Raw genomic sequence first — 230686 nt, 5'->3', positions numbered from 1 at the left:
GCAACGCGGTCTCCAGCGGCGTGCGCGGTAACAACAGGACAAACTCCTCGCCGCCCCAGCGAAACACTAAATCCCCTTTGCGTGCGCAGGACTCCAGGTTTCGCGCCAGCTCGCAGAGAACCTCATCGCCTTTCAGGTGACCATACAGGTCATTAATGCTTTTAAACCGATCGGTATCAATGAGCAGCAGGCTGTAGTCCTGGGCCAGGGTGAGATGCTGCATCTGCCCCTGTTCGGTCAGTTGATAGAACTGGCGGCGATTGAGCAATCCAGTAAGTGCGTCATGCAGGGCGGCGCGCTCCAGTTCCTGTTCAAGACGTTTCTGCTCGGTAATATCGTGAATGATGCACAACATCAGTCTGTCGCCGTAGATTTCAATCGGCCCGGCATAGGTTTGCACATGGCGGGTGGTGCCATCGGCAATTTTATGGACAAAATTCAGCGGCTTATGCCCACCCGGCAGTCGCGCAATTTCATGCATAACAGGCAGAACCTGGCGACCCAACATATTGATTTCCCATGTGTGTTTTTGGCACATCGCCTCCAGGCTGTAGCCGTAGAAATTGAGCGCCGCCAGGTTGGCGTCGACAATCAGACCATCTCTTGACGGATCGATCAGCAGCATCGGGGCGGAGTTCGTGAGAAAAAATCGGGCATAAAATCCCTGCTTTTTACGCTGATAGGTGGCAGACCGGCTGGCTTTCAACCCCTGTACCGCCGGGATATCAATGCCTTCGAACAGAATGACTTCACCGGTTCCTGGCAGATCGTTAATCGATAACCGACAGGTGAGTGCGGCCTGATGATTTTCACGGGGCACCGTCAGAATCTCGACAATATCCCGCTGGCGGCGAAGATCGGTAATATAGTTCGGCAACGTATTCTGCGCATGGGTGGAATACACCCCTTTACGCAACTGGCTGAAGGTGTACCCTTGCATCACCTCTCTGGCGATACGATTGGCAAAAACTAATTCTTCGGTACAGGGGGAGACGATCCAGACCGGCTGTGTTAATAAATCCAGTGCATTCAGGTTGTGCGCAATCATCAGTAATCCTGTTCTTTTTATTAATTATTGTGCGACCATGCCGATGAAATGCCTTGACCAGATCCCCATACCAAGCGTAATACCGCCCGATAAGCGCCAGAATGCCGATCCTCGCCGCACAGAAATAGCCACTTTACACGCGCACGCTGTCGAGGGAGACAAATGCAGCGATGAACGCAACAAGAAACGAGATGCTGATTCAAACGGGCGCCCATGATACGTGCAACATCTGGCTTTCCATCGAATGTCTGTCGTGCAGTTAAATTTAGCAGGGATTCATCCATTCGCATGAGAAATGAAAGGTCAGCTACTGGAATTTTTGCCCACCTCATTAACGTCCAGAGGCGAAAAGCGGCAAGAGCACGAGTGCGCTTATTAACACGTTATGAAATCTAATCATTTAAGCCAGATTAAACGTTCATCAATGATGAGTGTCGTATCACTTAATTGTTAAGCAGTAGAATTGCTTGGGAGAGGAGGGGAAAGCGGCCTCACCTCATGATGAACAATAAGAATAAGGTAAACTTAATCGGCAATATCCTTCTTTAAGGTAAATTTTATGGATCTCTGCGTGAAGTTTGGACAGAGAGCGGAACGAGAAGAATATATGCTTTTCTGATGCTATATAAATATGACCTGCCATATTAACCTCTAACAGGTTTAAAATGTTAAAACACATTAGCGTCAGAACATTTATTATCGTATTTCTGCTATTTACCTTTGGCCTGATTAACACTGTGCAAATAATGTACTCGGTCAGGCTGTCGGTTATTATTTCAATGAACGTGATTTTTTTGTTGGCGCTATTCGCCTTATGGTGCTACATGACAATATATCTTGTCACACCCATTAATACCGTAAAGAAAAGTATTGAACAGGTGACAGCGGGAAATCTCGCCGTTTATATTCCCGAATTTGGTAATAACTGTGCCGGGAGACTGATTCCGGGTATCAACAGCTTATCCGGCAGTATCGCGACGCTGGTACGTGAGATCCGACTTTCCTCGAAGACGGCGCTGTTGTTGTCAGAGCAACTGGCCGCCCGTAGCGCTGAATTATCCGTAAAAACGGAGCAGCAGTCTGCCTCTTTAATCCAGACGGCGGCCAGCATGGAACAGATGGCCGCCAGCACGCGTAACAACGCTGACCACACGCGACTCGCTAACCAGCAGGCCAATAGCGCGATGCAATGTGCATACAAAGGCAGCGAATTAATGGTTCAGGTTGCCAGCAACATGCATTCGATTACGACTTGTACCCAGCAAATGACAGAAATAATTACCCTGATTGATGATATTGCGTTTCAGACCAATATTCTGGCCCTGAATGCCGCAGTCGAAGCGGCGCGCGCCGGTGAGCAGGGAAAAGGATTTTCCGTGGTGGCGACGGAGGTGCGAAATCTGGCGCACAGAAGTGCCGAAGCCGCAAAAAATATTCGGGGGCTTATCGACGTCACCCATCAAAATGTGCAGCAAGGCGCAACGGTTGTGGGCGAGACAGAAAAGAATATGCAGGAAATCGTCCAGGGCGCTGGGCAGTTAAGTCAGTTGATGCATGAAATATCAACCACCACGGCGGAACAGGAAAAAGGAATAAATCAGATAACCCAGGCAATGAATGAACTGGAAAAAGTTACTCAAAGTAACGCATTGATGGTGGATGAATTATCCGGATCGTCGGATGTACTGAAATCACAGGTTGTCGATCTCCAGTCGAAAACCCATCAGTTCCGTTTAAGTGATGCAACAGAAGTGATTTCTCCCTCAGCGCACAAGCGCTACGCTCGCGGGTTTTCATAAGTCCTGATAACACATTGGGAGAATGAGTGGTTGCTTAACATGCGTCGACAGCTAGACTAACCAGAAAAGCGCGAAGTATGGGAGGCAAAATGGAAGCCATTAAAGGGTCTCAAGTTAGTGTGCCGGATGCAGTATTTGCCTGGTTGCTGGATGGCAAGGGCGGTGTGAAACCGCTGGAAGATGATGATGTGATCAGCCGTGAGCATCCGTGCTGGCTGCATCTGAACTACACGCATCCGGACAGCGCGCAATGGCTGGCGACGACGCCGCTACTGCCGAATAATGTCAGGGATGCGCTGGCGGGGGAAAGCCTTCGTCCACGCGTCAGTCGTCTGGGTGAAGGGACGCTTATTACGCTGCGCTGCATCAATGGCAGCACGGATGAGCGCCCGGACCAACTGGTGGCGATGCGTCTGTATATGGATGAACGGCTGATTGTCTCCACGCGTCAGCGGAAGGTGCTGGCGCTCGACGATGTCGTCAGCGATCTCCAGGAAGGCACCGGGCCAGTTGACTGCGGCGGTTGGCTGGTGGACGTATGCGATGCGCTGACCGATCACGCCAGTGAATTTATCGAACAGTTACACGATAAAATCATCGATCTTGAAGACAATCTGCTCGATCAGCAAATCCCGCCGCGCGGCTTCCTCGCGTTATTACGAAAACAATTGATTGTGATGCGCCGCTATATGGCGCCGCAACGTGATGTCTATTCGCGACTGGCCAGCGAGCGACTGGCGTGGATGACGGACGATCAGCGACGCCGGATGCAAGATATTGCCGACCGACTGGGCAGGGGGCTGGATGAAATTGATGCCTGTATCGCCCGCACGGGCGTTATGGCGGATGAAATTGCCCAGGTAATGCAGGAGTCGCTGGCAAGACGTACCTATACCATGTCATTGATGGCGATGGTTTTCCTTCCCAGCACGTTTCTGACCGGACTGTTCGGCGTCAATCTCGGCGGCATACCCGGTGGAGGGTGGCAATTTGGCTTTTCACTCTTTTGTATTCTGTTAGTGGTTCTGATTGGTGGTGTTACTTTATGGTTGCATCGTAGTAAATGGTTGTAAAAACGGGTGTTTTAAGAGATTTCTCTGCCTAAAAACGGCTTTAAGATTGAGCGAAGTCAATAAATAGCATGCCTGTTCGGGGCAATATCACTCTTGCAGGTGAATGCAACGTCAAGCGATGGGCGTTGCGCTCCATATTGTCTTACTTCCTTTTTTGAATTACTGCATAGCACAATTGATTCGTACGACGCCGACTTAAATAAGTCGGCTTTTTTTTGCCTGTACGTTTTCAGCGACTACCCTGAAAGGGAGCCAATGAAATCCCGGAGGCAAAAATGTTCCATCTGTTAACTCACCGCCAACAAGACATTCATTTCTCGGATCCCGTTCCCACCGATCCCGTTCCTGTGCCCGATCCGATCCCTCGTCCACAGCCGATGCCCGACCCGCCCCCCGACGAAGTACCGATTAAGTTGTCGCATCACAGCCGCAGATCTGCGAGGATACGCGCCTGCCGACTGTGAGTCGTTTACCGTGAGATTAAATTGTGACTGCTTTTGCTACTCTGAATGTATTACCCGCCGCCCAGCTCGAGAATCTGAACGAGTTGGGGTATCTGTCCATGACCCCTGTCCAGGCGGCGGCGCTGCCAGCGATCCTTGCCGGGCAGGATGTGCGGGTGCAGGCAAAAACCGGCAGCGGAAAGACGGCAGCATTTGGTCTCGGTTTGTTACAGCATATTGATGCCACTCTGTTTCAGACGCAGTCGCTGGTTCTGTGCCCGACGCGCGAACTGGCGGATCAGGTGGCCGGTGAACTACGTCGTCTGGCGCGTTTCTTACCGAATACCAAAATCCTGACGCTTTGCGGTGGACAACCCTTCGGAGCACAGCGCGATTCTCTTCAGCACGCGCCGCATATTATCGTCGCCACGCCTGGTCGTTTGCTCGACCATTTGCAAAAGGGTACCGTTTCGCTGGACGCGTTGACCACGCTGGTGATGGATGAAGCAGACCGGATGCTGGATATGGGATTCAGTGAGGCAATCGACGAGGTGATCCGTTTCGCGCCCGCGTCGCGTCAGACGCTATTGTTTTCTGCCACCTGGCCGGAAGCGATTGCCGCAATCAGCGGTCGCGTGCAGCGAAATCCGCTCGCTATCGAAATTGACACGGTGGATGCGCTCCCCGCCGTCGAACAGCAATTCTTTGAAACCTCTGTGCACGGTAAGATACCGCTGTTGCAAACGTTGCTCAGTCAGCATCAGCCGGCTTCCTGCGTGGTGTTCTGTAATACTAAAAAGGATTGTCAGGCGGTGTGCGATGCGCTCAATGAGGCCGGGCAAAGCGCACTGGCGCTTCATGGCGATCTGGAACAGCGAGACCGCGATCAGACGCTGGTGCGTTTTGCCAACGGCAGCGCGCGGGTGCTGGTGGCGACGGATGTTGCGGCCCGCGGGCTTGATATCAAATCGCTGGAGCTGGTGGTGAATTTCGAACTGGCGTGGGATCCGGAGGTGCACGTCCACCGGATTGGCCGTACCGCGCGCGCCGGGAACAGCGGTCTGGCTATCAGTTTTTGTGCTCCGGAAGAGGCGCAGCGGGCGAATATTCTCTCTGAAATGCTGCAGATCCGCCTTAACTGGGTCCCTGCGCCAACGCAACGCCGCGTTGCACCGCTGGTCGCTGAAATGGCGACATTGTGTATCGATGGCGGCAAGAAAGCCAAAATGCGTCCAGGCGACGTGCTGGGGGCGTTAACCGGAGATATGGGTCTGGATGGCGCGGACATTGGCAAAATTACCGTGCATCCGGCGCATGTCTATGTGGCGGTCCGTCAGTCGGTCGCGCATAAGGCATGGAAACAACTGCAGAATGGGAAGATTAAAGGTAAAACCTGTCGGGTGCGTTTACTGAAATAAACCCGAGTTGGGCCGGAGATGAAAACGATCCGGCCCATGGCTATTACTTCACTTCGACAACGTTCAGGCGAAGTTCATCAAGCTGATTATCGTCTTCTTCCGGTTGCCAGCCTGCAGGCTGGAGCGGGATCTCTTCACGATCAAATGCCAGATCGCCGCCATCAACAACGTCAGAACCGTGCTTAATCCCTTTGAAGTCGAACAGGTTAATGTCACTCAGGTGTGAAGGCACCACGTTCTGCATGGCGCTGAACATGGTTTCAATACGGCCTGGATAACGCTTATCCCAGTCACGCAGCATATCGGCAATCACCTGACGTTGCAGGTTTGGTTGCGAACCGCACAGGTTGCAAGGGATGATCGGGAAGCCTTTGGCTTCAGCAAAGCGTTCGATATCCTTCTCACGGCAGTAAGCCAGTGGGCGGATCACGATATGTTTACCATCATCGCTCATCAGTTTCGGCGGCATCCCTTTCATTTTCCCGCCGTAGAACATATTCAGGAACAGGGTTTGCAGAATGTCGTCGCGATGGTGACCCAGCGCAATTTTAGTCGCACCCAGCTCCGTCGCCGTGCGATACAGAATACCGCGACGCAGGCGTGAACAAAGAGAGCAGGTGGTTTTGCCTTCCGGGATCTTATCTTTCACGATCCCATACGTGTTCTCTTCAACTATTTTGTACTCAACGCCCAGTTGCTCAAGATACTCAGGCAGAATGTGTTCAGGGAAACCGGGTTGTTTCTGATCCAGGTTAACGGCAACCAGCGAAAAGCTAATCGGGGCGCTTTGCTGTAGATTGCGCAAAATTTCCAGCATGGTGTAGCTGTCTTTACCACCGGACAGGCAGACCATGATCCGGTCGCCATCTTCAATCATATTGAAATCGGCAATCGCTTCGCCGACGTTACGGCGCAGACGTTTCTGCAATTTATTCAGGTTGTACTGTTCTTTCTTCGTCGCTTGTTGATTTTCTAACATTATTTACTGTCTCGAACACCGGAAAGGGGCATGTCACGACACGCGTATCACCGTGTCAGTTTTGCGTTTCGCCTGGCAGTCTGCTCGTCGTCAATACGTCGATTCAGGCTACGTCAATTTCATATACCACCTGCGTGCGTTTCATGCCCCATCGGGTTTGCAATAAAAGACGTGAACGCTTCGGTTGAGCGAAGTCTACAGGCAAAAGTATGTCGCGTATGGTACGGATTACGGCGACGAATACCAGCACCTTTTACACGTCCGACGGTAAACGGCTTAAACTTACTTCTGAATTCTGGTCAGGCAATGATTTTCTGTCACTGGTGCGACGCTGACGATGATTAGCCTGGTCACGGTGCGACAGAATCAGGGCATTACGGATCCTGCAAAAAGTCAATACGCCATTCTGGAGCGTAATGATCATATTTCCGTTATTCCTGATGAAAGCTAAGGAGAAGAAGGATGAATGAAGCAGCCTATAACGAAGCGAAAACCACCGGCGAACTCACGAAACAGCTAGCCAATGTGTTCATTGACCGAGGATTATCGTTAACCACCGCTGAGTCCTGCACCGGCGGTAATCTGGCGACGGCACTCTGTGCGGAATCCGATACTGCCGCCTTTTATGATATTGGTGTTATTACCTTCAGTGACAGGGCGAAGCAGACACTGCTCGGCGTACAGGCCAGTACGCTGGAAAAATATACCGCAGTGAGTGAACAGACGGTCAAAGAGATGTCCACGGGCATACGCGAGCGTGCCGGGACCGATATCAGCATTGCCATCAGTGGGTACGCCGGTCCGGACGGTGGGGAAGACGGAACGCCCGCCGGAACGGTCTGGTTTGCGTGGAATCTCCGCGGCGAGATTGTCACAAAGCGCGAGCTTTTTTCTGGTGAGTGTCAGGATGTTATCGAAAAAGCAGTCCGTTTCAGCCTTGCAGTGCTCCTGGAAGAGATCTCTGCCTGGGAGGGGCGTTGACCCCAGTGATCAATCACGCTCTGGGATCTGACGCTCAATGATAGCCTTCACCCCCGGAAACCTTGCCGCGGAAGACAAAGTAGCTCCAGGCGGTGTACATCAAAATGACCGGGATAATCAGCAGGGTTCCCACCAGCATAAACCGTTGGCTGGCAGGCGGTGCTGCCGCCTCCCACAGCGTGATATGCGGTGGGATAATATGCGGCCATAAGCTGATGCCCAGCCCGCTGAAGCCGAGGAAAATCAAACCCAGCGTCAGAATAAAGGGTCGCGCATGGCTGTTCATCTCTGCGCTCAGTCGCCAAATCCACAGGCTCAATACCAGTACAAGAATGGGCACCGGGACAAACCAGAAGAAATTGGGCAGGGTAAACCACCGTTCGGCGATAGCGGGCCAGCCGAGCGGCGTCCAGACGCTCACCACCGCAATAACCCCCAACAGGGCGAGGAGGACTTTACGGGTCAGGACGCGCATTCGCGCTTGCAGCGAACCCTCGCTTTTCATAATCAGCCAACTGGTGCCGAGCAGTAGATAGGCGACGATCAGGCCGACGCCGCAAAAGAGGTTGAAGGGGGTGAGCCAGTCCAGTGCTGAACCCGCAAAACGGCGTTCTGTCACCGCAAAGCCGTTAATCACCGCGCCCACCACAATGCCCTGGCTGAATGTCGCGAGCAGCGAACCGCCGGCAAAGGCGTAATCCCAGAATGGTCGGTGGGAAGGTGTCGCCTTAAAACGAAACTCAAAGGCCACACCACGAAAAATCAGGCCGATGAGCATCATTGTCAGCGGAATCGCCAGTGCGTCGGTGATCACCGCATAGGCCAGCGGGAACGCGCCAAAAAGGCCCGCGCCGCCGAGCACCAGCCAGGTCTCATTGCCATCCCAGACGGGCGCCACGCTGTTTACCATTACGTCACGCTCACCAGCGTCGTGAACCACGCTGAACAACATCCCAATGCCCAGATCGAAACCATCCATCACGATGTACATCAGCGTGGCAAAGATAATGATGACAAACCACATTACGGTGATATCGATACCCATTACGCCTTCTCCTCTTCATCCGTCACCGGTTCTGCCGCCGAGAGGGGGCGAGCCGGGGTGCCATCCGTTTGTGACGTCAGTTCACTGACAGGTTGCGGACCTTTGCGAATGAGCCTGAAAATGTAGTAATAGCCCACGCCAAAAACAGCACAGTAGACGATGATAAAGACCAGCAAGCTGATGACCATTTGCATCGTGCTGTGTAATGACACCGCATCGCGGGTGCGTAAGAATCCGTAGATCACCCACGGTTGACGTCCTGCTTCCGTCGTGACCCAACCCGACAACAGCGCCAGTAGTCCGGCAGGGCCCATTCCCAGCGCAAACCACAGGAACGGGCGAGACTGATACAGGCGCTGGCGCCAGCGCAGCCAGACGCTACAGAGACCCAGCGCAATCATGAGTAAACCTATGCCTACCATGATACGAAACGACCAGAAGACAACAGGGGAGTTAGGGCGATCTTCTTTGGGATAATCCTTCAGCGCAGGAACCTGTTTATCCAGACTGTGGGTCAGGATTAAACTACCCAGCGCCGGGATCTCCAGACCGTATTTTGTGCGCTCCTCCTCCATGTCCGGCATCCCAAACAGCAAGAGCGGCGTAGCCTCGCCGGGCGCGTTTGCCCAGTGGCCTTCGATAGCGGCGATTTTTACCGGCTGATGCTCAAGGGTATTTAGACCGTGCATATCGCCGACCACCGCCTGAATCGGCGCGACGATTAACGCCATCCACATCGCCATGGAAAACATTTTGCGGATGGCCGGCGTGTCGTTGCCGCGAAGTAAATGCCAGGCGGCAGAGGCTCCCACAAACATCGCGCTACTCAGGAAGGCGGCGATCGACATATGGAACAGACGATACGGAAAGGAGGGGTTGAAAATGATCGCCATCCAGTCCTGCGGGATCACGTGACCGTTTTCAATGCTGAAACCTTGCGGCGTCTGCATCCAGCTGTTTGACGCGAGGATCCAGAAAGTGGACATCAGCGTTCCCAGTGCCACCATGCAGGTGGTGAAAAAATGCAGCGCTGGAGAAACTCTGTTCCAGCCAAACAGCATCACGCCCAGAAAACCCGCCTCCAGGAAGAAGGCGGTGAGCACTTCGTAAAGCAGCAGTGGGCCGGTAATACTGCCGGCAAACTGGGAAAATCCGCTCCAGTTTGTGCCGAACTGGTAGGCCATCACCAGACCGGAAACGACGCCCATGCCAAAATTGACGGCAAAGATTTTTAGCCAGAAGTTGTAAAGCGAACGCCAGAGGTTGTTGTGCGTGCGCAGCCACATTCCTTCCAGTACCACCAGATAGCTGGCCAGCCCGATGGTAATCGCCGGGAAAAGAATGTGAAAAGAGACAGTGAAGGCGAACTGAAAACGGGCCAGATGAAAAGCATCAAGTTCAGGCACGGTATGCTACCCCATGACAAAGCGCTGCCATAAGCAGAGCGCAACAAAACTGTTTTTTCTTACCAACCAATAACCTCGGCGCGGTTATCGTTTCTCCGCACTTTTATTGATATTACCGACCGCCAGGTCAGTTAATTTCAAATCGGTTTCTTTTTCTTCTTCAAGCGTTTGCGCCAGAAGTTTTACCGCGGCGGGATAGCCCAACTGTTCGGCGAGGGTTGCCAGCGTGCCGTAACTGGCAATTTCATAGTGCTCAACTTTTTGGGCGGCCGCAATTAATGCAGCATCGCGAACTTCATTTTTTTCTGTACTTTCGATGACCTCATTGGCTTCTTCAATTAAGCCTTCCATCGCTACGCATTTCATGCGTTTAATCTTAATCTTCGGTTCCTGTTCGATTATCTGGTCTATACGCGCAATTTGCCCTTGAGTTTCTTCCAGGTGCGCATTAAACGCGGCGCTGAGTTTTTCGTCAGAGGCCGCGCGGGCCAGTTTCGCCAGACCACGGGTTAATTGTTTTTCCGCGCTATAGGTGTCTGAAAGTAAATGGATGAAAACATCCTCGAGCGTTTTCATATTCATAACATCCTCTCCCGGTTCAGAAAAAATAACTGCGAGTCTACAGACAGACCCGCAGGACACTTTATTTATTAAAGGCTAAAGCAGTCTTACAATCAGGAGTTATCAGACTTACGTCCGCCACTATGGCTGTTCTGACCGCCTTTTTTTCCTGCTTCGGATGCACGCTGCGGATCGTTTTTGAAGTTCCCGCCGCTGTGCTGACCGCCTTTTTTACCCGCTTCAGATGCTTTATCACGGTCTTCTGCGAAATTACCGGAACCACCACGATGCTCTGCCATATCTCACCTCTTGTATATCGGTTATGTCAGTCAGATACAAAAATGTAATTTGTATCCGTCGTTGTTCAGGGCTTAAAGTTAGCGGCTATCCGCGAGGAGTCAAATTTCCACAAAAAATCAGAAAAAATTGACGGGTTACTTTTCAATATATTATCGAAAACACCCGCCTCGCTTATTTTATGGGGGTTTTGTAAATGTTGGTATGTAACTGTCTGAGCGCAGGGCGATTAAAAAAATAGTCTTCAGAATAAAACAGTATTCATTAAGAGGCGGCGTTTGAATGACCGAAAATTAATCACTCAGACGGCTTTGAGAACCTTCTCGCCAATTTTGTTCTACGCTTAAAAGTCCGTAGGAAAAATAACGAGAGGTAAACGCATGGCTGACCAGAATAATCAAAAGCAGATCACCAATAAAACGCATTCTGAGCATTTTCCGGCTCCGCCATTTCCGCACCAAAAACAACCTTTTCCAGGACTTGCCAGTAAAATGCAGCCCCGTCCCGATCATGGCGAAGAGAGCTATCAAGGGAGCGGCAGGCTTAACGGCAAGAAAGTCTTAATCACCGGGGGCGATTCCGGTATTGGTCGCGCGGTGGCGATTGCTTATGCGCGGGAAGGTGCCGATGTGGCAATTAATTATTTACCTGATGAAGAAGAAGATGCCCGTGAAGTGGTTGAACTGATTAAAAAAGCAGGCAGGAACGTGGCCGCGATTCCGGGTGATATCCGCGATGAAACCTTCTGCCAGACGCTGGTTAACCAGGCGGTAGATGCGTTAGGCGGGCTGGATATCCTGGTGAATAACGCGGGGCGCCAGCAATTCTGTGAGTCAATTGACGATCTCACTACCGAAGCGTTTGATGCCACGTTCAAGACCAATGTTTACGCGACATTCTGGATTACGAAGGCTGCACTTCGTCATCTCTCATCGGGCAGTGTGATCATTAACACCACCTCAGTCCAGGCGTACGAACCGAGCGATATCCTGTTGGATTATGCGCAGACCAAAGCGGCGATCGCCGTCTTCACCAAATCGCTGGCGAAACAACTGGCACCGAAGGGGATTCGGGTTAACGCCGTCGCGCCGGGTCCCTACTGGACGGTGTTGCAGTGCTGCGGAGGTCAGCCACAGGAAAAAATCGAGAAATTTGGCGCGCAGTCCCCGCTTGGTCGACCCGGTCAACCGGCGGAGATCGCACCGCTGTATGTCACGCTGGCGGCACCAGAGAACAGCTACACGTCCGGTCAGGTCTGGTGTTCAGACGGTGGCACCGGGACCTTATAACGCGCGGTTTGCCAGCCAATGACGACAGGAGAAATGTGAATGAAAGCACTCACTTATCATGGCCCGCATCACGTTAGCGTTGATTCTGTGCCCGATCCGGGCCTTGAGGCGCCGGACGATATTATTCTTCGCGTGACCGCCACCGCCATTTGCGGATCGGATTTGCATCTTTACCGCGGCAAAATCCCTGGTACGCATCATGGCGATATTTTTGGTCATGAGTTTATGGGCGAAGTGGTGGAGACCGGTCCGGAGGTGACGGCAGTCAGTAAAGGCGATCGGGTGGTGATACCTTTTGTCATCGCCTGTGGTGAGTGCTTTTTCTGTCATCTGCATCAATATGCCGCCTGCGAAAATACCAACAGCGGTAAAGGTGCAGCCCTGAACCGTAAAAACATCACGCCGCCCGCCGCGCTGTTTGGCTACAGCGATCTCTACGGCGGGATCCCTGGCGGGCAGGCAGAATTTGTCCGCGTCCCGAAGGCGAATGCCGGCCCCTTCAAAGTGCCGGATACATTGCCGGATGAAAAGGTGCTTTTTCTGTCAGATATTTTGCCAACAGCGTGGCAAGCGGTGAAGAATGCCGACATCAGGCAGGGTTCAAGCGTGGCTATCTTTGGCGCGGGCCCGGTGGGTTTACTCTGCGCCGCCTGTGCCCGGCTGAACGGTGCGGAGCATATTTTTATCATTGATCATAACGACTACCGGCTCGAGTTTGCGCATCAGCGTTACGGCGCGATCCCGATTAATTTTGATAAAAACGACGATCCGGCAGAATGGATCATTGATAACACGCCCGGACATCGCGGTGTGGATGCGGTGATTGATGCTGTCGGTTTTGAGGCGAAGGGCAGTCTGACAGAAACCGTGCTGAGCACGTTGAAAATTGAAGGCAGCAGCGGTAAAGCGCTCCGGCAATGTATCGCCGCTGTGCGCCGTGGTGGGATCGTCAGCGTCCCTGGCGTGTATGCCGGTTTTATTCATGGATTCATGTTTGGTGATGCCTTTGACAAAGGACTGACCTTCAAAATGGGTCAGACCCACGTGCATGCTTATCTGCCGGATCTGCTTAGTCTCATTGAACAGGGGCTACTGACACCGGAAGAAATCGTGACTCACCATATGCCACTCGAAGAGGCCGCGCGGGGTTACGAAATATTTGAAAAGCGTGAAGAGGCGTGTCGAAAAGTGATTCTGGTGCCTGGTCTGACGCAAGAAAAGGCCACCGTCTGAGGCGTGGATTGATCAGCAACACCGGTTATGGCACAACGAAAAGCCCGCAGCGATGTGCGGGCTGAAAATGTTAGCGTACGACCAGAACGGAACACTCTGCATGGCGTACCACGGCAGCGGCGTTCGACCCTAACAGATAGGTGGTAATGTCCGGACGGTGGGATGCGATAATCACCATATCCGCAGGCAGTGTTTTCGCCATTTCCAGAATCTTATCTTTTGGCGAGCCTTCAACGACATGGATCTGCACTCTGTCCGACGGGATAGTGAACTTCTTGATAATCTCTTCCAGTTGAGATTTCGCTTCGGCTTTCAGATCGTCCATGGCAGGCAACTCCGCAGAGTAGGCCAGGCCCAGTGCAGAATAGTAAGGCAGAGACGGAATGACGGTCAGGAAATGAACCTGAGCATCGTCAATTTTCGCCTCGGCTTCGACATGATTAATCACACGTTGAGTTAATTCTGAGTCTGAAATATCGATAGGTACAAGAATTGTTCTGTTCATTAAACCTCCTGTTTGAGTATCCCTATAAAGTGTAACGTCTTATCACCGATTCAGTACAATGACAAAGATCACAATTCAACATTATTTGCTTTTGATTTCCGGGTACTTTCCCTTAATAACCCCGTCATAAAATCGGCCTTTTGAGACCACAGAAAGAAAATTTCGGTATATATGTGCAGGAACACCGCGATATTGCAGAACACCGGTCTGGTAGAAACGGATTTCCAGCGTCGAGGATTTCTCGTCATAGCCGACGGAGGCAATTCGTGATGATTTTACAGGCTGATGGTTCATGGCGGCATCCTCGACGGCAGGTCATACCATGAATATATCATTTAACCCACGGGGATTTTAGTCTTCGTGATATCGCATTTTGTTATAGGCAAAACGAATGGGTTATGACGGTGAGGGAAAGGGCAGAAGCCCGCCGATACCAGCGGGCAGAAGGGCTTAGAACTGATAGACCATCCCGAGTGCGACGACGTCATCGGTATTAATATTGTTACGAGAATAGAAGTTGTCGTCGTTATCCAGCAGGTTGATTTTATAATCAACATAGGTGGACATGTTTTTGTTGAAGTAGTAAGTCGCGCCAACATCCGCGTATTTCACCAGATCTTTGCTGTCGTCATTGCCCTGACCGGTCAGATCTTTACCTTTTGACATCAGGAAGGACACCGCCGGACGCAGACCGAAGTCGAACTGGTATTGCGCCGTCACTTCAAAGTTCTGGGTTTTGTTTGCTACGCCGTCATCACCGTACGGGGTCATGTTACGGGTTTCAGAGTACATGGTAGCCAGATAAATGTTGTTGGCGTCATATTTCAGACCCGCTGTCCAGGCATCTGCCTTATCGCCACCCGCGACGCGGCCACCCGCATTGACTTGCTCGTTGGTACGGTCGGAGGTGGTGTAGGCTGCACCGAAGCTAACGCCCATTCCGAAGTCATAGGTCGACGAGATACCGAAACCGTCGCCGTTGGAGTTCTGGACAGTACGATCGCCGCCGTTGCCAGTACCTTCCTGCTCATTGGTGATTTGATCTTCGTTGGCACCCTGATACTGCAGTGCGAAGTTCAGACCGTTTACCAGACCGAAGAAGTCCGTGTTACGGTAAGTGGCAACACCGTTGGTGCGACCTACCATAAAGTTATCGGAATAGGTGTAGGAGTCGCCGCCGAATTCAGGCAGCATATCGGTCCAGCCTTCCACGTCATACATCACGCCGTAGTTACGACCGTAGTCGAATGAACCGTATTCACCAAATTTCAGGCCAGCAAAAGCAAGACGCGTGAAGCTGTTGCCGTGGTCGCCTTCGGTGGTGTTGGCGTTAACCTGATATTCCCACTGACCGTAACCGGTCAGTTGATCATTAATTTGTGTTTCACCTTTAAAGCCCATACGAACATAAGTTTGATCGCCATCACTGTTGGCATTATCAGAGAAATAATGCAGACCATCAACTTTGCCATAAAGATCTAATTTGTTGCCGTCTTTATTATAAACTTCAGCAGCATGTGCTGCGCCTGCTGCTAACAGGGCAGGGATGACAAGGGCCAGTACTTTTCTTTTCATCGCAGTAATCCTTTAGTTTTATATTTAGCTTTCACTCCCACTGTTGGGGAGTAAAAACATGCTAAAGGAGAAGTTCCGTAAAGAGATAAGTATCAATTGTTACGTCTTAAGTGAAACCTTAAATAAATAATTCCATCGAAATGAAAATAATTGGTGTGAATATAATTGCATAAAGCATATAAAATAAAAATTATACAAAATAAATCCAGTGCGATATTCTTCGTTCGTTATATGCCTTTATTGTCACATACTGCTTTTTTGTTGGTCCAATGCAACGCGTACTGATTTGCCGACAAAGAAATTGACAAGCCCGAACGGATGTTCGGGCTTTTTTTTGGCCGACGTGAACCCTCCGATCAGTCAGTACTGGTCTTCTCCGCTTTACCGGCCAGTTGCGCCAGGAAGTCATAGCGTTTTTGCAGATCGGCCGCGGCGTCCTTCCATAACTGCTCTGCCACTTCCGGTTGCTGCGCATTCAGGCGACGGAAACGCTGCTCGTTGAGTAATGTCTCTGCCAGCGCATCTGACGGCGGGCGAGAGTCCAGCGCCAGCGGCAATTTGCCTTCATCCGCACGACGTGGGTCAAAGCGGTAGAGTGGCCAGAAGCCGGTCGCCGTCAACTGACGCATCTGATCGTGACTCAGTGCGAGGTCATAGCCGTGTTCTTCACATGGGCTGTAGGCGATGATCAGCGACGGACCAGGATACGCTTCCGCTTCCTGAATCGCCTTCACGGTCTGGTTGAGTTGCGCCCCGAGCGAAATCTGTGCGACATAGACATGACCGTACATCATCATGCTGACGCCCAGATCTTTACGCGCCTTCCGTTTGCCGTGCTCACCAAATTTCGTTACCGCGCCAAGCGGTGTGGCTTTCGAGGCCTGACCGCCCGTGTTGGAGTAGCACTGCGTATCCAACACCAGAATATTGACGTTTTCAGTCAGGCTCATTACATGATCCAGCCCGCCGAAGCCAATATCGTAGGCCCAGCCATCGCCGCCGATCAGCCAGATGGATTTTTCAACCAGCGCATCGGCGTCGGTGAGCAATTCACGTGCACCATCGACATCCTTCAGATGCTGACGCAGCGCGGCAACTTGCTCACGACGCACGTCAGGGGTCGCATTGGTATGTAAAGCGTCGTTCAGTTCAGCCGGGATTTGGTCGGCAAACTGTTCGAGCAGACGCAGCACGCGTACGCGATGCTGATCGACCGTCAGACGAAAGCCCAGACCGAACTCTGCGTTATCCTCAAACAGCGAGTTTGCCCATGCGGGACCGCGCCCATTGGCATCGGTTGTGTACGGTGTGGAAGGCAGGTTCCCACCGTAAATTGACGAACACCCCGTGGCGTTGGCAATCAGCATTCTGTCGCCATAGAGTTGGGTCAGTAACTTGATATACGGCGTTTCGCCACAGCCGGAACAGGCACCGGAATATTCAAACAGTGGCGTAATCAACTGAGAGGTACGAATATCAATGCGTTCGAGTTTATTGCGGTCAATTTCCGGCAGACTGAGGAAAAAGTCATAATTCACTTTCTCTTCTTCGACGTGCTCAAGGCGCGACAGCATATTGATGGCCTTGATTTCCGGATTCTGACGGTCTTTCGCCGGGCACACTTCCACACACAGATTACAGCCGGTGCAGTCTTCCGGCGCGACCTGCAGAACGTATTTCTGTCCGCGCATATCGCGTGATTTCACATCCAGCGAATGCAGGCTGGCGGGAGCATTCTCCATTGCTTCCGGCGAAACCACTTTGGCACGAATAGCCGAGTGCGGGCAGGCCGCAACGCAGTGGTTACACTGAGTGCAAAGCTCCTCTTTCCAGATGGGGATCGCTTCGGCGATGTTGCGTTTCTCCCAGCGAGTGGTACCCATAGGCCAGGTGCCGTCGGGCGGCAGCGCAGAGACGGGAAGGGCATCGCCGAGCCCCGCGAGCATTGCCGCGGTCACCGTCTTCACAAAATCAGGCGCGGCGTCAGACACCACCGGAGGACGGTGGGCGCTGTGCGGATCAACCGCCTGCAGCGGCACCTCAGCAACAGACTCGCGCGCCAGCGCCAGTGCCTGCCAGTTGCGTTCCACCAGATCCTGACCTTTGCTGCTGTAACTTTTAGCGATTGCCCCCTGAAGTTCAGCCAGCGCGCTATCGCCCGGCAGAATTTGAGTCAGATGAAAAAACGCCATCTGCATGACGGTGTTAATCCGCGCCGCCAGGCCACATTCACGGGCGATTTTCGCCGCATTAATGACGTAGAAACGCGCTTTCTTCTGGTTCAGTACCGCCTGCACTTCCTGTGGCAAGCGTGACCAGACCTCATCTGCGGGATACGGCGTATTCAGCAGGAAAATACCACCAGGCTTCAGTCGTTCAGCCATCTGGTATTTATCGATAAACTGCAGCTGGTGACAGCCGACAAAATCGGCCTGTGAGATCAGGTAAGCAGAGCGGATCGGCTGTTCACTCACGCGCAGGTGAGACACCGTCAGACCGCCTGCCTTTTTGGAGTCATACACGAAGTAGCCCTGGGCATACCACGGCGTTGAATTACCGATGATCTTGATGTTGTTCTTGGTCGCCGAAACGCTGCCGTCACTGCCGAGACCGTAAAATAGTGCTTCCAGCTTCGCCGTCGTCGGCAAGGTGTTATCAGGCAGTGGCAACGACAGGTTGGTGACATCATCGTAGATACCAACGGTGAAGCGCGGTTTGGGTTTTGCCTGGCACAGTTCATTAAAGACCGCGAGCACGCAGTCCGGGCCAAATTCTTTTGACGAGAGACCATAACGGCCGCCAATCATGCGCGGCAACGTTTCACGCTCACCGCCGTTGAATGCTTCCGCCAGCGCGGTCATCACATCGAGATACAGGGGTTCGGCCTGGGCACCCGGTTCTTTGGTGCGATCGAGCACGGCAACCGCGCGGACGGATTCAGGCAAGGCCCGCAGCAGATGTTTAGCTGAGAAGGGGCGGAACAGGCGGACTTTCAGCACCCCGACTTTCTCGCCGCGCGTCAGCAGTTCGTCAACCACTTCTTCGCTGGTGCCGATAGCAGAACCCATCAGAATGATGACCCGTTCGGCCTGCGGATGACCGTAATATTCGAACGGCTGATACTGACGACCGGTTGCGGCAGCGAAATCATTCATCGCCTGTTCGACATGATCGTATACGGCGTCATACCACGGGTTGGTCGCCTCGCGGGACTGGAAATACGTATCGGGATTCGCTGAGGTGCCGCGGATCACCGGGTGCTCTGGGTTGAGCGCCCGGGCGCGATGTGCATCAATTTCAGCCTGCGGCATCAGGCCGCGAATCGTGTCATCTGCCAGCGGGATGATTTTGTTGATTTCATGCGAAGTGCGGAAACCATCAAAGAAGTGAATAAAGGGAACCCGGCTTTTCAGGGTCGCGATTTGCGAGATCAGCGCGAAGTCCTGCGCCTCCTGTACGCTTGCGGCGCACAGCATGGCGCAGCCGGTCTGGCGGACCGCCATGACGTCTGAATGATCGCCAAAAATCGACAACGCGTGGGTTGCCACGGTACGGGCGGCGACATGCAGTACAAAGGGGGTTAATTGTCCCGCCAGTTTGTACAGCGTGGGGATCATCAGCAGTAACCCCTGTGAAGAGGTAAAGGAGGTGGCAAGCGCGCCGGTTTGCAGCGCACCGTGAACGGTCGCTATTGCACCGCCTTCCGACTGCATTTCGACGACGCGCGGCGTATCTCCCCAGATGTTTTTCAGCCCGTTGCCTGCCCAGGCGTCAGCCTGTTCAGCCATCGTTGAACTGGGCGTAATGGGGTAGATGGCGATAACTTCACTGGTACGAAACGCCACCGAAGCGACTGCACCATTACCGTCAATAGTAATCATATGACACCCTTACATTGCGCAAAAAAGAGGGACGCAGGAAACCACTTAGCGTCCTGATAGTTATTTCTCTAGTATAGGACTTTCCTGTATTCCCTAGAAGTTGTGCCACTTTCGAGTGCACAAATTGACACAAAGCTCGCAAAAACAATGTCAATTTTATTGCCCGGTAGGTAACACCGGGTTGTATATTTAATTGTGCTTTTTTGTTATGAGTTGGTTATTGCCTGCGAGGCAGGCGATATTAAAAACATATTGTCCAAAAGTGGAGTGAGATTTTCTTTAAGGATTTCCTTAATGAATTTATTATCCTCGCCATTATCGTCATGATGTGAATTTCTTAATAAGACTTTTTAAGTTCGGTGTCAGGCCGCCCGCGCCTATACTGAGCGCAATTCAGGACGGGAAGGGCCTGTAAACCTTTGCGTTATTGAAGGTCGATACTCTTGTTATCGTGAATAGACGTTAAAACAAAAATAACTCTTTTATTTATCATTATTGATAACTTTTTTCGTGCGCCAAAAGTATGGATGTGTTCAGGTATTTAATTGTTTTGATTAGGTTATGTTACGAATTTTATTACTTACTTTACTTATTTCCGCCTCATCGTCGTCATTTGCCTTTGTGAAAATTCAGACCAAAAACTGGGGAGCCAATACCTTTTCGCCACTCTCTTATTCTGAAGGGCACTTTTCACAAGCGCCTGTTCAGAATAAGAAAGCGCAGCTTAAGCATCGCATTATGAGTGAATTTGCGCAGTGGAGAGGAACCGATTACCGCTGGGGAGGTGACAGTCGCAATGGTATTGATTGTTCGGCGTTCACGCGCAGAATTATTGCCTCGGTTATCCATAGACGCTTGCCGCGTACCGCGCAGGAGCAAAGTCGTATGGGGCAGAGAGTCAGTCAGCGTGAGCTAAAAGTCGGCGATCTGGTGTTTTTTAAGACGGAGCCGAACGTGCATCACGTTGGCGTTTATATCGGCAATGACTCCTTTATACATGCCTCCAGCTCGCAAGGCGTGACAATGTCACATTTGTCGAATCAGTACTGGCAGGCGCACTATTTGACCGCTCGCCGGGTGAGCGCATAACGACAGAACAGGCCTATGGGATCCCAATCCAGGGGAAAAAGCGCAATAAAATGCGGCGAGGCCGCATAATTGCGCGTTTTGACTCTCGACGCGACGGATTCGGATGCCTATTATTAGTGCGGCTTGTTTACGTTTACAGAATATGAGGGGAGTCAAATGCGCGCAGCGTTTTGGGTAGGATGTGCCGCGTTATTGTTGTCGGCTTGCAGCAGTGACAATGAACCTGTTCAGCAGGCGACAGCAGCGCATGTCGCACCGGGTTTAAAAGCATCGATGACCAGTTCCGGTGAGGCAAATTGCGCCATGATAGGCGGTTCACTTTCCGTTGCCCGTCAGTTAGACGGTTCGGCAATTGGTATGTGCGCGCTTCCCAACGGCAAACGTTGCAGTGAACAATCCCTCGCCGCGGGAAGCTGTGGTAGCTATTAAGCACCCATTACTACATTAAATCGGCAAGCTTATAGCTTAACGTATGTTCCGCTGTGGCCAGGGTGAGCTGGTTGGCGGTCAGGTCTACTTGTGCGCCCTGTTTCAGCATGGTGCTGAGGGTATTGTCCAGCTCGTTGAGCTGGGGATCGGCGCACATCATTCGGGTCATCGCCATCTCTTTTACTTTCAATGCACCGTCAGAAAGTGATGCCTGACCGTTGAAGCGATTACACATATTGCCCGAAATCATCATCTTTTCGCCAAAACTCAGTTCAAGCGGATGACCCGTTGCATTGACCGGTTTACCGTCTACGCTCTCCAGCACAAAGCGGTGATGCTGTAATTGCTCACGGCTGACCGATACTTTTCCGTTGCTTACACAACCTGCAACCAGCAGGCTCAGCGCAACCAGCGCTATGACCTTCTTCATGTTAACTCTCTGCATTTAAACGTAATCGCCACCGACAGCATACCGATCTCATCGCCAGTGGCTTTGGGGAAATTCTGAAATGCCCTCCTGCGAACAGGAAGGCGGCGGATCAGAACAGGGCGTTAGGGCAGGTTTCTCCGTTCGCTAACTGTTGTAAATTTTGCAGCGTAGTCTCAGAAATACTGGTCAACGCTTCAGCGGTGAGGAAAGCCTGATGCCCGGTAAACAGGACGTTATGACAGGCCGACAGGCGACGGAAAACATCATCCTGGATAACGTCGTTCGACTTATCTTCGAAGAACAGATCGCGCTCGTTTTCGTAAACGTCCATCCCCAGTGAACCTATTTTCTGATTTTTCAGCGCTTCAATCGCCGCCTGAGAATCGATCAGGGCGCCACGACTGGTGTTGATGACCATCACGCCATTTTTCATCTGATCAAACGCGGCATGGTTCAGCAGGTGATAGTTTTCCGGCGTTAACGGGCAGTGCAGTGAAATCACATCGGATTCGGCGAACAGCGTCGGCAAATCAACATACTCCACGCCGAGTTCGAGCGCAGCTGCGCTGGGGTACGGATCAAACGCCAGCAGACGCATTCCAAAGCCTTTCAGAATACGCAGGGCCGCGATGCCGATCTTCCCGGTACCAATCACCCCCGCCGTTTTTCCGTGCATCGTGAAGCCGGTTAATCCTTCCAGTGAGAAGTTGGCATCACGGGTACGCTGATAAGCGCGGTGAATACGGCGGTTCAGCGTCATCATCATGCCCACCGCATGTTCCGCGACGGCTTCCGGAGAATAGGCCGGGACACGAACGACCTGCAGACCTAACTCTTTTGCCGCATCCAGATCGACGTTATTGAACCCCGCGCAACGCAAAGCAATGTACTTAACGCCATGATTTTTCAGTTCTTCGAGCACCGGGCGACTACCATCATCGTTCACGAAAATACACACCGCCTCGCAGCCATGAGCGGTTTTAGCCGTTTTCTCCGTCAACAGAAAATCAAAGAATTCAAGTTCAAAACCAAAGGCTTCGTTAACCTGCTGCAGATACTTTTTGTCGTACTGTTTTGTACTGTAGACGGCGAGTTTCATAAGTCTTTCTCCAGTGATATCGAATCACAATTATCGAATTCAAATTATTTTACAAAACATAAAATATTATTGAAAGTGATACCTATAATGAATAATTCTAGAGCATCAATAGATTGTTCGTTCAGTGTATCGATTGCAGATTTCAGCAGGTGACAGTGCTGCTCCACACCTCTGTTTCGGTGACACAAACAGCCCGCTGTTCGTCAGGATACGACTGATATGGCGTCAACATCGATTACTATCAATATGTTCCTGTGTAACAGTCTGCATTTCACCCGAACGATTTACTCACTTCCTACGGCTGTTGACTTTCACATTATCCGGGCCAGATTGCAGAATAGAGGGCAATAGTTTGTCGGCTATTGCCCGCTATTAATCTTTAGATTTATCTGATAAGTCTCTGTAATTTATCTGACTTTCTGATCTTAACGATGGTGAAAAGTTTGTGTGTCACCCTGGAGCATCTATTCTTAATCTGGGCATGGTTAACTAAACATGACACAATAACGGCCTAATTCGGCTTAATTTTTCGCTAAATCAGGATATTAACTGCCCATGAAGGGTAAATATAAAGCCGTTCTGGCGCTTCTCTTACTCGTGATCCTCGTGCCGTTGACTCTGGTGATGACGCTGGGGTGGTGGGTTCCGACGCTGGCGGGCATCTGGCTGCCAGTTGGAACGCGCATTGCACTGGATGATAGTCCCCGATTCACGCGCCACGGTTTACATATTCCTGAACTTCGCTATCTGGTTGATGATTGCCAGTTGGCCAGGGTCAGTCAGGCCTGGTTGTCGCATCCCAGCCGTTGGCAACTGGATATTGGCACACTGGAACTCGATTCTGCCTGTCTGGCAAAACTGCCGCAAACGGAACAATCTCCCGCGGCGCCGCGCACTCTCGCGGAATGGCAGTCCATGCTGCCCAATACCTGGATCACCATCGACAACGTTATTCTTTCACCCTGGCAGGTGTGGCAGGGCAAACTGAACGTTTCGCTGACCCCTTCGCTCCAGCAACTGCGTTATCAGGGCGATAAAGTGAAGTTTCAGGGGCAGTTGCGCGGTCAGACGCTGACGGTGAGTGAGCTTGATGTCATGGCGTTTGAAGGCCAACCGCCGGTCAAACTGGTTGGTGAGTTCACGATGCCGCTGGTGCCGGATGGACTGCCGGTGAGCGGACACACCGTTGCCACGCTCAGTCTGCCGCAGGAGCCATCGTTGGTCGATGCGGAACTGGAGTGGCGTGAGAATGCCGGGCAGCTCATCGTAATGGCACGGGATAATGCCGATCCGCTGCTTGACCTGCCGTGGGAACTCACGCGTCAGCAGTTAACCATCAGCGACGGACGCTGGTCGTGGCCTTATCAGGGGTTTCCCCTCAGCGGGCGTCTGGGCGTGAAGGTGCAGAACTGGCAGGAAGGCACCGAGAACGCGGTGATCAGCGGACGGTTTAATGTGCTGACCCAGGGGGAGGCGGGGAAAGGGAACGCCGTGCTTTCGTTTGGGCCGGGAAAACTGAGCATGGACAACAGCGCGATGCCGCTGCAACTGACTGGCGAAGCCAAGCAGGATGATCTGATTTTCTATGCCAGATTACCTGCCCGGTTGACCGGCAGCCTGACCGATCCGGAGCTGGCGTTTGAACCTGGCGCGCTGCTGCGCTCGCGCGGACGGGTCATCGACTCACTGGATATTGACGAAATTCGCTGGCCGCTGGCGGGCGTGAAGGTCACGCAGCGTGGCGTGGACGGACGATTGCAGGCGATTCTGCGCGCCCATGAGAATCAGATGGGGGATTTTGTTCTGCATCTGGACGGGCTGGCGAATGATTTTCTGCCCGATGCGGGGCGCTGGCAGTGGCGCTACTGGGGCGAGGGCAGTTTCACCCCGATGCACGCGAAATGGGATGTGGTAGGCAAAGGTGAATGGCATGACAACACCATCACGCTGACCGATTTGTCTACGGGATTTGACCAGCTTCAGTACGGCACCATGAAGGTTGAAACACCCCGTTTAATCATGGATAAACCGGTCGAATGGGTGCGTGATGCGGCACATCCCCGGTTCAGTGGGGCGCTCTCGTTCGATGCCGGAGAAACCCATTTCTCCGGCGGCAGCGTTTTGCCGCCCTCAACGCTCAAGTTCAGCGTGGAGGGGCGCGATCCAACTTTTTTCCAGTTCAAAGGCGATTTGCATGCCGGGGCGATCGGCCCCGTGCGGTTAAACGGTCGTTGGGATGGCTTACGTTTACGTGGTCAGGCCTGGTGGCCAAAACAGTCACTGGAGGTGTTCCAGCCGCTGGTGCCGCCAGAGTGGAAAATGAAATTACGTGAGGGCGAACTGTATGCCCAGGTGGCGTTTTCGGCAGCGGCAGAACAAGGATTCGAGGCCGGTGGTCACGGCGTCTTGAAAGGCGGCAGCGCCTGGATGCCGGATAACCAGATCAACGGCGTCGATTTTGTATTGCCGTTCCGCTTTAGTGAGGGCGCGTGGCAACTGGGCACGCGCGGACCGGTGTCGCTACGCATTGCCGAAGTCGTCAACCAGGTGACTGCTACCAATATCACCGCCGATCTGGAAGGCGCTTATCCGTGGAGTGAAGCCGATCCGCTGCTACTGACTGACGTGAATGTGGATGTGTTGGGCGGTAAGGTTTCCATGCAACAACTGCGAATGCCGCAGCACGATCCGGCGCTGGTGCGGGTGCAAAATATCTCCTCAAGCGAACTTATCAGCGCAGTAAATCCGAAACAGTTTGCCATATCCGGGCCGGTGAGCGGTGCGCTCCCTCTGTGGCTGAACGATGAGAAATGGATTATCAAAGATGGCTGGTTAACCAATCCGGGTCCGATGACGCTGCGCATCGATAAAGACACCGCCGATGCGGTGGTAAAAGACAACATGGCAGCAGGGGCGGCCATCAACTGGTTGCGGTATATGGAGATTGCCCATTCATGGACCAAAATCAATCTGGACAATCTGGGCGTATTGACGATGCAGGCGCAAATTCGTGGCAACAGCCATGTGGATGGCAAGGTCGGTACGGTGAATCTCAACTATACCCACGAAGAGAATGTCTTTACGCTGTGGCGCAGTCTGCGCTTTGGCGACAATCTCCAGGCATGGCTTGAACAAAACGCGGCGCTGCCGGAAAAAACCTGTCAACAAGGCAAGGAATGTGAGGAACCCCAATGAAAACAATGATAGCCGTGCTGGCGCTTCTCCCGCTGTGGTTCGTAACGGGCTGCACGCCGCGCATTGAAGTCGCGGCGCCAAAAGAGCCCATCACCATTAATATGAACGTCAAAATTGAGCATGAGATTCATATCAAAGTGGATAAGGACGTTGAAAGCCTGCTCAAATCCCGCAGCGACTTGTTCTGAGGTGATGATGAAAAGAACCTTTATTCTGGCGGCGCTCATTCTGAGTTTGCTGAGTGGCAGTGCCTTTGCGCTGACGTTAAATGAGGCCAGAACCCAGGGCCGGGTCGGTGAAACGTTCAATGGTTATCTGGTGGCGCTGAAACAGGATGCGCAGACGCTGGCGTTGGTCAATGAAATCAACAAAGCACGCAGCGCCAGCTACCAACAGTTGGCCGAGAGTCATAACATCCCGGTCGATGAAGTGGCGAAAATGGCCGGACAGAAACTGGTCGAGCGGGCGAAACCAGGAGAATATGTCCAGGGCATTAACGGGAAGTGGTTGCGGAAATAATCATTCCACATTGCCGTCTGCGGTTTTTCCTTTTTGTTGGGTGACGCGTAATAATTTGCAGGGTAAGTTTCTATACTCTGTTTTCTTACGCGCTATTCAGCAGAAGGGGCAGTTATGGCAAGTCACGGCATCACAGAAACGTTTACTCTCGGTTCCCGGCAGGTCAAACGCATAGGGTATGGGGCGATGCAACTGGCGGGGCCTGGGGTTTTTGGTCCACCGCGCGATCGTCATGTTGCCTTGACGGTGCTTCGGGAAGCGATCGCGCTGGGCGTCAATCATATTGATACCAGCGATTTTTACGGTCCGCACGTTACCAATCAAATCATTCGCGAAGCGTTGCATCCTTATCCGGACGATCTGGTGATTGTCACGAAAATCGGTGCCCGCCGTGGAGACGATGCCTCCTGGCTACCGGCATTCTCGCCAGCGGAACTCAGGCAGGCGGTTCACGATAATCTGCGCAATCTGGGTCTGGATGTACTGGATGTCGTTAACTTACGCATTATGCTGGGCGAGGGGCACGGCCCGCATGAAGGTTCCATTGAAGAGAGTTTCAGCGTGCTGGCTGAGCTTCAGCAGCAGGGGCTGGTCAGACACATCGGTCTGAGCAATGTGACTGCCAGCCAGGTGGCGCAAGCGCGCAGTATCGCAGAGGTGGTCTGTGTGCAAAATGAGTACAATATCGCCCATCGTCAGGATGATGCGCTGATCGACGCGCTGGCGGAAGACGGCATTGCTTACGTTCCCTTTTTTCCGCTGGGCGGGTTTACGCCGCTACAGTCTTCAACGCTCTCCGACGTGGCCGCAAGCCTGAATGCAACGCCAATGCAGGTTGCGCTGGCATGGTTGCTCCATCGCTCACCGAATATTTTGCTGATACCGGGTACCTCTTCAGTGACGCATCTGCATGAAAACATGGCGGCAGGGGATCTGACACTTTCAGCGGAAGTGCTGGCGACCCTGGACAGTATTGCGCAAAAGGCATAAGGTGGAGGTTGACCATGACTGAAAAACGAAATGCACAATGTCACTGCGGGGCTGTCAAATTTACCGTTCAACTTAGCGATGGGTTTAATACCATCCGGCGTTGTAACTGTTCATTTTGTCGGATGCGCGGTGCGGTGGTTGTTTCTGCGCCGTTGATGGGGATAACGGTTCTCTCAGGGCAGGATAAACTGACGGAGTATCGTTTCAATACCGGCACAGCAAGGCACTTTTTCTGTTCAGTGTGTGGGATTTACACTTTCCACCAGCGACGTTCCAGTCCGGATCAGTATGGCGTGAACGTGGCATGCATTGAGAATGTGTCGCCGTTTGATTTTGCCTGCGTGGAAGTCACTGACGGGGTGAATCATCCGAGTGATGGTGCGAGTAATGGCGTGGTGGGATATTTGCGTTATCAGGCGAAGTGATAAAAAAACCTCCCGCCGGAGCGGGAGGGGGAGAACTTACGCTGCAACCACGCTATCGATGGCGGCTTTGGCGTCAGACTGCGCTTTAGACGCTACTTCCGGGCCGTAGGCAATCCCTTCTGCGAACACGAAGTTCACATCGGTGATGCCGATAAAGCCGAGGAAGACTTTCAGGTACGGCGCAATCAGGTCAGTTGGGGTGTCTTTGTGGATACCGCCACGGCTGGAAAGGATCACTGCACGTTTACCGGTCACCAGACCTTCCGGCCCTTTCTCGGTGTAGCGGAACGTCACGCCAGCACGTGCAATCAGATCGAAATAGTTTTTCAGCTGCGTCGGGATGTTAAAGTTGTACATCGGCGCCGCGATAACGATCACATCGTGTGCTTTCAGTTCAGCGATCAGTTCATCAGAGAGCGCCAGTGCGTCCTGTTGACGAGGCGTCAACGGCGCGTCGCTCGGGCGCAGGGCACCCACCAGTTCGCCATCCAGTACCGGGATCGGATTAGCAGCCAGGTCACGAACGGTGATTTCGTCAGCAGAGTGCTTTTCACGCCACTGTTCAACAAAATAATCAGACAACTGACCAGACTGAGAGTACCCTGCCAGAATACTGGATTTGAGAACTAATACCTTGCTCATGGGTGTTTCCTTATAGGTGTTTGAATGGGCTGTGCCCCGTTGCTTGTTGACACTTTATTCACAATCCTGTCGCAGAGAAAGCGCAATATATCGAATCCTATGTTCGAATTTATTGAACAACACACAAAATGTGCTGATGTGGTACTCTATACCTATCATTTAGAAGAGATTTAACCAGGCAGTGCTCTGCCTTTTAACGCTATGACAGAACAAGAAAAATTATCCTTTCATGCCTTACAGCAGCAGTTAGATTCATTAATGCTGCGCGATCGGCAGCGCTTTTCGCGCCGCCTGCACGGTGTGAAGAAGGTTAAAAATCCTGATGCACAACAAGCCATTTACCAGGAGATGGCGAAAGAGATTGAACAGGCAGCAGGTAAAGTTGTGCTACGTGAAGCGGCGCGACCAGAGATTACTTACCCGGAAAACCTGCCCGTCAGTCAGAAAAAACAGGCGATCCTCGACGCCGTTCGCGACCATCAGGTGGTGATCGTGGCCGGGGAAACCGGCTCGGGGAAAACCACTCAGCTCCCGAAAATCTGTATGGAACTGGGGCGTGGGGTGAAAGGGCTGATTGGCCACACCCAGCCGCGTCGTCTGGCGGCGCGAACGGTGGCGAACCGTATCGCGGAAGAGCTGCAGACAGAGCCGGGCGGGTGCATTGGTTATAAGGTGCGCTTTAACGATCACGTCAGCGATAACACGATGGTGAAGCTGATGACCGACGGTATCCTGCTGGCGGAAATTCAGCAGGACCGTCTGCTGATGCAGTATGACACCATCATTATCGATGAAGCGCACGAACGCAGCCTGAATATCGATTTTCTGCTCGGCTATCTGAAAGAACTGCTGCCGCGCCGTCCGGATCTGAAAATTATCATCACCTCCGCGACCATCGATCCGGAGCGTTTTTCGAAGCATTTCAACAATGCGCCGATTATTGAAGTGTCTGGGCGCACCTTTCCGGTGGAAGTCCGCTATCGACCGATCGTCGAAGAGGCCGATGACACCGAACGCGACCAGTTGCAGGCCATTTTCGATGCGGTAGATGAGCTGGGGCGTGAAAGCCCCGGCGACATCCTGATCTTCATGAGCGGTGAGCGCGAGATCCGCGATACCGCCGACGCACTGAATAAACTCAACCTGCGCCATACGGAAGTGTTGCCTCTGTATGCGCGACTGTCGAATAGCGAACAGAACCGTGTCTTCCAGTCGCACAGCGGGCGGCGCATTGTGCTGGCGACCAACGTGGCGGAAACCTCGCTGACGGTACCGGGGATCAAGTATGTGATCGACCCTGGTACGGCGCGTATCAGCCGCTACAGCTACCGCACCAAAGTACAGCGTTTGCCGATCGAGCCCGTATCGCAGGCCTCCGCCAACCAGCGTAAAGGGCGCTGCGGTCGTGTATCCGAAGGCATCTGCATTCGTCTTTATTCTGAAGATGATTTCCTGTCGCGTCCGGAGTTTACCGACCCGGAGATTCTGCGCACCAACCTGGCGTCGGTCATTTTGCAGATGACGGCGCTGGGGCTGGGCGATATCGCCGCGTTCCCGTTTGTCGAAGCGCCGGATAAGCGCAACATTCAGGACGGCGTGCGTTTGCTGGAAGAGTTGGGTGCGATTACCACTGATGAACAGGCGACGGCCTATAAACTGACGCCGTTGGGGCGCCAGTTGAGCCAGTTGCCGGTGGATCCGCGCCTGGCGCGCATGGTGCTGGAAGCGCAAAAACATGGCTGCGTGCGCGAGGCGATGATCATTACCTCGGCGCTGTCGATTCAGGATCCGCGCGAACGCCCGATGGACAAACAGCAGGCGTCTGATGAAAAACACCGTCGCTTCCACGATAAAGAGTCCGATTTCCTTGCCTTTGTGAATCTGTGGAATTACCTCGGCGAACAGCAAAAAGCGCTGTCGTCCAACGCGTTTCGTCGCCTGTGCCGGACCGACTATCTGAACTATCTGCGCGTGCGTGAGTGGCAGGATATCTACACCCAACTGCGTCAGGTGGTAAAAGAGCTGGGTATTCCGGTGAACAGCGAACCGGCGGAATACCGCGAGATCCATATTGCGCTACTGACCGGGCTGTTGTCGCATATTGGCATGAAAGATGCCGATAAGCAGGAATATACCGGCGCGCGTAATGCCCGTTTTTCGATTTTCCCCGGTTCCGGCTTGTTCAAGAAGCCGCCGAAGTGGGCAATGGTCGCGGAGCTGGTGGAAACCAGCCGTCTGTGGGGGCGCATTGCAGCACGCATCGATCCCGAGTGGGTGGAACCGGTCGCTCAGCATCTGATTAAACGCTCGTACAGTGAACCGCACTGGGAGCGGGCGCAGGGCGCGGTGATGGCGACGGAAAAGGTGACCGTCTACGGTCTGCCGATCGTCGCAGCGCGTAAGGTGAACTACAGCCAGATTGATCCTGCGCTGTGCCGTGAACTGTTTATCCGCCATGCGCTGGTGGAGGGCGACTGGCAGACGCGTCATGCTTTCTTCCGCGAAAACCTCAAACTGCGTGCCGAAGTGGAAGAACTGGAGCATAAATCGCGTCGCCGTGACATTCTGGTGGACGACGAGACGCTGTTCGAGTTCTACGACCAGCGCATCAGCCATGATGTCATTTCTGCCCGTCACTTTGATAACTGGTGGAAGAAGACCAGTCGCGAGACGCCGGACCTGCTCAATTTTGAAAAGAGCATGTTGATCAAAGAGGGCGCGGACAACATCAGCAAGCTGGATTACCCGAACTTCTGGCATCAGGGCTCGCTGAAACTGCGGTTGAGCTATCAGTTTGAACCGGGGGCGGATGCGGACGGGGTGACGGTACATATTCCGCTGCCGTTGTTGAATCAGGTCGACGAAAATGGTTTTGAATGGCAGATCCCGGGCTTACGTCGCGAACTGGTGATTGCGCTGATTAAATCGCTGCCGAAGCCGGTGCGGCGTAACTTTGTTCCGGCCCCAAACTATGCCGAGGCGTTTTTAGGCCGCGTGACGCCACTGGAGCTGCCGCTACTGGACGCGCTGGAGCGTGAGCTGCGTCGGATGACAGGCGTGACGGTTGACCGCGAGGACTGGCACTGGGATCAGGTGCCCGATCATCTGAAAATCACCTTCCGGGTGGTGGATGATAAAAACAAGAAGCTGGAGGAAGGGCGCTCGCTACAGGAGCTAAAAGACCGGCTGAAAGGAAAAGTGCAGGAGACGCTCTCGGCGGTGGCCGATGATGGCATTGAACAGAGCGGGTTGCACATCTGGAGTTTTGGGCAACTGCCGGAAAGCTACGAGCAAAAACGTGGCAATTACAAAGTCAAAGCGTGGCCTGCGCTGGTGGATGAGCGCGACAGCGTGGCGATCAAACTGTTTGATAATCCGCTGGAGCAACAGCAGGCGATGTGGTCTGGCTTACGCCGTTTGTTGCTGTTGAACATCCCGTCGCCGATCAAATATCTGCACGAGAAGCTGCCGAATAAAGCCAAGCTGGGTCTGTACTTCAACCCGTACGGCAAAGTGCTGGAGCTGATTGACGACTGCATTTCCTGCGGCGTGGATAAGCTGATTGATGCTAACGGTGGTCCGGTCTGGACGGAAGAGGGTTTTGCCGCGCTGCATGAGAAGGTTCGTGCCGAGCTGAATGAGACGGTTGTGGAGATTGCGAAGCAGGTCGAACAGATCCTGACCGCCGTCTTTAATATCAATAAACGCCTGAAGGGGCGCGTGGACATGACGATGGCGTTGGGGCTTTCCGACATCAAAGCGCAGATGGGCGGACTGGTGTATCGCGGATTTGTCACCGGCAACGGCTTCCGTCGTCTTGGCGATACGCTGCGTTACTTGCAGGCGATTGAAAAACGTCTTGAGAAACTGGCGATTGATCCCCATCGCGATCGCGCGCAAATGCTGAAAGTCGAAAGCGTACAGCAGGCCTGGCAGCAGTGGTTCAACAAGCTGCCGCCGGCGCGACGCGAAGACGAGGAGGTGAAAGCGATCCGCTGGATGATTGAGGAGCTACGGGTTAGCTATTTTGCTCAACAGCTGGGAACGCCGTATCCCATTTCGGATAAACGTATCCTGCAGGCGATGGAGCAGATTAGCGGGTAATTCAGTACCGGATGGCAATATATTGTCCGTAGGCCCGACAAGCGCAGCGCCATCGGACGCAGGTGAGACGTTCGAGTCTGTACCGTATTGTTACAGAAGCGGCCAGAGGATCTGGCCGCGAAGAGATTACAATTCGTTAGGCTGAGCGTTGATCGCCGGGCTACGTTTCACCCGACTGGCAAAGAAAATGGCAACCAGGGATATCGCCACGGTGGTAAGCAGATACCACGCCACGGGCACCCAGTCGCCGTCATATTTCGCCAGCAACCCGGTAGCGATGAGGGGAGCGGTACCGCCCGCCAGCGCTGCGCCAATCTGGTAACCGAGGGTGATGCCGGTGTAGCGAACGTTAGCGCTGAAAATTTCCGAGCACAGCGTCCCCAGCACGGCGGTGACCGGTGCCCACAGCACGCCGAACATCACGATGGTCGCCAGCATAATGCCCCAGGTGGTGCCGGTATTCAGCAGCAGGAACCATGGCACGATAAACAGGCCAAGCAGGGCGACGCTGATGGCATACATCCGTTTGCGGCCAATTTTGTCCGACAGCAGCCCCATCAGCGGGATCATCACCGTAGCAATCAGTGCACCCACGGTGACGGCTTCCAGCACCTGGGACTTCTGATAACTCAGTGTGCTGGTGGCATAGCTGACCACAAAGGTCGAGAAAATATAGAACGGCGCGGTTTCCACCACCTTCAAACCTGCGGCAATCAGCACTTCACGCCAGTGATGAGTCAGCGTATCGCGCAGCGGTGCTTTGGCAACCTGACCCGTCGCTTTGACCTTTTTGAAGTCTGGCGTTTCATCGATATCCCGACGGATCCACAGTCCTAACAGCACCAGCACGGAGCTCAGCAGGAAGGGAATACGCCAGCCCCAGGAGAGGAAATCTTCCTCGCTAAACAGGGTCATCAGCGAGACGATAAACGTCGCCATCAGCATGCCAATAGTCACGCCCGCCTGCGGAATACTGCCGAAGAAGCCTTTGCGTTTTTCCGGCGCGTATTCATAGGCCAGCAGGAGTGCGCCACCCCATTCGCCACCAATGCCCATCCCCTGAATGATGCGCATCAGGATAAGCAGAATGGGGGCCCAGATACCGATCATCTCATAGGTGGGCAGTAGACCAATCATCACCGTCGCGCCGCCCATCAGGGAAAGCGTCAGCACCAGCGTTTTCTTACGCCCGATGCGATCGCCGATGTGGGCGAAAATTACCCCGCCAATCGGGCGAATAAAAAAGGTCAACGAGAAGGAGAGGTACGAGAGGATCAGACCGATTACCGGGTCAACCATTGGGAAGAAAATCTTGTTAAACACCAGCGCTGCCGCGGTGCCATACAGAAAGTAATCGAACCACTCAATCGCACTGCCGGTCAGACTGGCGACAAGTACCTTCTTATTTTTCTTCAGAATAACCGTACTGCTTTCATGGGTCGTCATTAACTGTAAACCTCCGCCAGAGAACAAAAAAGGTGTCACCTGGCAGTGCGGCAGGTGCAACCTGTTACGTTAAAAGGTTGTGAAATTGTTAATCAAACTAGGTGTGTTAGTAACATTTAACAAGAGGAGGCACGCCGTAATGGGCTAAAAAGAGAGCATTTTGCCAGAATGATTTTCTGTAATTGCAGAATAAATGACGTTAATCGTTCATATTCTGATAATTAAACAGGATAATGTGCAGGTGCAACCGCCCGATTTTTAGACGTTTTGTGTTATTTCACTGAGATGACAAAAAAAGCGTCGAAATATCAATCATCAGCCTTTCAGAGAGATCTACTGTTTATTCAGCGTGGGTGCGGTACTCTGCTGAAATAAGAGGAGGAGCTTAATGATGCAACCGTTCCCGAGACTTTCCGCCACCACCCTTGAGGCGATCAATACGGTGGGGCAGTGGCTGGCGCAGGATGATTTCTGCGGCGGGCCTGCTTACCCGGCAGACTGTGTGGTACTGGCGGGCAATGCCGTCATCCCGACAATTGACGCGGCCTGCCAGATAGCCCAACAGCAAGAGGTTCCGCTGCTGATCGCTGGTGGGATTGGTCACTCCACGACCTTCCTGTATGCCGCCGTTGCCCAACATCCCCGTTACAACACGATCCAGACGACCGGACGCGCCGAAGCCGCCATCCTGGCGGATATTGCCCGGCAGTTCTGGCACATTCCCGCAGACAAAATCTGGCTGGAAGATCAGTCAACTAACTGCGGAGAGAACGCCCGTTTTAGCGCGCAAATGATCGCGCAGGCCGCAACACCGATTAACACGGCCATTGTGGTACAGGATCCTACGATGCAACGGCGTACCGTAGCGACCTTTCGCCGGGTAACCCGTGACGATCCGGACGCACCGCGCTGGTTGAGCCATCCGGGATTTACGCCTGTTTTGTGTCAGCAGGAGGACGATATTGTATTTGCTAATGACCCTGGCGGCCTGTGGAGCATCGATCGCTATTTAGCGCTGGTGGTGGGCGAAATCCCGCGCTTGCGCAATGATGACACCGGCTATGGACCTCGGGGGCGTGACTTCATTGTGCATGTGGATTTTCCGCCGGAGGTCGAGGCCGCGTGGCAGATCCTGCAACAGGATGCGGCGCTGAATGAGGCGATGAACCACCGTTCGTTACGCTAACACCTGCCCGTTTGGGAGTGTTTTCTCTCAAACGGGCAAAACAAAAATGCCTGCGTTTTCGTTCTCCCCAGCCTGACCCCTCTCTTTTATGAAGCAGTTCACAGAATCACGACACCAGCCGGGATCGCTGAGGCATGATTGATGTTTATTAACAATAGTTTCACTTGTTAAAAACAATTCAATCACAGGAGTAGCGCATGTCAGTACCCGTACAACATCCTATGTATATCGATGGACAGTTTGTGACCTGGCACGAGGATGCCTGGATTGATGTCATCAACCCGGCGACGGAAGAGGTGATTTCGCGTATTCCTGATGGTCGTGCAGAAGACGCGCGCAAAGCCATTGCAGCGGCGGACCGTGCGCAGGCTGAGTGGGAAGCGCTGCCAGCGATCGTTCGTGCCGGTTGGCTGCGCAAAATTGCCGCCGGGATCCGTGAACGTGCTGGCGAAATCAGTGCCTTAATTGTGGCTGAAGGAGGAAAAATTCAGCAACTGGCCGAGGTGGAAGTCTCTTTTACTGCCGACTATCTTGACTATATGGCGGAGTGGGCTCGTCGTTATGAAGGCGAAATACTGCAAAGCGATCGTCCTGGCGAGAATATCTTGCTGTTTAAGCGCGCGCTGGGGGTTACCACCGGGATCCTGCCGTGGAATTTCCCGTTCTTCCTGATCGCCCGTAAGCTGGCTCCGGCCCTGTTGACCGGGAACACCATCGTGATTAAACCCAGCGAATTCACGCCCAATAACGCGATTGCGTTTGCCAAAATTGTTGATGAGATTGGTCTGCCGCGTGGTGTGTTTAACCTGGTGCTGGGGCGTGGTGAAACCGTCGGCCAGGAACTGGCCGGTAACCCGAAAGTGGCGATGGTCAGCATGACCGGCAGCGTGGCAGCAGGTGAAAAGATTATGGCGACTGCGGCGAAAAATATCACCAAAGTGTGCCTGGAGTTGGGTGGCAAGGCGCCAGCGATTGTGATGGATGATGCCGATCTTGAACTGGCGGTCAAAGCGATTGTGGATTCCCGGGTCATCAATACCGGACAGGTTTGTAACTGCGCGGAGCGTGTCTACGTACAAAAAGGGATTTATGACCTGTTCGTGAACCGCCTGGGCGAAGCCCTGAAAGCGGTACAGTTCGGGAATCCAGGCGAGCGTAACGATATCGCCATTGGGCCGCTTATCAATGCCGCGGCCCTGCAACGTGTGGAGCAGAAAGTGGCGAGGGCGGTACAGGAGGGGGCGCGGGTGGCGCTCGGCGGCAAAGCCGTTGAGGGCAAAGGTTACTTCTATCCGCCAACATTGCTGTTGGATGTTCGCCAGGAGATGGCCATCATGCACGAAGAGACCTTTGGCCCTGTGCTGCCTGTGGTGGTCTTCAACACGCTGGAGGAGGCTATCGCGATGGCTAATGACAGTGATTACGGCCTGACATCGTCTATTTATACGCAGAATCTCAACGTCGCGATGAAAGCCATTAAAGGGCTGAAGTTTGGTGAGACTTATATTAATCGCGAGAACTTTGAAGCAATGCAGGGCTTCCACGCGGGATGGCGTAAGTCGGGGATTGGCGGCGCAGACGGCAAGCACGGGCTGAACGAGTATCTGCAAACCCAGGTGGTTTATTTGCAGTCCTGATCGGCAAAGCAGGGCGGAGGTTTCACTCCGCCTTTACGCTTAAAGTTTGACGAACTTATCAAGGGTACGGATCAGTTGCGTCACGAATCCGTATTCGTTGTCGTACCAGGCTACTGTTTTTACCAGTTGCAGATCACCCACCTCGGTAATTTCGGTCTGGGTGGCATCAAACACAGAACCAAAGTGCGAACCGATAACGTCTGAGGAGACAATTTCTTCATCGGTATAGCCAAAAGATTCATTGTTGTGCGTGGCTTTCTTCAGCGCGTTGTTAACCTCTTCCGCCGTCACTTTCTTAGCCAGAATCGACACCAGTTCAGTGACAGAACCGGTTTTCACCGGCACGCGCTGAGCATGACCTTTCAGCTTGCCGCTGAGATCCGGAATAACGAGACCAATTGCTTTTGCCGCGCCCGTGGTATGCGGAATGATGTTTTCAGCGGCCGCACGCGATGCGCGCAGATCTTTGCCACGCGGACCGTCCACCAGCGACTGCGTGCCGGTGTAGGCGTGAATGGTGGTCATGGTGCCCACTTTAATACCAAAATTGTCGTGCAGCGCTTTCGCCATCGGTGCCAGGCAGTTGGTGGTGCAGGAAGCCACCGAAACAATCACATCACTGGCATTCAGCGTGTCATCGTTAACGTTGTAGACAATGGTCTTCATATCGCCAGCCGGCGCAGAGATCAGCACTTTTTTCGCGCCAGCATCGATATGCGCCTGAGACTTTTCAGTTGAGGTATAAAAGCCGGTGCATTCAATAATGACTTCCGCTCCTTTCGCTTTCCACGGGATATTCTTGGCGTCTTTTTCTGCATAAACCGCGATCGTTTTCCCGTCAACAATCAGCGCGTCTTCGGTAAAGTCCACGCTCCAGGGGAACGGACCATAGTTAGAGTCATGCTTTAGCAGATAGGCAAGGATTTTAGGGGAGGTGAGGTCGTTGATCGCGACCACATCAACATCGCTTTTGACTTCGAGTAACCGACGCAACACCAGGCGACCAATACGACCAAAACCGTTAATGCCAATTTTACTCATGATTAACTCCTGTGAGGATGTAGCGGACATTCTTTTTTCCCTACCAGGCATAGTCCAGGATGCCGGGGTGAGCAATCGCACATCTTGCCGTTAACCCTAACTGTCTGAAATGCGGCGTAGAAAAGTTAATGAATTTTTAAGGAAAGATCGCTATGTTGTCGCTTTATTGTTTTTTACTCAGGAAGTGTTATGGGCAATAAGTACTCAAGCCTGCAAATTGGCATCCACTGGCTGGTCTTTTTACTGGTGATTGTCGCTTACTGTGCGATGGAGTTTCGGGGCTTTTTTCCTCGCAGCGATCGTCCCCTCATTAATATGATTCACGTTTCTAGTGGGATAGCGATTCTGGTGCTGATGGTGGCGCGTCTGCTGATCAGGCTGAAATATCCGGCTCCTCCCATCGTGCCCAAACCGAAGCCAATGATGACCGGACTGGCGCATCTTGGGCACCTGGTGATTTATCTGCTGTTCATCGCGCTGCCATTGATCGGCATGGTGATGATGTACAACCGTGGTAATCCGTGGATGGCCTTTGGTCTGGTGATGCCGCACGCGGCAGAAGGGAACTTTGACCTGGTGGATACGCTGAAATCCTGGCACATCACGCTGGCCAATCTGGGCTATTTTGTGATTGCGTTGCATGCCGCCGCCGCGCTACTGCACCACTATTTCTGGAAGGACAACACGCTGCTGCGCATGATGCCGCGTAAACGCTAGCGTGACTATACAGGCGCGGGGAGCGCTTCCCGCGCCTCTATTCTGCGCGCGACTTTGCAAAGTTTAGCGGTAATAGGCAATGACCTGTATCACGGTACTGACCGGCCCAGGAATTTCGTCACCGGAGGTACGAATAGCGCGCGCCGCCATTTCGATGTTGTTACCAGACTCCCTGCTTTTATTCTTGTCAGCCTGCCAATATCGTCTCATTTATTCATTAATAGAGGTATAATGAATTAATTTTTAACGATGTCATTACAATATTAAACATGAGGATAATCTATATTAAAATCCCCCCGCATTAACAATATTTACGAAATTATTTTTAGTTGGATACTTTACTGTGTCACTTTTGCAACCATCTTTTTACCGCGATAGACTTTCTCTGCTATCCTTGTGGCATGTGTACGTAGGTTGGTAAAAATAAAAAATGAAGAGCACATTCAATCCAGTAGAGATGGCGGGGCCCATAAGCACGCGCGTTGAATCGCCCTATTTGACGATATTGTTGGATACACTTGATTCGCACCTGCGCTATCAGCAGTGTCCTGTTGGTAAGCGCATTACCATCAGCGCCGCTCACCAGCCTGATTGTTATATTATTCGTAAAGGGGCGCTCTCACTTTACCGGCAGCCCGATGATATTCTTATCGAACTTATCGAAGCCCCGACACTACGTGGGATCATCCCGGTACATGAGTACTCCCGATCAATACATATCCTTCGCGTTATTGAACCGGCTGAAATCGCCACGTTGAATAAAGAGGATTTATACGCGCTGCTGACAGAACACAACCTGTGGGAACCCTATGCCAGACATCTGCAACTGATCGCCAGCATGGCCGCAGAGGTACTGTTTAAGCTCGTCTCACCCACCGTATTTGAGCAGGTTCGCTATCAGCTTTTTGAGCTCATGAGCAAACCGCAAACACTGAGAGAGTCGATTACCGCCGAGAATTATATCCGCGGAAAAACCAGGCTTTCTCGTTCCGCAGTGATGAACGTGCTCTCGGCATTAAAAGCCGGAGGCTACATTACAATACTGAATGGGCATCTGAAGGAAATAAAACATATTCCAGCGCAGTTTTAGATATCTGCAAAATTGATATTTCTGGCATGAGATAAATCTACATAACCTAAATTAAAACAGGGCTAAAGTATGGTTTTCGCCGGTGATAAACGAAAGGCACATAGGTAAACCCGCCTTTAAAGGCTGAAACAGTGAAATTTAACGCTCACTAAATAGAAAACGCTTTTTTTTCCTCCTGCGATTAAAACTCTGATAGTATACCCCCCTATAGTATTAAGGAGGCCTATGCCGCATTCACCTGAAGATAAAAAACGTATTCTGACTCGCGTCCGACGCATTCGGGGGCAGGTGGATGCCCTGGAGCGTGCGCTGGAATCTGGCGAACCTTGCCTGGCTATCCTGCAACAAATCGCTGCGGTCCGCGGTGCGTCCAACGGTTTAATGGGCGAAATGGTTGAGATCCACCTGAAAGATGAGCTGGTGAGTGGTGAAACTACTCCTGACCAGCGCGCCGTGCGTATGGCTGAAATCGGCCACCTTCTTCGCGCTTATCTAAAATAAACCTATCACCTCGCAATAAAGGGAAGAGACAGATGAAATCACGTGCAGCAGTCGCGTTTGGCCCCGGTCAGCCGCTCAAAATTGTTGAGATTGACGTCGCAGCGCCGAAAAAAGGCGAAGTTCTGGTTAAAATTACCCACACCGGCGTTTGCCACACTGACGCGTTTACGCTGTCTGGTGACGATCCAGAAGGTGTGTTCCCGGCGGTACTGGGACATGAAGGCGGCGGTGTAGTGGTCGATGTCGGCGAAGGCGTGACCAGTCTGAAGCCGGGCGACCATGTTATCCCGCTGTATACCGCCGAATGCGGAGAGTGCAAATTCTGTAAATCCGGGAAGACCAACCTCTGTCAGGCCGTGCGCGCCACTCAGGGAAAAGGTCTGATGCCGGATGGCACCACTCGTTTTTCTTACAATGGCGAACCAATCTATCACTACATGGGTACCAGTACCTTCAGCGAATACACCGTATGTGCGGAAATCTCACTGGCGAAAGTCAACCCGCAAGCCCCGCTGGATAAGGTTTGTCTGCTGGGGTGTGGCGTCACTACGGGCATAGGTGCCGTGCATAACACCGCGAAAGTCAAAGAGGGCGATACCGTTGTCGTGTTTGGCCTTGGCGGGATCGGCCTGGCGGTGATTCAGGGCGCTGTACAGGCGAAAGCGGGGCGTATTATTGCTGTCGATACCAACCCGGAAAAATTCAAACTGGCGGCTGAAATGGGCGCAACCGACTTCATTAATCCGAAAGATTATGACAAACCGATCCAGGAGGTGATTGTTGAGCTCACCGACGGTGGTGTCGACTTTAGCTTCGAATGTATCGGTAACGTCGACGTGATGCGTGCGGCGCTGGAATGCTGCCATAAAGGATGGGGCGAGAGCATCATCATTGGTGTTGCCGGGGCGGGCCAGGAAATTAAAACTCGCCCGTTCCAGCTGGTGACAGGCCGGGTCTGGCGTGGTTCCGCGTTTGGCGGCGTCAAAGGGCGCACCCAGTTACCGGGCATGGTGGAAGAGGCAATGGCCGGGAAAATCCAGTTGGATCCGTTCATTACCCATCGTTTGCCGCTGGAGCAAATCAACGACGCGTTTGACCTGATGCACGAAGGTAAATCCATCCGTACCGTTATCCATTTTGGCGATAACTGATTCATCCGCCAGCGGAAATCACCGCTGGCGCTTTCCATTTTTTAACATAAATGTTGTCAAACTGTGACGAAAACGGCGCTTTTCCCGGTAAGTAAAATTCGCGGAATGCCGATGACTATCTTACGGGCGCGTATTACGCATTAATCCTACAAGAGAGTCGACGGTCATGGACAACACATCATCGATGCAAGCACCACATAAGCTGGGCTTTCTGCATCACATCAGGCTGGTTCCGCTGTTTTCCTCCATTCTCGGTGGCATCCTTTTACTGTTCGCGCTGAGCTCCGGTCTGGCGGGCTACTTTCTCATGCAGGCTGACCGCGATCAGCGGGATGTGACGGATGAGATCCAGGTCCGCATGGGATTATCGAACAGTTCGAACCACCTGCGTACCGCGCGAATCAACATGATTCATGCCGGCGCGGCGAGCCGAATTGCTGAAATGGATGACATGAAAGCCAACATTGCGGCGGCGGAAAAGCGTATTAAGCAGTCTGAAGAAGGGTTTACTATTTACATGGCGCGCAAGGTGAAAACCCCTGCGGATGAAGCGTTGGATGGCGAACTGGAGAGCAGTTTCAAAGCCTATATTGCGGGAATGCAACCGATGCTCAAGTACGCCAGAAACGGTATGTTTGAAGCGATCATCAACCACGAAAGCGAACACGCAAGACAACTGGATGCCAGTTACAATAAGGTCCTGTTGAAGGCGATTGAACTGCGCATGGCGCGGGCTAACCAGTTAAGCGAACAGGCTCATCAGCGCACCCAACTGGGCATGATATTCATGATTGGCGCTTTTGGTCTGGCACTGGTGCTGACGCTGATGACGTTTATTGTTCTGCGTCGTACCGTCATTCAGCCGTTGCAGCATGCCGCGCAGCGTATTGAGCAAATTGCCGCCGGTGATCTCACCATGCAGGATGAACCTACCGGGCGTAGCGAGATTGGGCGACTGAGCCGCCACCTGCAACAAATGCAGCGTTCGCTGGTGCAAACGGTCGGTTCGGTGCGTCAGGGGGCAGAAGAGATTTATCGCGGTACCAGCGAAATCTCGGCGGGCAATACCGATTTGTCGTCACGCACCGAAGAACAGGCGGCGGCGATCGAACAGACGGCGGCCAGCATGGAAGAGTTGACCGCGACGGTGAAGCAAAACGCCGATAACGCACACCACGCCAGCAAACTGGCGGAAGACGCGTCCGGCAAAGCCAGCCGTGGCGGGCAGATGGTTTCCGGCGTGGTCCAGACGATGGGCAATATTTCGACCAGTTCGAAGAAAATCTCTGAGATCACAGCGGTTATCAACAGCATCGCTTTCCAGACCAATATTCTGGCGCTGAACGCTGCGGTTGAAGCCGCGCGTGCCGGCGAGCAAGGACGTGGATTCGCCGTGGTCGCCAGTGAGGTCCGCACGCTGGCCAGCCGCAGTGCCCAGGCAGCGAAAGAGATTGAGGGGCTTATCAGCGAATCCGTCCGTCTCATCGATCAAGGTTCTGGTGAAGTGGTCGCGGCGGGGAACACGATGACCGACATCGTGGAGGCGGTAAAACGCGTCACCGATATCATGCTGGAAATCGCCGCGGCGTCGGACGAGCAGAGCCGCGGGATCGTGCAGGTCAGCCAGGCCATCTCTGAGATGGACAAAGTGACTCAGCAGAACGCTTCGCTGGTGGAAGAGGCCTCTGCGGCAGCGGCGTCGCTGGAAGAGCAGGCGGCACGACTGACTGAGGCGGTGGGGACGTTTCGCTTACAGGGTGGACCCACGAGCAAGCGCGTACCGACAACAAACACCCCCGTTCAGCCTCTGACACAGCCGGTTACCGATCACGGGGATAACTGGGAAACCTTCTAAGCGCCATTACCGGATGAGGCGAAAAGGCGTCTCATCCGGCCTGTTATAACGGCATCGATTTACGGATAGCGGCAATTAAGCGTTGCGCGCCGGAAGAGAGCGGTGAATCCACACGGGTGAGAATACCGATCGGCTCGCCTGCGCCCTGTGTGGGCACGGGTAGCGAAACCAGCGTCGCCTGGCGCAAATCCTCTTTCACCGCGCCAGAGGGCACAAACCAGACGTAGTTATAATCAACCGTTAACTGGCGCGACAGCGAGGCGGAGAGCGTCTCAATGCAGCCGGTTGGCATCTTACAACCCTGGCTTTGCAACAGCGTCTCGGCATTTTGCCGTGGTACTGTGCCTTTGGGCGAAACAACCACGGGCCACTCCATCACGCGACTCAGCGTCACGTTTTCCTGCAATAGTGGGTGATTCGGACGCACGACCAGCTTTAATGACTCGAGAAACAGCAGCTCATAATTAAGGCCGCTCATCAATTCCGGATCGGACATCCGGCCAATGCCGATGTCGAGCTCGCCGGATTTCAGGCCCGCCAGCAGCATGGTATTGTTCATCGTTGCCACCTGCAGCGTGGTCTCTTTTTGCTGCTGATGAAACTGACCGATGACCGACGGAAGAATACCCAGCGCGGCGGTCGGTAGCGCGCCTATTCTTACCACATCATTGTTAAGACCTTCTTTACGGTTCAGCGCCTGCCCGGCGGTGTTGAGCGCATCTAGCACTTTCACCGCATGGGTTAAGAACTGCTCGCCAGGTAACGTCAGTTGCGCCCCGAGCCGTCCGCGCTCAAAGAGGCGGGTGCCGGTCAGTTGCTCCAGTTCGTTAAGCGTTTTGGAAAGCGCAGGCTGGCTGAGGTTAAGGGTTTCGGCTGCGCGCCCCAGGGTTCCTTGTTGAGCGACAGCGACAAATGTATGAAGATGGCGCAATCGGATGCGCTGACTGAACAGACTATTTTTTTCCATAAGCGATGTTAAGAACAGAGCGATGCCGGTGACAAGTAAAGTTGTTTGTTTTTGATAACTTGATTGCAAAATATTATTAACATTTAACTTATTTAAGTAACAGCACTTTCTCTTCGGAGGCGAAAATGATCCATGTCGTAGGCCACCTGAATCCGGACAGTGACGCCATTTGCACCGCTTTTATGGCTGCCCGCTGGTTGAACATGCGCGGACGTCAGGCCTCGGCCTGGCGCCTGGGTGAACCCAATCGCGAAACCCAATTTCTGTTTGAGCGTGCGGGGCTGGACATGCCGCCGTTACTGACGATGCCGCTGACAGACCTCGACGTCTGGCTGGTGGATTTCACCGAGCCAGCGCAGGGACCGGAAACCCTTATGGCGAGCAATATCGTGGGTATTATCGATCATCACCGTCTGGGTGGACTGGTGACCCGTTTGCCGCCAGAAGTGTGGATAAAGCCGGTGGGCAGCAGCGCCACGCTGCTATGGCAACTGATGAGTCCGGAGGACAGGGCGCAGATAACGTCTGCGCAGGCGCTATTACTATTGGGTGCAATATTGAGTGACACTGTCACGCTTCGCTCGCCAACCACCACGGCGGATGACCGTCAGGCCGTTGAAGCACTGACAACGCGTGCCGGGGTTGAGCTGGCGGCGTTCAGCGCTGACCTGCTGAGTGCTAAAACCAGCGTCGAAGGATTAAGTGCCAGTGAACTGCTGCAAAAAGATATCAAGCGTTTCACCATCAAGGGTCAGCAGGTGAGCGTTGCGCAGATCGAACTGTATGCATTGAGCCAGGTCGCTGACGTGATGGATGCCCTGCGTCAAGAGATGGCCGATTATGCGACCCGCAGCGGGGCGGATTTGGTGGTGCTGATGTTGACGGATATCAACGCTGGCAATTCGCAACTCTGGTTTGCCGGCCCGCGTCAACTGGAACTGGCACAACCGGTGACGGTTGAGGGAATGTTGAGCCGCAAGAAACAGATGCTGCCGTGGCTCGAAAGCCATGTTGCGAAAATAGACCAGGCCTGACAAAACGGGCTGAGAGATTCAGCCCGTTCTCTTCATCAGACGTCGAAAAAGACGGTTTCGTTTTCTCCCTGCAGGTGAATATCGAAGATATAGACGATCTCGCTACCACGCTGTTCGCGGCGGGCAATCAGGGTCTGACGGCGAACTTCCCATTCGATCAGATTGAGCACCGGATCGCGCTGATTGGCTTCTTGCTCATCCGCAAAATAGAGACGGGTGTTCAGGCCAATGTTGATGCCGCGCGCGACGATCCACAGATTAACGTGGGGGGCCATCAGACGGCCATCGCGTCCCACAACACAGCCCGGCTTAATGGTATCGAACCGCCACACGCCGCTGTCGAAGTCTGAACAGGTTCGTCCCCAGCCGCGAAAGTCCGCGTCGAGCGGCTTATCTTCCTGACGGTCAGCCGGATGGTTGTAGCGTCCATGGGCGTTGGCCTGCCAGATCTCCAGCAGCACATCGCGCACCGGCGTACCGGAACCATCAATTACCCGCCCCTCGATCACAATACGTTCGCCTTCGGTATGGCTATTGGTCAGCGTGGAGCTGAAGTTTTTCTCAAAGATGTGAAATCCAGCGGCGTCAGGCGCAAGCCCAATGTGCACATACGGTCCCGCCGTCTGCGAGGCGGTTTCCTGCAAATACTCTTTCATTGCGCGCCTCCCTGAGTGCGGTTTTCAAACAACGTAGCGCGCTGTCCGCGAAGTACGAGGTCAAAACGATATGCCAGGCAGTCGAGCGGTACGGCGGCGTGGGTATCCAGTTCGGCAATCAATGTGCGGATCGCATCATCGTTATTGATAGTTTTCACAATTGGGCACTGTTTGATCAACGGGTCGCCTTCAAAATACATTTGCGTAATCAACCGTTGGGCAAAGGCCTCGCCGGAGAGTGAAAAGTGAATATGCGAGGGACGCCAGTCACTGACCTGATTGCGCCACGGGTAAGGGCCGGGTTTGATGGTACGGAAAAAGTAATAGCCGTTCTCATCGGTTAATACCCGTCCGCAGCCGCCAAAATTAGGATCAATCGGCGCGAGATACTGGTCTTTTTTATGACGATAGCGACCACCGGCATTGGCCTGCCAGACTTCGACCAGCGTATTTCTCATTGGGCGGCCAAAACCGTCGCGCACGTAACCGTGGACGATAATCCGTTCGCCAATCGGCAGGCCGTCTTTGGCGTAATTCATAATCAGGTCGTTATCCAGCGGGCCAAGATCGTTGTCGCTGAATACCGGCCCGGTGATTTCAGACAATGAATTCTGCAAAGAGATCAGCGCGTTGCGCGGCGAGCGCAGAACGCTGGTCTTATAGCCGGGGGCGAAGGCGGGCGGATGGCTGTTATAGTCGCGATGGATCACCTCGCGAGAGGACACTTTTTCACGCATAGCGGACTCCGGTACAGGGAAGAGATTTATTGTTTTATGATGACCTGAGGCAGTGTGTGTAAATGCGTTGTTAATTAAAAGTGAATTTATGTCGATTATTTCATAACCAGTGGCTATACCATGGCGCAAGGACTGATGCAGAGCGAATTCAGGTGAGATCACACTTTGTAAATTCTTCTCCCCAGAGTGAATGGTGTTTCCTACACTCCAGGTAACATTCACTGGAGGCATGACATTATGGCGAACACCATCACGGCAGATGAGATTCGGGAACATTTTTCGCAGGCAATGTCAGCAATGTACCAGCAGGAAGTTCCGCAATACGGCACGTTACTGGAACTTGTGGCTGACGTGAATCTGGCAGTTCTCGAAAATAACCCCACGCTGCATGAAAAACTGGCCAATGCAGATGAACTGGCGCGCCTCAACGTGGAGCGTCATGGCGCAATTCGTGTCGGAACGGCAGACGAACTGTCCACGCTGCGACGCATGTTTGCGATCATGGGGATGTTTCCGGTCAGCTATTACGATCTCTCTCAGGCCGGGGTGCCGGTACATTCAACGGCATTTCGTCCCATTGACGATGCATCGCTGTCGCGAAATCCGTTTCGCGTCTTTACCTCCTTACTGCGACTTGAACTGATTGAAAACGCGTCGCTCCGCCAGCGTGCGGCGGAGATCCTCGCGCAGCGCGATATCTTTACGCCACGCTGTCGCGAACTGCTCGACGTCTGGGAGAGTCAGAAGGGGTTTAACGCGACGCAGGCTCGCGAGTTCGTGAAAGAAGCGCTGGAAACGTTTCGCTGGCATCGCCACGCCACCGTGGATGAAAAAACCTATCATGCGCTGCATAACGAACATCGCCTGATCGCCGATGTGGTCTGTTTCCCGGGCTGTCACATTAATCATCTGACACCCAGAACGCTGGATATCGACCGGGTGCAGTCGATGATGCCGGAATGCGGCATTGAACCGAAAGTCCTTATCGAAGGCCCGCCGCGCCGTGAGGTGCCGATTCTGCTGCGCCAGACCAGCTTCAAAGCGCTGGAAGAACCTGTGCTGTTTGCGGGCGAAATGCAGGGGACACACACGGCCCGCTTCGGCGAGATTGAACAACGCGGCGTGGCGCTGACGATAAAAGGGCGTCAGCTATACGATGAATTACTGCGCCATGCCGGTACCGGGAAAGACAACCTGACGCATCAACTGCATTTGCAGGAGGTGTTTAACGCGTTTCCGGACAGCGAATTCCTGCTGCGCCAACAGGGACTGGCCTGGTTCCGCTATCGTCTGACGCCGTCAGGCGAAGCGCACCGCAATGCGATTCATCCTGGCGACGATCCGCAACCGCACATTGAACGTGGCTGGGTGCAGGCGCAGCCCATCACCTATGAAGATTTCCTGCCAGTCAGCGCGGCGGGGATTTTTCAGTCGAATCTCGGTAACGAAACGCAGGCGCGCAGTCATGGCAATGCCAGCCGCGAGGCCTTTGAACAGGCGCTGGGGTGTCCGGTGTTTGACGAGTTTGTGTTGTATCAGGAAGCGGAAGAACGCAGCAAACGGCGTTGCGGCCTGCTTTAATCCAGGTATCCTGTAGGGATCTGCGATTAACGGGTAAATATGGACATGATCAAACCTGGTATTCCACTGATTCAAACTGTACAGGGACAGCTAATGGGTGTCGTCCAGGACGACATCCACCTTTGGCGCGGTATTCCTTACGCCGCGCCACCAACGGGGAAATGGCGTTGGCGCGCGCCGCAGCCGGTTACTCCCTGGTCCGGGATTCGTGACGCCAATACCTTCTCCAGCGCCAGCTGGCAGGACATTGAGTACTGCAAAGAGTTGGGCGGCGGCGATCCCGGCGCATTTTCTGAAGACTGTCTCTATCTCAACGTCTGGTCTCCGGCGGAACGTCATCAGCCGCTTCCGGTGATGGTCTGGCTGCACGGCGGCGGCTACACCATTGGCGCGGGTAGTCTGCCGCCTTATGACGGCGTTGCGCTGGCAAAGCGCAACGTGGTTGTCGTGACCGTCAACTATCGTCTCGGTCACCTCGGCTTTTTTGCTCATCCGGCACTGGAAGGCGAAGAGGGCGAGGCTCTCAATAACTTTGCTTTGCTCGACCAGATAGCGGCGCTGCGCTGGGTACAGGAAAACATCGCTGCGTTCGGCGGCGATCCGCAAAACGTGACGCTGTTTGGTGAGTCGGCCGGGGCGCGCAGCGTACTCTCGCTGCTGGCTTCGCCGCGCGGAAAAGGGTTGTTTCATAAAGCGATTGTGCAGAGCGGCTACACGTTGCCGGACACGCCTCGTGAAATCGCGCTGGAAAACGGCGTTGCGCTGGCTGAACACTTTGGTTTGCAGAATGCAACGGCGGAACAGCTACGCGCGATTCCGGCCGAAGCCTTCTGGCCGTTGGGCGCACCGTACAAAATTGCGCCAACACCTGTCTCTGGCGATGCGGTACTTCCGGAGCCGATGCTGGACGTCTTTTTCGCCGCCAGACAGCACCCGATGCCGGTGATGATTGGTTCTAACAGCGATGAAGCCAGCGTGATGGCGGTTTTCGGCGTCGATCTTGCCGAACAAATTCAGAAACTGCGTCGTGAACGCAGGCTGGGACTCGGCCTGATTAAGCTACTGTATCCGGGCGTGAAGGGCGATGAAGAACTGGGACGGCAGGTGTGTCGGGATATGGCGTTTACGGCATTAGGCTACGTGGTGATGCAGGCGCAACAGCGGGTCGGCGAGCCTTGCTGGCGGTACTGGTTTGATTACGTTGCGGAATCGGAGCATCACACCTATGCCAACGGCGCCTGGCATGGCAACGAAGTGCCTTACGTGTTTAATACTCTAACGCTCGCTGAACCTTCACGAAATTATGTGAACGAAAACGATCTCGCCTTTGCTGTCCACGTTGCGGATTACTGGGTCAATTTTGCCCGTCATGCCAGTCGGAGTTGCGATGTTCTACACGGACCGGTCCGTTGGCCGGCCTGTATTCAGGGCCGCGATCGGTTGTTACGTATTGGGCTGAATAAGTTTGCTGGTTTTAAGGTGGAGAACTGGTTTATGCGGGCGCGACTTGCGCTCTTTAAACGGGTGATGACCCAGCACGTCAGTCTCGATTAGCTTTGCAAAAGTTGAAAGTTTGCGCGGGGAACTTTACGTGGGAATCAGGCTGTTCCCATCGACACAAAATATTTTCCATTTTGTTCAGATAATCTGCGGCCAACAATTGGATTATTAATCAATTTTGTCTAGAGTGAGCGGTCAGAATTATGCATCTTCTTGCCGCTGTCGAGCGCCAGCGCGGGACCCTTCACATGACCAGAAGGATTTACTTTCAGGTATGAATCGCAGACGATTTATTAAAGGTTCAATGGCAATGGCCGCCGTGTGCGGTACCAGTGGTATTGCATCACTTTTCACCCGTGCCGCGTATGCGGCGGAATCCGACATTGCGGACGGACAAACCGTCCGCTTTGATTTTTCCGTGCTGCAGTCCATGGCGCACGATCTTGCGCAGAAACCGTGGGGCGGTGCGCCGCGCGCATTGCCCAATACGCTGGCGAATCTGACGCCGCAGGCTTACAACAGCATTCAGTACGATGCCGCGCAATCGCTGTGGAACAATGTCGAAGATCGCCAACTGGATGCGCAGTTCTTCCACGTTGGGATGGGCTTCCGTCGTCGCGTGCGCATGTTCTCCGTCGATTCCAGCACCCATCTGGCGCGGGAGATTCACTTCCGCCCGGAACTGTTTAAATACAATGATGCCGGCGTTGATACCAGACAACTGGAAGGGCAAACCGATCTCGGCTTTGCCGGTTTTCGCGTCTTCAAAGCGCCTGAGTTGGCACGACGCGACGTGGTTTCTTTCCTCGGTGCGAGCTATTTCCGCGCCGTCGATGATACCTATCAGTACGGGCTTTCCGCGCGTGGTCTGGCGATAGACACCTACACCGACACCAAAGAAGAGTTCCCGGATTTTACCGCCTTCTGGTTCGATACGGTGAAACCCGGCGCCACCACCTTTACCGTGTACGCGCTGCTGGACAGTCCGAGCATCACCGGCGCCTATAAGTTTGTGATTCACTGTGAGAAGAGCCAGGTGATCATGGACGTTGAAAACCGTTTGTATGCTCGCAAAGACATCAAACAGTTGGGCATCGCGCCGATGACCAGCATGTTCAGTTGCGGCAATAACGAACGCCGCATGTGCGATACCATTCATCCGCAAATCCATGACTCCGATCGTCTGGCAATGTGGCGGGGCAACGGCGAGTGGATTTGCCGCCCACTGAATAACCCGCAAAAGCTGCAATTCAACGCCTATACCGATAACAACCCGAAAGGGTTCGGCCTGCTGCAACTGGATCGTGATTTCTCCCACTATCAGGACATCATGGGCTGGTACAACAAGCGCCCAAGCCTGTGGGTGGAACCTCGTAACAAGTGGGGCAAAGGCACCATCGGGCTGATGGAGATCCCGACAACCGGCGAAACGCTGGATAACGTGGTCTGCTTCTGGCAGCCGGAAAAGGCCATCGAAGCGGGTGATGAGCTGGAATATAAATACCGTCTGTACTGGAGCGCACAGCCGCCGGTCCGTTCGCCACTGGCGCGCGTGATGGCCACCCGCACCGGTATGGGCGGATTCCCGGAGGGCTGGGCGCCGGGCGAGCACTATCCAGAGAAATGGGCGCGACGTTTTGCAGTCGATTTCGTCGGTGGCGATCTGAAAGCGGCCGCGCCGAAAGGCATTGAGCCGGTGATTACGCTGTCCAGCGGCGAAGCGAAGCAGATTGAAATTCTCTACGTTGAGCCGTTTGACGGTTACCGCATCCAGTTTGACTGGTATCCCACGTCAGACTCGACCGAACCGGTGGACATGCGTATGTTCCTGCGCTGCCAGGGAGACGCGATCAGTGAAACCTGGCTGTACCAGTATTTCCCGCCAGCACCGGATAAACGGACCTACGTCGACGATCGCGTGATGCGTTAATCTGCGCCAACGCCCTTCGAAATGCGAAGGGCGTCAACAGCCAGGCATGCGAAATATCTGTTCAGGAATTAAACACGATCCTGTTCGCATTTTTCCCTAAGTCAAATGGGTAAGCTGATGGAGTGTATTTCTTATACACATGGTTTATCACTAACAGGGAGAGCGTATGTTTCCAGAATACAGAGATCTGATTTCCCGACTGAAATCCGAGAATCCTCGCTTTTTGTCGCTTTTTGAAAAGCATAACAACCTTGATCATGAAATTGCCAGGCTGGAAGGTTCCGATGGTCGGGGATACAATCTCGAAGTCGTTCGGCTGAAAAAACAGAAGCTTCAACTGAAGGACGATATGCTCAAAATACTGCAGAAAGAAAGTGTTGACGCGGGATAATCCGCATTTATGAGCCGCCAGCCCTGGCGGCTTGAGAGAGATGACAAACCTTATCCTGATACCGGATAAGAAGAGATCACCTCATTAAAAATCAGGAAAATCAATTTATTGATTTTCGGCTGATAATTACAGAGAAGGAAAAACCACGCTTTTTCCTTCTCTGTCAGCAATCTAAGCCGCCAGCCCTGGCGGCTTTTTTGTGCCTGAAACTCAGCGATGTGGTAAAACCAGGTGGCATCCCGCGTGGGTATAACGCTGAACAATATCATCCGCTAACGCGCTGTCGCTGATAATCGTTTTAATGCAAGAGAGCGTGGCGACGGCATGGGGTTCCACTGCATCAAACTTTGAATGATCGGCCATCAGTATCACTTCTCGTGAACGCTGAATAATCCGCGTTTTCACGCCGACTTCAAACAGGGTGGCGTTAGTGATCCCCGTGGCCAGCGACAGCGCATCGCAGGAGATAAAGGCCCGTTCCACTGAAAACGCATTGAGCATCTCCAGCGCCAGGCTTTCACCTACCGAAAAGTAACCCGGACGAATAAGCCCGCCGATAATGTAACTTTCGACGTGCGGAAAACAGCCCAGTTCATTGGCGATTTTGATGTCGTTGCAGATGACCTTCACACGTGCATCGGCCAGACATTTCGCCAGTTCGAGACAGGTCGAGCCGGAATCGAGAAAGAAACAGTCACCGTCTTTGATCATCGTGCGGGCAAGGGCGGCAATCTCTTTTTTTGCCTCGGATTGCAGTGTCCGCTTAACCTCAAAGACATACTCTTTGTCGTCCATACTGTCGTCGAAATCCAGACAGCCATGACCGCGAGTCATACCGGGATACTGGCTGGCGATATACTGGAAATCGCGACGGACGGTCGCCTCCGCATAACCAAACAGTTCCATGGCCTGTTGGGTGGAGAGATGACGATGTTGCCACAGATAGTGCAGCATCTGTTTGATACGGTCAGGGCGCTGTTGGCTCATCGAAGCAATCTCCTCTTACAGTCCTGCAAACCGGGATAACGTGGTGTGATAATTCTCTGATGAGAACAGTGCACGCCCCACGACAAGATGTTGTGCGCCCGCCGTCGCCAGGTGTTGTGCCGCAGAAAGCGTAATGCCGCCATCGGCCCAGCACACGGCTTGTGGAAAATACTCACGCACCTGGCGGACTTTGGCGCACAGGGTGGGAATAAACTGTTGTCCGACCCCGTCTGGTTCGCTGGTCATCACCATTAGCGCATCCAGTTGCGGGGCCAGATAGCGATACCCGTCAATTGGCGTGGCGGGATTCACAGCCAGCCCGGCTTTTGCGCCGATTTCGCGAATTTCTGCCAGCGTCTCAGAAGGGTATGCCAGCGCTTCGGCATGAACAAAAATCCATGCCGGTTTGATCTCCGCCAGGATGGGAAACCAACTCTGCGGGCGGGCAATCATGAAATGAAACGAAAGGGGATGCGTCGTCTGTTGGGCGACAGCCTGTACGGTTTTGAGGCCAAAGGTGATGTTGTTAATAAAGCTGCTGTCTTCGATATCCAGATGCAGTGAGCCGATATCGGCATCGGCCAGCGCGCTCAACGTCGCCCCGTAGTGCAGTGGATCTGCCGATGCGAGAGAAGGGTGCAGAATCATTATCGCCTCCGTTAACCGGTAATCTGCGCGAACAGCGCGGCGTCGGTTTGCGCGTGTCGGACTGCCGCGAGTCGTTCAGGCGAATCGATAAACTGGCTGATGCGCTGGATGGTGAGGATATGCGCATTGGCATCCGTCGCGCTGACGCACAGCAGCAGCCAGACCGGATCACACTCTTCATGCCCAAAAGCAACGGGCGTTTTTAACGTCGTGATGCTGACCTGATTATGGTTAGCGCCTTGTTCGGGCCGCGCATGAGGCAAGGCGATGCCGGGGGCAATGACATAGTACGGCCCCCAGTTCAGGGTGTTGTCGATAATACCGTCCACATAGTCTGGTTGCGCCGCGCCAAAGGTAATCAGTGGGCGAGCAGCGATTTCGACGGCCTGACGCCAGTCCCTGGCCTCTCGCTGTGCCTGTACCCACTTAACATCGTTAATCATCAGTCGTTGACTCCTTGCCGGTTAGGGTTACTCTGATAGCGATCCCCGTCGAGACTTTTGACGAAGGCGGCAGGGATCGCTGTTCTACCGGGGGTAAGCGCGCTGCTTATCCCCTTTTTATTGCCGTATGTGATGCACTTTTTCCATAAAGCGACTGACCCGCGCCTGATCGACAAAGTTGGCGAATACGCCGTCCTTTTTAAAGGTGGTGGCGGTTACGCAACCGTCGGCGATGCTCAGTTGTTCCTCGACGTTTTCCAGACACACCCCGGTATTCGCCAGCACCACGGTATCCGGTACCGTTTCTTTGACCCGCTTCAGCAGGGCGCTGTCGGTGCGTGCGCCCGCCGTCAGACCAGAGACGCAAAGGGCGTCAGGATGGTTGTTAAAGACCGTGGATTTGGCAATGGAACAAATATCGCGATTACCCAGATACACCGCCGCTTCAGGCACAATGTTGAACAGCGTTTTGACCTCACCTGCGCCGATGCGGTGCTGATGACGAATGGTCTCGCCGACGTTCGTGTCCCAGACCCCGAAGTCGCTGGCGTAGGCACCGGTAAAAATCTCGCGAATGAATTTTGCGCCCGTCGCCATTGCCAGATCGAATGATGCGACCGGATCCCACAACACATTGACGCCAAACGGAATGCGGATTTCGCTCATCAACTGCCCAATCACCCTCGCCATTGCTGCCGTGGTTTCCGGGCGAACCTTCGTGAGATAGGGAAGACTAAACTCGTTGGAAAACATGACGGCATCCACGCCGCCATTCTGTAGCGCCAGCAGATCGTCCCGGGCGCGGTCGATAACCCAGTTCATCCCTTTCTGTGCATCAAAGCTCGGGTCGCCGGGCAATGCACGCAAATGGCACATGGCAATGACGGCTTTTTCCGTTCCAATAACCTCTTTCAGCCAACTCATGAAGGTACTCCTTATTCCGATAGTTCACGTTTACGTAAGAACAGCACGACGCTGGCGACGATACCCACCGCCACGACGACGCCAATAATGCCAAGCGACATCAGCTCCGAGATTGACCAGCCAAACATGTTGCCCACGGACAGCGCGGAGATTTGCGCGTTTTCACCGGCAAAACTAAAGCCGCCCTTAAGCGCCATGTCGGTGAAATACGGGGCAAACTGCGTGGCAATCAACAGGACGGTGACCATGACAATCACGCCGCTGATCAAGGTACGAATCAGGTCGCCGCGATGGATCACCGTCGCCATACAGATAAAGAACGGTGCGACGGGCAGATCGGCAAGCGGCAGCACTTTGTTGCCGGGTAAGATGCTGGCCAGAATCAGCATGATGGGGATCAGCAGCAGACCAACGGCAATCGTGGTGGGATGGCCCAGCGTGACGGCGGTATCCAGACCGATATACACCTCGCGCCCCTTGAAATATTTCTGGAAAAATTTCCGTGCGCCGTCGGAGATGGGGAGCAACCCTTCAACAATCAGGCGGATCATGCGCGGGAACAGCACCATAATCGCCGCGACGGTAATCATCAGGCTGGCGCATCCTTTAAAACCTTCACCTGCAGCGAGGCCAAAGATCAGGCCGAGCACGACGCCGATAATGACCGGATCGCCCACCATCCCGTAGCGTTTCTGGATCTCCTGGGCATCGATGTTGCGTCCCTTCATGAACGGGATTTTTTCGTAGATAGCATCCAGCAGAACGAACAGCGGCACGGAACTCGAACCATAACCTTGCGGGATCGAGATCCCCTCCAGACCGACAATGCTTTGCACGCGTTTTGCCGTCCAGTCGGCCATTTTTAGCGACAGCGCCGCGTGGCAAATGGCCCCCAGCACGCCATAAATCAGGCTACCGGTCATTAACTGGACCACGGTGCCGGTAATGGCGTAGTGCCAGTAGTTATAGATATCGACGTTCATGGTTTTGGTCAGACGAGTGACCAGCATCGCGACGTTGAGCAGAAAAATGATCGGGATAATCATTGCGCCAATGGCGGTGGCGTACCCGACGCCGGAAGCCGGCCCTGCGCCGACGTCAAACACATGCAGGGTCAGGCCGAAGCGTTCAATCATCACTTTGATGGGCGGGCTGAGGCTGTCGATCGCCATCACGATCACCAGTCCCATCCCAACAAAACCAATCCCTACCGTCACCCCGGCCTTGATCGCCTGCAGCCAGGGAATACGGAAGATCAACCCAATCACAATCATGATGATGGGGACAAAAACAGTACCGCCGAGAGACAGGATGTAGTCAAACATAGTGCCTCCTTGTTATTGCGTTAACAGTGCCTTGATTTCTTGTTTTAAGGCGTCGTCGTTAATTCCCGTTAGCAGGGCCGCGCCGTTTAACGTGGGAACACCGTAATCGTTGTTGGTGCGCATGGAGGTCACAATCAGGTCCATGCCGTTACAGTTCAGCGGGATCTCATTAAGACAGCACTGGGCGGTGCTTGCCGCAATGCCTTGCTCGGCAAGGAACTCCTGCAACTTGTGTGCAATCATGGTTGACGTCGACATGCCGGTACCGCATGCCACAAGGATCTTTTTCATAATGGATTTGCCTCTTGTGTAGTGCCTGAATCAGGCTCAACGGGAAAGTGCTCGGCTGGCAGGCCAGCCAGGGCGGTCAATAAGCGAATGCAGTCAGTCAAATCACGCAGACTGGCGACTTCCGCCGGAGAATGGGTATAACGACAAGGGATGGAAAGGCTGGCGCAGGGAATGCCGTCCTGCTCAACCTGGATATAACCGGTTTCGGTGATGACGCCAGGCGCCACTTCGCGCTGCACGGGAATATGGTGCGCAAGAGCCGTTTGCTCGAGCATCTGGATCAGCCGTGGTGGTGTAATTAAGCCCGCCAGCGTGCCACGACCGTGGTAGTTCAGACAGGTGATACCAACGCCCTGATTGACGCGAACCTCTGAGTAGTCCTGCAGATCCGGCGTATCGCAGGACGGTGTGATATCAATACCGATAGCAAGATCTGGTTTAACGCGACGTAATACCGGGACAATGCCGCGGATGTTGAACTCTTCCTGCACCGAGGCCACCAGATACACCGCGATATCCAGCGACGCCGCACCGATGGCATCCGCGACGCCCAGTAGCGCGGTACATCCCAGACGATCGTCCAGCGCTTTGCTACACACCAGGTCGTTCGCCAGCAGTTGCGGCGGGTTATACAGCGTAACCGGTGTGCCAACCTGAATGCCCATCCGCTGGGCGTCGGCTTTATCTTTCGCGCCAATATCAATCCACAGTTTATCGACGGAAGGCGACTGCGTGCGCTCATCCCCCTTTGCGAAGTGGTACGCCTTAATGCCGATGCATCCCATCACCGGGCCGTTATCCCCGGCGAGCGTAACCATCGAGCCGGACATGGTGACCTGCGCCGGGCCGCCCACGCGTTCGAAGCCCAAAAAACCCGACGGCTCAATTTTGCGCACCATAAAGCCGACTTCATCCATATGGGCAAACATCATCAGGCGCAAGGCGTTTGGGTTATCACTGCCGTAGCGGGCGACGACATTTCCTAAGCGATCGCGCCAGACCTCTTTTGCCTGACGTGTAAATTCGCGTAGCATGACCTCAGCGACGCTGCTTTCATGCCCAGAAACCGCATTGAGATGCAAAAGCGAGAACAGTGTTTCCTGCACAGAAAATGACATAAGGATCTCCGTAGACGATAAAACAATCACTCGTTGAGCGTTTTATAGGCGCTGGCTGGGCGAATAATTGTGAGCTGCTTCACGTGGAAATAGCGAAAGCTGAGGAAATAAAAAATAATGTGAGGTGAGTGGAATAAAAACGCTCAATGCTGATGAAAGTCTGAACGTGGGAGGAAGGAACGGGTGAGTGAAATTATTGAGATCGATGACACGCTGCAGCTACGGGCGGTTGAAGAATGTCACGTTGCCGGGTTGTATCAACTGGTATGTAAAAACAAGGCCTGGCTAATGCAGTTCTTTGACTGGCCGCAGTACGTCAATACGGAAGAGGATACGCGCAAAACGGTGCAGGGTAATATGATGCTGCATCAGCGGGACTACGCCAAAATGTTCCTCATTTTTGCCGGCGAGGAGATGCTGGGCGTGCTGTCGTTCAATCAGATTGAGCCGCTGAACAAAGCGGCCTATATCGGTTACTGGATAGACGAAACGCAGCAGGGGAAAGGGATCCTGTCGCGGGCGTTGCAGGCATTTATTCACCACTATGCCGGGCGCGGCGAAATCCGTCGCTTTGTGATCAAATGCCGGGTAAAGAACCAGGCAAGCAATCAGGTTGCGCAGCGTAATGGCTTTGAACTGGAAGGCTGCCTGAAACAGGCGGAGTTTCTGAACGGACACTATGACGATGTTAACCTGTATGCTCGCATCATTGATTCGACGCTACAGTGAGCCAATCAGCGGCGTGCGGGTGATATGCTGATCGCCGTTGAACACTTTCGGCCCGCGCAGGTGAATGGCGTCGTCTGTGGCGGCTTCCACGGTGGTATGTCCCCGGATATCAACGTGATTTTCAATCAGCACCTCACCAAGAATGCGCGCATCGCCTTCAATCAGGATATGATCGTCGAGTAAAATGGGACCGCCGCACAACACGGCGTTTCCGCCCACCAGAACGTGATGTTTAAGGACACAGTTACCTTCAATCCGCGCTTGTTCCGCCACCTGTGAACTGTAGCGTAGCGTGGGGATCGCATCGTCTCCCGTTCCGGCGATCACCTGCGCCCGTCCGTACACTTTCGCGCAATCGCAAATCCAGACGTCGTTTTCATCATTTCCTTTAATCAGCGCCTCATCAAAGACCTCTGCCCGATGCTCAATAAAGGCGTAACTGACGATGGCATCGCCATAGATTTGTGGCTGGTGGACAATGCGTGAATGGCTGACCGTGGCGCGGTCATAGATTTGCAGGATCTGATCGCGCTCGATGGTCAGGCCGCGTGCCGCGATGATTTCCGATTGCTGCAAAATTCGCGCATCGCCAAAGAGGTGGCAATGGCCACGGACCGTGGATGACTGAATAGTGACGTTGTCACTTATTCTGGCACCGTGACTGAGTTCAGCGCGGTCAATCCAGACATTATCGCTAATGTGAACGTTGTCGCGCAGAAGACAGGGTTGTGTGATACGCGAATTGCCCGAAATCGTACAGCCGGAAAAGGCCAGCGTATTTTCGTCGTAAATCCAGCAGTGTCCGGCGTGGTCCAGCACGCTTTCATCATCAATCCAGCCGCCGGCGTCACCGGCTTTCACATCATTAAAGTCAATGAGTGCAATAATCTGGCGTAGTAAAACGCTCATTTTATTGCCATTATCCTGGTAGCTGAACGCGCGCGGTTCGTCGCTGAGTCGGTATTTACGCATGAAGGCATTCCGTTTAGTGGCTTACTCTAACCGTAGCAAATTCTGCGGCACTGGCTAAAACGGATGAAATTCCATAAAATGCATTTCAAATATACTTTATAAAATAAACAAAATGAGTAACAGCAAGCATAGCGATCGTGTTCTGAACCTTCCCGCCGGCTACTTTGGCATGGTGCTGGGAACGATTGGAATGGGGTTTGCCTGGCGTTATGCCAGCCAAATCTGGCCTGTCAGCCACTGGTTTGGTGATGGTCTGGTGATTCTGGCGATGATGATATGGGGGCTGCTGACGCTGGCGTTTATCACGCGTCTGATTCGTTTCCCGCACAGCGTGATTGCTGAGATTCGCCATCCGGTGATGAGCAGTTTTGTCAGCCTGTTTCCGGCCACCACAATGCTGGTGGCGATGGGTTTTGTACCGTGGTGTCGTCCGCTGGCGATGGGGTTGTTCAGCGTCGGGGTGGTTATTCAACTGGTTTACGCCGCGTGGCAGACCGCCGGGCTGTGGCGCGGCTCGCATCCGCAAGAGGCGACGACGCCCGGACTGTATTTACCGACGGTCGCCAACAACTTTATCAGTGCGATGGCCTGCGGCGCGTTAGGCTATACCGATGCCGGACTGGTCTTTTTAGGCGCCGGCGTCTTTTCCTGGCTGAGCCTGGAACCGGTTATTCTGCAACGTCTGCGCAGTGCCGGGGAATTACCCACTGCCATGCGGACTTCGCTGGGGATCCAGCTTGCGCCTGCGCTGGTGGCCTGTAGCGCCTGGCTGAGCGTCAACGGCGGCGAGAGCGACACGCTGGCGAAAATGCTGTTTGGCTACGGCCTGCTGCAACTGCTGTTTATGCTCCGCCTGATGCCTTGGTATTTGTCGCAGCCGTTTAACGCCTCATTCTGGAGTTTCTCGTTCGGCGTGTCGGCGCTGGCGACCACCGGATTACATCTTGGTCACGCCAGCCCGTCGGGCTTTTTTCACACGCTGGCGCTGCCGCTATTCATCTTTACCAATGTTATCATTGCATTATTGCTGGTACGCACGTTCGCGCTGCTGATGCAGGGAAAACTGCTCATTCGCACAGGGCGCGCGGCATTACTGAAATCTGAGGATAAAAAATGACCCTTCGTGACGAAAATTACTTCACTGAAAAATACGACTTAACCCGCACCCACTCGGAAGTGCTGGAGGCGATGAAGGTCGTTAAACCGGGAAAAACGCTGGATTTGGGCTGTGGCAATGGGCGTAACAGTCTCTATCTGGCGGCGAAGGGCTTTGACGTGACCGCGTGGGATAAAAATCCGATGAGCATTGCCAACGTCGAGCGAATTAAGGCGGCAGAAGGGCTGGACAATCTCCAGGCCAACGTGGTGGATCTCAACGCGCTAACGTTTGAGGGCGAATATGATTTTATTCTCTCCACCGTGGTGATGATGTTCCTCGAAGCCAAAACGATTCCGGGTTTAATCGAGAATATGCAGCGCTGCACTAAACCTGGCGGTTATAACCTGATTGTTGCCGCCATGGATACCGCTGATTTTCCGTGCACCGTGGGTTTTCCCTTTGCGTTTAAAGAAGGAGAACTTCGTCGTTATTACGAAGGCTGGGATTTACTGAAATATAATGAAGATGTTGGTGAATTGCATCGTACTGACGCCAACGGTAACCGAATTAAACTGCGCTTTGCCACGCTGCTGGCACGTAAAACAGCCTAAGTCGATGTTCCGCTAACCCCCTCTGCGCCCAGCATTTTTCTTAAAAATGGGCGCTCTGAAAAAATTGTGCTTTGGTTACCATTTTTAATCCAACGCAGATGATTTCCCTTTGCTACTATTTCAACTGCATATCTGCATATTCTAAGGGATCGTTTCATGCGTACTCATACTTTATTTAAAGTTGCAGTGCTTACTGGTTTACTGGCGTTATCTGGCTGTGCCTCAAAAGTGACGCAGCCTGATAAATACTCGGGTTTTTTAAAAGACTACTCAGGTCTTAAGGAAACAAAATCTGCTACGGGGCATCCGGTATTGCGTTGGGTTGATCCCAACTTTAGTGATACCAAATATGACAACATCGTCTGGAACCCAATAACCTATTATCCGGTCCCGAAACCTTCCACACAGGTTGGACAGAATGTGCTGGATCAGTTGTTAAACTACACCAACACAAAGATGAAGACCTCTATTGGTCAACGTAAACCGCTGGTGACCACGCCGGGACCGCGTAGCCTGATCTTCCGCGGGGCGATCACCGGGGTGGATACCAGCAAAGAAGGGCTGCAGTTCTATGAAGTGGTGCCTGTGGCGTTGGTGGTTGCCGGTACCCAAATGGCAACCGGTCACCGCACGATGGACACCCATCTCTACTTTGAAGGCGAGTTAATTGATGCGGCGACCAATAAGCCGGTGATTAAAGTCGTGCGTCAGGGTGAAGGCAAAGATCTGAATAACCAGAATACGCCGATGGCATTTGAGACGCTGAAACAAGTGGTTGATGACATGGCGACCGATGCCACCATGTTTGATGTAAACCAGAAATAATCGTGACGCGCCATCGTTTGATGGCGCGTTTCTTTATGCTGTCCGGCGGCGCAACAGCGCCGGTGGACGGGCAAACATCACCAGGTTTCCCACCAGAATCAGAATCAGTCCCGCTACCGCATTCACCTGCCAGCTATAACCTTCATAAACCGTAGAAAATGACAGCGCAACCAGCGGAAAGAGCAATGTGCTGTACGCGGCATTACTCGCGCCAATTCTTCCTACCAGCGTAAAGTAGGCACCGAAGGCGATGACCGATCCGAATACTGCCAGATACAGCAGGGCGCCGATGTAGCTGAAGGTCCATTGCGGAGTGAAGTTATCCCCGCGCAGAAGGGCAATCGTTGCAATCAGCAGCGTGCCATACAGCATGGCCCAACTGTTAGTAGTCATCACTTCCAGACCTTTTTTCTGATGGCGCAAGCTGATCATATTTCCCAGAGAGAAACCAAATGTCCCCAGCGCGCTCAGACCAATCCCCAGCAGCAGCGATCCGCTAAATCCGCTGTTCATCAGATCCTGCCAGAAGAGGGTGACGATACCCGTCAGTCCCAGCGCGGCGGCGCAGTAAAACCGCAGCGGAGGTTTTTGCCCAAAGAAGAAGAAGCTATTCACCGTGTTAAACAGCACCGCCATGGAAAAGATAACTGATTCCAGTCCGGTATTGATCCAGGCGGCCGCCGTGTAAAAACACCAGAAGTTAAAGCAAAAAACGCAACTGCCTTGCAGCAGACAAAACAGATGGTCACGTAACGACAGCGTTCGTAACTTTCCACGAATCTGCATAATCAACATCATCAACGCCGTCGCCACCGCAAAACGCCAGAAAATCGAGACGGGTGCGGCAACCGGACCTTGCTGTAAATAAATGGCGATCCACGTGGTACCCCAGATCACCACGACCAGACAATATAATAGCGCGTTCATTATTTTCTCCCTTCATACCTAATAATTCACTGTCGCAGATTGCACGGGCGACGCGCTTTCATCGGCTTGCGGGATACTTGCAAAATCTTGCGCTTTTTTCCGTCGAACGGGTGGTAACCGCAATGACCTGCGATAGACTGAATGCCTGAATAACAGTGTTTATGTGGTGGTATGACCCGGTCCTACGATGCCTTTGAAAAGTTGAGTCAGCACAATGCCGTGTTACACGAGTCGGTCGAGCTGCGCTCGGGCGTTCAGTTAGCTGCATGGTCGAATAAGCGCGATACCATCACGCAGTATTGCGATCATCACACGCTCAGTCTGTATGTGGCAGATGGCTACGAGAGCTATCAAAAAACGGCCTCAGGCTGGAAAAATGGGGGCGGACCGGATCGGTTTTGCCTGTTGCCAAAAGAGAGTGAATCTACCTGGGATATCCGCGACGACCTCTCGTTCGTGCATCTTTACTGCACTGACGCGCATTTGCGTGAAGTCGGGGAAAAAGTCTGGGATAAAAGCCCTTACCGTTTTACGCTGGATGAACGGACGTTTGGCAACGATCCAGGGATTACAGCGGTTTACCGCCAGTTTTTACTGGGCAACGACTGGCACCAGCCCGCGAATCACCTGACGCTCAGCGCCGCGTCGTCATTGCTGATGACCCATCTTATTCAGCACTACAGCAACGTGCAGTGGCGATTGCCGACGGTAACGGGTGGACTCGCGCCGGTGACGCTGCGTAATGTGCTGGCTTATATCGACGCCCATTTGGCGGAGCCGCTGACGCTAGCCGATCTGGCGCATGAAGCTGCGCTGAGCGAATTTCATTTCGCCAGAATGTTCCGCCAGTCGATGAAAATGGCACCGCATCAGTACGTGATGCAGCGCCGGATGGCAGTGGCAAAGCAACTGGTCTGTCACTCACAGCGTCCGTTAACGGAGATTGCGCTGGCCTGCGGATTCAGTTCGCCAAGTCACTTCAGTAACCGTTTCAAGCAGGTGACCGGGAAGACGCCATCGCAGCTACGCGCGTCGCGCCAGCCTTAAGACGGTGTAACAGATCCCGCCCGCGATCAGCCCCCAGAACGCCGAACCAATTCCGTACAGCGTCAGCCCGCTGGCGGTGACCAGAAACGTCACCACGGCGGCATCACGTTCGTTTTCATGACTCAACGCCTGATACAGGCTACCCGAAATCGTCCCCAGCAGTGCCAGTCCTGCCAGCATCTGAATACCGCTCGTCGGCAGCGCCGCCAACATCCCGGTAATGGAACTGCCGAAAACGCCGGCTAACAGGTAGAACACGCCAGCAGCAGCGGCGGCCAGCCAGCGTTTTGCTGCATCCGGATGGGCCTCCGGACTCTGGCAAATCGCCGCCGTGATAGCGGCAATGCAGATGGAATAAACGCCGAAAGGAGATAACAGCAGCGCCAGTAATCCGGTGACAATAATCAGGGGCGAGACGGGGACATCGTAACCTGCAGCTTTCATGGTCGCCACACCGGGCGCATTCTGCGACGCCATCGTCACCAGAAAGAGCGGTACGGCAATCCCCAGACTGTGGGCCAGCGAAAACTGAGGGGCAATAAACGTGGGTAACACCGGGGTCATCGCTAACGAAGAGGTGGCAATGTCACCTTCAAATAACGCAATGACCGCACCTGCAATCAGCGCCGCAATCACCGCATAGCGCGGTGCAATACGCTTCAGAATCAACCACGCCAACAACATGCCGCCACAAAGCAGAAACTGATCATTGAGACTGGCAAATGCCTGCAGGCCAAAGCGGAGCAAAATCCCGGCCAGCATGGCTGTCGCCAGCGAATGGGGGATGACCTGCATCAGGCGTGCGAATAATCCGGTCACGCCGCACAACACGATCAGCGCGTTGGCGATGATGAACACGCCAATCGCCTCCGGCAGCGTCAGTCCCTGGAGTCCAGTCACCAACAGCGCCGCACCGGGTGTTGACCATGCCGTCAATACAGGCGCACGATACCAGAGCGTCAGGATCAACGTACTGATCCCCATCGCGAGGCCCAGAGCGCTCATCCAGCCGGCAATTTGCGCGGTACTGGCACCCGCCGCCACGGCGGCCTGCCAGATGATGGCCGCTGAACTGGCATAGCCGACCAGTACGGCGACAAAGCCAGAAAGCAGCGTGGGTAAGAGGAGGGAAAATGAACGCATAGGCATTCCTTGTGCGTTATAACGGTCATTTAATCTAGCATCTGGGCGTTATAACGTACAAGTGGTAAGCTGATGTTTTGGGAGGATATCAATGGACAACCTGACACACTATCTGGCGAACACCTTAAAAACATTGCGCAAACAGCGTGAGTGGAGTTTATCGCGCCTGGCCGAGGCCACCGGTGTGTCAAAAGCGATGCTCGGGCAAATTGAGCGTAACGAGTCCAGTCCCACGGTGGCGACGTTATGGAAGATTGCCACCGGGCTGAATGTCCCGTTCTCTACCTTTATTTCGCCGCCGGAATCTGAGCCACTGCCGACGTTTGATCCGCAAGAGCAGGCGATGGTCGTGACGCCGTTGTTCCCGTGGGATCCGGTGCTGTGTTTTGATCACTTTTCAATTTTGTTGGCACCCGGTGCGCTCAGCGAATCCACGCCGCACGAAGCGGGCGTGATTGAACATGTGGTGGTAATCGCAGGCGATCTGGAGATGTGCATTGACCAGCAATGGCGCGTCATCAGGGCCGGAGAAGGCATTCGTTTTGCCGGCGATAGCGCCCATGCTTATCGCAACAGTAGCGAACAGACCGTACACTTTCATTCGCTCATCCATTACCCGCGCAGTTAAGCGGGAAAACTATTTCGCAAAGCGGCGCTTCTGACTACAATAGCCGCCATTTTGCTGCTACTGGATAAAAACAACGCTATGCGCCCGTCTCCACATCGCCTTGAATTGTTAAGCCCGGCACGTGATACCGCCATCGCCCGCGAAGCCATTTTACATGGTGCGGACGCCGTCTATATCGGTGGTCCCGGTTTTGGGGCGCGTCATAATGCCAGCAATAGCCTGCAAGATATCGCGGAGCTGGTGCCGTTCGCCCATCGCTATGGCGCAAAAATCTTTGTCACGCTGAACACGATCCTTCACGACGATGAACTGGAACCCGCACAGCGACTGATTACCGATCTCTACCAGACCGGCGTGGATGCGTTGATTGTGCAGGACATGGGGATTCTGGAACTCGACATTCCGCCGATCGAACTGCATGCCAGTACCCAATGCGATATTCGCAGCGTGGAGAAAGCCAAATTTCTCGCTGACGTGGGGTTCACGCAGATCGTGCTGGCGCGTGAACTGAGTCTTGAGCAGATTCAGGCCATTCATCAGGCGACCGATGCCACCATCGAATTTTTTGTCCACGGGGCGCTGTGCGTGGCGTATTCCGGGCAATGTTATATCTCGCATGCGCAAACGGGGCGCAGCGCCAACCGTGGCGACTGCTCGCAGGCGTGCCGTCTGCCATATACCCTGAAGGACGATCAGGGGCGGGTGGTGTCGTATGAAAAACACCTGCTGTCGATGAAAGATAACGATCAGACCGCTAACCTTGGCGCGCTGATCGACGCCGGTGTGCGTTCCTTCAAGATTGAAGGGCGTTACAAAGACATGAGCTACGTGAAGAACATTACCGCGCACTATCGGCAGATGCTGGATGCCATCATTGAGGATCGCGGTGACCTGGCGCGGGCTTCAGCCGGACGCACGGAACATTTCTTTACCCCATCAACGGACAAAACCTTTCATCGCGGCAGCACCGACTACTTTGTGAATGCGCGCAAAGGGGATATCGGCGCCTTTGATTCGCCAAAGTTTATCGGCCTGCCGGTCGGTGAAGTGCTCAACGTGGCGAAAGATCACCTCGACGTTGAGGTCAGCGAGCCGCTGGCGAACGGCGATGGCCTTAATGTCCTGATCAAACGCGATGTTGTCGGCTTTCGTGCCAATACGGTGGAAAAAACCGGACAAAATCGCTATCGCGTCTGGCCGAACGAAATGCCTGCCGAACTGCATAAATTGCGTCCACACCATCCGCTGAACCGCAATCTTGACCATAACTGGCAGCAGGCGTTAACCAAAACCTCGAGCGAGCGTCGGGTGGCGGTGGATATTGAGTTGGGCGGTTGGCGGGAACAACTGATCCTGACGCTGACCAGCGAAGAGGGCGTCAGTATCACCCATACGCTGGATGGACAGTTTGATGAGGCCAACAACGCGGAAAAAGCGCTGAACGGACTGAAGGACGGACTGGCAAAACTGGGGCAGACAATCTATTACGCCCGCGATATCGCAGTGAATTTGCCCGGCGCGCTGTTTGTGCCGAACAGCCTGCTTAATGCGTTCCGCCGGGAAGCGGTAGAGATGCTGGATGCCGCGCGCCTTGCGAGCTACCAGCGCGGCGTTCGCAAGCCGGTGTCCGAGCCTGCGCCGGTTTATCCGCAATCACACCTGAGTTTTCTGGCCAACGTTTACAACCATAAGGCGCGGGCGTTTTACCATCGTTATGGCGTGCAGTTGATTGATGCGGCCTATGAAGCGCATGAAGAAAAGGGCGAGGTGCCGGTGATGATCACCAAACACTGCCTGCGCTTTGCCTTTAATCTGTGTCCGAAGCAGGCGAAAGGCAATATCAAAAGCTGGAAGGCGACGCCGATGCAACTGGTGAACGGCGATGAGGTGCTAACGCTTAAATTTGACTGCCGTCCGTGCGAAATGCATGTGATTGGTAAAATCAAAAATCACATTCTGAAGATGCCGCTGCCTGGCAGCGTGGTGGCTTCCGTCAGCCCGGAAGAGCTGATGAAAACGCTGCCGAAGCGTAAAGGCTAACAAAGCTGCCGGATACGCATAGCGCTATCCGGCGCCCCATTAATGTGATTTAAATCCTGCCGCCGTCATGATCAGGCGAAAGAACATCCCTACGGCGGCCAGCGCCAGCACGCTGCCGCCCCACAAAATGACCAGCCACATCAGGCGTTTCCAGACAGAGTGTTGCATCAGTGATACCCCTCGCCATGTTGAACTTTGCCGCGAAACACGTAATAACTCCAGAAGGTGTAAACCAGAATAACAGGGATGATCAGTAACGCACCGACCAGCATGAAACCCTGACTCTGCGCGGGTGCGGCTGCCTGCCAGAGCGTAATGGATGGCGGAATGATATGCGGCCAGATGCTGATCCCGAGTCCGCTAAAGCCGAGGAAAATCAGCCCGAGAGTCAACACAAAGGGCAGCGCGTGGCGGTGCGGTTGATGAAGCGTTCGCCATAGCCAGATGCTAATCACCGCAACCAGTAGCGGAACCGGCAGCAGGAACCACAGATTCGGCAGGCCAAACCAGCGTTCCGCTATCACCGGGTGTGCCATCGGCGTCCACAGGCTGATCATCGCAATCACCAGCAGCATCAACAGCAGTAACTTTTTCGCCACGGCTCGCATTTTATCCTGCAACGGATTGTCACTTTTCATTACCAGCCAGGTGGCGCCCAACAGGGCGTAAGTGACCACCAGTCCCGCGCCGCAGAACAGGGTGAAAGGGGTGAGCCAGTCAAACGGCCCGCCGCTGAAACGACGCCCGGTGACGGCAAAACCATTGATCACCGCACCCACCACCACGCCCTGAGTGAACGTCGCGAGAATCGAACCGCAGAGAAAAGCTTTATCCCAGAACGGGCGATGCGCTGGCGTGGCTTTGAAGCGAAATTCAAAGGCGACACCGCGAAAAATCAGCCCGATAAGCATCAGCGTCAGCGGGATCGTCAGGGCGTCAATAATCACCGCATAGGCCAGCGGAAACGCGCCAAATAATCCCGCTCCGCCGAGGACCAGCCAGGTTTCATTACCGTCCCAGACCGGAGCGACGCTGTTAACCATCACATCGCGATCGTCAGCGTCGCGAATGGCAGGAAACAAAATGCCAATACCCAAATCGAATCCATCCATCACGATGTACATCAGCGTGGCGAAAACGATGATAACGAACCAGATTACCGATAAATCAATACCCATTAGCGGTGTACCTCATGTTGAGAATCGAGGACGGCAGCAGACAGCGGTCTGGCAGGCGTGCCGGTAGGCGGCGTCGGGGAAATCGTGTCCAGCGGTCCTTTGCGGATGAGGCGGATCATGTAGCTGTAGCCCACGCCGAAGACGGCGCTATAGACGACAAAGAACGCCAGCAGAGAAATACTCATGTGCAGGTCGCCGTGAGCGGAGACCGCATCCGCCGTGCGTTGTAACCCGTAGACGACCCACGGCTGGCGGCCCACCTCCGTCGTGACCCAGCCGGCCAGAATGGCTATCAATCCTGACGGTCCCATCCATAAGGCGAAGCGCAGAAACGGTCGCGACGTATAAAGACGCTGCCGGTAGCGTAACCACAGAGCGCAAACACCTAGCAGGATCATGAGCATACCCAGCCCCGCCATAATACGAAACGACCAGAAGACCATCGTCGAATTGGGGCGATCCTCTTTCGCAAACTCTTTAAGCGCCGGGACCTGTTTATCCAGGCTGTGAGTCAGGATCAGGCTACCCAGCGCCGGGATCGCCAGACCATAGCGGGTTCGTTCCTGTTCCATATCCGGCCAGCCGAACAGCAGCAGCGGCGTCGGTTCTCCTGGCGGATTTTCCCAGTGGCCTTCAATGGCGGCAATTTTGGCTGGCTGGTGGTTGAGGGTATTCAGACCGTGCATGTCGCCAATGAGCGCCTGTAACGGTGCGACAATCAGCGTCATCCACAGCGCCATCGAAAACATGGCGCGAATAGCGGGCGTCGCGTTGCCACGCAGTAAATGCCAGGCCGCAGAGGCCCCAATAAATAACGCGCTACTGAGAAACGCCGCCACCGACATATGCAATAAGCGATAAGGGAACGACGGGTTGAAAATGACGGCGAACCAATCCACCGGCACGACCTGGCCGTTGACGATCTCATAGCCCTGCGGCGTCTGCATCCAGCTGTTGGAGGCGAGGATCCAGAAGGTGGAAATAATCGTGCCCAACGCGACCATACAGGTGGAGAAAAAGTGTAATCCGGGGCCAACCTTGTTCCAGCCAAACAGCATCACACCGAGGAACCCGGCTTCGAGGAAGAAGGCGGTGAGCACCTCATAGGTCAGTAATGGCCCAGTGATACTGCCAGCGAACTCGGAAAACCCGCTCCAGTTGGTGCCAAACTGATAGGCCATCACCAGGCCAGACACCACGCCCATGCCAAAGTTAACTGCGAAAATTTTTGACCAGAACTGATATAGCGAGCGCCAGACAGGATTTTTGCTTTTCAGCCAAAGACCTTCCAGCACCGCAAGATAGCTGGCAAGACCAATGGTGATCGCCGGAAAGATAATGTGGAAGGAAACCGTAAAGGCGAACTGGATCCTTGCCAGATGAAACGCATCAAGACCAGACATGCATTGCTCCGCACTAAAAATTGATTCAGCGCAATTCTAGGGCGGTAAGGGTTTCAGTGGCAGAAACAGAACGGTTCTATTTAACCATAACAGTTGCGTGAATGTTACAAATTGCATCTGTTGATATAAATTCTGGAATCTGCCTTCCCGAATTGATACGAGCGGCTCTATACGACGGGCATTCTTCTGTATTTTCCTTTTATCAGGCGAGAAAAGTAAGCATAAATGTTTACTTTCCCGTTCGTCTCGTTCCTGCGCCAGAAGGTGGCTATGTGGTTTCGTTTCCGGATATTCCGGAAGCGCTCACCCAGGGTGAGACCCGTCAGCAATCCCTTGATACCGCTCTGGAAGCGTTAGTCACCGCTTTTGAATTCTATTTCGAAGATAGTCAGTCTGTCCCGTTACCTTCGCCGGTGAAGGAAGGTGACGACTTTGTTGAGGTCCCGCTCAGCGTCGCGTCAAAAGTCCTTTTGCTCAACGCTTTCCTGGCGTCAAAAATCAGCCAGCAAGAGCTGGCGAAACGCATTGGCAGACCGAAACAGGAAATTACCCGCCTGTTCGACTTACGACACGCAACAAAAATTGATGCGGTGCAGACGGCGGCGCGCGCGCTCGGCAAAGAACTGTCGCTTACGCTGTCGTAAACCATAACAGTTCTTAGGATGTTGAGTATTTAATTCACTGATATACACTGCAAGGATCACCTGCCACGGATCCACGAGTGAATAACAATGAAAAAGTACCAGCGTCTGGCTGAACAACTCTGCGAACAGATTGCCTCTGGGGTCTGGCAACCTGGCGATCGCCTGCCGTCGCTGCGTGAGCAGGTGGTCAGCAGCGGGATGAGCTTTATGACCGTCGGGCATGCCTATCAACTGCTGGAAAGTCAGGGGCGGATCATTGCGCGCCCGCAGTCTGGCTATTATGTCGCGCCGCGCCCGGTTCACCAGCCAACGGTGCAACCGGCCCAGGTGATGCGCGACGAAGCGGTGGATATCAACACTTATATTTTCGAGATGCTACAGGCCAGCCGGGATGCGTCGGTGATGCCGTTTGCTTCTGCATTTCCCGATCCGCGTTTATTTCCCCTCCAGCAACTGAACCGTTCTCTGGCACAGGTGAGCAGAACCGCAACCGCGATGAGCGTAATTGAGAATCTGCCGCCGGGTAACGCGGAACTACGCCACGCCATTGCCCGTCGCTACGCCTTACAGGGCATTACCGTCTCGCCGGATGAAATCGTCATCACCGCCGGGGCGCTGGAGGCGCTCAACCTGAGCCTGCAAGCGGTGACTAAACCCGGTGACTGGGTGATTGTCGAAAACCCCTGTTTTTATGGCGCGTTACAGGCGCTGGAACGACTGCGTCTTAAAGCGCTGTCGGTTGCCACTGACGTGAAGGAGGGGATCGATCTCGCGGCGCTGGAGCAGGCGTTGCAGGCGTATCCGGTTAAAGCATGCTGGCTGATGACCAACAGCCAGAACCCGCTTGGCTTTACTCTCAGTCCGGAGAAAAAAGCGCGTCTGGTTGAGATACTCGATCGTCATAATGTGATGTTGATTGAAGATGACGTTTACAGCGAACTCTATTTTGGCCGGGAGAAACCGCTACCGGCCAAAGCGTGGGATCGGGCCGACAAGGTGCTGCATTGTTCGTCATTCTCCAAGTGTCTGGTACCGGGTTTTCGCATCGGTTGGGTCGCCGCAGGCAAACACGCCCGCCAAATCCAGCGTTTACAACTGATGAGCACACTTTCCACCAGTTCGCCGATGCAACTGGCGCTGGTCGATTATCTCTCAACGCGCCGTTATGACGCCCATTTGCGCCGCCTGCGTCGTCAACTGGCAGAACGTAAACAGCAGGCCTGGCAAACGCTGCTGCGCCATCTCCCTGCCGAAGTGAAAATACATCACAACAACAGCGGCTATTTTCTCTGGCTGGAACTGCCGGAATCACAGGATGCGGGCGAACTGACCGCACAGGCGTTGGCCCACCACATCAGCATCGCGCCGGGAAAAATGTTCTCGACCTCAGACACCTGGAAACGCTTTTTCCGCTTCAATACCGCATGGGGTTGGGGGGAACGTGAAGAAGCCGCGGTAAAACAACTGGGGCAACTCATTCGCGCGCAGATGAAATAAAACGTGCGCGCGATTCAATATAAAAGAATGGCGCGTTCTTATTTAGAAAATATCAGCAAAAACCGTACGACGTTATTTCCCGTAGACCATCATAGGAAATATCAATAGCTTTTGTTTTTCCTCCTCGTCAGCTAACCCCTTGTCTATACTCCAGAAGATAGCCACACAACGCCGCAGTCCGGGGCGTAATGCGCGTTATGTCACAACCTGATTAAATTTCCTCATGCCGGGAGGTGCGCTGACGGCGCGCCGACTATTTTTAGGAAAGGACATATATTTACGGCAAGGCTGCCGCTCAATATTTTGCGACAGGAGTAAGATCTTATGAGCAAGAAATTTGCCCGCAGCAGCCTGTGCGCGCTCAGTATGACGCTGATGACCGCGCACGCCGCCGAACCCCCCACCACGTTAGGTCAGACTGAAGGCCGCCTGGATATTATCGCCTGGCCGGGTTACATCGAACGCGGTCAGACCGATAAACAGTACGACTGGGTAACACAATTCGAAAAAGAGACCGGCTGTGCGGTTAACGTCAAAACGGCGGCGACATCGGATGAGATGGTCAGCCTGATGGCGAAAGGGGGCTACGATCTGGTCACGGCCTCAGGAGATGCCTCGCTGCGTCTGATCATGGGGAAACGCGTGCAGCCAATCAATACGGCGCTCATCCCGAACTGGAAAAACGTCGATCCTCGCGTGGTCAAAGGCGACTGGTTTAACGTGGCGGGCAAAGTCTACGGTACGCCGTATCAGTGGGGGCCGAACCTGCTGATGTACAACACGCAAACTTTCCCGACGCCACCAGATAGCTGGAGTGTGGTATTCGTCGAACAAAACCTTCCGGACGGAAAAACCAACAAAGGCCGCGTTCAGGCCTATGACGGACCGATTTACATTGCCGATGCGGCGCTGTTCGTGAAAGCCACCCAGCCACAACTGGGGATCTCGGACCCGTATCAACTCACCGAAGAACAGTACCAGGCGGTGCTGAAAGTGCTGCGCGCACAGCAACCGTTGATTCACCGCTACTGGCACGACACCACGGTGCAAATGAGCGATTTCAAAAATGAGGGCGTCGTGGCCTCGAGCGCCTGGCCGTATCAGGCGAACGCGCTGAAAGGTGAAGGACAACACATTGGCACAGTGTTCCCGAAAGAGGGCGTCACCGGTTGGGCTGATACCACCATGTTGCACAGTGAAGCCAAACACCCGGTTTGCGCCTATAAGTGGATGAACTGGTCGCTGACGCCAAAAGTTCAGGGTGATGTAGCCGCCTGGTTTGGATCGCTGCCGGTGGTCACCGAAGGCTGTAAAGCCAGTACGCTGCTGGGCGATAAAGGCTGCGAAACCAATGGTTACCGCTATTTTGACAAAATCGCCTTCTGGAAAACGCCTGTTGCTGAAGGCGGTAAATTCGTGCCGTACAGTCGCTGGACGCAGGATTACATCGCCATCATGGGCGGTCGTTAACGTCACTGGGGTGATTTATGACGTACGCAGTGGAGTTTGACAACGTCACGCGCCTGTATGGTGACGTGCGGGCGGTCGATGGCGTCAGTATTGCGATTAAAGACGGGGAATTTTTCTCTATGCTGGGGCCATCTGGCTCCGGCAAAACCACCTGCCTGCGCCTGATTGCCGGTTTTGAGCAGCTTTCGGGCGGATCGATTACTATCTTTGGCAAGCCTGCCAGCGATTTGCCGCCCTGGGAGCGGGATGTGAACACCGTGTTCCAGGACTATGCGTTGTTTCCGCACATGTCGATTCTCGACAATGTCGCCTATGGGCTGATGGTCAAAGGCATTGATAAAAAACAGCGTCATGCCCAGGCTCGCGAGGCGCTGGAGAAGGTGGCGCTGGGGTTTGTCTTTGAGCGCAAGCCGTCACAGCTTTCCGGCGGTCAGCGTCAACGGGTGGCGATCGCCCGGGCGTTGGTCAACGAACCGCGTGTGCTGTTGCTGGATGAACCGCTCGGTGCGCTGGATCTGAAACTGCGCGAGCAGATGCAACTGGAGCTGAAAAAACTCCAGCAGTCGCTGGGGATCACGTTTATCTTCGTCACGCACGATCAGGGCGAAGCGCTGTCGATGTCCGATCGTGTGGCGGTATTTAACAACGGACGCATTGAACAGGTGGATTCACCGCGTGAGTTATACATGCGACCACGCACGCCGTTTGTTGCGGGCTTCGTCGGGACAGCGAACGTTTTTGATCCGGCGATGGCCTCGAAGGTATGCGGGATGACGGGCAGCTTCTCGCTGCGCCCGGAGCATATCCGGCTCAATGTTCCTGGCGAGATCCAGGCGCAGGGGGTGATTCAGGCGGTGCAGTATCAGGGCGCCGCCACCCGTTTTGAGCTAAAGCTTACCGGCGGTGAAAAGCTGCTGGTCAGTCAGGCTAATCAGTCGGGAGAACCTTTTGCGACCCCGCTTGCGCCCGGTCAGCCGGTGATGGTCTCCTGGCCGCGCGAGGTCATGGTACCGCTGGTCGAGGAGAGGTGAATGGCAATGAACGTGCTCTCCACGCCTTCACGGCCCGGCGGCTTGAGTAAACTCACCGGTTTTTTCTGGCGTTATCCCGGGTTGGGACTGTTTTTGCTGTTGCTTGGTCCGCTGATGTGGTTTGGTATTGTCTACTTCGGCTCGCTACTGACGCTGCTGTGGCAGGGGTTTTACACCTTTGACGACTTCACCATGTCGGTAACGCCGGACCTGACGCTTGCCAATCTTCGTGCGCTGTTTAATCCCGCCAATTACGACATCATTTTACGCACGCTGACGATGGCGATCGCGGTGACGATAGCCAGTGCGATTCTGGCGTTTCCGATGGCGTGGTACATGGCGCGCTACACCCGCGGCAAGATGAAAGCGTTTTTCTATATTGCGGTCATGCTGCCAATGTGGGCGAGTTATATCGTCAAAGCCTATGCATGGACCCTGCTGCTGGCAAAAGATGGCGTGGCGCAATGGTTTCTGAACCATCTTGGTTTAGAACCTTTACTGACCAGTCTGCTGACGCTGCCAGCCGTGGGAGGAAACACCCTCTCAACGTCGGGATTAGGGCGCTTTATGGTGTTCGTCTACATCTGGCTGCCGTTCATGATCCTGCCGGTTCAGGCCGCGCTGGAGCGGTTGCCGCCGTCGCTGTTACAGGCGTCTGCCGATTTGGGCGCGCGTCCACGACAGACCTTCCGTTATGTGGTTCTGCCGCTGGCGATCCCCGGAATTGCCGCCGGTTCGATCTTCACCTTTTCCCTGACGCTGGGCGATTTCATCGTGCCGCAGTTGGTGGGACCGCCGGGGTATTTCATCGGCAACATGGTCTATTCGCAGCAGGGGGCGATTGGCAACATGCCAATGGCGGCGGCGTTTACGCTGGTACCGATCGTGCTGATAGCCCTTTATCTGGCGTTCGTGAAACGTCTGGGAGCGTTTGATGCACTCTGAGCGCGCACCGTTTTTCCTCAAACTGGCGGCCTGGGGCGGGGTTGTTTTCCTGCACTTTCCCATTCTGATCATCGCCGCCTATGCGTTTAATAGCGAGGACGCGGCCTTTAGCTTTCCCCCGCAGGGACTGACGCTGCGCTGGTTTAGCGTTGCGGCACAGCGGAGCGATATTCTGGATTCCGTGACGTTGTCACTAAAAATCGCCGCGTTATCGACGGCGATTGCGTTGGTGCTTGGCACACTGGCAGCGGCGGCGCTCTGGCGGCGTGATTTCTTCGGCAAAAACGCCATCTCGCTGTTGCTGCTGTTACCGATCGCCTTACCGGGGATTGTCACCGGTCTGGCGCTATTGACCGCGTTTAAGACGGTCAATCTCGATCCGGGTTTTTTCACCATTGTGGTCGGTCACGCGACATTCTGCGTGGTGGTGGTGTTTAACAACGTGATAGCCCGCTTTCGCCGTACTTCATGGAGTCTGGTGGAGGCTTCTATGGATCTTGGCGCGAATGGCTGGCAAACCTTCCGCTATGTCGTGCTGCCGAATCTGGGTTCGGCGTTGCTGGCGGGAGGAATGCTGGCGTTCGCGCTGTCATTCGATGAAATCATCGTCACGACCTTTACTGCCGGTCATGAACGGACGCTGCCGCTGTGGTTGCTCAATCAGTTAGGGCGACCGCGTGACGTACCGGTGACAAACGTCGTGGCACTGCTGGTTATGCTGGTCACAACCATTCCGATTCTGGGGGCGTGGTGGCTCACGCGCGAAGGCGACAGCGTCGCCGGAAATGGTCAATAAACAACGATATGGGAAAATGCTATGCAACATCAATTACTGATTAACGGCGAGCTGGTCAAGGGTGAAGGTGAAAAGCAGCCCGTCTATAACCCTGCCACCGGCGAGGTGCTGCTGGAAATTGCAGAAGCGTCTCCCGCTCAGGTAGATGCGGCCGTCCTCGCCGCCGATCGTGCGTTTAGCGAATGGGGACAGACAACCCCGAAAGTGCGCAGTGAACTGCTGCTGAAGCTGGCGGATGTTATTGAGCAGAATGCGCATGAGTTTGCTGAACTGGAATCGCGCAACTGTGGTAAACCGCTGCATTGTGCGCTCAATGATGAGATCCCGGCGATTGTCGATGTGTTTCGCTTTTTCGCCGGTGCTGCCCGCTGTCTGAACGGTCTGGCGGCGGGGGAATATCTGGAGGGCCATACCTCGATGATTCGCCGCGACCCGGTTGGCGTGGTGGCCTCCATTGCGCCGTGGAACTATCCGCTGATGATGGCGGCATGGAAACTGGCCCCCGCGCTGGCTGCCGGTAATTGCGTGGTGATCAAACCTTCGGAAATCACACCGCTGACCGCGCTGAAGCTGGCGGAATATGCCAAAGATATCTTCCCGCCGGGTGTGCTCAATGTGCTGTTTGGCAGAGGCAAAACGGTTGGCGATCCGCTGACCGGGCACAAGAAGGTGCGTATGGTCTCGTTAACCGGCTCCATCGCGACCGGTGAGCACATCATCAGCCATACTGCGCCGTCGATTAAGCGCACGCATATGGAACTGGGCGGTAAAGCGCCGGTGATTGTGTTTGATGATGCCGATGTGGATGCGGTGGTGGAAGGTGTGCGCACCTTCGGCTTTTACAATGCCGGTCAGGACTGTACCGCCGCCTGTCGCCTCTACGCGCAGAAGGGTATTTACGACGCGCTGGTGGAGAAACTGGGGGCCGCCGTAGCCAGCCTGAAAACCGGCGCACCGGAGGAGGAATCGACCGAACTGGGGCCGCTGAGTTCACTGGCGCATCTGGAGCGCGTCACTAAAGCCGTTGAAGAGGCCAAAGCGCTGGGACATATCAACGTGGTCACCGGTGGAAAAAAAGTAGAGGGGCCGGGCTATTACTTTGCCCCGACGCTTCTGGCAGGGGCTAAACAGGAAGATGCAATTGTCCAGCGAGAAGTGTTTGGTCCGGTGGTCAGTGTGACCGTCTTCGAGGATGAAGAGCAGGTGCTGGAGTGGGCCAATGATTCGCAATATGGCCTCGCGTCGTCGGTCTGGACGCGCGACGTCGGACGCGCTCACCGGGTCAGCGCGCGTCTGCAGTACGGTTGTACGTGGGTTAACACCCATTTCATGCTGGTGAGCGAAATGCCGCACGGCGGGCAGAAACTGTCCGGTTATGGCAAAGATATGTCACTTTATGGGCTGGAGGATTACACCGTGATCCGCCACGTAATGGTTAAACATTAAGGGTAATTTACGCCCGAAAGGTGGCGTGGGAAGATGATCACTCGAAGGCAGAGAGAAATATTCTCTCTGCCTGTCTGCGCCGCAAGCTCTCAAAAATTACATAAACCAGCCAAATCTCAATGAGATAAGAGCAAAAAGACCCACAGCAGCAAAGAGATTTATTAACACTACGGTTCTACTGGATACATTCATATTTGCCACCTTGCGTTAGTGCCCCTTTGTGTATAGTCCGGCATCCTGTGATCCGCAATAGTACGAACCAGGGACTTAACGTAAGCGGTCATAAAAAATGGCAAATGGTTTGACCGAAGGGGATAAAACTTGATGTATGTCAAAAAATGGAGCATATTGCGCGCGATTTATTCTTCTGGCCGGATGCCCGTAAATGTCTTTGTACCAAAAAATGTTGATGTTCTATGCGGTGATGGCCGCGATTGCCTTTCTGATCACCTGGTTTCTCTCGCACGATAAAAAACGCATCCGCTTTCTGAGCGCCTTTCTGGTCGGGGCCACCTGGCCCATGAGTTTCCCGGTGGCACTGTTGTTTTCATTGTTTTGAGCAGACATCGCCGGCATCCATTCCGGCGGAACGCTCAAACCGTTGCCAGCAGCGCGTTTAGTGCCTTTCGGTCGGCTTCAGTCACTTCCTGCGGATGCTGATATCCCTTGTTTTCCATTGCCCGGGTATACAGCGCAACCAGCCAGTCATAAACATAGCGGCTGGCGGCGTGCACCGGCTGTTCTTCCAGATGCGTCAGACGCGCCATCGGCTGGCGTTTGACCGCGCTGAAAATTGCCGTTCCTTTAGCGATTCGGCTGGCGGGTCGCTCTGTTTCTGCCACTTCGGCATAGCCAATCCAGGCAATAAAGTTGGCGATGCAGGCGTGCAACTGAGCGCCGCAAACCTCTTCACGCTGCAATATTTGTTGCAGTTGCTGCGGCAGTTGCAGGCGATAGCTGGTGATCGCCAGGATGTCGACGACCTGACGCAGCGTAGCGGGCGTCAACCCTAAACGCTGCGCCTGACTGTCATCGCGACTCCACTGGCGAATATGGTTGAGCCACAGGCGGTGCGCCTGATAGCCCGTCTCCTTGTTCTCTGACGGCTGCGGCGTATCACGGACTTCGGCGAAAAGGTCAATGGTCTCATTGAATAAACCGCTGACCTGCTCTTCACGCGGTTGCTGAATGCGGAGCAGGGTTTCAAACTGTTGAACCGCTGGTAACAAACCATCAAGCAGATCGCCGTGATGTGCCGCCTGTTGCTGTAGCTGGCGAACCACCGCTTCCGCACTGAGCGCTTCAGCAGGTTGCGCAAACATCAGTTCACGAACGCGCTGCTGATGCTGTTCGCTCAGCGCCTCCAGGCGTGCCTGACGTTGCGGGGCTGAAGTGGCTTGCGACAGCCACTCGATCAGGCGTAGCAGACTGTGTTTGTCCAGCGCCTGCAGGGTGCCCCAGTGTTGGCCTGGTTTTCCCATCAGATGCTGCACCGCTTCATCAAGATTCTGTTGTGTTGTAAAGCGCGCATCTTGCGGCGTAATGGCCCATACCACGCCGGGCAACGCGGTCTCGCGCGTCGGCTGTGTATCGTGCACCCAGTTGAGCAGTATTCTGGCCGTAGACGGTGTTTGTGTGCGGGTGGCGGTGGCGTTACAGATGACCAACACATCGGGCTGTAACTGCTGGCGGTAATGCTCCAACAACCAGCCGAGTTTGGCCTGCCAGAGCGGCTGCGGGTGACTGAGCGGCGCAAGCGGAATATCCAGCAGATCGACGTTATCGAGTACGCACTCTTCGACGCTCAGTACCATCTCGCGGGTCAGCAGAGCCAGCGATGCCTGAGCCAGGCTGACGGCATTAAGTAATTTCTCATCCACTATCGGATGGACAACCACATCGCTTTGCGCCTCCTGCGAGGCCAGAAATTCCTGGGTGATAAAATTTTCAGACGGTAAGCCAAACTGATCGACCAACAGGCTCAGCGGCGCGGCGACTTCGCCGGCATGACCCGTCTGCTGGAGGACCTGCGCCAGTTGCAGCCACTGCTGCGTCAGTTCTGGCTGTTCACCCCACAGCAACGACCAGGCGCTGGCACGGGTTGAGAGATCGACCGTCGGCAGCAGCAGGGCAAACTGGTGCCACAGCGCGTCATCAATTTGCTGTTGTGAGGCGGGGATACAGCGCTGCCAGAAGCGGGCAATGGTCGCGACTTCCTGCGCCGTCACGCCCTGAACCGGGTGCAACTGACGCAGCGACTGCCACTTTTCAATACGCGATTCGATAATCGCTTTTTCCACCTGCCGGTACGCTGGCTGCGCGCAGGCCTGGGTGATGAAGATCTGCACCAGTTCTGCTTCCGTAACCAGCCGCAAGCGTAACGGCCACTCGTCATCCGGCAGATTTTTTTGCCGTGTAAAGCGCAGCGTCATATTAGTTGGCGCGTGTCCGGGGTTGAGATGACTGAAATAGTCAAAGCTGCGGTCCGGGGTTATGACATTGACCTTACCGTTGCCGCTGCTGCACAGCGCGGCAAGGAGATGTGCTTTCGCCGCCTGCGAGTAGCCGTAAAGTCCAATGCTGGCGCGATCGTGTCGGGCGGCATTGAGCGCGGATTCGGTGGCGGCTGCGCGGTTGAGTTGGGCCAGTAGCGCATCCGCTTCGTCATCCAGCGTGACGGCATGCTGTCGGGTACGGTTAACCCACGCGATCGCGGCCTGAGTGGTATTCAACATCTTGCTCATTTCAGGTACACGCTCCCGCTGTCAATCCAGTAATGGCTGCCGCTGTGTCGGCGGTCAGCCAGGGTATTCAGTTTTAAAGTCAGGGCATTCGCCGCCACCGGCGTGCCGTCCTGTAACCACGCATCGCTCAGCACAAACGACTCGGGGCCGGTCTCTTTGTTGCCGCCGCGCAGTTGCAAACGCACATTTAACACGCCGTCACCGGCGATATTCTTTGCCAGATCGGCGGCGTTAATGCTCAGCGTATACAGCGGCGTCGCGGGCCAACGACTGTTCGCCAGTTGACGAAAACCGAGCGTAACGTTACCGCGGAGCGGGAAGTGCACGCGGGTGTCGAGCTTCGCCCCGGGTTTATCAAGATCGATATCCTGATACCAGACGTTTTCCTCACGCAACGTATTCACCGTATTGTCGAGGACGCCGAGGTAACGCACGGTCGAGTAGGCGCCAATATCAGCGGCTTTAAAGTTAAAGCGCGGCAGGCGCAGATCCAGCGCCAGGCTGCACAGCATCGCGCCGACTGCGGCGGTGGATTTCGGATTGCCGATGCGTCCCTGTTGGCTGAACGGATACCATTCATGGACGCGGTAGTTATCCATCCACACCATGCGGTTGACCGGAACCGGCTGCAGATGGCGGATCAGCGCCTGAACAGCCGGGATACAGGTCGGTCTGCCGGTGACCAGCAGAACATCACAACAGTAATGTGAAATGGCTTCGCAGACCGCATGCAGTGGGGACGTCAGGGTAAACTGACCTGCCAGCATCGCCTCCTGTAACTGGCTGAACTGCACCTGTAACGGGACGCTAAAGAGATCAAACGTCGGCGAGCCCGACGGTAGAGCGTGATCAATCGCCTGCTGAATGTAATTGAGCACGTTGCGGGTCGGACGATGGTTCAGCAGATCGCCAAAGGTAGCGTGCAGTCCGGCCAGCGGATCGTTAATGTCGCTCTTCTCCCACGCAGAAAGGACCGCGTGACCGAGCGGCATAAAGAGCTGAAGCGCCGTTTGTTGTCGCAAAACGGCCTGGGTGTCGATGCGTCCGGAATCGCCAAACAGCGTGGCGAGCAGGGCGGCGGCATCCGTCACTCCCGCCTGCTGCAGCCGGGTTTGCAAGGCCGGTAAAATGCATTTCTGGATCACATCCAGCAGCATGTCGTCGCCCGCGACCTTAAAACCTTCGCGGAACAGCAGATGCGGCGTGATTTTCACATTGGCGCCGACGCCGTCGTCCAGTTGATAGTGAACAATCGCCATATCGGTGGTGCCGCCGCCGATATCAATCGAGGCCACGCGCAGCGCCCGGCCTTTCGTTTCGCCAGGTTCAGGCAGGCGATCCGGGCGGGCAAGGGTGTTGAAGAATGCTTCGCTGCGTCCGGCGTAATGGGAAATGGCTTCGTTATACAGCCAGACCAGTTGACCACAGCTGGCCTCGTCCCACTCCATCTGAATTTCTGGCACCGGAACCACGCTTTTTTCCTGCTGCTTGCGGGTGCTGAAATCTTCATCCTGCGGGTGCCAGCCCATCGCTTTCCAGACAATCGCTATCGCTTCAAACATGCGCAGACGGAAGATCTCACGCTCCTGTTTCGGCATCGCCGAAGGGAGTGTGAGGATCAATGAGCGTAACTGACGTGGGGACGCCGGGAAACCCAGACGCAGTCGGGTTGCGACACTGTTAATTTGTCCCAGCGCCTGGGCGAGGATCTCACACAGCATGTGGGTCATCAGCGTACTGCGGCTGTACTGAGGCGAAAACACCGGCAGACGGTCATCCTGCGGCAGCGAGTAGAGCGGCTGTCCATCGTCGTTCATCAGGTTCATCAGCGGAAAGGCGGTGGCAAGCGGTTCGCGCTGGGTTTTGCTGTTCATCTGGCTGAAGCGCCAGTCATGCAGTACCGGCGTTTCATCCCACAGATAGCGGCGCGGACTGGAAATGCCGCTGTTACCGTCCGTCCCCGTACGCTGCATCGCCAGCTTGCGCGCTTCGTCACCGACCCGCACAATCGACGGCCAGATGAACGCATCCTCACGGCCGCTTTCGACCGAGAAATGCTGTTTACCAAAGCGGGCTTCTGAAAATTCAAGACGACTGGTGAACAGCGGATCGTTGAGATACTGCGGTTCGCTGAGCGAACGGACCTGCAGTTCCGCCGTCTGGCGCAGCCCGTCATTGGCGTCGCCGTGATCTTCAATCAAGACGCCGCAGGTATGGGTGTTACCGACATCCAGAATCAAATCAACCGGGATCGCCGGAGTACTGAGAGTGTGGGTCACCAGTTTGACTTCCGGTACGGCGAGCTGTTCACCCAGTAGCGTCAGCAGGTTCAGCCAGTGCGCCTGATACTCAAAGTTACGCAGCGCCAGGCTGATGGCCTGCTCAGTCCGGTTTTCCTGCTGGCTGACGTGGTTGAGGAACGACTCGCGTAGCCAGCCGTCAATCCAGGTCTGATCGAGAAAATCGGCGATCTCATCATCGCGCCAGGCGAGGGCAAAACGGGTGCCGTTCAGCAGATCGTTTTCGCCGGGCGCAAGCGAGGCGGGGGCATTCTCGCTCAACTGGCTATCGAGCGCGAGCGTCACACGATGGGTGTTGCCCGCGCTGTCGGGTTCGGCAAGCTTACGTACCTGAACGCGCGCCCAGTTGTCTGGCCCTTCAACGAAGGTGCGCGGCGGATTAAAACGCAGCAACGGCAGCGGCAGCCAGATGCCGTCGAGAACCTCCAGGGAATAATGCAGCGTTTGCGTACTTTCCGGTTTTACCACTTCCGGCTGCGAGCCCGGTCGCGCAGGCAGGGTATAGCGACCATTCGCCAGGTCGTAATCCAGACGCAGCAGGGGACCGTTGGCCGTTTTACGCACGAAGCGACCATGATGCGCGGATTCCTGCGGCGTCAGCCCGAAATCGAGAAACTGCACGCCGCTGTTTGCGATGAGCGTGACGCTCTGTTTGTAATCACACAAATTCACCAGCATAAAATCAGGCCCCTGTCTTCTTGAACGTCAACGGGATCGCGGCTTTCGCATCGAAGCGGGCGGTACAAACGGCGACATCATGAGTCCCGGCTTTGCAGGTGATTTCCGGCATTGGATAGCGTGAACCGTCGGTGCAGCGCGCATTGCCGCGACTCTTAATCATTAATTCCCCGCTCTGATGCAGCCCTGAGAAGAGGTCCGCGCGGCAGACGATGTTATCGCCGTGAACCACGCGCGCCGTGCCTTTATTGTTCTGGATCTGGTAACGCAGAGACGGCGCTTTACCGGTGACGGGATCTTTCACGTCCACCATGACGCGCCAGTTACCGTTGAGAAAGCGCGTAGTACCAGCCTTCATCTGATTCGCATCCATCACCAGCGCGTCTTTCGGGATCGCGGCAATCACCACCGGCTCATCGGCAGGTTTCTCTTTTTTCACTGGTGCAATGACCTCTGCCTGATGCAGCGGCAGCGCGACGGTGAGCGTTGGCAGAGGCGCCATTTCCGGCTGCGGCGCATTGACCACTTCCGTCGCAATGGCGGGTGTCTGCGCTTTCCACAGCAGCGGGGCGGCAATGGCGGCAACGATCACTGCGGCGACGGGCAGACTCCAGAGCGGCAGGCGACGTGACGGTTTAACCGCAACAGGCATCACCTTTTCTTCCGCGAGCGCGGGAACCGGCTGCGGTGCAATCACGGGGTCAGGCTCGCTGACCGGTACGATCGGCGTAGAGAGCAGCGGTTCATCCGCTTGGGCAAATGTCACTTCAGGCGCGGGCTCTTCGACAGGTTCTGGTTCAATGTGAATTTCCGGTTCGGGTTCTTCCTGGATACGCAGGCATTCCAGTACCTCCTCACGGATGTTCTCATTGAGATTGATAAATCCCCAAAAGGTGATGACCGGCTTGCCATCTACCAGAAAAACGTGATTCTCACCAGGAAATTGGACGGCCTTTTCCAGCAGCGAACCAAACAGTTGCAGTGACGTCTTCCCGGACTGCAGGCTTTTGCGGCTCAGCGATGCAGCGCTTTCCAGCGTCGCGGAAAGGTAGCGCAGGGCGCGAAGGCGAGCCTCTTCATCGGCGGCTTTCCACGCGACGGCTACGCCTTCAAGGGGGGAATACCAGTCAACCCGATCGCCGCTGTCGTTGACTTGTGGAATGGCGAGACAATCTACCATCGCCTGCTGTTTACGCAGACGGAGCGTTTCACGAATTTGTAGTGCTGAATCAAAGACGGCCTGGCCGCCACCGCCGACGGCCTGATAATCATCCAGATTGCCGCTGCGCAAGAGTGTTTTTGCCACGATAAGGTCCCTAAGACTTTTTCACGCATCTACTTTACGGATTCGTGGCTCAGGCAAACGGTGGAAGAGAGGCAAAAAGGGGTGAATTTTCTGGGCATAGAGGCGTTGACGTTTTCGAAAAGCCTTAACGGAAATTCTGTGGCGAAAGATCCAACAAAAATGCGCGGATTCGCATAACCTGAGACGGATTTGTTATTTTTCAGTTTTCTTAATCTATGCTCCTATAACCCCCTCAATAATAACGATGAAGGTTCATATCATGTCCACAGGGAAAACGCTGCTCGCACTGGCGCTCAGTGCAGTGCTACCGACCGGAGCCGCGTTTGCGGCAAATAACGACACGATTGTTTATTGCTCGGAAGCCTCGCCAGAATCCTTTAATCCGCAAATTGCCAGCTCTGGCCCGTCGTTTGTCGCCAGTTCGCAGGTGCTCTACAACCGGCTGATCAATTTTGACCCGGTAAAAAACACGCCGGTACCGTCGCTGGCCACGGACTGGACCATTTCTGAGGATGGCAAAACTTACACCTTTACGCTGCGTCAGGGCGTGAAGTTCAACAGCAACAAGTTCTTCAAGCCGACCCGCGACTTCAACGCCGATGACGTCATTTTCTCAGTATTACGCCAGAAAGAGGCCACGCATCCGTACCACAATGTGTCGCAGGGCAGCTATGAGTATTTCAACGACGTCGGTTTCGATAAGCTGATTAAAGAGGTGAAAAAGGTCGATGATTACCATGTACAGTTTGTGCTGAACGAGCCAAATGCGGCGTTTCTTGCCGACTGGGGAATGGATTTTGCCTCGATCCTCTCGGCGGAATACGCCGACGCGATGCTGAAAAAAGGGACACCGGAAAACGTCGATAACTGGCCGATTGGTACCGGGCCGTACGTGCTCCAGCAGTACAAGCAGGATTCGCAAATTCGCTATCTGGCAAATCCAAATTACTGGGACGGCGAGGTGCCGACAAAGCATCTGATCTTCTCCATCACGCCAAACGTGCAGACGCGAATGGCGAAACTGCAAACCAACGAATGTCAGATTATCCCGGCGCCATCGCCAGTACAGTTCGACGAAATCAAAAATAATAAAGACCTGACGCTGCATGCCGTTGAGGCGCTCAACGTCGGTTATCTGGCCTTCAACACCGAGAAAAAGCCGTTTGATAACGTGCTGGTGCGTCAGGCGCTGAACTACGCCACCGATAAACAGGCGATTGTGAAGGCCGTTTTCCTCGATTCGGCGAAAGTGGCAAAATCCCCGATCCCGCCGAACATGATGGGTTTTAACCCGGAACTGAAGGATTACGCATACGACCCGGAAAAAGCGAAAGAACTGCTGAAACAGGCCGGGCAGGAAAATGGGTTTGAAGTCACCCTCTGGTCGATGCCGGTGCAGCGACCGTATAACCCAAACTCGCGACGCATTGCCGAGATGATTCAAAGCGACTGGGCAAAAGTGGGCGTGAAGGCGAAGATTGTCTCTTACGAGTGGGGCGAATACCTTTCCGGTATGCGTAAAGGCGAACATGACAGCGCGCTGTTTGGCTGGATGTCGGATAACGGCGACCCGGACAACTTTGCCGATGTGTTGCTGGGTTGCAACAGCATCAAAACCGGATCGAATGCCGCACGTTGGTGTGATAAGGAGTATGATTCACTGGTCCTGAAAGCGAAGCGGGTCAGCAAGCCGGAAGAGCGTGTGAAACTCTACCAGCAGGCGCAAGAGATCTATTATCAGCAGGTGCCGTGGATTGCGCTGGCAAACGGCAAAACGTTCTACGCCACGCGCAGCAACGTGACCGGTTATAGCGTCAGCCTGATGGGCAGTGATTTTTCGAAAGCAAAACTGAATTAAGGAGTTTTTATGTCGCACCTGGATGAGATCAGCGCCCGTGTCGATGCCGCGATTGATGAGGGCGTCATTACCCATATGAATGAACTGCTGATAGCCCTGAGCGATGATGCGCAGTTAAGCCGTGACGATCGCTACACGCAGCAGCAGCGGCTAAGAACCGCAATTGCGCATCACGGTCGTCAGCATAAGGAAGATATGGAAGCGCGTCGCGAACAACTCACGAAAGGCGGCACGATCCTTTGATTTAGTCTCTGTAGTGCCGGATGACGCTGCGCTGACTTGGCCTATGGCGATGGATATGTGTAGGCCTGATAAGCGTAGCGCCATCAGGCATTAAAACTGGCGTCTCGCCACCAGCCAGGCGCCGACCACCAGCATCACTGCGCCGCAGACCGGGCCGATCAAGGCTCTTAGCGGGACGCCGTGACTGCGCAAAATATCCAGTACGAGACCGCCAATGAGCTGGCTGGCGACCAGCACCGCAATCGTGGTCGCAGCCCCCACATGCTGATAGCCGCTAATGCTGGCGAAAACGAAAAACGAGCCCAGCAGACCCGGAATCAGCGTCCACCAGCGCACGCTGGCGGCCAGTTCACCAAATCCCGCCATTCCCTGTTTGAACCACAGAATGCTGACAAACAGCACAATTCCGACCAGCGAGTTCAGCAACATAGCGATCAGGATGGTCGATGAGGTCTGCGTAATCCGCACCATCAGAGTGTTTTGCACCACCAGGCCGATGCCAGCGGCGATCAGAAAGGTGAGGGTGAGCGACTGGTTCATCCGTGCGCGTCCGGTTCGTGGCGATCGTCAAGCTGCAACTGCATAAAGGTCAGATCCAGCCAGCGACCAAATTTGGTGCCTACCTGCGGCATCTGCGCTGTGGTGTTAAACCCGAGCGTTTCATGTAAATGCAATGAGGCGTGGTTTTGCGATTCGATACCGGCAACCATCACATGCTTACCACAGCGGCGAGCTTCTTCGATTAACCGGCTCAGTAACTGGCGTCCCAGCCCTTTTCCCTGATGATCCGGATGGACATAAACCGAATGTTCGACGGTATGGCGGAAGCCATCAAAGTTACGCCAGTCCCCAAAGGAGGCATATCCCGTGACAACGTCACCTTCCACGCTCACCAGTACCGGATAACCCAGCGCCTGTCGTGCCTCATACCATGCGATGCGGTTATCGGTATCGACCGTCTGGTCGTTCCAGATGGCCGCCGTGTGCAGCACCGCATGGTTATAGATCTCTGCGATGGCGGCGCAGTCCTCTTTGCTGGCGAATCGAATAGACATGTTGAACCTCAGGGGTTGTACACTATAGTATTACGATATGAATACTATTGAAGACAGCATAAATCAACGGATCAGCGCAAGAATTCGCCTTGAACGTGAATCCCGCAGCTGGTCGCTCACCGATCTGGCTGAACGGGCGGGTGTGTCGCGCGCGATGATCCACAAAATTGAACGCGGTGAAAGCAGTCCAACGGCGACGCTGCTTGGCAGGCTCTCCGGGGCGTTTGGCATCAGTATGTCCACGCTGATTGCCCGTGCTGAAATGCAGGAGGGCAAACTGTCCCGTTTCGCCGATCAGCCCGTCTGGCACGACCCGCAAAGCCACTATCTGCGCCGCCATGTGTCGCCGCGCAGCGATTTGCCGATCGATCTGGTGCAAATTGAATTGCCGGCGGGCAGCGATATCCCGATGCCTGCCTCATCGTATGTTCAGGCCCGGCAACTGATCTGGCTGCAGCAGGGCGAACTGGTGTTTATGGAAGGTGACACGCGCCACGAGATGAAGGCGGGTGACTGCCTGGAACTGGGGCCGCCGAATGACTGTCGTTTTATCAATGAGACGACGCAACCCTGTGTTTACCTCGTTGTGCGCTTAAACCAGGCCGGGAGTTAATGACCGCCGCGGCCTGCTACTATTGATGGATTCATGCTAAAAGCAGAGGAGAACATCATGGCTCAACAAACACACCGTAATCGTCGCTGGGTATTAGCATCCCGACCCCATGGCGCACCGGTGGCAGAGAATTTCCGTCTGGAAGAGGACGATGTCGCCACCCCTGGTGAAGGCCAGGTTTTACTGCGCACCATTTATCTGTCGCTCGATCCGTATATGCGTGGGCGCATGAGCGATGAGCCGTCATACTCACCGCCGGTGGAGATTGGCGGAGTGATGGTGGGCGGCACCGTCAGTCGTGTGGTGGCGTCAAATCACCCCGATTATAAACCGGGTGAATGGGTGCTGAGTTACAGCGGCTGGCAGGATTACGATATTTCCGACGGCACGGGGCTGGTGAAGCTTGGAGACAATCCTGAAAATCCGTCGTGGGCGCTCGGCGTGCTGGGGATGCCTGGATTCACCGCCTATATGGGATTACTGGACATCGGCCAGCCAAAAGCGGGCGAGACGCTGGTCGTAGCGGCCGCCACGGGGCCTGTCGGCGCCACGGTTGGACAAATCGGTAAGCTGAAGGGTTGTCGTGTGGTGGGCGTGGCTGGCGGAGCGGAAAAATGCCGTCATGCTACCGAGGTGCTGGGCTTCGATCTCTGTCTGGATCATCATGCCAGCGATTTTGCTGAACAACTGGCGAAAGCCTGCCCGCAAGGCATTGATGTCTACTACGAAAACGTGGGCGGGAAAGTGTTTGATGCCGTGCTGCCGTTACTGAACACCTCGGCGCGAATTCCTCTTTGTGGTCTGGTCAGCGGTTATAACGCGACAAACTTACCGGCTGGGCCTGACAGACTGCCGCTGCTGATGGCGACCCTGCTGAAAAAACGGATCCGTATGCAGGGCTTTATCATCGGTCAGGATTACGGACATCGTCTTCACGAATTCCAGCAGGAGATGGGACGCTGGGTGAAAGAGGGGAAAATCCATTATCGTGAGCAGGTTACCGACGGACTGGAGAACGCGCCGCAAACTTTTATCGGCCTGTTGACCGGTAAAAACTTTGGTAAAGTGGTGATACGCCTCGCCGACGACGCGTAAACCATACCTGGCGGCGAGAGCCGCCATAAAAAAATGGGCAAATTTTTAAATTCCAGCTTTAATTATTTAGGGTATATATCACCGCGTAACCGACGAATAATCTGTCGGCGCTGTTAATAAAACGCGGGTAAAGTACTATTCATTACGTTTCACATTTTTTAAACCAGGCGATATTTATATCAATTAGGCGATTTAGCTTAATTGCGATTGGCTATGTTATGAGGTGAAGAAACAGAATGCCTGGTATGGAAAAAACGCAACATATAAGTTTGACCACGCAAGTTGAAAGAGGGCTAAAAGACAAATTAAGCATTGGCGCATTACGTCCTGGCACCAGGCTAATCACTAAAAATATCGCGCAGGAGCTGGGGATCAGTATCACCCCGGTTCGGGAAGCGCTATTACGCCTGGTCTCCGCAAACGCATTGGCTATCGCGCCTGCACAAGCCTTTATGGTTCCGGATATTACAATGACGCGGTTTAGCGAAATCATACACATCCGCTGCGAGCTTGAAGGCATGGCGGTAATGACGGCGACGGACGAGGTGACGGCGGAGCGGATGGAGATTCTGCAAGCGCTTCTGGCGGACTATCAGCTGGCCCACGAGAGCGGTACGGTCGAGGATCGCCTGCTGGCAAACCGGGCGCTGCGCTTCAAAATCTATCAGTTTGCGAATATGCCTACCCTGGTCGAAATGATCGAACAGCTTTGGGTACGCATGGGGCCGAGTCTGCATTTTCTCTATGACAGGGCGAAGCATGACGCTTATCAACACAACGTCGGGCATTATCAGGAATTGCTGAATGCGATGGCGGCGGGAAATAAAGACGCCAGCCGTCATTGTTTAATTGACCTTATCAATAAAAATGTAGCGATAATTAAACAACAGTACCATCATTAAGCCTGGCTTAAATATAGCGGAGAATATCCCCGCTAGTACGTTATGAATAATCGATTTTACTCAAAACGCCAGGCCAGATTGATACCTACACCATAGTTTCGTCCTGGCGCCGGTTCGTAGTAGCGGCCATTCGATTCATTCACGATAACTGAGCCGACATACTCTTTGTCGAACAGATTATCGACACGACCGAACACGTCCACCGTCAGGCTGCTGACGGTGAATTTATAGCCGGTATTCAGGCCGACAACAGTATAAGACGGGGCTTTGGCGGTGTTCTCATCGTCAGCCATGATATCGCCCATATAGCGCGCTTCGGCTCCTGCGTACCAACCTTCATCAGGCACGTAGCCCAGCGAAGCAAACCCCATGTTCCGCGCGATGCCGGGCATTCGGTTGCCATTGCAGTTCTGGTCGCGACACACGTTACTGCGATAAGTGGCATCCAGCCAGGTCCAGGAAGCGTTGAACCGCCAGTTTCCGGCAAAGCGTTGATCCCAGGCGAGCTCCGCCCCCTGGCGGCGCGTCTTCCCGGCATTCTTATAGGTCGTGCGTCCGCCGCTACTGGAATCAACCACCACTTCATCGTCGGTATCGGTCTGGAAAAGCGCCGCCGTCAGCAATCCATCGCCGATCCGGGTTTTGCTGCCGATTTCCACCGTATCGTTGGTTGAAGGTTTGAGACCAAAATTCATCCCGCTTTGCCCGTCTGCACGGTAAGAAAGCTCGTTGATGGTCGGCGTTTCGAAGCCCCGGCCCGCAGCGAGATAGACGTTCCAGGCGTCGGTTAAGGCGTATTTCAGCGAACCGGCAGGTAACCACTGATGGTAACTGGCGTCACCGCTGTCATCGCCATTGCCTGGCGTGACGTAATGATCGTTGGAATCGAACCACACCGAACTGTAGCGCACGCCAGCATCCAGCGAGAGTTTGTCGGTCAGTTGCCACTGGGTTTGCAGATAGGGATCCACGTTCCACATCAGGTTACGTTCATCGCGGCGCAGATCGCCTTTCTGACCGTACTCCGGTACGCCATTGTTCAGTCGATAGTTGTTATAGCCTTTGCGGTTTTCGCTCATGTTTTCGTAGTTCAAACCGGTGGTGAAGGTTACGGGGACGCCCAGTTCACCGCGATGCGTCCAGCGACTGTCGATACCCTGGTAATGGCGCTGCAAAGCGATCACGCCGCCCGCATGAGAGGGGCGACGCTGTGGCGCCATAGGTATCGACTGATACTGCGTGGTTTCGCGCTCTCCGGCGTACATCATGATGCTCATGTCATCCTGCGCGCTGAGCTGGCGTTCATAACGCAATCCGGCCTGGGTCTGCTTGATGGTTTTGCGCGTGTTGTATTGTTCAGCGCGGGGGGATTGTTGAGGGTCCGCCCGCCATTCCGCTTCAGTCAGACCACCCGGATCGTCGGCTTTAATATCGACGCTATTGAAAATCAGACTCAGCTTGCTGGCGTCATCGATACGTACGCCCAGTTTTGCGTTGGCCAGATTTTTTTGCGCGCCGCTGCGATCGCGATAGCCGTGGGTGGTGAAACGGGTAGTGGAGACCGTGTAATCCACGTCGCCCGTCTGAGTACCATCACCCATCGCGCCCGTGGCTTTCAGCCCATAACGCCAGCTCCCGAAACTACCGTAATAGCTGCTCGCTTCTATCGTCGGCGGCTGTTGACCGGTTTGGGTCGTGACATTCATCACGCCGCCGGAAGCATTACCGTATAGCGCAGAGAAGGGACCGCGCAGCACTTCAACGTTCTGTACGCTGCTGAGATCAATGTTCGATGTCTGCCCCTGACCGTCCGGCATCGTCGCCGGAATGCCGTCCACATACAGACGAATGCCGCGGATCCCATAGGTGGATCGGGAGCCGAACCCACGCATCGAGATCTGCAAATCCTGCGCATAGTTTTGCCGGTTTTGCACCTGAAGTCCCGGCACGCGGGTCAGTGATTCCGACAGGTTGATGCGCGGCGCGGCCAGACGCATATCTTCACCGTCAACGACGCTGACGGCTGCAGGGGTATCCAGTTCTGATATCGCCTGGGGTGAAGCGCTGACGATCATTGTCTGGTCATCGCCAGCCTCATCTGCCATAACCGACGATGAGAACACAAGCGGGAGAAAAAGTGCGGGTACTGCGATATGTCGTGTGGAAATAATATTCATGAAAAAGGCCAGTTAAATTGAACGTACCCAGAGGTATGTAAGTTCTATGTTAATGGATTTGTAAATATTTGAAAATTTTAACGGCACGATGCGTTAAAAATTAATGAGGAAATTAAGAAGATTGTAGCCAGAATGCGAATAAATGCTCCACATTCACATGAATAATGATTACCATTCCCATCTATAAACAAGAGCAATACCAGGATGTTGCTCGTTGAAGCGATGTGAAGCAGCAAAATAGCTATTTATCAAAGGGAGTCGTCATGCATTTTCGTCATCTGTTCTCGCCGCGTCTGCGGGGTTCATTGCTGTTAGGTTCACTGCTGGTTGCTTCTACATTCAGCGCTCAGGCTGCAGAAGACCTGCTGCGTAAAGGTGTGGGCAAAGGCGCCTACGAAATGGCCTTCAGCCAGCAGGAAAACGCCCTGTGGCTGGCGACCTCGCAAAGCCGCAAACTGGACAAGGGCGGTATCGTCTATCGTCTTGATCCGGTGACGCTGGACGTCACGCAGGTTATCCACAACGATCTCAAACCGTTTGGTGCCACCATCAATAATGCGACCCAGACGCTGTGGTTTGGCAACACGGTCAACAGTGCGGTGACGGCCATTGATGCGAAAACGAGTGAAGTGAAAGGGCGACTGGTTCTCGACGCCCGTAAGCGCTCAGAAGAGGTACGTCCGCTGCAGCCGCGTGAGCTGGTTGTCGATGAAGCGACCAATACGGTCTATATCAGCGGTCTCGGTAAAGAGAGCGTGATTTGGGTGGTGGATGGCGAAAAAATTGCGCTGAAAGAGACGATCCAGAATACCGGTAAAATGGGCGCGGGCCTGGCGATCGACAGCCAGGCGAAACGTCTGTACACCACCAATGCCGATGGCGAATTCATTACTATCGATACTGCCACCAACAAGATCCTCAGCCGTAAAAAACTGTTGGAGGATGGCAAAGAGCACTTCTTCATCAACCTGAGCCTTGATACAGCAGGTCATCGCGCATTTGTGACCGACTCAAAAGCGGCTGAAGTGGTGGTTGTCGATACCCGCAACGGCAACGTGCTGGCGAAAGTCGCGGCGCCGGAGTCGCTGGCCGTTCTGTTCAACCCAACGCGTAACGAAGTGTACGTCACGCACCGTCAGGCGGGTAAAGTGAGCGTGATTGACGCGAAGAGTTACAACGTGGTGAAAACGTTTGATACGCCAACCTTCCCGAACAGCCTGGCGCTGTCCGCCGATGGCAAAACGCTGTACGTAAGCGTGAAGCAGAAATCTACGCGTGAGAAAGAAGCCACTGAACCGGATGATGTGATTCGCATCGCCCTGTAAAGTAAAAGGCCTGCACCGTGTGCAGGCCTTGTTGTTTATGGCGCGTTGCGGTGTATTTCCGCCACTCGCTTACGCACGCCGTACCAACCGGCGACCAGCAGGATGGCAATCAGCGGCAGGGAAGCAATGGTCCATGTCCCGTTCGGATAATCGAAGGCCATCAGGACCAGCACGCTCAACAGGAACAGCAGCGTTAACCACGAGGTAAACGGCGCGCCAGGCAGTTTGAAGCTGACATCGGCGGCTTTTCCTTCTTTGATTGCCTGACGCAGACGCAGCTGGCAGACCACAATAAAGCCCCATGAAGCGATGATCCCCAGTGACGCAAAGTTCAGCACGATTTCGAAGACCTGCGATGGCACCAGATAGTTGAGAAAAACTCCAACAACGTACACCGCCAGCGTCGCCAGAATTCCCGCGTAGGGCACATGCTGACGACTCATCTTACTCATGAATTTTGGCGCAGATCCGCCCATCGCCATCGAACGCAAAATGCGCCCGGTGCAATAGAGGCCGGAGTTCAGGCTGGAGAGGGCGGCAGTCAGCACGACGATGTTCATAATGCTGCCAATGTAAGGCACGCCGAGCTTCGAGAAGAAAGTCACAAACGGGCTTTGTCCCGCCTGATAGGCGTTCCATGGCAACAGCAGCACCAGCAGTACTACAGAACCGACGTAGAACAGGCCGATACGCCAGATCACGCTGTTGATGGCTTTAGGCACCATCGTCTGCGGATCTTTACATTCACCGGCGGCGGTTCCCACCAGTTCGATAGACGCAAAGGCAAAGACCACCCCTTGTACCAGCACCAGCGCCGGCAGCAGGCCGTGGGGGAAGAATCCGCCGTTATCGGTAATCAGATGAAAACCGGTGGCGTTACCGTCCAGCGGTTTACCCGAGCCGAGGAAAATCGTCCCGACCACCAGAAAGAGCACAATGGCCAGCACTTTGACCAGTGCAAACCAGAACTCCATCTCCGCAAACCACTTCACGCCAATCATGTTCATGGTGCCGACGATCGCCAGCGCGCCAAGGGCGAAAACCCACTGCGGAACATCACCAAACGCCCCCCAGTAATGCATATACAGCGCGACGGCGGTGATATCGACGATACCCGTCATTGCCCAGTTGATGAAGTACATCCATCCCGCGACGTAGGCGGCTTTCTCACCGAGAAATTCACGGGCATACGACACGAAGCTACCGCTGGAAGGGCGGTGTAAAACCAGTTCGCCCAATGCGCGCAAAATAAAGAATGAAAAGATCCCGCAGACCAGATAGACCAGCGCCAGCGCGGGGCCTGCCATTTGCAGGCGCGCACCGGCGCCCAAAAATAATCCGGTCCCAATGGCGCCGCCGATGGCGATCATCTGGACCTGGCGGTTGCCCATTGCTTTGTGATACCCCTCTTCATGGGCATTCAACCAGCGTCGTTTCGCCGCGTGCTGCTCCGACACCGTTGTTTCTTGTGTATTCATTACGTTACCTGTTTACCTGTCTGATAAATCGAACCTTTTGCCGCAACTCCCCGGCGCGACGCGGGTGATGCTTCCCGTCATTCTGGGTAGGGATAACACCACCGGCGGAGCATCCTACCTGCAAATAATAAACGGTGCAAAATAGTCCATTTAAAATGGTCAGATTGCGTAATAATCAACCAGAACTGAAGTGAGATCCCGCTCTGAACAGGCAGAGCGGGAGGGGGATCAGACGGAGGTGCCGAAGACGCTCACCGCCTGTTGCAGGCGTGAGGAGCGCCTGGAAAGACTGCCAGCGGCATCCCTGACGCTTTCCACCATTGCGGCGTTGTTATCGGTCATGGTGCCGATGCGGGAGATCGAATCGTTAATCAGTTCCAGCGCCTGGGTTTGTTCACGCGTCGCAAGGCCAATTTCTCTGATCATGGTCGACATCTGGAACACGTCCTCGATCATCCCGGTCAGATGGGTTTCCGTCTGCTCAACCATGCTCACGCCGGCATTAACGTTGGCGACGTTCTTCTCAATCAGCGAGGTAATCTCTTTGGCTGCCGACGCGGAGTGTTGCGCCAGATTCCGCACCTCGGCGGCAACGACCGCAAACCCACGTCCGGACTCACCGGCGCGCGCGGCTTCGACCGCTGCGTTAAGCGCGAGGATATTGGTCTGGAAAGCAATACTGTCGATCACGCCGATGATGTCAACGATCTGCCCGTTATCACGGGAAATCGACTGCATCATGCCGATCGTCTGCTTCATAAAATCGCCCCCTTCGCTGGCGTTAGCGCTGGTTCTGTCCGCCATCGTCATGGTTTGTGCGGCGGTATCCGCCGTTTGCTGTACTGCGCTGCCAATCTCTTCAATGGCTGCCGCAGTTTGTTGTAGATTGGCCGAGGTCTCTTCGGAACGCTTATGCAACGCCGTGCCTTCCTGACTGACGCGCTTGCTGATTTCCTGAATCCCGGCAATTTGCGTACTTACATCATCCACCAGTGAATTCAGATTTAATCCGGCCTGATTAACCAGACGCATCATCATCCCCAGTTCATCGACACGATTTAAATGAATGCTGTCGGGTTTGCGCCCGGCGACCACTTTCTGCATCTGGGCCAGGATCTGTTTAACCGGATGACAAATTTGATACTTAAGGTAAATAGCCAGCAGCAAAAATAAGAGGGTAAATGCACCTGCCTGAATAAGCGGATTAATGGCTAAGAAAATAATACCCAAGGCGAGAAACAGACTGATACCGATAGCATAATTGACACGTTGACGGATGGACAACCATTTAAATGCCGACAAACAGGCCAGTACGCCACGACGGATAATAATTCCCTTAAATAAACGATGCCCCTTGAAATTGTTATTATTTATCTTGTGATAAAGCTGCTCGCTTTGCTCAATTTCCTGTCGCGCGGGAACGGTGCGTACCGAGATGTATCCGGTTAATTGTTCGTTATGCCAGACGGGGGTGACGTTGGCGCGAACCCAGTAATGATCGCCGTTATGACGGCGGTTCTTGACCATGCCGGTCCAGCTGTCGCCCTGTTGCAGGGTAAACCACATATCGGCAAATGCAGCAGGCGGCATATCCGGGTGACGGATGATATTGTGCGGCTCGCCCATCAGTTGATTTTCGCCAAATCCGCTGGCGTCGATAAACGCTGAATTCGCATAGGTAATATGGCTTTGCGTATTCGTTGTCGATAACAGCGTCGTTTTCTCGTTAAGTAAATACTCTTTCTGTGTAACAGGGATGTTACTTCTCATGAAAGACTCCTGGTGATGCTGTGCGGAATAAACACAAAAGTCCGTCAGCCTGGGCTGACGGATAATAAAGATTGATGTATTTAGAATGCTGCATTCTCTACTAAACATAAGAATGGCGAAAGTATTTAAAATGAAATTTACAGGCTTTAATTAAACTGTGATGTCATTAAAATGAAAAATAAATACATCTGCGTAACCTGTGAAGGTAGGCGTGCTCCCTTAAGTAAAACCTGACCGATAAAAAAATGACAAAAAGACAATATGATTGTGCAATTACGGTTAACATCATAAGTTTTACAGACCTATTAATTTTCGTAGGGGGCAGACGGGAAGAACGGTGAGAAAGCCATGCCAGAAATGCAGGTTACTCTACACTTAGAGTTTTAACCTGCAGGAGGCAGTATGATAAAGGTTTATGGCGCGCCTGGGTGGGGTTCAGCGATCAGCGAATTAATGCTTACGCTGGCGGACATTCCGTATCGTTTTGTCGATGTCAGTGGCTTTGACAGCGAAGGGCCACAGCGAGATCTGTTGCAAAAAATCAATCCGCTGTGTCAGGTACCGACGCTGACGCTTGAAAATGGTGAGGTAATGACTGAAACAGCCGCCATCGCGCTGATGGTCCTCGATCGTCGCCCAGATCTGGCACCGCCCATCGGACGCAGCGAGCGTCAGCAGTTTCAGCGTCTGTTGATCTGGCTGGTGGCCAATATCTATCCGACATTTACGTATGCCGACTACCCGGAACGCTGGGCGCCTGATGTGCCCGCACAGTTGAAAAAGAACTGTATTGAATACCGTAAATCACTCTATCTCTGGCTCAACGATCGGCTCAGTGCGGAACCGTATGCCTTCGGCGAACAGTTAACGCTGCTCGACTGTTATCTGTGCGTGATGCGCACCTGGGGGCCGGGGCATGACTGGTTTCAGGATAATACGCCGAATATCAGCGCAATAGCGGACGCCGTGTGTCAGCGGGCAGAATTACGTCAGGTGTTGAAAAACAATGGGATCCTCTGAAAGCAACGGGAGTGGCGGGTAAACGCACACTAAACTCTTCAGCGAAGGGGAATCGAAGGGGAATTTGACGTGATTGCCTGCAGTTCCGATACCCTGGCGGAGGGGGCAATGATGGAAGCGGAAAGCCGTGGATGACGTATTCCGCAGGATTTGGCCGTCATCGGTTTTGGCGACCTCGATTTTGCCGCCAGCAATCGCCCGTCGATCACCACCGACAGCGTCGACCGCCGCGCCATTGGTCAGCGCGCCGCCACGCTGCTGGCGAATTGCATTGAACAAGCGGCAGTGGAAGAGACCATTATTGATATCGGTTTTCACCTGATCGAGCGTGAATCCGCATAAACCGACACATGCATGTTGTCGAGTGTGCTAGCGTTAACGTCACACTGACAATAAGGAACCTGCTATGCCACACGTTGATATTAAATGTTTTCCGCGCGACCTGAATGATGAACAAAAAGCGGCGCTGGCCGATGATATAACTGAGGTGATCATCCGTCATCTGAAAAGCAAGGAGCGCTCAGTGAGCGTGGCGCTGACTGAAGTTTCGGAGGATCAGTGGCAGGGCGTCTGGGAGCGCGAGATTGAACCGCAAATGGACGTGCTGATTAAAAAGCCAGGCTACAGCATGTAATACAAAAGCCCGGTCACGAAGGTTGACCGGGCCGCATCGGGTTATCGCGTGACGACATTGAACCAGAACTCAAATTTATCCCTTTCTCCAGGCGGCTCGCTCCTTTTTACCTGTTGTCTACCTTTCATCCGTTCTGTGGAATGTCATTGACTGAGGTATAAATTGTCAGTCCATGCTGGCGGGCGACCTCGATATCCATGTCGGCACCTTTAGATGCCCCTGCAATCCGGTAAATCGCGTCACAGCGGGTAATGAGTCGGTGGGCGACCGGGTAGAGCATCGCTTCGCTGATCTCATCATCTAACGACATGGAACCTGCCGCCTTTGCCAGCGGCAACGCGAGCCATTCGCCAATCAGCGGAATGTGTCCGCGTTGGTATACCTCCAGTGCAGCGGCTTCGAGACGATGAAGGTTGGCGTCGATCAGTGCCTGGTTTCCGTCGGTACCGCTGCGATAAGGGCCGGCGATTAAAATGAGTTGTGCTGTCATGATATCCTCACTCTTTGTTGTCGTAGGCAGAAATGCACATTTCTGCACGTTTTAGTTGCCTGAAGGCCGTTGTATTTGTAGAGTACGTATCATAAACAGCAAATTCGTGCACAATCAAGGTTAATCGTGCACATTCAGGAATAACCCTATGCTTACCAATCAGCGAAAGAAATTGATCCTTGAACTGCTGGCCGCCGAAGGTCAGGTGTTATCGAAGGCGCTCAGTAACCGGTTCGCGGTTTCCGAAGACACGATCCGCCGCGATTTACGTGAACTTGCCGCGGAAGGATTTCTGCAGCGTGTACACGGCGGGGCGCTGCCATCGTCTGGTGCGACGGCGCCTTTTCTTGAACGAAAGTCATTGAAAACCGACGCCAAAAAGCGCGTGGCGCAAAAAGGGGCTACGCTGATTTCCCCCGGTCAGGTGGTAATCATTGATGGTGGGACGACAACAACAGAACTGATCGCCTGTCTGCCGGAAGATTTAAACATTACCGTGGTGACCCACAGTCCGGGCATCGCATTAGGGCTGGTCAATCATCCGCTTATCGAGATCATCCTCATCGGTGGCCGCGTGTATAAGCACTCCATTGTCACGGTAGGCGCGGCGACGGTTGAAGGAATGCGTAACATTCAGGCCGATCTCTTTTTCATGGGCGTGACGGGGATTCACCCGGAAGCGGGGTTAACCACGGGAGATTACGAAGAAGCGTGCATCAAACGTGCATTTTCCGCCAGAGCCGCAGAAACTATCGTCCTGGCGTCACCGGAGAAGATCAGCACCGCGTCTCCCTTTGCCATTGGCGACGTATCGCTGATTAATACGGTCGTCGTGGAAGAGAATACCGACGAAAGCTGGATCCGCGCGATGAACGCGAAGGGGATCACGGTGGTGAGGGCGTAGTTAGCCCGCCGTCACGCGTTTGCCGCTGGTGACAAATGTACCGGCGCCAAGATGATGCAGGGTGTTGAGTTTGTCGTCATCGAACTGCCAGCGGCCTTCGACAAACACCCGTTCATCGGCGGCGGCAGAAACCACTTCACCGAATAAGGTATCGTATTTCTCCTGCGCAGCGGTGGCGGGGAGGAGGCGGCATTCCATCCATGCCAGACATTTTTCTTCGACGACCGGCAGTCCCAGTACGGGGCCTTTGACCACCGGAATGCCGTAACAGTTGAATTTGTCTTCATCGCGCCCGGAAACGCTGCCAACGGCGTATGTCCAGTTAGTGGCGGCAACACCGGGAATGACAATACCGAACAGGCCGCTGCGCTCAATTAATTCCCGCGACCAGGCCGTTTTATCGACCACAATGGCGAGACGAGGCGGATCAAACTCAACGGGCATCGACCATGCGGCGGCCATGATATTGCGCCGGTTGCTGACCTCATCGCGGCTGGTGATAAGTATCGTGGGACCATGATTGAGCAGACGACTGGCGTGGCGTAATTCGACAGGACGAAATCGACTCATAGAATTGTCTCGCAAAGGGTTTTTCTCAGTATTATTGAAAACTGACGTTGCGCCAAGCGCCGAATAACACCCGCCTCACTCTTTGGCACATCGTTTATACTCGGATAACGATTTAAGGCCCACAACAGGAAATCTGATGACGCCTATCCTGAATGCTTATTTTGCTCGTCTGAACTGGTCAGGGCGTGCCGAAGTCAATATTGAGACGCTTCGGGCGCTACATTTGCAGCATAACTGTACTATCCCGTTTGAAAATCTCGACGTGCTGTTACCGCGAGAAATGCATCTTGATGACAGGTCGCTGGAAGAGAAACTGATTACCGCACGTCGCGGCGGCTATTGCTTTGAGCAAAATGGCGTATTTGAGCGCGTACTGCGCGAACTGGGGTTTACCGTGCGTAGTTTGCTGGGACGCGTGGTGCTGGCTAATCCGCCGAGCCTGCCACCGCGAACTCACCGTCTGCTGCTGGTTGAACTGGATGGCGAATCGTGGATCGCCGATGTGGGATTTGGTGGTCAGACGCTTACTGCCCCCATTCGTCTGCAAGCGGACATTATCCAGAAGACGCCACATGGAGAATACCGTTTGCAGCAGGAGGGGGACGACTGGATCCTGCAGTTTTGTCATCACGATCGCTGGCAATCGATGTACCGTTTTGATCGGGTGGTGCAGCAGCAAAGTGATTATGTGATGGGCAACTTTTGGTCTGCGCACTGGCCGCAATCACATTTTCGTCATCATCTGCTGATGTGCCGTCATTTGCCGGACGGGGGAAAATTGACCCTCACTAACTTCCATTTCACGCATTACGAAGGTGACAGAGTGGCAGAACAGCGCAATTTACCGGATGTCGCCTCATTGTACGCGCTACTACAGGAACGTTTTGGTCTGGGAGTGACAGACGCGAAGCATGGTTTTACGGAAACTGAGCTTGCCAGGGTGATGGCGGCGTTTGATACGCATCCCGAAGCGGGAAAATAATGAAAACCCGGTAGGCGCAGGCGCTTACCGGGCATAATTTTAAAAATCTATCGCCCATTCAGCGTGAAACAGAATCACCGCGTTACCCGTGATGGTGACTTTTTCCGGCTGGTTATTCTGAATCGTCACGTTAATTTCAACGGTGCCATCGCGACCCAATGCCCGTCCCTGATGTCCTTTTACCTGCAGCGATTTCCCGTCGTGTTCCAGTAAACCGTGATGCACCAGCCAGGCACCCATCGGGCCATTGGCATTGCCGGTCACCGGATCTTCAACAATACCAATTGCCGGTGAGAACATGCGCCCGTCAGTCTCATTTTTGCCCGGACGGATCTGGAATGGGAAAAAGCCATTGCAGCCAATTTGCTGACTGATGGTACAAAGCGCAGAAAGATCGGGCGCGAGGGCATCGATATCGACTTCAGGCTTAAGCGGAATCATCACTTTAGAATGGCCTGTCGACGCCACCTGAATCGGCAAGCCCGGCAGCATATCGCTTTCATTCAGGTGCAGCGCACGAAGAATAGCCGCGCGGATGTCACCTTCAATCGGCGCTTCAAAGGTTGGCGTGCCTTGTTCCAGCGAAATACGGTAATCACCGTCATCATGACGGATCGCCACCCGGTGTCGACCCGCCAGCGAGGTTTGCCAGACTGTGGTGTTGCCCAGTCCCAGCACCGTGGCGCGGACATAATGCGCCGCAACGGTGGCGTGCCCGCAAATCGGCACTTCTACGGTTGGCGTAAAGTAGCGAATGCGGACATCGCTGTCATCGCTTCGCAGCAGGAATGCGGTTTCGGAGTGGCGTAGTTCGCGGGCAATCAGTTGCATCTGTGTTTCGCTGAGGCCATCAGCATTCAGGACGACACCTGCGGAATTGCCGCGAAAGGGGGTTCTGGTGAAAGCATAAACGTGGTAAACCTGTGGTTTCATTAGCGTTCTCCCTGAGTGAGGGAAGCATCATAACGTGGAAAAGGCCGGATAGCGATGCATCTGTCAATCCGGCGTGTGAAAGAATAAAACCCGGCAGGCATTTACATGAGCCGGGTGTTTTATTATCAGAAGGAGGCTTTAATCCCCACCATTGCAGAGGTATCGCTGTAGCCGTTGTTACCAACTTGCTGTGCGACGTTGCCCCACAGGGCGACATTCTTCGTCAACTGACCTTCAACACCGGCTTTCAGTTCGCCAATATTGCGGGCGCCTTTCAGATTCACCTTTTCACCGTTCATTGCGACGCCAAAGTCTTTGCTGTTGTGGATCCAGTTGGCTTCGACAAACGGCTGGAAGGTGTGGTCTTTGCCGTCGTCCAGTGTGTTGTGGCCCTTGCCGAACAGACGGACGCCGACGCGGGTCTGGAGGTTGCCATCGCCGTTACCTTCAACGCGGGTACCGTTAACTTCTTTGTGCTCATCTGCCTTCACGCCCATCCAGGTGACCTGGGCTTTTGGCTGGATATACAGCGTGTTACGCTCGCTGAGTTCGGCCAGTTTCCAGGTGTAGCCTGTTTCGACAGAGGCGGTGAAGCCCTTAGAATCATACTCTTCAGATTCGACATCACGACCAGAAACGGTGTTATCAAACCAGCTGTACTGCGCCCAGCTATCGACATACGCGCCTTCGTGCGTCGCGTTGTCCTGCAGCCAGGTGCCGTACAAACCAACGCTGTAACCACTGATGCGGCTGTCGGCCCGGTTACCGTTACGCTGGTTTTCGGCGCGCGCTTTCTGGTTCGCATAACCGGCCATCAGACCCAGATGGTAGCGGTCAGTGTTGTCCGAAGACCACTGCGCAATGTCGCCGCCCAGTTGCATGACATAACGGTTGGCCTGCATATCCAGTTGACTACTGCTGTCTTTCTGACGGGTATGACCGCCCACGTTACGCAGCCACATACTGGTGACGGCTTCTTCGCCGGTCAGCGCGTCCACGTAATGCGTTTCGCCCAGACGATCCTGCAAACGGGTATTGAACAGCGTGTTCGCCGCCTGCAGGTTCATGCCATACAGACCGGCTTCCGGACGCACCGCGTGTTCGCGCGGCGTCGGAGTTGGCGGCTGCGGATCGGTAGGATTCAGAGGATCCAGCGGAGTAACCGGAGACAGGGCGCTGCTCAGATACCAGTTTTTATTATTCTCGCCTTCACCGCGATGCAGGGTGTAGTCATACGCACCGGCCACGATACGGCCATTTTGTGTAAACACACCGTCAGAATTGCCGCCAACGCTAATCAGTTCGATGCCCGACGTCGTCAGACCGCCCGCGCCCCCGGCGTTCAGTACTTTAACGTTCGTGGTGCCGGAGGTGTTGCCCGCAACGATCATCCGGTCAGTCGGTGAGCTGTCATCGCCCAGTTGGGTGTTCATCACGAGATTACCGTTAGTGCCTGTGTAATCACCGTCCACTGTCAGGGTTTTGAAGCTCGCGGTATCACGCGTCAGCATACGACGCTTTGTGGCGGCTGGAATAAAGGTCAGCGTGGAGTCATTCAGCGTCAGGTTGGTGAGCTGAGAACTTTTGGTCATGTTCCAGGCCGAGCCATCGGCCAGCGACAGGTTATTCACTGCATTACCGCGGGTGACCATCCCGCCGACGAAACGCGACTGGTTAATCGCATCCACATCAACCACGGCGGAATCCAGGGCTTCAATCGTCCCGACAACGTCGATTTTCTGCGGGTTAATCGTCACACGGGAGTCGGCGTTTTCCGCCAGAATGGCAGTGGCATCCGGGTCGTTGTAGTTAACCCCCAGTTGCACTTCACCGTTTAGCGTGATCTCGCCGCCTTTATTCGCCTGAACGTATTTCCAGCTCCCACTGCGGGTGGTATCGATAACATCAATGTTCAGACGACCATTAATGTCGATTTTACCCGCCGTGAGCGCATCTTCTTTACTGGCCATAATACCGGAACCGGTCGTCTGTTGATGCCCTTGAGTATCCAGGGTAATGGTCAGGTTACTACCGGTATATTGCGAGGAGCCCATTGAATCGACGCCTTCAAGAACCGTCTGATCCGCGCCTGATTTTAACAATACTGACGTCGTTCCATGAGTGGTGATGTACGAATCCAAATCGATGTCATCAATACCATCAGATAGCCAGATACCTGTAGCAACCGCCCCAACGCGATTGGCAGTGATATCGACCGCGGTATCCCCAAAGGCTTCAATATAACCCGCGTTAGCATTAATGCCGTCTGCAAACTCATCAGCAACGGATTTCACGGTGGCATTCTGATAACGAATAAGCGAGCGGTGAGTGGAATTTGTCGATTCTGAAACGATCCCCACGGAGTATTCCGTACTCTTGTTATTAACAATCAGGTTTTCAGCGTTGATGAGGGTTCCTTCTTTCGCATAAATGCCAAAAATGTGTCCCTTCGCTCCGGTGATGGTTGCATTCACCGTGGTGTCACCGGTCAGGGTAATCACGCCGTTATTCTTATCAGCGTAAATACCCATGATGTCCTTATTATCACGTTTGTGGCTGATGTTTATGGTTAAATCATCAGCAATAATCGCGCCTTTTTTCGCAAGATAGGCATCGCTTGATCCGCCGACATTGAGAATGCCAACCGCGAACATCGTGTGATAATCATTGTCCAGCGCCAGGTCAGGGCGTCCTTCAACCGTACCCGGAATGTAATCCCCGACAAGCTGATTAATGGTAGAACCTGACCCCAAATTGATTGTGCCGCTATTGGCAACAAAGACAGCGCCAGAGGCAAGTGAAAAATCGCCATCTTCAAACTCGCCCATGCCGCTAACAATCGGTGTTCCAGCCGGAGCCGTTACCGTAATCGCGCCATTGTTTTCCACGAAGAGGGTATTGTCTTCCCCTGCGACGCTGATAATTTTATAGCTGCCACCTGCAACCAGGGCACCACTGCCGGTGATAATGCCATCATCTTCATCATAAATTTTTGCATTTACGTTATTTGTCATTAACAGGCTGCCGATCAACAGCGCCATAGTGGTTAATTTAAATTCTTTCATATCCCTATTCGCTTTTTTTAATAGACAAATACAGCACGGAATAAATTATATTTCTCAACGCTGCGTTTTGGTTTCCAGACAGAGCGAAAGCAATTTGAGTCAGACGATATCTGCCGAATTCCTTCCAGTAATTCATTCGTGCAACAGTGATTTATTTTTCATGTTGCTGAATGGATCACAAATGAATTGATCTTACGTAACTAAAGAAATCAGTTAAGTGTGAAGTGAAATAATGGATTACAGATGAAATGACGTTAATTTCGCAACAGGTATTGCATATAATAAAAGAGAGGGGTTGATGTCATCTTTATGATTTTTAAAGAGATAACATGTCTTAAATCCGACTTAAGATTTATTAAGATGTTTCATGGCGTAATTTAAACTCATCAGTATCATGACAGACAAATAAACCGCACGGGTAGGAATATTTCCTACCCGTGAATTTTTAAAAATCTATTACCCGCTGTGCGTGAAACAAGTTCGCCGCATTGACGAATATAGTCACTTTAAGCAGTTGGTTACCTTGAATGACTACTTCAATATCGACAATACCCTCGCGGACTAATACTCGCTCCTGATGTCTTTTCACCAGCAGCATTCTCCCTGAGGTGAAGAAGCGTCATAACGTGCAGCGTGTCGGATGGCATTACCATCCGACACCGAAATGCCTAACGACGGGAACGAACGATCTGGTAGCGTCGGGTAAAGTACTCAAACGGTGCGCTCCAGACATGAACCAGACGGGTGAACGGGAAGAGCAGGAAGATAGTCATTCCCAGCACCAGATGCACGCGGAAGATAAACGCCACGCCGTCGAGGTGGGCAGAAGCTCCGCCACGGAAGGTGACAACCGACTGCGCCCATTCCACCAGTTTCAGCATTTCACTGCCGTCCGGGTACTGGGCGGAGAACGGTATTGTGCTTAAGCCCAGAATGCACTGAATCAGCAGAATGCAGAGGATCAGGATATCTGCCGTGGACGAGGTGGCCCGGACGCGAGAGTTGGTCAGACGACGCACCAGCAAGCCCGCGCCGCCAACCAGCGTCAGTACGCCGCAGATCCCGCCGGCAATCATCGCCATCTGTTGTTTCACCGCAACAGGCAGGAACCAGGCGTACATCCAGTGTGGGGTTAACATGCCGAACAGGTGACCAAAGAAGATCCCCAGAATACCGATGTGGAACAGATTCGACCACAGGACCATCCCGCGCTTGTCCAGCATCTGACTGGAAGACGCCCGCCAGGTGTACTGGCCGTAGTCATAGCGCAGCCAACTGCCAAGGATAAACACCGTCCCGCAGAGATAGGGGTAGATGTCGTAAAAAAAGACGTTCAGGAACTGTATCATTTCGGGCCTCCCGCGCTGACGTCGACGTACTGTGGCGCCACGTCCTGGCTAAAGCGTCGTTGATATTGCTGTAACGGCGAACTGTCACAGGCCGTGGCGTTATCTTCGATAAATTTCACCTGTTCCTCTTCCCAGACGGCATCCAGCGCCTGGCGGGTATCATCACGGTCCTCGGCGTTCACCTGTTTCGTGACACTGTCACTTGATAGCGGGCTGCCCGCCAGAAAAAGCAGGGCATCGAACAGTTGATACCACGGCGTGTCGCGCTGCTTTAAGCGCCCGCCCAGCAGGGCCAGAATTGGTGCGACGTTCTGCAAACCTTCTCGTGCTTCCGCTTCCGGCAGTACGCTCAGGTATTCCAGATACAGTGGCAGATGGTCCGGCAGCTCGCGACAATCAAGCTGTAGCCCGACTTTCTCGTACTGCGCCAGCAAATCGACCATCGCCTGACCGCGATCGCGCGATTCCGCATGCACATGCTCGAACAACAGCAGCGAGGTGGCGCGCCCTCGATCAAACACTTCGCACCATTCGGCCTGTTTATCAAGCAGCGGCGCGCTGAGCAGGGTTTCGGTGAAGTCGGTGAGCATCGGCGCATCGTGTCGCACCAGCGCCAGCGCATCGTCCTTACACTCCCACAGTTGCTCATCCGGATACTCCATCAGCAGGCCAATCACCTTGAGGATTTGCATCATTCCCCCTCCGCTTTGTCACGTACTTCGGTGATGTTGATCGCGTCAATACGGCTACTGTTGAACAGATTAAATTTGGTATCGGAGCCGTGGCATCCATCACCGAAAGAGAAGCCGCAACCGTTGCGCTCAGGGAAGGCATCACGCGCCATTTCACGGTGGCTGGTCGGGATGACAAAACGGTCTTCGTAATTGGCAATCGCCAGGTAGCGATACATCTCTTCAATCTGTTCCACGGTCAACCCGACTTCGTCAATCGCACGGGTATCGGTGACGCCTTCCACGGTCTGCGAGCGCATATAATGACGCATCGCCATCATGCGCTTCAGCGCCCGCAGCACCGGGCCGGTGTCGCCAGCGCTCAGCATATTGGCGAGGTACTGCACCGGAATACGCAGGCTTTCGATCGCCGGTAGTACGCCGTCGCTTTTCGGCAGTCCACCCGCATCGGCGTAAGACTGAATCGGCGACAGCGGCGGCACATACCAGACCATCGGCAGAGTGCGGTATTCCGGATGCAGCGGCAGCGCCAGCTTCCAGTCCATCGCCATTTTGTAAACTGGCGAACGCTGCGCCGCGTCGATCACGTTCTGTGGAATGCCCTGTTTAAGCGCTTCTTCTATCACCGCCGGGTCGTGCGGATTCAGAAACACGTCGCACTGACGCTCATAGAGATCGGTTTCATGCTCGGTGCTGGCCGCTTCTTCAATGCGGTCCGCATCGTAGAGCAGCACACCAAGATAACGGATGCGCCCGACGCAGGTTTCGGAACAGACCGTCGGCTGGCCCGATTCAATGCGCGGATAACAGAAAATGCATTTTTCGGATTTGCCGCTTTTCCAGTTGAAGTAGATTTTTTTGTATGGGCAGCCGCTGATACACAGACGCCAGCCGCGGCATTTATCCTGATCGATCAGCACAATGCCGTCTTCTTCACGCTTGTAGATAGCGCCGCTCGGACAAGTGGCGACACAGCTTGGGTTCAGGCAGTGTTCACACAGACGCGGCAGATACATCATGAAGGTGTTTTCGAACTGGCCGTACATCTCCTTTTGGATCTTGTCGAAGTTACGGTCTCGCGCGCGCTTTTCGAATTCGCCGCCGAGCAGCTCTTCCCAGTTCGGCCCCCAGATGATTTTGTCCATCCGCTTACCGTCAATCAACGAGCGGGGACGGGCGGTAGGTTGATGTTTGCCTTCCGGCGCGCTGTGCAAATGCTGATAGTCGTAGGTGAAGGGCTCGTAGTAATCATCGATTTGTGGAATGACCGGGTTGGCGAAGATTTTGGTGATGACGCCCATTTTGCCACCCAGACGTGGTCGGATTTTACCGTTCACGTCGCGAACCCAGCCGCCTTGCCACTCTTCCTGGTCTTCCCAGTTTTTCGGGTAGCCGATGCCGGGTTTCGTCTCAACGTTGTTAAACCACGCGTACTCCATTCCTTCACGTCCGGTCCAGACGTTTTTACAGGTGACGGAGCAGGTGTGGCAGCCAATGCATTTATCGAGGTTCAGTACCATGCCAACCTGTGAGCGTATCTTCATTTTTTCGCCTCCTGTACCTGATCCCGACCTTCATCATCCAGCCAGTCAATGTTTTTCATTTTTCTAATCATGATGAACTCGTCGCGGTTGGAGCCGACGGTACCGTAATAGTTAAAGCCGTAAGCAAGCTGCGCATAGCCACCAATCATGTGCGTCGGTTTCGGGCACACGCGGGTGACGGAGTTGTGGATCCCGCCGCGCATCCCGGTGACTTCCGAACCGGGGATATTCAGGATGCGTTCCTGGGCGTGGTACATCATCGTCATGCCGGGCGGCACGCGCTGGCTCACCACCGCACGGGCGGTGAGGGCGCCGTTGGCGTTGAAGGCTTCGATCCAGTCGTTATCCTCAATGCCGAGCTCTTTCGCATCCGTTTCACTGATCCAGACAATCGGCCCGCCGCGCGACAGCGTCAGCATTAGCAGGTTTTCGCTGTAGGTGGAGTGAATGCCCCATTTCTGATGCGGTGTCAGGAAGTTAAGCGCTTTCTCCGGGAAGCCGTTCGGTGGGATCTCCCGCATTTCGCTGACGCTGCGGGTGTCAATCGGCGGACGATAAGCCACGAGGCTTTCGCCGAATGCCCGCATCCATTGATGGTCCTGATACAGCTGTTGACGACCGGAGAGGGTACGCCACGGGATCAGTTCATGGACATTGGTATAGCCCGCGTTATAGGAGACATGCTCGCTTTCCAGTCCGGACCAGGTCGGGCTGGAGATGATTTTGCGTGGCTGTGCCTGAATATCACGAAAGCGAATCTTCTCGTCTTCTTTGTTGAGCGCCAGATGCGTATGTTCGCGACCAGTCATCGCGCCGAGCGCTTCCCATGCTTTCACGGCGACCTGACCGTTGGTTTCCGGGGCCAGAGCGAGGATCACTTCCGACGCGTCCAGCGCGGTTTCAATCAGCGGACGACCTTTCGCCGGGCCATCACGCTTGGTGTAGTTGAGCTTGCCGAGGAAATCGACCTCCGTCTGGGTGTTCCACGAAATGCCCTTGCCGCCGTTACCCAACTTGTCCATCAAGGGGCCGAGCGAGGTGAAACGCTCGTACGTCGCGGGGTAATCGCGCTCCACCACGGCAATGTTCGGCGCGGTTTTACCGGGGATTAACTCGCATTCCCCTTTACGCCAGTCCTGAATGTCGAACGGCTGCGAAAGTTCTGCCGGTGAATCGTGCTGCAACGGCTGCAACACCACGTCGGTTTCATGTCCCAGATGGCCGACACAGACCTCAGAAAAGACGCTGGCGATGCCTTTGTAGATTTCCCAGTCGCTTTTTGATTCCCACGCCGGATCCACCGCCGCAGACAGCGGATGAATAAACGGATGCATGTCCGAGGTATTCATGTCGTCTTTTTCATACCAGGTGGCAGTGGGAAGAACAATATCGGAGAACAGGCAGGTGCTGGACATGCGGAAGTCGAGCGTCACCAGCAGATCGAGCTTGCCTTCAATGGCGGGGGATTCCCATTCAACCTCTTCAGGTTTAATGCCTTCGCGGGAACCCAGCGCTTCCCCCTGAATGCCGCTCTCTGTTCCCAGTAAATATTTGAGCATGTACTCGTGGCCTTTACCGGAAGAACCAAGGAGGTTAGATCGCCAGACAAACAGGTTACGCGGATGGTTCTTGCCGCTGTCGGGTTGTTCGCAGGCAAAACGAATATCGCCGGATTTCAACGCCTGAACGGTGTATTCCACGGGAGACAAGCCGGCTTTTTCGGCGCTGGCCTTCACCGTCAGCGGGTTGAGGTTGAGCTGCGGCGCAGAAGGCAACCAGCCCATGCGCTCGGCACGCACGTTGAAATCGATCAGATGACCGGTGAATTTCGAGGCATCCGCCAGCGGTGAGAGCAGTTCCTGGGCGGTGAGTTTTTCATAGCGCCACTGACTGGCGTGATTATAGAAAAACGAAGTGCTGTTCATCTGGCGCGGCGGACGGTTCCAGTCCAGCGCAAAAGCCAGCGGTAGCCAGCCGGTTTGCGGACGCAGTTTTTCCTGGCCGACATAGTGCGCCCAGCCGCCGCCGCTCTGTCCGACACAGCCGCAGAACACGAGGATGTTGATCATTCCCCGGTAGTTCATGTCCATGTGATACCAGTGGTTGACACCGGCACCAAGGATAATCATCGAGCGTCCGTGAGTTTTATGCGCGGTATCGGCAAACTCACGGGCGATGGTTTCAATCTGGAAACGCGGCACGCCGGTGATCTGCTCCGCCCACGCCGGGGTATAGGCCTTCACCTCGGCATAATCCTTCGCACCGTACATGTCATCCAGACCGCGATCGAGGCCGTAGTTGGCCAGCACCAGATCGTAAACGCTGACCACCGGACAACGGCGGCCATCGGCAAGCGTCAGTTGCTTCACTGGCAACTGGCGCACCAGTACCGGTTCCTGCTTCACGCTGCGAAAATGCGGGTTTTCGTTGCCGCCAAAATAGGGGAATGCGACGCCCAATACCTCATCATGCTGACCAAGCAATGACAGCGACAGCTCGGTTTCCGTACCCGCCGCCAGCGACTCAAGGTTCCATTTACCTTTTTCGCCCCAGCGGAAACCAATCGAGCCGTTAGGCACTACCAGTTCACCGGTGGTGTTGCAGGCGACCGTTTTCCACTCCGGGTTATTACTTTCGCCCAGACCGTCGACCAGATCCGAGGCGCGCATCATTCGTCCTGGCACGTAGCTGCCGTCTTCACGGGCGTCCAGTAATACCAGCATCGGCATATCGGTATAGCGACGGCAGTAGTTAAGGAAGTAGTCGCTGGGATTGTCGAGGTGGAACTCTTTTAAGATCACGTGGCCCATTGCCATCGCCAGCGCGCTGTCGGTACCTTGTTTTGGTGCCAGCCACTGATCGCTGAGTTTGGCGACTTCGGAGAAGTCAGGGGTAATGGCGACCGTTTTCGTCCCTTTGTAACGGACTTCGGTAAAGAAGTGTGCATCCGGAGTACGCGTTTGCGGTACGTTGGAGCCCCAGGCGATGATATAGCTGGAGTTGTACCAGTCGGCCGATTCCGGCACGTCAGTCTGCTCGCCCCAGGTCATCGGTGACGCGGGCGGTAAGTCGCAGTACCAGTCGTAAAAACTCAGGCAGGTACCGCCGAGCAGGGAAAGGTAACGGGTCCCGGCGGCGTAGGAGACCATCGACATTGCCGGGATCGGCGAGAAACCGGCGACGCGGTCCGGTCCATAGGTTTTCACCGTCCAGACGTTGGCGGCGGCAATCAACTGGTTAAGCTCTTTCCAGCTAGAGCGGATGAATCCACCGCGTCCGCGTACCTGCTTGTAGCTCTGGCTCTTTAGCGGGTCGTTCATGATTGACTCCCACGCCAGCACCGGATCGGCATGGGTGGACAGCGCGTCACGCCACAGTTCGATCAGACGCTTACGCACCAGCGGGTATTTCAGGCGGTTGGCGCTGTACAGATACCAGGAGTAGCTGGCACCACGCGGGCAGCCGCGCGGTTCATGGTTAGGCAGATCCGGACGCGTCCGGGGATAGTCGGTCTGCTGGGTTTCCCAGGTCACCAGACCATTTTTGACGTAGATTTTCCAGCTACAGGAGCCGGTACAGTTCACCCCGTGGGTGGAACGGACAATCTTGTCAAACTGCCAGCGCTGACGATAGCTGTCTTCCCAGTCCCGGTTGGTATGCATCACCTGGCCGTGACCGTCAGCAAAGGTGTCACCCTTTTGTTTAAAGTAACGGAAGCGATCCAACAGTTTACTCATGACATTTCTCCTGCTCCATAGGGTCTTGTAGGCCGGATAAGTCCTGGAGACCTGATAAGACGCCGCGGCGTCGCTATCAGGCGTAAAATTCTTGCCGGATAGGCGCAAGCGCCTTATCCGACCTACAAAACATCGGTGAATATGTTGTTATTTTTGCTTCGGTTTACGGCGGCCATAGACCAGCCAGGTCACCAGCACGCAGACGATGTAAAACACCAGAAAGATTTTCATGGCACCGACGGGAGAACCGGTCATCGCCAGCGAACTGCCGAAGGCCTTAGGAATGAAGAAGCCGCCGACGGCGCCAATCGCGGAAATAAAGCCCAGCGCGGCGGCGGTGTCGGTCACCGCTTCACGCTGTGCCTGTTCGTCACTGCCACCACGCAGTTTCACCCTGTAGATGGTGAGCTGGCGGAAGATGACGGCGATCATCTGGAAGGTAGAGCCGCTGCCCAGACCGGCGGTCAGGAACAGCCCCATAAAGACCAGATAGAAGGCAATAAAGCTGCCGGAACCGGAGCCGGGAAGCGTCAGGAAGAGCAGGGCCGAGAACAGCGCCATAAAGATGAAGTTAATCAGCGTCACCCGGACGCCGCCGAACTTATCAGAGATGACACCACCTGCAGAACGCGCCAGCGCGCCGATAAACGGGCCAAAAAACGCCAGATTGAGGATGTTCACGTCAGGGAACTGCGTCTTCGCCAGCATGGCAAAACCCGCGGAAAAGCCGATGAACGATCCGAATGTGGCCAGATAGAGCAGGCTCAACAGCCAGAGGTGAAAGCGCTTGAGCACCGGTAACTGAGAAGCAATAGAGGCTTTGGAACTGGCAATATCATTGGTGCCAACCCAGGCGGCAATCGTGGCAATCGCCAGCAGCGGTACCCAGATCCAGGCCGCGTTTGCCAGCGACAACAGTGACCCATCGGCCTGGGGGACGCCCTGAACGCCGAGGAAGGTGAAGATCGGCAGAAAGATCACCAGCGGCGCGACGAGTTGCATCACGCTGACGCCGAGATTACCCAGTCCACCGTTCACTCCCAGCGCGCTGCCTTGTTTCGATTTTGGGAAAAAGAAGCTGATGTTGCCCATGCTGGAAGCAAAATTTGCGCCAGCAAAACCGCATAGCAGCGCGATAATGATAAATACCTCGAAAGGGGTGGTGGTATTTTGCACCGCAAAGCCGAGCCAGACGCAAGGAATAATCAGGATTGCGGTACTAAACACCGTCCAACGGCGTCCGCCAAACATAGGCACCATAAAGGAGTAGGGAACACGTAATATTGCACCAGAAAGAGAAGGTAATGCGGTCAATAAAAAGAGTTGATCGGTGGTGAAATTAAAACCAATTTTATTAAGATTGACGGCAACGGCACTAAATAACATCCAGACGCAGAAGGCGAGTAAAAGGCAAGCAACTGAGATACAAAGGTTTCTTCGCGCTATGTGCTTTCCTTTATTTTCCCAAAATGCAGGATTTTCCGGCTTCCAGTCACTCAAAAGATAACGATTATTTTTCTCATTTTGTCGTGCCATATTACCCCTCACATGCACAGATCGTTCATAAAAAAATAAGAAATAGTCTGCGTAAAAGGGCGCTATACGCCCTTTTTAGAATTTATTAATGCTTTTAGGAATATTGATGAAAGGATAGATAAAAATGCGCAACCACGCGGAGCGAAGGGGGAATAACAGGTTGCTTAAGTGTTACCAAATGTAAATAAAAAGTATAAGTGATTAACATTCATTCGTTCAGGAAAAAAGCTCCAGCTCAATCATGCGATCAAGATGGCGATCAAACGCCGGATCGGCCATCTCCTGAATGCCGAGAACGTACATGCCATCAAGGCCACAGACCAGCGCAATCAGGCGCCAGGCGATGTCGGCAGGGGCGGAGGCGAGGGTGAACTCTCCGGCGGCGAGTCCGCTTTCGATAATTGCGACCGTTTCCTCGTGCCACATGCGCATGGTGAGGAGATAAGCGCTTTTGATTTCCGGGTCTTTATCCGCAAGGATCTGCGCTTCGCGCCAGAGCTTAATGTAGGGCTCGAATCCGCGATCATCACTGCCCAGCGCGGCGTGCAGACGCGTGCGCCAGGTGGCATCTTCCGCGACCAGTTCCGCATCCAGCAAGGTGCGAATCAGACGAACAAAAGCCTGTGATTTCAGTTCGCCAGCGGAGGTGAAATGGTGGTGGACTTGCCCGGTGGCCACTTTTGCTTCTGTGGCTATCCGTCGGACGGTCATGGCCGAAAAACCGTCTTCGAGCGCCACGCGCATGGCGGCCTGCAATATCACTTCGCGACGCTCATCTTTGTTCAGATAGCTCATATCCCCTCCATTCTTTGCGGAGAGGCAGTGTATCAACAAGCTGGACAACCGTTCAATTGTTACACGCTACAACTGAAGCGAGAGTTCCATCGCGGAACGACGCAGGGGGGCCAGCGCTTTTTCCTTCAACGCGACGGCGCTCATTGATGACGCCGGCACCCCGACATTGAGGGCCGCCACCACGTTGCCACTGCGGGAAAGCAGCGGAACGGCCAGGGAACAGAGTCCAACTTCGATCTGTCGGTCAGCCAACGCGTAGCCCTGGATACGTACCCGGGCGATCTCTTCCCGCAGCGCCGTCAGGTCGCAAATCGTATGCGGGGTATAGCGGAGGAGCTGAGCGCGTGACAATGTCACCTCTAACTGTTCTTCGGGAAGCGCGCTAAGCAGCACGCGACCCATCGACGTGGCCCATGCGGGCAGACGGCTACCGCGTCCAATGTCGACGCTGAGCAGGTTATTCACCGCCGCGCGGGCGATATACAGTACGTTATCGCCATCAAGCGTGGCAGCAGAACAGGATTCGCCGAGTGATTTACCCAGATTATCCAGCGCGGCCTGCGCCACTTTTGCCAGCGGCGTACCGGCGAGATAGGCGTGACCCACGGCCAGTACGCGTGGCAGCAGTTCATAACTGCGGCCGTCGGGACTGTGCACCATGCCCAGTGCCGCCAGGGTATAGAGACAGCGACGCACAGCCGCACGGGAAATCTGCGTTTTCTGGCTGAGTTGTGAAATCGTCAGGCGCTGACGTTGAGGAGTAAACGCATTCAGGACTTCCAGACCCCGCGCCAGGGACAGCATAAAATTAGGGTCAGACTTAGCCGGCGGGCTATTGATAACTATCTGATTTTTATCGCTCATTGAGTCCTTCTCCTGTGCAACGCAAATCTTAAACCGCATCAACTATACCGCGCGAATGAACGCGAGCCCGGGAATATCCCCATTTTCCCACCGGGATCACACTATTAACCTCAACGTAACAATCACGCCGATAATCGCACAACATTTCGATTATCGCCGTTGACCACCTCCATAGCACACACCTATTGTCAAAAGCATCGTCACCGTGGGTTATCACCGGTGGCACGAAAAGTAATGATATTTATGCTCAGGAAGAAACAATGACTGCGACCGTTGAACATATTGAAAGCTGGGTGGTTGATGTCCCGACGATTCGGCCTCACAAACTTTCTATGACCACGATGGGGTGCCAGACGCTGGTGATTGTCCGGATCACACGTTCAGACGGGATCTGCGGCATTGGCGAAGCCACTACTATTGGTGGTCTGAGCTATGGGGTGGAAAGTCCGGAGGCGATTCAGTCCGCGATTACGCACTATTTCACACCTCTGTTGAAAGGCCAGCCTGCCGGGAATCTGAATGCGCTGACGTCGCGTATTCGCAGTGCAATCAAAGGCAACACCTTTGCCAAATCGGCTATTGAAACCGCGCTGCTGGATGCCCAGGGAAAAGCGTTAGGACTGCCGGTTTCCGCACTGCTGGGCGGCGCGCTGAATACCGTCCTGCCGGTCTTATGGACGCTCGCCAGCGGCAACACGGACAACGATATTGCCGAGGGACAGCGGCTGCTGGATGCCGGGCGGCATCGGGCATTTAAGCTGAAGATCGGCGCCCGGGAGCTGGAAACCGACCTGCGTCATACCCGTGCCATTGTGGAAGCGCTGGGGGATCGCGCCAGCATCCGTGTTGACGTCAACCAGGCGTGGGATGCCACTTCAGCGGCAAAAGGATGTCGGGAACTGGCGGCCATGGGCGTTGACCTGATTGAGCAACCGGTGAGCGCCGAAGACAACAATGCGCTGGTTCGCCTGAGTCATCGCAGTGACGCGGCAATCCTGGCGGATGAATCCGTTGCCAGCCATTTCGACGGTTATCGTCTGGCGCAGCAGGGGTTCAGCGGCGCCTATGCGCTGAAGATTGCCAAAGCCGGTGGACCGGCCAGCGTGCTGAAACTGGCGCACGTTGCACAGGCGGCAGGAATCGGACTGTACGGCGGCACGATGCTCGAAGGTACCGTGGGTACGGTGGCATCACTGCATGCATGGTCAACTCTGCCGTTGCAGTGGGGCACAGAGATGTTTGGCCCGCTGCTGTTAAAAGATGACATCGTCAGCTTTCCGCTCTCCTTCGCCGATGGTTGTGTCACGCTGCCGCAAGCACCGGGACTGGGAGTCGAACTGGATGAGGAAAAACTGCAGTTTTATGCCCGCAAGCGTCGGGAATAACAGGAGAGACAAATGTTATTTAAAGTGGATATGACCGTGAAGATTCCTTACGGAATGCCGGCGAATGAAATTGAAGAGATTAAATCACGGGAAAAAGCCTATTCCCAACAGTTACAACGAGACGGTAAATGGCGACATATCTGGCGCGTTGCAGGGCAGTACGCCAATGTCAGTATCTTTGATGTCGATGATCCCGAAGAATTACACCGGATATTAATGGCACTGCCGTTATATCCATTTATGGATATTCGCATCGAAGCGCTGTGCCGCCATCCATCGTCTATTCAGAATAACGACCGATAATATCAGTACCGCATGCCGGAAATGATCCGGCATAACCCTACAGACAATAATAAGCGAGACGCATTATGAGCCATTCTTTTATCCAACAAGATGACGTACAGAAATTATTGCGTGAAGGTGCCGGATTAAATGGGCCGGAAGGGAATGAACGTTTTAAATCGATTATTCATCGCCTGCTCGGTGATATTTGTACCCTTATTGATGATTATAATGTCACGCAGGAAGAATTCTGGCATGCGGTGAATTATCTGCATGAACTGGGCGGACGTCAGGAAGCGGCCCTGCTTGCTGCCGGTCTGGGTCTGGAACACTTCCTCGATCTGCGCCAGGAAGCGATCGAATCCCGCCAGTCATCAGAGACCGGTACCCCGCGTACCATCGAAGGGCCATTGTATGTGGCTAACGCACCGCTGGCTGATGGCTATGCCCGGATGGATGACGGCAAAGATGCTGGCGAAGTGATGTGGTTGCACGGTCAGGTCAAGGACGTACACGGACAACCGGTGGCCGGGACGATTGTCGATATCTGGCATGCCAACACGCTGGGCAATTACTCTTTCTTCGATCAGAGCCAGAGCGACTACAACCTGCGCCGTCGCATTCGTACCGACGCTGAAGGGCGCTACAGCGTGCGCAGTATTCTGCCTTCGGGTTACGGTTGTCCGCCGGACGGCCCGACGCAGAAATTGCTCAATCAACTGGGCCGCCACGGCAACCGCCCGGCGCACATCCACTTCTTTGTCTCTGCGCCGGGCTTTAAGCACCTGACCAGTCAGATCAACCTGAACGGTGACCAGTATCTGTGGGATGATTTCGCCTTCGCTACCCGTGATGGTCTGATTGCCGACCCGGTGAAAATCAGCGATCCGGCGTTGATTCAGCAACGCGACCTTGCCGGTGAACATACAGAAGTCTGTTTCGACTTTACGCTGTGCGCGGCGCAACGTGCTGAAGAAGAACAACGAGTTACCCGACTGCGCGCTCAGGAATAATACGCGACGCCTGTCTGACCCATACCGTTTTATACCCTACATAATTTGAGCGCAGCCAACGCAACTGCCACTTAAAGTATGACGGGTATATACATCCTGAATTATGCAGGAGGGATACACTCATGCAAAAAACGCTCTCGGCATTAAAAGATAAAATCACGCAGGCTCTGATTGTGGATCGTGATAATCATATTTATCGCTGCCATCGTTCGATATTTACCGATGAGCAGTTATTTAATCTGGAACTCAAACATATCTTCGAAGGGAACTGGGTATTTCTGGCGCATGAAAGTCAGATCCCGGAACCCGGTGATTATTTTACGCTGACCCTGGGACGTCAACCGGTCATTATTACCCGCGATAAAAAGAACGAACTGCATGCGCTTATTAATAGCTGTGCGCATCGTGGCGCGATGTTATGTCGACGAAAGACGGGAAATAAAAACTCTTTTACCTGTCCGTTTCACGGCTGGACCTTCAGTAATAACGGCAAACTGTTGAAGGCGAAAGATGAAAGTACCGGTGGTTATCCGGAGACATTCAGGCATGACGGGTCGCACGATCTGAAATCGCTTCCGCGCTTTGCCTCGTATCGCGGATTTCTGTTCGGTAGTCTGAGTGAAGATGTGCTGCCGCTGGAAACCTACCTCGGCGAGACCAGCAAAATTATCGATCTGATGGTCGATCAGGCTCCCGAGGGGCTGGAAGTCCTGAAAGGGTCGTCCAGTTATATCTATGAAGGCAACTGGAAACTGGGGGCGGAAAACGGGGCTGACGGCTATCACGTCAGCGTGGTGCACTGGAATTATGCCTCAACCATGTCGCGCCGTAATTACGAAGCGGAAGGCACGCGGGCGGTGGATGCCAACGGCTGGTCTAAGAGTCTCGGCGGTGGGTACGGGTTTGAACACGGTCATATGCTGCTGTGGACGCGGGCGATGAACCCTGAAGTCCGCCCGGTTTACGATCATCGTGAGCGGTTAAAGGCGGAATTTGGTGAAAATCGCGCCGACCAGATGGTCAATGAGACACGGAATTTGTGTCTCTATCCCAACGTGTACCTGATGGATCAGTTTTCCACGCAGATCCGCGTGATTCGCCCCATCGCGGTCGATAAAACCGAAGTGACGATCTGGTGCTTTGCGCCTAAAGGCGAATCTGACCAGGCTCGCGCGCTACGCATTCGCCAGTATGAGGATTTCTTTAACGTCAGCGGGATGGGAACCCCCGACGATCTGGAAGAGTTCAGCGCCTGCCAGCGCGGCTATCTGGGAGAAAATCTGGCGTGGAGCGATCTCAGTCGCGGCGCGCTGCACTGGGTGCATGGCCCCGATGAACATGCACAACAGGCAGGATTCAGACCGCTGTTGAGTGGTGTGAAGTCCGAAGATGAGGCGCTCTACATCGCTCATCATCATCACTGGCAAAACGTGATGCTCGCGGCGGTGGAAAAAGAACAGCAGCAATATGAACAGTCGATTACGCAACGCGTGGAGGTGGGCGGATGTTAACGCTTGAACAGGTTCGCCAGTTTCTCTACTACGAAGCGCGGTTGCTGGACGATCGCCAGTGGGACGCGTGGCTCAACTGCTATAGCCCGAAGGTAGTCTTCTGGATGCCCGCCTGGGGCGATGATGATAAAACCACCCGCGACCCACAGCGGGAGATTTCGCTTATCTATTATCCCAATCGGGACGGACTGGAAGACAGGGTGTACCGCATCAAAACCGAACGTTCCGGCGCCAGCACCCCGGAGCCGCGTACCACGCATATGATCAGCAACATCGAACTGTTGGGCGAGAAAGAAGGCGGCATCGAGGTGCGCTACAACTGGGTCACTTACAGCCACCGTTATCAGCATACCGATGCCTACTTCGGCACCACACACTGCACGCTGGTTGAACAGGACGGCCAGCCGCAAATCACGCGGAAAACTGTGCGACTCAATAACGACTATATCCGTCAGGTGATTGACGTTTACCATATTTAAGAGGTGCTTATGAGTTTTACAATTGCCCTCAATTTTGAGGACGGCATCACCCGTTTTATTCAATGCAACGCCGGTGAAAAGGTACTGGATGCCGCTTACCGGCAGAAGGTGAACCTGCCGATGGATTGCTCCGACGGCGTTTGCGGCACCTGTAAATGCCACTGCGCCAGCGGCGATTACGCGCTGGGAGAGGACTTTCTGGAAGAGGCGCTGAGCGAGGATGAAGCCACTGCACGACAGGTGCTGACCTGCCAGATGATCCCCGCCAGCGACTGTGTCATTGACGTGCCGGTCGCTGCGGCACAGTGTAAAACCAGTATCACGACGACGCATGCAGATGTACTGGCGATCAATGCGCTCTCTGACACGGCGATTGAACTGGTCGTACGCCCGGATACCGCGCTCCATTTTCTCTCCGGGCAGTACATCAACATTCAGGTTCCGGGGACGACGCAGCAGCGTGCCTACTCATTCAGTTCGCTGCCGGGCAGTAACGAAGGACGCTTTCTGATCCGTAATGTGCCCGGTGGGTTGATGAGTCAGTGGCTGACCCGGCGCGGACAACCCGGTGATACCGTTACGCTTAGCGGTCCGATGGGCAGTTTTTATCTGCGCCACGGCGAACGCCCGGTGCTGATGCTGGCTGGCGGTACCGGACTGGCCCCGATGCTGTCCATGCTGGAAACGCTCGCTGCGCAGGGGAGCCAGCGTCAGATCTCGTTACTGTATGGCGTGACCTATGATGTCGACCTGGTCAAAACCGACGAGCTGGACGCCTTTCAGCAGAAACTGGCTGACTTCCGCTGGTTACCGGTTGTCGCTGACGCGCAAAGTGGTTGTCCACAGCGCGGGTTTGTCACCGATCATCTTAGCGAGGCGATGCTCAATCAGGGCGATGTGGATATTTATCTTTGTGGTCCGCCGCCGATGGTCAATGCCATCACCACGGCGTTACGCGAGCGGGGCATTACGCCAGCCGGATTCTGGTACGAAAAATTTATCGCCAGCCAGAGTGCGGCGGCGTAAGGAGCCTCTATGCGATTTAACGATAAAGTTGTGGCCATTACCGGCGCGGCGCAGGGAATTGGTCGCCAGACCGCTATTCAGGCCGCGCAAGAAGGGGCGCGGCTGTTGCTTATCGATCGTTCCCGCCACGTCCATGAACTGGCGGCAACGCTGGCGTCGGGTGGGTGTCAGGTGCTGGCGCTGGAAGCGGACCTGGAACAATGGGAAAGCACCGAACAGGTTTTTGCCGCAGGCGTCGCGCATTTTGGACAACTGGACGTGCTGGTCAATAACGTCGGCGGGACTATCTGGGCCCGACCGTTTGCCGAATACCAGCCGGATCAGATTGAGAAAGAGATCCGTCGTTCGCTGTTTCCGACACTGTGGGGCTGCCGCGCAGCGCTCCCGTGGATGCTGAAACAGGGGCGCGGCAGTATTGTGAATATCTCTTCTGTTGCCACAGGCGGGGTAAACCGCGTGCCATATTCAGCCGCGAAGGGCGGCGTCAACGCGCTAACACGATCGATTGCAATGGAATACAGCGGCTGCGGTATTCGCATCAATGCGGTGGCACCCGGAGGGACCGACGCCCCGGCGCGTCTCGTTCCGCGTAATGACGAAACGCCGTCCGCCCAGGAGCAGGCGTGGTATCAGCAGGTGATTGATCAGACCATCGACAGCAGTCTGATGCACCGCTATGGCACGCTGGCGGAGCAGGCGAATGCGATCCTGTTCCTCGCCAGCGATGACGCCAGCTATATTACCGGCGTCATCTTACCGGTTGCCGGAGGCGATCTCGGCTGATGTTGTTCTGCCCGTAAGCCGACACGGGAGGTCGGCTTGCTGTTTTATTCCGCTGGATTGCCATCATTCACCGACGTCAAAATCATTCACAGATTCAATAACCCTCATCTTCGATAATCACGTAGCTGAACAAAAAGTTGGACATATGTTCAATTTTCCGTAGGATCGTGGAAGCTGGACATGTGTCCAGTTTGTATTTACAGGGAGCTTTATGTTTCGTCAGTGGTTAACGTTAGTGATTATTGTGCTGGTCTACATTCCTGTTGCGATTGATGCAACGGTGCTGCATGTTGCCGCACCCACGCTGAGTATGACGCTGGTTGCCAGTGGCAACGAGCTGTTGTGGATCATTGATATTTACTCGCTGGTGATGGCAGGGATGGTACTGCCGATGGGCGCGCTCGGCGATCGCATCGGCTTTAAGCGCCTGCTGATCCTCGGCGGGACGCTCTTCGGTCTCGCGTCACTGGCTGCCGCCTTTGCCCACACCGCCAGCTGGCTGATCGCCACTCGGGCCATTCTGGCAATTGGCGCGGCGATGATCGTACCGGCGACGCTGGCCGGGATCCGCGCCACCTTCTCGCAAGCACGCCATCGCAACATGGCGCTTGGCGTCTGGGCGGCAGTGGGGTCTGGCGGGGCGGCATTCGGCCCGCTGGTGGGCGGCATGCTGCTTGAGCACTTCTATTGGGGCTCAGTGTTCTTAATCAATGTGCCGATTGTACTTGTCGTGGTGGCGCTCACTGCGCGCTATGTTCCGCGTCAGGCCGGACGTCGCGATCAGTCGCTCAATCTGGGACATGCCATTATGCTGATTGTCGCGATTCTGCTGCTGGTTTATAGCGCGAAAACGGCGCTGAAAGGGCACATAGCTACCGGCGTTATCGCGCTGGCGCTGGTGAGCGGCGCACTGTTGCTGGCGCAGTTTGTCCGCATTCAGCTGGCGGCGAGTCGTCCCATGATTGATATGCGCCTGTTCACCCATCGTATTATCTTAAGCGGCGTGGTGATGGCGATGACAGCGATGATTACACTGGTCGGTTTTGAGCTGTTAATGGCGCAGGAATTGCAGTTTGTTCATGGCTTAACGCCGTATCAGGCTGGATTGTTTATGCTGCCAGTGATGCTGGCCAGTGGGTTTAGCGGCCCGATTGCCGGGATGCTGGTATCACGACTGGGGCTGCGGAAAGTGGCAACCGGTGGAATGGCGCTAAGCGCATTGAGTTTCTATGGCCTGGCGGCAACGGATTTCAGTACCCAGCAAATTCAGGCCTGGATGTTAATGGCGCTACTGGGATTCAGTGCCGCCAGCGCGCTGTTGGCCTCAACGGCGGCGATCATGGCGGCGGCGCCGGCCGAGAAAGCGGCAGCGGCCGGGGCGATCGAAACGATGGCCTATGAGCTGGGGGCGGGGCTGGGAATTGCTGTCTTTGGTCTGTTGCTCAGCCGCAGTTTCTCTGCGTCGATTGTGCTGCCTGATGGTCTGAACGCCGGAGAAATGGAACGTGCCTCGTCTTCAATGGGTGAAGCGGTACAACTGGCGCAGTCGCTTCCCTCGGCATTGGCGGATCCTGTTCTGCTGGCCGCGAAGCAGGCTTTTACCTGGTCGCATAGCGTGGCATTAAGCAGCGCCGGGAGCATGCTGATTTTGCTGGCAGTCGGCATGTGGTTCAGTCTGGCGAAGGCCGCACGCGAGTAACTCAGTAGGTGAACTGGCAGCGGTTGTCCAGTTCTTCCACTTCCTTGCCGCTCAGACGAGCGTACTGACCTGTAAGCCGCCAGAATGCGGGTTGCGTTTCGGTATAAATCTCAGCGGCGAGGATCAGACGACGACGATCGACCTCGTTAAATTCGAGCAACGTCCAGGGAATGAAGTAGCGCTCAGTGTCGGTCAACTTGATCCACAACGGACATCCACAGCCGGAACAAAAATACCGTTCCCCGCGTGGCGACGATGCAAAATGCGCCGGGTCGGATGCATCGGCATCCATCATCGGCTGCCCACAGGCTTCCAGATACATCGCGATCCCACCGGACCATTTCTGGCAAATCGTACAGTGACAGGCGTAGACATCGAGGGATTCGAGGTCGACGGTGAAATGGCTTTGTCCGCAGAGACAACGTCCTGTATAGGTTTGCACGGCATTCTCCTTATGACCGATTCGATTTCGGGGGAAAAAAAACCAGCCCATCGTGGGCTGGCTTTTGTACAGCTCAATTCTAAAAAATTAGAACTGATAGGTCAGGCCAACGGCAACGATGTCGTCAGTGCCTACACCAGCAGCACGAGTAAAGTTGCTTTCGTCGATCAGGTTGATTTTGTAATCAACATAAGTAGACATGTTTTTGTTGAAGTAGTAGGTTGCGCCAACATCAACGTATTCAACCAGATCCTGGTCGCCCCATGCACCCAGGTCTTTACCTTTGGATTTCAGGTAAGCCAGGGACGGACGCAGACCGAAGTCGAACTGATACTGAGCAACAACTTCAAAGTTCTGAGTTTTGTTCGCGATGTGATCATCACCGAACGGCGTCATGTTACGAGTTTCAGAGTAGGTAGTTGCCAGGTAGATGTTGTTTGCATCATATTTCAGGCCAGCAGCCCACACTTCAGCGTTGTCGCCGGAAGCATTCAGGCTGTTGTTACCGTAAGCAACCTGGTCATCAGTACGGTCAGATTTCGCATAAGCGGCGCTTGCTGCAAAACCTTCGTACTCATAGCTGGTGGACAGACCGAAGCCGTCACCGTTCGCTTTAACTTCGTCGCCACGATCGTTTTTACCCTGATACTGCAGGGCAAAGTTCCAGCCTTCAACCAGACCGAAGAAGTCGGTGTTACGGTAGGTTGCAACGCCAGTGGTACGGGCAGTCATGAAGTTGTCAGTCTGGGTCCAGGTGTCACCACCGAACTCAGGCAGAACGTCGGTCCATGCGCCAACGTCGTAAGCAACGCCATAGTTACGGCCGTAATCGAAAGAACCGAACTCAGCAAATTTCAGACCAGCAAACGCCAGACGAGTTTTGTTGCCTTTGTTGCCATTCGCTTCGTCGTTGTTGCCTTTGAATTCATATTCCCACTGGCCGAAACCGGTCAGCTGATCGTTAATCTGCGTTTCACCTTTGAAACCCAGACGTGCATAAGTTTTGTCGCCATCATCGCCGTCATTGTCGGAGAAGTAGTGCAGAGCGGTCACTTTACCGTACAGATCCAGTTTGTTGCCGTCTTTGTTATACACTTCTGCCGCATTCACGACGCCTGCTGCCAACAGGCTAGTCACTGCCACTGCAACTAATTTAAGTTTCATTGTTAACAATCCTTATAATTTTCTTGGTGTGATTCCTGAACCATTGTCGATCGAATCATTTAATCAATGGCAAGCTATTTTTAAATTACGCAGCAGTATCAATTCAATAATAAGTTTCATGTAATTGCAGATTATTTCCATTTGTGTGATCCAGATCGCCTTAAGTCAAATCTGAGTCGCAGATATTCTTAGAAATCACCTTTCATGCAATATTTTCACAGGGGACTATATACGCGGAATTGGTTATTAATTGAGTTAGTTAACAATGTGTACTATATACGGGTTAATAATTGTCAAACAATGTAACCCACTGATTTATTAGCGTCTTGTTAGCATAAATTTAACATAAAGTTAAAGAGTTAACGCTCTTACTAAAGATGAAATAAATAAATCCGATTCCATTGATTAATACAGTTATGGTTGAGTGGTCAGAAAAATCAAATAAGAATTTTCTAACAAAAGATGAATATCCTAAAAATAAACGAGTGACAATTTGTCGTGCGAAGGTGAAGTCCGGGCCAGAAAGCGTACCAACCCGGTAGAGTGTTATGCGCGGCGTGTGGCCCACCAGCAGAGCAGAGAACCGATGCAGACCATAATGGCTCCCTGCCAGAAAGAGAACGATAGCGGGGCGCTCAGCAGCACGGCTGCCAGCGCAGATGACAGCACCGGTGTGAAATACGAACCAACCGCCATGATGGTGACATTCCCGTGCAAAATTCCCACGTTCCAGGCCGCATAGGCAAAGCCCAACGTCAGGGCGGCAGAGACCAGTTTTATCACCACCGGTGTACTGAACACCATTTCAGGTTGCGGCGTCAGAAAATAGTGGACCCACAAACTGAGTGCGGTCAGTAAAACAAAAACCGTGATGCCATTAAATCCACGCGCATATTTATTGGTTACGGTACAGTAGGTCGCCCAGATAAATGCCCCAAGAAAGGCGAGAAAATAGCTCAATGGACTGCTGGTGATATTGCTGATAATTTCCCCTGGATTCAGACCATTTTCGCCCCCCAGCACCCAACAAATACCGGTTATCGCGAGCAGTAATCCAGGAACGATTATCCAGCTGGTTTTTTGACCATTAAACAAAATCGCGAATAAAATAGTCAGACTTGGCCATAAATAATTAACCATACCGACCTCAATCGCCTGATGACGTGTGGCGGCATAGCCCAACGATAACGCCAGACATATTTCATAACTGACAAACAGCACGCTACCGGCGATTAAATAACCAACAGGAAAACGACGGATAGTGGGAAATCCCACGGTAAATATCAGTAACAGTCCACTTAATGAATAAATTGCCGCCGCACCGCCGACTGGCCCAAGTCCTTCACTGACGCCGCGAATCAGACCTACCATGGTGCTCCACAGCACAATGGCTATAAGTCCAATCAGCGTTGCTTTTTGTTTCGTCATTCCGTTTGCCGTTTCCCATGCCTTATCTAAAAGAAGTCGAAATATATAGCACTTTTTTAGCGAAATTATCCAGGTGAATCCGAAGAGGGGTTACCACCTTAGTGGTATATAAAACCGACAATTGGGGCTATTTAGTAGCGGAACCGTTTCGTTATTGATTTGACTCAAAAAAAATATGGGTATTGCTGTTAGTTTCCTCGGCGACATGACAACTCTGGAAAAAGAGGGAAAGCAATGAACGTCAGCCGCAGAAAGTTTTTTAAAATCTGCGCGGGCGGTATGGCTGGAACAACGGTTGCTGCGCTGGGATTTACGCCCAAAATGGCACTGGCTCAATCGCGAAATTATAAACTGTTGCGCGCGAAAGAGATCCGAAACACCTGCACATACTGTTCCGTAGGTTGCGGGCTATTAATGTATAGCTTGGGAGATGGAGCAAAAAACGCCAAAGAAGCGCTTTATCATATTGAAGGTGATCCGGATCATCCGGTCAGCCGTGGCGCATTGTGTCCGAAGGGCGCCGGTCTGCTGGATTACATTCATAGCGAAAACCGTCTGCGCTACCCGGAATACCGTGCACCCGGCTCCGACAAATGGCAACGCATTAGCTGGGATGAAGCACTGACCCGCATTGCAAAACTGATGAAAGCCGACCGCGACGCCAACTTTATCGAGAAAAATGAACAGGGCGTAACGGTAAACCGCTGGCTTTCCACGGGGATGCTCTGCGCCTCCGCCGCCAGTAATGAAACCGGCATGCTGACGCAAAAATTTGTGCGCTCACTTGGCATGCTGGCAGTAGACAACCAGGCGCGCGTCTGACACGGACCAACGGTAGCAAGTCTTGCTCCAACATTTGGTCGCGGTGCGATGACCAACCACTGGGTTGATATCAAAAACGCCAACGTCGTGATGGTGATGGGCGGTAACGCCGCTGAAGCCCATCCAGTGGGTTTCCGCTGGGCGATGGAAGCGAAGAACAACAATGACGCCACGCTGATTGTTGTCGATCCCCGTTTTACCCGTACCGCCTCGGTTGCGGATATTTATGCGCCGATTCGCTCCGGCACGGACATTACGTTCCTGTCCGGTGTGCTGCGGTATCTGATTGAAAATAACAAAATTAACGCCGAATACGTCAGGCATTACACCAACGCCAGCCTGCTGGTACGGGATGATTTTACCTTTGATGACGGTTTATTCAGCGGTTATGACGCGAAAAAACGGCAGTACGATAAGTCGTCTTGGAACTACCAGTTCGATGAAAACGGCTATGCCAAACGCGATGACACTCTGTCGCATCCGCGCTGTGTATGGAATTTGCTGAAACAGCACGTTTCCCGCTATACGCCGGACGTCGTCGAGAACATCTGCGGGACGCCGAAGGCTGACTTCCTGAAAGTGTGTGACGTGCTGGCCTCCACCAGTGCGGCGGATCGTACAACCACGTTCCTGTATGCGCTGGGCTGGACCCAACATACGGTCGGGGCGCAGAACATCCGCACGATGGCGATGATCCAACTGTTGCTCGGCAACATGGGGATGGCCGGCGGCGGCGTGAACGCCCTGCGTGGTCACTCGAATATTCAGGGGCTGACTGACCTCGGACTGCTTTCCACCAGTTTGCCTGGCTATCTGACGCTGCCGTCGGAAAAGCAGAGCGACTGGCAGACCTGGCTGAACGCCAACACGCCGAAAGCCACGCTGGCGGATCAGGTGAACTACTGGAGCAACTATCCGAAGTTTGCCGTCAGCCTGATGAAAGCGTTCTACGGCGATGATGCGCAGAAAGAGAATGACTGGGGCTTTGACTGGTTGCCGAAATGGGATCAGGCCTACGACGTCATTAAATACTTCAACATGATGGATAGCGGGAAAGTCACCGGCTACATCTGTCAGGGCTTCAACCCGGTTGCGTCCTTCCCGGACAAAAACAAAGTGGTTCGCAGCCTGAGCAAGCTGAAGTACATGGTGGTGATCGATCCGCTGGTGACTGAAACCTCAACCTTCTGGCAGAACCACGGCGAGTCGAACGATGTCGATCCGGCGTCCATTCAGACGGAAGTGTTCCGCCTGCCATCCACCTGTTTTGCTGAAGAAGATGGCTCCATTGCCAACTCCGGGCGTTGGCTACAGTGGCACTGGAAAGGTCAGGATGCACCGGGTGAAGCGCGTAACGACGGTGAAATTCTGGCCGGGCTTTTCCATCGTCTGCGCGAAATGTATCGCACAGAAGGCGGTAAAGGTGTGGAACCGCTGCTGAAAATGCGCTGGGACTACAAACAGCCGGATCACCCAGAGTCAGAAGAAGTGGCGAAAGAGAACAACGGCTACGCGTTAGCCGATCTCTATGACGCCAACGGCGTGCTGATTGCGAAGAAAGGGCAACTGCTCACCAGCTTCGCGCAACTGCGTGATGATGGTACGACCTCGTCTTCCTGCTGGATCTACACCGGTAGCTGGACGGAGAAGGGCAACCAGATGGCCAACCGCGATAATGCCGACCCATCAGGGCTGGGCAACACGTTGGGTTGGGCATGGGCATGGCCGCTGAACCGTCGCGTGCTGTATAACCGCGCTTCAGCGGATATCAACGGTAAGCCGTGGGATGCGAAACGCATGCTGATCCAGTGGGACGGGGCGAAATGGACGGGTAACGATATCCCGGACTTCAACACCGCGCCTCCGGGCAGCGCAACCGGCCCGTTTATCATGCAGCCCGAAGGACTGGGGCGCTTGTTTGCCCTTGATAAACTGGCGGAAGGCCCGTTCCCTGAACACTACGAACCAATGGAAACGCCGCTGGGTACTAACCCGCTGCATCCGAACGTGGTGTCCAGTCCGGTCGTGCGCATCTATGAAGATGACGTCTTGCGCTTAGGGAAGAAGGACGCGTTCCCGTATGTCGGAACGACCTATCGTCTGACCGAACACTTCCACACCTGGACCAAGCACGCGCTGTTGAACGCTATCGCGCAGCCGGAACAGTTTGTGGAGATCAGCGAAACGCTGGCCGCCGCCAAAGGCATTGGCAACGGTGACTACGTGAAGGTAAGCAGCAAGCGCGGATTCATTCGTGCGGTTGCGGTGGTGACACGTCGTCTGCGTACGCTGCACGTCAACGGTCAGGAGGTTGAAACCGTCGGGATCCCGCTGCACTGGGGCTTTGAAGGGGTGGCGCGTAAAGGCTATATCGCCAACACCCTGACGCCAAACGTCGGTGACTCAAACTCGCAAACGCCGGAGTACAAAGCGTTTTTAGTTAACATCGAGAAGGCGTAAGGGGGGCGAGCATATGTCTTTGGAAACGCAGGACATCATCAAACGGTCCGCAACAAACACGATTACGCCGCCACCGCAGGCGCGTGATTACAAAGCCGAGGTCGCCAAGCTCATTGACGTCTCCTCCTGTGTGGGCTGCAAAGCCTGCCAGGTGGCCTGCTCTGAGTGGAACGATATCCGTGACGAGGTAGGACATTGTGTCGGGGTGTACGACAACCCCGCCGATCTCAGCGCCAAGTCCTGGACGGTGATGCGTTTTAGCGAAACCGAACAGAACGGCAAACTGGAATGGCTGATTCGTAAAGACGGCTGCATGCACTGTGAAGATCCGGGCTGCCTGAAGGCCTGCCCGTCTGCAGGTGCAATCATCCAGTATGCCAACGGGATTGTCGATTTTCAGTCCGAGCACTGCATTGGCTGCGGCTACTGCATCGCCGGGTGTCCGTTTAATATTCCGCGCCTTAATAAAGAGGACAACCGCGTCTATAAATGTACACTCTGCGTCGATCGCGTCAGCGTGGGTCAGGAACCGGCCTGTGTCAAAACCTGTCCGACCGGGGCGATTCATTTCGGCACCAAACAAGAGATGCTGGAAATGGGCGAGCAGCGCGTCGCGAAGCTAAAAGCGCGCGGCTACGAACATGCTGGTGTCTATAACCCTCAGGGCGTTGGCGGTACGCATGTGATGTATGTCCTGCATCACGCGGATCAGCCGGAGCTCTACCACGGTTTACCGAACGAGCCGAAAGTCGACACCTCTATCAATCTGTGGAAAGGGGCGCTGAAGCCACTGGCGGCCGCCGGATTTATCGCCACCTTTGCCGGGCTGATCTATCACTACATCGGTATAGGTCCGAACAAAGAAGTGGACGATGACGAGGAGGACCATCATGAGTAAATCGAAAATGATTGTGCGCACGAAGTTCATCGATCGCGCCTGTCACTGGACGGTGGTGATTTGCTTCTTCCTGGTCGCGCTGTCGGGGATTTCATTTTTCTTCCCGACGCTGCAATGGCTGACGCAAACCTTCGGTACGCCGCAGATGGGACGCATTTTGCACCCGTTCTTTGGCGTGGCGATCTTTATCGCGCTGATGTTCATGTTTGTCCGCTTCGTTCACCACAACATCCCGGACAAGAAAGACATACCGTGGCTGAAAAACATTGTCGAAGTGCTGAAAGGCAACGAACACAAAGTGGCGGATGTCGGCAAATATAACGCCGGACAGAAGATGATGTTCTGGTCGATCATGAGCATGATTTTTGTGCTGCTGGTGACCGGCGTGATTATCTGGCGTCCGTATTTCGCGCAGTATTTCCCGATGCAGGTGGTGCGTTACAGCCTGCTGATCCACGCAGCGGCAGGGATCATTTTGATCCACGCCATCCTCATTCATATGTACATGGCATTCTGGGTGAAAGGATCGATTAAAGGGATGGTTGAAGGGAAGGTGAGTCGCCGCTGGGCGAAGAAGCACCACCCGCGCTGGTACCGTGATATCGAGAAAGCAGAAGCGAAAAAAGAGAGTGAAGAAGGGCTAAACTAATTCCTTTTTCAGCAGATGAAGGCGCTACGCAGGTAGCGCCTTTTTTTTGCCATAAAAACGTCATGATCCTGTCATTAGCTAAACGTAACGTGTTGTCTTCACAAATAACCGAAGAGTTAACCAACAATGCATCTGGTCAAAAAATTGCTCGCTGTGAGCGTACTTTTTTCCGCGTCAGTTCAGGCGCAGAACATTCTCGAATTCCCACAGCCGGAGAACAATCCGGAAGAATTTTACGCCGTGACGGAAATCCCGGCAGGCGGGATCATTAAATATGAAACCGACGCCAACACCGGCTTTATCGTTGCAGACCGCTTTCAGTCGATGCCGGTGGCCTATCCGGCAAACTACGGTTCGCTGACCCAGTCGCTGGCAGGTGATGGCGATCCACTGGATGTGATTTTCTATACCCGCGCGCCGATGGCTCCGGGTACGCTGATCAAACTGCGTGCGATTGGCGTACTGAAAATGATTGATGGCGGCGAGAAGGATGACAAAATTGTGGCGGTTCCCGCCAGCAAAATTGATCCTACGTATGACAATATCAAGGAACTGGCCGACCTGCCGAAAATCGAAGTTCAGCGCCTGGAATCGTTCTTCCGCGTCTACAAAGAATTACCGGAAGGACGCAAGAAAGTGGAGCTGAACGGCTTTAACGACGCGGCGACCGCAAAGCAGGAAATCAAACAGGCATGGGACGCCTGGAAAGCGAAAAAACCACAGCAATAAGCGATTTTGCCGGACGGGGTTTACCCGTCCGGCGGTCAACGCGATTACTGCACCGCCAGACGGCGCAGGCGGGACACGTCCACGCTTTTTTGCGCTTGTGCCAGACTCCAGGTATTTTGCAGATTTAGCCACATTTCCGGGGAGCTGCCGATCACCACCGAGAGTTTGATCGCCATTTCCGGGGTGAGTGCCGCTTTGCCCGTGAGTAAACGGCTGGCGGTTGAGGGCGCAATCTCCATTGCTCTGGCAAATTCACGCAAACTGACGTTCAGTTCGTCCAGCGCTTCCTGAATGATATCCCCTGGGCGGGGATGATTCGCCATTTTCATCAGTGATAATCCTCGTAATCCAGAATATACGCATCGCCATTGACAAATTCGAACGTCATACGCCAGTTGTCTGAAACCGATATTGACCAGACGCCATCACGATCGCCGCTCAGAGGATGCAGCCGATAACCGGGCATGTTGATATCGTTCACGCAGCCTGCGGCGTCAATCACGGCGAGGCGGTGTCGCAAACGTTTGACGTGCTTTGCCAGCACGCCTGACGTTTTACCGTGAAGAAACAGGTCGCGTAATCCCTTGTGCCTGAAATTCATGATCATCCTTTTCACCTCGTTCCTTCATGAGGAACATTAGCATTGTGTTCCGTTCGGCGCAACAATTTTCGCCATCGCGTGTGCGATTGTGTGGCGAAATGAACAAAGAGAAAAGGAGAGGGGATGAATACTGGAAAGCGCCACGCAAATTGCCCGGCAAACCTCACGTTGCCGGGCATTGAGGGTTAAAGACGCGCGGTGATGTCGTCTATCTCTTTACGCCACTGAGCCTGCAACTGCGGTTTCTGGTGTCTCGGTTTTCGCGCCAGATCCTCAGCCAGACGCTGTTCGAGTACGAGCAGTTTTTCCAGCAGTTGCTCCTCATCAACCAGCTCCGCGACCAGTGAAGCATTATCCTCCAACACCGCTGGTAAGTGTTCTGTTGCGGACTGTCGGATACGGGCATTGATGGCGTCGACATCGTGCCATTCGCTGAGCTCGCCGTCGTCAACAAACCAAAACCGATTACAGCTCTGGCTGATGAGTTGCCGATCGTGACTGACCAGCAGCACGCCGCCTTCAAAGGTTTGCAGGGTCTGTGCCAGCGCCTCTTTACCTTCCATATCCAGATGGTTGGTCGGTTCATCCAGCATCAGCAGGCTATAGCGCGCCAGCGACAGACCGACAAACAGCAGACGAGAGCGCTCGCCACCGCTTAATGTACTGACCGATTGCGCGTGGCGTATCCACGGGAATCCCGCGCTAATTAGCGCCATTTTACGGATATCCGGCTGCGGGGCGAACGGTTCCAGGGCGTCAAACAGCGACGCGTCATCCGGTAATTGATGCAGCGTTTGATCGTAGTAGCCCAGCGTCACGCGAGGGTGGAGGCGCAGCGAATCTGATTCCTGTTCGGTCTGATAATGTTGCCAGATCAGTTTTAACAGCGACGATTTACCGCAACCGTTGCGCCCGACAATCGCCACCCGATCGCCGCTCTTCAAACGGATGCCCGCAATGGTAAACAGCGTCGGCGCCTCCGGGGCAGGCGTGACCGACAACTGAGACAGTTCCAGCAGACGGTCTGCCCGCAGCGCGTCTCCGCGCAATGTTAGTGACCACTGACTTCCTGCCGTCAGATCCGTTTGCACCTCCTTCAGACGTAATACCTGCTTTTCCATTTGCTTCGCTTTGCGCGACAGATCTTCGTTATCATACACCCGGCCCCAGGTGGCCAGTCGTTTCGCACTGGCGGTGATGCGATCGATCTCTTTTTGTTCCGCCTTATGGCGCAACACGTCGATGGCGTCGCGTTCAAGCAGTGCCTGGCGTGCCGCGCTACAGGGCAATGCAAAGGCGTGTAGGGTACGATCGCGCAAGATCCACGTGCCGTTTGTGATCGCGTCGAGCAGTTGCGGATCGTGAGACACGACCACAAAACTGCCGGACCAGTTCTGTAGAAACTGCTCCAGCCACAGTAACGTCGGTAAATCCAGGTGGTTTCCCGGTTCGTCAAGCAGCAGCAGATCAGGCTGGCGCATCAGCGCGCGGGACAGCAGTAAACGTGTATGCTGACCGCCACTCAAGGTTTGTGCCGTTAATTGCCGATCCTGGACACTGAAGCCCATTTGCGCGAGTAACGCCTCGACCTGCCAGAGCTGGCTGGCCCGTTCATGTTCAGGAAGTTGTGCCAGAACGGCTTCCTGTAACGTCAGCGGCAGGATCTCGTCGGGCAGGTGCTGTTCGACACGCGCAAGATGACAGTGGTTCGCCAGCGCCAGGCTGCCGCCAGTCGGGACAATCGAACCGTCGAGAACTTTCAGCAGCGTGCTTTTGCCGCAGCCGTTGTAGCCGATAAGCCCAATGCGATCGCCTTTTTTCAGGGTAAACGTCAGATCGTCGAAAAGCGTGCCGAACGCGGTATCAACGTGCAGGGATTGTGCGGTTAGTAATGTGCTCATTGTTGCTTACTCAAGAGTTACAGGCGTCAAAACGCCTCGTCAAACATCGCTGACGATAACCCGGTAAGCCCGAGAGAAGGGGAATTCAGAAGTTAGCTTCGCTCAAGCAGAAGTTATCGCAGCACGATACCGATAACGCTTGAGCACTGGCGATCGCCAAAAGCATGTGAAGCGATGAAGCGTTCACAGTACAGCATAAGTATCCTCCTTTTATTTATCCGAATGTTAATCGATGGCGAAAGTGTAATCGCAAGTGATGAGACAGCGCAAGCCTGAAGGCCCGGCAGCGCGTGCTACCGGGCAGTTCGTCAGATAGACGTACGACGATAGTCGCGATATTCCGCCTGCCAGAAGTTCTCTTCGATAGCCTGCAACAGCGCTTCAGCGGAGGTTTTCACCGCCACACCCTGTTGCTGCGCCATCTTCCCGACGGCAAACGCAATGGCGCGCGAGACGGTCTGAATGTCTTTCAGTTCAGGCAACACCAGACCTTCACCGTTAAGCACCAGCGGCGAGTACTGGGCCAGCGTTTCACTGGCGGACATCAGCATCTCATCGGTAATGCGGGAGGCGCCGGAAGCAATCACACCCAGCCCAATCCCCGGGAAAATATAGGCATTGTTACACTGGGCGATGGGATAGACTTTGTCTTTCCAGACCACCGGCATAAACGGGCTACCGGTAGCGACCAGCGCGTTGCCTTCGGTCCAGGCGATGATGTCCTGCGGCGTCGCTTCCACACGCGAGGTGGGGTTAGACAGCGGCATCACGATCGGACGCGGGCAATGCTTGTGCATTTCGCGGATGATTTCTTCGGTGAACAGACCGGTTTGCCCGGAAACCCCAATCAGAATATCAGGCTTAACGTTACGGACCACATCAAGCAGCGACAGCACTTCGTTGTCGCTGTCCCACGCCTGCAGATTTTCACGCTTCTGCACCAGTTTGGTCTGGAAGGAGAGCAGATTCGGCATCTGGTCAGTCAGCAGGCCAAAGCGATCCACCATGAAGACTCTCTCACGCGCGGCTTCTTCACTTAATCCTTCCCGCTGGATCTGGGCAATGATCTGTTCGGCGATACCGCAACCAGCGGAACCCGCGCCAAGGAAAACAATTTTCTGTTCGCTAAGCTGGCTGCCTGCCGCCCGGCTGGCGGCGATCAGCGTACCGACGGTCACCGCGGCGGTGCCCTGAATGTCGTCGTTGAACGAACAGATTTCGTCGCGATAGCGGTTAAGCAGCGGCATGGCGTTTTTCTGCGCGAAGTCTTCAAACTGCAGCAGAACGTCCGGCCAGCGATGCTTAACGGCCTGAATGAATTCATCGACAAACGCATAGTATTCGTCGTCGGTGATGCGCGGATTGCGCCAGCCCATGTATAACGGATCGTTGAGCAGTTGCGGGTTGTTGGTTCCCACATCCAGCACGACGGGCAGGGTGTAGGCCGGGCTGATGCCGCCACAGGCGGTATACAGCGAAAGCTTACCGATGGGAATACCCATCCCGCCGATCCCCTGATCGCCAAGACCAAGAATTCGCTCACCGTCGGTGACCACAATCACTTTGATGTTGTGGTTGGGGACGTTTTGCAGGATGTCATCCATGTTGTGGCGGTTCTGGTAGGAGATGAACACGCCGCGCGCGCGACGATAAATCTCGGAGAAACGTTCACAGGCCGCACCTACCGTTGGGGTATAGATCACCGGCATCATCTCATCGAGATGGTTGTTAACCAGTCGGTAGAACAGGGTTTCGTTGGTATCCTGGATATTGCGCAGGTAGATATGCTTGTCGATTTCCGTTTTGAATCCCTGATACTGGATCCAGGCACGTTCTGCCTGTTCTTCAATCGACTCGACCACTTCCGGCAGTAACCCCAGCAGGTTGAAGTTACGGCGCTCTTCCATGCTGAATGCACTGCCTTTATTCAGTAAGGGGAATTCCAGCAATACAGGGCCAGCGTAAGGAATATAAAGGGAACGCAGTTTTTTACTTTTGGTTTCCATGTCACTCACTCTTTTTTTGAATATCCGTCCCTGGCACTTTTTATAATATGTTGCCATTCCGCCAGGGCATCGGGCACAGAGTATAAAGCATCGTGCATGAATTAAGGCTTTTGTAAGCAAAAACACCATCGCGTTTGCGATGGTGTTTATCGTCATATTCGGACTGTGCGGTTACTTTTTGCTGTCTGCGTGGCGTTTTCTGCCGGTAGGGTTGTTCACCACGCTGGATTTATCACCTTCAGTCACCACTTTGCGCTGATTGGAGATTTTATGGTCCAGTCCAAGAATATGACGGGCCTGACGGTTCGATTTCATTCTAACTCCTTTATCCTGTTACTGGTTTCAAGGATGAGTCCATATGACTGCGGACGAAATATAACCCTTAAGGTCGACGGTACCGATGGATACCGACCTGATTGATAGTCGGACATTTAATCGGAAAGGTCAATGTGTAAGCAGGGAATTAAGAAGTCTCTGCTAACGGCCACGAAATCGGATGAGCGTCCTATACTTGTTATCCCGACGACAATAAGGAGCGAACGATGACAATCCATAAGAAAGGTCAGGCACACTGGGAAGGCGACATCAAACGCGGAAAAGGCACCGTTTCGACGGAAAGCGGCGTGCTGAACCAGCAGCCTTATGGTTTCAATACCCGTTTTGAAGGGGCGAAAGGCACCAATCCGGAAGAGTTGATCGGCGCAGCGCATGCTGCCTGTTTCTCTATGGCGCTTTCATTGATGCTTGGTGAGGCGGGCTTTACGCCGGAGGCTATCGACACCACGGCTGACGTGTCGCTGGACAAAGTTGATGCCGGTTTTGCGATTACCAAAATCGCGCTGCACAGCGAAGTGAACGTGCCGGGAATCGATGCCGCCACCTTCGACGGTATTATTCAGAAAGCGAAAGCCGGCTGCCCGGTGTCGCAGGTGTTGAAAGCTGAAATCACCCTCGATTATCAACTGAAGTCGTAACGGCAGTATTGCCCGGTCGCGCGATGCTGGCCGGGCATAAATACGTTGAATTCGGCCTACGATTCCCGGGCATTATCAGGCACGCCAACAACGTACGTCAGTTCCCGCATCAAGCCTGCGCAGCGCCTGTCGAGTTTCGCAGCCGTGGGTCGCCAACGGGCACCGGTCGCGAAAAAAACAGCCCGTCGGCAGTACCCGGTTGCCAGGTAATTCCGTTTTGCGAATTACCCGTTCTTCAGCCAACGGCACGCCGGTTTTTGGCACGGAATCCAGCAGCAGACGGGTATAAGGATGTGCCGGGGTGGAGAGCACCTGCGCGGTATCGCCGAGTTCGACGATTTGCCCGAGGTACATCACTGCCACCCGGTCGCTCATATGGCGTACCACCGAGACGTTATGTGAGATCAGAATGTAGGTCAGATTGCGACTGGCCTGCAACGCAACCAGCAGATTCAGGATCTGCGCCTGGACGGAAATATCCAGCGCGGAGGTCGGCTCATCCAGCACGATCACATCCGGTTCTGACGACAGTGCCCGGGCAATCGCGATACGCTGGCGCTGTCCGCCGGAGAAAGCATGCGGCAGACGATCGAGATATTCCGGACGTATCCCGACCTGGCTGGCTAAGGTTGCCGCCAGCGCCCGTCGCTCCCGTTCACTGCTGCGTGTTTGAATCCACACCGGTTCGGTGATAATTCGCCACACCGGCAGACGTGGATCCAGTGAGGAGAGCGGGTCCTGAAATACCATCTGCATTTCGGTCGACGATGAATCCTGTTGATACTGCCCCTGGCTGGGCTTTAGCATTCCCATAAGCAACTGCGCCAGTGTGCTTTTCCCACAGCCGGATTCACCGACAATCCCCAGCGTTTCGCCCCGGCGGATCTGTAAATCCATGCCGTTGAGCGCATGCACGCGTTCGGTGACCCGTCCCAGCCAGTTTTTCTTCGCCGGGAAATTGACGTGCACATCGTGTAAAGCCAGTAACGTTTCAGACATGAGGATTCTCCAGATGAGGATACCAGCAGGCCGAGTGCTGGTCGCCAGCGCCATGTGGGCTCATAGCGGGTACCGTTTCACAAAGCGGGCCCGCGGCAAAGCAGCGATCCCGGAACGCGCAGCCGCGCGGCAGACGGGTGAGATCCGGTACGGTGCCAGGGATCGCCGGCAGCGGCTGGCGTGCTTCTCCCTGCTCCGGCGCGCATTTCAGCAGGCCAATCGAATAGGGATGGGTAGGATGGTGGATCACGGCATCGGTCTGACCACTTTCAATCACGCTGCCGGCATACATCACGTACAGCCGATCGCACAGTTGCGATACCACCGCCATGTCATGACTGATAAACAGCACGGCCGTACCGCTGGCGCGGGCCTTGTGTTTCAGCAGGCGCAGCACCTGCAACTGTACGGTGACATCCAGCGCAGTGGTAGGTTCATCAGCGATGATCAGCGCCGGTTCGCAGGAGAAGGCAAGGGCGATCATTACCCGCTGACGCATGCCGCCTGAAAGCTCAAACGGAAAGCGGGTCATCACGCCGGCGGCGTCGGGGATCTGCATCTCCTCCAGCAGGGTAATCGCCTTTTCCCTGGCCTGCGCACGGCTCACCGTCTGATGATGGCGAATCACTTCCACCATCTGCTGGCCGATACGTCGCGTCGGGTTGAGGGCCGTCATCGGCTCCTGGAAGATCATCGCCACGCGCGCACCGCGCCATTGACGCATTTGTTTCTCGCTGGCGTTCAGCACATCTTCGCCCAGTAGCGAGACGCGCCCCTGATGAATGCGGTAGCTGCCTTCCGGCAGCAGGCGCATGGTGAGCATTGCGGTGACTGACTTCCCTGAACCCGATTCACCCACCACGCCAACAATCTCGCCGCGTTGAATGCGCAGCGACACATGGCTCAGGGCGTGAACGTCGGCCTTGTATCCCGGAAAACTCAAGTGTAAATCATCTATTTCCAGCACCGGTTGAGTCATTACTGTTTTCCTCCTGCTTTCGGATCTAACAAATCACGGATCCCATCACCGAACAGGTTAAAACCGACGGCCGTGATCAGGATGGCGGCGCCAGGGAAAGCGCAATACCACCACTGATCGAGAACGTAATTACGGCCAATCGCGACCATCGCGCCCCATTCGGCGCTCGGTTGCTGAGCGCCAAGCCCGATAAAGCCCAGCGTGGCCGCCATCAGAATGGCGCTGCCAATATCCAGCGATGCCTGCACAATCAGCGGCGGCAACGAGTTACGCAGGATGTGCCAGCTAATCAAATGCCAGCGGGAAGCGCCATACGTGCGGGCGGCCTGAACATAGGTAAACTGGCGCACGACCAGCGTTTGTCCCCGCGCCAGACGCACGTAAAAGGGAATACGTACAATGGCAATCGCCAGCATCGCGTTAAACAGGCTCGGCCCGAGCGCTGCGGCCATCGCCATCGTCAGCACCAGCGAGGGGATCGAGAGCATAATATCCATCATCCGCATGATGATGGCGTCAGCGCGACCGCCCATGACGCCGGACAGGCAGCCGAGCAGTGAGCCAATACCGCCCGCAATCCCGACCACCACCAGCCCGGCGACAATCGACTGCTGGCTGCCCACCAGCACGCGGCTGAACAGGTCGCGTCCAACCTCATCGGTTCCGAACCAGTGCGCCGCCGTTGGCGGCAACAGCCGCGCACTTAAATCGATTGCATTCGGATCGTAAGGCGTAATCCACGGCGACAGCACCATCAGCAACAGCATCAGGACAATAATCACACCGCCAATCATCGTCAGCGGACTGCTTTTCATCAGCCAGAGCAGTCTGGCCCAGTCAATGCGCCGACGCGTCACGCGTACCGGCGTCTCTTCGGTTAACATCATTCAGCACCTCCACGCCCAATGCGCGGGTCCACCCACAGATAGAGCAGATCCACCACCAGATTGACCAGTACATAGGCAAAAGAGACCACCACGGCGAAGCCCATCACAGCCGGGAAATCGAGCGCCTGAATAGAGGTCACCACCCAGGCGCCCATTCCGGGCCAGGCAAAGACGGTTTCGGTCAGTACCGCGCCATACAACAGATCGCCCAACGCCAGTCCAAGCACGGTAATTGACGGGATCAACGCGTTGGGCAGCGCATAACACAGCACGATGTACCAGCCGGGAAGACCGCTGGCTTTCGCCGTGCGGATATAATCTTCGCTGAGCTGTTCCAGCATCGCGGAGCGGATTTGCCGCGCCACAATTCCCAGGTGAACAAACGCCAGCGTCAACGACGGTAAAATCAGATGCTGTAAGGCATTAAAAAAGACCTCACCGTTGCCTTCCAGCAGGGCATCGATCAGATAAAACCCGGTTACATGCGTTGGCGGATCCAGCCAGTCATCCAGTCGTCCGCCACCCGGCAAAATTTGCAGATGGCCGTAAAACAGCACGATGACGCCCAGCCCCAGCCAGAAGGCTGGCGTCGAAATACCGGTGATTGCCATCAGACGTACCAGGTGATCCAGCCAGCGGTTACGCCAGACGGCGGAAAGAATGCCCAACGGAATACCGATGACCAGCGCCAGCAGCAGTGAACAAAAGGCCAGTTCCAGCGTTGCCGGGAAAAAGACGCGAAGTTCTTCCATCACCGGACGCCCGGTGCGAATGGAAATGCCTAAGTCCCCGTGGAAGACATCGCTCACGTAACGCGCGAACTGCACATATAGCGGTTGATTCAGCCCAAGCTGTTGGCGAATGTTTTCGACAATTTCGTCGCTTGCCCGGTCGCCCGCCAGCAGGCGCGCCGGATCGCCGGGGATCAGGTGCGAAATAATAAAGGTGATGACGCAAACGCCGGCCACCACAAGGACAAGTCCCCAGCAGCGCTGGCGCAAAATGCTCCAGAAAGTCATTGGCTTCCCCTTGCGGAGCCTGTACGGCTCCGCATTAACGTGGCTTATTTGCTCATGGTGCCGATATTAAAGACCTGTTCGAGCATCGGGTTGAACACGAAGCCTTTGACCTCTTTGTTCATCGCTAACTGGTAGTTCTTCTGGAACAGGTAGACGTAGGCCGCTTCATCAATGACGATTTTCTGCGCCTGCTGGTAGTCCTTGGTTCTGGCGGTCTGGTCGGTGGTGCTTAGCGCACTGCGCAACAGCTTGTCGACATCGGCGTTTTCATAGAACGAGCGGTTACCGGGTAGTCCTTTCTTGTCAGACTCAAACCAGTAGTTCATGAACATATAGGGGTCAGCGAAATCCGGGCTCCAGTTGCCGATGGCGATGTCGTAATCACCTTTGCCTACACGGTCACGCATAGTGGCGTTCGCCAGTTTCTCCAGCTTGACGGTAATTCCCAGTTTGCTGAGGCTGGCCTGAGTGGCAAGGGCGATCGGCTCCCAGTTCGGATCGTTGTCGGAATAGAGGAAGCTCAGGCTGGTGGGTTTGCTGGCAACTTTTTCCCATTCCGCTTTCGCTTTGGCTTCATCAAAGTTGTATTGCAACGCAGAGGCGTCGTAACCCCACATGCCTTCCGGGATCGGCCCGCGCATCTGTTTGCCGTTGCCGCTGAGGATCCCTTTCACCATTCCCTGATAGTCGGTGGACCAGGAAATCGCCCGGCGCAGATCCGCCTGATTCAGCGGTGCTTTGCTGTTGTTCAGATAGAGATAGGTCACGCGCAGTGACGGATAGTCAGCTACGGCGACGTTGCCTTCCTGTTTTAACGCGTTAAGCTGATCCACCGGCAGGGCATCCGCGATGTCGATATCGCCGCGCGACAGTTGCAGACGACGCGACGCGCTCTCGCCGATAATTTTCACCGATACGCGTTTAAAGTACGGTTTTGGACCGGCATAATGCGGGTTCGGGACCAGCACCAGCTGTTGGCCTTTCTGCCAGCTTTTCAGCATAAACGGCCCGGAACCTGCGGTGTTTTGCGCCAGAAAACCACGGGCGTCATCTGCGGCATGCGTTTTCAGCACCGCCGGGTTGATGATGGACGCGCCGTCATTGGCCAGCGTGTAAAGGAACGGGGCGAACGGTTGACTGAGGGTAAATTTCACCGTGTGCGCATCGACCGCGTCTACCTTGAGATCTTTAGGAAACGCTTCTGCCGGCCCCTGGCTGATTTTCAGCAGGCGTTCGAAGGACTGTTTCACCGCCTCAGCGGTGACGGGGGAACCATCGGCAAATTTGGCCTGATCGTTAAGCGTAAAAGTCCACTCTTTCTGGTCATCAGAGGCTTTCCAGCCGCTTGCCAGGTCACCCTCCACCTCGGTTGAGCCTTTATCGCCTTCGGTTTTGTACTTCACCAGACGCTGATAGGACGGGTAGGTCACCGTCCAGTCGTTATTATCGATAGTCACCGCCGGATCAAGGGTTTGCGGATCAGCGGCTTTACCGATCACCAGCATGTCTTTCGGGACGGCAGCCTGGACCGCAGGCAGGGCCATCGCCAGGGAAACGGCAATCAACGCGGGACGAAACAACGAAGTTACTTTCATGACGACGCTCCGGAATCAAAAAGAGGTGTGTGTTGTTGTGGTTGTAACGGGAAAACAGGCAATACAGTCTTCCAGCAGCGGATAGCGACTCGCGGCGGGTAACTCAAAATGCCACCACTCGCTGCTGATGCCGACAAAGCCACCGCCAAACATAATGGCGTTGAGTAACAACCGGTTACGCTGTGCAGCGGCAGGAACAGAAGGGTGATATGCATGTGAACGGTCGTGCATTTCATCAAAACCCGCGCCCATATCGAGGATCTTGCCATTGGCGTCTTTCAGCGTGACGTCGATGGCCGTTCCGCGACTGTGGTTCGAGCCGATGGCTACATCGACCACGTACTGCGGATCGGGGCAGGCATCCCACAGGATTGACTGTGCCTGTTGCGGACGATAGGCGTCATACACCACCAGAGAAAGGCCCGCCAGTTGCGCAATGCTGATGCTTTTCGCCAGCGCGGTGACCGCATCCTGGTGCAGCAGGCAGCGCGATTCGCGATAAATCGGCGCGCCGGTCAGGTTATCGGCGGTCGCATATTTGAGGTCGATATCCAGCGTCGGAAAAATCACCGACAGATCGACCAGTTGCGGAGTTTCAGACATAGCACGTTTCCTGTTTATTGTTCGAATTGACCAAATTCTTGTTGTAACTGGCGGTTGGTCTGTAGCCGCCCGGTAAGTGAATCGCCCAGTTGTTCCGCCACGCCGGAAAGCAGCAGGTTGAACAGGCAGCTCACCGGCGCCAGCGAATCCCAGAAATGTCCGGTGTCCGTTTTCACCTGCAGTAAATCAATGGGGTAATCCCGCGCCCAGGGACACCAGACATCGGTGATCAGCGCCAGCGGAATGTGCCGCTCGCTGGCGACGCGACAGTACTGCCGGGCGATGGCGGAGTAAGCGCGGGTATCGGTCAGCACCACATACGGTTTCTCAAATCCGGAGTTGAGGGATTCCACCCAACTGCCGGAGAGCCCTTCGGAGTAGTTCACCCGAGGACGCAGATATTCGAGATGACTGAAGAAGGCATTGGCGATCCCCCGCGTCGACTGGATCCCCAGAACATACACCGCTTCCGCCTGCGCCAGTTGTCGGGTAATACGCTGGAAAGCGTCCCCTTGCGCCAGTTGATAAACATGGGCGATCGCGTCAATCTCCAGCGATAGCGACTGCCGCGCGCGGTCCGGCAACTGTTGCTGTTGTTGCCAGGAGTCCAGACGCTCGTTCATCCCCCAGGGCTGATAGGGGACAGAAGGCAGTTCACGCAGGCTGGCTTTAGCATCTTCCAGATTGCGATAGCCGATTTTGCGCAGATAGCGCCCAACGGTAATCCCGCTGGTGCCCGTCGCTTTGCCAATGCTGTCGGCGGTTTCAAACGGGATTTGCGCCACGTGGGTCAACAGCCAACTGGCAACCCGCTTTTCACTCGGCGTATGCAGGCTGAAGGTCTGTTCAATTCGGTTCAGTAACTCAGGTTTTGCTGTCATCACCGTCTCGCTGTTACCAGGCTGTCAAATGTCCACTGACTGTTAGTTCATTAACAATGCAGGACGCGTGCCATGTTCAAAAACGCCGCCGCGACGGGCGTTAATTGTTAAATTAATGCCGTATTAGTTAACTTATGATCAACATTTGTGCAGCGTAGTGCAGTTTTGGTGCAACAGTAAGGTGAAAGGGCGGTTATCTGCCGGATACGCAGGCGCGATCACACTCTCGCGACGAAATAAACGGCAAACATCAGGATCGGTACCGGGAAATATCAATAACAGCCATAACCAGTGTGGGTGTATTTATTTCTGTGAGGGGAAGGGTATTATTCTTTTCGTTCTACATTAACGGTTTAAAGCGCTCATGTAGAGGTTATTTATATCATTAACGGAGCCATCATAATGAACAAATTTTCCCTTTCTACAGCAGGTATTTTAGTGGCAGCGCTGTTAACCAGTGTCAGCGTCAATGCAGCAACCACTGACGCGAAAACCGACGTCACTCCTAAAAACATGAGCTGCCAGGAGTTCATTGACCTGAACCCGCAGACAATGGCGCCGGTTGCCTTCTGGGTATTAAACGAAGATGAAGACTTTAAAGGCGGCGACTACGTTACTTTCGATGAAACAGTAACAACGGCGGTTCCTCTGACCGTTGAAATCTGTAAAAAACATCCGCAGAGCGAACTGACTAAAATTAAAGACGAAATCAAAAAAGAATTAAGTAAATAAGATTAAGCATGTATTTAAACCCAGCCAGAGTGCTGGGTTTTGCTATTTGTGACAACGTCACATTATTAATTTAAGTCAATACGGAATTCTGTATAAAGCTCTAAAAATACGTGCCGATACTGAATATAAATTACCCTGAAAATAAAAGGATGTTTATATGGTCTGGTATCCGTCACGTATTTCGACTCGTTTGACACTCGGGGGGATCGCGTTACTTGCCGTAACGACGTTAGTGATTGTTGTCATTATGCTTTGGCGCGGGCAACCCCGCGTCGTTGAAGTCAATACGGCACTGATCGAGGAGACCGGGCATGGCCTGACGCGTCAACTCAGCAGCGTCCTGTCACGTATTGAGGGAGAAACCGTCAGTTTGTCGCGACTGGCTGAAGTCCTGCCAAATGATGAAGCGCTGTACCGCGCTGTCGTGCCGCATATTCTCGGCGAACAAAATAATTCGATCATCACCGGGGGCGGGATCTGGCCTGAGCCGGACGCGTTTACGCCTGGTGTTGCGCGGCGCAGCTTTTTCTGGGCGCGCGCTGCCGACGATAAGCTGGTGTATTCTGACGAATACAACGCAGCAGGTGGCAATGGCTACCACAACGAAAGCTGGTATCAGGGCGCGAAGGGCCATTCGCAAGAAAACTGTGTCTGGTCTGATGTTTATCAGGATGCCATTTCCGGAATCAACATGGTGACCTGCAGCATTCCCTATCAACTGGCGGGTAAATTCGCCGGTGTGGCAACCACCGATATTCGACTCGATAACGTCGCCAGCTTTATGCAGCAGCAGGGTGGACGCACCGGAGGATACGCCTTTGTGGTCGACAAACAGGGGCAAATTCTCTATTTCCCACAAAACGATCGGGATCACTACAAGACCGTCGGCGATCTGGTGAAGGCATCAGGCTGGCTGAGTCCTGTCGCTCAACGTTTGCAGAAACTGCGCACTGAAACCACCGATGTCAGCTCCCTGGCGCTGGAAAATGATGGCATTCTGAACGCACCATCACGCGTGATGTTGTTCCCGATGGCCGATACCGGTTGGGTTGTGGGACTGGTAACACCGCAAGAACGCATCGTTGGGCTGGCAAAAGTCATGATGCGCGATGTTCTTGAAGTACTGATCCCGGTCATGACGTTGCTGCTGGTGGGCTCCTGGCTGGTGGTTCGCCGGTTGATTGCCCGTCTGGACGACACGCGGCAGGCACTGGACGATATCGCGCAGGGAGACGGCGATCTGACCCGGCGCTTAGAAGTGAAGGGCAAGGACGAAATTTCAGCGATTGCGGAGGCGTTTAACCTCTTCGTGGACAAAATTGCCGCCATTTTGCTTACGGTGCGTAGCAGCAGTGAAGTGGTGGCGAATAACGCCGTTAGCCTTGCCGACAGTAATACTGAGCTGTCAACACGCGTTACCCAGCAGGCAGCTGCGCTGGAAGAGAGTGCGGCTGCGATGGAACAGCTTAATGCGACCGTTCATCAGAATGCGGGTAATACTCAACTGGCGGATGAACTGTCAGAAAGTACAGCGCAAACGGCCAACCGCTGCGGTGATGTTATGCATGGGGTGATTTCAACCATGGATAACGTCAGCGCCTCTTCGGGCCGCATGGTTGAGATTGTCTCGGTAATTGACAGCATTGCCTTCCAGACCAACATCCTGGCGCTCAATGCTGCTGTGGAAGCGGCTCGCGCCGGGGATGCCGGACGTGGATTTGCGGTGGTGGCGTCTGAAGTGAGAACGCTGGCGCAGCGTAGCGCGACCGCTGCTCAGGAAATCAAAGCGCTCATCGATGAGTCGGTGTCGCACGTCAATGACAGTAGCGAGCAAATTCATCATGCCGGCGATCGTCTACAGGAACTGGTGGGGCATGTTCGTCAGGTGCGTCAGTTAATGGGCGAAATTCGCGTCGCAGGGGAAGAACAGCGTAAAGGCGTAGCCGAAGTGACGCTCGCGGTTACGGAAATGGACAGCACGGTCCAGCAGAACGCGTCGTTGATTGATGATGCCGCGGCGCGGACGCAGATCTTAAAGGCGGAAGCAGAAGAGCTGGCCTTACAGGTGTCATCGTTTAAATTGCCGTAACGCCAGGAAGCCCGGTAAGCGCCAACGCCCCGGGCATTCCGTCACAATGAATCAGATTTTCAATGGCAACGCCGTCTGCATCCAGGCGGCGATCTCATCAGCTGGTATGGGGCGAGAAAAATAATATCCCTGAATCACCGGGCAATTCATCGAGCGCAACAACTCAAATTGTTCTTTCGTTTCAACCCCTTCCGCAATGACAATCAGGTTCAGACTCTGCCCAATAGTGATAATCGCTTCCAGCAAGGACTGAATACGTTTCTCGGTCTGGCAGCGATCGACAAACGTTTTATCGATTTTCAATTCCGTCACGGGCAGGCTGACCAGGCGGGAGAGACCGGAAAAACCGGTGCCGAAGTCATCGATCGACAGTCCCACGCCCATGTTGCGTAAGATCTCAATGCGTCTGAAGATCTCTTCATCCTGCTCCATCATCATGCTTTCGGTGATTTCGACCGTCAGTTGATCGCCCGGAATAGCAAATTCCACCATGGCTTCCGACACCTGGTCCGGCAGTTGGTTGCTGCGAAAGTGCAGGGCAGAAAGGTTCACCGACAGGGTCGGAATGGTCAGCGACAGCTGGCGCCACTCCGACAACTGGCGACACGCTTCTCTGACCACCCAGCGACCAATATTCTCAATTTCACCCGTCTCTTCAGCGAGCGGAATAAAACGGTTCGGGGGAACGTGACCATGCACCGGATCGCTCCAGCGCGCAAGCGCTTCGAAACCATACAGTTCGCCGGTCTGAGCAAAGATCTGCGGCTGGTACACCAGTCGTAGCCGGTTATTGGCAATGGCGTTTTTCAATGCAGCGCCCAGTTGCAGACGTTCTTTCACCGCGAGATTCATTTCCGGGTTGAAGAACTGCCAGCCATTGCCGCCCGCTTTACGAATAAAATCCATCGCGTTGTGAGCAGTGGACAGCAGATAGTCACGATTTTTTCCTGCTTCATAGCTAATTCCAATGCTGAGGGTCAGCGGGAAGGGTTTGTCGTCAAACAGGGTGGCTTCACTGCCGATATTGATCAGTTCATCGGCAAACTGGGTAATATTACTCATTTCATTGTCGTCACTGACCAGCACGAACTGCGTGCCTTCAATACGGCTTAAATACTGATCGGGTCTGAGCCGCTCGCGGATTTTATTGATGACCTGTTGCAAGACCTGATCGGCCACGGCATAGCCGAGACTGTCGATAACATCCTGGAAGTGATCGACGCTGATGAGAAACACCACTGGTGAAATCCCTTTCGCGCCGTGAATGAGATCATCGAGATAGGAGTGCAGATGATTGCGGTTGGGCAAACCGGTGAGCGGATCAAATTGCAGGAGATGCTCAATATGCTGTCGGCTTTTTTCCTGTTCGAGCGCCAGGGCCGCCATATGCTGACTGATGTCTGCCACGCGTTCAATAAAGGCGCTGGTCTCTTTTCCTTTCGCCGTTTTAATTAACAGCGTCCCGGCTGGCTCACCATCCCGTTGACGGATGGTGAGCGTCCAGACGTTCACCTCTTTTGCGTCAATCTCTTTCGATGACGACGCCCAGAACTGGCGGACGTTATCTTTTAAGGCATACAGTGAAACATGCGTATCCCGCAGCACCGCCTCAATATTGCGGCAAATAATATCGCCCATTTCGTGAAACGGCGGGCTACTGCACATCGCCGCCAGAATGTTGCCTTCGAGCTGACGAATCTGCCGCTCTTCGGTGATATCGGAAAACGTCATAACCAGATTTTGCAGTGCGTTTCGCCGATCATAAACCTGACTGATAGACACTTTAATCCAGATCTTTTCACCCGCACGGGTGATCACCAGAAACTCATCCTGATCGCGGGTCGTTTTCCAGAGTAACTGTGTGAGTCGCAGGCCATTGTCCGACGGCTCTTCGGGGAGGTTGAGCAGGTTGTCCGGCTGTTGACCCTTTGCATCGGTAATGTCGTAACCAAACATCTCGCTAAAAGCGCGGTTGCACTGCACAATACGCCGCTCAGGGTCGAGTACGATTACCGGGCGGTCCAGGTGGTCTACCGCCAATACCAGGAGGCGTTTCTGTTCCTTTTGCTCCATCTCTACGCTAGCGTCACGCACAAAGGCAAGATAGAAAATTTTGCCTTCAACGTTGACCTTGGAAAGGGCGAAACGGGTCCAGACTTTGGTCCCGTCTTTTCTTTCCAGCAGCAATTCCCGGCTCATGCCTTCAACGCGGGGCTGACCCCCTTCACGGTTATGACGGATAAAATCGGGGTGCGCTGCGCGTAAATCATGCGGGATCAACATCGAAATCCCCTGACCAATCACCTCTTCACGACGGTATCCCCACAGTTTTTCCGCAGCAGAATTGAAAAATAAAACCTCGTCATTGTCATTGATTAGCACGGCACCCATCATGTTCTGCTCAAGAGCAGGAATGAAGATGCTGTCTCCGGTGCTTTTAACGTCGGATAGCTTCATTTATTACCTCTGCTTCCGTATACCCATTAAGAAGCGGGTTTCCACAGTTCAACACAATTTCTGCCCCGTCTTTTTGCGGTATATAACGCTTCGTCTGCTATCCATTCGTCTTTCATTCTTTTAAGATACATCTCCATGGTGAAGATCCTTACAGTGGTTAGCGAACAACATTTTGCCTGGCTCAAATGCGCAATCTGGATAGTAAGATGAATCTAAAACATAAAACACCTGAAAGCGTGCAGGGTGACATTAATGAAATAGTGTAATGCCTTAAGCCATATTTTCATTCATTCCGGTGAAGTAAGCCTGAAACAATTATGGATATAGCCAAAAGTAGCAAGAAAAATCCTTTTTAAGCGACTTTTTAAACGCATCAACGTCTGAAAAGTATAGTCCATCCGTTTGATCGTTGAGAGGAATCATGTCCCCCTGTAAGGTAGCTCACACTCTCTTTTAATGTCAGCATTTTTTCAATTCATAAAATGATATGAGAGTTTTTTGAGCGATATGGTCATCATTACGTAATAAATCCCGTTTTGACTGCGGGTAATAATAATCACGTATCAGTGGAGGCTTGAATAATCTTTTTCTCTTAGATATCCCATTTAATCATTACACTATCCTGAAGCGTATCACTGGCATAAATAATGCTATCCCGCCTGTTGAGGCGTTAAATGATGACAATGGGCAATGACGGAGCGAGCGCGGGGACTGGAAACGGAACCTAAATGGCGACGTAAAGAGAGATCGATGTCTCTCTTTACGTTACGGTGTCACTTAGACCAGCGATTTCTCAGGTAACTGACAGCCTGCTGGGCCTGCGGTTGGTTGAGATTGTTTTCTCTGAACAAAATCGTGCCGCTGATTTGTGGCATTGATTCATTTAAATCGAGCTGTTTCTTCAGTTCCGGAACGCCGCCGTTGACCGTCCAGTCCGGTTCATTGCGAGAGGGCTCGCCGACCTTATACAACGCAACGCCAATATAGAGCCGTGTTTTTGTCGGTTTCACGACGTCCGCCCACCATTTTGCCAGCACATCATAACGTGCCGCATCACGAGAGAAGGGCCAGTAAATTTGCGGTGCGATATAGTCCAGCAGGCCTTGTTGAACCCAAAGCCGCGTGTCAGCATACGACTCATCATAAGCGGCAGCGCCACGGGTATCCGATCCGGCCGGATCGTGCGAACGGTTCCGCCAGACACCGGCTGGACTGACGCCAAACTCCACGTCCGGATTGATCTGTCTGATCGTCCGCGAAACCTGTTCAATTAATAGTTGAGTGTTATGCCGACGCCAGTCCGCCTTTGAGCTAAAGCCCTGGCCGTAGCGCCGGAAGGTCAGGTTGTCGTTCAGCGCGGAACCGGGGGATTCAGCGTAGAAATAGTCGTCAAACTGGACGCCATCCACCGGATACCGTTTCACCACTTCAGCCACGATACTGGTTATCCAGTCACGGGCCTCCGGGATCCCCGGGTCGAGAACATAGCGGTCACCGGCGGTACGGATCCAGTCGCGATGGAGGACAAACACGCTGGCTGGCTGAAGCGACACGGTACGATTCAGTTCATTCACCGTTGACGGTTTCACATTGGTGGAGACGCGATAAGGGTTAAACCAAGCGTGAACGCGCATACCACGTTTGTGCGCTTCATCGAGCATGAACTGGAGCGGATCGTAGCCCGGATTTTCACCAATCTTCCCGGTGAGCATGTCCGACCACGGTAAAATGGATGACGGCCAAAGGGCAGTGCCGTCAGGTTTAACCTGGAAGAAGACCGTATTTATACCCAGTGACTGTAAATTATCGAGTTTGTCTGTTAGGGCTTTCTTTTGCATGGCGATCCGCGTGGTGGCGCTACTGACATTCACGGATGCAACCGGCGGCCAGTCAAGCCGGGAAACCGTCGCCAGCCACACGCCGCGAACAGGCACATTCAGTTTTTGCGTCTTATACGGCGATGTCGGCGTCGATTTTGGCGGCGTCACCAGTGAAACAGGCGGCTTTGATGAACAACTCGCCAGTAAGATCGTTGCGACAACCAACGTACTGATTTTTTTAACGCGAGACAGAGAGCAAACGGCACGAGAACAGATATCCATATAGGCCAGTCATCCGGTTAACACAAAAGAGAAATTATTTTGTTCCTAATCGACGTTAAGTCAAGCCGGAGAAGGGGCGAGGCGTACAATAAACAGGCTAGCGGAGAGGAATGATTTGTTCAACGGCTTAAAAATGTGTTTACGAATCACCAGAACGCATCTCGCTGAGTATGAGTGAAAACCAGAGCGGTCCTGAAGACCAAAACAGCAGGGAATGACTCAGACACCGGTACAGTGCGGTTGGTAATATTGTATTTAACATAATATACATTATGCGCACCAATAAAGATTAAGACAGAATCTGCCATTTCACGGTCGTCATTTCATTGTCCTGCTGATTACAAGCGTTCTCGCCAGTTCCTGATGCCTACAAACAGAATTCGCTGCAGCCTCTCCAATGAATTACATTCACCAGGCCTCTGGCTCTCTTAGCATATGGACAATGTTGCACGGATTCATGATCCAGCCGCCCTTGAAACCGTTGGGTAACGGTTCAACTGCGTCACAACGGACTACGCCACATTGTTCAACGTATTGTTCGGCAGCGCTGAAATTAGGCGTGAATAATTCCAGCCAGAGTTCAGCCTGACTGAGTCCCGGCGCTTCATCAATCCAGAGCCTGTTCGATCCGAATTCGAATCCGACTGCTGGCGGCTTATCGATAATTTCCGGTAATCCAATAACATTGCGATAAAAATCAATCGTCTGTTGATACTGATGTGATGGGACCTTCATCGCAATATCGATACCACCTTTGATATCTGGTTTATTCATAAGGAATTTCCTTCCCAGTCGCTGCCAATACTAAACTAGTATAGTTCATACCTTATGCACACTTAGTTGAACCATTGACAGGAGAATTACTGATGTCCGACTGGAATCCGGCGCTGTATATGCAGTATGGCGCAGAACGTTCAAGACCCGCCGCTGAACTGCTGGCCAGAATTCAACTTGAGCATGTCTCTTCCGTGGTTGATTTGGGATGCGGCCCCGGTAACAGTACGGCGTTACTCCAAAGCCGCTGGCCTGGAGCGAGTATTACCGGTGTAGATACCTCTCCCGCGATGCTGGACGAGGCTCGAACGGCTTTGCCAAATTGTCACTTTGTTGAAGCGGATATTCGTCAGTTTCAACCCGTCACACCGCCCGATGTCATTTATGCCAATGCCTCGCTACAGTGGATCCCCGATCACTATGATCTGTTTCCCCGCCTGGTCACCCTGCTGAATGATAACGGCATTCTGGCCGTGCAAATGCCGGATAACTGGCTGGAACCTACGCACGTGCTGATGCGTGAAGTGGCTTATGAACAGGATTATCCGAATCGCGGTCGTGACGCCCTGCCCGGTGTTCACGCTTACTACGATATTCTGAGCGAAGCGGGATGCGAAGTGGATATCTGGCGCACAACCTATTCGACTTTGTAGATTACCCTTACCTTTATCCCGCACCCATGTGCCGTTATCTTCACGGTGATCGTCGGCAGAGACGTCCATCCAGATAAGCTGCGCTTGCGGTTGCAACCAGTAACTCAGACGCGGTTGTTCAGCCAGTTTAACGGTGTGTCCCATCTCAAGAGATGCGGTCATTCCTTTCGAACGATAGCGTTCTTCCGCCAGAGATTCTCCGCGTACCGTGTTTTCAAACCAGTTGTAGAGCACCCATGCGTCTATCCAGGTCCCCTGCTTCGCGGCATTATCGGCATACCAGGTCGCGTACAAGCCTGCGCTGTAACCTGAAACCGTGCTGTCCGCACGATAATGGGATAATGATGACCGGGTATTGCTCTGACTGTTGGCATAACCCGTCATGACACCAAGATGCCAGCGATCCTCCAGACCGGAACTCCATTGAGCCAGATCGCCACCAATCTGCACCACATAACGATTACTTTGGCTGCTTAGCTGGCCGGAACGGTCCTGAAAACGAGTATGCCCGCCAACATTGCGTAACCACAGACTGGTGACACGCGTTTCCCCTGTGATCGGGTCGATATACTGCGTTTCACCTAACCGGTCGTGCAAACGGGTAACAAACAGGGTGTTAGCCGCCCTGCGGTTTGCCAGGTATGCCCCCATTTCCGGGCGCATCACCGCCGCGGATGAGCGCTCAACGCCTGGGGATGGCGTAGGCAAGGGAATCGGGTCATCCTCTTTCGGTTCAATAATCGGGTCATCTATAGGATCGATATCGTCGACGGGCGCCCAGGTATTGACCAGATACCAGTGGTTGGAATCCATGATCCCGTCGTCATTTTCACTTTCAACTCCGCGCAAAAGCGCGTAATCATACCCCCCGGCAACCAGACGGCTTTGGGCAACAAATTCACCCGCAGAATCCCCTGCAACCTGGACAACTCGCGCACCGTTCAGATCACCAACCGCGACATTGCCTAATTCCTTCAACACGACCCGGGTTGTTCCTGCGGTGTTTCCCAAGACATTAAGCTGGTTGACCACCGGTTTTTGTTGCACTTGATCCTGTGTGCTGTTCAGGCTCAGTAAGCCATTGTCACTGTTGTAATCGCCCCTGACCGTCAGAACACTGCCTGACAGCGCCAGAGCATCGCGGTTGCCCTGCGGATCGCCAAAGCTCAGCCTCCCACCAAGTTGAAGTGACTGAATGGTCTGACTGTAGCCGTTCAGATCGAGCGTGGCGCCCTCCCCGACAGTAAAATCAGAATTCGGGCTAAAACTTGTGACACTTCCGGCGCTGAGCGTTCCGCGACTGATGTGAGTATTTCCGGTATAACGATTATCGCCGCTCAGTTGCGTCGTACCCGGTCCGCTATGGTTGACATTACCGTAGCCTTTTATCGCTGCATTAAGAGAATAATCTTCGCTGGTGTGGTTAAAGTTCAGTGTTGCAGTACTATTTTTATGGTTTGTGTCACTCAGTATAATGAGCGGCGTCTCGATAGATCCTGCTTCTTGTGCAGTTTCACCGGGTTTGCCACCTATATTCAGTGTGGCGGTACTTCCTGTCCCTATGCCAAGCCAGATTCCCTCTCCTGTCTTAACTTTGCCGCCATTACTGATATTAAGTTCACCTTTGGCATCATTTGGCGTGGTTCTAAAGCCCCCTAAAATGAGTAATGTACCAACCTCTAAAAGAGAATTTTCGCCGTCGACATTCACGACGCCGTTTCCTTTAAGCGTTGAGTTTAACGTCTTTCCGACATAGCCAATATTCATATGTCTACTAACTGAAAGTTGACCACCGTTCAAAATATCCAGTCGGCCCTCTGCCTGATCGCCCACAACAGCCCAACCGGAACGGATCGACGAATTCTCACCTTCTACCGTGGTCAGTCCTTTTGCATCAGCATAAAATTCACCGATGCGCAGTTCGTTAATATTGGAGATCTGACTTCCCTCTTTAACGGTTAATGTTCCGTCGCCGTTATTTTTGCCGACAAACAGATTCTCGCCACTGAGATCCCATTGCGCACCTTCGGTTAACGTAACAATTCCGACAGCACCATTACCAATCGCGCTTGCAGAGGATTTAATGGTGCGTCCTCTTATTGTGAGTTCACCTTTTGTGCCCTGACCGACGGTCAGGGAGCCAAACTCACGCCAACCAGGCTCGTTATTCACTTCCGCAGATAAAATGACCTGGGCATTTTCGTTAATAAGAACACTACTGTTCGCCGTCGTGGGCGTCCAGGATGCTGTTAATGTCTTTGTCGCTTTGAGTTTTTTCTCAATACACTCTGCGGCCGTTTCACTTTCGCAGCGTATTTCCTCTGCCAACAGACCTGTCGGGGCAAAAAGACCGGTGGTGGCAAGCAGCAGTCCTGGAATAACCGGCAACGGAGAGAGAGACTTTATTGATACCAGTGATGGCGTCGACGCCTTTGCATCGACACGCGGGGTGTCATTCATTCCTGATTGATTTGCGTTCATAGATAATCCTCCTGATCATCGTTTAACATCCTGATATGCACTGATGGCATGCCGATGTTTTAAGAACGCCTTACGACCCTTATCAAGAGTTATTTTTAATCGCGCAGAAAATATGCGGACATTATCTGAAATTCAATCATCGGTGATAAGTTAATCCTGAAAACCGATGTTAGCGCATTGACACACCCAGCCTGTCGTTCATTTACTGGAATGTTCCCTTCTTTTACGTCAACTGGTAGTGCTTATCCGGCATCAGTTTCGCTGGAATGGTCGATTCATCATTCATCTCCAGCAGGTCAATTTCGATGGCATTACAGATAGCATCCAGGGGCAAATCGTTATTCTCTGTTCCAAACGGATCCTCCAGTTCTTCCGCCAGTGCATCCAGAGAGATGAAGGTATAGGAGATGAGGACCGAAATAAAAGGCGTCATGTAATGCAGATCGACCACCAGGGCGAAAGGCAGCATGATGCAAAACAGATAAACGGTGCGATGGAGGATCAGCGTATAGGCAAACGGGACCGGCGTATTGGCGATTCTTTCGCAACCGGCAAGAACGGCGGACATGTCATTTAAGCGATTGTTTAAACTATGAAACAGGATATCCGAGAGTTGCCCGTCTCGACGACGTGTCGCCAGCCATTCACCCATTATCAGTAAAATGCGGTTTGCCGGAGAGTGAGAGGCAAATACACGTTGCAGATCTGCCGTGCCAAGATACTTCGCCAGCGGCTCAGCCTGCGGTTTACGCCGCAGCGTCATGCGCAGACAGTGAGCGAAGGCGATTTGCAGCCGGACAAACTGCCCTAACTCGCGGTCATCCGGTAAGACCGTTTTGACTTCCCGCAGCAGTGAACGAGAAGCGATCATCAGTTGTCCCCAGAGTTGACGCGCCTCAACATAACGGGAATAACAGGCGTTATTACGAAAACCCAAAAAGATAGCGATTGCCACACCGAGGATGCTGAACGGTGCAAGGGTAAATTTGATACCCAGCATCGTATACCACGGCAGCAGGACGATCACGACAATAGACAGCAGAAAATTAAGCAGCAAGCGGGAAGAGATTTTTGCCAGTACAGAGCCGTGCCAGACGAATATCAGGCGTAACCAGTGCTGTTGCGGACGAACGATCATGACGGTTTTCTGGAAAGAAACGAATCCTGCTATTAAACGTGATCTGGATCAAACATTCAAGCATGTCCAACGTGACGTTGTCACCTGCCTTATGCTAAGAGACCTGTTCATGCACAAGGCTAACAGAGGGGAATAGTTATTAAATACATTGTATGTTGTAACTATAGTGCTTGTATAAGAAACCCGGCCTTAGCCGGGTCACTGCTTTAGCAAAGCGGTTTCACCGCTTCTCGCATTCCTTTTGACAGAATGGCATCGAGATCGGCAGCCACCTGCTCAACCAGCCCCGCCACTTTCGTCAGGTCTTGCTCCCAGTGTTCTTCTACCGCCAGCACGTCACTTACCAGTTGCTGAGTCGTCATCTGGCGATCGCCATGCTGGCTCCAGAGTTGCTGAAAACGGGTGATCCAGTGCGCATCGTCCTGAACCGGGTAAGCTTCCCCATTACGCTCACCGCGATAGAACGCAATCAGGGCGGCTAACGCGAAGGTCAGACGAGCCGGGAGTTGACCGTTCGCCTTCTGGCCTGCCAACAACTGGGGAAGAATGCGGGTGCGGAATTTAGTCATCCCGTTCAACGCAATCGACAGCAACTGGTGCTTAATATAGGGGTTACGGAAACGTCCGGTAACCGCACTGGCAAATGACTCCAGTTCATCACGCGGCAGATCGAGAACCGGGATGATCTCCTCATAAATCGCTTTTTCCACAAAGGCGCAGATTTCGGTGTCATTCATCGCCTCGCCGACCGTATCCAGTCCTGCCTGGAATGCCACCGGTACCAGCGCCGTGTGCGCACCGTTAAGGATGGCCACTTTACGCTCTTTGTACGGCTTAATATCCTCAACAATCAGAACGTTAAGCGGATATTTATCGAGACGCAGTTCTGCTGCCAGTGATTTCGGTCCCTGGATCACAAACAGATAAAAGTGTTCGGCTGTATCGAGGAAACCATCGTGATAGCCCAGTTCGCTCTCCAGTTGCGCCGCTTCATCGCGCGGATAACCCGTGACAATACGGTCCACCAGCGTGGAACAGAAGACGTTTGCCTGATCCAGCCAGGTGATAAATGCCGCTGGCAGTGACCACTCCTGCGCATAGCGCAGCACCAGCTCACGTAAGGCATCACCATTATAATCAATCAGTTCGCAAGGGATGATGATCCAGCCTTTATCCGACGCGCCGTTGAAATGGCTGTAGCGTTCAAACAGCAGACGCGTCAGCTTCGCCGGATAACTTACCGCTGGCGCATCATCAAATTTATCACCTGCGTGATAACTGATACCTGCTTCCGTGGTGTTAGAGAACACAAAACGCATCTCAGGATTGTGCGCCAGTTTCAGGAACGCATCGTAATCACCGTAAACGCTGATTTCACGATTCACCGAACGAATCAGACGAGCATCGCTGACGGCTTCTCCCTGTTCATTCAGACCGCGAATGATTGTCGTGTAAAGACCATCCTGGGTACTGAGTGAAGGTGGGAATGTACTTTCAATAGGTCGAACAATGACCACACCAGAATTCAGATCGGTATGTTCATTCAGCAGATCAACTTGCCAGTCAATAAAGGCGCGAAGGAAGTTACCTTCACCAAACTGAATGATGCGTTCAGGATAGTGAGCACCGGGAAAATCGCGACGGTTAAGTGTTTTCACAATGGGTTCCCTTTCGATTAGTCATACAACCTGATTAAATTGGTAGAACAGGTTAGCAAAACTTCACGAGAGTAAAACCCTGTTTTGATCAATTCATGACAACTATTTATAGAGATTTATAAAAAAGCGTGGTGCCGGTCAGCTTTCCATCTGGCATCAGCGCATAATCAGGGATCTCACCGACTTTGCGCCAGCCGCAAGAGTGGTAGAACAACTCAGCATCGCTTCCTGTAGCGGTATCCAGCACCAGCTGCGTTTTTTGCTGCTGTATTGCGCACGTTTCCAGTGCCGTCATCAACTGACGAGCGAATCCCTGACGACGTGCGCTGGAGTGAACTAAAAGTTTCGCCACGTCCGCGCGATGAGGTTGATTTTCCGGCTGCTTGAGAATGAGTTGCACGGTACCGACAATCACGCCTGAGGGGTTGTCGAGCGCAAGAACGACGCGCTCTCCTCTGCCCGCGCTTTGCGCGACGTCATGCCAGAATGCACGTGCTTTTGAACAGGTAAACGGTAATACAAAACTGACTGATGCGCCGCGCGTCACACAGTCGGTCAGGACGTCACAGAGCTCATCAATTCTCGCCTCGATAGCTCCCGCATCCAACACATAACAGGATTTTGCCAGGGTCATGTTGCCTCCGTAATAGAGACAACACCATGCACTTAACATTGTGATAACACAACGGGGAGTTCCATAGGATATTGTTATGCCAGATCGCTTCCAGCAAAGACGGTCTTATCCGTCCGGCGATCGCTGGTCCGATTACGCCCTTCGTTCTTCGAGCGGTACAAACACTCGTCCGCTTCAACCATCAAGGTGTTGAAAACGTCCGTCAGCAAATGGGTGCCGATACTGCCATTCCCAAGGCCAATGCTGACTGTCAGATAGATATTCTGCTGGTTCCAGGTGAAGGGTTGCTGTGCGACCGCCGTACGAATATTTTCCGCCAGCAGCATTCCCTCATCAGGGTGCACTGAGGGAACCACCACGACAAATTCTTCCCCTCCCATACGCGCCACCAGCCCCCGGTCACCGATAATCTCGCGAATACGTTGTGCAAACACGCGGAGTACTACATCGCCGCATTCATGACCGAAGTTGTCATTAATGCTCTTGAAATAGTCGATATCCAACAGCATGACGGTGATATGCTGCGAGCGCGGATACTCCTGACGCTTCAGCGCTTCATAAAGTCCGGAACGAGAATAAACGTGGGTAAGAAAATCGAAATCAGCGCGCAGGGAAACCTGCTTCATCAGGGAATTAATCGCCGCCACGCTGACTGAAACCATAATGGGGCAAATTGCCATCGTGGCAATTCCCAGTCGGGCAGAGAACATCTGCGGCGTAGACAACGGTGACGCCACCGCGATATTGATTATCGAATTTGCCACCAGCACAATTTCAACGGCGCCGGTAAGAAAAGTCAGCAGACAAGTGACCTGCGGGGTGTAGCGCACCGCACACCAGATCAGCGCCGGCAGCGGAAAGGCCAGGCTTCCGGCGCCGCCAATAATGACCGATGCCAGCACCGAGATAATTAACGCCGCCACCGGCATCAGTTGTTCGGGTTTAAAGCGTTTTACCGCGCCAGGAATACCCAGCGTCAGCATACAGGGCACAATCAGCACCCCGGTTGAGAATTGTTCGCTGAACCAGTCAGCCACCAGTGGCCAGAATGACAGTCGGTCGATACCCACAGATCCCATCGCGCCAATTATGGCGCAGAGCAGTGCCGCAATCAGACAGTAATTAAATAAGCGTAACGCACTGATAGGCTCATATTTATTTTTCCCCAGTCGCTTATCGCGGATCACCAGTTGGGCGACAACCACGATAAACACCATGTTGGAGAGATTAATAATCAGCGATACCCATCCCCACTCGGTGGTGATCGCATCATAACCCAGCATGGCGACGTAGCTAACAGCATAATAATGCAGCTTGTTTAACCAGACATAACGGGCAAAAATCCCGGCGATCACGCCGTTGAGCGGCCAGAACAGCGAAAGTTCATGCACCAGGCGCAGCTCGGCGCCAATAAAGTAGAATAGTGTGGTTAAAGCAAAAATAACGCTGGCGTTACGCAGTGAATGGCCTTCCTGAAACAGCCGGAAAGACGGAATGTGGAGTACGTGCATTAAATATCTATCCATATAATTGCCGTCGGCAATTATCTCTGCGTAATGGTTATAATATTTAAGAGAATAGCATGAATTATTCTCAAAGGTAGTCGTACTCCAGCTGCGTTAACATTTTTATTTGTTAAATCCGCCAGCAATAAACCATGCTTATTTTATGGGATTAACGTAACCATTTAATTATTACGGTGTATTCATTTGAAGCACTAACCAGTGATGGATAACAGCGACCACATACTGCTGTTGCTCATCGCTCAACGGCTGTCCCTGGGCGATATTATGCCATTTAGCAAGACAGCCGCGACAGCAGGTCGCCGTGGCATGTTGGGCGATAAATACCGGATGACCGCGCATCGGCGTTTGTTTGCCGTCATTGACCGGTGCGGCTGGCGCAAGTCGCTTCGCCACAAAATCCGCAGCATGTTGATCGATAACCTCTGCTCCTTTATCCCAGCAATACTGTCTCTCTTTCGTGCCCAGACGAAAACGGGAGCGAAACGGCGAGCGCGACAGACGGGCAAAAAGCGGATCAAACGTGTTCATCAGTAAACTGAACGTCCTAAGCGTTGAGTCAGTTGTTCCAGCGCAGCGATACCCGCGAGCGAATTCCCGGTCGGATCCAGTTCAGGACTCCACACGGCGATCGCCATCTCATGCGGCACTATCGCCACAATCCCCCCGCCTACACCTGATTTCGCGGGCAAGCCAACACGCCACGCAAATTCCCCGGCGTTCTGATACATTCCGCTGGTCGCCATCAGCGCATTGATCTGTCGTGCCTGCATCGGCGTCACCACGGGCTCATCAAGATGAAACGCTTTCCCCTGGTTCGCCAGAAAGACAAACGTCTTCGCCAGTTCCACACAGCTCATTTTCAGCGCACAGTAATGAAAATAGTTTTGCAGGACCGTCGTCACGTCATGATGAAAATTACCGAAGGATTTCATCAGCCAGGCAATGGCGGCATTACGGGCGGAGTGTTCGAACTCTGAACGGGCCACCAGCGCATCATAAGCGATATCCGGCACACCACTCAGCGCACGAACCACTTCCAGCATACGCTGACGCGGTGCGCTGAGTCGCCCCTGTAACATGTCACAGACAACCAGCGCCCCGGCATTAATAAACGGATTACGCGGAATGCCGTACTCCATTTCTAACTGCACCAGCGAATTAAACGGCGAACCGGACGGATCTTTCCCCACCCGTTGCCAGATCTCATCCTCTGAATAGTGACGCATTGCCACCACCAGACTGAGTACCTTTGAAATTGACTGAATGGAAAAGCGTTCAGTCGCATCCCCGGCCTGCCAGAGCTGACCTTCCACGGTGCAAATCGCAATACCCAGTCGGGACCCGTCAACCGAGGCCAGCGCGGGAATATAGTCCGCAACCTTGCCCTGACCTATCAGCGGGCGAACCTCCGCCAGAATGGCCTCTAAAATTGAATTGTCCAGAGTGATTGCCACACCACGCTCCTTGCCTGCCGGTCTGAAAAGGGCTGCGAGTATAACAGAGCGGAATACCCCACGTCAGGCCGGAAGTCGGAATCTCGCCACGGCGTGAATCAACTGGTGCGATTCATTATGCAACTGCTGCGAGGAAGCCGATGCCGTATCCACCAGTTCGCGGGTATCACGCGCGACCAGGTTCAGCGCTTGCAGCTGACGCGTCATTTGATGGATTCGGGCTCCCTGATGCAGCGTCGCCGCGGAGATATCATTCAGCGAGGCGCCCAGATTTTCCACCAGCGCGATCACCTGCTGTAAGTTCTCTTCCAGATGCGTCACTGCGCTTGACCCTTCTTCTATTCCTTGCAGAGAGTGATAGATCAGCGCCTGAATATCCTGCGTGGACTGACTGCTCTTGCGCGCCAGCAATCCCACTTCTCTTGCCACCACCGCAAAGCCGCGTCCCTGCTCACCGGCATGGGCGGCTTCGATAGCCGCGTTCAGCGCCAGAATATTAGTCTGGAAGGCGACGTTATCAATCAGCGCAATAATCCCGCGCATTTCCGCCGAGCGCGTCACAATCGCCTGCATTGAACGATTCACGGTATCCATCATTCGGTCACCGCCTGCCGCAATGGCGCGCGCTTCTTCCGCACGCTGATTCGCCAGTTGGGCATATCCGCTGTTATCTTCAACGTGCGTTTCCAGCACAGAAATATGCGAGGTGACGTTATGCAGTTCTTCACTCTGTTTCGCCGACTGCTGATACAAGCGCGTATTGTTCTGCGCCAGCCTTTCGATATTGTCAGCCATCGCCGTCGTTGCCTCACTGACCTGCTGGACCAGCTCACGTAGCCCCTGCTGCATCGCACCAATTCTTACGTGGAGCTGCGACACTTCCCGGTTAGACCCAGGTACGGCAGGAAGCGGCTGTGAGAGATCGCCTGCCGCCAGAATATCAATATGTGCGATCAGCCGACGCAGCGGAGAAATCACCCAGCGCGACATCCCCCACCAGACCGCGATCGCAATGGCCAGCAGCATTATCGGCAGGAGTAAGAACAGATGCTGAAGATTGAGTAGACGATCCAGCAGTTGTTGTCGTCCACTCTCCCGCTCCTGGGCAGTGACTTTTTGCACTCTGGCATAGTTATCATTGAAGTCAGCCTGAAACGCCTGAATGGGCACCGCAAAGAACGCGTCAATCGACTGCGTCTTACTTAGCCCTGTCACCTGTTCCTGGATACCGCCGCTAAAACGCTGATAGCTGTCGACCAGCCCGTCGTCCGCCTGCGGGTTCATTTCGCGCCATGCCTTCCACGCGGTTGTCGACTGAGTTAACGCCTGCCGGGCTTCGTCAATCAACAGCTGCCAGCTGCCTTCAGAACCCGTGGCGGCATCCTGCATAAAGTAAACACCCGCCCGATTGAGCAGATCGCTGGCGGTCAGAAGCGCAATCCGTGCCTCTTCAACTTTTGTCTGTTGACGCAACGCCTGTTGGTTACGCTGCTCGTTTTCCCGGGCCTGACTGACAGAAAACGACAGCATCAATGACGACGTCATTTGCAGCACGGAAAACAGCGCAATGATGCAAAAAATCCCGGTTAACAGGCCAAACTGCTGCGGTAGAAAACGGCGCGCAACGCGACGTAAAATTTGAGTTAAGTTCATAATATTCTTCAGTATCAACACGTTAAGCGCGAGTCTACGAAGCGTAAATGACAAAACTATGGCAGAAATGTGACAAGGCGCCCCGCAGAGCGCCCGAAAGATTAGCGTCGGTTCTTCCAGACGGTCTGCACATTACAGAATTCACGCAGACCAAAGTGCGAGAGTTCGCGACCAAAGCCGCTCTTCTTCACGCCGCCAAACGCCACCCGGGCATCGCTGGCGCTAAAGCCGTTGATAAAGACACCGCCGCATTCCAGACGTGCGGCCATCTCCAGTGCCCGGGCTTCATCGGCAGTAAAAAGGGTCGCCGACAGACCAAAGTCACTGTCGTTTGCGAGTTCCAGCGCATGCTCAGCACTCTTCGCTATGGCGATCGCCGCAACCGGCCCGAACAGTTCTTCGCGAAACGCCGTCATCTCAGGGGTTACGTTAGTCAGCACCGTGGCCGGATAAAAATTACCGGCTCCGGACAGCATCTCACCGCCAAGTCGTAACTCAGCGCCTTCGGCAATCGTCGCCTGCACCTGCTGATGCAACTCGTCACGCAGATCGGCACGCGCCATCGGTCCGAGTTCGCTCTCCTCCGCCAGCGGATCGCCCTGCTTCAGCGCGGCGGCAGCCGCCACAAAGCGCCCGATAAAACACTCTGCGATCCCCTCTTCGAGAATAAAGCGTTTCGCCGCCGCACAAACCTGCCCACTATTTTGGTAGCGTCCGGCCACCGCCGCCTGCACTGCCAGATCCAGATCGGCATCGTTAAGCACAATAAACGGATCGGAACCTCCCAGTTCCAGCACACATTTTTTCAACGCGGCTCCGGCCTGAGCGCCAATGGCTGCCCCTGCACGCACGCTACCGGTCACCGTCACGGCCGCAATCCGCGCATCGTTTATCAATGTGCTGACGCCCTGATTATCCGCATTCAGCCAGCCGTAGACGCCGACGGGTATCGCTGCATCAGCAAAAACCTGGCGGATGATTTGCGCGCAGCCAATAACGTTCGGCGCAGGCTTAAGCAGATAGCCATTACCGGCCAGCAAAATCGGCACCGCTCCGCGCAGCACCTGCCACAGCGGAAAGTTCCACGGCATGACCGCCAGAATGGTACCTAACGGACGATACTCAATGACCGCCTGTTGGTTTTCCACCTGCGTGGGTTCAGCGTCCAGCATCGCCGGGCCGTGTTCTGCATACCAGTCACACAGTGCCGCCGATTTTGCCACTTCTGCACGCGCCTGTTTAATCGGTTTGCCCATCTCACGGGTAATGCACTGTGCCATCTCTTCGCCACGCACGCGTAAGGCCTGGCCGATGTCACGTAATTTCTGCGCCCGATACGCCACCGTAGTCTGTTTCCAGTCGCGAAATCCCACGGCCGCAAGCTGTAGCGCCTGTTCAATGTCCTGGGCCGTAGACCACGGCAGTGCTGAAAGGCGTTCGCCATTGTACGGGTTGGTGGAAATGGCGTGGGTTGCCGGTGAAATCGTCATACAGTCTCTCCATCGTTCTTGATGCGATCATCATGGACGCATTTACTCTTTCCGAAAAATGAATAATATTAACCAAAATATTCACAATGAGAGAACATCATGGATCTGACCCAACTGGAGATGTTTAACGCAGTTGCCGAAACGGGCAGCATCACCCAGGCAGCGGCGAAGGTGCACCGTGTCCCCTCCAATCTCACCACCCGCATTCGCCAACTGGAGGCCGATCTCGGCGTCGATCTGTTTATTCGCGAGAATCAGCGCCTGCGCCTTTCCCCCGCCGGGCACAACTTTCTGCGCTACAGTCAGCAGATCCTCGCGCTGGTTGACGAGGCGCGAATGGTTGTCGCGGGTGATGAACCTCAGGGGCTGTTCTCACTGGGCGCGCTGGAAAGCACCGCCGCGGTACGCATACCGGCTACGCTTGCTCGCTACAATCAGCGCTACCCCAAAATCCAGTTCTCCCTGGCGACCGGGCCTTCTGGCAACATGCTGGACGGCGTGCTTCAGGGTCATCTCAATGCCGCCTTTGTGGACGGACCGATTACCCACCCCGGTCTTGAAGGGATGCCGGTGTATCAGGAAGAGATGATGGTGGTTACGCCGCACGGTCACCCGCCAGTGACACGCGCCAGCGAGGTCAACGGCAGTCACATTTACGCCTTTCGCGCCAATTGTTCCTATCGCCGCCATTTCGAAAGCTGGTTTCATGCCGATCGGGCAATGCCAGGCACGATCCACGAAATGGAGTCCTATCACGGCATGCTGGCCTGTGTGATCGCCGGTGCCGGTATCGCGTTAATCCCCCGTTCGATGCTGGAAAGTATGCCCGGACATCAACAGGTTGAGGCCTGGCCGCTGTCCGGTAACTGGCGCTGGCTGACGACCTGGCTGGTCTGGCGGCGCGGGGCGAAGATGCGCCAACTGGAAGCGTTCATTGAGCTGCTGACGGAACAATGCTGAAAACGAGATCTGAATCACAAAACGGTTGTCTTTTCATCAGCAAACGTTTTAAGATCGCATCCTCTCCTTTTCGCAACGAACCGATTCATTCATATGACAACTCCAACGGTTTCCCGCAAAGTCGCGTGGTTACGGGTCGTTACGCTGGCTATTGCTGCGTTTATTTTCAATACCACAGAATTTGTCCCCGTGGGTCTGCTTTCCGACATCGCACAGAGTTTTAGTATGCAGACCGCACAGGTCGGGATCATGCTGACGATCTACGCCTGGGTTGTCGCGCTGTTGTCCCTGCCGTTCATGTTGCTGACCAGTCAGGTTGAGCGGCGTAAGCTGCTGATATGCTTGTTTGTGCTGTTTATTGCCAGCCATGTGCTCTCGTTCCTGGCGTGGAACTTCACCGTGCTGGTGATTAGCCGCATCGGGATTGCCTTTGCGCACGCGATCTTCTGGTCGATTACCGCCTCACTGGCGATCCGCCTTGCTCCCGCGGGCAAACGCGCTCAGGCATTAAGTTTACTCGCCACCGGAACGGCGCTGGCGATGGTGCTGGGCTTACCGCTTGGTCGTATTGTTGGTCAGTATTTTGGCTGGCGAACCACCTTCTTCGCCATCGGGATGGGGGCATTCATCACCCTGATTTGCCTGATCAAGCTGCTGCCGAAATTACCAAGTGAACATTCCGGCTCGCTGAAAAGTCTGCCACTGCTGTTCCGCCGTCCGGCGCTGATGTGCCTCTATCTGTTGACGGTGGTGGTGGTGACGGCGCACTACACCGCGTACAGCTATATCGAACCGTTTGTGCAGACTGTTGCCGGGTTGAGCGCGAATTTCGCCACCGTACTGTTACTGGTGCTGGGCGGTGCAGGCATTATCGGCAGCATCATCTTTGGCAAGCTCGGCAATCACCATGCCTCGGCGCTCATCAGCATCGCCATCGCGCTGCTGCTGCTCTGCCTGGTATTGCTGTTACCTGCCGCTGACAGTGAATCTCTTCTGGCTGTTCTGAGCGTTTTCTGGGGGATTGCCATCATGGTGATTGGCCTCGGGATGCAGGTGAAGGTGCTGGCGCTGGCTCCGGATGCCACGGATGTAGCGATGGCGCTGTTTTCCGGCATTTTCAATATTGGTATTGGCGCGGGCGCGCTGGTGGGAAATCAGGTGAGTCTGCACTGGTCGATGTCAACCATTGGCTACGTGGGGGCCGTTCCGGCACTTGCCGCGCTGATCTGGTCGGTGATTATCTTCCGTAAATGGCCGGTCTCATTAGAAGAACAACCACAGCATTCCTGACAGACAGCCCGATCATCGCGACCGGGCTTTTTGATCAGTAGGTTTTAATAATTTCCAGCACGCCGTTAATAATAAACTGCACGCCCATACAGACCAGCAGAAAGCCCATCAGCCGGGAAATGGCTTCAATACCGCCCTTGCCCACCAGACGCATAATCGCCCCGGAACTGCGTAAGCATCCCCACAGGATCACCCCCACCAGGGCAAAGATGAGCGGCGGCGCGACGGTAATCACCCAGTCAGGAAAATCCGTGCCGTGACGCACCGTTGAGGCAGAGCTGATAATCATCGCAATGGTCCCCGGCCCCGCCGTGCTTGGCATTGCCAGCGGCACAAACGCGATATTGGCGGTCGGCTCATCTTCCAGCTCTTCCGACTTGCTCCGCGCCTCCGGCGATTCATGCGCTTTTTGCTGCGGAAACAGCATGCGGAAACCGATGAACGCCACAATTAACCCCCCGGCGATACGCAGGCCCGGAATGGAGATACCGAAAGTATTCATCACCAGTTGGCCCGCATAGTAGGCCACCATCATGATGGCAAACACGTAAACCGATGCCATTAACGACTGGTGATTCCGTTCTGCGCTGTTCATGTTCCCGGCAAGGCCGAGAAACAGCGCGACGGTCGTCAACGGATTCGCCAGAGGGAGAATCACTACCAGCCCCAGCCCTATTGCTTTAAACAAATCCATCATATTGGCCGTCATTCCTGTTTCACCCATGTATTAGCGGCAAGTATAAGTGGAAAACCATGAAGTTAGCCATTCTGGTGCTGTAAGCATTCGTTAGCGACCTGAGAGATAACCGCTAATTATCATTAACTAAATAAAATGTGACACAGCGCGTGTCTTTTCGCTTTTAGCAAAACGTGTGATCGGTAAATCCATTCGTTTGACTTATAGTTGCCTGGGCAATATTATCTGCCGTAACTAAATACTTGCCAGGGCAACCATTGTGAAAAGCACCAGTGACTTATTCAATGAAATCATCCCACTGGGGCGCTTGATCCACATGGTCAATCAGAAGAAAGATCGTCTGTTGAACGACTATCTCTCGCCGCTGGATATCACGGCAGCACAGTTTAAGGTGCTCTGCTCTATCCGCTGTGCGGGCTGCATTACCCCGGTTGAACTGAAAAAAGTGTTGTCTGTCGATCTCGGCGCCTTAACGCGCATGCTCGAGCGTCTGGTCTGCAAAGGCTGGATTGACAGACTGCCTAACCCACATGACAAACGCGGTGTGCTGGTGAAACTCACCGAACACGGCGCGGCAATTTGTGAGCAATGTCATCAATTAGTAGGACAAGACCTGCACCAGGAATTAACAAAAAACTTAACGGCGGACGAAGTGGCAACACTTGAGCATTTGCTTAAGAAAGTACTGCCGTAAAACAAGAAGAGGTATGACGATGTCCAGACGCAATACTGACGCTATCACCATTCATAGCATTTTGGACTGGATCGAAGATAACCTGGAATCGCCGCTCTCACTGGAAAAAGTGTCTGAGCGTTCAGGTTACTCCAAATGGCACCTGCAGCGGATGTTCAAAAAAGAGACCGGCCATTCATTAGGCCAGTACATCCGCAGCCGTAAAATGACCGAAATAGCGCAGAAATTAAAAGAGAGTAACGAGCCGATTTTATATCTGGCAGAACGTTACGGTTTCGAGTCGCAGCAGACGCTGACCCGGACATTCAAAAACTATTTCGACGTTCCGCCGCATAAATACCGTATTACCAATATGCGCGGCGAATCGCGGTATTTGCTACCGCTGAACCATTGTAACTAACCATCGCCTGTAAACGACGTAATCGAGGAAATCATGAAACTGTTGTCTTCTGCAATGCTGGTCCTGCTGCTTGTTGTCTCAGGTCAGAGCGTTGCGGAGCAATCCGCGCAGCCCACCACGACAAACAGTCGTGACACGATGATTGTCCCCACTTCACAGGAACAGTCGCCGTTTGATTTTAATCACATGGGCGCGGGAAGTGACAAGTCCGACGAACTGGGCGTGCCCTATTACAACCGGCACAGCCTGTGATTCGTTTTCGCCCTGCTGAAAAGCGGGGCTTTTTTTATCCCCCTGATCGTTATATTCTTAAAATTTCCCGCAGCGCCGTTTTCGCTCTTCTTTTACGTATTCATTTTATTCAATAGGCAAATTATGCTGCTTCAAGAAAGTTAGCTTATCCCAGTAGCCTCTTTGAAATAAAATTTTATTATTTACTATTTGGAAAAAACCGCAACCTCTCAGACCTAATGGGTCACGCCACTCTAAAATTGCCCATTGTCCATCTTCGAAAATGTTTTCAACGATACAAACCATATCCGTGTAAGAAAAATCTTGCTCAAACATTTTCTTTATCGCCTCTTTACCAATAACTGGCTCATTGGCAACCTGATGATTTATTGCATTCTCATCATATAATTCTGAAATAGTTTCTATATCAGCATTATTAAATGCGTCAACCCATTGGCAAAGTATCTCTTTTGGCGTCATATAATTTACCTCCAACCTGTGAACATTCCCTCGTCGTAACATATCATCAAAAAATTATCAAGTTCAACATTTATTTAAAATATAGCCATTACTTAAAAATAGAGCAGCCTGTACATGGCTGCTCTATTAAAATATCTGTTACTATTTTTAAATTCACTTCTAAGTATTAAATGACAATTGATGATTGTGATAATATTAACGTCAGTTTTTACCTGCCAGGCCTGATCAGCGCAGCGACATCAGGCAATCCCTGCGCTATTTGCTTTTTCCGACCTACGATCCCCTCACCTGCGCCGTTCTGCGCCAGCGAAAACCAAACACATTGATGTACAGACCGGCCATGATCAGCACCGCGCCAAACAGCTGCAATGCGCTCAGCGTTTCGTCGAGCAGCAGCGCCGCGCTGGCCAGTCCCACCACCGGCACCAGCAGGGAGAGCGGCGCAACACGCCAGGTTTCATAACGCCCGAGCAGCGTCCCCCAGATCCCGTAGCCGACTATCGTGGCAACAAAGGCCAGATAGACCAGCGATAAGATCGTGGTCAGATCGATGGCAATCAGGCTTTCAACGATTTGCGTCGCGCCGTCGAGCAACAGCGACGCTGCAAAGAACGGCAGTATCGGAATCAGTGCGCTCCAGACCACCAGCGACATTACCGGCGGGCGCGAGGCATGCCCCATTATTTTTTTATTGAAGATATTGCCGCAGGCCCAGCTAAATGCCGCCGCCAGCGTCAGCATAAAGCCGAGCATCCCGACATGCTGTCCGTTGAGGCTGCCTTCAATCAGCACCAGCACACCAAAAATTGCGAGCGCAATTCCGGCAATTTGTTTGCCCTGCAAACGTTCGCCAAAGGCAAATGCGCCCAGCACGATGGTGAAAAAGGCCTGAGCCTGCAATACCAGCGACGCCAGTCCAGCTGGCATGCCAAACTTGATCGCGCAAAACAGAAAGGCAAACTGACCGAAGCTGATTGTCAGGCCGTAACCGAGCAGCAGCGACAGCGGAATATGCGGACGCGCAACAAAAAATATCGCCGGAAACGCCACCAGCAAAAAGCGCAACCCCGCCAGCATCAGCGGTGGCATTGCATGCAGCCCCACCTTAATGACAACAAAGTTCAGCCCCCAAACCACCACCACCAGTAATGCCAACAGCCCGTCTTTGCGCGTCATACCACCGCTCCGCGAAGTTTAAATTTTTGTAAACAAGTTAAAGTAACGGAAATGAGTAGCCCGCAACAGATCATTAATTCTGGTAGGGATAGCAGTGCACAATAGAACAATTTATCCGCTATACATCACACTTTTGCCGTGTTATTTCTTTACATATCTAAAACAAATATAACGAAACGCACTGTCGGGCAGAGAAATGAACAAAACGCTGAGACGATCCACCCTTGCTTTACTCGCCTCCTCACTGTTACTGACGATCGGTCGTGGCGCAACGCTGCCCTTCATGACCATTTATCTGAGTCGCCAGTACGACCTGAGCGTGGATCTGATCGGCTATGCCATGACCATTGCGTTGACCATCGGCGTGGTCTTTAGCCTTGGCTTTGGCATTCTGGCGGACAAATTCGACAAGAAGCGCTACATGCTTCTGGCGATTTCCGCCTTTGCCTTTGGCTTTATCGCCATTCCGTTGGTTGATAGCGTGATGCTGGTGGTGCTGCTTTTTGCCCTGATCAACTGCGCTTATTCGGTGTTTGCCACCGTGCTGAAAGCCTGGTTTGCCGACCATCTTTCGCCCGGCGCGAAGGCAAAAATCTTTTCGCTCAACTATACGGTACTGAATATCGGCTGGACCGTTGGCCCGCCGCTCGGCACGCTGCTGGTGATGCAGAGCATCAACTTACCCTTCTGGCTCGCCGCCTTCTGCTCCGCCTTTCCGCTGGTGTTTATCCAGCTTCTGGTCAAGCGTTCTGCCGCCGCCGTTAATAGCGAAAACAGCGTCGCCTGGTCGCCTGCGGTACTGCTGCACGATAAAGCGCTGTTCTGGTTTACGCTGTCGGCGTTTCTGGCCTCGTTTGTTTCCGGTGCGTTTGCGTCCTGTCTCTCTCAGTACGTGATGGTCGTCGCCGATGGCAATTTCGCTGAGAAAGTCGTGGCGGTGGTGTTGCCCGTCAACGCCGCGGTGGTCGTCAGCTTGCAGTATGCCGTGGGGCGCAGACTGACGCCGGCTAACATTCGTCCGCTGATGGGCTTTGGCACTGTCTGTTTTGTCATTGGTCTCGGCGGATTCATGATCTCCGGCAACAGCCTGCTACTCTGGGGCGTATCCGCCGCGATCTTTACGCTTGGTGAAGTGATCTACGCACCAGGTGAATACATGTTGATCGATAACATCGCCCCACCGGGTATGAAGGCCAGTTATTTCTCCGCGCAGTCGCTGGGTTGGTTGGGTGCGGCGTTTAACCCGTTGGCCAGCGGCGTCATTCTGACCTCTTTCCCCGCCTGGACGCTGTTTATCGTCCTGATAGTGGCGATTATTGTCGCGTGGGCGCTGATGCTTAAAGGCATGCGGGTCAGACCCTGGGGCCAACCGGCGTTGTGTTGAGCTGATGTCGTGCAGGTCCAAGGCCTGCACGTCTGTCAGATAGCCACTAAACCGCGTACCCCTTCCGATTCCATATTTTCGCCGCGTCCGCGTTGAATAATGCTACCGCGCGACATCAGCAAATAGTTATCCGCCAGTTCCGCTGCAAAGTCGTAGAACTGCTCAACCAGCAGAATCGCCATATCGCCACGCCGGGCGAGCTGAGCGATCACCTGTCCTATCTCTTTGATAACCGACGGCTGAATCCCCTCCGTCGGTTCATCGAGAATTAATAACTGCGGACGACTCGCCAGCGCACGGCCAATCGCCAGTTGCTGCTGCTGACCTCCGGAGAGATCGCCGCCGCGCCGCTGTTTCATCTCTTTCAGTACCGGGAATAGTGTGTAGATCTCTTCCGGAACCGCTTTCGCTTCGCGTGACGAAAAGCGCGACAGCCCCAGCAACAGGTTTTCTTCCACCGTCAGTCGCGGGAAAATTTCGCGGCCCTGCGGCACATACGCGATGCCCGCTTGTACCCGCTGATGCGGCTTGCGATGGGTGATGTTCTTTTCCTGCCAGGTCACCGTTCCGCTACGCGCCGGTATCAGCCCCATCAGACATTTCAGCAAGGTAGTTTTACCGACGCCGTTGCGACCCAGCAGACAGGTCACTTCACCAGGGCTGGCGTCAAAGGTGACGCCGCGCAGAATATGGCTGCCACCATAATATTGATTCAGTTCATTTACCTGTAGCATCTGTACTCCTTAGCGCCCAAGATAGACGTCAATCACCTGCTCGTTGGCCTGCACCTCACGCAGACTGCCTTCCGCCAGTACGCTTCCCTGATGGAGCACCGTGACGTGGTCGGCGATGGTTTCTACAAAGCCCATATCATGCTCCACTACCATCAGCGAATGTTTGCCCGCCAGCGTACGAAACAGTTCTGCAGTATATTCCGTCTCTGCATCGGTCATGCCAGCGGCGGGTTCATCCAGCAATAGCAGGTGCGGCTCCTGCACCAACAGCATACCGATCTCGAGAAACTGCTTCTGGCCGTGTGACAGCATCCCGGCATGGCGCCCTCTTTCGGTCCGCAGGCGCAGCAAGCCAAGCATCTCATCGATGCGGTCGCGCTGTTCGCTGTTTAACCTTGCGCGCAGTGACGCCCACACCGATTTATCGTTTTTCATCGCCAGCTCAAGGTTTTCTGCCACCGTCAGCGCTTCGAACACCGTCGGCTTTTGAAACTTACGACCAATACCCTGACGGGCAATGGCGATCGGATCCAACGCGGTCAGATCGGTTGACTGGTCATACAGCGCCTTTCCGCTTTGCGGACGCGTCTTCCCGGTAATCACATCCATCAGCGTGGTTTTCCCCGCGCCGTTAGGACCAATGACGCAACGCAGTTCGCCCACGCCAATATTCAGCGTGAGATTGGTTAATGCCTGAAAACCGTCAAAGCTGACGTTGATGTTTTCCAGTTGCAGCACCGGGTCCGTCTGCTGGCGATAGCGATCGCCGGGAACCTGGCGGGTAAAAAGGCCTTCATCCGGCTGCATTATTTGTCTCCTTTACGAAACAGGCCAATCACGCCACGGGGTAAAAACAGCGTGACGCCGATGAAGATCAGCCCCAGAAACAGCTGCCAGTATTCCGGCATGATGACGGTGAAGAGGCTTTTGGCACCGTTTACCATCACCGCACCAATGACCGGGCCGATCAGCGAGCCACGCCCGCCGAGCGCCACCCAGATGGCGGCTTCGATAGAGTTAGTGGGCGACATTTCGCTGGGGTTAATGATCCCGACCTGCGGCACATACAGTGCGCCTGCCAACCCGCACAACACGGCAGAGAGCGTCCAGACCAGCAATTTGAAACCTTTCGGGTCATAGCCGCAAAACATCAGCCGGTTTTCCGCGTCGCGCACGGCGGTGAGGATCCGGCCAAACTTACTGCGCGCCAGCGCAAACCCCAGCCACAATGCCAGTACCAGCAACCCTAGCGTCGCCAGAAACAGTCCGATACGGGTGGTGGTGGCAGTGACCGACAGCCCCAGAAGCGTGGTAAAACCGGTAAACCCGTTGTTGCCGCCAAAACCGGTCTCATTACGAAAGAACAGCAACATACCGGCGAAGGTCAGCGCCTGCGTCATGATCGAAAAGTAGACGCCTTTAATCTTCGAGCGGAAAGCGAAGTAGCCAAAGATCAGCGCCAGTCCGCCGGGCACCAGTACCACCAGCGCCATTGCCCACGCAAAATGCTGGGTTCCCCACCAGAACCACGGCAACTCGCTCCAGGAGAGAAAGGACATAAACGCGGGCAGCCCTTCACCGGAGGCCTGGCGCATCAGATACATCCCCATCGCGTAACCGCCAAGCGCAAAGAAAAGCCCGTGTCCCAGCGACAGCATCCCGGCATACCCCCAGACCAGATCCAGGGCGACCGCCACCACCGCATAGCAAAGAATTTTCCCGGCAAGCGTCAATGTCCACACGGAAATCGCCAGCGGATGATCGGCGGGTAGCAAGGCAAGAAACGGCAGCACCATCAGCGCCAGCAGGATAATCCCCGCCAGCACCCGACTGATACGCGGCGCTTTACGCGCCAGTGTTAAGGTCATTGGCATGGTCATTATTCGGTGACTCTCCCTTTCAGAGCAAACAGTCCCTGGGGTCGCTTCTGGATAAACAGAATGATCAACACCAGAATGACAATCTTCCCGAGTACCGCACCCATCTGCGGTTCGAGGATTTTGTTGAATACGCCGAGACCGAACGCCGCCGCCACGCTACCGGCAAGTTGGCCGACGCCGCCCAGCACCACCACCAGAAAGGAGTCGATGATATAGCCCTGGCCCAGTTCCGGACCGACGTTACCCAGTTGCGACAGGGCGACGCCGCCAAGTCCGGCAATACCTGAACCCAGACCAAAGGCCAGCATATCCACACGCCCCGTCGGAACACCGCAGCAGGCCGCCATACTGCGGTTCTGGGTCACAGCGCGTACCCGCATGCCCAGCCGCGTTTTGTTCAGCAGCAGCCAGGTGAAGAACAGCACCAGCAGCGCGAACCCCAGTACCACAATGCGGTTCCACGGTAGCACCAGACTGGCGTAAACCTGTACACCACCCGACAGCCACGCCGGATTCGCCACCTCCAGGTTTTGTGCCCCGAAGGTCATCCGCACAAGCTGGATCAGCATCAGGCTGATACCCCACGTCGCCAGCAGCGTTTCCAGTGGACGTCCGTAAAGATGGCGGATCACCCCGCGTTCCAGAATCATTCCCGCGCCTGCGGTAAACATAAAGGCAACCGGCAAGGCAACCAGCGGATAAAAGGCCAGCCACTGCGGGACAAACTGCGCCATCGCCTGTTGCACCATCCACGTACAGTAAGCCCCGAGCATCAGCATTTCGCCGTGCGCCATGTTGATCACTCCCAACAGGCCGTAGGTGATCGCCAGACCGAGCGCCGCCAGCAGCAGCACCGATCCAAGCGACAGCCCCATAAACGCCTGTCCAAGCAGATCGCCAATCGCCATTCGCTGTTGGATACGCGCCAGGCTGTCACTGGCCACCGCGCGCACGCTGGCATCCGGTTCATGCGCTTTGTCAGTAAACGGTTGCAGGCGTGCCTGCATTTCCGGATCGCTGGAGTCGCCCAACAGTATGATCGCCTGACGGCGAATCTCCGCCGATGGACTGGCCAGTTGCAGGTTAGCCAGAACGCGGGTCAGGCGTGATTTCACCTCCGCATCAGTTTCCTGTGCCAGGCGCTGTTGGATAAAAGGCAGCATGGACGGCTGTGCGTCGCGCTGTAGCGTACGGGTAGCCGCCAGCCTTTGTGTGACGCTGTCACTAATGAGTTGATGCGTCGCCAGCGCACCGGCAACAAGAATGCGCAGTCGGTTGGTCAGGCGTAGGGGTTTTACCGTTCCCGTTGGGCTACTGGCCGTTCCCAGAGGCACAACCTGCGTTCCCTCGCGGGTGAAAGCCTGTTTTGTGCTGTCGGTGAGCAGCGCCTCCCGGCTCAGCGCCGTCAGCAGCGGCAAACGCTGAGGGTCAGGTGTTGCCGCCCACTGTTCGAGCAGTTGCGCCTGGATGGTACGGCTGGCGGCGACAAACGCGTCGGCATCGCTGGCCTGAACGAACCCTGGCAGAAGCCCGAACGCCAGCAACAAACCGCGAATAAAGCCCATGGCTTTCATGTCAAGATCTCCAGAAGTCACCCTCTGCGGGAGGGATAAGCACGTTGACAAACCTTGCGACGCTTTCGCCTTATCCGGCCTACATCTGCTTAACCCTGCTCGGTGTAGGCCCGATAAGCTTGCGCCATCGGGCATGTCGCCGTCTGCCCCCGCCGAAGCGGTTGATTTTAGTTGCTGGCGGTTTTCACTGGTTGTTCTGATTTCTTGTCATTACCGGCAATGAACGGGCTCCACGGCTGGGCGCGAACCGGTTCTTCAGTCTGCCAGACGACGTTGAACTGACCATTGCCTTCAATCTCGCCAATCATCACCGGTTTATGCAGATGGTGGTTGGTGGCATCCATCGTCAGCGTAAAGCCCGACGGTGCCGGGAAGGACTGTCCGGCCATTGCCGCCCGAACTTTATCGACATCTGTCGTCCCGGCTTTTTCGACGGCCTGCGCCCACATATGCAGACCCACGTACGTGGCTTCCATCGGATCGTTTGTCACCACGGTGTCAGCATTTGGCAGCTTATGGGCTTTGGCGTATGCACGATAATCGGCAACAAATTTCTGGTTGGTGGCGTTATCGACCGATTCGAAGTAGTTCCAGGCGGCAAGGTTGCCAACCAGCGGTTTGGTATCAATCCCGCGCAGTTCTTCTTCACCCACCGAGAACGCGACCACCGGAACATCGGTGGCTTTCAGGCCCTGGTTTGCCAGCTCTTTATAAAACGGGACGTTGGAATCGCCGTTGATGGTTGAAACGACAGCCGTTTTGCCACCTGCGGAGAATTTTTTGATATTGGCGACAATGGTCTGGTAATCACTGTGACCAAACGGGGTGTAGACCTCTTCGATGTCTTTATCCGCAACCCCTTTCGAATGCAGGAACGCACGCAGGATCTTGTTGGTGGTGCGCGGATAAACATAGTCGGTGCCCAGCAGGAAGAAGCGTTTGGCGCTCCCGCCATCCTCACTCAGCAGGTATTCAACCGCCGGGATCGCCTGCTGGTTGGGTGCCGCGCCAGTGTAGAAGACGTTCGGCGACATCTCTTCCCCTTCGTACTGTACAGGGTAGAACAGCAGGCCGTTCAGCTCCTCAAAAACCGGCAATACTGACTTACGCGACACGGAGGTCCAGCAGCCAAACACTACCGCCACCTTATCCTGGCTCAACAGCTGTCGGGCTTTCTCGGCGAACAGCGGCCAGTTCGAAGCCGGGTCAACCACCACCGGTTCCAGCTTTTTGCCTAATACGCCCCCTTTGGCGTTGATCTCATCAATCGTCATCAGAGCCACATCTTTCAGCGGTGTTTCGGAGATCGCCATCGTGCCGGACAGTGAGTGCATAATGCCCACTTTAATGGTATCGGCGGCCTGAACGCTAAAACTGAGTCCCATCGCAGCCACCGAGGCCGAGAGGGCAAACGCTTTGAGTAAGGTACGACGCTGCATAATTTCACTCCTGAAAATAAAAATGCTGTGAGTTCTGGTGCTACCGACAAACAACACGGCGCAAAAAAGAGTTCAGGAGGAATAAGGCAAAAAGGATGCCAGGACGAAGGCAGAAAGGAAAAAGCGTTGGCGTGCGCGGCCTGCAAGGCTTCGCGCGGGGGATGCTCCACAATATACCCGCGTTGCATTATTTATGTGCAACGCGGTGTGCATTATTGAGGCAACTTACCAGACCTGTTGAGCTATTTCGGTGATAAGTTTGATTTTGTTCCACTGCTGGGCTTCCGTGAGCGAATTCCCCTCTTCCGTTGAGGCAAAGCCGCACTGCGGGCTGAGACAAATTTGCGCGTGGTCGACATATTGTGCCGCTTCCTGCAGGCGTGCTTTTACGCCATCCGGGTTTTCCAGTTCACCATTTTTCGTCGTCACCAGTCCCAGAACCACCTGCTGATGGCCAGGACGGATAAAACGCAGCGGCGCAAAATCGCCAGAGCGATCGTTGTCGTACTCCAGGAAGAAAGCATCGACATTGACGCTGCCGAACAGGATCTCCGCAACCGGTTCATAGCCGCCTTCAGAGATCCAGGTTGAACGGAAGTTGCCGCGACATACGTGCAGTCCCACCGTCATGTCGGCGGGTTTTTCCGCCAGCGCCCGGTTGATCACATCGGCGTAAATTCGCGCCAGCGCATCAGGGTCGTCACCACGTTCGCGAATTTGCTGGCGCTGAGCATCGGAACAGAGGTAAGCCCACACAGTGTCATCCAGTTGCAAATAGCGACAACCTGCAGCATAGAAAGCGTGGATCGCATCGCGCCAGGTGGTCGCCAGATCGTCAAAATAGTCCTTTAGATCCGGATAGACCGTGGCATCGATATCTTTACGTCCGCCGCGAAAGTGCAACACGCTGGGGCTGGGAATCGTCATCTTCGGCTGGGCGTTACCGCTAATGCTCTTCAGATAGCGAAAATCTTCCAGCATCGGATGATCGCCGAACGCCAGTTTACCCGTGACCCGAACGCCATGTGCTTTGGTCTGTACGCCGTTAAACTGAATTCCCTGCTGTGAGTCATAACGTTCGACCCCTTGCAAACCATCGAAGAAATCAAAATGCCACCAGGCGCGACGGAACTCGCCGTCCGTCACTACATGCAGACCACAGGCGCACTGCTGTTCGACCACCCGACGAATGGCGTCGTCTTCAATGGCGCGCAGCTGCGGTGCGCTTAACTCGCCGTGTGAAAACTGCTGACGAGCCACTTTGATATCGTCGGGACGTAAAAAGCTGCCTACGACTTCTGCGCGAAATGGGGCCTGTTGTCTTTGCATGTGATCTCCTTCGTCGTCAGGCAAAGGTTGCCTGACGTGATAGTTTCTTATTTGAACATTTAGACTTCTGGATGTCTATGCGTCCAAATTGACATACCCTTGTCGGACAGGCAAACGAGATAAATTCATGGCTAATGAAAAAAATTCATCTTCACTCCGCAAGACAGGAAAACGCGAACCCTTCATCTTCCCATCCGGTGATGCCGCCAATCATGACCTTTACCGGTATGCCCAGTCTGGCGAGCGTTAATGCCGCGCGGTCGGCACCGTTACAGTGAGGTCCGGCGCAGTAAACAACGAACAGCGTATCCGCAGGCCACTGCGCCATCCGTTCGGCGGTCATCATGGCGTGCGGCAGATGAATCGCCCCGGGAAGATGACGACGTGCAAACGCCTCCGGTTTTCCCACCACGTGAAGTAAGACGAAATCGGGTTCCCCCTTGCGCATACTCTCATGGACGTCGGCACAATCGGTTTCCAGACTCAGACGCGACAGGAAATGGTTGACCGCAACGGTGGATGCGGCGGCGGGAAACTCATTGACATGACTCATTCTACTTTCTCCTCAGTGACGATTATGTTTACAATAATTTAACCATCTCTGAGCTGACGTACCGCCTTCGACCATGCCAAAAAACACCAGGATTCTGCCAAAATCGCCGCGCCCGCTTGTGGTCGTACTCGCCTATGACGGACTGTGCACCTTCGAGTTTGGCGTAGCGGTCGAAGTCTTTGGTCTGCCGCGCCCGGAACTGGGCGCGGACTGGTATCGTTTTGCCGTCGCGTCGGTCGATGCTGGTCCACTCCGCGCGACCGGCGGCGTGCGGTTGATGGTGGATGGGGGACTGGAACTGTTGGCTGAGGCCGATATCGTTGTGGTTCCCGGCTGGCGAGGCAGCGACGCGCCGGTACCCGAAGCCTTGTGTACCGCGCTGCGTGCCGCGTGGGCGCGAGGTTGCCGTCTGTTGTCGATCTGTTCTGGCGTGTTTGTGCTGGCAGCGACAGGGTTGCTGGACGGGCGCAAGGCCACCACTCACTGGCGCTACACGGACACGCTCCGGCAGCGTTTTCCGGCTATCGAGGTGCTTGATGACGTTCTCTACCATGATGCCGGACTGTTGCTGACCTCGGCGGGCAGCGCAGCGGGGATCGATCTGTGTCTTTATCTGATCCGCGAGGACTATGGTCTTGAGGTTGCCAACAGCGTTGCCCGACGGCTGGTGGTGCAGCCCCATCGCGATGGCGCACAGCCACAGCAGCTTCTGCGCCCCGTTGCCCGGCAGCGTGAAAGTCAGACGCTGGGCCAGTTGTTTGATTTTCTGCATCAGAATCTGACGGTGAATCACGATACCGCCTCGCTGGCCAAACGCGCCGGGATGAGTCCGCGGACGTTTTTGCGTCGTTTTACCGATTGTACCGGCACCACGCCTGCACGCTGGATCCTCAACGAACGCTTATTACGGGCGCGCGATTACCTGGAAAACTCACCGCTCAGCGTGGAATTGATCGCGGAACAAACTGGTTTTGGCAGCGCCGCGTTATTTCGCCACCATTTTCGCCACATGTATTGTCTGTCTCCTTCACAATATCGAAAGAAATTTACGCTTATCGCTAAATAATCACCTAATTCAGCTTTTGTTTAGGTTAAAGCTGTTATTATCTCTTTCACCAACCAAATTAAGGTAAGCGAGGAAACACACTACTCATTAAATGGAGGCAAACATGCTGGGTAATATGAACGTTTTTATGGCCGTTCTGGGGATTATTTTATTTTCTGGATTTCTGGCCGCGTATTTCAGCCACAAATGGGATGACTAATGAACGGAGAAAGTCCTGAACCGATAAGGCCCCTTGTCGCATCACTGCACAAGGGGCCATTTTTTATGGCTGACGGGCAAAAAAAACCGCCGGATAACCGACGGTGAATGCTTGCATGGATAGATTTGTATTTTACTTTTTCCACCGTCCCGCCACTCCCGGCAGCGACAATGGATCACTTACACCTTACCACGCCGATTCTCAATGAATGTTAAACGGCAGGCGCTAAGATTGAGGCGTTTCTCGTTTCCACTCTTTTTTACTCTGGCAAGATGCAGTACGGGAAGACCACGGCTCAACAGAGCGTGTATTCTGTAAGTCCTGCGTTTCGGGACGGGAATTCCAGCGTTTTCTCTGTAATTTCTTGCCCATGAACAGCTGCATATTACCTCCGGTTGTCACTGCTTTAATCCATTAATCAATTTGTTGAAGGGAATGTAGCATATCGAGTGCAGGTTAATGTCAATAAACCGCCTGTTTTGTAAAGGCGGCAACCCACCACGAATTATTGGCAGCGAAAACGTCAACTAGGGGTTTAATTTACCGCGGCGCTAACTGACTGAGAATGGTGTGCCCCAGATAATTACTCCAGTTAAAACTATTTTGCAGAACCACCACCGCATTCTGGTTCTTTTTATCAAAGCCAATATAACTGGAATAACCGCCAATATATCCGACCTGATATGTGATCTGACGATCGGCTAACGTATCGGTTACCCATGCAATATTTGCGGCTTCTTTCTGACGATAAAACTGGGTTCTGGCGACGTCCGCAAATGCACGGGCAAGCCCGGCATTGTCTTGCGAGGCAAAATGCGCTCGCGCATAGCCCGCCAGATCGCGCGCACTGCTGTATAAACTCGCCGCCCCGACCATATTGTGGTTAAACGTCCAGTCAGGCGTCAGTTCACCGCGTCGAATAAGCTTGGGCTGATCTCCCGCGTGACCTAATGCGCGATACGGATAGGCGTTGAGCGTCATGGGCTCAAAACTGCTGTTGTTCATCTGTAATGGCTGGAAGATCAGACGATTCGCCAGCGACGGGATCGACTCGCCGGTACGATGCTGCACGATGAAACCGAGCAGCGCGTAACCGATATTGGAATAGTGCGGCACGCGTGCCTCGGGCGCGGTGAAGTCGGCAAGAGAAGTCAGCACCGTATCGTTATCCAGTTGGGTATAGAAATTCTCCCCCGAACTGAAATAGCGCAGGAGATTTTCCAGAGTCAGCAGATCCATCGGCTGTCTGGGCAGGCCGGAGGTATGCGTCGCCAGTTGCAGCAGGGTAATCTTTCTGGCGTCATCGCTCAGCGGCGTATCCGCTGGCAGTAGCTGCGCCAGCGTGTCGTTCCAGTGCAGCACACCCTGATTCACCAGCACGGTAGTGATTTCGGCCGTTACCCCTTTACTCAGCGACCCCAGCGCAAACAGCGTGTCTGGGGTGATCGGATATTGATGTCGGCTGTCGGTCACACCGTAACTGTGGAACTCAGCGGGTCCGTTATGTTGAATGACCGCAACCACCATTCCGCTCACCTGCTTTTCCTGCATATACTGGTGGATCATCGGATCGATACCGCGAGCATAGTACCCCACCACCGCCTGCGCACTCTGTTCGGCAGGCATATTCAACTGCGATAAGGTGCTGTTGCTACAACCAGTCAGCAGCAGAGCAGAAGAAAGAAGGAGTGGCGCGGACGCTTTCATGAGCAGAAAGTCGCCTGAAGGATATCAGCGCAGAAAGGCAGGAAAACAGACATGTACAATACGGACTCCGGAAAAAGGAGCCCGCATTGTACATCAAGTTGCTAATAATGAAGTGTCGATTGTGTTATCCCGCCAGGCCACGATGTTTGAGCATGTGCTCGATCTGTGGCTCACTACCCCGCCATGCCGGGTAAAGGCGTTCTAAATCTTCACTGTTGCCCCGTGATAAAATCGCGTCACGGAACCGCTGGCCGTTCTCACGCGTCAGTCCGCCCTGCTCCACAAACCACTGATAGCCGTCATCCGCCAGCATTTGCGTCCACAGATAGGCATAGTAGCCTGCCGCGTAACCGCCCCCAAAGATATGGGCAAAATAGCTGCTGCGATAGCGCGGCGGCACCGCCGGAAGATCGAGTTGCTCCGCCGCCAGCCGTTGTTTTTCAAATGTTTCAACGTCCTGAGGGGGTTCGTCAACAGACAGACGGTGCCAGCCCATATCCAGCAGCGCGGCGCTAAGCAGTTCGCTCATGTCATACCCCTTATTGAACAGGCTGGCCTTACGCATTTTGTCCTGTAACGCCTCTGGCATTTTTTCGCCGGTGACCGCATGGCGGGCATAGCGGTCAAACACCGTCGGATGGCTCGCCCAGTGTTCATTGATTTGCGATGGAAACTCGACGAAATCACGCGGCGTATTGGTTCCCGACAGCGACGCATAGCGCTGTGATGCAAACAGTCCGTGCAGGGTATGGCCGAACTCATGGAACAACGTGATGACATCATCCCAGAGTAACAGCGCGGGCTGTCCTGAGGCGGGCTTCTGATAATTACAGACGTTGTAAATAACCGGCTGGGTTTCGTTGAGCGTCGACTGCTCGACGAAATTGCCCATCCAGGCACCGCCGCTTTTCGAATCCCGGGCAAAGAAATCGCCGTAAAAAAGCGCCAGCCCAACACCGTTATGATCGAAGATTTCCCAGACGCGCACATCCGGATGGTAGACCGGAATATCAAAGCGCTCGATGAATTTGATGCCGAACAGCTGGTTGGCGGTCCAGAACACCCCTTCGTGCAGAACGGTATTCAGTTCGAAATACGGTTTGAGCTGTGATTCATCTAACGCGTATTTCGCACGCCGCACCTGCCCGGCATAAAAAGACCAGTCCCAGGCCTGCGCGGTAAACCCACCCTGTTCATCGTCAATTACCTGTTGGATATCGGTCAGTTCACTCAGCGCCCGTTGGCGCGCAGCAGGGACAATCGCGCGCATAAAGGCCAGCGCGGCCTCCGGCGTTTTTGCCATCTGATCGGCGATTTTCCACGATGCATAATCGGCAAACCCCAGCAGTTGCGCCTGGCGGGCGCGCAGGGCTACCAGCCGCTGAATCAGCGCACGCGTGTCATTGTCATCGCCTTTTTCGGCACGACGCCACCCGGCGTTAAACAGATTCTCCCGGGTCTGGCGATCGCGCAGTGCACTTAATGCCGGCTGTTGCGTGGTATTCAGCAGTGGTATCAGCCATCCCTCGGCGAGCCCTTTTTCGCTCGCCGCCTGTCGCGCGCTGGCGATCTCTTCCGCGCTGAGCCCCTCCAGTTGATGGGCGTAATCGACTACCAGTCCGCCAGATTTATTCGCCGCCAGCAGGCGCTGGTTAAACTGGCTGGTGAGCGTCGCGGCTTCGGTATTGAGCGCCCGGAGTTGCGCTTTATCGGCATCGCTCAGTTGGGCCCCGGCGAGAACAAAGCGCTGGTGTGTCACCTCGATCAGACGCACGGATTCATCGTCGAGCCCCAGCGCATCACGTTGTTGCCAGACGCAATCAACGCGGGAAAACAACGCGCGGTTCAACCAGATATCATTTGCCAGTTCCGCGAGCTCGGCAGAAAACGACTCATCGAGACGCTGAAGTTCATCATGCGTATGTGCCGCGGTCATGGCGAAGAAGACGCTGGTGACGCGGGTTAACAGCTCACCACTTTTCTCCAGGGCGAGAACCGTATTGGCAAAATCCGGGGCCGCGCTATTAGCAATTATGGCGGCGATGTCCGCGCGCTTTTGCTTGATCCCTTCGTCAAAGGCGGGACGATAGTGTTCCGTTTTAATCAAATCAAAACGGGGCGCCTGATACGGTAACAGGCTGTGGCTAAAGAACGGATTCGTTAACGACATCTTTCACTCCTGAAAACGATTTGTTCAATAGAGTAGGCTTCAGGGTAAAAGACCGCAATCCTGTAAAACCAGGGTTACCCGTGAGAGCGGATCACATGCTATGGTAGTCAAACGTAAAAAGCGTTGAGGAACAGTGAGATGATCGTTTTAGTAACCGGAGCAACCGCAGGTTTTGGTGAATGCATTACACGTCGTTTTGTTGAGAACGGGCATAAAGTCATTGCCACTGGCCGTCGCCAGGAACGCCTGCAAGAGTTAAAAGAGTCGCTGGGTGATAACGTGCTGATCGCGCAACTGGATGTGCGTAACCGCGCAGCCATTGAAGAGATGCTGGCATCGTTACCTGCCGAGTGGCGTGACATCGACCTGCTGGTCAACAACGCCGGGCTGGCGCTGGGTCTGGAGCCTGCGCATAAAGCCAGCGTGGAAGACTGGGAAACCATGATCGATACCAACAACAAAGGGCTGATTTACATGACCCGCGCCGTCCTGCCGGGCATGGTCGAGCGTAACCGTGGGCATATCATCAACATCGGCTCTACCGCAGGCAGTTGGCCTTATGCTGGCGGCAACGTGTATGGCGCGACCAAGGCGTTTGTACGTCAGTTCAGTTTGAACCTGCGTACCGACCTGCACGGCACGGCCGTTCGCGTCACGGATATCGAGCCGGGTCTGGTGGGCGGCACCGAGTTTTCTAACGTGCGCTTTAAAGGCGATGACAATAAAGCGGGAAAAACCTATGAGAACACTACGGCGCTGACGCCGGAAGATGTGACCGAAGCGGTCTGGTGGGTCGCCACCCTGCCTGCCCATGTGAACATCAATACGGTAGAAATGATGCCAGTGACGCAATCTTTTGCCGGACTGAGCGTTCATCGCGGTTAATTTGCCTCCCGGCCCGCGGGCCGGGTATAGCTCGCGACAAAAAAGTGGTAGAATTTGTGGGTTAATTTTCTAAAAAGTAAGAGCGAATGACCGTCGAAACGCAACTCAATCCTACACAGCCCGTAAATCAGCAGATTTATCGCATTCTTCGCCGTGACATCGTGCACTGCCTCATTGCGCCAGGCACGCCGCTGTCCGAAAAAGAGGTGTCTGTTCGCTTCGATGTGTCTCGCCAACCGGTGCGTGAAGCGTTTATTAAGCTCGCGGAAAACGGCTTGATTCAGATCCGTCCGCAGCGCGGCAGCTACGTCAACAAGATCTCCCTCTCGCAGGTGCGAAACGGCTGTTTTGTCCGTCAGGCTATCGAATGCGCGGTGGCGCGGCGGGCCGCAGCCCAAATCACCGACAGTCAGTGCTATCAGCTTGAACAGAATCTTAATCAGCAGCGGATTGCGATTGAGCGCAAACAGCTGAATGATTTCTTCGAGCTGGATGACAATTTTCACCAGAAGCTGGCAACCATTGCGGACTGCCAGCTGGCCTGGGACACCATCGAAAATATCAAGGCTACCATCGACCGTGTGCGTTATATGAGTCTTGATCACGTCTCTCCACCAGAAATGTTGCTTCGCCAGCATCTCGATATTTTTTCAGCCCTGGAAAAACATGACGCCGATGCTGTCGAGAAAGCCATGACTCAACATCTGCAAGAAATCGGCGAGTCGGTCCTGCTGATCCGCCAGGAAAACAGCGACTGGTTCAGCGAAGAGTAATTCCCCTGCCTCATCTCTCGTGAGATGAGGTCTCTCCGTCCCCCCTGCATGTCCACATCAAAAAAGATGTGAGATTGATCAAAAACAAAAAAAATCCTGACTGATAAGCGTATTTATATAGCGCCCGTTACGTGGGACCTGAGCCCACGGGCTTTGACGGTAAGTTAGAAAGGAGAAAATACCATGATGACATACGATCGTAACCGTAACGCAATCACCACAGGCAGCCGTGTGATGATCAGTGGCACCGGCCATACCGGTCGCATTAAAGCGATTGAGACCGAAGGCCTGGATGCGGCGCAAATTCGTCGTGAAAAAACAGTCGAAGTGGAAGGCTGTGAAGGCAAATTTGCCCCGGTAGAACTGATTCGTCTCGGCATGAACTAATGGTGTGAGTGCCGGATAATGCCTTGATTATCCGGCAGTCCTGAGGCATTTACTTCACGTTTGCTGCATACTTTGCCACGGTGGCTTTCGCCCCTTCCGCCAGCAGCGTCTGATACGCGTCTTTCACGGCCTGCGTGAATAACGCGACCTGCGGCAGTTCGTTACCAAAGATTGCCTCAATAGCCAGCAGCGCTTCAACACGGCTTGCGCCTTCCGCACTGTTTTGTACCGCCTGTTGGATCACTGGCAGAAGCGGATCGTTGACTTCAATGGCATTTCCCTGTTCATCCACGCCGCCGACATAGCGCATCCAGCCCGCCACGCCCAGCGCCAGCAAATCAAAACGACTGTTATGTGCCAGATGCCAGCGTACTGAATCGAGCATTCGCTGAGGTAATTTCTGGCTACCGTCCATCGCAATCTGCCAGGTACGGTGACGCAGCGCCGGGTTGCTGTAGCGTTCAATAAGCAGGTCTGCATAGCGGGTGAGATCCACCCCCTTCACTTTCAGCGTGGGCGCCTGCTCGTTGAGCATCAGTGCGCGGGCAGCCACCCGATAATTTTCATCACCCATGCAGTCGTTGATATGCTGATACCCGGCGAGATAGCCCAGATACGCGAGGAATGAGTGGCTGCCGTTGAGCATCCGCAGTTTCATCTCTTCAAACGGGATCACGTCAGAGACCAGTTCTGCCCCGGCTTTTTCCCACTGCGGACGGCCGGCAACAAAGTTATCTTCAATCACCCACTGACTGAATGGCTCGCAGGCCACACCGGCCGGATCGCGCACGCCGGTCAGGTTTTCAATTTTATCCAGCGTGTCAGCGGTGACGGCCGGAACAATGCGGTCAACCATCGTCGACGGGAACGTGACGTGTTGTTCGATCCATGCGGCCAGTTCGGCGTCCACGGCACGCGCGTAAGCGGTGACCACGTTACGCATCACGTGACCGTTTTCCGGCATGTTGTCGCAGGACATCACGGTGAAGGCGGCTAAGCCCGCCGCTTTACGGCGCGCCAGCGCTTCAACCACCACACCCGGCGCAGATTTCGGCTGATGTGGGTTTTGCAGATCGGCTGCGATCATCGGGTGATCCAGCATCAGTTGTCCTGTCGCCGGGGAATGGCAATACCCTTTCTCAGTAATCGTCAGTGAAACAATCGCAACCTGTGGTTCACACATCGCCGCCAGCACGCTCTCCAGCCCGTCAACCTGAGCATGCAGCGCCTTTTTCACCACCCCCACGACTCTCGCGGTCCAGGCATCGGCAGACATTTCCGCCACGGTATAGAGATTATCCTGCTGTTTGAGATCGGCGATCTGCTGTTCCCCGCCGATCAGGTTCACTTCGCAATATCCCCAGTCGCTGTTGTGCTCCGCCGCCAGGATATCGGTATAGACGCCCTGGTGCGCACGGTGGAAAGCACCAAAACCAAGATGAACAATACGCGGGATCAGTCGGTTGCGATCGTAGTCAGGAAGCGTCGCTTTTGCCGTTAAGAGCTTGTTTTGCATTGTATGACCTACTTTGAATGAAATCAGGACGGTTCCAGAGTAACGCCTGTATGGTTGTATGTTTTGATTTGAATTAATCTTTTGCCAATTGGTATAACATCATTTGAAAGTTATGTGACAGGATGCAATTCCTGATGCTGAGCCTGACGCCCAGGGCAGGCTCCCTGGGCTGAGTACTGGCTGCATCCCTGCAGCCATTAGGGGACAATCCTCTTAATCGTGCTTGCGCCACTCCTGGTATTCACGCTTGAGTCGCTGTGGCGCCGTTTCAGGCATCATGAGCAAGCCGATAATAGAAATGATGCCGAGAACAATCACATAGCTTGCTAACCCGTAGTAATGCCCACCGGTCATCTGCAAAATCTTCACTGCCACCAGCCCCAGTACCCCGCTGCCAATCAGTGAACCCAATTGCCAGATTAAAGCGATGCCGCTGCAGCGAATATGCGTCGGGAACAGCTCCGGGAAGAACGATGCCTGCGGTGCGTAGCACATGCTATGGCCAAAGCTAATGACGATAATCATCACCAGCTGCGTCAGCCAGAAATTGTCCTGATTAATGGCCAGGAAGAACGGAATAATCATTATGACCTGAATCAGCGCGCCCATGATATACACCGGCTTACGACCAATTTTGTCACAGAGCGCCCCCATCATGGGTATGGCAAGCACTTCGATCACCACCGCGATGATCATGGTTTCCATTAAGATATTGGCATCCAGATTATTGGCTTTGCCGTACGCCAGGACGATTACCGTGAACATGGCAAACGTACAGGCTTCAATCAGTTTTGCGCAGACGCCTTTTACCACAATGCCAGGAAAATCGCGGATGACTTCAATGAGTGGACGGGACTCTTCTGCTTTCGTCTCACGAATCTGCGCAAAGACAGGAGACTCATCGATTCTTAGGCGAATAAACAGGCCAACGATCACCAGCAGCAGACTAAGCAGGAACGGAATACGCCAGCCGTAATCCATCATTGCTTCAGGAGATAAGGTGGCATTGAGCAGTGCAAACAGTGCCATCGGTAACAAAAAGCCGACCGGCGCACCAATTTGTACCCAACTGGCAAAGAATCCACGCCGTTTAGGTTCGGCATATTCTGCCGTCATCAAGACCGCCCCGGCCTGTTCACCCCCGACACCAAACCCCTGGAGTACGCGAATGAAGATCAACAGAACGGGTGCCCAGACACCGATTTTTTCGTACGTTGGCAATAAGCCAATGCAGAATGTCCCGAGCCCGACAATCAGTATCGTGATAACCAGCGCTTTTTTACGCCCCACTTTATCGCCGATATGTCCAAAGACAATGCCGCCCAAAGGTCTTGCCAGGAAGCCCACCGCATAAGTGGCAAATGCGGCCAGCGTACTGATTAACGGATCGTCACTGGGGAAAAACAGGTGACCAAAGAACAGCACTGCCGCAGTGCCATAGGCAAAAAAGTCATAGTATTCAGCAGCTGTACCAATCGCTGAAGCAGAAGCGACGCGACGAACTACGGGTTTGCTATCAACATCATTTTTAATATCAACGGAACTAACCATAAATAATTACCTTCGTTGGTTCAGAGGTGAACAACATCCGTGTCGTATAAATGTTAACTTACCAGTTCCACAAGGTGCCATCTTCAAGCCGGGCAACCGGCAGATAGGCGGGGTCATAGGGATATTTCGCCGCCAGTTTTTCATCGAACTCGATACCCAGTCCCGGCTTCTCGCCCGGATGCATATAGCCGTTGTCAAAGGTCCAGTTGTGCGGGAAGACTTCCAGCATCTGTTCGGAATAGCCCATGTATTCCTGCACGCCAAAGTTCGGTACCCACAGGTCAAAATGCAGCGCAGCGGCCATACAAACCGGAGAAAGATCGGACGGGCCGTGTGAACCGGTACGCACCTGGTAGAGCGAAGCGAAGTCGGCGATGCGACGCATGCCGGTGATCCCGCCCGCATGGGTGATCGTGGTGCGGATATAATCGATGAGCTGTTCTTCAATAAGCTGCTTGCAGTCCCAGATGCTGTTGAAGACTTCACCGACGGCAATCGGGGTCACCGTGTGCTGACGGATCAATCGGAAGCACTCCTGGTTCTCAGCAGGCGTCGGATCTTCCATCCAGAAAAGGCGATAATCTTCAATGCTTTTACCAAAGCGCGCCGCTTCTATGGGTGTCAGGCGGTGGTGCATGTCGTGAAGGAGATGCTCGTTAAAGCCGAACGTATTGCGCACCGCCTCGAACAGTTTCGGCGTGAAATCAAGATACTTTTCCGTCGACCACAGTTGCTCTTCCGGCCACTGTCCTTTCGTGGCGGGTTCATAGGCCTGCCCTTTTCCCTTTGCCATGCCGTAGGTGGTTTTCATACCTGGCACGCCGCACTGAACGCGAATGGCTTTGAAGCCCATCTCTTTATGGCGTGCATAGTCTTCCAGCACATCATCCACGGTGTGACCGGTGGTGTGGCAGTAAACCATCACCCCTTCGCGTGATGCGCCGCCAAGCAGTTGATACAGCGGCATGTTGGCGGCTTTCGCTTTGATATCCCACAGCGCCATGTCGACGGCGGAGATAGCAGACATGGTCACCGGGCCACGACGCCAGTACGCGCCTTTATAAAAGAACTGCCAGATATCTTCGATGCGGTGAGCATCCCGACCGATCAACTGTGGGCAAAGATGATCTTTCAGGTAAGACGCGACGGATAACTCACGTCCATTCAGCGTGGCGTCTCCAAGACCGGTGATACCGTCCTCGGTCGTAATCTTCAGTGTGACAAAGTTACGTCCCGGACAGGTGACAAAAACCTCAGCCCCTACAATCTTCATTTTTTCTTCCTGGTTCTGTGTGGTGATGGTGAGAATCTACGCAATGCACATACTACCATACAAGTATAAGTGATTTATTTTTCAATCTTGATCACAAAAAATCACAGGCTATAAAAGGAGGCTTTTCAGGGGAAAACGTCTGGCGGATGCCTGCACAGAGCAGCAGCAGACACCTTAATCCATTGAATTTAAATAAGAATAAAGAGGGATTTACGAGAAATGACACATGTCATACGCCAAGAGCATGACACATCTTGCGCAGGTAACGCTTAGCCGCGCCCCCATCCCGCTACAATAATCAGCATTCCGCACAGTGCGATGAGCGCCCCGCTCCAGTCATACAGGCTGAGTTTGACGCCATCGACCACGCGCAGCCAGATCAGTGCGGTACAGACATAAACGCCACCGTATGCGGCATACACCCGACCGCTGGCGGCAGGATGCAGCGTCAGCAGCCAGACGAACAGTGCCAGCGCAACGCCTGCGGGTAACAACAACCAGACGGTGGCTCCCCGCTTCAGCCAGAGCCAGGGCAGAAAGCAGCCGATAATTTCGCAAAGCGCAGTGGCAAAAAAAAGCAGCGTGGTTTTAAGCATCTGAATCGTTCATTGACCTGAGGTTCAGGCATGATACGCCATAATCCCCCGATCTTATCCATAACCTTGCGGCGGGTATGCCCTGCGCAAGGAATGGTGTAGAATTTGCCTGCAAATGATGCTTTTTGCGTCGCTCATAAAAGGAACTTGCCATGAACATTACGCTTCGCAAACGCCTGTGCCTGACGGCAATGCTGCTGCTGGGTGCTGTCGTCTACACCGCGACCGCGCAGGCTGAGACCAGCCGACTGGTGATTGAATCAGGCGATAGCGCCCTGAGCCGTCAACAGGCGGCCATGCAAAAAGAACAGTGGGATGACACGCGCAGTCTGCGTCAGAAAGTGAACAAACGCGCGGAAAAAGAGTGGGATAAAGCGGATGCCGCCTTTGATAACCGCGACAACTGCGAACAGAGTGCCAACCTGAATGCGTACTGGGAACCAAACACCCTGCGCTGTCTGGATCGTCGCACCGGTCGCGTGATTGCCCCTTGATATAACGCGTTAAAAAGACATTAAGGATTAGGTATGACAAGCGCCCTCAGTGTTAAGCTGCGCCCGCTGGAGCGTGAAGATTTACGTTTTGTCCATCAACTCGACAACAACGCCAGCGTGATGCGCTACTGGTTTGAAGAGCCTTACGAAGCGTTCGTCGAGTTGTCCGATCTCTACGATAAGCACATTCACGATCAAAGTGAACGCCGTTTCGTCGTGGAATGTGATGGCGAAAAAGCGGGCCTGGTCGAACTGGTTGAAATTAACCATGTCCACCGTCGGGCTGAATTTCAGATCATTATTTCCCCGGAATACCAGGGAAAAGGTCTCGCCTCACGGGCCGCTAAACTGGCGATGGACTACGGATTTACCGTACTTAACCTCTATAAGCTGTACCTCATCGTTGATAAAGAGAACGAGAAGGCGATCCACATCTACCGTAAGCTGGGCTTTATGGTCGAAGGCGAGCTGATTCATGAATTCTTTATCAACGGGGAATACCGCAATACGATCCGGATGTGTATCTTCCAGCATCAGTACCTGGCAGAGCATCGCTCGCCGGGATCGACGATGCTAAAACCTACCGCGCAGTAACCGCTGCGCGGTCCTCTCAATAGTAATCGATGGTATTTTTGATCGTGTAGTTGTGCTCGACCGCGGGTTTGACGCTTTCATCAACGATCACCAGCGTACAGTCGGTGGGATTGGCATGACGGTCATAGTCGCAGGTCTGTTTAACGTTCCCCAAAGGGTGATCGTTAAGCAGACTCACCGCCGTGTAATCCAGCTTCTTGCGCGGATCGGTCGAGGGTTTCGCGCTGACGGATAACGTCTGGTCCTTGCTGATCGTGGTCTTGCCGAGCGGATACCCTTCCGCATCATAGCGGTACTGGACTTTCATCTCTTTTCCCGTTGCCGCAACCACAAAACCATTATCATCGGTATCCCAGACGACGCCCGCTGACGGCAGTTCCGCCAACTGACATTTCCCCTGCAAACGCACCTTTTTCTCCAGCGTTTCGGCATCGCGATAATAGTTCGCGTCCAGCACCAGCGCTACAGCGGTATTGTTTTCGAGATCGTGCAACTCAAGCGAGTCAAAACAACCTTCTTCAGACAACGTACCGTTGACGCGCTTCGTCACTTCTCCCTTCTCATTAAGCAACGTCTGGCTGAAATCTTTTACCGGCCCGCGTAAGGGATCAAAGTCAAATTCATTAGAAAAGCTGGCCATTTCCGGCGTAAAGGAGAGCGGCGTTGCGCTGTTGTCACATCCCACCAGCGCAACACCAAGCGACAAAAGAAATATCTGTTTTTTCACAGGTTCCCCAAGAGAAAAAGATGATCTTCAGTCATAGTAGCAAAGACTGTCGTTTACTGTATACCTGCGCGAAAGTGGCATAAACAAGGGTAAATCGTGAGCAGAATTCACGGTTTCCTCTCACGTTAATTGATCAAGATCAAACTAATGTGTATCTGTTTTTACAGTATTCCTAAAAAATACGCCTCGTGGCATTTAAGTAATGATTGCCCGTCAAATGACTAGCCGATGAGTCATTCCTTTGACAATGAAAATGACTCATCCTGCCTATCCATTATCTCATTGTATAAGGATAATTATTTGTACAATTCCTATTATTTTAAATAGCCTTAATAAGATATATTACTTGCAAAAAAAACATATAAGATCTTATATAAGAAAATAAACATTATATTAAATAGATAAAACCTATTAAAGGTTCCAATAATTCAAAGATAAAACCATTTCGTTATTTTCAATGATGCAAATAAAATATGTCTTAGATAAACAATATTTATTTACACATATTATATCGCGTTCAACATAAAAGCATTAAGAGATTGTTTTAAAGACGAAATGTTATTTTCAACACCAGGCACTCTCTTATGGAAGAGACAATTATGAAAATTAAATACTTGCACCACCCAAAATCAATGCTCGCAATCGCTGTGGCACTGGCTGTACAAACTGCCGCCGCAGCGAATGTGGATAATATCAATCTGTTAGCTGTTACCCCTCCGACCGGAGGCAACAGTATTGTCCTTGTTAATAATAATGACACACTCACCCTTTCTAACACAGAAAATACTGAGAGTTACTGGAATAACTTCAGTACATTACGTGTTGGAGACGCTAGCGCCGGATCAATGATCATTGACGGGCGGGATATTCTGACAACAACAGGGGCGGAAATTGGCCGTGCGGCAACAGGCTCTGTGACATTAACCAATGGCGCAACCTGGGAACTGAATAATTCGTTAATTCAAATTGGTCTGGAGGGCGGTACCGGCATACTGAATGTACATAACGGTAGCAAAATCACCGGTATTGCTGGATTACGCGTTGGTGAATTTTACGAAACGGGAGAGGGTCTACTTTCCATCGACGGTGCTAATTCATCCGTTGCGACCAACCATATTATCGTTGGGGATCAGAATCACGGTAAATTATTGATTACCAATGGAGGTAAACTCTCAACGACGGAGCACATGAACATTGGCTACGTCGGCAATACGAGTAACACCAGTCGTAATGGCTACGGTGTCGCCCTCGTGGACGGTGAAAACTCACTGCTGGATGTGACGGAAGGTATTTACCTCGGGGGGTTCGCAACAACGCCCAATGACGCCACCGGGATCCTCACCGTCAGCAACGGAGCAACGGTCCGCTCGGATAACTTAATCTGGCTGGCAGTGGGAGAAGGCAGTACCGGCATCCTGAATATTGGCGGCGCAAAGGGCGAAGCACAACAGGCTGCGGGAACACTGGACCTGCCGTGGATCTACCTTGGCAACACCAGCGGTATGAGCACGGCAGAGCTCAACTTTAATCACAACAGCGACGACTTCGTGCTGGCGTCACGAATCTACGGTAATGGTGAAGTCAATCATGTTGGGTCCGGTATCACCACGCTCACAGGAGCCAATACCTATAGCGGCAACACGCTTGTCTCCAGAGGGACGCTGCGCGCAGGTGCAGAGAATACGTTTAGCGCCGCGTCAGATTACACCGTCAGCGAAGGCGCCAGTCTGGATCTCAATGGTTATTCGCAAACCCTGAACTCGCTGGATCTGGCAGGTACAGTAACGCTCTCCTCCCCATCACAAGCCAGAGCGGCCTTTACGCCGACCACGTTAACCATCGCGGGCAACTACGCGGGTAACAACGGTCTGCTGGCCTTGCGTACCGTACTGGGTGATGACCTTTCCGCGACTGATAAAATGATTGTCCGTGGTGACACCAGTGGCACTACACGTGTCAGCGTCACCAACGCTGGCGGCGGCGGTTCGCAGACGGTAGAAGGCATCCCCATTGTGGAAGTGGAAGGTGCCTCTAACGGGACCTTCGTCAAAGAAGGTCGTATCGTCGCGGGTGCTTACGATTACAACATCATTAAAAAGAACAACCAGAACTGGCATCTGACCAGCGAGGCGATTCCGGATCCGTTACCGCCAGATGAACCCGCGCCAGCCTCACCGGAAACGCCAGAGCAGCCTATTCCCCAGCCTGGTGAACATCAGTATCGCCCGGAAACCGGCAGCTATCTGGCGAACACCCTTGCGGCCAACACGCTGTTCACCACCCGGCTTCACGATCGTCTGGGCGAAACCCAGTACACTGACGTCTTTACCGGCGAGCAGAAGGTTACCAGCCTGTGGATGCGCCACATCGGCGGACATAACCGCTTCAAGGACGGTTCCGGACAGATCAGCACCCAGAGCAACCGCTACGTGATGCAACTGGGCGGTGATATCGCACAATGGAGCACCGACGGTCTGGATCGCTGGCATCTGGGTCTGATGGCCGGTTACGCCAACAGTAAGAGCCGCAGCCACTCCAGCCTGACCGGATACACCTCTCGCGGGGAAATCAGCGGCTACAGCGCCGGTCTGTACGGCACCTGGTATGCCAACGACGCCGATAAAACCGGTGCGTATGTCGATGGCTGGCTGCTCTATAACTGGTTTGATAACACCGTGTCCGGACAGGGTCTGGCGTCTGAAAAGTATGACTCGGACGGCATCACCGCCTCTGTCGAAACAGGCTACACCTGGAAACTGGCCGAATTCAGCGAGCGTAATGCGCTGTACATCCAGCCTAAAGCGCAAATCACCTGGATGGACGTGCAGGCTGATACGCACGTTGAGAAAAACGGCACCCGGGTGGTGGATAAAACCGACGGCAACCTGCAAACGCGTCTTGGCGTCAAAGCCTATCTGCAAGGCCATAACGCCATGGATGACGGCAAAGACCGCACCTTCCAGCCGTTCGTCGAAGTCAACTGGATCCACAACACGCAGAATTACAGCGTACAGATGGACGACATCAACAGCGACGTAAAAGGCAGCCGCAATATTGGCGAGCTGAAGGCGGGTGTTGAAGGCCAACTGACGAAGAACGTCACCCTGTGGGGTAACGTTGCCCAACAGATTGGCGATAACGGTTATAAAGATACGCAAGGTATGCTGGGGCTGAAATACAGCTTCTAATCCCTTCCCCCATGGCGACATGGAGATTTATCACAAACCCTGACCTTGTCAGGGTTTGTGTTTTTAGGGAGTAAAGCGATCTTTCAGATTCATCAACAGGTTGGCGGCCATGACAAATGCTTACACTCGCAATGCTATGCTTATTATGAGCATCTCAACAATGGAGCTGATGATGAAATTATCCCGAGGACTACTGACAGGCATTCTGCTGACCGCCTCCCCGCTGGTTTTTGCCGCCCCTGACTCCTGCGAACGCGTCAAGAGTGATATTGAGCAGCGCATCATCAATAACGGCGTGCCGGAGGCCAACTTCACCCTGAGCATTGTGCCAAACGATCAGGCTGACCAACCGGATTCACAGGTCGTCGGACATTGCGCCAACGACACCCATAAAATTCTCTACACCCGAACCAGCAGTGGTAATGCCCCTGCCAGCACCACGCCTTCTCAGGAAGGTGCCAACGCCGAACCCCAATAATTCCGCCTGTTTTTTCCCCTCCGGCAACGGAGGGTTCCCCTCACTTTGATATGGATTAATAACCCCTACCCATTAAGGGGTAAAATTCATTTCTGTTTAGCATGTCTCTGATATCGATATAGAAAATATTATACAGCGATCTGTTTTGAAGGTGCGGCGTCTGCACAACGCCCTCCACACCGCGTTGATTAAAACAGAAAAAATGCGAATGGCTGTTCCCCGGACAAGGAAGCAACCAGGCCAGTTTTTGACATTAGCAAAGTGAGCAACCATGAAAATCACCACGCCTGAGGCCCTCATGAAGGCCAATATCAGCCGCCGTAGTCTGGTGAAATCATCCGCTATTGGCAGCCTTGCGCTTGCCAGTAGTGCTTTCACCCTTCCTTTCACCCGTATCGCCCGCGCCGCCGACGGCATGACGCCAGCGCCGGTCGAAGAAAAAGCGGTCTGGAGTTCCTGTACCGTCAACTGCGGAAGTCGCTGCCTGCTGCGTCTGCATGTTAAAGATGACACCGTTTACTGGGTTGAATCTGACACTACCGGCAACGATGAGTACGGAAACCACCAGGTTCGCGCCTGTCTGCGCGGTCGCTCAATACGTCGCCGCATGAACCATCCGGACCGTTTGAAATATCCAATGAAACGTGTTGGTAAACGCGGCGAAGGGAAATTTGAGCGTATCTCCTGGGATGAAGCGCTGGATACCATCGGCGACAACCTGAAGCGGATCCTGAAAGCGTATGGCAATGAGGCGGTTCACGTACTGTACGGCACCGGCGTCGACGGCGGCAACATTACCAACTCCAACGTCCCTTACCGTCTGATGAACTCCTGTGGTGGCTATCTTAGCCGTTATGGCAGTTACAGTACCGCGCAAATCAGCGCCGCCATGAGCTACATGTTTGGCAGTAACGATGGCAACAGCCCGGATGACATTGCCAACACGAAACTGGTGGTGATGTTTGGCAACAACCCAGCGGAAACCCGCATGAGTGGCGGCGGCGTCACTTATTATGTTGAACAGGCTCGCGAACGTTCAAATGCGCGAATGATAGTGATCGATCCACGCTATAACGACACCGCCGCCGGACGTGAAGACGAATGGCTGCCCATCCGCCCCGGTACGGATGGCGCACTGGCGGCTGCGATTGCCTGGGTGCTGATTACGGAAGATCTGGTCGATAAACCGTTCCTCGACAAATATTGCGTCGGCTACGATGAAACCACCCTGCCTGCCGACGCGCCGCGTAACGCGCATTACAAGGCCTATATCCTCGGTGAAGGCCCGGACGGCATTGCCAAAACACCGGAGTGGGCTTCTCATATCACCAGTATTCCGGCGGATAAAATCATTCAACTGGCGCGTGAAATTGGTTCGGCGAAGCCGGCCTATATTTGCCAGGGCTGGGGACCTCAGCGTCACTCCAACGGCGAGCAAACCGCGCGGGCGATCGCCATGCTGTCGGTGCTCACCGGTAACGTCGGTATCAACGGCGGCAACTCAGGCGTCCGTGAAGGCACCTGGGATCTCGGTGTGGAATGGTTTTCGATGCTTGATAACCCGGTGAAAACGCAAATCTCCGTCTTCACCTGGACCGACGCTATCGATCACGGCACCGAAATGACCGCCACACGCGACGGCGTACGAGGTAAAGATAAGCTGGATGTTCCCATCAAATTCATGTGGTGTTACGCCAGTAATACGCTGATTAACCAGCATGGCAATATCGCCCACACTCATGACGTGCTACAGGACGACAGCAAGTGCGAAATGATTGTCGGCATCGAACATTTCATGACGGCATCGGCGAAGTACTGCGACATTCTGCTGCCGGATTTAATGCCGACCGAGCAGGAAGACCTGATTTCTCACGAATCCGCCGGCAACATGGGCTATGTGATCCTCGGTCAGCCCGCGACTTCAGCGAAGTTTGAAAGAAAACCGATCTACTGGATGCTCAGTGAAATCGCCCGCCGACTCGGCCCGGACGTCTACCAGACATTCACCGAAGGACGCTCGCAGCATGAATGGGTGAAATACCTGCATGCGAAGACCAAAGAACGCAATCCAGAAATGCCGGATTACGAAGAGATGAAGCAAACCGGTATCTTCAAGAAAAAATGCCCGGAAGAACATTACGTCGCCTTCCGCGCCTTCCGTGAAGACCCCACTGCTAACCCGCTGAAAACGCCGTCAGGGAAAATTGAAATTTACTCTGCGCGACTGGCCACTATCGCCAATACCTGGGAACTGAAGCAGGATGAGATAATCCATCCTTTGCCCGCCTATGCACCCGGTTTTGACGGCTGGGACGATCCGATCCGCAAAACGTACCCGCTGCAGCTCACCGGATTCCATTACAAGGCGCGCACTCACTCCAGTTACGGCAACATTGATGTCCTGCAACAAGCTTGCCCACAGGAGATCTGGATTAACCCGATCGATGCCAGTGCGCGTGGGATTCAACACGGCGACACCGTCCGGGTGTTTAACAATAACGGTCAGATGCTGATCCCTGCCAAAGTGACCCCACGCATTCTGCCCGGCGTCACGGCCATCGGTCAGGGTGCGTGGCTCAAAGCCGACATGTTTGGTGATCAAATAGACCACGGCGGCTCCATTAACATCCTGACGTCGCACCGCCCTTCGCCGCTGGCCAAAGGCAATCCTTCGCACAGTAATCTTGTTCAGGTTGAAAAGGTCTAAGGAGTAACCGATGACAACTCAGTATGGATTTTTTATTGATTCCAGCCGTTGCACCGGGTGCAAAACCTGCGAACTGGCCTGCAAGGACTACAAAGATTTAACCCCGGACGTCAGCTTCCGCCGCATTTATGAATATGCGGGCGGAGACTGGCAGGAAGACAACGGCGTCTGGCACCAGAACGTGTTTGCCTATTATCTCTCTATTGCCTGTAACCACTGTGAAGATCCGGCCTGTACCAAGGTCTGTCCGAGCGGGGCGATGCACAAACGGGAAGACGGCTTTGTGGTGGTGGATGAAGATGTCTGCATCGGCTGTCGTTATTGCCATATGGCCTGTCCGTACGGCGCGCCGCAGTACAATGCCGCCAAAGGCCACATGACCAAATGCGACGGCTGTCATGACCGGGTGGCGGAAGGCAAGAAACCGATCTGTGTCGAGTCTTGTCCGCTGCGTGCGCTGGATTTCGGTCCTGTCGACGAACTGCGTCAGAAACACGGCGATCTGGCGGCGGTTGCTCCGCTGCCTGGCGCGCACTTTACGAAGCCAAGTATTGTGATCAAACCGAATGCCAACAGCCGCCCGACCGGGGATACCACCGGTTATCTGGCGAATCCGAAGGAGGTGTAAAATGGGAAATGGATGGCATGAATGGCCGCTGGTGCTGTTTACCGTACTCGGCCAGTGCGTCGTAGGCGCGCTGATTGTTAGTGGACTTGGCTGGTTGGCAATGAAAGACGATGCCGCCGCCCGGCAACGTCTGGTTCGCAGCATGTTTTTCCTCTGGCTGGTGATGGGGCTGGGATTCCTGGCGTCAATCATGCACCTGGGGTCGCCGATGCGGGCATTCAACTCCCTCAATCGCATTGGCGCATCCGGGTTGAGCAATGAAATTGCCGCTGGCTCCGTCTTTTTCGCCGTGGGTGGAATCTGGTGGCTGGTCGCCGTTCTGGGTAAAATGCCGCTCGCGCTGGGGAAATTCTGGCTGTTGGTCAGCATGGTACTGGGGATCGTCTTCGTCTGGGCGATGACCCGCGTTTACCTGATTGATACCGTGCCGACCTGGTATACTGGCTATACGACGCTGGCGTTCTTCTTGACGGCGTTGCTCAGCGGCCCGCTATTCGCAGCATTGCTGCTGCGGGCGTCCCGCGTCACCTTTAATGGTACCCTGTTTGCCAGTATCAGCGTGCTGGCCTTGCTGGTCAGCGTGGCGGTCATCGTCCTGCAGGGCATGTCGCTGGCAACCATTCACAGTTCGGTTCAGCAGGCTTCCGCGCTGGTGCCGGATTACGCCTCTCTGCAGGTATGGCGCATGGTGCTGGTCGCTGCCGGACTGGGCTGCTGGATCTGCCCGCTGGTACGCCGTAAAGAGCCGCATGTCGCCGGGTTGCTGTTGGGGCTGATCCTCGTGCTTGGCGGCGAAATCATTGGCCGCGGCCTGTTTTATGGCCTGCATATGACCGTCGGTATGGCGGTGGCAGGTTAACAAATCCGTGCGGGGAAACCCGCACTTTTCAGGATGTTTCAGATGACTGATTTTACTCAACGTGATGATTTTGCGATGACGGCACGCGTGCTGGGGGCGCTGTTTTACTACGCCCCCGACAGCGCCGAAGCCGCGCCTCTGGTGTCTGCGTTAACCGCTGATGACTGGCAGACACAATGGCCGCTGGCAGCGGAAACCCTGTCCCCGCTGGCAACGGACTTTATACGCGTCAGCGATGAGTCACTTCCCGAGGCATTCCAGCGCCTGTTCGTGGGACCCTACGCGTTACCGTCGCCGCCCTGGGGATCGGTCTGGCTAGATCGTGAAAATGTCCTGTTTGGCGAATCGACGCTGGCCCTGCGTCAGTGGATGCGCGACAACGGTATTCACGTCGAGACAGAGCAGAACGAACCCGAAGATCATTTCGGCTCGTTGTTACTGATGGCGGCGTGGCTGGCGGAAAGTGGCCGACACAGCGAATGCGAACAACTGCTGGCGTGGCATCTGTTCCCCTGGTCATTCCGCTTTCTCGACGTGTTCATTGAGAACGCCGGACATCCTTTTTATCAGGCGCTTGGTGAACTGGCCCGCCATACTCTGGCACAGTGGCAGTCTCAGTTATTGATGCCGATCGCGGAAAAAACGCTGTTCCGCTAACGTTTATAAGGCAGGTTTTTCCTGCCTTTTCTGATACCTGCATTATTTTTAATTGTTACAGCGTCACTTTTCATCAGCGTTTTTAAGACAATTCTTTACATACCCTGCTTATCCTTTACGGCATAAGGCCAAATCGCGTTTGGCGATTAATCGTCTGCGTATCTAATTCACCTTCCCGCTGGAATCCTTCCCACCCTGTTGCTATAGCTCAAAACACCCTGCCAAACCATGGCATAACAACATGCGACGATTTTTCGCCGCCATAACGCATGCAAACAGGGAGACACACTGCAATGCACACATCCACGTTAACCCGCGTGCTGGGCTTTAGTATTGCCATCATTCTGCTACTGGCGCTGCTGGTATGGGGAATTGGCATCGATACCCTCAAATCGCGTCAGGTTGATTTGCTTTATCTCGGTCAACAGCACCTGATTTTAGTCCTTACCTCGATGTTTTTTGCCCTGCTGGTCGGTATTCCAAGCGGTATTTTGCTTAGTCGCCCCGCCGCCCGCGGTATTGCCGAATATGTCATGCAGATTTTCAATATTGGCAATACTCTGCCCCCGCTGGCCGTTCTCGCGCTGGCGATGGTGATTATCGGCATTGGTGACATGCCTGCCATCGTTGCGCTGTTTCTGGCGTCGTTGCTGCCGATTGTGCGTAACACCTGGGCAGGATTGAGTTCTGTACCGTCGTCGCTGATTGAAGCGGCAAACGGCATCGGTATGACGAAATGGCAACGGTTGCGTCAGGTAGAAATCCCCAACGCCTGGCCGGTAATACTTTCCGGGATCCGCATTGCCACGGCGATCAACGTCGGTACTGCCCCGCTGGCGTTTCTGATTGGCGCCAGCAGCTACGGCGAACTGATTTTCCCTGGCATCTATCTTAACGACTTCCCGACATTGATTCTGGGAGCCACCGCCACCGCGCTATTCGCCCTGATCCTCGACAGTCTGCTCGCCTGGCTTGGGCGCGTCCTGAGCCCACATACGGCCTGATGGCAATGATAAGAACAAGGAGCGCTAAATGAATCTCAAGAAAAAATGGCTGGGATGGTTCGCCGCCGCGCTGTTCATCAGCACCCAGGCTCAGGCGGCCCCGATTATTCTCGCCACCAAAAGTTTTACCGAGCAGCACATTCTCTCGGCAATGACCGTTCAGTATCTGCAAAAAAAGGGATTTCAGGTTCAGCCGCAGACCAATATCGCCACAGTGATTTCGCGTAATGCAATGATCAATAAACAGATTGATATGACATGGGAATACACCGGCACTTCACTGATTATTTTCAACCACATCAATAAGCGAATGAGCCCGCAGGAGTCATACGACACGGTAAAACGCCTTGATGCCAAACTGGGACTGGTATGGCTGAAACCGGCAGATATGAACAACACCTACGCCTTCGCCATGCAGCGCAAACGTGCCGAAGCGGAGAACATCAACACCATGTCGGAGATGGTGGCGAAAATTGAACACATTCGCCAGACCGATCCCGATAGCAACTGGCTGCTGGGTCTCGACCTGGAATTTGCCGGACGTAGCGACGGAATGAAGCCGTTGCAGCAGGCTTACCAGATGGATCTCGACCGGCCGCAAATCCGCCAGATGGACCCCGGACTGGTTTACAACGCCATTCGTGATGGCTTTGTTGACGCCGGTCTCATCTACACCACTGACGGCCGTGTGAAAGGGTTTGATCTCAAAGTACTGGAGGATGATAAGGGCTTCTTCCCAAGTTACGCTGTCACGCCGGTGGTGCGTAAAGAGACGCTGGAAGCCCATCCGGGACTTGCTGAGGCGCTCAATACCCTCTCGGCCCAGTTGAACAATGACGTGATCAGTTCGCTGAATGCGAAGGTCGATATCGATCACCAGTCACCTCAGCAGGTTGCTCGTGAATTCCTGCAACAAAAGAACCTGCTGTAAGGAGCGCATATGGATACGATTCACTACATGATGGATAACGCGGGTTATCTGGCGATGCTCACCTATCAGCATCTGTGGCTAGTGGCGCTGGCGGTTGGGTTGGCGATTGTGATTGGCGTGCCGCTGGGGATCCTGATTGTCCGCCACAAATGGCTGGCAACGCCGGTGTTAAGCGTCGCGACGCTGCTGCTGACAATTCCCTCTATCGCCCTGTTCGGGTTGATGATCCCCCTGTTTTCGCTGATCGGTCACGGAATTGGCGCACTGCCCGCCATCACCGCCGTGTTTCTTTACTCGCTGCTGCCTATCGTGCGTAACACCCATACCGCGCTGGACAACCTCCCGCCGGGCTTACGCGAAGCGGGTCGCGGTATCGGCATGACCTTCTGGCAGCGCCTGCGTTGGGTGGAGATCCCGATGGCATTACCGGTGATTTTCGGCGGTATCCGCACCGCCGTGGTCATGAATATCGGCGTCATGGCAATTGCCGCGGTGATCGGCGCAGGCGGCCTGGGATTACTGTTACTGAACGGCATCGGCGGCAGCGACATTCGCATGCTGATTGCCGGCGCATTGATGATTTGTTTTTTAGCGATTGTGCTCGACTGGCTGTTACACCGCCTGCAAGTCGTTCTGACACCTAAGGGGATACGATAATGATAAAACTGGAAAACCTCACCAAACAATTTTCACAGAAAAAGGGTCAGCCGCTGAAGGCCGTCGATAACGTTAATCTGAACGTGCCGGAGGGAGAAATGTGTGTTCTGCTGGGGCCGTCGGGCTGCGGTAAGACCACCACCCTGAAGATGATTAACCGTCTGATTACCCCGAGCAGTGGCAACATCCTGATAAACGGTGAAAATACCAATGAGATGGATACCGTGACCCTGCGCCGTAATATTGGCTATGTGATCCAACAGATTGGCCTGTTTCCCAATATGACGATTGAAGAGAACATCACGGTCGTCCCCCGCATGCTGGGCTGGGACAAAGCCCGCTGTAAAAGCCGCGCCGAAGAATTAATGGAGATGGTGGCGATGGATGCCAAAAAGTTTCTGCATCGCTATCCGAAAGAAATGTCCGGCGGTCAGCAACAGCGTATTGGCGTGATTCGCGCCCTGGCGGCGGATCCGCCGGTCCTGCTGATGGACGAGCCGTTTGGCGCCGTCGACCCCATCAACCGCGAAGTGATCCAGAATCAGTTCCTTGAGATGCAACGTGCGCTAAAAAAAACCGTGATGCTGGTGAGTCATGATATCGATGAGGCGCTGAAACTTGGCGATCGCATTGCTGTGTTCCGTCAGGGACGGATTGTCCAGTGCGCCAGCCCCGATGAACTGCTGGCCAAACCGGCCAACGATTTTGTCGGTTCATTCGTCGGTCAGGACCGCACGCTTAAGCGTCTGCTGCTGGTTTCGGCGGGCGATGTGACCGATCAACAACCGACGCTGACTGCTCAGCCGTCCACATCGCTGAAGGAAGCCTTTGGCATTATGGATGACAACGATATTCGCGCCATTACGGTGGTGGATGGCGAAGGAAAACCACTGGGCTTTGTGAAACGTCGCGAGGCGCGCCAGGCCAGCGGCACCTGCGCAGATATCCTTCATCCCTTCCGCATTACCGGTAAAGCCGAAGATAACCTGCGGATTGTGCTCTCCAAACTGTATGAAAGTAATACCAGTTGGATGCCGATCGTTGACGAGGAAGGACGCTACAACGGTGAGATCTCACAGGATTACATCGCCGATTATCTCAGTTCCGGACGTACCCGCCGGGCGTTGAACATTCACGAAGAGTGAGGGTTTGTGAAATGACCGGGGAGTATCGTCTGCTCCCCGGTTTATTGAAGGCCTTGGTGTTTGCGTCTGTCCTGTCTGGGACGTTACGCCATGATTCTGTCGACCGACAGGACGCTACCCAGCATTGACAGGCGAATGTACTGTCCGAGTTCACGCTGCTCGGCACGCGGTAAATAAGGCAGTTCGCCAATCAGCGGTGCTGGCAGTTTTTTGCTCAGTACATCGATAATCTCTGCGTAATGTGCCAGACCCGGATTAATACGGTTAGCGACCCAACCGATCAGCGGTAAACCGTCATTGGCGATCGCCTGAGCCGTCAGCAGCGCATGGTTAATACAGCCTTCCTGAATACCGACCACCATCAACACCGGTAACTGCTCCTGCACCACCCATTCGGACAGTGGACGCAGATCGTTCATCAGGCTGCGCCAGCCACCCGTGCCTTCAACCACGACATGATCAACCTTTTCGCTCAGGCTAGCCAGCCCGTTAGAAAGCAAGGTGTAATTGATTGGGCCACTGTGGGCCACGCTACTTTCATCTTCGCTCAGGGCGATGGGGTTAACCGCCTCATAGGGTAATTCCAACGTCGACACGCTTTGCAGCACCAGCGCATCCCGGTTGCGCAACCCTTCGGGCGTCTCTTTGCTGCTTTTCGCAACCGGTTTATATCCTGCAACGCTTTTCCCCCCCGACGCTAACGCTTGTAGCAATGCGCGGGAAACAACCGTCTTCCCAACAGAAGTGTCTGTACCTGTAATAAAGAAACGCTTCAGCATCACCAACTCCACCGTTATGCTTCGAAAATATAAGCCAGGAAAATAATACAGTGGAGAAAGTCTAAGGTATGCCCGGTGGAATCAGCTTGAGTTAGCGCAATTTTTGGTAGAACAGTTAAAAAATGTTAACCCTGTAATAGACGAATCAACAAAGAACCATTATACATCGCGTCTTTTACCAGCGCGGCTCCCGCCATTGTTCCCTGATTAGAGAACTGTGTGCTCTCAACGACCATATTTTTGCTGTAGGCCGGTAGCGCCTGCTGGCGGATGCTGTCCGCAATCGCCGGAAACAACACGTCTGCAGCTTTACTGAGCGGCGATCCAATCAGGATTTTTTGCGGATTGAACAGATTGACCATAATGGCAAGGATACGGCCAACGTGGGTCCCCACGCCGCTGATAATGTCTTTTGCCAGCAAATCGCCCTGCAACGCCGCCTGACACAGCGAATCGACCGTCAACGGCTGGCCGTGAAGCGAAGAGCTCATGGATTGCGCCAGTCGCAGTTGCGCCAGCTCCAGCACACTCTCCACGCTGGCGATGGTTTCCAGACAGCCGTGGTTGCCGCAGTAGCAGCGTTTTCCGTAAGGATCGACCTGGGTGTGGCCAATCTCCACCAGGCTGCTGCTACCCGCATGCAGTAAATGACCGTCGGTAATCACCCCGGCGCCAACGTTATGATCGATGACCACCTGAATGACATCGCGCGCACCGCGGGACGCGCCAAACAGCGCCTCTGCCATCGTCCAGGCGCTGATATCATGCTGAATGTAGACCGACACGCCGGTGTGCTGTGCCAGCGTATCACCGAGCGGCATCTCTTTCACATCGGCATAAAACGGCATACGATGCACGATCCCATTCTCGGTATCGATAATGCCGGGTAAGGTAATGGCAATGGAAGTCAGACGTTCGAGCTTCTGCTGATGACGAATAAAAAACTGATCGACCAGCGTGACAATACGCGCCAGCAACGGCGTTTCATCGTTGAGCGGCAGTTCAAGACAGTCTTCTACGACCAGCTTGCTGCTGAGATCGCGCAGGGCGAGAAAGATTTCTCCACGACTGATGCGAAGGGACAGATAGTGCCAGGCTTCGGTTTCCACCACCAGCCCCACTGCCGGGCGTCCGCGACTCCCCGCTTCTTTAATTTCCAGTTCCTGGACCAGATGCGCTTCCAGCATTTCACGCACAATCTTCGTGATACTGGCGGGTGCCAGTTGCGCAAGACGCGAAAGATCAATACGCGATACCGGTCCCAGCTGATCAATCAGCCGATAAACGGCGCCCGCATTGGTCTGCTTTATTTGATCGATGTGCCCAGGCTGACTATCAGCAACCACCTCTGACTCCCTTTATTTTCGCGCTCCGAAATAATCTGTAGGCTATGGTGAAGCACTTCAATACACAACGTCAACTTTTTACTTAGCCGTGTGATTAACTGCACATTTTCAGCCGTTATTAAATTAATTTAAGCGTTCCTGACGGCCTGAATTAATTGCTGACGAAAGCGTAGCGCCGCCTGGCTTGGTTCATGATGCGCCGACCAGACCAGCCACATTTCCGAAACCGCATCGTCTTCCGCAATCGGTACCCAACACATCTCATTGAGCTGCACTTTTTTAAACGAGGCCGGAAGGATCGACACCCCTAATCCGGCAGCGACCAGCCCAATGATCGTCATTGCCTCACCGACCTCCTGGGTAATCACCGGCGTCAACTGGTAACGGCGCATCATGCCGAGAATATCGTCATAAAGACCCGTTCCGACGTGCGGGTCAAAGAAGACAAACGGCTCTTTCGCCAGTTCGGCCAGCGTCACCACCGGCTTTTGCGAAAGCGGGAAAACCCTGGGGATCATCGCCATCAGCGGTTCATGCAAAATCACCTCATGATGCAAGCTCTCTGGCAACGGGGTATTGCGCATCAGGCCCAGATCCAGCGCCCCTTCGCTCAACGGCGCCAGCTGTTCGCGGGTGTTCATCTCGCGGGTCTGCAAATGCATATCCGGGTATTTCTGGCGGAAAAGCGACAGGGTATCCGACACCGCGCGGATAAACGGTGCCGACGACGTAAAACCGATGCGCAACTCTCCGGCTTCCCCCTGATGCAGACGCTCCGCACGGGCGGCGGCATCATTGACCAAACCAAGGATCTGCCGACTGTCGGCGAGAAATTGCTTGCCAGCGGCGGTCAGGGCGACACTACGGTTAGTTCTCGCTAGCAGGCGAGCCCCGACCTGCTGCTCAAGCATCTGTATTTGCTGGCTCAGCGGTGGCTGCGAAATGTTCAGTCGGGTTGCGGCGCGCCCAAAATGCAGTTCTTCCGCCACGGCAACAAAGTAACGAAGGTGACGCAGTTCAATATTCATATTTTAAACGTATTATTTGAGACTATTAATATATTAGACAGAATAATGAGATTTTCCTACTCTACTCAACAAGGTTATGCCCGTCCCCTCAAAACACGGGTTTGTTGCGCAAGGATTTCCAGTGAGTCGTACTACTACTGTCAATGACGCGACGGCGAGCGATATTGACGACCAACGCATTTCTCAGCCGGTTCAGTTTATTCAACGCGGTACTTCTGCCTTTATGCGCGTCACGCTGGCGCTCTTTTCTGCCGGACTGGCGACTTTCGCCCTGCTGTACTGCGTCCAGCCTATTCTGCCGGTGTTGTCCCATGAGTTTGGCGTATCTCCCGCCAGCAGCAGTATTTCACTGTCGATCTCCACCGGAATGTTAGCCGTTGGTCTGCTGTTTACCGGTCCGCTTTCGGATGCCATCGGGCGCAAGCCGGTGATGGTGACCGCGTTGCTGCTCGCCTCCTGCTGTACGTTGCTCTCGACAATGATGACCAGCTGGCATGGCATTCTGGTGATGCGCGCGCTGATCGGCCTTTCACTCAGCGGCGTGGCGGCGGTCGGGATGACCTATCTGAGTGAGGAGATTCACCCCAGTTTTGTCGCATTTTCAATGGGGTTGTACATCAGCGGCAACTCGATTGGCGGGATGAGCGGACGTCTGATTAGCGGCGTGTTTACCGATTTCTTTAGCTGGCGTATTGCGCTGGCTGCTATTGGCTGCTTTGCGCTGGCATCAGCCCTGATGTTCTGGAAAATACTGCCAGAATCACGCCACTTCCGGCCCACGTCGCTGCGCCCCAAAACGCTGTTTATTAATTTCCGGATCCACTGGCGCGACCAGGGACTGCCGCTGCTGTTTGCCGAAGGTTTTCTGTTGATGGGGTCGTTCGTCACCCTGTTTAACTACATCGGCTATCGTCTGATGCTTTCACCGTGGGAACTCAGTCAGGCTGTGGTCGGTTTGCTTTCCGTCGCCTATCTGACCGGAACCTGGAGTTCACCGAAGGCTGGTTCGATGACGGTACGTTACGGGCGCGGTCCGGTGATGCTCTTTTCCACCGTCGTGATGCTGTTCGGTTTGTTAATGACGTTGTTCAGTTCGCTGTGGCTGATTTTCGCCGGAATGCTGCTCTTTTCAGCCGGATTCTTTGGCGCGCATTCGGTGGCCAGTAGCTGGATTGGGCCGCGTGCGCGTCGCGCCAAAGGCCAGGCCTCTTCGCTGTATCTGTTCAGCTATTATCTGGGGTCCAGTATCGCCGGTACGCTCGGCGGTGTGTTCTGGCATAACTATGGCTGGAACGGCGTTGGGGGATTTATCGCGATTATGCTGGTACTGGCTATTCTGGTCGGCACACGACTGCATCACCGTCTTCACGTCTAGTCTGAAAGAGAAGCCCGGGCTCACCGGGCTTCTCGCCTCTCAACCAACAGTGGTTACCACATTCCTAAGATTGATGAAAAGCCCATCAATTCTCTGACGGCATCCAGTGCCAGAAGAGCAAAGACAACCCAGTGGAGTGGATTCATTTTGCTGTGTGTGTTTATTGTTATTGAACGGGTACGATGTTCCCGTTGGCTACTATAAAAAAGGCTATCGATAAACATAACTACCCATTATGGTGGGGGAACTCACCCCGCCTGTTACGTCGAAGAGGTTACATGGACAACAAAAACTATCAACAACTTACCCGCACCTTCCTGCGTCTCTCTCGCTTCTCGCACCTCTCTGCCATCGCCAGTTGGGATATGTTCGCCATGATGCCACCCGGCGGCAGTGCGGCGCGGGGTGAAGCGCTGGCGGAACTGAGCGTTCTGGAACATCAAATCCTGACCGAACCGAAAGTGGCGCAATGGCTTGCCGCTGCCGCCCAGGAGGATCTCAATGATGTGGAGCAGGCCAATCTGCGGGAAATGACGCGTCTGCATACCCAGGCCGCGTTGTTACCGGAGTCGTTGGTGGAGGCCAAATCTCTCGCCGGCAGTCGCTGTGAACACGCCTGGCGCAGTCAGCGCCCCGCCAACGACTGGCAGGGATTCTCTGCGAATTTAAAAGAAGTCGTGAAACTGAGCCGCGAAGAGGCCAGACTGCGCGCCGACGTGAAAGGTTGTTCTCCCTATGACGCACTGCTGGACATTTACGAGCCGGACATGACCAGCGCACAGCTGGACGGCCTGTTTGCCGATCTCAAATCGTGGCTGCCGGATCTGCTCAACCGCGTGGTTGCCCGCCAGTCACAGCAGTCGCTGATTGCCCCTGTTGGCCCCTTCCCGACTGCCGTTCAGCGCGAACTGGGACTGGAGACAATGTCTGTACTCGGTTTCGATTTTAACGCCGGTCGCCTCGACATCAGCGCACATCCCTTCTGCGGCGGCGTGCCGGAAGATGTGCGCATCACGACGCGCTATGACGAAAACGAATTACTCAGCGCCCTGTTTGGCGTGATCCACGAAACCGGCCACGCCCGCTATGAGCAAAACCTGCCGCGTAACTGGCTGGGTCAGCCCGTCGCCCTTGCCCGCTCCACCGCGATCCACGAATCCCAGAGTCTGTTTTTTGAAATGCAGGTAGGACGCAGCAATGCATTTTTAAGGCGGCTGCTACCTGCCGTGAAGCGTCATTTTGGCGATCAGGCTGCCTTTGAAGAGCAAAATTTCATTGCCTGGAACCAGCGAGTGAAACCCGGTTTTATCCGCGTGGATGCGGATGAAGTCAGCTACCCGGCGCACGTCATCCTGCGCTATGAGATTGAGCGCGCATTGATCAATGGCGATATTGAGGTGGACGACATTCCGGCGCTGTGGGACGAAAAAATGCAGACCTGGCTGGGCCTGTCAACAAAAGGGAACTATCGCGACGGCTGCATGCAGGACATTCACTGGACGGACGGCGGGTTTGGTTACTTCCCTTCTTACACGCTGGGCGCGATGTATGCCGCACAGTTGTTCAGCGCCGCGAATCGCGCATTGCCGGATCTTAGTCAGCAGATTGCAGGCGGCGATTTCAGCGCCTTGTTTGACTGGCTGCAACAGAACATCTGGCAGCACGGCAGTCGCTTTACCACGGCGCAGTTGATTACTCAGGCTACCGGAGAAGCATTGAGCAGCCGTCATTTCCGCGCCCATCTTGAATCTCGCTATCTGTAAATCCCCTCGCCGGGCCGCTGCGCCCGGCGTTGTACATATCGTTACACGCCGAAACCAATGACTCACGGAAGCGCACAGCATCCAGCGATATAGTGATTTCAACGGCCCCGCAGTGGGGTTGAATGAAAAACCAAATCGAGGGTATGAGAATGAAAAAAGTATTAGCTCTGGTTGTTGCCGCTGCTATGGGTCTGTCTTCTGCGGCGTTTGCGGCTGACACTACATCAACTGCACCGGCTGCAGCGCCTGCTGCAAAAGCGGCGCCGGCCAAAACCACACATCATAAAAAACATCACAAAGCGACTACCGAGAAAGCGCCAGAACAAAAAGCGCAGGCCGCGAAAAAACACGTGAAAAAAGCCAAAGCCACGACTGAGCAAAAGGCCCCTGAACAGAAAGCTCAAGCCGCTAAAAAGCACACCAAAAAACACAGCCAGAAACCGGCCGCTAAACCTGCCGCTCAACCGGCTGCTTAAATCCTGACTGTGTAAACTGGCGCGAACCCTTGCGCCATTCTTCAACGGCGCTGAACGCTTTCCCGGTTTAGCGCCGTCCTTTTCGGAGGGTAACATGGTGCGCCGTTATCGCTTTGAGTTCATCCTTATCACGCTTATTTTATGTGCGCTCATAGCCGCCCGCTTTTATCTTTCCTGATCGTAGTACTCTGATTTTTCTCTCACTTTTACGCCGTTACGTCTATAGTAATTACTGAGGGTTCTCTTTTAATAATCATAATTACCCACACAGAGTGTGATATGCGTAAAACCGTTACTGTATTACTGGGTTCGTTGTGCTTTTCATCGGGTATTGCGCATGCGGATAAGCCTGACGCGGATACCGGGACCAGTGAAATCAAAACGTTATTTTTTGGTCAGGACGATCGCGCGCCGGTAAGCGATCCGACTCAATCGCCGTGGGATGCCATCGGACAACTGGAAACCGCCAGCGGTAACCTCTGCACCGCAACGCTCATCTCCCCACATCTGGCGCTCACTGCCGGACATTGCTTGTTAACGCCGCCAAAAGGGAAACCGGATAAAGCCGTCGTCCTGCGTTTTGTCTCGAAAAAAGGTCTCTGGCGTTATGAAATTCACGGTATTGAAGGCCGGGTGGATCCCGGTCTGGGAAAACGTCTGAAGCCCGATGGCGACGGCTGGATTGTGCCACCGGCAGCCGCGTCTTGGGACTTTGGCCTGATCGTTCTGCGCTATCCCCCTTCCGGCATCACGCCGTTACCGTTGTTTGAGGGCGATAAAGCGGCACTAACCGCCGCACTCAAAGAGGCCGGACGCAAGGTCACGCAGTCGGGGTATCCGGAAGATCATCTGGATACACTCTATTCTCATCAGGATTGTATCGTCACCGGCTGGGCGCAAAGTTCGGTGTTATCTCACCAGTGCGACACGCTGCCGGGCGACAGCGGTTCACCGCTGATGCTGAAAACCGAGGCGGGCTGGCAGTTAATCGGCGTTCAGAGTTCCGCCCCGGCGGCGAAAGATCGCTGGCGCGCAGATAACCGGGCGATCTCGGTGACGGGATTTCGGGAAAAACTGGATGCGCTGGCCGGGGAACAATAAGGCGCATTGTACTGCCCGCGAATCGCGGGCAGCGATACATCAGGCCAGTTTAATCATCACCATGCCAGCCAGCAGCAACACAACGCCGATCCAGCCTTTATGATTCAGACGTTGCCCGAACAGTATCCATCCGGCAGCCAGCGTCGCGGCGATACCAAATCCCCCCCACAGCGCGTAGGCAACGGACAGGTCAATGCCCTTTACCGCCTGTGAAAGCGCACTGAAGGCGGCGAGTACCGCGACCAGCGAGAGAATACCGTACAATTTCCGACGAAAGCCGTCAGAGAATTTTAAAAAGACGTTGGCGATAATTTCCAGCACGATCGCCATCCCTAACCAGGCGGCGTGAACCCATTCAAACTGTTGCATGGGTCACCTCTTTCGTTGACTGACGCGCCTTGCGGGTACCGGATTTGATCAACACGATCCCCACTACCAGCGTCGCCAGACCGGCAATTTTCATGACCGACAGCGGCTCATCAAATAACAACACGCTAAACAGCGTAATAAATAAAATACCGATCCCTTCCCACAATGCGTAAGCCACACCGAGGGCGATTTTTTTAACGGCAAAAGAGAGGAAAATATACGAGGCGGCGATCATCACCAGCATTAAAATAAACCAGCTGTTGTCATCGCTTACGCTTGCCCATTTCATCGACAATGTGCCGGTAATTTCAGCGGCAATCGCCAGACCTAATAAAATCCAGTAAAACATGGTGCTTCTCCTGCTTGAGAATATAATCCTGTGGGCTTGCACAACGCTGCAAACCAGAAAATAAAATCAGTTAGCCAGACGCGTAGCGTCAGCTCGAACAGAAGAAGGGACTAAAGCGCGTTGCGCCAGTGCTGCTCACCTGCAAGCAGGAAAGAGGAGGAAGTGCGAAGAAGAATTTGTGTAGAAAAAAACGTCCTGAACATATTGTCCATAATATTACAATTATCCGCAGTGTTGCTTCTCGTCATCGCGGATGATAATTGTCCTCGGTAGTTGAACACGCCTGATTTGTATCATAGGCCAGGAATTAACTCAAAACCTTTTCACTTCTTTACCCGAATCGTTTGATTTTTCTCAGGACGATTCGACCACAATCACATTATTATACGCGGCAAGCAGAAAAATACAGGACGCTCCATGGCAAAACCAATCATCACGCTGAACGGTCTTAAGATCGTCATTATGCTGGGAATGCTGGTGATCATTCTTACCGGTATCCGCTTTGCGGCGGATATTATTGTGCCATTTATTCTGGCGTTATTTATTGCCGTCGTCCTCAGCCCGCTGGTACAGCGGATGGTGAAACTGCGCGTTCCGCGCGTGCTGGCGATATCCTTGCTGGTGATCATCATCGTCATGGCGATGGTGTTACTGCTGGCTTACCTCGGAACGTCCCTCAACGAACTGGCGCGCACCCTGCCCCAGTATCGTTCCTCACTGGTCATTCCGCTGAAAAACCTCGAGCCCTGGCTGGTCCGCTTAGGCATCGGCGTCTCAGTGGATGAGATGGTGAAGTATATTGACCCCAACGCGGCGATGACCCTGATCACCAATTTGCTGGCGCAATTAACCAATGCCATGTCATCGATATTTTTACTCCTGCTGACAGTGGTCTTTATGCTGCTGGAAGTGCCGCAACTCCCCACTAAATTCCAGCAGATTATGGTCCGTCCGGTCGAGGGGATGGCCGCCATTCAGCGCGCCATTGATAGCGTATCGCACTATCTGGTGCTGAAAACGGCAATCAGTCTGGTCACCGGGCTGGTGGTCTGGGGCATGCTGTCGGCACTGGACGTTCGATTCGCCTTTATCTGGGGGCTGTTGGCCTTTGCACTCAACTACATCCCAAACATTGGTTCAGTGCTGGCGGCGATCCCGCCCATCATTCAGGTGTTGGCGTTTGGCGGCCTGTACGATGCGCTGGTGGTGCTGGCAGGCTATCTGATCATCAACCTGGTGTTCGGCAATATCCTTGAACCACGCATCATGGGACGCGGTCTGGGGCTCTCTACGCTGGTGGTGTTTCTGTCGTTGATCTTCTGGGGTTGGCTGCTGGGTCCCGTGGGGATGCTGCTTTCGGTACCGCTGACCATTATCGTCAAGATTGCGCTGGAACAATCCGTTGGTGGGCAAAGTATTGCCATTCTGTTAGGCGATGCAAATAAAAAGTGACCGACGTAAAAACGGCCTCCGCAGAGGCCGTTTCAACAGAACAACGGATTACAGCGCTTTCAGAATCGCATCCACGCTGGCTTTGGCATCGCCAAACAGCATATGGGTGTTCTCTTTGAAGAACAGCGGGTTCTGCACACCGGCGTAGCCGGTATTCATCGAACGTTTGAAGACAATTACGTTCTGCGCTTTCCACACTTCCAGCACCGGCATCCCAGCGATAGGACTGTTTGGATCGTCCTGCGCCGCCGGGTTCACGGTATCATTCGCGCCAATAACCAACACGGTGTCGGTATCGGCGAAATCATCGTTGATCTCGTCCATTTCCAGCACGATGTCGTAAGGCACTTTCGCTTCCGCCAACAGTACGTTCATGTGACCAGGCAGACGACCTGCCACCGGGTGGATGCCGAAACGTACCTTGATACCGCGCGCGCGCAGCTTCTCGGTAATTTCCGCGACCGGATACTGTGCCTGCGCCACCGCCATGCCGTAGCCCGGGGTGATGATCACCGTATGCGAGTTTTTCAGCATATCCGCAGTCTCCTCTGCGCTGATCTCACGGTGTTCGCCCACTTCTTCATCACCACTGGACGCCGTACCATCGGTACCAAAGCCCCCTGCAATCACGCTGATGAACGAGCGGTTCATCGCCTTACACATGATGTAAGACAGAATCGCACCGGAAGAACCCACCAGCGCACCGGTCACGATCAGCAGGTCGTTGCTCAGCATGAAGCCCGCCGCCGCTGCCGCCCAACCCGAATAGGAGTTCAGCATGGAGACCACGACCGGCATATCCGCCCCGCCAATGGACGCCACCAGGTGCCAGCCAAACGCCAGCGCAATAATGGTCATCACCAGCAGTGCCAGGACCTGCAAGCCAACGCTTTCGGTACGGACAAAAACCACCAGCAGCAGGAAAGAGACCACCAGCGCCGCGAGGTTCATTTTGTGACGGTTCGGCAGCATCAGCGGTTTAGAAGAGATCTTGCCGCGCAGCTTACCAAATGCCACCACTGAACCGGTAAAGGTCACCGCACCGATAAAGATGCCAAGGAACACTTCGGTCAGGTGAATATTAACCAGAATCGGCTCAAGGCCCGCTTCGTGATACAGATAGCTGTTGAAGCCGACCAGTACCGCAGCCAGGCCGACGAAGCTGTGCAGAATCGCCACCAGTTCCGGCATTTCGGTCATTTCAACTTTCTTCGCCAGACGAATACCAATCGCGCCGCCGATGATCATTGCCACCAGGATCCAGGCAACGTTGCCGGTGTCCGGGCCAAAAATCGTGGCAATCAGCGCAATCGCCATCCCGGCGATACCGAAGTTGTTACCCTGCTGAGACGTTTCATGTTTTGAAAGTCCCGCCAGACTGAAAATAAACAGGATCGCGGCAACAATGTATGCAGCTGTAACTAATCCTCCAGACATGTGTTACCCCTTAGTTTTTCCGGAACATTTTCAGCATGCGCTGAGTCACGGTGAAGCCACCGAAAATATTGATGCTGGCAATCAGGACCGCGATGAAGCTCAGGAAGCTAACCCAGCCCCCCTGGCCAATCTGCAATAGCGCGCCAACCACGATGATTCCCGAAATGGCGTTGGTCACGGACATCAGCGGCGTATGCAGAGCATGAGAAACGTTCCAGACCACGTAGTAGCCCACCACGCAAGACAGTGCGAACACCGTAAAGTGACCGAGGAACTCTTTCGGCGCGACGTCTGCCAGCCAGCCGAACAGAATGATCACCAGCGCCATCAGCGCGTATTTACGCCACGGCGATGCCGGTTTTTCCGGCTCTTTTGCAACCGGTGCGGCTTTCGCAGCGGCCTGCGGTTGAGCAGATACCTGAATCGGCGGTGCCGGCCAGGTAATTTCGCCGTCACGCACGACCGTGACGCCACGCACGACGACGTCGTCGAAATCAACGGTGATATTGCCGTCTTTCTCTTTGCACAGCAGTTTAAGCAGGTTAACAAGGTTGGTGCCGTACAGCTGTGAAGACTGTGTAGGCAGACGCCCTGGCAAGTCGGTATAACCGATCACCTTAACGCCGTTGGCCGTGGTTGTGACTTGATTGGCGACGGTGTATTCGCAGTTCCCGCCGTTTTGCGCCGCCAGATCGACAATCACGCTGCCCGCTTTCATGGAATCAACCATTTCGCGGGTGATCAGTTTCGGTGCTGGTTTACCCGGAATCAGCGCGGTGGTGACAATAATGTCGACCTCTTTTGCCTGCGCAGCAAACAGCGCCATTTCCGCTTTGATAAACGCTTCAGACATCACTTTGGCGTAACCGTCACCGCTTCCCGCTTCCTCTTTGAAATCCAGTTCGAGGAATTCAGCGCCCATACTCTGGACCTGTTCTTTCACTTCCGGACGGGTGTCAAAGGCACGCACAATCGCGCCCAGGCTGTTCGCAGCGCCTATGGCGGCCAGACCAGCAACACCGGCCCCGATCACCATCACTTTGGCTGGAGGGACTTTACCCGCAGCGGTGATCTGCCCGGTAAAGAAGCGGCCAAACTCGTGCGCGGCTTCCACAATCGCCCGATAACCGGCAATGTTTGCCATCGAGCTTAATGCATCCAGCGACTGCGCACGTGAAATACGCGGTACAGAATCCATTGCCATCACCGTCACATTACGCTCGGCGAGCTTTTGCATTAACTCTGGATTCTGCGCAGGCCAGATAAAGCTGACCAGCGTGGTGCCCGGATTGAGTAACGGAATTTCTGCATCTTCCGGTGCGTTAACCTTCAGAATGATCTCTGATTGCCAGACAGCGCTGCTATCGACAATTTCCGCGCCCGCTTCTACAAAAGCTTTATCGTCAAAACTCGCCAGTCCACCCGCGCCGCTCTCAACCGCGACGGTGAAACCCAACTTCAGCAGTTGCTCAACCGTTTTCGGCGTCGCTGCTACGCGGGTTTCATTGGTAAACCGTTCTTTTGGTATGCCAATTCGCATAATGTTCCCTTCCATCGGTATTTTTGATGATGGTTTGTCAGTTAACGTGGAATTGCGCAGGCAATTTCACGCAGGAGGTATAGGTTACCCCGGAAAAATAAAACAGTAACAAACTCTCTATAACGTACTGAAAATAGCGCTTGTGATCTAGCGCCAAAAAACAGTATTTGTCGGGTTATCAGCAAAACAGGAACGATTCAGCCTTCTGACCGGGATAATGACCTTCAATTCGTGGTGAAAGGCCCATAAATCGCTCATACGATGCGGCAAAACATGATTAAGCGCCACGGCAGATCAACTAATTAACATTAAATTAACTTATAAAATTCAGTACGTTCATCAGTTTTTACTGTGAAATGACCATTTTTTCGACATATCATAATTTGTTATCGACCTTGTGACCTCATCTGTTGTGTCGATTGAAAAATCACGCAGACAGTCACCGGGTTTAAATGCAATAATCAGCCACGTTTCTAGTCAATAACAATACCAGTACCTGGTTTGCGCAAGGCGAAGGATTATTTTTATGAAGCTTAAGAACACACTCCTGGCGTCCGCACTTCTTTCTGCGACGGCTTTTTCCGTAAACGCAGCAACAGAATTGACGCCGGAGCAAGCGGCAGCACTGAAACCTTACGACCGTGTCACGGTCACAGGCCGTTTTAATGCGATTGGCGATGCGGTGAAGGCCGTTAACCGCCGCGCAGATAAAGAAGGCGCCGCCTCATTTTATGTTGTCGATACATCTGATTTTGGTAACAGCGGTAACTGGCGTGTTGTTGCAGACTTCTACAAAGCCGACGCCGAGAAAGCGGAAGCCAGCAAGAACCGCGTGATCAATGGCGTGGTTGAATTGCCAAAATCAGAAGCCGTCATGCTGGAACCGTATGATACCGTTACGGTACAGGGTTTCTACCGCAGCCAGCCGGAAGTGAATGATGCCATCACCAAAGCGGCAAAAGAAAAAGACGCTTACGCCTTCTACATCGTGCGTCAGATCGATGCGAACCAGGGCGGTAACCAGCGCATTACAGCTTTTATCTATAAAAAAGATGCGAAGAAACGCGTGGTGCAGAGCCCTGACGCGATCCCGGCGGATTCCGATGCCGGTCGCGCAGCGTTAGCTGCCGGTGGCGAAGCGGCGAAAAACGTCGAAATTCCTGGCGTTGCAACTACCGCGTCGCCGAGTTCTGAAGTTGGACGTTTCTTCGAAACGCAATCCACGAAAGGTGGGCGTTACACTGTCACTCTTCCGGATGGCACCAAAGTTGAAGAGCTGAACAAAGCCACGGCGGCCATGATGGTGCCGTTCGACAGCATCAAGTTCACCGGCAACTACAGCAGCATGACTGAAGTCTCTTACCAGGTTGCCAAGCGTGCAGCGAAGCAAGGGGCTAAGTATTACCACATTACCCGCCAGTGGCAGGAACGTGGTAACAACATGACCATCAGCGCCGATCTGTATAAATAAGGCTCTCCGGTCATAAAATAAGGCGGCTTTATGCCGCCTTTCGCTTTATCAGGCACAAATTTTCCTCTGATCATTGCATGCAGTCTCTTCTCTCCGTAAAATCCCGCGCCTTAGTGGCTTTCACCATTTTTATGCGCTTTGCCACAATAATTATTCTCCATAGATCGTTTGTACCACGGGATAACCATGGAAAAGAAACTGGGACTGAGCGCTCTCACCGCGCTGGTTTTAAGCTCAATGCTTGGCGCAGGTGTTTTCAGTCTGCCGCAGAATATGGCCGCTGTCGCCAGCCCGTCGGCGTTACTTATTGGCTGGGCGATTACCGGGGCCGGGATATTGCTGCTGGCGTTTGCCATGCTAATCCTGACCCGTATCCGTCCCGAACTGGATGGCGGCATCTTCACCTATGCCCGCGAAGGTTTCGGTGAGCTGATCGGGTTCTGCTCGGCCTGGGGCTACTGGCTGTGCGCGGTGATTGCCAACGTCTCCTATCTGGTCATTGTCTTCTCTGCTCTCAGTTTCTTCACCGATACGCCGGAGTGGCGTCTGTTTGGCGACGGCAATACCTGGCAGGCGATCGTCGGTGCGTCGATTCTGCTGTGGGTGGTGCATTTTCTGGTGCTGCGCGGCGTACAAACGGCGGCCAGCATCAACCTGGTGGCAACGCTGGCGAAATTGCTGCCGCTCGGTCTGTTTATCCTGCTGGCCTTTATGGCGTTTAAGCTTGAGGTTTTCAGCCTCGACTTTACCGGCCTCGCGCTGGGTGTCCCGGTCTGGGAACAGGTTAAGAACACGATGCTCATCACGCTGTGGGTATTCATCGGTGTGGAAGGCGCGGTCGTCGTTTCGGCGCGGGCGCGTAACAAACATGATGTCGGTCGCGCCACGCTGTTAGCGGTGCTCTCTGCGCTTGCCGTTTATCTGCTGGTCACTCTGCTCTCGCTTGGCGTAGTTGCCCGCCCGGAACTGGCGGAGATCCGTAACCCGTCAATGGCAGGTCTGATGGTCAAAATGATGGGGCCGTGGGGTGAGATTATCATTGCGGCGGGTCTGATTGTCTCCGTTTGTGGAGCCTATCTGAGCTGGACGATTATGGCGGCGGAAGTCCCGTTCCTTGCCTCAACGCATAAAGCCTTCCCGCGGATTTTCGCCCGTCAAAATGCGCAAGGCGCGCCATCGGCTTCACTGTGGCTCACCAACCTCTGCGTTCAGGTCTGTCTGGTGCTGATCTGGCTAACCGGTTCGGATTACAACACGCTGCTGACCATCGCCTCAGAGATGATTCTGGTCCCCTATTTCCTCGTCGGCGCCTTCCTGCTGAAAATCGCCACCCGTCCGCTTCATCAGGCGGTAGGTGTCGGTGCATGCATTTATGGCTTATGGTTATTGTATGCTTCCGGGCCGATGCACCTGCTGCTCTCCGTGGTGCTTTATGCTCCGGGTCTGCTGGTGTTCCTGTATGCTCGTAAGACGCATACGCATGATAACGTTTTGAACCGACAGGAAATGGTTCTGATTGGTCTGTTGCTGGTTGCCGCCGTACCTGCGACCTGGCTGCTGGTGGGGTAAACGCATCCCATCGTTTGACGCTAATAGCCTGATTCGCAGGCGCATAAGGAGTTTTTCGATGGGAACCCAACACCCTCTGCCCATTTTAGTGACCGGTGGTGGCCGCCGTATCGGCCTCGCCATTGCCTGGCACTTTATCAACCAGAAACAGCCGGTGATCGTCAGTTACCGGACGCATTATCCGGCGATTGACGGGCTGACCAAAGCGGGCGCCCTGTGCATTCAGGCTGATTTCTCCACCAATGAAGGCATTCTTACCTTCGCCGATACGGTAAAAGAACGCGCCAGCGGTCTGCGCGCCATCGTCCACAATGCCAGCGCATGGATGGCAGAGAAGCCGGGAACACCGCTCTCTGATGTCCTGGCCTGTATGATGCAAATCCACGTCAATGCCCCCTATCTGCTTAACCATGCGCTCGAAGGCATGCTACGCGGGCATGGTCACGCCGCCGCTGACATCATTCATTTTACCGACTACGTTGTGGAGAAAGGCAGTGACAAGCATATCGCTTATGCCGCCAGTAAAGCGGCGCTGGATAATATGACCCGTTCATTTGCCCGCAAGCTCGCGCCAGAGGTGAAGGTCAACGCCATTGCCCCTTCGCTGATCCTGTTTAACGAGGGTGATGACGCCGAGTACCGCCAGCAGGCGCTAAACAAATCGCTGATGAAAACGGCTCCGGGGGAAAAGGAGGTGATCGATTTAATCGATTATCTGCTAACCAGTTGTTTTGTGACGGGTCGTAGCTTCGCCGTAGACGGTGGCCGTCATCTGCGTTAGTGCAGTTTGACCCAGCAAAAGATCAGCAGCCAGGCGCTCAGGCACCAGCAGATCACTGCCCCGCCCAGCGCCACTGGCAGCTTCAGAAAACCAGTGAAATACCACAGCGAAACGAGATAGACAAAATAGGGAATAATCGACCACATGCTGAAGACAATGGTCGTTCTTAGCGCGTCAATGCCCCGCTCGCTGGCCACGATATAATGGGCAATCAGCGCGAATGTCGGGAACAGCGGGATGAGTCCTGCGATGTAGTAATTCTTCGTTTTTGCCAGCAACCCAATCAACACCACAACCAGCGCACCCAGCACGGCTTTAATCACGAGTCCCATTACCTTGCCTTTACACATCAATAACATCAGCAACCAGCATAACGGAAGCATCACCGTTTAGGAAAGATTAATGGAAGGTAACGCCCCGGCGGTGTATGTTGACGTTTTTGATCGGCAATCAAGACGATGAACACGATTGTATTTGTTGAAGACGATCCTGAGGTCGGCGCGCTCATTGCGGCCTATCTGGCTAAACACGATTTCGATGTGATTGTCGAGCCGCGTGGCGATCTGGCTGAAGCGCGGATCCTCCAGGTTCAGCCGGACCTGGTATTGCTGGATATTATGCTCCCCGGTAAAGACGGCATGACCCTCTGTCGTGACCTGCAAGGGCAATGGCAGGGCCCGATCGTCCTCCTCACTTCGCTGGACAGCGACATGAACCACATCCTGGCGCTGGAAATGGGCGCCTGCGATTACATCCTGAAGACCACGCCGCCAGCGGTCTTGCTGGCCCGTCTGCGGCTGCATCTGCGACAGAGCGATCAGTCAGGCCATAGCAAAGGGATTCAGCCTGCCGCCGTCACGCCGCATAAAACGCTGCGCTTTGGTTCCCTGACTATCGACCCCATCAACCGTGTCGTTTTGCTCAGTGGTGAACAGGTTATACTTTCCACCGCGGATTTCGAACTGCTATGGGAACTCGCCACGCACGCCGGTCAGATTATGGACCGCGATGCGCTGCTGAAAAATCTGCGCGGTGTAAGCTACGACGGCATGGATCGCAGCGTCGATGTCGCCATTTCGCGTCTGCGTAAGAAACTGCTCGATAATGCGGCTGAACCCTATCGTATTAAAACGGTACGCAATAAAGGCTATCTGTTTGCCCCGCACGCCTGGGATGATGTGCCATCACGGCATTCGGGGATGTAAATGAAGAAACTGTTCGTGCAGTTTTATCTCCTGCTGTTTGTCTGCTTTCTGGTGATGACCCTGCTGGTCGGGCTGGTGTATAAATTCACCGCAGAGCGGGCTGGCAGGCAGTCGCTCGATGACCTGATGAAAAGCTCGCTGTATCTGATGCGCAGCGAGTTACGCGAGATCCCGCCGCGCGACTGGGGTAAAACGCTCAAAGAGATGGACCTCAATCTCTCTTTTGACCTGCGCGTTGAGCCACTGACAAAATTCACGCTGGATGATCAGAGTATGCAGCGTCTGCGTGAAGGCGACATCATTGCACTCGACGATCAGTACACCTTCATTCAGCGCATTCCGCGCAGTCATTACGTGCTGGCCGTGGGTCCCGTACCCTATCTCTATTTTCTCCATCAGATGCGCCTGCTGGATATCGCGCTGATGGCGTTTATCGCCATCTCACTGGCTTTTCCGGTATTTATCTGGATGCGTCCTCACTGGCAGGAAATGCTGCGACTGGAGGCCGCTGCCCAGCGGTTCGGTAAAGGTCATCTCAGTGAACGGCTGCATTTTGACAGCGGCTCCAGTTTTGAACGGCTGGGCATTGCTTTTAATCAGATGGCGGACAATATCAATGCGTTGATTGCCAGTAAAAAACAGCTGATCGACGGAATTGCCCATGAATTGCGCACCCCGCTGGTTCGCCTGCGCTACCGACTGGAGATGAGTGAAAATCTCACGGAACAAGAATCTCTGGCGCTCAATCGCGATATCGGACAGCTCGAAGCCTTAATTGAGGAGCTGTTAACCTACGCCCGCCTCGACAGGCCGCAGAATGAACTGCATCTTAGCGAGCCGGATCTCCCGGCCTGGCTCACAGCGCATATTGATGATGTGCAAAGCGTGAATCCTGATCGTACATTGCAGGTTCCGCATCTCGCCCGAGGCAACTACGGTGCGCTGGATATGCGACTGATGGAGCGCGTGCTGGATAATCTGCTGAACAACGCGCTGCGCTACTGCCAGTCCACGGTGCAGATAAGCCTGCAGCTCAGCGATCGTTTCGCCACGCTGACTGTCGACGATGACGGACCGGGCATTGCCCCGGAAGCCAGGGAGACTGTTTTTGAGCCTTTTGTCCGTCTGGATCCGAGTCGGGACCGCGCCACCGGCGGGTGCGGTCTGGGTCTGGCGATTGTCTATTCCATCGCCCAGGCGATGGGTGGCACGGTGAGCTGCGGGGAAAGTGAACTGGGTGGCGCTCGCTTCAGCTTTTGTTGGCCGATCTGGCACACAATTCCTGAATTAACCGCTGGCTGACGCTATTCGCACGGTAGTCGCAGGCGAGATAACGTGCTATACATTGAGTATGTTGTAACTAATGAGGTGCGCAATGGCCCGTTACGATCTTGTCGACAGACTGAACACCACATTTCGCCAGATGGAGCAGACGCTGGCTGAACTAACGCAAGCGCTCGGAGAACATCATCTGATGATTGCCCGTGTCTTTTCGCTGCCGGAGGTAACCAAAGAGGCCGAGCACGCCCCGCTGGATACCATTGCGGTGAAGCAGCATCTGGGTAAAGAGGCCGAAGCGTTGGCGCTGGCGCACTATCGCCACCTGTTTATTCAGCAGCAGTCCGAAACACGTAGCAGTAAAGCGGCGGTGCGTCTGCCGGGCGTGCTGTGCTATCAGGTGGGCAGTGCCAGCCAGGCGGCGCTGGAAAATCTGGTACAGCGCATCAATCAGTTGAAAACCACTTTTGAGCATATTGTCACCGTGGAGTCCGGTTTGCCGTCTGCGGCGCGCTTTGAATGGGTCCATCGCCATCTGCCGGGGCTGATTACGCTCAATGCCTATCGGACGCTGACGGTGATAAACGATCCGGCGACGTTGCGTTTTGGCTGGGCGAATAAACATATCATCAAGAATTTGCAACGCGATGAGGTACTGGCGCAACTGGAAAAGAGTCTGAATACGCCGCGCAGCGTACATCCCTGGACCCGCGAGGAGTGGCAGGCAAAACTGGAGCGTGAATATCAGGATATCGCCGCCCTGCCACAACAGGCAAAACTCAAAATTAAGCGTCCGGTCAAAGTCCAGCCCATTGCCCGGGTCTGGTACAAAGGCGAGCAAAAGCAGGTACAGCATGCCTGCCCTACGCCGCTTATCGCGTTGATCAATACGGAAAACGGCGCAGGTATGCCGGATATTGGCGAGCTACTGAACTACGATGCCGAAAACATACAGCATCGCTTTAAACCGCAGGCACAGCCGCTGCGTCTGATAATTCCGCGGCTGCACCTCTATGTGGCGGATTAACGACCTGGTTTCATACTGCCGACCATCTGCTCTGGCCGCACCCAGTTGTCAAACTCCACTTCGGTGAGATAGCCCAGCGCCAGAGCCGCAGCTTTCAGCGTCAGCCCCTCTTTATGTGCTTTCTTGGCGATTTCCGCCGCTTTGTCGTAGCCGATATGGGTATTCAACGCGGTGACAAGCATCAGTGATTCATTGAGCAACTGATTAATCCGCTCACGATTGGGTTCGATACCGACCGCACAATGCTCGTTGAAACTTTCCATACCGTCCGCCAGCAGACGCACCGATTGCAGGAAGTTGTGGATCACCATCGGACGGAAGACGTTCAGTTCGAAGTTACCTGATGCGCCGCCGATGTTGATCGCCACATCGTTCCCCATCACCTGACAACACAGCATCGTCAGCGCCTCACACTGGGTTGGGTTAACCTTGCCCGGCATGATCGAGCTGCCCGGTTCATTTTCCGGGATGGCGATTTCGCCAATGCCACAGCGTGGCCCCGACGCCAGCCAGCGCACATCGTTGGCGATTTTCATTAGCGACGCCGCCAGCCCTTTCAGCGCGCCGTGAGCATGAACCAGCGCATCACAGGTCGCCAGCGCTTCGAACTTGTTCGGCGCGGTGACAAAGGGAGCCTGGGTGATGGCCGCCAGTTCATCGGCGACGCGACGGGCATATTCCGGATGCGTATTCAGCCCGGTGCCGACCGCTGTTCCGCCCAACGCCAGTTCCGCCACGTGCGGCAGACTGTTTTCAATGTGCCGCAGGTTATGTTCTAACATCGCTACCCAGCCAGAAATCTCCTGTCCCAGCGTCAGCGGCGTGGCGTCCTGGAGATGAGTACGGCCAATTTTGACAATATCGGCGAAAGCGTCTGATTTCTCGTTCAGCGTCTTCATCAACACCTGCAACTGCGGAATCAATTGATTACGCAACGCCAGCAGCGCAGCCACATGCATTGCCGTCGGGAAGACGTCGTTCGAACTCTGGCTCTTGTTGACGTCATCATTTGGATGGACTTTGCGCTCCATGCCGCGAACGCCGCCCAACAACTCACTGGCCCGGTTTGCCAGCACTTCGTTCATATTCATGTTGCTTTGCGTACCCGACCCGGTCTGCCAGATAGCCAGAGGGAATTCTTCCGCGTGTTTATCTGCCAGCACCTCATCCGCGGCCTGCATAATGGCGGCAGCTTTGTCGGCGGCCAGCAACCCTAAATCGTCGTTAACCTTTGCCGCTGCGCGCTTGGTGAGCGCCAGCGCGTGGATCAGCGAGACGGGCATTTTCTCGGTGGAGATCCGAAAATGCTCAAGTGAACGTTGGGTTTGTGCCCCCCACAGTTTATCTGCCGGGACATCAATCGCGCCCATCGAATCTTTCTCGCTGCGTACCGTTACCATGACCTGCTCCTTAGATAATGAATTGATTAGGTTATGTTCGACATTGCCCACATGCTTGCGGTCTTATGAGTATCAACGATGACAGCACCACCGTTTGGTGGTTTGTGCGATAAAAAAAACCGCCCCGAAGGGCGGCTGACGTTACTTAACGCAGCGTGCGCACTGCGACGTCTGAATCTGCTGGAAGAAGTCGTTTCCTTTATCGTCAACGAGAATAAAGGCCGGGAAATCTTCGACTTCGATTTTCCAGATCGCTTCCATTCCCAGTTCCGGATACTCCACGCACTCCAGGCTCTTGATGCTGCCCTGCGCCAGTACGGCCGCCGGACCACCAATGCTGCCGAGGTAGAATCCGCCGTGTTTTTGACAGGCGTCAGTCACCTGCTGACTGCGGTTACCCTTCGCCAGCATGATCATACTCCCGCCCTGCGACTGAAGCTGATCAACATACGAATCCATACGCCCGGCGGTGGTCGGACCGAGTGAACCGGAGGCATAGCCTTCTGGCGTCTTCGCCGGACCGGCGTAGTAAATCGGGTGATCTTTTACATACTGCGGCAGCCCTTCGCCATTATCCATCCGCTCTTTTAATTTAGCGTGCGCGATATCACGAGCAACAATGATCGTGCCGTTCAGGGAAAGACGGGTCGACACCGGGTATTGCGACAGCTGTTCGAGGATCGCTTTCATTGGACGATTCAGGTCAACACGAACCGCTTCCCCTTCGCCCGCTTTACGCAGTTCTTCAGGAATGTATTTACCCGGATTGTGCTCCAGCTTCTCGATCCAGATGCCTTTACGGTTGATCTTCGCTTTGATGTTGCGATCTGCTGAGCAGGAGACGCCCATCCCGACCGGACAGGATGCGCCGTGGCGCGGCAGACGGATCACGCGAATATCGTGGGCAAAGTATTTGCCGCCAAACTGCGCGCCTAAACCAAGGTTTTGCGCCTCCGTCAGCAGTTCATTTTCCAGCTCGACGTCACGGAACGCCTGACCATGTTCATTCCCTTCGGTCGGCAGTTCGTCATAGTATTTCGCCGACGCCAGCTTCACGGTTTTCAGGTTCGCCTCTGCCGACGTCCCACCGATCACAAAGGCGATGTGGTATGGCGGACATGCTGCGGTTCCCAGCGTCCGCATCTTCTCAACCAGGTAGTTTTTCAGTTT

207 protein-coding genes and 4 pseudogenes (2 of these 211 cut by a window edge) are annotated in these 230686 nt (G+C 53.9%); 105 read left to right on the top strand and 106 right to left on the bottom strand.

Annotation, left to right across the window (positions count from 1 at the left end):
* Window positions 1-1048 carry the 5' portion of a sensor domain-containing diguanylate cyclase gene (locus HVZ37_RS11415; RefSeq protein WP_043000588.1) on the bottom strand. It extends 185 nt beyond the left edge of the window, so only the first 1048 of its 1233 coding nucleotides appear in the window; it begins with the start codon at window positions 1046-1048; the stop codon falls past the left edge of the window.
* A gap of 665 nt (window positions 1049-1713) precedes the next feature.
* Here HVZ37_RS11415 and HVZ37_RS11410 point away from each other — a divergent pair.
* The 4 genes from HVZ37_RS11410 (at window position 1714) to dbpA (ending at window position 5781) form a co-directional block, all read left to right on the top strand.
* Window positions 1714-2847 (top strand): methyl-accepting chemotaxis protein, encoded by a 1134-nt coding sequence (locus HVZ37_RS11410; protein ID WP_044257781.1) that lies wholly within the window; start codon window positions 1714-1716, stop codon window positions 2845-2847.
* 89 nt (window positions 2848-2936) lie between these two features.
* Window positions 2937-3920 carry a zinc transporter ZntB gene (gene zntB / locus HVZ37_RS11405; protein WP_043000590.1) on the top strand — a complete coding sequence of 328 codons (984 nt, stop codon included), beginning with the start codon at window positions 2937-2939 and terminating at the stop codon, window positions 3918-3920.
* 284 nt (window positions 3921-4204) lie between these two features.
* Window positions 4205-4384: a hypothetical protein gene (locus HVZ37_RS23245; protein WP_305764052.1), complete on the top strand. Its 180-nt coding sequence runs from the start codon at window positions 4205-4207 to the stop codon at window positions 4382-4384.
* A 23-nt stretch (window positions 4385-4407) separates the two neighbouring features.
* Window positions 4408-5781, top strand: a complete 1374-nt coding sequence (gene dbpA, locus HVZ37_RS11400; protein ID WP_181627517.1) for an ATP-dependent RNA helicase DbpA — start codon at window positions 4408-4410, stop codon at window positions 5779-5781.
* Window positions 5782-5824: 43 nt separating this feature from the next.
* On the opposite strand, the gene ttcA is transcribed toward dbpA, so the two are convergent.
* A complete protein-coding gene (gene ttcA / locus HVZ37_RS11395; RefSeq protein ID WP_044267136.1) occupies window positions 5825-6760 on the bottom strand; it encodes a tRNA 2-thiocytidine(32) synthetase TtcA in 936 nt (311 codons plus the stop codon).
* A gap of 462 nt (window positions 6761-7222) precedes the next feature.
* Here ttcA and HVZ37_RS11390 point away from each other — a divergent pair, with 462 nt between their 5' ends.
* Window positions 7223-7741, top strand: coding sequence for a 2-oxo-tetronate isomerase (locus HVZ37_RS11390; RefSeq protein WP_044257784.1), 519 nt, complete (start codon window positions 7223-7225; stop codon window positions 7739-7741).
* Between the two features lie 34 nt (window positions 7742-7775).
* Here HVZ37_RS11390 and cydB (HVZ37_RS11385) read toward each other — a convergent pair whose 3' ends face one another.
* The 4 genes from cydB (HVZ37_RS11385) to HVZ37_RS11370 all read right to left on the bottom strand — a co-directional run bounded on the left by cydB (HVZ37_RS11385) (window position 7776) and on the right by HVZ37_RS11370 (window position 11052).
* Window positions 7776-8786, bottom strand: a complete 1011-nt coding sequence (cydB, locus tag HVZ37_RS11385; RefSeq protein WP_043000594.1) for a cytochrome d ubiquinol oxidase subunit II — start codon at window positions 8784-8786, stop codon at window positions 7776-7778.
* A complete protein-coding gene (locus tag HVZ37_RS11380) occupies window positions 8786-10192 on the bottom strand; it encodes a cytochrome ubiquinol oxidase subunit I (RefSeq protein ID WP_181627516.1) in 1407 nt (468 codons plus the stop codon). Before HVZ37_RS11380 ends, cydB (HVZ37_RS11385) begins: the two co-directional genes overlap by 1 nt.
* Before the next feature lie 84 nt (window positions 10193-10276).
* Window positions 10277-10774: a ferritin-like domain-containing protein gene (locus HVZ37_RS11375; RefSeq protein ID WP_043000596.1), complete on the bottom strand. Its 498-nt coding sequence runs from the start codon at window positions 10772-10774 to the stop codon at window positions 10277-10279.
* Window positions 10775-10866: 92 nt separating this feature from the next.
* The gene (locus tag HVZ37_RS11370; RefSeq protein WP_043000597.1) at window positions 10867-11052 is read right to left on the bottom strand and encodes a general stress protein; all 186 of its coding nucleotides are present in this window, start codon (window positions 11050-11052) and stop codon (window positions 10867-10869) included.
* A 378-nt stretch (window positions 11053-11430) separates the two neighbouring features.
* On the opposite strand from HVZ37_RS11370, the gene HVZ37_RS11365 reads away from it, so the two are divergent.
* Together HVZ37_RS11365 and HVZ37_RS11360 are read left to right on the top strand one after the other, a co-directional pair.
* Window positions 11431-12339 (top strand): SDR family oxidoreductase, encoded by a 909-nt coding sequence (locus HVZ37_RS11365; protein WP_043000598.1) that lies wholly within the window; start codon window positions 11431-11433, stop codon window positions 12337-12339.
* A gap of 39 nt (window positions 12340-12378) precedes the next feature.
* Window positions 12379-13572, top strand: coding sequence for a zinc-dependent alcohol dehydrogenase (locus HVZ37_RS11360; protein WP_054176221.1), 1194 nt, complete (start codon window positions 12379-12381; stop codon window positions 13570-13572).
* A gap of 70 nt (window positions 13573-13642) precedes the next feature.
* Here the strand turns inward: HVZ37_RS11360 and uspF are convergent, their stop codons facing one another.
* The 4 genes from uspF to nifJ form a co-directional block, all read right to left on the bottom strand.
* On the bottom strand, window positions 13643-14077 hold the full coding sequence (gene uspF / locus HVZ37_RS11355; RefSeq protein ID WP_043000600.1) for a universal stress protein UspF: 435 nt from the start codon (window positions 14075-14077) through the stop codon (window positions 13643-13645).
* Window positions 14078-14158: 81 nt separating this feature from the next.
* Window positions 14159-14371, bottom strand: coding sequence for a KTSC domain-containing protein (locus HVZ37_RS11350; RefSeq protein ID WP_043000601.1), 213 nt, complete (start codon window positions 14369-14371; stop codon window positions 14159-14161).
* Window positions 14372-14527: 156 nt separating this feature from the next.
* Window positions 14528-15652, bottom strand: a complete 1125-nt coding sequence (gene ompC, locus HVZ37_RS11345; protein WP_043000602.1) for a porin OmpC — start codon at window positions 15650-15652, stop codon at window positions 14528-14530.
* Window positions 15653-16008: 356 nt separating this feature from the next.
* Window positions 16009-19533, bottom strand: a complete 3525-nt coding sequence (gene nifJ, locus HVZ37_RS11340; protein WP_181627515.1) for a pyruvate:ferredoxin (flavodoxin) oxidoreductase — start codon at window positions 19531-19533, stop codon at window positions 16009-16011.
* A gap of 738 nt (window positions 19534-20271) precedes the next feature.
* Between nifJ and HVZ37_RS11335 the strand changes: the two genes are divergently transcribed.
* Complete coding sequence (locus HVZ37_RS11335) at window positions 20272-20622, top strand: NlpC/P60 family protein (protein ID WP_225738872.1); 351 nt, start codon at window positions 20272-20274, stop codon at window positions 20620-20622.
* Window positions 20623-20778: 156 nt separating this feature from the next.
* Window positions 20779-21051: a DUF333 domain-containing protein gene (locus HVZ37_RS11330; protein WP_043000605.1), complete on the top strand. Its 273-nt coding sequence runs from the start codon at window positions 20779-20781 to the stop codon at window positions 21049-21051.
* 10 nt (window positions 21052-21061) lie between these two features.
* Here the strand turns inward: HVZ37_RS11330 and hslJ are convergent, their stop codons facing one another.
* A complete protein-coding gene (gene hslJ, locus HVZ37_RS11325) occupies window positions 21062-21481 on the bottom strand; it encodes a heat shock protein HslJ (RefSeq protein ID WP_044257796.1) in 420 nt (139 codons plus the stop codon).
* A 109-nt stretch (window positions 21482-21590) separates the two neighbouring features.
* Entirely contained in the window at window positions 21591-22580 is a 990-nt protein-coding gene (locus HVZ37_RS11320; protein ID WP_042318863.1) for a 2-hydroxyacid dehydrogenase, read from the bottom strand.
* Between the two features lie 555 nt (window positions 22581-23135).
* Here HVZ37_RS11320 and HVZ37_RS11315 point away from each other — a divergent pair.
* The 5 genes from HVZ37_RS11315 to HVZ37_RS11295 all read left to right on the top strand — a co-directional run bounded on the left by HVZ37_RS11315 (window position 23136) and on the right by HVZ37_RS11295 (window position 27709).
* Entirely contained in the window at window positions 23136-25775 is a 2640-nt protein-coding gene (locus HVZ37_RS11315; RefSeq protein ID WP_181627514.1) for a YdbH family protein, read from the top strand.
* Window positions 25772-25963 (top strand): YnbE family lipoprotein, encoded by a 192-nt coding sequence (locus tag HVZ37_RS11310; protein WP_043000609.1) that lies wholly within the window; start codon window positions 25772-25774, stop codon window positions 25961-25963. The genes HVZ37_RS11315 and HVZ37_RS11310 overlap by 4 nt, the downstream gene beginning before the upstream one ends.
* Window positions 25964-25970: 7 nt before the next feature.
* Window positions 25971-26294 (top strand): YdbL family protein, encoded by a 324-nt coding sequence (locus tag HVZ37_RS11305; protein WP_044267120.1) that lies wholly within the window; start codon window positions 25971-25973, stop codon window positions 26292-26294.
* A gap of 114 nt (window positions 26295-26408) precedes the next feature.
* Complete coding sequence (locus HVZ37_RS11300) at window positions 26409-27284, top strand: aldo/keto reductase family oxidoreductase (protein ID WP_043000611.1); 876 nt, start codon at window positions 26409-26411, stop codon at window positions 27282-27284.
* A gap of 14 nt (window positions 27285-27298) precedes the next feature.
* Window positions 27299-27709 (top strand): GFA family protein, encoded by a 411-nt coding sequence (locus HVZ37_RS11295; protein ID WP_043000612.1) that lies wholly within the window; start codon window positions 27299-27301, stop codon window positions 27707-27709.
* Window positions 27710-27745: 36 nt separating this feature from the next.
* Here HVZ37_RS11295 and azoR read toward each other — a convergent pair whose 3' ends face one another.
* A complete protein-coding gene (azoR, locus tag HVZ37_RS11290) occupies window positions 27746-28351 on the bottom strand; it encodes an FMN-dependent NADH-azoreductase (protein ID WP_043000613.1) in 606 nt (201 codons plus the stop codon).
* Between the two features lie 201 nt (window positions 28352-28552).
* On the opposite strand from azoR, the gene hrpA reads away from it, so the two are divergent.
* Entirely contained in the window at window positions 28553-32455 is a 3903-nt protein-coding gene (gene hrpA / locus HVZ37_RS11285; protein ID WP_181627513.1) for an ATP-dependent RNA helicase HrpA, read from the top strand.
* 126 nt (window positions 32456-32581) lie between these two features.
* Here the strand turns inward: hrpA and HVZ37_RS11280 are convergent, their stop codons facing one another.
* Entirely contained in the window at window positions 32582-33901 is a 1320-nt protein-coding gene (locus tag HVZ37_RS11280) for an MFS transporter (RefSeq protein ID WP_043000615.1), read from the bottom strand.
* A gap of 391 nt (window positions 33902-34292) precedes the next feature.
* Here HVZ37_RS11280 and HVZ37_RS11275 point away from each other — a divergent pair, with 391 nt between their 5' ends.
* On the top strand, window positions 34293-35087 hold the full coding sequence (locus HVZ37_RS11275) for a YdcF family protein (RefSeq protein ID WP_044257960.1): 795 nt from the start codon (window positions 34293-34295) through the stop codon (window positions 35085-35087).
* Window positions 35088-35284: 197 nt separating this feature from the next.
* A complete protein-coding gene (aldA, locus tag HVZ37_RS11270) occupies window positions 35285-36724 on the top strand; it encodes an aldehyde dehydrogenase (RefSeq protein WP_181627512.1) in 1440 nt (479 codons plus the stop codon).
* Between the two features lie 39 nt (window positions 36725-36763).
* Here the strand turns inward: aldA and gap are convergent, their stop codons facing one another.
* Entirely contained in the window at window positions 36764-37765 is a 1002-nt protein-coding gene (gene gap / locus HVZ37_RS11265) for a type I glyceraldehyde-3-phosphate dehydrogenase (RefSeq protein ID WP_054176214.1), read from the bottom strand.
* Between the two features lie 189 nt (window positions 37766-37954).
* On the opposite strand from gap, the gene cybB reads away from it, so the two are divergent.
* Entirely contained in the window at window positions 37955-38482 is a 528-nt protein-coding gene (cybB, locus tag HVZ37_RS11260; RefSeq protein ID WP_043000618.1) for a cytochrome b561, read from the top strand.
* Between the two features lie 63 nt (window positions 38483-38545).
* Here the strand turns inward: cybB and HVZ37_RS11255 are convergent, their stop codons facing one another.
* Window positions 38546-38692 (bottom strand): hypothetical protein, encoded by a 147-nt coding sequence (locus tag HVZ37_RS11255; RefSeq protein WP_155985533.1) that lies wholly within the window; start codon window positions 38690-38692, stop codon window positions 38546-38548.
* Between the two features lie 298 nt (window positions 38693-38990).
* Between HVZ37_RS11255 and HVZ37_RS11250 the strand changes: the two genes are divergently transcribed.
* The 4 genes from HVZ37_RS11250 to HVZ37_RS11235 all read left to right on the top strand — a co-directional run bounded on the left by HVZ37_RS11250 (window position 38991) and on the right by HVZ37_RS11235 (window position 43079).
* Complete coding sequence (locus HVZ37_RS11250) at window positions 38991-39572, top strand: helix-turn-helix domain-containing protein (RefSeq protein WP_181627511.1); 582 nt, start codon at window positions 38991-38993, stop codon at window positions 39570-39572.
* A gap of 225 nt (window positions 39573-39797) precedes the next feature.
* A complete protein-coding gene (locus HVZ37_RS11245) occupies window positions 39798-40073 on the top strand; it encodes a metal/formaldehyde-sensitive transcriptional repressor (protein ID WP_003833178.1) in 276 nt (91 codons plus the stop codon).
* 32 nt (window positions 40074-40105) lie between these two features.
* The gene (locus tag HVZ37_RS11240) at window positions 40106-41224 is read left to right on the top strand and encodes an S-(hydroxymethyl)glutathione dehydrogenase/class III alcohol dehydrogenase (RefSeq protein ID WP_181627510.1); all 1119 of its coding nucleotides are present in this window, start codon (window positions 40106-40108) and stop codon (window positions 41222-41224) included.
* Between the two features lie 166 nt (window positions 41225-41390).
* The gene (locus tag HVZ37_RS11235) at window positions 41391-43079 is read left to right on the top strand and encodes a methyl-accepting chemotaxis protein (RefSeq protein ID WP_044257852.1); all 1689 of its coding nucleotides are present in this window, start codon (window positions 41391-41393) and stop codon (window positions 43077-43079) included.
* 43 nt (window positions 43080-43122) lie between these two features.
* Here the strand turns inward: HVZ37_RS11235 and HVZ37_RS11230 are convergent, their stop codons facing one another.
* A complete protein-coding gene (locus HVZ37_RS11230; RefSeq protein WP_043000621.1) occupies window positions 43123-44046 on the bottom strand; it encodes a LysR substrate-binding domain-containing protein in 924 nt (307 codons plus the stop codon).
* Window positions 44047-44171: 125 nt separating this feature from the next.
* On the opposite strand from HVZ37_RS11230, the gene HVZ37_RS11225 reads away from it, so the two are divergent.
* A complete protein-coding gene (locus HVZ37_RS11225) occupies window positions 44172-45080 on the top strand; it encodes a manganese-dependent inorganic pyrophosphatase (protein ID WP_043000622.1) in 909 nt (302 codons plus the stop codon).
* Window positions 45081-45115: 35 nt separating this feature from the next.
* Here the strand turns inward: HVZ37_RS11225 and pcaG are convergent, their stop codons facing one another.
* Together pcaG and pcaH are read right to left on the bottom strand one after the other, a co-directional pair.
* The gene (pcaG, locus tag HVZ37_RS11220; protein WP_043000623.1) at window positions 45116-45736 is read right to left on the bottom strand and encodes a protocatechuate 3,4-dioxygenase subunit alpha; all 621 of its coding nucleotides are present in this window, start codon (window positions 45734-45736) and stop codon (window positions 45116-45118) included.
* The gene (gene pcaH / locus HVZ37_RS11215; RefSeq protein WP_043000624.1) at window positions 45733-46473 is read right to left on the bottom strand and encodes a protocatechuate 3,4-dioxygenase subunit beta; all 741 of its coding nucleotides are present in this window, start codon (window positions 46471-46473) and stop codon (window positions 45733-45735) included. Before pcaH ends, pcaG begins: the two co-directional genes overlap by 4 nt.
* A gap of 237 nt (window positions 46474-46710) precedes the next feature.
* Between pcaH and HVZ37_RS11210 the strand changes: the two genes are divergently transcribed.
* The 4 genes from HVZ37_RS11210 (at window position 46711) to HVZ37_RS11195 (ending at window position 51875) form a co-directional block, all read left to right on the top strand.
* Window positions 46711-48054, top strand: a complete 1344-nt coding sequence (locus tag HVZ37_RS11210) for a VOC family protein (protein WP_044257856.1) — start codon at window positions 46711-46713, stop codon at window positions 48052-48054.
* Between the two features lie 45 nt (window positions 48055-48099).
* Window positions 48100-49608 (top strand): carboxylesterase/lipase family protein, encoded by a 1509-nt coding sequence (locus HVZ37_RS11205; protein WP_181628479.1) that lies wholly within the window; start codon window positions 48100-48102, stop codon window positions 49606-49608.
* A 220-nt stretch (window positions 49609-49828) separates the two neighbouring features.
* The gene (locus HVZ37_RS11200) at window positions 49829-51484 is read left to right on the top strand and encodes a glucan biosynthesis protein (protein ID WP_044257857.1); all 1656 of its coding nucleotides are present in this window, start codon (window positions 49829-49831) and stop codon (window positions 51482-51484) included.
* A gap of 166 nt (window positions 51485-51650) precedes the next feature.
* The gene (locus tag HVZ37_RS11195) at window positions 51651-51875 is read left to right on the top strand and encodes a YdcH family protein (RefSeq protein ID WP_042318909.1); all 225 of its coding nucleotides are present in this window, start codon (window positions 51651-51653) and stop codon (window positions 51873-51875) included.
* A 210-nt stretch (window positions 51876-52085) separates the two neighbouring features.
* Here the strand turns inward: HVZ37_RS11195 and HVZ37_RS11190 are convergent, their stop codons facing one another.
* The 7 genes from HVZ37_RS11190 to HVZ37_RS11160 all read right to left on the bottom strand — a co-directional run bounded on the left by HVZ37_RS11190 (window position 52086) and on the right by HVZ37_RS11160 (window position 57611).
* Entirely contained in the window at window positions 52086-52862 is a 777-nt protein-coding gene (locus HVZ37_RS11190; RefSeq protein ID WP_043000627.1) for a DeoR/GlpR family DNA-binding transcription regulator, read from the bottom strand.
* Window positions 52863-52877: 15 nt separating this feature from the next.
* A complete protein-coding gene (locus HVZ37_RS11185) occupies window positions 52878-53510 on the bottom strand; it encodes a ribulose-phosphate 3 epimerase family protein (RefSeq protein ID WP_090050435.1) in 633 nt (210 codons plus the stop codon).
* 11 nt (window positions 53511-53521) lie between these two features.
* Entirely contained in the window at window positions 53522-53953 is a 432-nt protein-coding gene (gene sgcA / locus HVZ37_RS11180) for an SgcA family PTS sugar transporter subunit IIA (protein ID WP_044257860.1), read from the bottom strand.
* Window positions 53954-54070: 117 nt separating this feature from the next.
* The gene (gene sgcQ / locus HVZ37_RS11175; protein ID WP_044267104.1) at window positions 54071-54877 is read right to left on the bottom strand and encodes a BtpA family protein SgcQ; all 807 of its coding nucleotides are present in this window, start codon (window positions 54875-54877) and stop codon (window positions 54071-54073) included.
* A gap of 11 nt (window positions 54878-54888) precedes the next feature.
* On the bottom strand, window positions 54889-56202 hold the full coding sequence (sgcC, locus tag HVZ37_RS11170) for a PTS sugar transporter subunit IIC SgcC (protein WP_043000630.1): 1314 nt from the start codon (window positions 56200-56202) through the stop codon (window positions 54889-54891).
* Between the two features lie 12 nt (window positions 56203-56214).
* The gene (sgcB, locus tag HVZ37_RS11165) at window positions 56215-56493 is read right to left on the bottom strand and encodes a PTS sugar transporter subunit IIB SgcB (RefSeq protein WP_086512595.1); all 279 of its coding nucleotides are present in this window, start codon (window positions 56491-56493) and stop codon (window positions 56215-56217) included.
* Window positions 56490-57611: a M42 family metallopeptidase gene (locus HVZ37_RS11160; RefSeq protein WP_181628451.1), complete on the bottom strand. Its 1122-nt coding sequence runs from the start codon at window positions 57609-57611 to the stop codon at window positions 56490-56492. The genes sgcB and HVZ37_RS11160 overlap by 4 nt, the downstream gene beginning before the upstream one ends.
* 183 nt (window positions 57612-57794) lie before the next feature.
* On the opposite strand from HVZ37_RS11160, the gene rimL reads away from it, so the two are divergent.
* A complete protein-coding gene (rimL, locus tag HVZ37_RS11155; protein WP_044327416.1) occupies window positions 57795-58340 on the top strand; it encodes a 50S ribosomal protein L7/L12-serine acetyltransferase in 546 nt (181 codons plus the stop codon).
* Here the strand turns inward: rimL and ydcK are convergent.
* Window positions 58332-59312 carry a YdcK family protein gene (ydcK, locus tag HVZ37_RS11150; RefSeq protein ID WP_104446473.1) on the bottom strand — a complete coding sequence of 327 codons (981 nt, stop codon included), beginning with the start codon at window positions 59310-59312 and terminating at the stop codon, window positions 58332-58334. The two genes, rimL and ydcK, sit on opposite strands and share 9 nt — an antisense overlap.
* 112 nt (window positions 59313-59424) lie before the next feature.
* Here ydcK and tehA point away from each other — a divergent pair, with 112 nt between their 5' ends.
* The 3 genes from tehA to HVZ37_RS11135 all read left to right on the top strand — a co-directional run bounded on the left by tehA (window position 59425) and on the right by HVZ37_RS11135 (window position 61847).
* The gene (gene tehA / locus HVZ37_RS11145; protein ID WP_181628450.1) at window positions 59425-60429 is read left to right on the top strand and encodes a dicarboxylate transporter/tellurite-resistance protein TehA; all 1005 of its coding nucleotides are present in this window, start codon (window positions 59425-59427) and stop codon (window positions 60427-60429) included.
* Window positions 60426-61022 (top strand): tellurite resistance methyltransferase TehB, encoded by a 597-nt coding sequence (gene tehB / locus HVZ37_RS11140; protein ID WP_044257871.1) that lies wholly within the window; start codon window positions 60426-60428, stop codon window positions 61020-61022. The genes tehA and tehB overlap by 4 nt, the downstream gene beginning before the upstream one ends.
* A gap of 156 nt (window positions 61023-61178) precedes the next feature.
* Window positions 61179-61847 (top strand): DUF3313 domain-containing protein, encoded by a 669-nt coding sequence (locus tag HVZ37_RS11135; protein ID WP_043000637.1) that lies wholly within the window; start codon window positions 61179-61181, stop codon window positions 61845-61847.
* A 33-nt stretch (window positions 61848-61880) separates the two neighbouring features.
* On the opposite strand, the gene HVZ37_RS11130 is transcribed toward HVZ37_RS11135, so the two are convergent.
* Window positions 61881-62774: a DMT family transporter gene (locus tag HVZ37_RS11130; protein ID WP_181628449.1), complete on the bottom strand. Its 894-nt coding sequence runs from the start codon at window positions 62772-62774 to the stop codon at window positions 61881-61883.
* A gap of 171 nt (window positions 62775-62945) precedes the next feature.
* Here HVZ37_RS11130 and HVZ37_RS11125 point away from each other — a divergent pair, with 171 nt between their 5' ends.
* Entirely contained in the window at window positions 62946-63821 is an 876-nt protein-coding gene (locus HVZ37_RS11125; protein ID WP_043000639.1) for an AraC family transcriptional regulator, read from the top strand.
* On the opposite strand, the gene HVZ37_RS11120 is transcribed toward HVZ37_RS11125, so the two are convergent.
* Window positions 63798-64964: a benzoate/H(+) symporter BenE family transporter gene (locus HVZ37_RS11120; RefSeq protein ID WP_181628448.1), complete on the bottom strand. Its 1167-nt coding sequence runs from the start codon at window positions 64962-64964 to the stop codon at window positions 63798-63800. The genes HVZ37_RS11125 and HVZ37_RS11120 overlap by 24 nt on opposite strands.
* Before the next feature lie 91 nt (window positions 64965-65055).
* On the opposite strand from HVZ37_RS11120, the gene HVZ37_RS11115 reads away from it, so the two are divergent.
* Window positions 65056-65592 (top strand): XRE family transcriptional regulator, encoded by a 537-nt coding sequence (locus HVZ37_RS11115; protein ID WP_043000641.1) that lies wholly within the window; start codon window positions 65056-65058, stop codon window positions 65590-65592.
* Window positions 65593-65670: 78 nt separating this feature from the next.
* Window positions 65671-67632, top strand: a complete 1962-nt coding sequence (locus HVZ37_RS11110; RefSeq protein ID WP_181628447.1) for a U32 family peptidase — start codon at window positions 65671-65673, stop codon at window positions 67630-67632.
* Window positions 67633-67671: 39 nt separating this feature from the next.
* Here the strand turns inward: HVZ37_RS11110 and HVZ37_RS11105 are convergent, their stop codons facing one another.
* The 3 genes from HVZ37_RS11105 to HVZ37_RS11095 are packed head-to-tail and all read right to left on the bottom strand — an operon-like array spanning window position 67672 to window position 70213.
* Window positions 67672-67800, bottom strand: coding sequence for a DUF2474 domain-containing protein (locus HVZ37_RS11105; protein WP_071888398.1), 129 nt, complete (start codon window positions 67798-67800; stop codon window positions 67672-67674).
* Entirely contained in the window at window positions 67800-68810 is a 1011-nt protein-coding gene (gene cydB, locus HVZ37_RS11100) for a cytochrome d ubiquinol oxidase subunit II (protein WP_181628446.1), read from the bottom strand. Before cydB (HVZ37_RS11100) ends, HVZ37_RS11105 begins: the two co-directional genes overlap by 1 nt.
* On the bottom strand, window positions 68810-70213 hold the full coding sequence (locus HVZ37_RS11095) for a cytochrome ubiquinol oxidase subunit I (RefSeq protein ID WP_181628445.1): 1404 nt from the start codon (window positions 70211-70213) through the stop codon (window positions 68810-68812). The genes cydB (HVZ37_RS11100) and HVZ37_RS11095 overlap by 1 nt, the downstream gene beginning before the upstream one ends.
* Window positions 70214-70434: 221 nt before the next feature.
* On the opposite strand from HVZ37_RS11095, the gene HVZ37_RS11090 reads away from it, so the two are divergent.
* From HVZ37_RS11090 to patD, 7 genes are all read left to right on the top strand, one after another.
* Complete coding sequence (locus HVZ37_RS11090; RefSeq protein WP_044257883.1) at window positions 70435-70857, top strand: type II toxin-antitoxin system HicB family antitoxin; 423 nt, start codon at window positions 70435-70437, stop codon at window positions 70855-70857.
* Window positions 70858-70944: 87 nt separating this feature from the next.
* The gene (locus tag HVZ37_RS11085) at window positions 70945-72354 is read left to right on the top strand and encodes a PLP-dependent aminotransferase family protein (protein WP_044267092.1); all 1410 of its coding nucleotides are present in this window, start codon (window positions 70945-70947) and stop codon (window positions 72352-72354) included.
* A 324-nt stretch (window positions 72355-72678) separates the two neighbouring features.
* The gene (ydcS, locus tag HVZ37_RS11080; RefSeq protein WP_090050444.1) at window positions 72679-73824 is read left to right on the top strand and encodes a putative ABC transporter substrate-binding protein YdcS; all 1146 of its coding nucleotides are present in this window, start codon (window positions 72679-72681) and stop codon (window positions 73822-73824) included.
* Window positions 73825-73841: 17 nt separating this feature from the next.
* Window positions 73842-74855: an ABC transporter ATP-binding protein gene (locus tag HVZ37_RS11075; protein ID WP_125339735.1), complete on the top strand. Its 1014-nt coding sequence runs from the start codon at window positions 73842-73844 to the stop codon at window positions 74853-74855.
* Window positions 74856-75800: an ABC transporter permease gene (locus HVZ37_RS11070; protein WP_043000648.1), complete on the top strand. Its 945-nt coding sequence runs from the start codon at window positions 74856-74858 to the stop codon at window positions 75798-75800. It abuts the gene before it with no gap.
* On the top strand, window positions 75790-76596 hold the full coding sequence (locus HVZ37_RS11065) for an ABC transporter permease (RefSeq protein WP_181628444.1): 807 nt from the start codon (window positions 75790-75792) through the stop codon (window positions 76594-76596). Before HVZ37_RS11070 ends, HVZ37_RS11065 begins: the two co-directional genes overlap by 11 nt.
* Before the next feature lie 21 nt (window positions 76597-76617).
* Window positions 76618-78042 (top strand): aminobutyraldehyde dehydrogenase, encoded by a 1425-nt coding sequence (patD, locus tag HVZ37_RS11060; protein WP_043000650.1) that lies wholly within the window; start codon window positions 76618-76620, stop codon window positions 78040-78042.
* Window positions 78043-78138: 96 nt separating this feature from the next.
* Here patD and yncL read toward each other — a convergent pair whose 3' ends face one another.
* Window positions 78139-78234, bottom strand: coding sequence for a stress response membrane protein YncL (yncL, locus tag HVZ37_RS11055; protein WP_071887673.1), 96 nt, complete (start codon window positions 78232-78234; stop codon window positions 78139-78141).
* 193 nt (window positions 78235-78427) lie between these two features.
* On the opposite strand from yncL, the gene ortT reads away from it, so the two are divergent.
* On the top strand, window positions 78428-78601 hold the full coding sequence (ortT, locus tag HVZ37_RS11050; protein WP_042318948.1) for an orphan toxin OrtT: 174 nt from the start codon (window positions 78428-78430) through the stop codon (window positions 78599-78601).
* A 34-nt stretch (window positions 78602-78635) separates the two neighbouring features.
* Here ortT and HVZ37_RS11045 read toward each other — a convergent pair whose 3' ends face one another.
* The 3 genes from HVZ37_RS11045 to HVZ37_RS11035 are packed head-to-tail and all read right to left on the bottom strand — an operon-like array spanning window position 78636 to window position 85070.
* The gene (locus HVZ37_RS11045; protein WP_181628443.1) at window positions 78636-80786 is read right to left on the bottom strand and encodes a virulence factor SrfC family protein; all 2151 of its coding nucleotides are present in this window, start codon (window positions 80784-80786) and stop codon (window positions 78636-78638) included.
* On the bottom strand, window positions 80783-83764 hold the full coding sequence (locus HVZ37_RS11040; RefSeq protein WP_181628442.1) for a virulence factor SrfB: 2982 nt from the start codon (window positions 83762-83764) through the stop codon (window positions 80783-80785). Before HVZ37_RS11040 ends, HVZ37_RS11045 begins: the two co-directional genes overlap by 4 nt.
* Window positions 83765-83768: 4 nt before the next feature.
* Window positions 83769-85070, bottom strand: a complete 1302-nt coding sequence (locus HVZ37_RS11035) for an SrfA family protein (RefSeq protein ID WP_130097068.1) — start codon at window positions 85068-85070, stop codon at window positions 83769-83771.
* 259 nt (window positions 85071-85329) lie between these two features.
* Between HVZ37_RS11035 and HVZ37_RS11030 the strand changes: the two genes are divergently transcribed.
* Both HVZ37_RS11030 and HVZ37_RS11025 read left to right on the top strand, forming a co-directional pair.
* Window positions 85330-86928, top strand: coding sequence for an ABC transporter substrate-binding protein (locus HVZ37_RS11030; RefSeq protein ID WP_181628441.1), 1599 nt, complete (start codon window positions 85330-85332; stop codon window positions 86926-86928).
* Between the two features lie 9 nt (window positions 86929-86937).
* Window positions 86938-87171 carry a YdcY family protein gene (locus HVZ37_RS11025; protein ID WP_043000655.1) on the top strand — a complete coding sequence of 78 codons (234 nt, stop codon included), beginning with the start codon at window positions 86938-86940 and terminating at the stop codon, window positions 87169-87171.
* A 90-nt stretch (window positions 87172-87261) separates the two neighbouring features.
* Here HVZ37_RS11025 and HVZ37_RS11020 read toward each other — a convergent pair whose 3' ends face one another.
* Window positions 87262-87711 (bottom strand): DMT family transporter, encoded by a 450-nt coding sequence (locus HVZ37_RS11020; RefSeq protein ID WP_043000656.1) that lies wholly within the window; start codon window positions 87709-87711, stop codon window positions 87262-87264.
* Window positions 87708-88226 carry an L-methionine sulfoximine/L-methionine sulfone acetyltransferase gene (gene mddA, locus HVZ37_RS11015; protein WP_043000657.1) on the bottom strand — a complete coding sequence of 173 codons (519 nt, stop codon included), beginning with the start codon at window positions 88224-88226 and terminating at the stop codon, window positions 87708-87710. The genes HVZ37_RS11020 and mddA overlap by 4 nt, the downstream gene beginning before the upstream one ends.
* Window positions 88227-88263: 37 nt before the next feature.
* Here mddA and HVZ37_RS11010 point away from each other — a divergent pair, with 37 nt between their 5' ends.
* The 3 genes from HVZ37_RS11010 to HVZ37_RS11000 all read left to right on the top strand — a co-directional run bounded on the left by HVZ37_RS11010 (window position 88264) and on the right by HVZ37_RS11000 (window position 90836).
* The gene (locus tag HVZ37_RS11010; RefSeq protein ID WP_043000658.1) at window positions 88264-88839 is read left to right on the top strand and encodes an XRE family transcriptional regulator; all 576 of its coding nucleotides are present in this window, start codon (window positions 88264-88266) and stop codon (window positions 88837-88839) included.
* A gap of 57 nt (window positions 88840-88896) precedes the next feature.
* A complete protein-coding gene (locus HVZ37_RS11005) occupies window positions 88897-89934 on the top strand; it encodes an NADP-dependent oxidoreductase (RefSeq protein ID WP_044257903.1) in 1038 nt (345 codons plus the stop codon).
* Between the two features lie 236 nt (window positions 89935-90170).
* Window positions 90171-90836, top strand: a complete 666-nt coding sequence (locus HVZ37_RS11000; RefSeq protein WP_044257905.1) for a GntR family transcriptional regulator — start codon at window positions 90171-90173, stop codon at window positions 90834-90836.
* Between the two features lie 56 nt (window positions 90837-90892).
* Here the strand turns inward: HVZ37_RS11000 and pqqU are convergent, their stop codons facing one another.
* Window positions 90893-93013, bottom strand: coding sequence for a TonB-dependent receptor PqqU (gene pqqU, locus HVZ37_RS10995; RefSeq protein WP_181628440.1), 2121 nt, complete (start codon window positions 93011-93013; stop codon window positions 90893-90895).
* Window positions 93014-93276: 263 nt separating this feature from the next.
* Here pqqU and HVZ37_RS10990 point away from each other — a divergent pair, with 263 nt between their 5' ends.
* Entirely contained in the window at window positions 93277-94338 is a 1062-nt protein-coding gene (locus HVZ37_RS10990; protein ID WP_181628439.1) for a YncE family protein, read from the top strand.
* 35 nt (window positions 94339-94373) lie between these two features.
* Here HVZ37_RS10990 and ansP read toward each other — a convergent pair whose 3' ends face one another.
* Together ansP and HVZ37_RS10980 are read right to left on the bottom strand one after the other, a co-directional pair.
* Window positions 94374-95816, bottom strand: a complete 1443-nt coding sequence (gene ansP, locus HVZ37_RS10985; protein WP_044328709.1) for an L-asparagine permease — start codon at window positions 95814-95816, stop codon at window positions 94374-94376.
* Window positions 95817-96044: 228 nt separating this feature from the next.
* Window positions 96045-97586: a PAS domain-containing methyl-accepting chemotaxis protein gene (locus HVZ37_RS10980; protein WP_058588085.1), complete on the bottom strand. Its 1542-nt coding sequence runs from the start codon at window positions 97584-97586 to the stop codon at window positions 96045-96047.
* A gap of 402 nt (window positions 97587-97988) precedes the next feature.
* Between HVZ37_RS10980 and HVZ37_RS10975 the strand changes: the two genes are divergently transcribed.
* The 3 genes and pseudogenes from HVZ37_RS10975 (at window position 97989) to pptA (ending at window position 99240) form a co-directional block, all read left to right on the top strand.
* Complete coding sequence (locus HVZ37_RS10975; protein ID WP_181628438.1) at window positions 97989-98606, top strand: glutathione S-transferase family protein; 618 nt, start codon at window positions 97989-97991, stop codon at window positions 98604-98606.
* 54 nt (window positions 98607-98660) lie between these two features.
* Window positions 98661-98948, top strand: a pseudogene (locus tag HVZ37_RS10970) (substrate-binding domain-containing protein); the annotation flags it as partial.
* 64 nt (window positions 98949-99012) lie between these two features.
* Entirely contained in the window at window positions 99013-99240 is a 228-nt protein-coding gene (gene pptA, locus HVZ37_RS10965) for a tautomerase PptA (protein ID WP_043000667.1), read from the top strand.
* A gap of 124 nt (window positions 99241-99364) precedes the next feature.
* Here the strand turns inward: pptA and HVZ37_RS10960 are convergent, their stop codons facing one another.
* On the bottom strand, window positions 99365-99730 hold the full coding sequence (locus HVZ37_RS10960; RefSeq protein WP_043000668.1) for a DUF4406 domain-containing protein: 366 nt from the start codon (window positions 99728-99730) through the stop codon (window positions 99365-99367).
* A 148-nt stretch (window positions 99731-99878) separates the two neighbouring features.
* Between HVZ37_RS10960 and HVZ37_RS10955 the strand changes: the two genes are divergently transcribed.
* Window positions 99879-100634: a DeoR/GlpR family DNA-binding transcription regulator gene (locus HVZ37_RS10955; RefSeq protein WP_181628437.1), complete on the top strand. Its 756-nt coding sequence runs from the start codon at window positions 99879-99881 to the stop codon at window positions 100632-100634.
* Here the strand turns inward: HVZ37_RS10955 and HVZ37_RS10950 are convergent, their stop codons facing one another.
* On the bottom strand, window positions 100635-101204 hold the full coding sequence (locus HVZ37_RS10950) for a flavin reductase family protein (RefSeq protein WP_054176187.1): 570 nt from the start codon (window positions 101202-101204) through the stop codon (window positions 100635-100637).
* Between the two features lie 136 nt (window positions 101205-101340).
* On the opposite strand from HVZ37_RS10950, the gene nhoA reads away from it, so the two are divergent.
* Window positions 101341-102186 (top strand): N-hydroxyarylamine O-acetyltransferase, encoded by an 846-nt coding sequence (gene nhoA, locus HVZ37_RS10945; protein ID WP_043000671.1) that lies wholly within the window; start codon window positions 101341-101343, stop codon window positions 102184-102186.
* A gap of 39 nt (window positions 102187-102225) precedes the next feature.
* On the opposite strand, the gene HVZ37_RS10940 is transcribed toward nhoA, so the two are convergent.
* The 9 genes from HVZ37_RS10940 to HVZ37_RS10900 form a co-directional block, all read right to left on the bottom strand.
* Entirely contained in the window at window positions 102226-103119 is an 894-nt protein-coding gene (locus HVZ37_RS10940; protein WP_181628436.1) for a PhzF family isomerase, read from the bottom strand.
* 125 nt (window positions 103120-103244) lie between these two features.
* Entirely contained in the window at window positions 103245-106184 is a 2940-nt protein-coding gene (locus HVZ37_RS10935; RefSeq protein WP_249418382.1) for an autotransporter outer membrane beta-barrel domain-containing protein, read from the bottom strand.
* 668 nt (window positions 106185-106852) lie between these two features.
* Window positions 106853-107533, bottom strand: a complete 681-nt coding sequence (gene narI / locus HVZ37_RS10930; protein ID WP_181628435.1) for a respiratory nitrate reductase subunit gamma — start codon at window positions 107531-107533, stop codon at window positions 106853-106855.
* Window positions 107530-108225 (bottom strand): nitrate reductase molybdenum cofactor assembly chaperone, encoded by a 696-nt coding sequence (gene narW / locus HVZ37_RS10925; protein WP_044257968.1) that lies wholly within the window; start codon window positions 108223-108225, stop codon window positions 107530-107532. The genes narI and narW overlap by 4 nt, the downstream gene beginning before the upstream one ends.
* Window positions 108225-109769 carry a nitrate reductase subunit beta gene (narH, locus tag HVZ37_RS10920; protein WP_043000675.1) on the bottom strand — a complete coding sequence of 515 codons (1545 nt, stop codon included), beginning with the start codon at window positions 109767-109769 and terminating at the stop codon, window positions 108225-108227. The genes narW and narH overlap by 1 nt, the downstream gene beginning before the upstream one ends.
* Entirely contained in the window at window positions 109766-113506 is a 3741-nt protein-coding gene (locus tag HVZ37_RS10915; RefSeq protein WP_181628434.1) for a nitrate reductase subunit alpha, read from the bottom strand. The genes narH and HVZ37_RS10915 overlap by 4 nt, the downstream gene beginning before the upstream one ends.
* A gap of 147 nt (window positions 113507-113653) precedes the next feature.
* Complete coding sequence (locus tag HVZ37_RS10910) at window positions 113654-115042, bottom strand: NarK family nitrate/nitrite MFS transporter (RefSeq protein WP_181628433.1); 1389 nt, start codon at window positions 115040-115042, stop codon at window positions 113654-113656.
* A 216-nt stretch (window positions 115043-115258) separates the two neighbouring features.
* Window positions 115259-115837 (bottom strand): TetR family transcriptional regulator, encoded by a 579-nt coding sequence (locus tag HVZ37_RS10905; RefSeq protein ID WP_054177013.1) that lies wholly within the window; start codon window positions 115835-115837, stop codon window positions 115259-115261.
* 66 nt (window positions 115838-115903) lie between these two features.
* Window positions 115904-116701, bottom strand: coding sequence for an IclR family transcriptional regulator C-terminal domain-containing protein (locus tag HVZ37_RS10900; RefSeq protein WP_043000678.1), 798 nt, complete (start codon window positions 116699-116701; stop codon window positions 115904-115906).
* A 212-nt stretch (window positions 116702-116913) separates the two neighbouring features.
* Between HVZ37_RS10900 and HVZ37_RS10895 the strand changes: the two genes are divergently transcribed.
* From HVZ37_RS10895 to HVZ37_RS10860, 8 genes are all read left to right on the top strand, one after another.
* Entirely contained in the window at window positions 116914-118086 is a 1173-nt protein-coding gene (locus tag HVZ37_RS10895; protein WP_161215639.1) for a muconate cycloisomerase family protein, read from the top strand.
* Between the two features lie 12 nt (window positions 118087-118098).
* Entirely contained in the window at window positions 118099-118389 is a 291-nt protein-coding gene (gene catC / locus HVZ37_RS10890) for a muconolactone Delta-isomerase (RefSeq protein ID WP_043000680.1), read from the top strand.
* Window positions 118390-118454: 65 nt separating this feature from the next.
* Window positions 118455-119381 (top strand): catechol 1,2-dioxygenase, encoded by a 927-nt coding sequence (catA, locus tag HVZ37_RS10885; RefSeq protein WP_181628431.1) that lies wholly within the window; start codon window positions 118455-118457, stop codon window positions 119379-119381.
* Between the two features lie 122 nt (window positions 119382-119503).
* On the top strand, window positions 119504-120892 hold the full coding sequence (locus tag HVZ37_RS10880; protein WP_181628430.1) for a Rieske 2Fe-2S domain-containing protein: 1389 nt from the start codon (window positions 119504-119506) through the stop codon (window positions 120890-120892).
* Entirely contained in the window at window positions 120886-121371 is a 486-nt protein-coding gene (gene benB, locus HVZ37_RS10875; protein WP_044328245.1) for a benzoate 1,2-dioxygenase small subunit, read from the top strand. Before HVZ37_RS10880 ends, benB begins: the two co-directional genes overlap by 7 nt.
* A 9-nt stretch (window positions 121372-121380) precedes the next feature.
* On the top strand, window positions 121381-122397 hold the full coding sequence (benC, locus tag HVZ37_RS10870; RefSeq protein ID WP_181628429.1) for a benzoate 1,2-dioxygenase electron transfer component BenC: 1017 nt from the start codon (window positions 121381-121383) through the stop codon (window positions 122395-122397).
* 9 nt (window positions 122398-122406) lie between these two features.
* The gene (locus HVZ37_RS10865) at window positions 122407-123180 is read left to right on the top strand and encodes a 1,6-dihydroxycyclohexa-2,4-diene-1-carboxylate dehydrogenase (protein ID WP_061070113.1); all 774 of its coding nucleotides are present in this window, start codon (window positions 122407-122409) and stop codon (window positions 123178-123180) included.
* Window positions 123181-123391: 211 nt separating this feature from the next.
* A complete protein-coding gene (locus HVZ37_RS10860) occupies window positions 123392-124879 on the top strand; it encodes an MFS transporter (RefSeq protein WP_181628428.1) in 1488 nt (495 codons plus the stop codon).
* Between the two features lies 1 nt (window position 124880).
* Here HVZ37_RS10860 and HVZ37_RS10855 read toward each other — a convergent pair whose 3' ends face one another.
* From HVZ37_RS10855 to yddG, 3 genes are all read right to left on the bottom strand, one after another.
* Entirely contained in the window at window positions 124881-125201 is a 321-nt protein-coding gene (locus HVZ37_RS10855) for a GFA family protein (protein WP_229233665.1), read from the bottom strand.
* A gap of 207 nt (window positions 125202-125408) precedes the next feature.
* On the bottom strand, window positions 125409-126485 hold the full coding sequence (gene ompC / locus HVZ37_RS10850) for a porin OmpC (protein WP_044257932.1): 1077 nt from the start codon (window positions 126483-126485) through the stop codon (window positions 125409-125411).
* 546 nt (window positions 126486-127031) lie between these two features.
* Window positions 127032-127913 carry an aromatic amino acid efflux DMT transporter YddG gene (yddG, locus tag HVZ37_RS10845; RefSeq protein WP_044257934.1) on the bottom strand — a complete coding sequence of 294 codons (882 nt, stop codon included), beginning with the start codon at window positions 127911-127913 and terminating at the stop codon, window positions 127032-127034.
* 234 nt (window positions 127914-128147) lie between these two features.
* Between yddG and fdnG the strand changes: the two genes are divergently transcribed.
* The 4 genes from fdnG to HVZ37_RS10825 all read left to right on the top strand — a co-directional run bounded on the left by fdnG (window position 128148) and on the right by HVZ37_RS10825 (window position 133471).
* Complete coding sequence (fdnG, locus tag HVZ37_RS10840) at window positions 128148-131195, top strand: formate dehydrogenase-N subunit alpha (RefSeq protein WP_090050117.1); 3048 nt, start codon at window positions 128148-128150, stop codon at window positions 131193-131195.
* A gap of 13 nt (window positions 131196-131208) precedes the next feature.
* Window positions 131209-132093, top strand: a complete 885-nt coding sequence (gene fdxH, locus HVZ37_RS10835) for a formate dehydrogenase subunit beta (RefSeq protein WP_043000690.1) — start codon at window positions 131209-131211, stop codon at window positions 132091-132093.
* On the top strand, window positions 132086-132742 hold the full coding sequence (fdnI, locus tag HVZ37_RS10830; protein WP_043000691.1) for a formate dehydrogenase-N subunit gamma: 657 nt from the start codon (window positions 132086-132088) through the stop codon (window positions 132740-132742). Before fdxH ends, fdnI begins: the two co-directional genes overlap by 8 nt.
* 126 nt (window positions 132743-132868) lie before the next feature.
* Window positions 132869-133471 carry an inorganic diphosphatase gene (locus tag HVZ37_RS10825; RefSeq protein ID WP_142765134.1) on the top strand — a complete coding sequence of 201 codons (603 nt, stop codon included), beginning with the start codon at window positions 132869-132871 and terminating at the stop codon, window positions 133469-133471.
* Window positions 133472-133515: 44 nt separating this feature from the next.
* Here HVZ37_RS10825 and HVZ37_RS10820 read toward each other — a convergent pair whose 3' ends face one another.
* The 5 genes from HVZ37_RS10820 to sra all read right to left on the bottom strand — a co-directional run bounded on the left by HVZ37_RS10820 (window position 133516) and on the right by sra (window position 138294).
* Window positions 133516-133800 carry a HigA family addiction module antitoxin gene (locus tag HVZ37_RS10820; protein WP_043000693.1) on the bottom strand — a complete coding sequence of 95 codons (285 nt, stop codon included), beginning with the start codon at window positions 133798-133800 and terminating at the stop codon, window positions 133516-133518.
* Entirely contained in the window at window positions 133800-134078 is a 279-nt protein-coding gene (locus HVZ37_RS10815; RefSeq protein ID WP_181628427.1) for a type II toxin-antitoxin system RelE/ParE family toxin, read from the bottom strand. Before HVZ37_RS10815 ends, HVZ37_RS10820 begins: the two co-directional genes overlap by 1 nt.
* A gap of 179 nt (window positions 134079-134257) precedes the next feature.
* Window positions 134258-135973 carry an ABC-F family ATP-binding cassette domain-containing protein gene (locus HVZ37_RS10810; protein ID WP_181628426.1) on the bottom strand — a complete coding sequence of 572 codons (1716 nt, stop codon included), beginning with the start codon at window positions 135971-135973 and terminating at the stop codon, window positions 134258-134260.
* Window positions 135974-136281: 308 nt separating this feature from the next.
* Window positions 136282-137979, bottom strand: a complete 1698-nt coding sequence (gene maeA, locus HVZ37_RS10805; RefSeq protein ID WP_044257943.1) for a malate dehydrogenase — start codon at window positions 137977-137979, stop codon at window positions 136282-136284.
* Window positions 137980-138150: 171 nt separating this feature from the next.
* Window positions 138151-138294 carry a stationary-phase-induced ribosome-associated protein gene (gene sra, locus HVZ37_RS10800; protein ID WP_042319017.1) on the bottom strand — a complete coding sequence of 48 codons (144 nt, stop codon included), beginning with the start codon at window positions 138292-138294 and terminating at the stop codon, window positions 138151-138153.
* Between the two features lie 227 nt (window positions 138295-138521).
* Here sra and osmC point away from each other — a divergent pair, with 227 nt between their 5' ends.
* Window positions 138522-138953 carry a peroxiredoxin OsmC gene (gene osmC / locus HVZ37_RS10795; RefSeq protein WP_043000697.1) on the top strand — a complete coding sequence of 144 codons (432 nt, stop codon included), beginning with the start codon at window positions 138522-138524 and terminating at the stop codon, window positions 138951-138953.
* A gap of 75 nt (window positions 138954-139028) precedes the next feature.
* Here the strand turns inward: osmC and HVZ37_RS10790 are convergent, their stop codons facing one another.
* The 7 genes from HVZ37_RS10790 to HVZ37_RS10760 are packed head-to-tail and all read right to left on the bottom strand — an operon-like array spanning window position 139029 to window position 145916.
* Window positions 139029-139952, bottom strand: a complete 924-nt coding sequence (locus HVZ37_RS10790) for an ABC transporter ATP-binding protein (RefSeq protein ID WP_043000698.1) — start codon at window positions 139950-139952, stop codon at window positions 139029-139031.
* Window positions 139945-140931, bottom strand: coding sequence for an ABC transporter ATP-binding protein (locus HVZ37_RS10785; protein ID WP_044257945.1), 987 nt, complete (start codon window positions 140929-140931; stop codon window positions 139945-139947). The genes HVZ37_RS10790 and HVZ37_RS10785 overlap by 8 nt, the downstream gene beginning before the upstream one ends.
* Window positions 140931-141818: a D,D-dipeptide ABC transporter permease gene (gene ddpC, locus HVZ37_RS10780; protein ID WP_181628425.1), complete on the bottom strand. Its 888-nt coding sequence runs from the start codon at window positions 141816-141818 to the stop codon at window positions 140931-140933. The genes HVZ37_RS10785 and ddpC overlap by 1 nt, the downstream gene beginning before the upstream one ends.
* Window positions 141815-142837, bottom strand: coding sequence for an ABC transporter permease (locus tag HVZ37_RS10775; RefSeq protein WP_054177023.1), 1023 nt, complete (start codon window positions 142835-142837; stop codon window positions 141815-141817). Before HVZ37_RS10775 ends, ddpC begins: the two co-directional genes overlap by 4 nt.
* A gap of 44 nt (window positions 142838-142881) precedes the next feature.
* Window positions 142882-144432, bottom strand: a complete 1551-nt coding sequence (locus tag HVZ37_RS10770) for an ABC transporter substrate-binding protein (protein ID WP_181628424.1) — start codon at window positions 144430-144432, stop codon at window positions 142882-142884.
* 15 nt (window positions 144433-144447) lie between these two features.
* Window positions 144448-145035 (bottom strand): D-alanyl-D-alanine dipeptidase, encoded by a 588-nt coding sequence (ddpX, locus tag HVZ37_RS10765; protein ID WP_044267621.1) that lies wholly within the window; start codon window positions 145033-145035, stop codon window positions 144448-144450.
* A gap of 14 nt (window positions 145036-145049) precedes the next feature.
* Entirely contained in the window at window positions 145050-145916 is an 867-nt protein-coding gene (locus HVZ37_RS10760; protein ID WP_044267623.1) for a MurR/RpiR family transcriptional regulator, read from the bottom strand.
* 402 nt (window positions 145917-146318) lie between these two features.
* On the opposite strand from HVZ37_RS10760, the gene hdeB reads away from it, so the two are divergent.
* Both hdeB and HVZ37_RS10750 read left to right on the top strand, forming a co-directional pair.
* On the top strand, window positions 146319-146648 hold the full coding sequence (gene hdeB / locus HVZ37_RS10755; protein WP_043000705.1) for an acid-activated periplasmic chaperone HdeB: 330 nt from the start codon (window positions 146319-146321) through the stop codon (window positions 146646-146648).
* A gap of 157 nt (window positions 146649-146805) precedes the next feature.
* Window positions 146806-148737 carry a methyl-accepting chemotaxis protein gene (locus HVZ37_RS10750; RefSeq protein ID WP_181628423.1) on the top strand — a complete coding sequence of 644 codons (1932 nt, stop codon included), beginning with the start codon at window positions 146806-146808 and terminating at the stop codon, window positions 148735-148737.
* 51 nt (window positions 148738-148788) lie between these two features.
* On the opposite strand, the gene dosP is transcribed toward HVZ37_RS10750, so the two are convergent.
* The 3 genes from dosP to HVZ37_RS10735 form a co-directional block, all read right to left on the bottom strand.
* Window positions 148789-151194 (bottom strand): oxygen-sensing cyclic-di-GMP phosphodiesterase DosP, encoded by a 2406-nt coding sequence (gene dosP / locus HVZ37_RS10745; RefSeq protein ID WP_044257956.1) that lies wholly within the window; start codon window positions 151192-151194, stop codon window positions 148789-148791.
* Window positions 151195-151967: 773 nt separating this feature from the next.
* Window positions 151968-153296 (bottom strand): glycoside hydrolase family 10 protein, encoded by a 1329-nt coding sequence (locus tag HVZ37_RS10740; protein WP_181628422.1) that lies wholly within the window; start codon window positions 153294-153296, stop codon window positions 151968-151970.
* Between the two features lie 408 nt (window positions 153297-153704).
* On the bottom strand, window positions 153705-154070 hold the full coding sequence (locus HVZ37_RS10735) for a hypothetical protein (protein ID WP_181628421.1): 366 nt from the start codon (window positions 154068-154070) through the stop codon (window positions 153705-153707).
* Between the two features lie 92 nt (window positions 154071-154162).
* Here HVZ37_RS10735 and tam point away from each other — a divergent pair.
* Window positions 154163-154711: pseudogene (gene tam, locus HVZ37_RS23125) on the top strand (trans-aconitate 2-methyltransferase); the annotation flags it as partial.
* Between the two features lie 33 nt (window positions 154712-154744).
* Here tam and HVZ37_RS10730 read toward each other — a convergent pair.
* The 9 genes and pseudogenes from HVZ37_RS10730 to sad all read right to left on the bottom strand — a co-directional run.
* Window positions 154745-157183, bottom strand: a pseudogene (locus tag HVZ37_RS10730) (autotransporter outer membrane beta-barrel domain-containing protein); the annotation flags it as partial.
* Window positions 157184-157427: 244 nt separating this feature from the next.
* Window positions 157428-158342 (bottom strand): bestrophin family protein, encoded by a 915-nt coding sequence (locus HVZ37_RS10725; RefSeq protein ID WP_043000713.1) that lies wholly within the window; start codon window positions 158340-158342, stop codon window positions 157428-157430.
* A gap of 206 nt (window positions 158343-158548) precedes the next feature.
* Window positions 158549-160000: a tagaturonate reductase gene (locus HVZ37_RS10720; protein WP_054177032.1), complete on the bottom strand. Its 1452-nt coding sequence runs from the start codon at window positions 159998-160000 to the stop codon at window positions 158549-158551.
* A 106-nt stretch (window positions 160001-160106) separates the two neighbouring features.
* Entirely contained in the window at window positions 160107-160634 is a 528-nt protein-coding gene (locus HVZ37_RS10715; RefSeq protein WP_099434141.1) for a GNAT family N-acetyltransferase, read from the bottom strand.
* A gap of 74 nt (window positions 160635-160708) precedes the next feature.
* The gene (locus HVZ37_RS10710) at window positions 160709-162145 is read right to left on the bottom strand and encodes a diguanylate cyclase (protein ID WP_044258890.1); all 1437 of its coding nucleotides are present in this window, start codon (window positions 162143-162145) and stop codon (window positions 160709-160711) included.
* Window positions 162146-162328: 183 nt separating this feature from the next.
* The gene (locus HVZ37_RS10705) at window positions 162329-162688 is read right to left on the bottom strand and encodes a DUF4186 domain-containing protein (RefSeq protein WP_043000716.1); all 360 of its coding nucleotides are present in this window, start codon (window positions 162686-162688) and stop codon (window positions 162329-162331) included.
* Window positions 162688-163614, bottom strand: a complete 927-nt coding sequence (gene glsB / locus HVZ37_RS10700; protein ID WP_043000717.1) for a glutaminase B — start codon at window positions 163612-163614, stop codon at window positions 162688-162690. Before glsB ends, HVZ37_RS10705 begins: the two co-directional genes overlap by 1 nt.
* Before the next feature lie 63 nt (window positions 163615-163677).
* The gene (locus tag HVZ37_RS10695) at window positions 163678-165267 is read right to left on the bottom strand and encodes a methyl-accepting chemotaxis protein (protein WP_181628419.1); all 1590 of its coding nucleotides are present in this window, start codon (window positions 165265-165267) and stop codon (window positions 163678-163680) included.
* A gap of 101 nt (window positions 165268-165368) precedes the next feature.
* Window positions 165369-166757 carry a succinate-semialdehyde dehydrogenase gene (sad, locus tag HVZ37_RS10690; RefSeq protein ID WP_125339707.1) on the bottom strand — a complete coding sequence of 463 codons (1389 nt, stop codon included), beginning with the start codon at window positions 166755-166757 and terminating at the stop codon, window positions 165369-165371.
* Between the two features lie 99 nt (window positions 166758-166856).
* On the opposite strand from sad, the gene HVZ37_RS10685 reads away from it, so the two are divergent.
* On the top strand, window positions 166857-167717 hold the full coding sequence (locus HVZ37_RS10685; protein WP_044258879.1) for a LysR family transcriptional regulator: 861 nt from the start codon (window positions 166857-166859) through the stop codon (window positions 167715-167717).
* 93 nt (window positions 167718-167810) lie between these two features.
* On the top strand, window positions 167811-169007 hold the full coding sequence (locus HVZ37_RS10680) for a sugar transporter (RefSeq protein ID WP_181628418.1): 1197 nt from the start codon (window positions 167811-167813) through the stop codon (window positions 169005-169007).
* A gap of 34 nt (window positions 169008-169041) precedes the next feature.
* On the opposite strand, the gene HVZ37_RS10675 is transcribed toward HVZ37_RS10680, so the two are convergent.
* Complete coding sequence (locus HVZ37_RS10675) at window positions 169042-169704, bottom strand: MarC family NAAT transporter (protein WP_043000722.1); 663 nt, start codon at window positions 169702-169704, stop codon at window positions 169042-169044.
* 259 nt (window positions 169705-169963) lie between these two features.
* Here HVZ37_RS10675 and marR point away from each other — a divergent pair, with 259 nt between their 5' ends.
* Genes marR through marB form a run of 3 tightly spaced genes read left to right on the top strand, consistent with a single transcriptional unit; the run spans window position 169964 to window position 171050 of the window.
* Window positions 169964-170398 (top strand): multiple antibiotic resistance transcriptional regulator MarR, encoded by a 435-nt coding sequence (marR, locus tag HVZ37_RS10670; protein ID WP_043000723.1) that lies wholly within the window; start codon window positions 169964-169966, stop codon window positions 170396-170398.
* A 19-nt stretch (window positions 170399-170417) separates the two neighbouring features.
* Window positions 170418-170798, top strand: coding sequence for an MDR efflux pump AcrAB transcriptional activator MarA (gene marA / locus HVZ37_RS10665; protein ID WP_139155862.1), 381 nt, complete (start codon window positions 170418-170420; stop codon window positions 170796-170798).
* 33 nt (window positions 170799-170831) lie between these two features.
* Window positions 170832-171050, top strand: a complete 219-nt coding sequence (gene marB, locus HVZ37_RS10660; protein ID WP_130098217.1) for a multiple antibiotic resistance protein MarB — start codon at window positions 170832-170834, stop codon at window positions 171048-171050.
* Between the two features lie 105 nt (window positions 171051-171155).
* On the opposite strand, the gene HVZ37_RS10655 is transcribed toward marB, so the two are convergent.
* Together HVZ37_RS10655 and eamA are read right to left on the bottom strand one after the other, a co-directional pair.
* Window positions 171156-171509: a nuclear transport factor 2 family protein gene (locus tag HVZ37_RS10655; protein WP_044258874.1), complete on the bottom strand. Its 354-nt coding sequence runs from the start codon at window positions 171507-171509 to the stop codon at window positions 171156-171158.
* Window positions 171510-171782: 273 nt separating this feature from the next.
* Window positions 171783-172685, bottom strand: a complete 903-nt coding sequence (gene eamA, locus HVZ37_RS10650) for an O-acetylserine/cysteine exporter (RefSeq protein ID WP_181628417.1) — start codon at window positions 172683-172685, stop codon at window positions 171783-171785.
* 196 nt (window positions 172686-172881) lie between these two features.
* Between eamA and ydeE the strand changes: the two genes are divergently transcribed.
* Complete coding sequence (gene ydeE, locus HVZ37_RS10645; protein WP_061070143.1) at window positions 172882-174069, top strand: efflux MFS transporter YdeE; 1188 nt, start codon at window positions 172882-172884, stop codon at window positions 174067-174069.
* A gap of 35 nt (window positions 174070-174104) precedes the next feature.
* On the opposite strand, the gene urtE is transcribed toward ydeE, so the two are convergent.
* The 7 genes from urtE to HVZ37_RS10610 all read right to left on the bottom strand — a co-directional run bounded on the left by urtE (window position 174105) and on the right by HVZ37_RS10610 (window position 181578).
* Complete coding sequence (gene urtE / locus HVZ37_RS10640) at window positions 174105-174803, bottom strand: urea ABC transporter ATP-binding subunit UrtE (RefSeq protein ID WP_043000729.1); 699 nt, start codon at window positions 174801-174803, stop codon at window positions 174105-174107.
* 9 nt (window positions 174804-174812) lie between these two features.
* The gene (gene urtD / locus HVZ37_RS10635; RefSeq protein WP_099434136.1) at window positions 174813-175610 is read right to left on the bottom strand and encodes an urea ABC transporter ATP-binding protein UrtD; all 798 of its coding nucleotides are present in this window, start codon (window positions 175608-175610) and stop codon (window positions 174813-174815) included.
* Window positions 175610-176683, bottom strand: a complete 1074-nt coding sequence (gene urtC / locus HVZ37_RS10630) for an urea ABC transporter permease subunit UrtC (RefSeq protein ID WP_043000731.1) — start codon at window positions 176681-176683, stop codon at window positions 175610-175612. The genes urtD and urtC overlap by 1 nt, the downstream gene beginning before the upstream one ends.
* Complete coding sequence (urtB, locus tag HVZ37_RS10625) at window positions 176683-178257, bottom strand: urea ABC transporter permease subunit UrtB (protein WP_181628416.1); 1575 nt, start codon at window positions 178255-178257, stop codon at window positions 176683-176685. The genes urtC and urtB overlap by 1 nt, the downstream gene beginning before the upstream one ends.
* A 167-nt stretch (window positions 178258-178424) precedes the next feature.
* Window positions 178425-179696 (bottom strand): urea ABC transporter substrate-binding protein, encoded by a 1272-nt coding sequence (gene urtA / locus HVZ37_RS10620; protein WP_043000733.1) that lies wholly within the window; start codon window positions 179694-179696, stop codon window positions 178425-178427.
* 225 nt (window positions 179697-179921) lie between these two features.
* The gene (locus tag HVZ37_RS10615) at window positions 179922-181025 is read right to left on the bottom strand and encodes a cobalamin-independent methionine synthase II family protein (RefSeq protein ID WP_181628415.1); all 1104 of its coding nucleotides are present in this window, start codon (window positions 181023-181025) and stop codon (window positions 179922-179924) included.
* 151 nt (window positions 181026-181176) lie between these two features.
* Window positions 181177-181578 (bottom strand): rhodanese-like domain-containing protein, encoded by a 402-nt coding sequence (locus tag HVZ37_RS10610; protein WP_130098218.1) that lies wholly within the window; start codon window positions 181576-181578, stop codon window positions 181177-181179.
* Window positions 181579-181651: 73 nt separating this feature from the next.
* Between HVZ37_RS10610 and ftrA the strand changes: the two genes are divergently transcribed.
* Window positions 181652-182644 (top strand): transcriptional regulator FtrA, encoded by a 993-nt coding sequence (gene ftrA, locus HVZ37_RS10605; RefSeq protein WP_043000736.1) that lies wholly within the window; start codon window positions 181652-181654, stop codon window positions 182642-182644.
* A 103-nt stretch (window positions 182645-182747) separates the two neighbouring features.
* Window positions 182748-182843 (top strand): protein MgtS, encoded by a 96-nt coding sequence (gene mgtS, locus HVZ37_RS10600; protein WP_000901367.1) that lies wholly within the window; start codon window positions 182748-182750, stop codon window positions 182841-182843.
* 540 nt (window positions 182844-183383) lie between these two features.
* Here mgtS and HVZ37_RS10595 read toward each other — a convergent pair.
* Both HVZ37_RS10595 and dcp read right to left on the bottom strand, forming a co-directional pair.
* Window positions 183384-184550: a serine hydrolase domain-containing protein gene (locus tag HVZ37_RS10595; RefSeq protein ID WP_054177041.1), complete on the bottom strand. Its 1167-nt coding sequence runs from the start codon at window positions 184548-184550 to the stop codon at window positions 183384-183386.
* 124 nt (window positions 184551-184674) lie between these two features.
* On the bottom strand, window positions 184675-186720 hold the full coding sequence (dcp, locus tag HVZ37_RS10590) for a peptidyl-dipeptidase Dcp (protein WP_181628414.1): 2046 nt from the start codon (window positions 186718-186720) through the stop codon (window positions 184675-184677).
* Window positions 186721-186858: 138 nt separating this feature from the next.
* Here dcp and ydfG point away from each other — a divergent pair, with 138 nt between their 5' ends.
* The 3 genes from ydfG (at window position 186859) to ydfZ (ending at window position 188765) form a co-directional block, all read left to right on the top strand.
* Window positions 186859-187605 (top strand): bifunctional NADP-dependent 3-hydroxy acid dehydrogenase/3-hydroxypropionate dehydrogenase YdfG, encoded by a 747-nt coding sequence (ydfG, locus tag HVZ37_RS10585; RefSeq protein ID WP_043000738.1) that lies wholly within the window; start codon window positions 186859-186861, stop codon window positions 187603-187605.
* Window positions 187606-187691: 86 nt separating this feature from the next.
* Window positions 187692-188378, top strand: a complete 687-nt coding sequence (locus HVZ37_RS10580; protein ID WP_043000739.1) for a GntR family transcriptional regulator — start codon at window positions 187692-187694, stop codon at window positions 188376-188378.
* Window positions 188379-188561: 183 nt separating this feature from the next.
* Entirely contained in the window at window positions 188562-188765 is a 204-nt protein-coding gene (gene ydfZ, locus HVZ37_RS10575; RefSeq protein WP_042319125.1) for a putative selenium delivery protein YdfZ, read from the top strand.
* 49 nt (window positions 188766-188814) lie between these two features.
* Here the strand turns inward: ydfZ and HVZ37_RS10570 are convergent, their stop codons facing one another.
* The 4 genes from HVZ37_RS10570 to HVZ37_RS10555 form a co-directional block, all read right to left on the bottom strand.
* Window positions 188815-190281 (bottom strand): mannitol dehydrogenase family protein, encoded by a 1467-nt coding sequence (locus HVZ37_RS10570; RefSeq protein ID WP_181628413.1) that lies wholly within the window; start codon window positions 190279-190281, stop codon window positions 188815-188817.
* Window positions 190282-190494: 213 nt separating this feature from the next.
* Window positions 190495-191832, bottom strand: coding sequence for an MFS transporter (locus HVZ37_RS10565; RefSeq protein WP_181628412.1), 1338 nt, complete (start codon window positions 191830-191832; stop codon window positions 190495-190497).
* A 58-nt stretch (window positions 191833-191890) separates the two neighbouring features.
* Window positions 191891-193105, bottom strand: a complete 1215-nt coding sequence (rspA, locus tag HVZ37_RS10560; protein WP_043000742.1) for a starvation-sensing protein RspA — start codon at window positions 193103-193105, stop codon at window positions 191891-191893.
* Between the two features lie 269 nt (window positions 193106-193374).
* Window positions 193375-193701, bottom strand: a complete 327-nt coding sequence (locus HVZ37_RS10555) for a YnfA family protein (protein WP_043000743.1) — start codon at window positions 193699-193701, stop codon at window positions 193375-193377.
* Between the two features lie 152 nt (window positions 193702-193853).
* On the opposite strand from HVZ37_RS10555, the gene HVZ37_RS10550 reads away from it, so the two are divergent.
* Both HVZ37_RS10550 and speG read left to right on the top strand, forming a co-directional pair.
* Window positions 193854-194195, top strand: coding sequence for a DUF1283 family protein (locus tag HVZ37_RS10550; RefSeq protein ID WP_043000744.1), 342 nt, complete (start codon window positions 193854-193856; stop codon window positions 194193-194195).
* Between the two features lie 33 nt (window positions 194196-194228).
* On the top strand, window positions 194229-194789 hold the full coding sequence (gene speG / locus HVZ37_RS10545) for a spermidine N1-acetyltransferase (protein WP_043000745.1): 561 nt from the start codon (window positions 194229-194231) through the stop codon (window positions 194787-194789).
* A gap of 16 nt (window positions 194790-194805) precedes the next feature.
* Here speG and HVZ37_RS10540 read toward each other — a convergent pair whose 3' ends face one another.
* Window positions 194806-195504 carry a YnfC family lipoprotein gene (locus tag HVZ37_RS10540; protein ID WP_224267595.1) on the bottom strand — a complete coding sequence of 233 codons (699 nt, stop codon included), beginning with the start codon at window positions 195502-195504 and terminating at the stop codon, window positions 194806-194808.
* A gap of 611 nt (window positions 195505-196115) precedes the next feature.
* Between HVZ37_RS10540 and HVZ37_RS10535 the strand changes: the two genes are divergently transcribed.
* From HVZ37_RS10535 to HVZ37_RS23115, 11 genes and pseudogenes are all read left to right on the top strand, one after another.
* On the top strand, window positions 196116-198704 hold the full coding sequence (locus HVZ37_RS10535; protein ID WP_181628411.1) for an autotransporter outer membrane beta-barrel domain-containing protein: 2589 nt from the start codon (window positions 196116-196118) through the stop codon (window positions 198702-198704).
* Window positions 198705-198873: 169 nt separating this feature from the next.
* Window positions 198874-199182 carry a DUF1161 domain-containing protein gene (locus tag HVZ37_RS10530; RefSeq protein ID WP_080343316.1) on the top strand — a complete coding sequence of 103 codons (309 nt, stop codon included), beginning with the start codon at window positions 198874-198876 and terminating at the stop codon, window positions 199180-199182.
* 271 nt (window positions 199183-199453) lie between these two features.
* Window positions 199454-201889, top strand: a complete 2436-nt coding sequence (ynfF, locus tag HVZ37_RS10525; protein WP_054177461.1) for a selenate/tellurate reductase subunit YnfF — start codon at window positions 199454-199456, stop codon at window positions 201887-201889.
* Window positions 201890-201899: 10 nt separating this feature from the next.
* A complete protein-coding gene (gene dmsB / locus HVZ37_RS10520) occupies window positions 201900-202517 on the top strand; it encodes a dimethylsulfoxide reductase iron-sulfur subunit DmsB (RefSeq protein ID WP_043000749.1) in 618 nt (205 codons plus the stop codon).
* A 1-nt stretch (window position 202518) separates the two neighbouring features.
* Window positions 202519-203376: a dimethyl sulfoxide reductase anchor subunit family protein gene (locus tag HVZ37_RS10515; protein ID WP_181628410.1), complete on the top strand. Its 858-nt coding sequence runs from the start codon at window positions 202519-202521 to the stop codon at window positions 203374-203376.
* Window positions 203377-203418: 42 nt separating this feature from the next.
* Window positions 203419-204033, top strand: a complete 615-nt coding sequence (dmsD, locus tag HVZ37_RS10510) for a Tat proofreading chaperone DmsD (protein ID WP_181628409.1) — start codon at window positions 203419-203421, stop codon at window positions 204031-204033.
* Window positions 204034-204326: 293 nt separating this feature from the next.
* Window positions 204327-205037: an osmoprotectant ABC transporter permease OsmY gene (gene osmY, locus HVZ37_RS10505; RefSeq protein ID WP_043000752.1), complete on the top strand. Its 711-nt coding sequence runs from the start codon at window positions 204327-204329 to the stop codon at window positions 205035-205037.
* Between the two features lie 28 nt (window positions 205038-205065).
* Window positions 205066-205968, top strand: a complete 903-nt coding sequence (gene osmX / locus HVZ37_RS10500; protein WP_181628408.1) for an osmoprotectant ABC transporter substrate-binding protein OsmX — start codon at window positions 205066-205068, stop codon at window positions 205966-205968.
* 9 nt (window positions 205969-205977) lie between these two features.
* Window positions 205978-206625 carry an osmoprotectant ABC transporter permease OsmW gene (gene osmW / locus HVZ37_RS10495; RefSeq protein ID WP_043000754.1) on the top strand — a complete coding sequence of 216 codons (648 nt, stop codon included), beginning with the start codon at window positions 205978-205980 and terminating at the stop codon, window positions 206623-206625.
* Window positions 206625-207770 carry an osmoprotectant ABC transporter ATP-binding protein OsmV gene (gene osmV / locus HVZ37_RS10490; protein ID WP_043000755.1) on the top strand — a complete coding sequence of 382 codons (1146 nt, stop codon included), beginning with the start codon at window positions 206625-206627 and terminating at the stop codon, window positions 207768-207770. The genes osmW and osmV overlap by 1 nt, the downstream gene beginning before the upstream one ends.
* Window positions 207767-207898, top strand: a pseudogene (locus tag HVZ37_RS23115) (hypothetical protein); the annotation flags it as partial. The gene osmV and the pseudogene HVZ37_RS23115, both read left to right, overlap by 4 nt.
* Here HVZ37_RS23115 and bioD read toward each other — a convergent pair.
* From bioD to HVZ37_RS10475, 3 genes are all read right to left on the bottom strand, one after another.
* On the bottom strand, window positions 207854-208549 hold the full coding sequence (bioD, locus tag HVZ37_RS10485) for a dethiobiotin synthase (protein ID WP_043000756.1): 696 nt from the start codon (window positions 208547-208549) through the stop codon (window positions 207854-207856). The pseudogene HVZ37_RS23115 and the gene bioD sit on opposite strands and share 45 nt — an antisense overlap.
* Before the next feature lie 125 nt (window positions 208550-208674).
* Complete coding sequence (gene mlc, locus HVZ37_RS10480; RefSeq protein WP_181628407.1) at window positions 208675-209895, bottom strand: sugar metabolism global transcriptional regulator Mlc; 1221 nt, start codon at window positions 209893-209895, stop codon at window positions 208675-208677.
* A 128-nt stretch (window positions 209896-210023) separates the two neighbouring features.
* A complete protein-coding gene (locus tag HVZ37_RS10475) occupies window positions 210024-210923 on the bottom strand; it encodes a LysR family transcriptional regulator (RefSeq protein ID WP_044254605.1) in 900 nt (299 codons plus the stop codon).
* Window positions 210924-211044: 121 nt separating this feature from the next.
* Here HVZ37_RS10475 and HVZ37_RS10470 point away from each other — a divergent pair, with 121 nt between their 5' ends.
* From HVZ37_RS10470 to HVZ37_RS10450, 5 genes are all read left to right on the top strand, one after another.
* Complete coding sequence (locus tag HVZ37_RS10470; RefSeq protein ID WP_043000759.1) at window positions 211045-212298, top strand: MFS transporter; 1254 nt, start codon at window positions 211045-211047, stop codon at window positions 212296-212298.
* Window positions 212299-212576: 278 nt separating this feature from the next.
* The gene (locus tag HVZ37_RS10465; RefSeq protein WP_156595261.1) at window positions 212577-214061 is read left to right on the top strand and encodes a carboxypeptidase M32; all 1485 of its coding nucleotides are present in this window, start codon (window positions 212577-212579) and stop codon (window positions 214059-214061) included.
* A 149-nt stretch (window positions 214062-214210) separates the two neighbouring features.
* On the top strand, window positions 214211-214537 hold the full coding sequence (gene asr, locus HVZ37_RS10460; RefSeq protein WP_043000761.1) for an acid resistance repetitive basic protein Asr: 327 nt from the start codon (window positions 214211-214213) through the stop codon (window positions 214535-214537).
* A gap of 94 nt (window positions 214538-214631) precedes the next feature.
* The gene (locus HVZ37_RS10455; RefSeq protein WP_099434124.1) at window positions 214632-214715 is read left to right on the top strand and encodes a hypothetical protein; all 84 of its coding nucleotides are present in this window, start codon (window positions 214632-214634) and stop codon (window positions 214713-214715) included.
* A 101-nt stretch (window positions 214716-214816) separates the two neighbouring features.
* On the top strand, window positions 214817-215638 hold the full coding sequence (locus HVZ37_RS10450) for a serine protease (protein WP_044254610.1): 822 nt from the start codon (window positions 214817-214819) through the stop codon (window positions 215636-215638).
* Window positions 215639-215677: 39 nt separating this feature from the next.
* On the opposite strand, the gene mdtI is transcribed toward HVZ37_RS10450, so the two are convergent.
* The gene (gene mdtI, locus HVZ37_RS10445) at window positions 215678-216007 is read right to left on the bottom strand and encodes a multidrug/spermidine efflux SMR transporter subunit MdtI (protein ID WP_043000763.1); all 330 of its coding nucleotides are present in this window, start codon (window positions 216005-216007) and stop codon (window positions 215678-215680) included.
* On the bottom strand, window positions 215994-216356 hold the full coding sequence (mdtJ, locus tag HVZ37_RS10440; protein ID WP_181628406.1) for a multidrug/spermidine efflux SMR transporter subunit MdtJ: 363 nt from the start codon (window positions 216354-216356) through the stop codon (window positions 215994-215996). The genes mdtI and mdtJ overlap by 14 nt, the downstream gene beginning before the upstream one ends.
* Before the next feature lie 417 nt (window positions 216357-216773).
* On the opposite strand from mdtJ, the gene HVZ37_RS10435 reads away from it, so the two are divergent.
* Window positions 216774-217808 (top strand): AI-2E family transporter, encoded by a 1035-nt coding sequence (locus HVZ37_RS10435; protein ID WP_043000765.1) that lies wholly within the window; start codon window positions 216774-216776, stop codon window positions 217806-217808.
* Between the two features lie 48 nt (window positions 217809-217856).
* On the opposite strand, the gene pntB is transcribed toward HVZ37_RS10435, so the two are convergent.
* The gene (pntB, locus tag HVZ37_RS10430) at window positions 217857-219245 is read right to left on the bottom strand and encodes a Re/Si-specific NAD(P)(+) transhydrogenase subunit beta (RefSeq protein ID WP_043000766.1); all 1389 of its coding nucleotides are present in this window, start codon (window positions 219243-219245) and stop codon (window positions 217857-217859) included.
* A gap of 10 nt (window positions 219246-219255) precedes the next feature.
* Window positions 219256-220785 (bottom strand): Re/Si-specific NAD(P)(+) transhydrogenase subunit alpha, encoded by a 1530-nt coding sequence (gene pntA / locus HVZ37_RS10425; RefSeq protein ID WP_090050073.1) that lies wholly within the window; start codon window positions 220783-220785, stop codon window positions 219256-219258.
* A 526-nt stretch (window positions 220786-221311) separates the two neighbouring features.
* On the opposite strand from pntA, the gene ydgH reads away from it, so the two are divergent.
* The 3 genes from ydgH (at window position 221312) to folM (ending at window position 224606) form a co-directional block, all read left to right on the top strand.
* A complete protein-coding gene (ydgH, locus tag HVZ37_RS10420; protein ID WP_043000768.1) occupies window positions 221312-222256 on the top strand; it encodes a DUF1471 family protein YdgH in 945 nt (314 codons plus the stop codon).
* 186 nt (window positions 222257-222442) lie between these two features.
* Window positions 222443-223825: an amino acid permease gene (locus tag HVZ37_RS10415; protein ID WP_044265337.1), complete on the top strand. Its 1383-nt coding sequence runs from the start codon at window positions 222443-222445 to the stop codon at window positions 223823-223825.
* Window positions 223826-223883: 58 nt separating this feature from the next.
* On the top strand, window positions 223884-224606 hold the full coding sequence (folM, locus tag HVZ37_RS10410) for a dihydromonapterin reductase (protein ID WP_043000770.1): 723 nt from the start codon (window positions 223884-223886) through the stop codon (window positions 224604-224606).
* On the opposite strand, the gene HVZ37_RS10405 is transcribed toward folM, so the two are convergent.
* Complete coding sequence (locus HVZ37_RS10405) at window positions 224603-224938, bottom strand: GlpM family protein (RefSeq protein WP_181628405.1); 336 nt, start codon at window positions 224936-224938, stop codon at window positions 224603-224605. The two genes, folM and HVZ37_RS10405, sit on opposite strands and share 4 nt — an antisense overlap.
* A gap of 126 nt (window positions 224939-225064) precedes the next feature.
* Between HVZ37_RS10405 and rstA the strand changes: the two genes are divergently transcribed.
* The 3 genes from rstA (at window position 225065) to tus (ending at window position 228116) form a co-directional block, all read left to right on the top strand.
* Window positions 225065-225811 carry a two-component system response regulator RstA gene (gene rstA / locus HVZ37_RS10400; RefSeq protein ID WP_043000771.1) on the top strand — a complete coding sequence of 249 codons (747 nt, stop codon included), beginning with the start codon at window positions 225065-225067 and terminating at the stop codon, window positions 225809-225811.
* Window positions 225812-227113 carry a two-component system sensor histidine kinase RstB gene (rstB, locus tag HVZ37_RS10395; RefSeq protein ID WP_104010314.1) on the top strand — a complete coding sequence of 434 codons (1302 nt, stop codon included), beginning with the start codon at window positions 225812-225814 and terminating at the stop codon, window positions 227111-227113.
* A 73-nt stretch (window positions 227114-227186) separates the two neighbouring features.
* Complete coding sequence (gene tus / locus HVZ37_RS10390) at window positions 227187-228116, top strand: DNA replication terminus site-binding protein (protein ID WP_061070157.1); 930 nt, start codon at window positions 227187-227189, stop codon at window positions 228114-228116.
* Here tus and fumC read toward each other — a convergent pair.
* Window positions 228113-229516 carry a class II fumarate hydratase gene (gene fumC, locus HVZ37_RS10385; protein ID WP_181628404.1) on the bottom strand — a complete coding sequence of 468 codons (1404 nt, stop codon included), beginning with the start codon at window positions 229514-229516 and terminating at the stop codon, window positions 228113-228115. The genes tus and fumC overlap by 4 nt on opposite strands.
* Before the next feature lie 141 nt (window positions 229517-229657).
* A protein-coding gene (fumB, locus tag HVZ37_RS10380; RefSeq protein WP_044254633.1) for a class I fumarate hydratase crosses the window boundary here: on the bottom strand, window positions 229658-230686 show its 3' portion. 618 nt of this gene lie beyond the right edge of the window; only the last 1029 of its 1647 coding nucleotides appear in the window; its start codon lies off the right edge, out of view; it ends in the stop codon at window positions 229658-229660.

The organism is Citrobacter sp. RHB35-C17 (assembly GCF_013816795.1).
GTDB classification, from domain to species: domain Bacteria; phylum Pseudomonadota; class Gammaproteobacteria; order Enterobacterales; family Enterobacteriaceae; genus Citrobacter_A; species Citrobacter_A amalonaticus.
Note: the sequence above shows the minus strand (reverse complement) of the source record. Positions and strands in the feature narration are given on the sequence as shown.

Bases quoted from the DNA above. Each gene is read 5' to 3' on its own strand.
- HVZ37_RS11020 (WP_043000656.1), bottom strand. From the start codon at position 87,711: ATGAACCAGTCGCTCACCCTCACCTTTCTGATCGCCGCTGGCATCGGC.
- HVZ37_RS11025 (WP_043000655.1), top strand. From the start codon at position 86,938: ATGTCGCACCTGGATGAGATCAGCGCCCGTGTCGATGCCGCGATTGAT.
- hdeB (WP_043000705.1), top strand. From the start codon at position 146,319: ATGAACAAATTTTCCCTTTCTACAGCAGGTATTTTAGTGGCAGCGCTG.
- HVZ37_RS11305 (WP_044267120.1), top strand. From the start codon at position 25,971: ATGAAAAGAACCTTTATTCTGGCGGCGCTCATTCTGAGTTTGCTGAGT.
- azoR (WP_043000613.1), bottom strand. From the start codon at position 28,351: ATGAGCAAGGTATTAGTTCTCAAATCCAGTATTCTGGCAGGGTACTCT.
- HVZ37_RS11365 (WP_043000598.1), top strand. From the start codon at position 11,431: ATGGCTGACCAGAATAATCAAAAGCAGATCACCAATAAAACGCATTCT.
- HVZ37_RS10935 (WP_249418382.1), bottom strand. From the start codon at position 106,184: ATGAAAGAATTTAAATTAACCACTATGGCGCTGTTGATCGGCAGCCTG.
- HVZ37_RS10815 (WP_181628427.1), bottom strand. From the start codon at position 134,078: ATGATCATGAATTTCAGGCACAAGGGATTACGCGACCTGTTTCTTCAC.
- ompC (WP_044257932.1), bottom strand. From the start codon at position 126,485: ATGAAACTTAAATTAGTTGCAGTGGCAGTGACTAGCCTGTTGGCAGCA.
- urtC (WP_043000731.1), bottom strand. From the start codon at position 176,683: ATGACCATGCCAATGACCTTAACACTGGCGCGTAAAGCGCCGCGTATC.
- pqqU (WP_181628440.1), bottom strand. From the start codon at position 93,013: ATGAATATTATTTCCACACGACATATCGCAGTACCCGCACTTTTTCTC.
- bioD (WP_043000756.1), bottom strand. From the start codon at position 208,549: ATGCTGAAGCGTTTCTTTATTACAGGTACAGACACTTCTGTTGGGAAG.
- osmV (WP_043000755.1), top strand. From the start codon at position 206,625: ATGATAAAACTGGAAAACCTCACCAAACAATTTTCACAGAAAAAGGGT.
- ydeE (WP_061070143.1), top strand. From the start codon at position 172,882: ATGAACAAAACGCTGAGACGATCCACCCTTGCTTTACTCGCCTCCTCA.
- dmsD (WP_181628409.1), top strand. From the start codon at position 203,419: ATGACTGATTTTACTCAACGTGATGATTTTGCGATGACGGCACGCGTG.
- HVZ37_RS10905 (WP_054177013.1), bottom strand. From the start codon at position 115,837: ATGAGCTATCTGAACAAAGATGAGCGTCGCGAAGTGATATTGCAGGCC.
- yncL (WP_071887673.1), bottom strand. From the start codon at position 78,234: ATGAATGTATCCAGTAGAACCGTAGTGTTAATAAATCTCTTTGCTGCT.
- HVZ37_RS11130 (WP_181628449.1), bottom strand. From the start codon at position 62,774: ATGAACGCGCTATTATATTGTCTGGTCGTGGTGATCTGGGGTACCACG.
- HVZ37_RS11040 (WP_181628442.1), bottom strand. From the start codon at position 83,764: ATGCTGGTGAATTTGTGTGATTACAAACAGAGCGTCACGCTCATCGCA.
- HVZ37_RS10785 (WP_044257945.1), bottom strand. From the start codon at position 140,931: ATGACTCAACCGGTGCTGGAAATAGATGATTTACACTTGAGTTTTCCG.
- HVZ37_RS10775 (WP_054177023.1), bottom strand. From the start codon at position 142,837: ATGACTTTCTGGAGCATTTTGCGCCAGCGCTGCTGGGGACTTGTCCTT.
- HVZ37_RS10750 (WP_181628423.1), top strand. From the start codon at position 146,806: ATGGTCTGGTATCCGTCACGTATTTCGACTCGTTTGACACTCGGGGGG.
- ansP (WP_044328709.1), bottom strand. From the start codon at position 95,816: ATGAATACACAAGAAACAACGGTGTCGGAGCAGCACGCGGCGAAACGA.
- dcp (WP_181628414.1), bottom strand. From the start codon at position 186,720: ATGTCGTTAACGAATCCGTTCTTTAGCCACAGCCTGTTACCGTATCAG.
- asr (WP_043000761.1), top strand. From the start codon at position 214,211: ATGAAAAAAGTATTAGCTCTGGTTGTTGCCGCTGCTATGGGTCTGTCT.
- tehB (WP_044257871.1), top strand. From the start codon at position 60,426: ATGACCCTTCGTGACGAAAATTACTTCACTGAAAAATACGACTTAACC.
- HVZ37_RS11295 (WP_043000612.1), top strand. From the start codon at position 27,299: ATGACTGAAAAACGAAATGCACAATGTCACTGCGGGGCTGTCAAATTT.
- HVZ37_RS10685 (WP_044258879.1), top strand. From the start codon at position 166,857: ATGGATCTGACCCAACTGGAGATGTTTAACGCAGTTGCCGAAACGGGC.
- HVZ37_RS10770 (WP_181628424.1), bottom strand. From the start codon at position 144,432: ATGAAAGTAACTTCGTTGTTTCGTCCCGCGTTGATTGCCGTTTCCCTG.
- HVZ37_RS10980 (WP_058588085.1), bottom strand. From the start codon at position 97,586: ATGAGAAGTAACATCCCTGTTACACAGAAAGAGTATTTACTTAACGAG.
- HVZ37_RS10900 (WP_043000678.1), bottom strand. From the start codon at position 116,701: ATGAGCGATAAAAATCAGATAGTTATCAATAGCCCGCCGGCTAAGTCT.
- ompC (WP_043000602.1), bottom strand. From the start codon at position 15,652: ATGAAAAGAAAAGTACTGGCCCTTGTCATCCCTGCCCTGTTAGCAGCA.
- osmX (WP_181628408.1), top strand. From the start codon at position 205,066: ATGAATCTCAAGAAAAAATGGCTGGGATGGTTCGCCGCCGCGCTGTTC.
- narW (WP_044257968.1), bottom strand. From the start codon at position 108,225: ATGCAAATCCTCAAGGTGATTGGCCTGCTGATGGAGTATCCGGATGAG.
- HVZ37_RS10570 (WP_181628413.1), bottom strand. From the start codon at position 190,281: ATGCAAAACAAGCTCTTAACGGCAAAAGCGACGCTTCCTGACTACGAT.
- HVZ37_RS11120 (WP_181628448.1), bottom strand. From the start codon at position 64,964: ATGCGTTCATTTTCCCTCCTCTTACCCACGCTGCTTTCTGGCTTTGTC.
- HVZ37_RS11235 (WP_044257852.1), top strand. From the start codon at position 41,391: ATGGACAACACATCATCGATGCAAGCACCACATAAGCTGGGCTTTCTG.
- HVZ37_RS10435 (WP_043000765.1), top strand. From the start codon at position 216,774: ATGGCAAAACCAATCATCACGCTGAACGGTCTTAAGATCGTCATTATG.
- HVZ37_RS11370 (WP_043000597.1), bottom strand. From the start codon at position 11,052: ATGGCAGAGCATCGTGGTGGTTCCGGTAATTTCGCAGAAGACCGTGAT.
- ddpC (WP_181628425.1), bottom strand. From the start codon at position 141,818: ATGATGTTAACCGAAGAGACGCCGGTACGCGTGACGCGTCGGCGCATT.
- HVZ37_RS10555 (WP_043000743.1), bottom strand. From the start codon at position 193,701: ATGCTTAAAACCACGCTGCTTTTTTTTGCCACTGCGCTTTGCGAAATT.
- cydB (WP_181628446.1), bottom strand. From the start codon at position 68,810: ATGGGTATTGATTTATCGGTAATCTGGTTCGTTATCATCGTTTTCGCC.
- HVZ37_RS10975 (WP_181628438.1), top strand. From the start codon at position 97,989: ATGATAAAGGTTTATGGCGCGCCTGGGTGGGGTTCAGCGATCAGCGAA.
- HVZ37_RS10820 (WP_043000693.1), bottom strand. From the start codon at position 133,800: ATGAAAATGGCGAATCATCCCCGCCCAGGGGATATCATTCAGGAAGCG.
- HVZ37_RS10655 (WP_044258874.1), bottom strand. From the start codon at position 171,509: ATGACGCCAAAAGAGATACTTTGCCAATGGGTTGACGCATTTAATAAT.
- sgcQ (WP_044267104.1), bottom strand. From the start codon at position 54,877: ATGAGTTGGCTGAAAGAGGTTATTGGAACGGAAAAAGCCGTCATTGCC.
- HVZ37_RS10595 (WP_054177041.1), bottom strand. From the start codon at position 184,550: ATGAAAGCGTCCGCGCCACTCCTTCTTTCTTCTGCTCTGCTGCTGACT.
- urtD (WP_099434136.1), bottom strand. From the start codon at position 175,610: ATGCAGCCGGATGAAGGCCTTTTTACCCGCCAGGTTCCCGGCGATCGC.
- sgcB (WP_086512595.1), bottom strand. From the start codon at position 56,493: ATGAAAAAGATCCTTGTGGCATGCGGTACCGGCATGTCGACGTCAACC.
- rstB (WP_104010314.1), top strand. From the start codon at position 225,812: ATGAAGAAACTGTTCGTGCAGTTTTATCTCCTGCTGTTTGTCTGCTTT.
- HVZ37_RS10705 (WP_043000716.1), bottom strand. From the start codon at position 162,688: ATGAACACGTTTGATCCGCTTTTTGCCCGTCTGTCGCGCTCGCCGTTT.
- catA (WP_181628431.1), top strand. From the start codon at position 118,455: ATGAGCCATTCTTTTATCCAACAAGATGACGTACAGAAATTATTGCGT.
- HVZ37_RS10610 (WP_130098218.1), bottom strand. From the start codon at position 181,578: ATGAGTCATGTCAATGAGTTTCCCGCCGCCGCATCCACCGTTGCGGTC.
- HVZ37_RS11375 (WP_043000596.1), bottom strand. From the start codon at position 10,774: ATGAATATGAAAACGCTCGAGGATGTTTTCATCCATTTACTTTCAGAC.
- folM (WP_043000770.1), top strand. From the start codon at position 223,884: ATGGGAACCCAACACCCTCTGCCCATTTTAGTGACCGGTGGTGGCCGC.
- HVZ37_RS11390 (WP_044257784.1), top strand. From the start codon at position 7,223: ATGAATGAAGCAGCCTATAACGAAGCGAAAACCACCGGCGAACTCACG.
- hslJ (WP_044257796.1), bottom strand. From the start codon at position 21,481: ATGAAGAAGGTCATAGCGCTGGTTGCGCTGAGCCTGCTGGTTGCAGGT.
- sad (WP_125339707.1), bottom strand. From the start codon at position 166,757: ATGACGATTTCACCGGCAACCCACGCCATTTCCACCAACCCGTACAAT.
- HVZ37_RS10465 (WP_156595261.1), top strand. From the start codon at position 212,577: ATGGACAACAAAAACTATCAACAACTTACCCGCACCTTCCTGCGTCTC.
- benB (WP_044328245.1), top strand. From the start codon at position 120,886: ATGTTAACGCTTGAACAGGTTCGCCAGTTTCTCTACTACGAAGCGCGG.
- narH (WP_043000675.1), bottom strand. From the start codon at position 109,769: ATGAAGATACGCTCACAGGTTGGCATGGTACTGAACCTCGATAAATGC.
- HVZ37_RS10950 (WP_054176187.1), bottom strand. From the start codon at position 101,204: ATGAGTCGATTTCGTCCTGTCGAATTACGCCACGCCAGTCGTCTGCTC.
- HVZ37_RS10535 (WP_181628411.1), top strand. From the start codon at position 196,116: ATGAAAATTAAATACTTGCACCACCCAAAATCAATGCTCGCAATCGCT.
- HVZ37_RS10405 (WP_181628405.1), bottom strand. From the start codon at position 224,938: ATGGGACTCGTGATTAAAGCCGTGCTGGGTGCGCTGGTTGTGGTGTTG.
- HVZ37_RS10915 (WP_181628434.1), bottom strand. From the start codon at position 113,506: ATGAGTAAACTGTTGGATCGCTTCCGTTACTTTAAACAAAAGGGTGAC.
- HVZ37_RS11075 (WP_125339735.1), top strand. From the start codon at position 73,842: ATGACGTACGCAGTGGAGTTTGACAACGTCACGCGCCTGTATGGTGAC.
- HVZ37_RS11410 (WP_044257781.1), top strand. From the start codon at position 1,714: ATGTTAAAACACATTAGCGTCAGAACATTTATTATCGTATTTCTGCTA.
- HVZ37_RS10990 (WP_181628439.1), top strand. From the start codon at position 93,277: ATGCATTTTCGTCATCTGTTCTCGCCGCGTCTGCGGGGTTCATTGCTG.
- HVZ37_RS11245 (WP_003833178.1), top strand. From the start codon at position 39,798: ATGCCGCATTCACCTGAAGATAAAAAACGTATTCTGACTCGCGTCCGA.
- ydcS (WP_090050444.1), top strand. From the start codon at position 72,679: ATGAGCAAGAAATTTGCCCGCAGCAGCCTGTGCGCGCTCAGTATGACG.
- HVZ37_RS10960 (WP_043000668.1), bottom strand. From the start codon at position 99,730: ATGACAGCACAACTCATTTTAATCGCCGGCCCTTATCGCAGCGGTACC.
- HVZ37_RS11110 (WP_181628447.1), top strand. From the start codon at position 65,671: ATGCGCCCGTCTCCACATCGCCTTGAATTGTTAAGCCCGGCACGTGAT.
- HVZ37_RS10455 (WP_099434124.1), top strand. From the start codon at position 214,632: ATGGTGCGCCGTTATCGCTTTGAGTTCATCCTTATCACGCTTATTTTA.
- ortT (WP_042318948.1), top strand. From the start codon at position 78,428: ATGTCTTTGTACCAAAAAATGTTGATGTTCTATGCGGTGATGGCCGCG.
- HVZ37_RS10515 (WP_181628410.1), top strand. From the start codon at position 202,519: ATGGGAAATGGATGGCATGAATGGCCGCTGGTGCTGTTTACCGTACTC.
- mddA (WP_043000657.1), bottom strand. From the start codon at position 88,226: ATGTCTATTCGATTCGCCAGCAAAGAGGACTGCGCCGCCATCGCAGAG.
- tus (WP_061070157.1), top strand. From the start codon at position 227,187: ATGGCCCGTTACGATCTTGTCGACAGACTGAACACCACATTTCGCCAG.
- HVZ37_RS11210 (WP_044257856.1), top strand. From the start codon at position 46,711: ATGGCGAACACCATCACGGCAGATGAGATTCGGGAACATTTTTCGCAG.
- HVZ37_RS10955 (WP_181628437.1), top strand. From the start codon at position 99,879: ATGCTTACCAATCAGCGAAAGAAATTGATCCTTGAACTGCTGGCCGCC.
- HVZ37_RS11185 (WP_090050435.1), bottom strand. From the start codon at position 53,510: ATGATTCTGCACCCTTCTCTCGCATCGGCAGATCCACTGCACTACGGG.
- HVZ37_RS10790 (WP_043000698.1), bottom strand. From the start codon at position 139,952: ATGTCTGAAACGTTACTGGCTTTACACGATGTGCACGTCAATTTCCCG.
- ddpX (WP_044267621.1), bottom strand. From the start codon at position 145,035: ATGTCTGAAACTCCGCAACTGGTCGATCTGTCGGTGATTTTTCCGACG.
- HVZ37_RS11000 (WP_044257905.1), top strand. From the start codon at position 90,171: ATGCCTGGTATGGAAAAAACGCAACATATAAGTTTGACCACGCAAGTT.
- HVZ37_RS11320 (WP_042318863.1), bottom strand. From the start codon at position 22,580: ATGAAACTCGCCGTCTACAGTACAAAACAGTACGACAAAAAGTATCTG.
- HVZ37_RS10725 (WP_043000713.1), bottom strand. From the start codon at position 158,342: ATGATCGTTCGTCCGCAACAGCACTGGTTACGCCTGATATTCGTCTGG.
- pcaH (WP_043000624.1), bottom strand. From the start codon at position 46,473: ATGCGTGAAAAAGTGTCCTCTCGCGAGGTGATCCATCGCGACTATAAC.
- pntB (WP_043000766.1), bottom strand. From the start codon at position 219,245: ATGTCTGGAGGATTAGTTACAGCTGCATACATTGTTGCCGCGATCCTG.
- ynfF (WP_054177461.1), top strand. From the start codon at position 199,454: ATGAAAATCACCACGCCTGAGGCCCTCATGAAGGCCAATATCAGCCGC.
- pcaG (WP_043000623.1), bottom strand. From the start codon at position 45,736: ATGAAAGAGTATTTGCAGGAAACCGCCTCGCAGACGGCGGGACCGTAT.
- HVZ37_RS11205 (WP_181628479.1), top strand. From the start codon at position 48,100: ATGATCAAACCTGGTATTCCACTGATTCAAACTGTACAGGGACAGCTA.
- HVZ37_RS11135 (WP_043000637.1), top strand. From the start codon at position 61,179: ATGCGTACTCATACTTTATTTAAAGTTGCAGTGCTTACTGGTTTACTG.
- HVZ37_RS10675 (WP_043000722.1), bottom strand. From the start codon at position 169,704: ATGATGGATTTGTTTAAAGCAATAGGGCTGGGGCTGGTAGTGATTCTC.
- nhoA (WP_043000671.1), top strand. From the start codon at position 101,341: ATGACGCCTATCCTGAATGCTTATTTTGCTCGTCTGAACTGGTCAGGG.
- ydfG (WP_043000738.1), top strand. From the start codon at position 186,859: ATGATCGTTTTAGTAACCGGAGCAACCGCAGGTTTTGGTGAATGCATT.
- HVZ37_RS11115 (WP_043000641.1), top strand. From the start codon at position 65,056: ATGGACAACCTGACACACTATCTGGCGAACACCTTAAAAACATTGCGC.
- mgtS (WP_000901367.1), top strand. From the start codon at position 182,748: ATGCTGGGTAATATGAACGTTTTTATGGCCGTTCTGGGGATTATTTTA.
- zntB (WP_043000590.1), top strand. From the start codon at position 2,937: ATGGAAGCCATTAAAGGGTCTCAAGTTAGTGTGCCGGATGCAGTATTT.
- maeA (WP_044257943.1), bottom strand. From the start codon at position 137,979: ATGGAAACCAAAAGTAAAAAACTGCGTTCCCTTTATATTCCTTACGCT.
- HVZ37_RS10855 (WP_229233665.1), bottom strand. From the start codon at position 125,201: ATGTATCTGGAAGCCTGTGGGCAGCCGATGATGGATGCCGATGCATCC.
- HVZ37_RS11085 (WP_044267092.1), top strand. From the start codon at position 70,945: ATGAAAAAGTACCAGCGTCTGGCTGAACAACTCTGCGAACAGATTGCC.
- HVZ37_RS11335 (WP_225738872.1), top strand. From the start codon at position 20,272: ATGAGTGAATTTGCGCAGTGGAGAGGAACCGATTACCGCTGGGGAGGT.
- HVZ37_RS10760 (WP_044267623.1), bottom strand. From the start codon at position 145,916: ATGACAGCAAAACCTGAGTTACTGAACCGAATTGAACAGACCTTCAGC.
- ttcA (WP_044267136.1), bottom strand. From the start codon at position 6,760: ATGTTAGAAAATCAACAAGCGACGAAGAAAGAACAGTACAACCTGAAT.
- gap (WP_054176214.1), bottom strand. From the start codon at position 37,765: ATGAGTAAAATTGGCATTAACGGTTTTGGTCGTATTGGTCGCCTGGTG.
- urtA (WP_043000733.1), bottom strand. From the start codon at position 179,696: ATGCAGCGTCGTACCTTACTCAAAGCGTTTGCCCTCTCGGCCTCGGTG.
- uspF (WP_043000600.1), bottom strand. From the start codon at position 14,077: ATGAACAGAACAATTCTTGTACCTATCGATATTTCAGACTCAGAATTA.
- HVZ37_RS11005 (WP_044257903.1), top strand. From the start codon at position 88,897: ATGGCTCAACAAACACACCGTAATCGTCGCTGGGTATTAGCATCCCGA.
- urtB (WP_181628416.1), bottom strand. From the start codon at position 178,257: ATGAAAGCCATGGGCTTTATTCGCGGTTTGTTGCTGGCGTTCGGGCTT.
- osmW (WP_043000754.1), top strand. From the start codon at position 205,978: ATGGATACGATTCACTACATGATGGATAACGCGGGTTATCTGGCGATG.
- osmY (WP_043000752.1), top strand. From the start codon at position 204,327: ATGCACACATCCACGTTAACCCGCGTGCTGGGCTTTAGTATTGCCATC.
- HVZ37_RS11315 (WP_181627514.1), top strand. From the start codon at position 23,136: ATGAAGGGTAAATATAAAGCCGTTCTGGCGCTTCTCTTACTCGTGATC.
- HVZ37_RS10450 (WP_044254610.1), top strand. From the start codon at position 214,817: ATGCGTAAAACCGTTACTGTATTACTGGGTTCGTTGTGCTTTTCATCG.
- HVZ37_RS11190 (WP_043000627.1), bottom strand. From the start codon at position 52,862: ATGAGCCAACAGCGCCCTGACCGTATCAAACAGATGCTGCACTATCTG.
- HVZ37_RS10825 (WP_142765134.1), top strand. From the start codon at position 132,869: ATGCATCTGGTCAAAAAATTGCTCGCTGTGAGCGTACTTTTTTCCGCG.
- HVZ37_RS11310 (WP_043000609.1), top strand. From the start codon at position 25,772: ATGAAAACAATGATAGCCGTGCTGGCGCTTCTCCCGCTGTGGTTCGTA.
- HVZ37_RS10910 (WP_181628433.1), bottom strand. From the start codon at position 115,042: ATGGCACGACAAAATGAGAAAAATAATCGTTATCTTTTGAGTGACTGG.
- cybB (WP_043000618.1), top strand. From the start codon at position 37,955: ATGGGCAATAAGTACTCAAGCCTGCAAATTGGCATCCACTGGCTGGTC.
- ftrA (WP_043000736.1), top strand. From the start codon at position 181,652: ATGCCAAAAAACACCAGGATTCTGCCAAAATCGCCGCGCCCGCTTGTG.
- HVZ37_RS10710 (WP_044258890.1), bottom strand. From the start codon at position 162,145: ATGCACGTACTCCACATTCCGTCTTTCCGGCTGTTTCAGGAAGGCCAT.
- speG (WP_043000745.1), top strand. From the start codon at position 194,229: ATGACAAGCGCCCTCAGTGTTAAGCTGCGCCCGCTGGAGCGTGAAGAT.
- HVZ37_RS11065 (WP_181628444.1), top strand. From the start codon at position 75,790: ATGCACTCTGAGCGCGCACCGTTTTTCCTCAAACTGGCGGCCTGGGGC.
- HVZ37_RS10695 (WP_181628419.1), bottom strand. From the start codon at position 165,267: ATGAACTTAACTCAAATTTTACGTCGCGTTGCGCGCCGTTTTCTACCG.
- dmsB (WP_043000749.1), top strand. From the start codon at position 201,900: ATGACAACTCAGTATGGATTTTTTATTGATTCCAGCCGTTGCACCGGG.
- catC (WP_043000680.1), top strand. From the start codon at position 118,099: ATGTTATTTAAAGTGGATATGACCGTGAAGATTCCTTACGGAATGCCG.
- eamA (WP_181628417.1), bottom strand. From the start codon at position 172,685: ATGACGCGCAAAGACGGGCTGTTGGCATTACTGGTGGTGGTGGTTTGG.
- fdxH (WP_043000690.1), top strand. From the start codon at position 131,209: ATGTCTTTGGAAACGCAGGACATCATCAAACGGTCCGCAACAAACACG.
- yddG (WP_044257934.1), bottom strand. From the start codon at position 127,913: ATGACGAAACAAAAAGCAACGCTGATTGGACTTATAGCCATTGTGCTG.
- HVZ37_RS10880 (WP_181628430.1), top strand. From the start codon at position 119,504: ATGCAAAAAACGCTCTCGGCATTAAAAGATAAAATCACGCAGGCTCTG.
- patD (WP_043000650.1), top strand. From the start codon at position 76,618: ATGCAACATCAATTACTGATTAACGGCGAGCTGGTCAAGGGTGAAGGT.
- HVZ37_RS11230 (WP_043000621.1), bottom strand. From the start codon at position 44,046: ATGGAAAAAAATAGTCTGTTCAGTCAGCGCATCCGATTGCGCCATCTT.
- HVZ37_RS10940 (WP_181628436.1), bottom strand. From the start codon at position 103,119: ATGAAACCACAGGTTTACCACGTTTATGCTTTCACCAGAACCCCCTTT.
- HVZ37_RS11195 (WP_042318909.1), top strand. From the start codon at position 51,651: ATGTTTCCAGAATACAGAGATCTGATTTCCCGACTGAAATCCGAGAAT.
- HVZ37_RS10475 (WP_044254605.1), bottom strand. From the start codon at position 210,923: ATGAATATTGAACTGCGTCACCTTCGTTACTTTGTTGCCGTGGCGGAA.
- HVZ37_RS10550 (WP_043000744.1), top strand. From the start codon at position 193,854: ATGAACATTACGCTTCGCAAACGCCTGTGCCTGACGGCAATGCTGCTG.
- mdtJ (WP_181628406.1), bottom strand. From the start codon at position 216,356: ATGTTTTACTGGATTTTATTAGGTCTGGCGATTGCCGCTGAAATTACC.
- marB (WP_130098217.1), top strand. From the start codon at position 170,832: ATGAAACTGTTGTCTTCTGCAATGCTGGTCCTGCTGCTTGTTGTCTCA.
- sgcC (WP_043000630.1), bottom strand. From the start codon at position 56,202: ATGTTTGACTACATCCTGTCTCTCGGCGGTACTGTTTTTGTCCCCATC.
- cydB (WP_043000594.1), bottom strand. From the start codon at position 8,786: ATGGGTATCGATATCACCGTAATGTGGTTTGTCATCATTATCTTTGCC.
- HVZ37_RS10415 (WP_044265337.1), top strand. From the start codon at position 222,443: ATGGAAAAGAAACTGGGACTGAGCGCTCTCACCGCGCTGGTTTTAAGC.
- HVZ37_RS11350 (WP_043000601.1), bottom strand. From the start codon at position 14,371: ATGAACCATCAGCCTGTAAAATCATCACGAATTGCCTCCGTCGGCTAT.
- nifJ (WP_181627515.1), bottom strand. From the start codon at position 19,533: ATGATTACTATTGACGGTAATGGTGCAGTCGCTTCGGTGGCGTTTCGT.
- HVZ37_RS11160 (WP_181628451.1), bottom strand. From the start codon at position 57,611: ATGTCATTTTCTGTGCAGGAAACACTGTTCTCGCTTTTGCATCTCAAT.
- hrpA (WP_181627513.1), top strand. From the start codon at position 28,553: ATGACAGAACAAGAAAAATTATCCTTTCATGCCTTACAGCAGCAGTTA.
- HVZ37_RS10565 (WP_181628412.1), bottom strand. From the start codon at position 191,832: ATGGTTAGTTCCGTTGATATTAAAAATGATGTTGATAGCAAACCCGTA.
- fumC (WP_181628404.1), bottom strand. From the start codon at position 229,516: ATGGTAACGGTACGCAGCGAGAAAGATTCGATGGGCGCGATTGATGTC.
- HVZ37_RS10860 (WP_181628428.1), top strand. From the start codon at position 123,392: ATGTTTCGTCAGTGGTTAACGTTAGTGATTATTGTGCTGGTCTACATT.
- HVZ37_RS10580 (WP_043000739.1), top strand. From the start codon at position 187,692: ATGACCGTCGAAACGCAACTCAATCCTACACAGCCCGTAAATCAGCAG.
- fdnI (WP_043000691.1), top strand. From the start codon at position 132,086: ATGAGTAAATCGAAAATGATTGTGCGCACGAAGTTCATCGATCGCGCC.
- HVZ37_RS11330 (WP_043000605.1), top strand. From the start codon at position 20,779: ATGCGCGCAGCGTTTTGGGTAGGATGTGCCGCGTTATTGTTGTCGGCT.
- HVZ37_RS11300 (WP_043000611.1), top strand. From the start codon at position 26,409: ATGGCAAGTCACGGCATCACAGAAACGTTTACTCTCGGTTCCCGGCAG.
- HVZ37_RS10740 (WP_181628422.1), bottom strand. From the start codon at position 153,296: ATGGATATCTGTTCTCGTGCCGTTTGCTCTCTGTCTCGCGTTAAAAAA.
- HVZ37_RS11070 (WP_043000648.1), top strand. From the start codon at position 74,856: ATGGCAATGAACGTGCTCTCCACGCCTTCACGGCCCGGCGGCTTGAGT.
- HVZ37_RS11240 (WP_181627510.1), top strand. From the start codon at position 40,106: ATGAAATCACGTGCAGCAGTCGCGTTTGGCCCCGGTCAGCCGCTCAAA.
- ydgH (WP_043000768.1), top strand. From the start codon at position 221,312: ATGAAGCTTAAGAACACACTCCTGGCGTCCGCACTTCTTTCTGCGACG.
- mdtI (WP_043000763.1), bottom strand. From the start codon at position 216,007: ATGCAACAGTTTGAATGGGTTCACGCCGCCTGGTTAGGGATGGCGATC.
- HVZ37_RS11125 (WP_043000639.1), top strand. From the start codon at position 62,946: ATGACCCGGTCCTACGATGCCTTTGAAAAGTTGAGTCAGCACAATGCC.
- ydfZ (WP_042319125.1), top strand. From the start codon at position 188,562: ATGATGACATACGATCGTAACCGTAACGCAATCACCACAGGCAGCCGT.
- HVZ37_RS11095 (WP_181628445.1), bottom strand. From the start codon at position 70,213: ATGTCTGGTCTTGATGCGTTTCATCTGGCAAGGATCCAGTTCGCCTTT.
- aldA (WP_181627512.1), top strand. From the start codon at position 35,285: ATGTCAGTACCCGTACAACATCCTATGTATATCGATGGACAGTTTGTG.
- HVZ37_RS10715 (WP_099434141.1), bottom strand. From the start codon at position 160,634: ATGACCCTGGCAAAATCCTGTTATGTGTTGGATGCGGGAGCTATCGAG.
- HVZ37_RS11045 (WP_181628443.1), bottom strand. From the start codon at position 80,786: ATGAGCAAGATGTTGAATACCACTCAGGCCGCGATCGCGTGGGTTAAC.
- rstA (WP_043000771.1), top strand. From the start codon at position 225,065: ATGAACACGATTGTATTTGTTGAAGACGATCCTGAGGTCGGCGCGCTC.
- HVZ37_RS10810 (WP_181628426.1), bottom strand. From the start codon at position 135,973: ATGAGCACATTACTAACCGCACAATCCCTGCACGTTGATACCGCGTTC.
- HVZ37_RS11255 (WP_155985533.1), bottom strand. From the start codon at position 38,692: ATGAGACGATATTGGCAGGCTGACAAGAATAAAAGCAGGGAGTCTGGT.
- sra (WP_042319017.1), bottom strand. From the start codon at position 138,294: ATGAAATCGAACCGTCAGGCCCGTCATATTCTTGGACTGGACCATAAA.
- HVZ37_RS11275 (WP_044257960.1), top strand. From the start codon at position 34,293: ATGCAACCGTTCCCGAGACTTTCCGCCACCACCCTTGAGGCGATCAAT.
- HVZ37_RS11010 (WP_043000658.1), top strand. From the start codon at position 88,264: ATGAATACTATTGAAGACAGCATAAATCAACGGATCAGCGCAAGAATT.
- HVZ37_RS10680 (WP_181628418.1), top strand. From the start codon at position 167,811: ATGACAACTCCAACGGTTTCCCGCAAAGTCGCGTGGTTACGGGTCGTT.
- urtE (WP_043000729.1), bottom strand. From the start codon at position 174,803: ATGCTACAGGTAAATGAACTGAATCAATATTATGGTGGCAGCCATATT.
- HVZ37_RS11280 (WP_043000615.1), bottom strand. From the start codon at position 33,901: ATGACGACCCATGAAAGCAGTACGGTTATTCTGAAGAAAAATAAGAAG.
- rspA (WP_043000742.1), bottom strand. From the start codon at position 193,105: ATGAAGATTGTAGGGGCTGAGGTTTTTGTCACCTGTCCGGGACGTAAC.
- HVZ37_RS11225 (WP_043000622.1), top strand. From the start codon at position 44,172: ATGATCCATGTCGTAGGCCACCTGAATCCGGACAGTGACGCCATTTGC.
- tehA (WP_181628450.1), top strand. From the start codon at position 59,425: ATGAGTAACAGCAAGCATAGCGATCGTGTTCTGAACCTTCCCGCCGGC.
- narI (WP_181628435.1), bottom strand. From the start codon at position 107,533: ATGATACAGTTCCTGAACGTCTTTTTTTACGACATCTACCCCTATCTC.
- benC (WP_181628429.1), top strand. From the start codon at position 121,381: ATGAGTTTTACAATTGCCCTCAATTTTGAGGACGGCATCACCCGTTTT.
- HVZ37_RS10615 (WP_181628415.1), bottom strand. From the start codon at position 181,025: ATGCAAAGACAACAGGCCCCATTTCGCGCAGAAGTCGTAGGCAGCTTT.
- HVZ37_RS11105 (WP_071888398.1), bottom strand. From the start codon at position 67,800: ATGCAACACTCTGTCTGGAAACGCCTGATGTGGCTGGTCATTTTGTGG.
- HVZ37_RS11030 (WP_181628441.1), top strand. From the start codon at position 85,330: ATGTCCACAGGGAAAACGCTGCTCGCACTGGCGCTCAGTGCAGTGCTA.
- HVZ37_RS10865 (WP_061070113.1), top strand. From the start codon at position 122,407: ATGCGATTTAACGATAAAGTTGTGGCCATTACCGGCGCGGCGCAGGGA.
- HVZ37_RS10735 (WP_181628421.1), bottom strand. From the start codon at position 154,070: ATGAATAAACCAGATATCAAAGGTGGTATCGATATTGCGATGAAGGTC.
- HVZ37_RS11200 (WP_044257857.1), top strand. From the start codon at position 49,829: ATGAATCGCAGACGATTTATTAAAGGTTCAATGGCAATGGCCGCCGTG.
- sgcA (WP_044257860.1), bottom strand. From the start codon at position 53,953: ATGATTAACGATGTTAAGTGGGTACAGGCACAGCGAGAGGCCAGGGAC.
- dosP (WP_044257956.1), bottom strand. From the start codon at position 151,194: ATGAAGCTATCCGACGTTAAAAGCACCGGAGACAGCATCTTCATTCCT.
- ydcK (WP_104446473.1), bottom strand. From the start codon at position 59,312: ATGCGTAAATACCGACTCAGCGACGAACCGCGCGCGTTCAGCTACCAG.
- HVZ37_RS10530 (WP_080343316.1), top strand. From the start codon at position 198,874: ATGATGAAATTATCCCGAGGACTACTGACAGGCATTCTGCTGACCGCC.
- pntA (WP_090050073.1), bottom strand. From the start codon at position 220,785: ATGCGAATTGGCATACCAAAAGAACGGTTTACCAATGAAACCCGCGTA.
- osmC (WP_043000697.1), top strand. From the start codon at position 138,522: ATGACAATCCATAAGAAAGGTCAGGCACACTGGGAAGGCGACATCAAA.
- HVZ37_RS11360 (WP_054176221.1), top strand. From the start codon at position 12,379: ATGAAAGCACTCACTTATCATGGCCCGCATCACGTTAGCGTTGATTCT.
- pptA (WP_043000667.1), top strand. From the start codon at position 99,013: ATGCCACACGTTGATATTAAATGTTTTCCGCGCGACCTGAATGATGAA.
- marA (WP_139155862.1), top strand. From the start codon at position 170,418: ATGTCCAGACGCAATACTGACGCTATCACCATTCATAGCATTTTGGAC.